Below are 226797 nucleotides of genomic sequence, written 5' to 3' on the forward strand. Positions count from 1 at the left end.
GGCCAGAGGTGACCAACACAACACCCGGTTTGCCCGTGGCGCGGGCATAGCCCTCGGCGGCATGCACCGCCCCTTGCTCATGACGCACAAGAATGTGGCGAATGTGATTTTGCTGAAAGATCTCGTCATAGATGGGCAGAACCGCGCCACCTGGATACCCGAACACCGTATCAACGCCTTGTTCAATCAAGGCTTCGACCACCATCTTTGCACCGGTCATCTGACGCGTCATCTGTCTTTGTCCTTCGTTGTACACTTTGGCCGCTACACGGGGCGGTGTTTTATGGGGTGTTGCGAATAAAAAAGCCCTCGGTGATATCCGAGGGCGCATGGGGGTTTTTATGGCTATCGTCACCGACCCACGCGCGCTGTCACTCCCACATTTACGACCACCAAATGTAGCATCCCAATCTCCTATAATCGGGGCGACATTAGGTATCCGCGGGGGGGAGGTCAACAGCGTTTGCAGGGTAGAAATTAAATAAACTGTCTTTTGGTGGCGAAAATACGCAATTTTATATCCCAGAATGGCCCTAATGGATGGTTTTCTGAATTTGACCATCCAACCTTGGGGATGATTGGCCGCTTTTGCTCTGTGATAAGACTGTGCGTTTTGGGGGGCAAGATCGGTAAAACTGCAGGTGCCCTTGCGTTTGAAAAGATTCGGAGCGAGGGCGCAGATCATGGCGAGTGCGCCGCGCTCAATTGTAACCTTAAGTTGATCGCTTGCGTAAAATCCATTCACCTATTATAAAATTAGGTCATAATTTGCGATATATTTTAGGGAAAATGGCTCTTTTGGTAAAAAAATTTTACAAAATCGGGGCTTCGGGCGCGGAAATTGGTTTGCGGCGCAATTTTGTTGCTGTAGCGTAGCAGAACCTTGAAATGAAAAACTGTCGCACCAATGCGGCAGTGTCCGAATGGGAGGAATACTATGGATCGTCGTTCTTTCTTGAGAACGTCTGCCCTTGGGGGGACAGCAGCCGCAGCTTCGACTTTGGCCGCACCACTTTATGCTCAGGGCAATCGTACGCTGACATTGGTAACTTCGGTTCCTGATGGTTTCGCGATCTTTGATGACGCGGCACAAATGGCTGCCGACTACATTACTGCAATGACCGACGGTCAATTGACAGTTAACAAAAACCCAGCCGGTAGCCTCGTTGGCGCCTTCGAAGTGTTTGACGCCGTGTCCTCTGGTCAGGCTGACATGTATCACTCGGCTGATTACTACTTCTTGAACCAGCACCCTGGTTTTGCTTTCTTCACGTCAGTTCCCTTCGGCATGACCGGTCAGGAATTCGCCAACTGGTATTATAACCGTGGTGGTCACGAGCAGCATAATGAGCTTGCAGGTCTCTTTAACCTGAAGTCTTTCACCTGTGGTAACACTGCAATGCAGCCAGGTGGTTGGTTCAACAAAGAAATCAACTCCGCAGATGACCTTCAGGGTTTGCGCTTCCGCATGCCCGGTCAGGGTGGTCAGGTTCTTGGCCGCTTGGGTGCATCCGTTCAGAACATTCCAGGCGGTGAAATCTATCAGGCGCTTGCCTCTGGTCAGATTGACGGCGCAGAGTGGATTGGTCCGTTCGCGGATGAGCGCATGGGCTTCCAGGAAGCAACCTCTATCTACTACACCTCAGGCTTCCATGAGCCAGGGTCTGCATTGACCTTGTCATTCAACTTGGATGTTTACGAAAGCTTTACGTCTGCACAAAAACAAGTAGTCGATGCAGCGTGTGCGGCAACAAACTCTAAGTCGCTTTCGATGACGCTGCAAGAGAATGGCGCTGCACTTGAAAGACTCCGCGCTGGCGGTATCCAAACAAGATCTTTCCCTGATGATGTTTGGAACGCATTTGGCGCTGCAGCTGCTGAAGTGCGCGAAGAGAACATGGGAGATCCTATCTACGCTCAGATCGCAGAAAGCTACTTTGCAGCGATGAAAGAGTCGGTTGGTTGGTTCGATATTGCGGATGGCGAATATATGCGCCAGCGTAACCGTGTAAACGCGGGCTAATCGCCTGAGCTTTGGCTCCTCTCCCGTGCAAACGGGGGAGGAGTTTTTACATCTCCCCAAAGCCGCCCCTCAAAGCGGGACCCACGTAGCACCGAGCGCCTGCAGTTATCTGCGTGTAGCGGTGCATGAGATCCTGTTAAGGCAACGCCCGTTTCTGCAAGGATAGTCATATGATTGATTTCATTGTCTGGGTCTTCACAAATTTTGCGATGGCCCCCTACAATCTGGCAATTGCGCTCATGAGCCCTGGGTCATGGTTAGATTGGAGCAATAACGAGTCCCTCGTGCGGTTCATCTACTATGGTGCATCGGTGGAGTTTTTCTTCGTCGTTTTCACCGCCTTTTTGGTCATTACCCTTATTGGTGCGATCTGGAAGCGCCAAATGCTATGGGTGATGGTGCGCGCATTTGAGGCTATTGCCAATGGCGTTGGCCGCACAGTTGCATGGGTAGGCTTGATAATGGTGCTGCAGCAGGTAATGATCGTATTCCTGCAACGAATTTTTCAGGTCCCCGGTCTTGAGCTTGGGCCGCTTGGTATAAGCTTCACGCAGGATTTGTCATGGTTTGCGGAAGAGCTGAAGCTGTACAATGCTATGATTGTGTGCCTTTGCGTGTCTTACACCTTTGTGCAGGGCGGGCATGTGCGCGTTGACCTTTTTTACTCAGGCATGAGACACCGCGCAAAGCGCATTATCGACATGGGTGGAGCGCTGTTCTTTATGCTGCCCACAACCGTTCTGACCTATCTATATGCATGGTTTTTTATGTGGCGTCACCTTGTGGTGCCAAATCCTGCCGCCTCAAGCGAGTTGGATCGCATGATCATGCAAGCGCGTGTGTTGCGGTGGAACGTGGAAACCATCGGCTTTAGCCCTAACGGTTTCAACGCCTATTTCATCTTTAAGGTCTTATTGGTCGCCTTCTGCGTCATGGTTTTCATCCATGCAATGGCGGTGTTCTGGCGCGCCTTTCTCGAATATGTCGAGGGCGAAGAAAGTACTGATAAGTATCGTGACCTTGATCCGCAAGATGCAGAGACCCAAGCCTTGCATGCAGCGGGCCATTAAGATCCACGCTAGACGTGCTTGAAGGAAAGAAAACAAAATGATTTTTGGATTGGATGGAATTGAAATCGGTCTGATTATCGTGTTCCTGACGTTGTTTGGCGGGATCATGACAGGCTTCCCCGTTGCCTTTGCTATTGGCGGCGCGGGGATAATATCCTTTGCGGTTATTGCTGCGCTCGACTCTGCGGGATTGTTGATCCACCAAGCGATTGATACGGCCTCTGATCAGTATCGCGCCCTAGTTGACAGTGGAATTTCTCGCGAAGCTATCTCGGTCTTCCGATACCCCGAATTGCCGCGGCTTGAGGAACATCTCTTCCCTGGCGGGTGGGAAATGGCTATGGATCGCAACATTTCCTTCATCGTGAACCGCATGAACGAACGTGTGATCGCGGGCCAGTCTATCGAAACGCTTTTGGCTGTTTTGATGTTTGTTTTGATGGGGATCACGCTTGAGCGGTCTAAGATCGCCGATGACCTGCTGACAACTATGGCGCGCGTCTTTGGCCCGCTGCCCGGTGGCTTGGCGGTGTCCATCGTGATTGTGGGTGCGTTCCTTGCGGCCTCCACGGGGATCGTTGGGGCGACTGTGGTGACCATGGGCCTCTTGGCGCTGCCAACAATGTTGCGCAACAACTACTCGCCCGAACTGGCAACGGGTGTGATTGCGGCCTCTGGCACTTTGGGCCAGATTATCCCGCCCTCTATCGTGATTGTTCTTCTGGGCACATTGGTGGGTGACCTCTATGCTACGGGCCAAGAAACCCGTGCCCAAGTGGCGGGCTGTACCGATGCGCTGACCTATCTGGGCGAGCCTGCCGTTCTGTCCGTTGGCACATTGTTCCAAGCCGCGATTTTGCCAGGTATCTTCTTGGCGTTCCTATATGCCGCCTATGCCTTCGGCTTTGCCTTGTTTAATCCAAGCAAGGCGCCTGCGGTTCAGATGGGGTCGACCAATGCCAGCCCGATCACCCGCAATGAGGCGCTGACATGGTTCTTGGCTGCGCCTGCCGCCCTTATCTTTGCGGTGGTTCTTGGGGCAAGTAGCGGTGTGATTGGCAGCCAGTCGATCTTTGTTTCCAACATGGAAAACAACAGCCGTTCCGCTAGCCTGCGCACGAATGTGAGCGAAAGCTGCCAAGCGGCGATGATTGAGCTGCATGGTCAAGAGGCATGGGATCAAGCCGTGGTTGAGACGGCCGATATTGCAGCATCAGGTGCAACAGGTGAAACCCGCGAATTGTCCGAGGAGGAAATGGTTGCGGCTCGCGAGGCGGCGATTGCCAATGCAGCACCGATCGGATCTGGCGTGGCTACAATCTTTATCCTCTTGGCATTGATCCTGACCACGGCACGCGGTGTTGCGCCAAATGAACACGCGCGCCCGTTGCTTATCGGTAGTATCGGCGTGGCCTTGGCGTTTGCGGTGGATGTGCTGTTCATCACGCCCGCGACCAGTTCAGGTGCGGCTTGGATCTATCTCGCGCTTCCGTTTGCCCTCACCATTTATGGCTGTCGGATTGCTATGATGCGGATGTCGCAAAACGAACTGTTGCGGGTGGTGTTCCCGCCGCTGGTTCTGATCGTTGCGGTTTTGGGATCTATCCTTGGCGGTATTTCCAACCCAACACCTGCGGCGGCTTTGGGTGCGGCAGGGGCGATCATGCTCGCCGCGCATCGTAAACTGAGCGAAGAAGACAAGAAATCAAAGATCGTAATCTGGGCATCTTTCGCGCTGGTCATCCTGATCTTGGTGGGTGTCAATTTTGATCTGCGCATCAGCCGTTCTGAGGTGCCGCTGCAAGATTGGATTGCCTATTTCATAGCGCAATTTGCCTATCACTTTGCCTTCGGCGGGCTGCTTTACAGCTGCTATGTTCTCTATCGCCGCAGCGTTCTGACGCCTGTGGTGCGGGAAACGGCGAAAGTGACATCGATGGTGTTCACCATTCTTATCGGATCGCAGTTGTTGAACCTTGTTCTGATCTCCTTTGGGGGAGAGCATTACATCCAACAATTCCTGCGCGCCTTCGATAACGAGACGGTCGTGTTCCTCTTGGTGATGCTGATCTTGTTTGTCTTGGGCTTTGTTCTCGATTTTCTCGAGATCATCTACATCGTGATCCCAATCGTGGGGCCTGTGATTTATGGCGGTACATTGGATCCGAAATGGGTGACCATTATGATCGCGGTGAACCTGCAGACCTCGTTCCTGACACCGCCCTTTGGATTTGCGTTGTTCTATCTGCGCGGGGTCGCCCCTGCCAGCGTGACCACACGCAACATCTATCGTGGCGTGGTCCCCTTCGTGTTGATCCAAGTTCTGGGGCTGGGCCTGTTGTGGCTGTTCCCTGACATCGTGACCATCGTGCCTGACCTTCTGCCCAACAATTAAGGGCAGATGACAGGGTGCATGAAAAAGCGCGGCCCCCCAATTTGGGGGGCCGTTTGCGTTTGGCGCTTATACTGATGTGAAACGGGTGGGCCTCAGGGGGTGTCTTGCGAAGATTTCGCTGTCTGCGGGGCCATCAAGTCGGGCAAGGAAATCTGCGCCACCTGTTGCGCAATCGGATCAACCGACAAAGGGTGGGTCTGGTTGGAATATTCATCAGGATTGCCGATATCCTGCCACGCGCCATAAACATATATTTCAAGGGCTGAGAACCGCGCCTTATAGGCCATTTTATCCGACCCCGGCACCCAATAGCCGAGATAGACATAGGGCAGCCCCGCCTCGCGTGCGAGATCGATATGATCCAAGATCACATGCGTGCCAAGTGATCTGTGATCCAAATCGGGATCAAAGAAGGAATAGACAAGGCTGAACCCGTCATCGAGAATATCGGTCAGGCAGACCGCTGCTAATCCGGCATCCTTGCCCGCATCGCGATATTCCACCACGCGCGAGCGCACGGGTGTTTCCTCAATCATCGCGGCAAATTCGAACACGTCCATATCGGCCATGCCGCCATCGGCGTGGCGCGCATCTAGATAGCGGCGAAAGAGGGTGAATTGCTCTTCCGTGGCCCAAGGGGCGCGGGCATTGCGGGTCATCCCCAGATTGCGCTTTTTGGTGCGTTTTTGGCTTTTGCTTGGCACGAAATCCGCCACCCTGATCCGCGCAGAGAGACAGGCGGTGCAATCAGCGCAAGCGGGGCGATAGAGCACATTTTGCGAGCGGCGAAAGCCTTGCTTTGATAGGCTATCGTTCAGTTCAGTCGCATGATCGCCCTGTAATGCGGTAAAAAGCTTTCGTTCCCGCCGATTTGGAAGGTAAGGGCAGGTTTGAGGTGCAGTCACATAGAATTGCGGTGCAATCGGTAAAGTGTGGCGCATGGATCCTCAGCGGCGAAAATTTGAATATAGCCTGCCTCAATGTAGGGGCGTGGGCAAGTAAATTGCAACCATACCGCGAAAACTGCGCGTTTATTGCGGGCGATTTATGGCGACTGTGCCTAAGAAAAGATCGTGCAGACCCTGTTTGCGCGCGCCCAAAATCATCATGAGGGCAGAAATCGTTTGCGGCAGAACAAAGCCAGAGGCGAGCATGAACAAAAACGTATGCATCATCGCCTCGAAACTATTGAGCCGCGCGCCCGTTGCATGGCGCAATTCAATCGCCATGATCCGCATCCCCCATGTGGCGGATTGGCTGGCAAGGGTGAACCACCGATAGACAAAAGAAAGCGCCACAAAGAATACGGGCCAGAAAAACCACGCAAGCCCTACTGTGAAAATCCCTGTAATCAACAAGATCACAGTGATCACCAGAACATCAATCACCCAAGCGCCAAAGCGTTTGAGCGCGACATAAGAATAAAATTCGCTTTGCACGTAAGGATCGGGCAGGTGAGACATGATGGGTGCAACCTAATGGCTTCGAGGGAGGCTGAGAAGAACCATACCCCACCCAAAAGCGCAGGGTGGGGAAAGCGTTGCATTTATGGATCACTCGGCCTGTGGGGCCGGGGCGCCTGTTTTTGCATCACGCTCTTTCATAAAGGCGTCAAATTCGGTTTTGTCCTTGGCTTCGCGCAGACGTCCAAGAAACCCTTCAAAAGCACGCTGCTCATCCTCAAGGCGCTTAAGCGTATCGGCCTTATAGGCGTCAAAGGCGCTATTGCCTGTGCTGCCACCCATGTGAGCATGGCGCGATTTTTTGCAGGTTTTGAACATGTCTTTTCTCCAGATCATATAAAACAGAAGGGCCAGACCTAAGGGCCAAAATAGGATGAACCCCAGAATCATCGCGGCAATCCATGCAGGTTTGCCACGTTGATCCAAAAACGCCTCGGCCCGCGAGAACCAACCTTGAACAGGGGCATGGGGCATAAGTGTTTGGCTTTGCATATGCGTTTCTCCTTTGCTGCGCAGCCGCGCCATGATGTTAATGTTAATTACATTAACACATGTGGGCACAAAAAACCCCGCCACAAGAGAGCGGGGAAATATTTTTGTAAATTAGGTGCTTTTTCTGCCCATTGCGGCCAAACGTGGCAGCATGGCAGAGAAATCTTTGCCGCGCCCATCTTCGTTTTCGACAAATTGCGCATAGATCGCCTCGGCCAATGCGCCAAGCGGGGTGGCGGCATCCGCGGCCGTTGCGGCATCCTGCGACAGGCGCAGATCTTTCAGCATCAATTCCGCCGCAAATCCAGGCTTGTAGCCGTTATCACCGGGGCTTTGCGGCCCAACACCAGGGGCAGGGCAATAGGCATTGATCGACCAACTGGCACCCGATGAGGTCGAGACAACATCAAACATCGCCTGCCGCTCAAGGCCCAGCTTATCGGCCAGCGCAAAAGCCTCGCACGTCCCAATCATAGTGATCCCTAGGATCATATTGTTGCAGATCTTTGCCGCCTGACCATTTCCCGCTGCACCGCAATGCACGGCCTTTTGCCCCATGATCTCGAACAGGGGCGCGGCGCGGGTGAAGTCCGCCCCATCCCCCCCGACCATAAAGGTCAGGGTGCCTGCTGCCGCCCCACCAACGCCCCCTGAGACGGGCGCATCGAGGAACCCGATCCCTTTCGCGGCGGCGGCCTCGGCGATTGCGCGGGCCGCGTCAACCTCAATGGTTGAGCAATCAATCATCAGCGCGCCCTGTGGCAGAACAGCCAAAACATCATCCGCCACGGCGCGCGCAATCATGCCATTGGGCAGCATGGTGATCACCACTTCTGCCCCATGGGCGGCCTCCGCCGCCGATGTGGCGCACGAGATCCCGTCAGGTGCGGCAACCGTGTCGAACCCCGTGACCGTGTGACCTGCGTTTTGCAAATTAAGCGCCATGGGTGCGCCCATATTGCCCAATCCGATGAATGCGATCTGCATGGTGTGGCCCCTTATTCTTGCTTAATCCAGTTTCAGCGCCCTTGGCCCCAAGGGCAAGAGCAGCGATGCCACCATCGCGGGCGGCACATCGAGCGGGCTGCTATGCATCCAGTTCGGGTTGCGGTCTTTGTCGATGATCTGCGCGCGCACGCCCTCGAGGAAATCGGCCTTTTCCACCGCGCGCGAGGTAAAGCGGTATTCCTGCTCTAGCGCATTTTCGATTGTGTCGCGTAGGCGCGCACGATGCACCAGTTCCACCGTGCAGGCCATCGACAGGGGTGATTTCTTGCCCATCTCGGCTAAGGTGGATTTTGCAAAATCGCTGTCGGAGAATTCCAACGCGTTAAGAATATCGCGCAGGGTTTCGCCACCAAAATGGTGGTCAATCTCAGCTTGCAGCGCGCCAAGCGGCGCGGCAGGGGCAGAATGGCCTGCAGCGGCCTGATCCACCAAACCATAATCCGCGTTTTCGCAAAGCTGGATAATCAATGCAGGCCAATCCGCCTCTGGAATATAATAATCTGCAAAGCCTGCGTAAATTGCATCGGCCCCTGTCATCCGCGCGCCCGTGACGCCCAGATATTCGCCCAAGCGACCTTGGGCGCGGCTCAGGATCAGGGTGCCGCCGACATCTGGCACAAGGCCGATTCCGACCTCGGGCATGGCAAGAATGCTGCTGTCGCCCACGATGCGATGCGAGGCGTGGCAGCCCAACCCCACACCGCCGCCCATCGTATAGCCTTGCATGAAGCTGATCACAGGGCGGGGGAAATGGAACAACTTGGCGTTCATGCGATATTCATCGGCCCAGTAGCGCGCGCCAATTTCCATATCGCCCGCGCGACCCGCCTCGTAAATTTCGGCAATATCCCCGCCTGCACAAAAGGCCCGCTCGCCCGTTGCATCTAGGATCACAATCTCGACTGTCTCATCCACGGCCCATGCGTCCATCGTTGCGGCAATTTCCGCGCACATGGATTGCGATAGCGCATTCAGGGCCTGTGGCCGCGTCAGCGTGATGCGGCCTGCGCGCCCGTCTTTGCGGATATTGAGAAACTCTGTCTCGCTCATGGCCCCCTCCCTAGTGTCACAGCGAACCCCCGCGCAAGGTCTGCGCGGGGGCTTGTGTTAAGTTTGGTGATTTTCGTGGCAGGATCAATCCATTGCCTTGAAGTTAAACGCAGCCCCTTCCTTGATCCCGCTTGGCCAACGCGAGGTCACGGTTTTGGTGCGGGTGTAGAAACGGAAGGAATCTGGCCCGTGCTGGTTCAAATCGCCAAAGCCTGACCGCTTCCAACCGCCAAAGGTGTGATAGGCCAAGGGAACAGGGATTGGCACGTTGATGCCAACCATCCCGATATTCACGCGGGACGCAAAATCGCGCGCTGCATCGCCGTCACGGGTAAAGATCGCGGTGCCATTGCCATATTCGTGATCCATCGCAAGACCCAAAGCCTCTTCGTAGGAAGCAGCGCGCACGGTCGACAGAACGGGGCCGAAAATCTCGGTCTTATAGATATCCATGTCGGGGGTGACGCGGTCAAACAGATGCGCGCCCACAAAGAACCCGTTTTCATAGCCTTGCAGATTGAAATCGCGGCCATCGACAACCAATTCCGCGCCCTGATCTACGCCCGTTTGCACAAGGCGCAGGATGTTTTCCTTCGCGGCTTTGGTCACAACTGGCCCGAAATCGACATCATTGCCTGCGGTATAAGGGCCAACCTTCAAGGCCTCGATCCGCGGGACAAGTTTTTCGATCAACCGATCTGCGGTTTCGTCACCTACTGGCACGGCCACGGAAATCGCCATGCAGCGTTCGCCTGCCGCCCCATAGCCCGCGCCGACCAAGGCGTCAGCGGCCTGATCCATATCGGCATCGGGCATGATGATCATATGGTTTTTCGCCCCGCCAAAGCATTGGCAGCGTTTGCCTGTTTCGGCCGCGCGGCTATAGATATATTGCGCGATTGGGGTCGACCCAACAAAGCCAACGGCCTGAATGATCTCGCTGTCCAAGATGGCATCCACAGCACCCTTATCGCCATTGATCACTTGGAACACGCCATCAGGCAAACCCGCCTCTTTCAAAAGCGCCCCCAACATCATCGGGCAGGACGGATCGCGTTCCGAAGGTTTGAGGATCATCGCGTTGCCCGATGCCAAGGCAGGGCCCAATTTCCACAAGGGGATCATGGCGGGAAAGTTAAACGGCGTGATCCCTGCAACAACGCCCAAAGGTTGGCGCATGGAATACATGTCAATGCCAGGGCCTGCGGCATCTGTGAATTCACCCTTCAGCAGATGCGGTGCGCCGATGCAAAATTCAATCACCTCTAGCCCGCGCTGAACATCGCCTTTCGCATCTGGGAAGGTCTTGCCATGTTCGCGGCTAATGGTTTCAGCCAGTTTGTCCATATCGTGGTTAAGAAGGCGCACCAATTCCATCATCACGCGCGCGCGGCGTTGTGGGTTTGTGGCACCCCACGCAATTTGCGCCTCTGCGGCGGAGGCGATCGCGCGATCCATTTCTTCCTGCGAGGCCAATGCCACCTGCGCCTGCACTTCCCCTGTTGCGGGGTTAAAGACATCCGCTGTGCGGCCTGATGTGCCCGCGACATGCGCACCGTTAATCCAGTGACCGATCTGTTCCATGATCCCACCCTTTTGTTGAAAATCTACACTTGGTGGCTCTTCTATACTTGCAATCCTGTCGGGAAAAGAGGCAGAAATCCAAATTAGTCTTGCATTTTTGCAAAATGGATGGGGCGATGAATTGGGATGATATCCGTGTCTTTCTGGCCGTTGCGCGGGCCGAAAGCCTGACAGGGGCAGGGAAAACCCTGCGGCTTGATGCAGCCACAATCGGGCGGCGTATTGCACGGCTTGAGGCGCGGCTGGGGGCCGAGCTGTTTGTGAAATCCCCGCAAGGTTATGTCCTAAGCAGTGTAGGGGAGGAGCTTTTGCCCGCAGCCGAGGCTGCCGAGGCGGCCCTTTCCGTTCCGCTTGCAGGCGGGCAGGGGCAGGCGGGGTTGTCTGGCACGGTGCGGATCGGCGCGCCTGATGGCTGCGCCAATTATTTGCTGCCACAGGTCTGCGCGGCCATTCGCGCCGATAACCCTGATCTCGACATCCAAATTCTGGCCCTGCCGCGGGTTGTGAACCTGTCCAAGCGCGAAGCGGATTTGGCGATTACTGTCAGCCCACCCGATGCGGGACGGCTTTTGGTGCAAAAGATCACCGATTACCATTTGCATTTGGCAATGCGCGCCGATCTGACGCCGCCAGATGATCTGGCCAAGGCGCGGGATCATGCGGTGGTGGGCTATATTCCCGATATGATTTTCGACAAAGAATTGGACTATCTTGGACTATTGGGGCGCGGACGGGTGCAGATGGCGTCAAATTCTGTCGCGGTGCAGTTGCAAATGCTGCGGCAAGGCGGGATTGGATTTGTGCATGATTTCGCGCTGCCATTCGCACCCGAATTGCGGATTGTGCTGAAGAATGACATCAGCCTGAAACGGGCCTTTTATCTAGTGCGCCACGAGCAAGATCGGCGCTCTGACAGGTTGGGGCGTTTTGTTGAGGCTTTGTCAGCGGGGCTGCGCGCCGAGGTGGCGCGGCTTGAAGCGGAGGCGGCGGAGCGCTGCTTTTAGCTTGCGTTTCGCGGCGCAATAATGTTGCGTGACCCCGTAATTGCGGCAGCATATGCCAAGTTTGGGAGATTTGCAGATGCGCACAGGCCTATATCCGGGCACATTCGATCCAATCACATTGGGCCATGTCGATATTATCCGCCGTGCGGCCACATTGGTTGATCGATTGGTGATTGGTGTTGCGATCAACCGCGATAAAGGCCCGCTTTTCACCCTTGAGGAACGGGTGGCTATGGTCGAGGCTGAAAGCGCGAAACTGTCACGCGCCACGGGCATTGAGATTGTCGCGTATCCCTTCGACAATCTTTTGATTGATTGCGCGCGCGAGGTTGGGGCGGGGCTTATCATCCGTGGCCTGCGTGCGGTCGCCGATTTCGAATATGAATTCCAGATGGTCGGCATGAACCGCAAACTGGATGATGAGATCAACACTGTCTTTTTGATGGCCGAGGCCGAGCATCAGGCGATTGCCTCAAAACTGGTCAAAGAAATCGCGCGGCTTGGGGGCGATGTCAGCCATTTCGTGCCGCCCGCTGTGCATCAAGCGCTAGACGCGAAATTCTCATCCTGATAGGTCAAGGCCAAAGTCAGATATCCGCAAAAGGAATAAAGGCATGGCCGAGATCAAAGACCCCGAAAACACCATCCTGATGGAGCTGAAAGAAGGCACTGTCACCATCGAATTGCTGCCCGACATTGCGCCTGCGCATTGCGCGCGCATGAAGGAATTGGCGCGTGAAGGCGCCTATGATGGTGTGATCTTTCACCGCGTGATTGACGGGTTCATGGCGCAAACGGGCGATGTTGAACATGGCAATGCCGACAAGGGTGCGAATATCCGCATGGCGGGCACGGGCGGTTCGGAAAAGCCTGATTTGCCTGCTGAATTCTCTGGCATTCCGCATGATCGCGGCACATTGGGGGCAGCGCGCTCTTCCAACCCCAATTCGGCAAACAGCCAGTTCTTTATCAATTTTAACGACAACCATTTCCTCAATCGCCAATACACCGTTTATGGCCGCGTGATTGCAGGGATGGAGCATATTGACGCGATCACCCGCGGCGAGCCGCCTGCAAACCCTGATAAAATGATCAGCGTGAAGGTGGCTGCAGATGCGTAAGCTTGGCGCAGTGATCGCCTTGTTTTTGGCAAGCCCTGCCTTTGGGGCGGGGCTAGAGATTGATATCGCGGGCGAGACGAATGGCACCATCGTCATCGACTTGTTCGAGGATGTCGCGCCAGAACATACGGCGCGGATGCTGCAACTGGCCGAAGATGGCGCTTATGATGGCGTGGTGTTTCACCGCGTGATTGATGGGTTCATGGCACAAACGGGCGATGTGGAATATGGCCGCATCGGGCAAGATATGCGCTTTGCAGGGCGGGGCGGATCCCAATATCCAGACCTGCCTGCCGAGTTTTCTGATCTCAGCTTTGAGCGGGGCGTGGTCGGCATGGCCCGAGCCGCGAACCCAGACAGCGCCAATTCGCAATTCTTCATCATGTTTGCCCCCGTGCGGCAATTGAATGGGGATTACACCGTTGTGGGCGAGGTCACATCGGGCATGGAGATTGTTGATAAGATCAAGCGTGGGCTTGGGCCAAATGGCGCTGTGATTGGCGAACCTGATCAGATGGCGGCTGTTCGGGCCATTCTTGATTGACCAAAGACAAGCCCGCCGTGTTCAGGCGAGCTTGCGTGAAAGATAGCCCCCATGGCCCGCCCCTCGCTTTTGCAGCTTTCGGATATTTCACTGACCTTTGGCGGTGATCCCATTTTTGATGGGTTGGATTTGGTTGTGCATCAGGGGGATCGCGTGGCGCTCGTTGGGCGCAACGGGTCGGGCAAATCGACCTTGATGAAGGTCATGGCGGGGTTGATTGAACCTGACACAGGCAGCATCACAAGCCCGCAAGGCACCTCGGTCGGCTATATGGAACAAGAGCCCGATTTTACGGGTTTTGCCACATTGGGTGATTTTGCCACGGCCACGCTTGGCCCAAGCGAAGCGTGGCGGGTCGAGGCCTTGGCCGATGGTCTTAAGCTGCGCCTTGACGCTGATCCTGCCAAGGCGTCTGGCGGGGAGCGCCGCCGCGCAGCCCTTGCACGGCTTTTGGCCGAAGAGCCTGATACCATGCTCTTGGACGAACCCACCAACCATCTTGATATCGAGGCCATCGGATGGCTCGAGGCGCGGCTTGCAGAAACCCGCACAGCCTTTGTCGTGATCTCGCATGACCGTGCGTTTTTGAACGCCTTGACCCGCGCCACCTTATGGGTGGATCGCGGGCAGGTGCGCCGCAATGAGCAAGGCTTTGCCAGCTTTGAGGCGTGGCGCGATAAGGTTTGGGACGAGGAAGACACAGCGCGCCACAAATTGGATCGCAAAATCAAATCCGAGGCCCGTTGGGCCGTTGAGGGGATCAGTGCACGGCGCAAACGCAATCAGGGCCGTGTGCGCGCTTTGGCTGATTTGCGCGCAGAACGCGCTGCAATGATCCGCCGTCAATCCACCGCCGCCATGGTGTTGGAGGAGGGGCCGCAATCTGGCCGCAAGGTGATCGAAGCCAAGGGAATTTCAAAATCCTTTGGAGACACGCAAATTCTGAAACCCTTTGATCTGCGCATTTTGCGCGGGGATCGGGTGGGGTTTGTCGGCCCAAATGGCGCAGGCAAAACCACGCTTTTGAATATGCTGACTGGCCAACTTGCCCCTGACACGGGGCATGTCACCTTGGGCAAAGGCCTTGAGATGGCGGTATTTGACCAAAACCGCGCAGGATTGAACCCTCAGGCCAGTCTGTGGGATAGCCTGACCTTGGATCGTGAGATTGCCGTGAATGGATCCTCTGATCAGGTCATGGTGCGCGGCAGCCCCCGCCATGTGATGGGCTATCTCAAAGATTTCCTGTTTGACGAGGCGCAAGCGCGCGCGCCTGTGCGCTCCCTCTCGGGGGGCGAGCGGGCGCGGTTGATGCTTGCCAAAATCATGGCACGCGAAAGCAATCTTTTGATCTTGGATGAGCCGACCAATGATCTGGATGTCGAGACATTGGATTTGCTGCAAGATCTGCTTGGTGACTATGCGGGCTCGGTTCTTTTGGTCAGCCATGACCGCGATTTTTTGGATCGGGTTGCCACCAGCACGGTTGTCCTTGAGGGGCAGGGCCGTGCGCAGGCCTATGCAGGGGGATGGAGCGATGCCTTGGCCCAAGGGGCGCGGATTGGGGCCGCGCAAGAGGATCGCGAAGCATCGCCTGCCGCAAAATCAGGCTCTGATCGGGTGGCGTCATATGCAGGTGCAAAACCCACTGCGGGTCTTAGTTTCACGGAAACTCATCGTCTAAAGGAATTGCCATTGGTGATTGCGCGGCTTGAGGCGGAAATGGGCAAGCTGTCTGAATTGCTGTCTGACCCTGATCTCTACACGCGCGAGCCTGTCAAATTCGCCAAAGCGACCGAGGCATTGGCCGAACGACAGGCGAAACTTGCGGCTGCCGAAGAAGAATGGCTGCTGCTTGAGGAAAAGGCGCAAGGGGTGTGAGCGCCCAAACGGCGCTAATATTCGACAGGGTTAAACGTCCAATTCCTCAACAAAGCGCGCATTATCTTGGATATATTGGAACCGCAATTCGGGCTTTTTGCCCATCAAACGTTCCACCAGATCCCCGGTTTCGCCGGGCGTGTCCTCATCCACTGTGACACGGATCAACTTGCGCGATGCGGGATCCATCGTGGTTTCCTTCAGGTCTTTGGCGTCCATCTCGCCCAGACCCTTAAATCGGCTTACATCTATCTTACCGCGCCCGCCTAAGCCACGCGTCATCCAACTCTCTTTCTCGGCCTCATCAAGGGCATAGACCCGATGCGCGCCTTGGGTCAGGCGGAACAAGGGCGGGCAGGCGAGATAGAGATGGCCCTGATCAATCATCGGACGCATCTGGGTGAAGAAAAATGTCATCAAGAGCGAGGCGATATGCGCCCCATCGACATCGGCATCGGTCATGATGATGATTTTGTCATAACGCAAATCTTCAACATTGAATTTCGTGCCCATCGACACGCCAAGCGCCTGACACAGATCGTTGATCTCTTGGTTTTGGCCCATTTTGGAGGAGGCCGCACCAAGCACGTTCAAAATTTTACCACGCAAAGGCAGCAGGGCTTGGGTCTTGCGGTCACGGGCCATTTTGGCAGACCCGCCCGCACTGTCGCCTTCCACGATGAACAATTCTGTGCCTACGCGGTTTGTAGCCGAACAATCGACCAATTTGCCCGGCAGGCGCAGGCGCTTGGTGGCAGATTTGCGCTGCGTTTCTTTTTCTTGTCTGCGGCGCAGGCGTTCTTCGGCGCGTAGGATTAGAAAATCGAGGATCGCCCCCGCTGATTTGGTATCTGCGGCCAACCAATTGTCAAAGCGGTCGCGCACCGCGCCTTCGACCATGCGCGCCGCGTCGGTGGTGGCAAGGCGGTCTTTCGTCTGCCCGACAAATTCGGGCTCAGCGATAAAGCATGACACCAGCGCACACCCGCCCGCAGTCAAATCTTCGCGTGTGATGTTCGCGGCCTTGCGATTGCCCGCCAATTCGCCATAGGCGCGAATGCCCTTCAGGATTGCCGCCCAAAATCCAGCCTCATGGGTGCCGCCCTCTGGCGTGGGAACGGTGTTACAATAAGATTGGATGAACCCATCGCGTGCCGGTGTCCAATTGATCGCCCATTCGACCGAACCCGCCGCACCGAAGCGTTCTTGAAACTCTACCTTGCCCGCAAAGGGAGCTTGCGCATAGGTCGCGGCATTTCCCAAAACCTCGCCCAGATAATCGGCCAAGCCGCCCGGGAAATGGAACGTGGCCTCTTGTGGGGTTTCGCCGTCATCAATTGCGGATTTCCAACGAATTTCCACGCCTGAAAACAAATAGGCCTTAGAGCGCACCATTTTGAAAAGGCGGGCAGGCTTAAAGCGATGGCTGCCAAAGATTTGTTCATCGGCATGAAAGCTGACTTGCGTGCCGCGCCGATTGGGGGCCGCGCCAAGGTTCTGCAATCCCCCTTGGGGCAGGCCGCGCGAGAATTCTTGCGCGTACAGCGTGCGATTTCGGGCCACCTCGACCCGCAAATGATCGGAAAGCGCATTCACGACCGATGCCCCAACCCCGTGCAAACCGCCCGAGGTTTGATAGGCCTTGCCCGAAAACTTACCGCCCGCGTGGAGGGTGCATAAAATTACCTCAAGCGCGGATTTGTCGGGGAATTTGGGATGCGGATCAATCGGCATCCCGCGGCCATTGTCGCGGATTGTGACGGTGTAATCTGCGGCCAGTTCAATCTCAATCCGATTGGCATGGCCAGCGACAGCCTCGTCCATCGAGTTGTCAAGGATTTCTGCCACCAAATGGTGCAAGGCGCGTTCATCGGTGCCGCCAATATACATGCCCGGGCGCTTGCGGACGGGTTCCAACCCTTCCAACACCTCAATAGATGAGGCGTCATAGGCCTGTTCCGAGGCCGCTTGGCCCAAAAGATCATCCGCCATGCTCTGCTCAATCACATTTTTGCTTTACGATTTTGCCTATATTGGCAGCTTTATCTCGCGGCGAAAAGCCAAAAACGGCCTTGCAAACCACTACATCTTGGACGCTTGAGCGTGTTTGCATGTCAATCAAATCTAAATTTGCGCCAGATCAAATAAAGGCGCGCGTCAATTTGTTACTTGGATTTTCAACAGCGAAGGGACTATTTGACACGCAACGCTGGCCGTTACCCCCTAAACTACTGCCTGCGCGCGGAAATGTAAGGAGACGAGTGTGGAATATAACAACGCCCTTAATCATGCCTTGGATAGCCTTCACAACGAGGGTCGCTATCGCACGTTCATTGATATTGAACGCCGCAAGGGACAATTTCCGCACGCAACTTGGACGCGGCCCGATGGCAGCCAGCAGGATATCACAGTCTGGTGTGGCAATGATTATTTGGGCATGGGGCAACACCCTGTCGTTTTGAACGCTATGCACGAGGCGCTTGACGCCACAGGCGCAGGGTCTGGCGGCACGCGCAACATTTCAGGTACCACTGTCTATCACAAGCACCTTGAGGCGGAATTGGCCGATTTGCACGACAAAGAGGCGGCGCTTGTGTTCACCTCTGCCTATATTGCCAATGATGCAACCCTCTCGACCCTGCAGCGGCTGTTTCCGGGTCTGATCATCTATTCGGATGAGTTGAACCACGCCTCTATGATTGAGGGCATTCGCCGCAATGGCGGGGCAAAGCGCGTGTTCAAACACAATGATCTTGCTGATTTGCGTGCCAAACTGGCGGCAGATGATCCTGCTGCGCCAAAATTGATTGCCTTTGAATCGGTCTATTCAATGGATGGCGATTTTGGCCCGATTTCGGGGATCGTAGAATTGGCCGAGGAATTCGGCGCCTTGACCTATTTGGACGAGGTTCACGCGGTGGGGATGTATGGCCCACGCGGGGGCGGGGTGGCCCAAAAACTGGGCTTGTCGGATCGTATCGACATTATCAATGGCACGCTTGGCAAAGCCTATGGTGTGATGGGCGGATATATCGCGGCATCGGCCAAAATGTGTGATGCTGTGCGCTCCTATGCGCCGGGTTTCATTTTTACAACATCACTGCCACCTGTGGTTGCAGCGGGCGCTGCCGCTTCGGTTGCGCATCTCAAGACGGATCAGGCCCTGCGCGATCTGCATCAAGAGCGCGCAGCGGTTCTGAAACTGCGCCTAAAGGGGATGGGCCTGCCCATCATTGATCACGGTAGCCACATTGTGCCAGTGATCGTACGTGACCCTGTTCATACCAAGAAAATCTCGGATATGCTTTTGCAGGATCACGGGATTTATGTGCAGCCCATCAATTTCCCAACTGTTCCCCGCGGGACAGAACGGTTACGCTTTACCCCAAGCCCTGTGCATGACCCCAAAATGATGGATGCTTTGGTGCATGCCATGGATCGCCTCTGGAGCCATTGTGCGCTGAATCGTGCCGAGTTGGCGGGTTAATACACAATAAGTTTATCACCTAGCCTAGCTTATGCTATTGTGTGATTGGGGGATGACGGGGCCGATACGAATCGGCCTTCTAATATATGGGCAACGGAAAAGTAGTTTTGGCCAGAAACTGCATCCAAGGGCAGGTTGAGCGGGGCGCCAAATGGGGCATGATGAGACGGGGATGATGGGGGCATCAACAGAAGAATTGCACAGCGAATTGCTGATGGATGTGCCTTTGGGCGATCTGATGCGCGGTGAACGCGCAACCATGGGTAAATCGCTACAGGATGTTGAGGCGGATTTGCGGATCCGTGCCTCATGTATCGCCGCTATCGAAAACGCAGATTTAACGGTCTTTACCTCGCGCGGGTTTATCGCGGGTTATGTGCGGTCATATGCGCGGTATCTCGGTCTTGACCCTGAATGGGTGTTTTCGCGGTTTTGCGAGGAAACAGGGTTTTCAGGGGTCAGCGGGTTCTCTCCCGAGGTGGATCGCACCGCGCGCATACCGCAGAAAATTGAAATGCCCAAAGGCCAGATGGGCGGCCTGCAAGAAGACCGCCGCTTTTCAAAGCGCCATGTTTTATACGACACGGATGACGGGTTTCTCCCTCGACTTGAGGCGGGCGCGCTTGGCTCGCTTTTTGTCTTGTCGGTGGTTTTGCTTGGCGTGGGCTATGGCGCGTGGGTCTTGCTCAATGATTTTCAGCGCGTTCAATTCGCACCTGTCGCTGATACGCCCGTTGCATTAACAGCGCTTGACCCGCTGCCCTTGCCGCAAAACACAACCAGCGATTTGACCGATGCAAGCCCCGCTCTGCCCGCCCAAGAAGAGACGCGCGACAGTGCCGCGATAGAGCGTCTTTATCGCCCCACCTTGCTTGAGGCCCCGGTCTTGGTGCCGCGCGACCGCGCCATCAGCACCTTGAACCCCTCAACCACAGGGGCTTTTGCCCGCGATAACAGCCCCGTCTTGCGCCCCGATGATATCTCGCGCGCGATTGCCGCCGCAGGAGGGGGGGAGGCCTCACCGACCGCCTCAACCAGCAATCCGCCCGTGACCCAAGAGCCGCGCGATGAGGTCGTCCTGTTTGCTGTGCGCCCCTCATGGATCAGGATCACCACGACCGATGGCACCGTTCTTTTTGAGGGCACGTTGAATGCGGGCGATAGTTATACCGTCCCCGTCATGGATGAGGAGCCCGTGCTGCGCGCAGGCAATTCAAGTGCGCTTTATTTTGCGCTGAACTCTGTCACCTTTGGCCCTGCGGGTGAAGGCAGCAGTGTGATTAAGGATGTGCCGATTTCTGCCGATCAGATTCAAACCCGCTATCCCATTGCAAGCGCGGCCTCTGATCCACAATTGCCCGAAGTGGCGCAATTGGTTCTCGAGCGCCTGGCGCAAGGCGAATAAATCGGGGGCCTGTTCGCGCTCTGCGTGTCCAAGCATTGTGCAATCGGTGGCAAGGGCTTATCTTGCGCGGTGAAATGTCTTTGCGATGCGACAAGATAAAGGTCACACTCCCCATGTCTCATAATCCGATACGCCCTTGGCGCAATATCGACCGCCGCAAAAGCCGTCAGATTCATGTAGGCTCTGTGCCAGTTGGGGGGGATGCACCGATTTCCGTGCAAACCATGACCAACACCCCCACCACTGATATAAGGGCGACCATCGCACAGGTTCAGGCCTGTGCCGAGGCAGGCGCCGATATCGTGCGCGTCTCCGTGCCAGATGAGGCCAGCTCAAAGGCGCTGAAAGAGATTGTGCGCGAAAGCCGCGTGCCAATCGTTGCAGATATCCATTTCCACTATAAGCGCGGCATTGAGGCGGCAGAGGCAGGCGCGGCCTGTTTGCGGATCAATCCTGGCAATATTGGCGATGCAACCCGTGTGCGCGAGGTGATCAAGGCCGCCCGTGATCATAATTGCTCGATCCGTATCGGGGTGAATGCAGGCTCCTTGGAAAAGCATTTGCTTGAGAAATATGGCGAACCTTGCCCTGAGGCAATGATTGAATCAGGTCTCGATCACATTCGGATCTTGCAAGATAATGATTTTCACGAGTTCAAAATCTCGGTAAAAGCGTCCGATGTGTTTTTGGCGGCTGCGGCTTATCAAGGTCTGGCTGAGGCCACCGATGCCCCCATCCATTTGGGCATCACTGAAGCAGGCGGTTTGACCTCTGGCACGATCAAATCTGCACTTGGTTTGGGCAGCCTGCTGTGGATGGGGATTGGCGACACGATCCGTGTCAGCCTTTCTGCCGATCCTGTGCAAGAGGTGAAAGTTGGCTATGAGATCCTCAAATCCTTGGGCCTGCGCCATCGCGGAGTGAATATCATTTCCTGCCCATCTTGCGCGCGTCAGGGCTTTGATGTGATCAAAACAGTCGAGGCTTTGGAAAAGCGTCTTGAGCATATCAAAACCCCGATGAGCCTTTCGATTATCGGCTGTGTGGTCAACGGGCCGGGCGAGGCGCTGATGACCGATGTGGGCTTTACAGGCGGCGGTGCTGGGTCAGGTATGGTCTATCTTGCAGGCAAACAAAGCCACAAGCTGAACAATGACCAAATGATCGACCATATCGTAGAGCAGGTCGAAAAAAAGGCCGCCCAACTTGAGGCGGCCCAGAAAACCGAAGCGGCGGAATAACCCCTTAGGGGATCAGACGCGCCACATAGGGGGGCAGGGCGAACGCGCCGCGATGCACCTCGGGGGTATAATAATCTGTGCTGATCCCTGCCGCTTTGAACCGCGCCTCAAGGGTGGTAAGATCAACATGCCGCGCGTTACTGTCACTGCCCCAGCCAAAGGCCATAGGCCCGCCTGCATAGGTCGGAATGCTCGCCAGATAGCAGCTGTAATCAGAAAATAGCGTCTTGAAGGCCCGCATTGTGCCTGTCAGCTCATCCCCTTGCAGGAACGGAACCCCGTTTTGCGTGACCAAAATCCCACCTTCGGCCAAACGCGCCTTGGCGTGGCCGTAGAAATGATCGGTAAAGAGAACCTCACCGGGGCCAACGGGATCAGTGCTGTCGATGATGATGACATCATAGACATCCGCGTTTTGTTTCATGAACACGGCACCATCATTGATCACAAGATCAAGGCGGAGGTCATCAAAGGCCCCATCTGAAATAGCGGCCAGATATTTCTTGGAAAAATCCACCACGCCCGCGTCAATCTCGACCATGGTCACCTGTTCGATACTGTCATGTTTCAGTACCTCGCGCGCCATGCCACCATCGCCGCCGCCCACAATCAGCACGCGCTTGGCGGCCCCATGGGCCAAGATCGGCACATGGGTCAGCATTTCATGATAGATGAAATTATCCGCTTCAGTCACCTGCACCACGCCATCAAGCGTTAAGATGCGCCCGAAAGTGGGGTTTTCAAACACGCGTAGGCGTTGGTGATCGGTTTCGCTGTCATAATGCATTTGCGCCACGCGCAAGGCTTGCCCGTGATCTTGGTGCAGACGCTCAACGCTCCAATCGCGCGTGGTTTCAGGATCGCTCATCGGCGGCCTCCTTTCGGGCAGTTTGGGGCAGAGGGAGGGGCGGGGTTTCACCGCCCCTGCACGCGCAGCTATGCCGCAGCAATCGCCTCGGTCACCAGGCCTTCGCCGCGCAGCAATTCTGTGACGCGCACATCTTGCGTGCCAAAGGCCGCTTTAAGCACATCCACCGCGCGCCATGGTTCGGCATCGCCGCACATAAAGACGTCAAATGCGCCATAGCCAATCTCGGGCCATGTATGCACGGAGATGTGGCTTTCCGCCAAAACCGCCACACCCGACACGCCTTGGGGGCTGAATTTGTGGGTATGAATGTGCAGAAGCGTTGCCCCACATTCGCGCACGCAGTCGCGAAATGCAGTTTGAATCCGCGCCTCATCATCAAGGCCATGGCCATTGACGACTTCAAGGATCAGATGCGTGCCCGCGAAAACGCGGCCATCGCGGCGAATGAAGTGATCATCGCGTGTTTCATCGAACACGCTTCGGTCAGCCGAAAGGCTGTGAGTGTCTTCCGCATGGGCGCCTGTCTCCAGACCAGTCCCCAGTTGGAAGAGGTCGGCGCTAGACATAGCACGCCCCCTTCTTACCAGCAGATTGATGTGGTGGGCCCTTAGCGCCCCCCCGCTGGTGGCAGCGAGGTTGGGATCGGCACCCGGTTCGTACGAGGGCCACCTAGTGCGTCATGTTTCCCATTTCAAGGAAAATCTTGGCATATGTTCTGATTCTTTTTATTCGGCCACGAAATCGGCCTGTTTCGCCCCGGTCAGTCGCAAAAGCTGTTCGGGGGAGATGCCGAAAATATGGCGCGGTGTGCCTGCCGCCGCGTATACCAAATCAAAGGCTAAAAGCCGCGGGTCAAACCATATGCGCAAGGGGCTCAGATGCCCGACAGGGGCCACGCCCCCGATTGCAAAGCCCGTGACACGGCGAATCGTGTCGGCATCCGCCCGCGCCAAGGCGCAACGAGTCAGGGCTTTGGCCCGCGAGGGATCGACCTGATTACCGCCTGCGGTGATGAACAAAACCAACTCACCGCTCGCGACCTCGCGGAATATGATTGATTTCGCAATTTGATCGATTTGGCATTGCGCCGCACGCGCCGCATCTTCGGCGGTGCGGGTGCCTTCGGCCATCTCAAAGATCACAGGCTCTAGCCCCGCCCTCTCTAGGGCATGGGCCACGCGGGCAAGGCTTTTGCTCATGCGCATTCCCTTCTATCATCTGTCACAACCTTTGAGCGCAAACGCATGATAATGACAAGATGACCCAAAACGCCGCCCCCTTCGCCACTCGGATCACCCGCGCCCCCCTTGCCTATGACGGCGCCTTGGCGACAGGTCTATTCGCGGATCTGCCCCAATTGAACGACCTTGCGCCTGAACTGCGCGAGGTCATCCATGGCGTTGCCGGATGTGCGCCTTATCTGGCGGGCCTGATCCGCCGCGAAGTCGATTGGTTAATCCCCACCCTCAGCGCCGCGCCTGAGGCGGGTATGGCTGCAATTCTGGCAGAGGCGGCCGCCTTGGGGGCCAGTGATCTGGATGCGGGGCTGCGCCGCCTCAAACGCCGCGCCGCGATCCTTGTGGCTTTGGCCGATTGTGGCGGTGTTTGGGATTTGTTGACCACCACGGCCCTCTGGTCGCAATTCGCCGATGCCTGTGTGCAGGCGGCGCTACGGGTTCATGTTGGGGCCGAGGCGCGGCGCGGACGCATTCCGACCCAAACCGAGGAGGATGCGCTGCGCGATGGCGCGGGAATGGTGGCGCTTGCGATGGGGAAAATGGGGGCGGGGGAGTTGAATTATTCCTCTGACATTGACCTGATCTGCCTCTTTGATGAGACAAGATTCGATGCAGGTGATGAGATGGAGGCGCGCACAGGGTTCGTTCGCGCAACCCGCCGCATTGCCGCAAGTTTGGGGGAAATCACATCCGAAGGTTATGTGTTCCGCACTGATCTTCGGCTGCGCCCTGATGCCTCTGTGACGCCCGTCTGTATCTCAATGGCTGCGGCTGAACGCTATTACGAGGCGGAGGGACGAAATTGGGAGCGCGCCGCATATATCAAGGCGCGCGCTGCCGCAGGTGATCTTGCGGCAGGGGAGCGGTTCTTGAAAACCCTCACCCCTTTCGTGTGGCGCAAGCATTTGGATTTCGCCGCTATCCGTGACACCCAAGACATGCGCCAGCGCATTCGCGACCATAACGGCCTGCATGGGTTCACCCTTGAGGGGCATAATATGAAACTGGGGGCGGGCGGCATTCGTGAGATCGAATTTTTTGCCCAGACCCGCCAATTGGTGGCGGGTGGCAGAGATCCCGATTTGCGGATGCGGCGCACGGTTGATACTTTGGCCGCCTTGGCCAAGAAATCATGGGTTGATCCAGAAGTCACAGAAAGCCTGACCGCGCATTACATCGCGCATCGCGAGGTCGAGCATCGTTTGCAGATGATCCATGACGCGCAGACGCACAGCTTGCCCAAATCGCCCGAAGGGTTTGCGCGGCTTGCGGCCTTTATGGGCGGGGGCGATGTCGCCGCATTTCGTGCCGCGCTTCTGGCGCGATTGCACGCAGTTGATGACGCCTGCGAGCCGTTTTACACACTGCAAAAGCAAGCTGAGATTGAACATGAAGATGTCACTCTTACTCCCTCACAAATTGAGATTTTATCACGTTGGCCGGGCTATTCCTGTTTGCGCGCATCACGCGGGCGCGAGATTTTCGAACAGATCAAACCCGCCCTATTGACCAAGCTGATGAAATCCGCAAATCCAGATGAAAGCCTTTCAAATTTTGATAGCTTTCTCAGAGGCTTGCCTGCGGGTGTTCAACTATTTTCTTTATTCCAATCAAACCCGTCATTGATTGATCTTTTGGCCGATATCTGCGCAACGGCGCCCGCGCTTTCCATATACTTATCGCGCAATGCTAAAGTTCTAGATGCGGTTCTCAGCGGTGGGTTCTTTGCGCCATGGCCCGCACGGGGCGAATTGATGCAATCTCTCAGCAGCGCGCTTGAAGGGCTTGATTATGAAGGACAGTTGGACGCTGCGCGCCGTTGGCTGAAAGAATGGCATTTCCGTGTTGGGGTGCATCACCTGCGCGGCCTGATTGAGGCCGAAGAAGCGGCCAAGCAATATACCGGTTTGGCCGATGTGGTGATTGCCTGTTTCTGGCCTTTGGTCTGTGCAGAATTGGTCAAAAAACATGGGGTCGCGCCGGGTCGTGGCGGGGTTGTTTTGGCCATGGGGAGCCTTGGGGCTGCGCGGCTCACGGCGGGGTCGGATTTGGATTTGATCGTCATTTATGACGCGGGTGGTGTTGAGATGACGGATGGCCCGCGCCCATTGGACGCGCGGGGGTGGTTCTCGAAGGCGACAAAAATGCTGATCACCGCACTCTCCGCACCGACATCAGAGGGGCGGCTTTACGAGGTTGATATGCGTCTGCGACCCTCAGGCCGCAAGGGGCCCGTTGCGACATCGTTGGAGGCCTTCACGCATTATCAAATGAATGAGGCATGGGGGTGGGAGCATATGGCCCTCACCCGCGCACGGGTTGTTGCAGGCGATGCAAGCCTTGGCGCAGATGTCGAAGCCACGCGGATGCAGGTGATCCAAACCCCGCGCAAGCCAAGCACAATCATCGCGGATTTGGCCGATATGCGCCAACGCCTTGCGGCGGCAGGGCGCAAGGGCAGCACCTTTGACGTCAAGGCGGGCATGGGCGGTATGCAGGATATTGACCTGATCGGGCAGGCGGGCGCGCTGATCGCGGGTAGTGCGGCCCGCGCCACTGCGCGCCATCTGAGCGCAGCGGCCAAATGCGGTTGGCTGACCCAAGCCGAAGCGGAGGCCTTATCCGCCGCGCATGCGCTATTTTCTCGTGCGGCGCAGGCTGCGCGCCTCTTGACGGATGCGCCGCTTGATCCAAGTGATATCGGGCAGGGTGGGCTAGAGTTTCTGGTGCGCGCCACAGGCCACTCGGATCGCGCCAGTTTGGAAATTGCGCTTGACGCTGGCCGCGTGGAATCTGTCGCAATTATCGAGGCCGCTTTGACGCGCAAGCCCTAGATCGGCCAAGGGCATATGGGATGCAGGAGTTTCGGTGTTATGAAGGGCGATATCTTTGATCCAAAGGCGCTGATCCGCGAGGCCTATCGCATCGAGGGGATCACGCGGGGCGAATGCCGCACGATTTTCATGGATTGGGCATTGTCCATCACCGCGGATGACCCCAAAACCTATATTCGCCATCTGCTTGAGCAATATGCAGCCGAAGATAAAGCGCACCCGATGAGCGAAACCCTGCGCGAGGCGCTTGAACAAGCCCCGCGCGCTGTGCGCCGTGGGGGACGCGCCGCACGGGTGGGGCAATAAGGTATTATTTGACGATCATGTCAGGTTTGCTCGCATGGATGCCCCGCTCGCGATAGGGGGTGGTGTCATATTGCGCCCGATAGCATTTTGAAAAATGCGAGGGGGATGCAAAGCCGCAGGCCAATGCCACATTGATCACGCTCATATCGGTTTGCATCAGCAGATTGCGCGCTTTGGCAAGGCGCAATTCCATATAATATCGCTTGGGGCTGCGGCTCAGGTAACGGCGGAACAATCGCTCTAATTGGCGCGTGGACATTCCGACTTCTTTGGCCAAACTTGCCGGGCTGATCGGGTCTTCGATATTATGCTCCATCATCCGAATAACTTGGCTGAGTTTTGGATGACGCACGCCGATGCGGGTTGGAATTGACAGGCGCTGCGTGTCTTGGTCGGTGCGGATCGAGGTATAGATCAACTGATCAGCCACCAAATTCGCCAATTCTTCGCCGTGATCATTGGCGATGATTTTCAGCATCAAATCAATCGAGGCGGTGCCGCCTGCGGTGGTGATGCGGTTGCCATCAATCACAAAGACCGATTTTGTCAGGGTGACGTCTTCGAATTCTTCGGAAAAGCTGTCTTGGTTTTCCCAATGGATCGTGGCGCGTTTGCCGTCCAACAGCCCCGCCTTGGCCAAAGTATAGCCTGCGGTGCACAGCCCGCCCACAACCGAACCGCGCCGCGCCTCGCGCCGCAACCAGTTGAGAATGCGCTTGGTTGTGGCGGATTGCACATCAATCCCGCCGCACAGCATAATTGTGTCTTCGCGGGTCAGCTCTTCGAGATCGATATCTAGCTTATAGCCGATCCCCGCAGAGCAATACGCAACCTCGCCCCCATCCCCCGCCAAGGCCCATTCATAGAGTGTGCGTCCCGACATCCGATTGGCAATGCGCAAGGCTTCGACCGCCGAGGCAAAGCAGAGCATCGTAAAGCGATCCAACAGCACGAAAACATAGCGTTTCGCGGCGTCTGCATGGCGGGGGGTCGGTCTGCTCATCTCCAGAGTCCTTTGAACAAAGCCACAATCATTAAATATCGCACCGAGGCGCATATCACGATGCAACCTTATGTGGTCGTTTCTCTAGCGAAACCACCAAATTGCGCGCGCCGCAAGCCCTCCTTTTGATCCATAGCTTGCGAAATTGCCATTGGACGCGGGGGGTTTCCGCGTCTATAAGCAGGCCGAAATCGTAATTTTTATGGAAGACCGAAGGAGGCTCCCATGGGTGCTGAAGCCGCACAAACATGGACGAAATCTAGCTGGCGCAGCAAGCCGCGCGTGCAGATGCCTGATTATCCTGATCAGGCAGCATTGGCGGCGGTTGAGGCGCAGCTTGGTAAATATCCTCCTCTGGTGTTTGCGGGTGAGGCGCGCCGCCTCAAAGCCGCGCTTGGCAAAGCGGCCCGTGGTGAGGCGTTTTTGCTGCAAGGGGGCGATTGCGCCGAAAGCTTTGCTGAATTTTCGGCAGATTCCATTCGCGACACCTTCAAAGTCATGCTGCAAATGGCGATGGTCTTGACCTATGGCGCCAAGGTTCCTGTGGTCAAAGTGGGCCGTATGGCAGGGCAATTCGCCAAGCCGCGCTCGGCGCCCACCGAGGTGATCAACGGGGTCGAGTTGCCCTCTTATCGCGGTGATATCATCAACGAGTTGGCCTTTACGCCTGAGGCGCGCATTCCTGACCCTGCCAAGATGTTGCAGGCCTATACGCAGGCTGCCGCCTCGCTAAACCTGTTGCGGGCTTTCTCAACGGGTGGTTTCGCAGATATCGAACGGGTGCATAGCTGGACCTTGGGCTTTACCGATCACGATGACGCGGAGAGATACCGCGACATGGCCAATCATATCCAAGATAGCCTTGATTTCATGCGCGCGGCTGGCATCAGCCCACAGACCACACATGAATTGCACAGTGTCGATTTCTACACGAGCCATGAGGCGCTGTTGTTGGAATATGAGGAAGCCCTGTGTCGGATTGACTCGACCACGGGCAAACCGATTGCAGGCTCGGGTCATATGATTTGGATTGGCGACCGCACCCGTCAGCCAGAGGGCGCGCATGTTGAATTCTGTGCAGGGGTGCAAAACCCGATTGGTCTGAAATGCGGCCCAACAACCACCGAGGATGATCTGAAAATCCTTATGGATATTTTGAACCCAGAAAATGAGGTAGGCCGCCTGACATTGATTGCGCGCTTTGGTGCGGGCAAGGTTGGCGATCATCTGCCACGCCTTGTGCGCACGGTGCAATCGCACGGGGCAAATGTGGTCTGGAGCTGTGACCCGATGCACGGCAACACGATCAAATCGGCCAGTGGGTTTAAGACGCGGCCCTTCGACTCGGTTTTGCGGGAGGTGCAGGAATTCTTTGCCATCCACCGCGCCGAAGGCACCATTCCGGGCGGGGTGCATTTCGAGATGACAGGCAAAGATGTCACCGAATGCACAGGTGGCGTGCGCGCTGTGAGCGATGAGGATCTCTCAAGCCGCTATCACACGGCCTGTGACCCGCGCCTCAATGCCAGCCAGTCGCTTGAATTGGCCTTCTTGGTGGCGGAGGAATTGTCCTCAACCCGCCGTGATGCGGCGGCAGCGGCGGCGGGATAAAACCCCGCCGCGCTTATAAACTAGCCTGCGCGCCCCCCCTGACAGGACGCGCAGATAGGGCACTTTGGTGGGTTTCATGCCCATATGAGGCGGCGGCGTTATAGCCGCCGTTTCTGCATGAAGCGGGTGCAGATCCGTGCGCTCAATCTCAAACCGATAGGGCGCATGGTTAAGCGGCCCTTTGGTCACAAAAGCCCCAATGGCGCGATCAATCATGCCCGAGGCGCTTTGCAAGGGCAAAAGGATCATGCGCGCCAAAACGGGTGGCTCAATCCCGCTATAGCTGCTTTGCAGTCTTATATCCAATTCCGCAGGCCCCGCGAAAACAGGCTCGACCGCAGCGGCAAAGCGCGGGCGTTCATTATAGGCAAAAAAAAACCGCAGCGGCATTCCGCGCAGTTCCATCCCCATAACATCGCATAAATGCGTGCCGCCCAGTTTCAGGCGCAAAATCTCGCCGCCGAGATTTCCCACCAAAAACACGAATGGCAGGGCCGCGCTTAAGATATGCGGCTGCACATCGCGTGCTTTGGGTGGTTGGTGGACGGTGTCACGCAAACTGTGCCAATGCTGTCGCAATCGCGTGAACGCCATATGGTGATCAAGGGTTTCGTCCTTGTCACGCGCGGCATCGCCAAAATAATAATTCCCCATCGTTTTCCCCTATCCTCAACGGGTTCGATACGCCTGCTGCATACCCCTATGCGGCGGATCGAAGGTTTATGTGCTGAGGTGTGTTACCTCGGGCATAGTAACGGCAAATTTTCGGAAAATTCAGCCCATATGACAGAAATTGGTTAATGGGGCATCGGCGCTGCTTTGGCTTGACCTCTGCGGTCTGATCCTCAAGATGCGCGCGCACAGTAAAGATCGCCATAGAAAGACGCGCCTGATGTCTCAGACCGATGCAAAATCTCTAAACGCTGCCACACGCCGTGGCTTGCTGATCATTCTTTCTTCGCCTTCGGGTGCAGGGAAATCCACGTTGGCACGGCGTTTGATGGCATGGGACGGGTCGTTGCGGTTTTCAGTATCCGCCACCACGCGCGCGCCGCGTATAGGCGAGGTGGATGGGGAACATTACCATTTCCTCGACCGCGCAGGGTTTGAGCGGATGGTGGATGAGGGCGCGATGCTGGAACATGCCGAGGTGTTCGGCAATCTCTACGGCAGCCCGATGCCACCTGTGCGTGCAGCCATTGATGCGGGGCGCGATGTCTTATTTGATATAGACTGGCAGGGGGCGCAGCAAATCCGCAACTCGGCGCTGGGCGCGCATGCGCTGTCGATCTTTATCCTGCCCCCGAGCATTGCAGCCTTGCACGAACGTCTGGTGACGCGCGCACAAGATGATGCCGAAACCATTTCCAAACGCATGGCAAAATCTTGGGACGAGATCAGCCATTGGGATGGCTATGATTACGTTCTCGTCAATGATGATCTGGACGCGTGCTTTGACAATCTGACCACAATCATCTCGGCTGAACGGATGCGCCGCATTCAACAGCCAAGCCTTGCAGGGTTTTTGCGGGGTTTACAAAGTGAATATGAGGGGATGCGCGCGCCATGATTTACGCATTTGGGGGGCATCAGCCCGATATTGCCGCCGATGCATGGGTTGCCGATGATGCCAATGTCATCGGCAAGATTGCCCTTGCTGCCGAAAGCAGCATTTGGTTTGGGTCCACGGTGCGCGGCGACAATGAACTGATTTCCATTGGCGCGCGCAGCAATCTGCAGGAAAATGTGATCTGCCATACAGACCCAGGTCTGCCCCTGACTGTGGGCGAGGATTGCACCATTGGGCATCGCGCGCTTTTGCATGGCTGCACGATTGGCGATGGCACATTGATTGGCATGGGCGCGATGGTGATGAACGGTGCGGTTGTCGGAAAGGGCTGCTTGATCGGGGCAGGGGCCTTGATCCCCGAGGGCAAAGTTATTCCTGACGGCAGTTTGGTGATGGGGATGCCAGGTCGTGTTATTCGCGCGCTAGACGAGGCGGCGCGCGCGGGGCTTATTCAATCGGCGGCGGGGTATGTGGCCAAAGCCGCGCGGTTTCGCGCAGGATTGCAGGCGTTATAACCGCGACCCCTGCAGGCTGATCTGCACACGGGTGTCCGAGAGGCTAAGGGAAATCTCAGCCCCGATGTAAGCGGCCTCCTTTAACAGCATCAGGAATTGCACCTCGCGCGGGCTTGGGGTGCTGTGACTGGCCCCGCCGAGCCATGCCAGACCTAATAAGTCGCGCAAGATCCGTGGCCCGTCAGCGCCGACTGTAAGCGTGCCGCGCTCTGGCTGTGCGATTGTGATATGCCCCCCCCCATAGGGAGGGCCGCTTCGGCACAGGCGATCATCAAAAAGGCGCTTTTTACATGATGGCGCGGTAAATCCCCCGTCAAAAGCCAGTCAACTGTCAGGCGGCCCGCGCCATACATCTGGCTCAGAATATTGCGCGCTTCGCGTTCAGAGATATGCTGATCAGGCCGCGCCGCGCCATAGGCGGTCCGGAAAAACCGCAACCGCGCTTCGGTATCGCGCAGCGCATCGGCAATCAGGGCCATTTCAGGACTATTGGCCATGCCGCTCATTTGCAGAAGTTCAACCCCGTTTGACACAGCCCCCAAAGGGTTGCCTAAATCATGACAGAGCCGTGATGCAACCAGGGCTGACAAATCCTGTGAATTTGGGCTAAAGACGATTTGATCCATCAATGAGGCCTCCGATGACCGAAGAGTTGAATGCGCTGCTTGAGCCTGGGATGTTGGTGCGCAACCCTGCGCAACCTGATTGGGGGTTGGGACAGGTGCAATCCAATATTGGCGGCAAGGTGACCGTCAATTTCGAGCATCAAGGCAAACAAGTGATCGACTCCCGCCATGTGACATTGCTGCCCGAATGGGGCGCTTAAGGGTTCGGTCTACTGGAATGATGGTTAACAATACCCTAATTCTGCATCACGAAGATCATATCTTGGAAAGGCGCATCGCGCTGCACAGATAAACGCATTTGCCCCAAAGGCCGCAAAATTGCGGCGCGAAAGGCACAGCCAAGACAGGAAGGCCCACCTTATGGTGTTGCAAGAGCCGCATTTTGAGCTGCGATTGGCCTCAAGCCCAGAGGATATTCGCGCGGCACAGCGCCTGCGCTATGAGGTATTCGTGGCGGAATTGGGCGCTGATGGGGCCTTGGTGGATCACGAGGCGCGGCTTGAGGCAGATCGCTTTGACCCATTTTTTGATCATCTCATGCTTCTCGATCATCGCCGCGCTGTGGGCGAGCAAGTTGTGGGCGTTTACCGCGTGATGCAGGAACACGGGGCCAAAGCCGCAGGGCAATTCTACTCTGAAGATGAATATGATCTCGCGCCGCTCAAATCTTTGGGTCGGCGTTTGCTGGAATTGGGGCGGTCTTGCGTGCATGCCGATTATCGCGGGGGCACGGCGCTGATGCATTTATGGAATGGGCTGGCCGATTATATCGTGACCCATGAGATTGAAATTTTATTTGGTGTGGCGTCACTGCGTGGCACCAATGTGGCTGAATTGGCCGCGCCTCTGTCGCTGCTGCATCACCGCCATCTTGCGCCTGAGGGGCTGCGCCCAAAGGCGCGGGCGGCGGGTTATCAGGATATGAACCTCATTGCCGAAGACGCGCTTGAGCGCACGGCTGCTACGCGTGCGCTGCCCGCGTTGATCAAGGCCTATCTGCGCCTTGGCGGTGCGGTTGGGCAGGGGGCCTTTGTCGATCACGCCTTTAATTGCACCGATATTTGTTTGATCCTTGATACGGCCCTGATGTCGGAAAAACACCGCGCGCTCTACGCGCGGGGTCGGGGGATATAGGCCCATGCGCTGGGATGGCGCCCCTCAGGTCACGCCCGCATCTGTTGGGGTTTTGGGTATTCTGCGCGCCTGTCTGCGCGGGGCAGCGATCCTTATGGTCATCGGGTTTGGGTTTTTGACCCTGCTTTTGTGCCGCGTGCTAGAGCGCGTCATAGCGGGGCCTTTGCGCCGACCCGTAACTGCGCGGATCACGCAAATCGTCTGCGCCTTTGTCTGTGTGATTTTGGGCCTCAAGGTGACGCGCAAAGGAAATGCCGCACAAGCTGCGGGCGCGATTGTCGCCAATCATGTGTCTTGGCTTGATATTTTTCCGCTCAATACGGGCGGGTCTGTGGTATTCGTGGCAAAATCTGAAGTGCGCGATTGGGCGGGTATTGGGATTTTGGCGCGTGCAGCAGGCACCGTTTTCATCGAGCGGCGGCGCATGGCGGCAAAAGATCAAAATCGCCTGTTGCTTATGCGCCTTGCAGAAGGCGCCGAGCGTTTGGTATTTTTCCCAGAAGGCACATCCACCGATGGGTTGCGCGTTTTACCCTTCCGCTCAAGCCTGTTTGAGGCGTTTTTTGCCGCTGATCTGCCACCCGATATGACGGTGCAGCCCGTTACCATCGCCTATCATGCCCCCGCAGGCGAAAATCCCGCCTTTTACGGGTGGTGGGGGGATCAATCCTTTGGTGCGGGCCTGATGCGGGTGCTATCTGTCCGTGAAAATGGCCATGTCACGGTCATCTATCACGCGCCCTTGCGCGTCTCAGAGTTTGCATCGCGCAAGGCACTGGCGCAGGCCGCCGAAACGGCCGTGCGTGCGGGGCTTGCTCAGGCCCTTAGCCCAGAGGGGACAGAAGCGTCTTAAGGGCTGCCACAGGGTCGTCTTTGCGCCAAATTTCCTCACCGATGGCGAAGAAATCTGTGATCGGCGCAAGGCGTTCGATATCTGTAAGCGTCAGCGCGCCTTCGGCCACGACTGGCAGTTCGATCATCTGGCTCCACCATGCGAAAAGATCATCTTCGGCGCGGCTACCATCGCCAAGGCTTGTGTCGCCAACAGGGCCGAAACTGATGTAATCCGCCCCCATTTCCCCTGCATTCATCCCATCATGGCGGGAATTGGCACAGAAGCAGCCGATGATTGCATCGCCGCCAAGATCCGCACGGGTTTTGCGGGTGCTGCGCGACCCATCCAAGAGATGCACGCCATCAAGCCCCAAGCGTTCGACCAGTTTGATATGTTCTGACATCACCAAGGGGATGTCGCGGGCATGGGCAATTTCGCGCAAGTGATCTGCTGCGCGCGCGAGGTCATCTTCATCACGGCTTGCCATAGCAAGGCGCAGGCAGGCGATAGGATAGGCATCCAAAACGGCCGCAAGCTGTGCGCCAAAGCCCGTCAGTTCGAAATTTGGCGGGGTCACAAGGTAAATCTGTGGAATATCCATGTCGGACATAAGGGTGCCTCTTGTCAGTCTTTGTTTGTTCCTAATGGTTTGCTTCGTGTTCAGCAATGGGGCGCTTGGCAAGAATGGCTCCGCACGATATGGCAGGATCATGAGTGACGATAGCCAAATTCCCGCAACCGCCCATCCAATGCCCTGTTTCGTGCTTGTGCGCCCGCAGATGGGTGAGAATATCGGCGCGGCGGCACGGGCGATGTGGAATTTCGGCCTGAACCATATGCGCCTTGTGGCCCCGCGCGATGGGTGGCCGAATGAACGCGCGGTGGCCTTGGCCAGTGGCGCCGCAGGCGTGGTGCTCGATCCTGCTTTGGTGGTGGAGACAACGCCCGAGGCGATTGGCGATTGCACCCATGTGTTTGTGACCACTGCCCGCGAACGGGGCCTGACCAAACCGATCCTCAGCCCCGAGGCGGCGATGGCGCAGGCGCGGGCTATCCATTCCGCGGGGGGCAAGGTTGCGGTGATCTTTGGCCCCGAGCGCGCAGGTTTGGAAAATGACGATATCGCGCGGGCTGATGCGATTATAACTGTGCCCGTGAACCCTGATTTTCCATCGCTCAATCTGGCGCAATCTGTGCTGCTATGCGCTTATGAGTGGCGCCGCCAAACCACCGAGGTGGTGGAAATGCGCATGGAATTTGCCCGCAGCGATTTTGCCACCGCGATTGAGGTGGAAAAACTGGCGGATCACTACGAAGAAAAGCTTGATCAAATGGGCTACTTCTTTCCCGAAACAAAGGCCGCAGGCATGAAGCTGGTCTTGCGCAATCTGTGGGGGCGTCTGCCACTGACACGGGCCGATGTTCAGCTGTTCCATGGCATTTTGCGACAGATGCAGCGTTGGTGCGATCGGCCCTAGCGCCAAACTGCCGCGCATTCTTGCGAAGCCTTTGCCAAGGCGCTAGGTCTTTTGCCAAATGAAGATCGAGAAGGGGCCGCGCCATGAGCCGCAATATTTTCGAAGAGGTTGACCAATCCGGCAAAGGGCCCTCTGGGCCGGGCAAAACAAGTCCGAACCCTTTGGGGATTTCCCGCGGCACGGACGCGGCGCGTAGATGGATGCGAGCCTATTTGGCGGTTCTCTTTGTAATGGTTGCGGCAATGATTGCCATTGGGGGCATGACGCGCCTGACTGATTCAGGTTTGTCTATCGTTGAATGGGCGCCGATTTCGGGGGCCATTCCGCCGCTCAGTGATGACCAGTGGCAAGAGCAATTCACCGCCTATCAGCAGACAACCGAATACCAACAGCAAAATCGCGGCATGTCGATGGCCGAGTTTAAGTATATTTTCTGGTGGGAATGGGGCCATCGTCAATGGGGGCGCGCAATCGGTCTTGTTTGGGCCCTTGGGTTTGCCGCGCTAGCGCTCTCCGGCAATCTGATCAAAGGGTGGGTTCCAAAAATCGTGGCGCTTGGGGCGCTTGGTGGTCTGCAAGGGGCCATCGGATGGTGGATGGTCTATTCAGGTCTTGCGCCTGGCATGTTTGATGTTGCCTCTTATCGGTTGGCGACACATTTGGGTGTCGCGTTCGTCATCCTTGCCCTCATCACATGGTTTATTTTGCAGCTCAGCCGACCTGCGCCCGCGTTATTGGCAGCGCGGCGTGCGGGCGATAAGCGCCTTTTTGGTATGACCACGGGGCTTTTGCATCTCACCTTTTTGCAAGTCTTGGTTGGGGCTTTGGTCGCGGGAATCGATGCAGGGCGCAATTATATTGATTGGCCTTTGATGGCGGGCGGGTTCACCCCGCCTGATATGTGGGCGATTGACCCTTGGTATCGTAATCTGTTCGAAAATGATGGAACCGTCCAATTCATCCATCGGATGCTGGGCTATCTGGTCTTTGCCTATGGGATTGCGGTTTGGCTCAAAGGGCGCAAATCGGGCAATGCGCTGGTGCGCCAATCCTATGCGTGGATGGCGGTGATGCTGTTTGGGCAGGTGGTGATCGGGATCGTAACGGTGATGCATTCTGCGCCAATTGCCCTTGGGTTGACCCATCAGCTTGGTGCGGTGGCCTTGGTCGTCTTGATTTTGCGCGCGCGCTTCCTTGCGATTTATCCGCCTGAGCAATCCTTGCGTGGGGCACCGGCATGAGCGCGATGGGGGATCTTTTGGCGCATGCAGCGCAAACCGCCGTGCTTGAGCAGGTCGCGGGGCGGTTGCATTGGGATCAAGAAACCATGATGCCCAAAGGGGCAGCGGCACAGCGCGCCGAAGAAATCGCAGCGATGGAGGGGGTTCTGCACGCCCGCCGCACTGACCCTGCACTTGGCGAACTGTTGGAAACCGCACAGGCTGAAACGGATTTTGAAGCATCCTCTTTGCGTCTGATCTCGCGGTCATATCAGCGTGCTACAAAAATCCCCGCGCGTTTGGCGGCGGAATTGGCGCGGACGGCCTCGCTCGCCCATGGGGTCTGGGCCAAGGCCCGCGCCGAAGATGATGTCGCAGTTTTTTTACCTGTTCTTGAGCAACTTATCACCCTGCGCCGCGAGGAGGCCGCCTGTCTGTCAGGCGAGATGCGTGGTGCGGCCCTTTATGATGCGCTGTTGAACGATTACGAACCTGAGATGCGCGCTAGCGAAATCGCGGCCCTGTTTGATGCGATGCGCCCGCGCCTTGTGGCCTTGCGCGCGGCAATCCTTGAAAAACCGATGCCCGCGGCGATATCGGGTGATTTTTACGAGGCGGCGCAGCTTGCCCTGACGCGCGAGATTGCTTTGGCCTTTGGGTATGATCTCGACAAAGGGCGGATTGATCTTGCCGTTCACCCGTTTTCTTCTGGCTCAGGCAATGACAGTCGCATCACCACGCGGGTAGCGCGGGATGATCCGTTTAATGCGCTTTATTCGACCATTCACGAAGTGGGCCATGCCTGCTACGAGCAAAATATCGACCCGCTCTATCACTTGACCGCATTGGGGCAGGGGGCCTCGATGGGGGTACATGAAAGCCAAAGCCGCATTTACGAAAATCAGCTTGGTCGGTCCCTGCCTTTTGTGACATGGCTTTATGGGCAGATGCAGACGGCCTTTGGTGGGCTGTCAACAGATAGCCCTGCTGCGCTTTATGCGGCGATAAATCGGGTTGCCGAAGGCTATATCCGCACCGAGGCCGATGAGGTGCAGTATAACCTGCATATCATGTTGCGGTTTGATCTTGAGCAGGCATTGATCAGCGGTGATCTGGCCGTAGGTGATCTTGAGGCGGCATGGAATGATCGCTTTATGGCTGATTTTGGGTTCGCCGTGGATCGCCCCAGCCACGGGGTGTTGCAAGACGTGCATTGGTCGGCGGGCCTGTTTGGATATTTCCCCACATACGCGCTTGGCAATGTCTATGCCGGCTGCTTGATGCAGGCTTTGCGCGCGGATGTGCCGAATTTGGATGCGGCATTGGCACAGGGCAATCCACGCCCTGCAACCGATTGGCTGCGCGAGAGATTGCAACGCCACGGCAGCCTGAAACCGCCGCGCCAGACGATTGAGGATGCAATCGGTGGGCCTGTCTCCCCTGAGCCGCTGTTGCGCTATCTCGAGGAAAAATTTGGCGCCCTTTACGGGCTTTAGCCCCGAGGGTGCGGCCCCCCTTTTTCTTCTGTGCGGCTGTCGCTAAACATAAAGGCAGCAACAGGGAAAGTGCATAACCATGGCTAAAATTTTAGATCTTCCGCGCAATGAGCATGGCATTGCTATCGTGATCGAGGCGCTTGCGGGGCAATTTGGGGCGCGGCTTGCGACCAGTGCCGCCTTGCGCGAACAGCATGGCCACACCACCACATGGCTGCGCACCCAAGCGCCTGATGCTGTGGTTTTTGTGCAATCGGCCGAGGAAGTCCAAGATGTCGTGCGTCTGTGCGCGCGTCATCATGTGCCTGTGATCCCCTTTGGGGCAGGCTCATCCCTTGAGGGGCATGTGAATGCGTCCGCAGGGGGAATTTGTATTGATTTCAGTCAGATGAACCGCATTCTTCGGGTCAGTGCCGAGGATATGGATGTCGTGATTGAGCCAGGTGTCACGCGTAAGGCGTTGAACACGCATTTGCGCGACACGGGGCTGTTCTTTCCCGTGGATCCAGGAGCAGATGCAACGCTTGGAGGTATGGCGGCCACGGGGGCAAGCGGCACGAATGCCGTGCGCTACGGCACGATGAAGGAAAATATCCTTGGGCTGAAGGCGGTTTTGCCATCGGGGGAGATTGTAAAAACCGCCGCGCGGGCGCGGAAATCTTCGGCAGGGTATGATTTGACCCATCTGATGATCGGCTCTGAAGGCACGCTTGGCCTGATCACCGAGTTAACCTTGCGTCTGCGGGGTATCCCTGCGGCCATTTCTGCGGCGACCTGTTCTTTCCCTTCGGTCGAGGCTGCCTGCGAATGTGTCATTGCGACTGTGCAATATGGATTGCCCGTGGCGCGCATTGAGTTGCTCGACAAGTTGATGGTTGAGGCCGTTAATCGCTATTCCAAACTGTCCCTGCCAGAAACGCCACTTTTGTTATTGGAATTTCATGGCAGCGAGACAGGCGTGGCGGAGGATGCGGCAAGTTTTGGCGAGATTGCCACTGATTTTGGTGGCACGGGCTTTGCCGCAACCACCCTTGAGGAGGAGCGCAATCAACTGTGGCAAGCGCGTCATGATGCCTATTGGGCGGGTTTGGCCCTGCGCCCTGGGGCAAAGGGGATTTCCACCGATATTTGCGTGCCCGTCAGCCGTCTGGCCGAGGCTGTGACAAAGGCACAGACGCGTGCGTCAGAATTGGGCATGATCGCCCCCGTTGTGGGCCATGTGGGCGATGGAAATTTCCATGTGCTGATGTTGATCGACACGGACAGTCCTGCCGAGGTTGAGATGGCCGAGGGGTTTGTTGCATGGCTGAATGATATGGCGATTGCGATGGAGGGCACCTGTACAGGTGAGCATGGCATCGGCCAAGGCAAAGCCGCCTATCTGATCCGCGAATTGGGGCCAGAAGCGATGGAGGTCATGGCCACAATCAAGCGCGGGATTGATCCGCAAAATATTTTTAACCCAGGAAAAATGGGATTGCCCAATTATGGCTGAACACCGACCTGATACTCACAATGTGCCCTCGGCCCATGAGGAACCGCATTTGTCGCAACGCTCAGGATGGTTGCGCGCGGCGGTGATGGGGGCGAATGATGGGATTTTGTCGACAGCGTCATTGATCGTGGGGGTTGCTGCGGGCGGTGCGGATCAAGGCACGATCCTATTGTCGGGGATTGCAGGCATGGTCGCGGGGGCGATGTCGATGGCAGCGGGGGAATATGTTTCCGTCTCAAGCCAAGCCGATGTTGAGCGCGCCGATGTCGAGCGCGAAAAGCGCGAGTTGAAATTGAACCCTGCGGGCGAATTGGCCGAATTGGCGGCGATCTATCGTCAACGGGGCTTGTCGGAGCAGTTGGCCGATGAGGTGGCGCGCGAATTGACCCGCAAAGATGCGCTTGGCGCACATTTGCGCGATGAGATTGGGCTGACTGATCTTTCGCCGCCCAAGCCTGTAGAGGCAGGGGTGGTCTCTGCCGCGACATTTGCAGGCGGTGCTTTGGTGCCGTTGCTGATGGGGGTCGTGGCCCCGCATGATCAGGTGGAGATTTGGGTGGGGGCGGCCACATTGGCGGCCCTTGGCACGCTTGGTGCGCTTGGTGCGCAGGCTGGCGGCGCCCCCAAAGGGCGCGCCGCATTCCGTGTCATGTTCTGGGGCGTGTTGGCGATGGTGGCCACATCCCTAATTGGCCGCGCGGTGGGCTTGGCGATCTAGGCCTCACCTGCCGCTGCCAGAAGCCGCGCATTGCCGCCCGCCGCCGTGGTGTCAATGCAGATATGCCGCTCAAGGATCAGGCGCGGTTTAGGGTCGCGTTCACAAATCAGCGGGATCAAGGCGCCCTCGCGCGCAGCCAAAGCCGCGCGATAGGGGCGGGCCTCTTCGGGATCTCCCCATAAGATCACGGCATCAAACCCCGTGAGACTGCGCAGCATGTCAGCAGGAAGTAGCCCTTCAACCCCATGCGCGCCAATACTGGGCGCAATCGCAAGGGCGGTGCAGTCTGCCTCTTTGGCCATTTGCACCTGCATCATGGCGGCTTCCGCCGTTGGCCCAAGACACAGAACCCGCCCGCGCGCATAGCGTGACAACAGGTTCGATTCACCTGTAGGCCCGGGCATTTCTTCTTGGGAAAGGGGCCTGTCAGAGGGGCGCGCAAATGCTGCAAGGGCGCGGGTCACTTCGGCCTCGTCACAGGGGGGCGCATCGCCCATTGGGCCTTCTGCTGCGAGGTCGGTGGTCGTAAAGCGCGGCAAATAGTGTGGCCCGCCCGCCTTTGGCCCTGTGCCAGACAGACCCTCGCCCCCAAAGGGTTGACTGCCCACAATGGCACCGATTTGGTTGCGGTTGATGTAGAGATTGCCAACCTTGATCTGGCTCGCCACCTCGGCGATGCGGTCATCAATGCGGCTGTGCATCCCAAAGGTCAGGCCATAGCCCTTTGCATTCATATCGGCCACAACCCGCGCCAGATCGCGGGCCTTATAAGTGGCCACATGCAAGACAGGGCCAAAGACTTCGCGTTCAAGGTCGTTGATCCCACCGGGCAATGAGATCAAGGCAGGCCCCACATAATGGCCCGTGCTGGGCGGGGTGATCTGTTTGATCAAACGCCCCTCTCTCTGGGCCTGTTGGACATAGGCATTGATCTCTGCCGCCGCGCTTGCCGTGATCACTGGGGCCACATCGCAGGATATGTTCCATGGGTGGGAGAGGGAGAGTTCCTCCATCGCGCCCTGCAACATCTTTAACAGGCCCCCTGCGATATCTTCTTGTACATAGAGCAACCGCAGGGCCGAGCAACGCTGACCTGCTGATTGAAAGGCCGAGGCGACAATGTCGCGCACGGCCTGTTCGGGCAGGGCTGTGCTGTCCACGATCATGGCATTCAGGCCGCCTGTCTCTGCAATCAAAGGGGCCGCGGGGTGCAGATTGGCCGCCATGGCGCGATTGATCCCTTGGGCGGTTGCCGTTGACCCCGTAAAGCACACGCCCGCAACACGCGCATCGCTGACAAGGGCCGCCCCGACCTTGGCCCCTTGTCCTGGCAGAAATTGCAGGGCGCCACGCGGCACGCCTGCGGCATGGAGCAATTCCACGGCCCGCGCACCGATGAGGGTGGTTGTCTCCGCGGGCTTTGCCAAAACGCCATTTCCCGCCGCAAGCGCGGCAGCGATTTGCCCTGTGAAAATGGCCAAGGGGAAATTCCACGGGCTGATACAGGTAAACACCCCGCGCGCGGGCTGCTGCAAAAGCGGCGCATGGGCCGCGTAGTAACGTAAGAAATCTACCGCCTCGCGCAGTTCGGCCACAGCATCGGCTGGGCTTTTGCCCGCCTCGCGGGCCAGAAGCGCAAATAATTCGGCATGATGCGCTTCGTAAAGGTCGGCGGCCAGTTCAAGGCAGACGCGGCGTTCTGCAGCAGGTGCGTCCCAAGCCTGCGCAGATGTCAGTGCAGTCTCGATATCACCCGCGGCGGCCTCGGTAACACGGCCCACGATGTCGGCGGGATCGGCAGGGCAGGTTTGGGTGATGTCATCGGCCCCTGTCGCAGGTTTGGCCAAAATGGGGCTTGCCTGCCACTGATGCGTCCGAAATGGCGCGCGCGCCGCGTCTAGCTCGGCCAAGGTGACAGGATCGCTAAGGTCAAACCCGCGTGAATTTGCGCGCTCGGGCGCAAAAAGCGCGCTTGGGTGGCGCACAGCAAGATTTGATCCTGCGCGCTCGAGCCGTTCAAAGGGGCAGGCTGCGACCACCTCAGGTGGCGTGTTTTCATCCATGATTTGGTTCACGAAGGAAGAATTTGCGCCATTCTCCAATAAGCGGCGCACGAGATAGGCCAAAAGATCCCGCTGCGCCCCCACAGGCGCATAGATGCGGCAGCGCGTGGCGTTACCCTTCAGCACTAGATCATGCAGCGCCTCGCCCATCCCATGCAGGCGTTGGAATTCAAAACGGGTAGGGTCTGTTGCCATTTCGATGATGGCCGCCACAGAATGGGCGTTATGGGTGGCAAATTGCGGATAAATGCGATCAGTTAGACCAAGCAGCTTTTTGGCCAAACACAGATAGGCCACATCGGTGGCGGATTTTCGTGTATAAACGGGAAAGCCAGATAGCCCTTCAACCTGCGCCAATTTTACCTCGGTGTCCCAATAGGCGCCTTTGACCAGACGCAGCATGATCTTGCGGTCAAGTTTGGCGGCAAGGGCGTAAAGCCAGTCAATCACCGCGCCTGCGCGCAGGCCATAGCCCTGCACCACAACACCAAACCCGTCCCACCCTGCAAGGCGTGGATCAGCCAAGACCGCCTCAATTACATCAAGCGACAGATCAAGACGATTTGCTTCTTCGGCATCAATGTTAAGACCCATCCCGCCCTGACGCGCATCAAGGGCCAATTCCAAAACGCGCGGCACAAGTTCGGACATCACACGATCTTTTTGTGTCACCTCATATCGCGGATGCAGCGCCGAGAGTTTGATCGAAATTCCAGGGTTGCTGCGGATATCCCCAGCGTTACACCGCGGGGTGATCTTGGCAATGGCGGTTTTGTAAGAGGCAAAAAAGGCATCCGCATCGGCCATGGTCATCGCCGCCTCGCCCAACATATCATAGGAATAGCTGTATCCCTTTGCCTCTTGCTTTGCGGCGCGGGCCATCGCGTCTGGCATGGTTTGCCCCAACACGAATTGCCGCCCCATCTCGCGTATGGCGCGCGCCACGGCGGTGCGGATCACAGGTTCGCCCAAACGGCGCAAGGCCCCGCGCAACACGCGATCCATGCCTTCGCCGTCTTGTAAAACGCGCCCCGTCAGCATCAGCGCCCAAGTGGACGCGTTTACAAGCGAGGAGGAGGATTTTCCCAAATGCTCGCCCCAGGCTGAAGGGGCAATTTTATCTTCGATCAAAGCATCAATCGTGGTTGCATCTGGCACGCGTAACAGCGCCTCTGCCAAACACATCAGCGCAATGCCTTCGCGGGTTGAGAGGCCGTATTCGGCCAAAAACACCTCCATCAACCCTGCATCTGCGTCATTGCGGATGGAAGTGACCAAGCGGGTTGCGCGCGCCTTGACGGCTGTGCGCGTGGCCTGATCGGGGCCATGTGATTTTATCAGGCGGTCGAGAATAGCGGCCTCATCGGCCAAGTGATCGTCACGGATCGCATCGCGCAGCACAGAAAGGTCGGTCATGTGGACACCACGGGTAAAATGAAGATGAATTACAATACGAAGATATCGGCGGGAAATCCGCCTTGACTTTGTAGTTTAGCGGGAAAATAAATTGATTAAACAGGAAAAGGGTGGGTCTGATGGTATCAAAATCGCCAGAACGCGGGCAAATTGATGGGTTTGATCGGAAGATTCTGAAGGAAGTCTCAGAAGATGGCCGAATTTCCGTAACGGAATTGGCGGATCGCGTGGGGCTGTCGAAAAGTCCGACCCAAGTGCGTCTGCGCCGTCTTGAGCAGGAAGGCTATATTCGTGGCTACCGCGCGGAACTTGATCCCGTAAAGCTTGACCGCGAACATGTGGCTTTTGTTGAGGTGAAATTGTCCGATACGCGCGAGGCGGCATTGGCCGCCTTTAACAAAGCCACGATTGCCGTGCCCGAAATCGAAGAATGCCACATGATTGCGGGGGCGTTTGATTATTTGGTCAAGGTGCGCTGCCGCGATATGGGCGCCTATCGCCGCGTGTTGGGCGAGGTCATATCCGCCCTGCCGTATGTGGCCTCAACCTCGACACATGTATCTATGCAGGCCGTCAAAGATCGCGCGTTCTAAAGCTCGATCAAGGCCTGTGCGCAGCCTGTGAGCGCGGCAAAATCATCTTCAACGACACTGACCCCGAATTGCGCCATAAAGGGGCCAAAGCGGCCTTTATTCGAAAAGGCCTCGGCAAATCCGAATTGCATCAAATAGGGGGCAAGGGCGCGCGAGACGCCGCCAATCAGATAGACCCCACCAAAGGGCAGGTTCACCAAGGCCAGATCCCCTGCGACATTGCCCAGAACCTGTGCAACGAGCGCGGCGGTGGCGCGGGCCTTGGCATCATCTTGCTCAAGTGCATCCATGATCTGTTGAGCGGGCTGATCAATCCCGTGCAAAAAGGCGTGAACATGGCTGATCCCACGCCCCGAGAGAACTTCCTCGACTGCGGCGAAGCCATGCTTTTTGGCTAAGAAGCGGGCAAGATCGCGGGTTTGGTCATCGGGGGTGGGCAGGGTGATATGGCCCGATTCCGAAGGGGGCACCACGCGGCCCCGCGGCCCGTCAAATACGGCGGCGGCGTTAAACCCCGTGCCAAGCCCGATGACCAATTTCGCCGCATGGGCAGAGGCGGGATCATGGGGCAGGATCACACGCAATTCCGTATCGGAAATATGGCCAATCGCATAGCCTTGCGCCTGTAGATCATTGAGCACAGCCACGCGTGGCGCGCCCGAGACATCAGCCAACATCGCGCGGTCAATATGCCAATCCAAATTGGTCATTTTGGCCACGCCATCGCGCACGGGGCCTGCGGCGGCCACGCAAATGCCCAAGAGCGCGCCAGAACAGAGGCCCGCCTGTTCCATGAATTGCGCCAATATTTCGCGCAAATCAGCGGCGTCTTTATTGGCAAAGCGGCGGATGCTGTCGCGGTCAATGACGCCCGCGCGCGCCAAAGCCACGCGGGTATTGGTGCCGCCGATATCTGCGACTAAATCCAAATCGGGGGAAGATGTCATCCTGTCCTGCCTTATTTAGCCCGCGCGCCAGCCCTGTGCGAGCGCGTGATAGGACGCTTTTGGTCGTCTTTGCAAGCTGTCGAAATCAACATGGACAAGGCCAAAGCGTTTTTCATACCCAAAGGCCCATTCGTAATTATCCATCAGCGACCATGCGATATAGCCTTTCAAGGGTGCGCCATCCTCAATCGCGCGCAAACAAGCGCGCATATGGGCATCAAGATAGGTTATGCGCGCCACATCTGGCTGTTCGGGCGTATCGTCATTCGCCATGCCGTTTTCGGTCACATAAAGCGGCAGGTCGCCCGAGTAGGTTTTCGCCGTATGGGTAAGGAAATGATGCAATCCCTCGGGGTAAACTTCCCAGCCCATTTGGGTTTTGGGCAATGGCCCCTCAACGCTTTGGTAATTCGGCCAAATTCCGCATCCTGCGCTCAGGCGTTTGCAGGTGTAGTAATTCAAACCCAACCAATCGAGCGGGGCGGTGATATGGGCAAAATCGTCTTGGTAATTCTGGGGAAGGTGTTTCTCTAACCCCTCAAGCACCAGATCGGGATAGCGGCCATGAAACAGGCCTGACAGGAAGAATTGGTTATAGATCGCATCGTAACACGCGGCAGCGGCCTTTGATGCGGGGCTTTCATCGGCGGGCAGGGCGGTCTCAAAATTGCACACGGCACCCAGATTGCGCATGCCACTCGCGCGCATCACCTCAATCGCGCGGCCATGCGAGGAGAGCACATGGTGCATGGCGCGGGCTGCGGCGCGAATATCGCGCAGACCGGGCGCATGATGCCCCTCGAAATGCGATAACCATGAGACGCACCACGGCTCGTTAATTGGGGCGACCGACCACAGCCTGTCGCCAAGGCGTGCCATCACAATCTCGGTGTAATCGGCAAACCAGTTTGGCATATCGCCATTCACCCAACCGCCTTGATCCGCAAGGGCCGAGGGCAATTCCCAATGATACAGCGTGGCTGCAGGGCGCAGCCCGCGCGCCAACATCCCGTCAATCAAACGATCATAGAAATCCAAGCCCGCCTTATTCACCGCGCCGCGCCCTTCGGGCATGATCCGCGCCCATGACAGCGAAAAGCGATATATATCGGCGCCAAGATCTCGGATCAGGTCAAGGTCGTCTTCCCATCGGTTTAGGTGATCGCAGGCAAGCGCGCCATTTTCAGCGCGGGTGACGTTATTGCCCGTTGCGGCGAATGTATCCCAATGGGTCTGGCCCGCGCCACCCTGAGCGTGGCCTTCGATTTGATAGGCCGATGTGGCGACACCAAGCAGAAAATCTTGCGGAAAATCCGACCGCGCGGGAAGGGTGGGGGTGGTCATGGCGAGAGAACTCATTGCAATACGGCAGCGGGGTTAAAGCAGGGCAGGCAGAGACAGGCGTTATGGTGCAGGGCCAGTCGAGCGCCCGACCATCAATTCAGCCTCCCATAATTCATGCACAAAGGGCGCGTCAGGCTGTTTGATCCGTTCGATCAAAATTTCTGCACAGCGACGCCCCGCCAAACGAATTGAACTGCGGGTTGAGGTAAATGCGGGGCCTTCGGCATCATTGTTGAGATAGGAAAGCACATCATCATGGGTGATGATCGAGACATCGCGGCCCAGTTGTAGCCCACGCTCCCATGCCCCTTGGCGCACCCCAATGGCAGAAATCACCGATGACACCAAAAAGGCGGTGGGGCGGTTTTCACGGTCAAGCAATTGTGCCGCGGCGCGGTGGCCATATCCTTCGGTCATGACATCGGCATACATCAGGCTTGCGTCAGGGGTGATGCCACGCGCGCGCAGCGCCTCTTCATAGCCGCGGCGGCGGCGGGCGGCGAAATCCATCGCCTCTTGGCCATTGATCAGGGCAATGCGGCTATGCCCCAAATCCAACAAGAATTCGGTCGCACGGCGAAAGGCCCGCAAATTGGCAATATCTAACCAGTTATAGCCGCGCGCATCCCCCGTGCGGCCATGCACCAAAAACGGCAGCCCCAATTCCTGTAGCAGCGCAATGCGCGGGTCTTCTTGGCGGGGGCCTTGCACCATCACCCCATCAACCGAGCCATTCGCGGCCATCTGGCGATAGGCGCGTTCGGCGGCCCCCTCATGCACGATAGACAAAAGCAGGTCATATCCTTCGCGGGCATAAACCTCGCCCGCACCTGCAAGAAAATCTGCAAAAATCGGGTTTACCATTTCAGTTTCACCCGTATGCGTGATCACATGGCCGATGGTCATCGCGCGCCCTGTGGCCAAGCGGCGGGCGCGGGAATTGGGTTGATAATTCGCCGCGCGCGCCGCTGCCTCGACACGGGCGCGAGTTTTAGGGTTCACCTCAGGATAGCCATTCAAGGCGCGGCTGACTGTGGTCTGAGACAGCCCAAGCGATGATGCCAATTCTTTTAAATTCATCGCCTCCCTCCTTCCTTTGTCGTGCATGGCGCTGGGTCGTTTCATCGTCTGGCGCGAAATGATTGCCTTCAAAGCGCTTTCAAATTTCTCCTCAGCTAGGCGAATTTTATGCGGCTTGTCAAAAGTAAATTTTTAAAATTGCGGCGCGCTGCATCTGCAGAAAGCCAACGTAAAATTAAATATATTGTAATTCTCTTGCCCTTTCAGCGTCTTGGGTATTTAAAGACATTTCTTTTCCAAAGCGCTTTGAAAAACTCTTGACGGAATCGCGGAAAAGGTTTTGAAATGCAGGCTCTAGGCATCCTCAATCAGGGGGTGCGGTTCTGGGAGGTTACTTATGAAACGTTCGTTTTACGCAAGCGCCGCAGCCCTTGCGCTGTCCTCGGGGATGGCGATGGCTGACGCGCATGGTGGTTTGGTGTTCTCCGTGGGTGAGGGGGATTTCAACTGGGCCAGCTACGAGGCATTCGCAGCGGCGCATGATTTGACAGGTCAGACCGTCACGATTTCTGGCCCTTGGCTCTCGCCTGAGGCGGATCGCTTTGATGCGCTTTTGGCCTATTTCGAGGCGGCAACAGGCGCGGATGCGACCTATACAGGGTCGGATAGCTTTGAGCAGCAAATCGTGATTGACGCTGAGGCAGGCTCTGCCCCCAATATCGCGGTTTTCCCTCAGCCTGGCCTTGCGGCCAATATGGCGGCCAATGGTCTTTTGACCCCGCTTGGCGCGGATAATGCCGCATGGGTGTCTGAGAATTTTGCAGCAGGCCCATCATGGGTTGATCTAGGCACTTATGCAGATCAATCGGGCGCGGATCAGTTCTATGGCTTCTTCTTCAACGTCAACGTCAAGTCCTTGGTGTGGTATGTGCCTGAGAATTTCGAGGATGCAGGCTACGAAGAGCCAACAACCATGGAAGAGTTGATCGCACTTTCTGACCAGATCGTTGCCGATGGTGGCACGCCTTGGTGTATTGGTCTGGGTTCAGGGGCCGCTACAGGCTGGCCTGCGACCGACTGGGTTGAAGACCTGATGCTGCGCACACAGACCCCTGATGTCTATGACGCATGGGTTGCCAATGAGATCCCATTCAATGACCCGCGCGTTGTTGAGGCGATCGAAACCTTTGGCCAATTTGCACGCAATGACGCCTATGTGATGGGCGGCGCTGGCGCAGTTGCAACCACCGATTTCCGTGATAGCCCTGCGGGCTTGTTCCAGTCCCCTCCCGGCTGCTACATGCATCGTCAGGCCAGCTTCATTCCTGCCTTCTTCCCTGATGGCACGGTTGTGGGCGAGGATGCTGACTTCTTCTACTTCCCTGCATTCGCGGAAAAAGACCTTGGCAGCCCAGTTTTGGGTGGCGGCACTTTGATGGCAATCACAGATCCATCTGACGCGACCATGGCCTTTATCGAGTTTCTCAAAACACCTGTCGCCCATGAGATCATGATGGCGCAGGGTGGCTTCTTGACGCCCCATTCGGGCGTGAACTTGGCCACATATGAAACCGATACGCTGCGCGGTCAGGGGGAAATCTTGCTCAACGCAACGACCTTCCGTTTTGATGGCTCCGACCTGATGCCCGGTGCGATTGGCGCAGGCAGCTTCTGGACGGGTATGGTGGATTATGCAGGCGGCGCAGATGCGGCGGCTGTGGCAGACACCATCCAGCAAAGCTGGGACGCGATTAAATAAGATCGCGCTAGGTTTTGGATCAGCCTGCCTGTAGCTGGCTGATCCTATCTGTGTTTGCGCGGAATTTTCGTGCGCATCGGGGGGGCACCCATGTCACCAATCATGCAAGCGGCATTGACCATCCTGATCGGGGTGGGGGGCTGCGTGGGTTATTTTTACCTCTCGAACCAAATTCTTGATCGCGTGCTGTTTCCTGCGCGCGGGGCAAATGCAGGGCGCAATATCAATCGCGCCAATGCGATACGCCCATGGCTTTTTCTATTTCCCGCTCTTTTCGCGCTCGCGCTCTATTTGACCTATCCCGTCTTTGAGACCTTGCGTCTGTCCTTGACTGACCGCAGCCTTGGTGGCGCCTTTGTTGGGCTTGAGAATTACGCGCGCATGACGGATGACCCCAAGTTTTGGGAGGCGTTGCGCAACAATTTCCTGTGGCTTTTGATTGTGCCTGCGGCCTCGACTGCCTTCGGCTTGTTGGCGGCGCAGCTGACAGATCGGATCAGTTGGGGAAATATCGCGAAATCCCTGATCTTTATGCCGATGGCGATTTCATTTGTTGGCGCGGCGGTGATTTTCAAATTGGTCTACGATGCCCGCCCCGAGGATGTGGCACAGATCGGGATTCTTAACGCCGTTTATTTGCAGCTTGGCGGCGATAGCCCAATCACTTGGCTGACTGTGCCCTTTTGGAACAATATTTTCCTGATTATCGTTTTGATTTGGATTCAGACAGGCTTTGCCATGGTGATCCTGTCTGCGGCTTTGCGCGGTATTCCTGAGGAAACCATTGAGGCCGCCATTGTGGACGGGGCAAACCCATTTCAAATTTTCTTCAAAATCAAAGTGCCGCAAATCGTGGGCACGATTGTCGTGGTTTGGACGACCATTACGATTGTGGTTCTCAAGGTGTTCGACATCGTTTTTGCGATGACCAATGGGCAATGGGAAACCCAAGTTTTGGCGAATTACATGTATGACAAACTGTTCCGCGCCAATGATTGGGGGGTGGGTTCGGCCGCTGCCATGGTGATCATGATTTTGGTGCTGCCGATCCTTGTGTGGAACGTCTATAACGCCAGACGGGAGATGCGCTGATGGATCATATTGCGGGGCGCAAATCGGGCCTGTCATGGGCGGTGCATTTTTCGGCCTTAGCTCTTGTGATCGTATGGGTGCTGCCGACACTGGGGCTATTAGTGTCTTCCTTCCGCACAACGGATCAAATCCGCAGTTCGGGATGGTGGGCTGCGCTGTTTCCTGCGGTGCAAAACGAAACCTATCGCACCGCAGACCCTGACGAGGCGCGGGTGGATTTGGGCGATGGTCTCTATCTCGTTTCTGGCAATATTTTTGTCGAGGGCGGGGTCGCCGCAAACTTTGATGAGATCGTCCGAGAGATCACCGTATGGGGTGCATCCTCGCGCGCGATTGACGCATATCAACCCGATGAGGTCGCGGATCTGGGCGAGGGGGAAACCCTGACTGTCACGGCGCGCGGCGATTATGAATGGCGCGGCACTGCGGATCAGATTGAGGGGCGCGGTGCGCGGATTTTCGTGACTGTTTCTGCGCCCCCTGATTTCACCCTTGGCAATTATCAAAATGTTCTGTTCGACCCTTCGAACCGCGAGGGGATGTCAAAGGCGTTTTTCAACACGCTGACAGTGACAATCCCTGCAACGATTATTCCCATTTTGATCGCGGCTTTTGCGGCATATGCCTTGGCCTGGATGGAGTTTCCAGGGCGGGCGCTGCTGATTGCGGCTGTTGTGGGGTTGTTGGTTGTGCCACTGCAATTGGCGCTGATCCCACTGCTGAAGCTGCATAATGATATCGGTATCGGCAAAGGCTATTTGGGCGTTTGGTTGGCGCATACGGGTTTTGGTCTGCCCTTGGCGATTTACCTTTTGCGCAATTACATGGTGGGCCTGCCGCGCGAGGTGATTGAAAACGCGCGCGTGGATGGCGCGACCGAGTTTCAGATTTTCACGCGCATTATCCTGCCGCTCAGTTTTCCCGCCTTGGCGTCCTTTGCGATTTTCCAATTTCTTTGGACATGGAATGACCTTTTGGTCGCGATGGTGTTCTTGATCGACAGTTCGGGCGAAACCACTGTGATGACGCGGCAATTGGTCGAAATGATGGGCACACGCGGCGGCGATTGGGAAATATTGGCAACCTCTGCCTTTGTATCCATCGCGGTGCCTTTGGTGGTTTTCTTTTCCTTACAACGTTACTTGGTGCGTGGCCTTTTGGCTGGCTCTGTAAAATGAGAGACATAAATGACAATCATGCCTGAAATTAACCCCAACGATATCCTTGGCATTGATAAGGATTGGTGGCGTGGTGCGGTGATCTATCAGATCTACCCGCGCAGCTATCAAGACAGCAATGATGATGGGATTGGCGATCTGGCGGGGATCATTCACCGCCTTGATCATATCGCAAGCCTTGGGGTGGACGCGATTTGGATCTCGCCATTCTTTAAATCCCCCATGCTTGATTTCGGCTATGATGTCTCGGATTACCGCGATGTCGATCCGATGTTCGGGACATTGGGTGATTTCGATGCGTTGATTGAAAAGGCGCATAATCTGGGCCTGAAGGTTCTGATTGATTTGGTGCTGTCGCACAGCTCGGATCAGCATCCTTGGTTTATCGAAAGCCGCGAAACCCGCGACAATCCAAAAGCGGATTGGTATGTGTGGGCCGATGCCAAGCCAGATGGCAGCCCACCCAATAACTGGTTGTCTATTTTCGGCGGCAGCGCGTGGGAATGGTCGCCCGAGCGGATGCAATATTACCTGCACAATTTCCTTGTCGAGCAGCCAGATTTGAACCTGCATAACCCAGATGTGCAGGATGCGCTTTTGGATGTGTGCCGCTTTTGGTTGGATCGGGGGGTTGATGGGTTCCGCCTTGATACGATCAATTTCTATTTCCATGACAAGCTGCTGCGCGATAATCCCGCGCTTGCGCCCGAGCGGCGGAATTTCACCATCGCGCCTGAGGTGAACCCCTATAATTGGCAAGATCACCTTTATGACAAAAACCAACCCGAGAATTTGGATTTCTTGCGCCGTATGCGCGCGGTGATGGACGAATATCCTGCTGCCACCGCCGTAGGCGAGGTGGGTGATGCGCAATATGGCCTTGAGATACAGTCACAATACACCTCAGGCGGTGATAAGGTGCATATGTGCTATAGCTTTGACTTCCTCTCAGGGGAGACGCCAAGCGCGGAAACCGTGGGCGCGGTCATTGAAAAGCAAGAGGCCAGCATTGGCGATGGTTGGGCCTGTTGGGCCTTTTCCAACCATGATGTGGTGCGCCATCCAACCCGTTGGAATTTGGATGAGGCAGGGCAGCGCGTCTTTGCGGCGCTTTTGTTGTCGCTGCGCGGTTCGGTTTGCCTGTATCAGGGCGAGGAATTGGGGCTGACCGAGGCCTATGTCGCCTTTGAAGAATTACAGGATCCCTATGGCATCCGCTTTTGGCCAAAATTTAAGGGCCGTGATGGCTGTCGCACGCCGATCCCATGGGTCAGCGACAATCACAATGGCGGGTTTAGCCAAAGCAAGCCATGGCTGCCTGTCGCGGTGGAGCATTTGCAGCGCTCGGTCGAGGCGCAGACCCGCCTTGAAGACAGCACTTTGGCCTTCTATCGCAACATGATCGCTTTGCGGAAATCTTTGCCTGAATTGGTCAAAGGGGAGTTTGAATTTGTCACCCATACGCAAGATGTGGTCGCGTTCTGGCGCAGATATCAGGGGCGCGCGGTTTTTTGTGCCTTCAACCTCAGTGGCGAGACGCGCGAGCTGCCACTGCCTGAGGGCGCATATGACGATATTTCCGCACCATTCCATGCAACGGTTGCGGGAGGCATGTTAACCTTGCCCGGCTATCAAGCATGGTTTGGCGCGCAGAACCGCTAAGGCGCGGCAAGGGTGTTCAAAAGGGGGGCTGAAGATGACCGATTTGAAACTGAGTGCCGTGGAAAAGGCCTATGGGAAGGTCGAGGTGCTGTCTGACATTGATCTTGAGATCAAGACGGGCGAATTGGTTGTTTTCGTTGGCCCCTCTGGCTGCGGGAAATCCACGCTGTTGCGGATGATCGCGGGGCTAGAGCGGATCACGGGCGGCACGTTGGAAATTGACGGGATTCGCGTCAATGATATGCCGCCCTCGCAACGTGGGATTGCGATGGTGTTCCAATCCTACGCGCTTTATCCGCATATGAGCGTCTATGATAATATGGCCTTTTCCCTGCGGATTGCAGGGCAGGGGAAAGAGGCCATTGACAAGGCCGTGCGCGCCGCTGCCGAGAAATTGCAGCTTGGCAGCTTGCTTGATCGCCTGCCCAAGCAATTGTCAGGCGGTCAGCGGCAGCGCGTGGCAATTGGCCGTGCCATTGTGCGCGACCCCAAAGTGTTCCTCTTTGACGAGCCTCTGTCGAACCTAGATGCGGCTTTGCGTGTGGCGACCCGTCTTGAGATCGCGCAGCTTAAAGAGGCGATGCCAGAAACCACCATGATCTATGTGACCCATGATCAGGTTGAAGCCATGACTTTGGCAAGCCGTATCGTGGTCTTGGCAGGTGGCGGTATTGCGCAGGTCGGTGCGCCGCTTGATCTCTACGAGCGGCCCAATTCCACATTCGTGGCGCGGTTTATCGGCAGCCCCGCGATGAACCTGCTCTCGGGTGAGGTGGTTGGCACAGGCAAAACCACCAAGATCCACACGGATCAAGGCGGCGGGATCATCACAGCCGCCATCCCGACCCAGAGGGGCGATGAAGGGATGAAGGTTGAGATTGGCATCCGTCCAGAAGATTTTGTCGCCGCCGAAGGGGATGATTTCGCTTTTGAGGGGCGTGTCGGCATCACCGAGGCGCTTGGCGAAGTGACGCTTCTCTATTTCGACAGCAAAGGCAGCACGGGCGATGATCCTGTGATTGCAAAACTTTCGGGGATTCACCCCTCAAAGCGCGGGGAAGTTCTGCGACTGGGTGCAGCACCTCAGAAAATTCACCTTTTCCACAAGGGAATTTCGCTGCTTTATCGCGGTGAAAAGGTGTTTTTGCCGAATGTAGCCCCGCATTGAGTGCGATTTTCCTCTGGCATAGTTAGCGCTAACATATTATAGCAAGCCTCAGAAGATGGAGGTTTTTGTCTATGTCCTTGGATACCCGTATCGAAGCTGTCACCGCGCGGATCATTGCGCGCTCGCAAGGGCCGCGTAAGACCTATCTGGATCGGATGCGTGCAGCGGCCGCCGATGGCCCGCGCCGTGCGCATTTGACCTGTGGCAATCAGGCCCATGCCTATGCGGCGATGGAGGGGGACAAGGATCCTTTGGTGGCGGCACGCGCGCCTAATCTTGGGATTGTGACCGCCTATAACGATATGCTTTCCGCGCATAAGCCCTTTGAGGCTTTCCCCGAACGGATTAAGGCCGCAGCGCGGGCCAACGGGGCCACGGCGCAGGTTGCGGGCGGTGTGCCTGCCATGTGCGATGGGGTCACCCAAGGGCAGGTGGGGATGGAGCTAAGCTTGTTCTCCCGCGATGTAATCGCCTTGGCCGCGGGTGTCGCGTTAAGCCATAACACCTTTGACGCGGCAATTTATTTGGGCGTTTGCGATAAAATCGTCCCCGGTTTGGTGATTTCAGCGGCAACATTTGGCTATTTGCCATCCATCTTTTTGCCTGCAGGGCCGATGACCAGTGGTCTACCCAATGATGAAAAGGCGAAGGTGCGCCAGAAATTCGCCGCAGGCGAGGTCGGGCGCGAGGAATTGATGAAGGCCGAGATGGCCTCTTATCATGGGCCAGGCACCTGCACTTTTTATGGCACGGCCAATTCCAACCAAATGCTGATGGAATTTATGGGTCTGCATTTGCCAGGCGCCAGTTTCGTGAACCCGCATACGCCCTTGCGCGATGCGCTGACCGATGCAGGGGTTGGGCAGGTGGCTAAGATCACCGCGCTTGGGGATCAGTATCGCCCTGTTTGCGATATTCTGGATGAAAAGGCCTTTGTGAACGGTCTTGTTGGGTTGATGGCCGCAGGCGGGTCGACCAATTTGGTCATCCATTTGGTTGCCATGGCCCGCGCGGCGGGTGTAATCCTAGAGCCGCAGGATTTCGCGGATATCTCTGCTGCAACGCCGCTGATGGCGCGGGTCTATCCCAATGGGTTGGCCGATGTGAACCATTTCCACGCTGCGGGCGGTTTGGGCTTTATGATTGGCGAATTGCTCGATGCGGGCTTATTGCACCCCGACACCCAGACAGTGATGGGGCAGGGTTTGGCCCATTACACGCAAGAGCCAAAACTAAGCGATGGCGTGGTGGTGTATCAGGCAGGGCCCAAGACCACGCTGAACGAAAAAATTCTGCGCCCTGCGAAGGATGCCTTCCAAAGCACAGGCGGGCTTGTGGCGCTTAAGGGCAATTTGGGCGAAGGTGTGATGAAGGTGTCCGCTGTCGCCCCTGAGCGTCAGGTGATCGAAGCCCCCGCCGCAATTTTCCATGATCAAGCCTCAGTCAAAGCGGCGTTTCAGTCAGGCGATTTGAACCGCGATGTTGTGGTCGTGGTGCGGTTTCAAGGGCCAAAGGCCAACGGGATGCCAGAATTGCACAACCTGACACCGATTTTGGCGGTGTTGCAGGATCGCGGCCATAAGGTGGCCTTGGTGACGGATGGCCGTATGTCGGGCGCATCGGGCAAAGTGCCTGCCGCAATCCATGTAAGCCCCGAGGCGTTGGATGGTGGTTTCCTTGCGCGGTTGCAGGAGGGCGATATGATCCGCGTGGATGGTATCAAAGGCGTGCTTGAGGCTCTGGTGCCTGATCTGGCAGATCGCGCCGCTGTCACACCTGATCTCGGCGCCAATGGCCACGGGATTGGCCGTGAATTGTTTGAAATCTTCCGCGCCCATGCTGGCCCCGCCTCAAGCGGTGCTGGTGTTGTCGTGTAGAAAAGGGAAGGGGGTTCCATGACACCGCAAGATCAATCAAAATTCGCGCGGGGCCTTGCGGCCCACGCCCCCATCATTCCCGTTTTGGTGATCGAGGATCTCGCCCATGCGGTGCCTTTGGCCCGTGCCTTGGTCGCGGGTGGTCTGCCTGTGCTTGAGGTCACATTACGCAGCGCCTGTGCCTTGGATGCCATCGCCGCCATGTCTGAGGTTGAGGGTGGGATTGTGGGCGCAGGCACGATCTTGACCCCTGCCGATATGAAGGCTGCAAAGGCCGCAGGGGCGCGTTTTGCGGTTAGCCCCGGCGCGACAGATCGTGTCTTGGCCGCGGCAGAAGATGAGGCGCTGCCGCTTCTTCCAGGCACTGTCACCGCGTCCGAGGTGATGGCGCTTTATGAGCGCGGCTATGATATGCTGAAATTCTTCCCCGCCGAGGCGGTTGGCGGGGCGCCTGCGTTGAAATCCATCGGCGGGCCAATCCCGCAAGTGGCCTTTTGCCCCACGGGTGGGATCAGCCTTGCCAATGCGCCAAGCTATCTGAGCCTGTCCAACGTGCTGTGCGCAGGCGGATCATGGGTCGCGCCAAAGGCGGCCATGGCCGCAGGGGATTGGGAGGCAATCACCTGCCTTGCGCGCGAAGCGGCGGCATTGCCCCGTTAACCCTTGAATTGCGCCGCATCAAAGGGCGGCAGGCTGGCCTGTTGGTTTGGATTTAATTCTGCCCGAACCTGCGCATAGCTTTGCGTGATATAGCGGCGCAGTTCATGCGGGCTTGTGTTGCGCCACTCAACCATCACCCAGCCCCCGCTTTTGAGATAGGGGGCAGAGACGGCCTTGCCTTGTTGGATCATTTTTTGCGCCTCTTGGGCCGATCTTGCGCGGATAGACACGCCCGTGCTGCCTTTGGTGTAAGCAGCAAACATCTTCTCGGCCACTGTCCAGACATACATGTCGGGGCCAAATGGCTCAGCCAGGCGCGCACCAGGCAGGAATTTGCAATGGCGCTCGACAAACTCTTCAAACATGGCCCTAAAAATGTGCAATTTCTTATCAAATGCAAGGAATTTATGCGGCACTTGCCTGCGGGTTGGGTTGCGTTGACGGGAACGGGCGCGCGAAGGGTTATTTTCAATTCCAAAACAACCTGATAGGGCAATGGCGCTAATACTGCTGTGGCCGCAGTGCCGCCTCAGGCTCAGGGAGAGGGGCAATCTAAGCGATGGGTGAGATCAAGCTTCGCAATTCTATGACGCGCAAAATCGAGGTTTTCGCCCCGATTGATCCAACGAATCTGCGCCTCTATGTTTGCGGGCCAACTGTCTATGACCGCGCCCATCTCGGCAATGCCCGCCCTGCGATTGTGTTTGATGTGCTGTTTCGGTTGCTGTGCCATGTCTACGGCAAGGATCATGTCACCTATGTGCGCAATTTCACCGATGTGGATGACAAGATCAACGCGAAGGCCCGTGAAACAGGGCGTGCGATTGGCGAGATCACCGAGGCAACCATCGGTTGGTATCACGCGGATATGGATGCCATCGGCGTCTTGCGCCCCACCCATGAGCCGCGCGCAACCGAATATATCCCGCAGATGATCGCGATGATCGAAAACCTGATCGCCAAGGGTCACGCCTATGCGGCTGAAGGGCATGTGCTGTTTTCTGTTGGCTCTTATCCTGACTATGGCCGCCTGTCAGGGCGCACAGTCGAGGATATGATCGCAGGCGCGCGGGTCGAAGTGGCGCCCTATAAACGCGATGCGATGGATTTCGTGCTGTGGAAACCATCCGATGCGGACACGCCCGGATGGGGAAGCCCATGGGGGTATGGCCGTCCGGGGTGGCATATTGAATGTTCGGCCATGAGCCATGAATTGCTGGGGCCGCATTTCGATATCCATGGCGGCGGCAATGATCTGATGTTCCCGCATCATGAGAACGAGATCGCGCAAAGCTGCTGCGCCCATCAAGGCGCGGGCTTTGCCAATATTTGGATGCATAATGAAATGCTGCAGGTCGAGGGAAAGAAAATGTCCAAATCTTTGGGCAATTTCTTCACCGTGCGCGATTTGCTGGATCAGGGCGTGCCGGGCGAGGTGATCCGCTTCGTGATGCTGTCTACGCATTATTCGAAGCCCATGGATTGGACAGCGAAGAAGGCGGTGGAGGCGGAGAAGACGCTGCGCAAATGGTATGCACAGGCCGCTGATGCGCCGCAGGCCCCTGTGCCTGACGCGATGCTTGCGGCGCTGTTTGATGATTTGAACACACCCCTCGCGATTACGGCCTTGCATCAGATTTCGCAGTCTGGGGATGCTGCATCCTTGGGCGCGGGCCTCTCGATTTTGGGTCTAGCCTCTGTCGGGGTGCCTGATTGGGCAGCCTCCCCCGATGTTGATCTTTCGGCATTGGAGGCGCAGTTGTTTGCCGTGCGTCAGACTGCAATGGAGACTAAAGATTTCGCGCCTGTTGACGCGCTGAAATCTGCCCTGACCGATGCGGGGGTCGAGGTGCGGATGAGTAAGGAAGGGGTCGAGTTGATCCCGACCGCGAATTTTGACCCGTTGAAATTGGAAGGTCTGTTGTGAGTGGCCTTTGGAACAGAACTGCGCCCGCCCTTTGGGGGGCGGTGCGGGCGCTGCCTGCGCTTTGCGCAGGCATAACATGGGGGGCAACATGACCCGCGATCGCCTCTATCTCTACGACACCACCTTGCGGGACGGGCAGCAAACCCAAGGGGTGCAATTCTCCACCCAAGACAAGTTGCGCATCGCGGCGATGCTAGATGATCTGGGTGTGGATTATATCGAAGGTGGCTGGCCCGGCGCGAACCCCACGGACAGTGCCTTTTTCGAAGCGGTGCCTGAGACCCGTGCAATCATGGCGGCCTTTGGTATGACCAAACGCGCAGGCCGCTCTGCCGCGAATGATGATGTTCTGGCGGGCGTGATGAATGCGGGCACGGCTGCGGTTTGTCTGGTGGGCAAAACCCATGATTTCCATGTGACCGAGGCGCTTGGGATCAGCCTTGAAGAAAACCTCGAAAATATCCGCGCTTCCATCTTCCATCTCGTGGCCGCAGGGCGCGAGGCGCTTTTTGATGCAGAACATTTCTTTGATGGCTATAAGGCCAATCCAGATTATGCATTGGCCGCCATTCACGCGGCGCACGATGCAGGGGCGCGGTGGATCGTTCTGTGCGATACGAATGGCGGCACTTTGCCTGATGAGATTGGCCAGATCACGCGGGCGGTAATCGCCTCTGGCGTGGCGGGGGATCGTTTGGGCATTCATACCCATAATGACACCGAAACCGCCGTTGCGGGCAGTTTGGCCGCGATAGATGCGGGCGCGCGCCATGTTCAAGGCACGCTCAATGGTTTGGGCGAGCGCTGCGGCAATGCCAATCTGACAACGCTGATTGCGACCCTGCTTCTGAAAGAACCCTATTGCAGCCAATATGAAATTCGTGTCGGCGAAGCAGGGTTGAAAAACCTGACCCGTGCCTCGCGCTTATTGGATGAAATTCTCAATCGCGTGCCACAGCGCCAAGCCCCCTATGTGGGAAGCTCCGCCTTTGCGCATAAGGCGGGTTTGCATGCTTCGGCAATCCTGAAAAACCCCGCCACTTATGAACATATCCAGCCCGAGTTGGTCGGAAATGCGCGGGTGATCCCGATGTCAAACCAAGCGGGGCAATCCAATCTGCGCCGCCGCCTGAGCGAGGCGGGGATCATGGTGGATGATGGTGACCCCGCGCTTGGCCAAATCCTAGAGGAGATCAAAGCGCGCGAGGCGGCAGGGTATTCCTATGACACCGCCCAAGCGAGTTTCGAATTGCTTGCGCGGCGCGCCCTTGGCCAGATGCCCCGCTTTTTTGAGGTCAAACGCTATCGCGTGACTGTTGAACGGCGCAAAAACAAATATGACAAGATGGTCAGCCTTTCCGAGGCGGTCGTGGTTGTGAAAATTGGCGATCAGAAAATGTTGTCTGTCTCTGAAAGCATGGATGAGACAGGATCAGATCGCGGGCCCGTAAATGCGCTCTCCAAAGCCTTGGCCAAGGATTTGGGGCCGTATCAAAGCTATATCGACACGATCCGTCTGGTTGATTTCAAAGTGCGGATCACCCAAGGGGGCACCGAGGCGGTTACGCGTGTCATCATTGACAGCGAAGATGATACAGGGCGGCGTTGGTCGACTGTGGGCGTTTCTGCGAATATCGTGGATGCGAGTTTCGAGGCGCTTTTGGATGCGGCGCATTGGAAACTGATCCAAGACGGGGCGCCTGCATCATGAGCCAAGATTTGGCGCGGCTTGCAAGCGTGATCGAGCGTGGCGATCCTGAGCGGTTCTTGGCCGTGATGGCCGCGCCGCCCGATCTGCGCGCCCGTCTTTTTGCAATTTATGCGGTAAATTTGGAAATTGCGCGCGCGCCCTATGCCTCGCCTGAGCCATTGGTGGCACAGATGCGCTTGCAATTTTGGGCAGATCTGTCCGATGCATTACAGGCGGGGCGGGCCTTGCCTGCGCATGAATGGGCGGCCCCTTTGGCGGCCAGTTTGCCCGCGCGTGATGCGGGGCTTTTGTCCGATCTTGTGGCGGCACGGATGCGCGACACCACCAAGGATGGCTTCGCAAATGAGGCCGCGTTCAGCGCCTATATCGAGGCCACGGGGGCAGGGCTTTTGTGGATGGCTGCGCGCAGTTTGGGGGTGCAGGACATGTTCGAGCCTGCCATTCGTGCGATAGGTTGGGCCATGGGGTTGGCCAATTATCTGCGCGCGATCCCCGCGCTTGAGGAAAAGGGGCATGCCCCTTTGCATGATGGTCGCCCGTCCACTGTGGCCCATTTGGCGCGAATGGGGCTTGGTAAATTGCGCGCCGCGCGCATAGAGCGGGGGATGATCCCCGCCCATGTGACGCCCGCGCTATACGCGGCATGGCTGGCAGAGCCTATTTTGAAAAAGGCGGCTGCTCATCCTGCCCTTGTCGCGCGAGGCGGGCTAGAGCCATCAGAGGCAGGAAAGCGTCTGCGCCTTGCCTATGTTTCCCTGACAGGGCGCTGGTAGGGTCAGGCGGCGGCCTCATCAGCGGGGCGCAGCACAAGCCAGATTAGGGCAGCGCCTGCGAGGGCCAAAAACGGGATAATTGCGATATTGACCGCATTCCACCCTGCAAGGGTGGTTTCCCCCAAAGACATCAAAACCCCTGATGACAGTGATGCAAGGGTGACGCAGCCAAAGACCAGAAAATCATTCAAGCCCTGCACGCGTCCCCGCTCATGCGCAGGATGGGCTTGGGTCAGCATGGCGGTTGCGCCGATAAACCCAAAATTCCAACCAATGCCCAAAAGAACAAGCGCGATAAAGAAATTCTTCAATTCAACGCCCATCAAGGCCACCACGCCCGCAAGTGCGAGTAAGAATAGGCCAAGCGCCACAACCCGCACCGCGCCAAATCGCGCGATAACATGGCCCGTGAAAAACGAGGGGGCATACATCGCGATCACATGGGCCGAGACGATATCTGCGGCGGTTCCGGTCGGAAACCCGCATCCGACAACGGCCAAAGGGGTCGATGTCATCATCAAATTCATCAAAGCGTAGGAAACCATGCCGCAGATAATCGCAACGGCGATTTTCGGGTCGCGTAGCAATTCGCGGCGGCTGCGGGCCTGCGGCGCATCCGCGCTTGGGGCTTTGGGGGGTGGCACATCGAGGAAGAAGAACAAGGTGACACCGATGAGATTGATCAAAACCACAGAAAGGTAAGTGCCCAGAAAGGGCACAACAGTAGCGTCGGACGTGAATTTGACCAATTGCGGCCCGATCAATGCCGACAGAAGACCGCCCGCCATGACGTAGGAAATGGCGCGCGGGCGAAAATCGTCCGAGGCGCTATCTGCTGCGGCAAAGCGGTAAAACCCATGCGCCGACATATAAATGCCCGTCAGATATGAGCCGATTAAGAAGACCGCGAAATTGTCGAGATAGAGGCCTAAACTGGCAATGCCCGCCCCTAAGGCCCCGCCAAGCGCGCCAACAAAGAACCCAACCCGCCGTCCATATTTCTGCATGAGCGCCGACAACCATGGTGCAGTGGTCATCGAGCCAAAGACGATCAAAGAAATCGGGATTGTGGCCAATGCGGGGCTTGGTGCGATCATCAGGCCCGCAAGCCCGCCCACCACAAAGATCATCGGCATTTGCGCGCCAAGGAAGGCCTGCGCAAGGATCAAAACGAAAACATTGCGTTTGGCGGCGCGATCATCAATTTGAGCAGTGGTCATTGGATATATTCATTCTTTGGCACATATGGCCACTGGGCTATGCCTTTATGCGCATCAGGTCTAGGGTGGAATGCAAGATTTTGCTGCGACAGGTTGAACAATGGATCAGGCTTATCATCTCAAAGACGAAAATTTGCTGTCTGATGGGTTGGCCGCCCTGTGCCAGATTGAAGCTGCTTTTGCCAGTGTTGATCCTGCCAGCGTCACCTTGCGATCAAGAGAGGCGGGGTTTGTGGCCCTCGCCAAGGCGATTATCTCGCAGCAGGTTTCAGTGGCCAGTGCTAATGCGATCACCGCGCGCCTTGCAGAGGCGGGAATGTTACAGCCAGATGCGGTTTTGGCAGCATCCGAGGCCGATTTGCGCGCGCTTGGCCTCAGCCGTCAAAAGGCAGGGTATATGCGCGCTTTGGCCGAGGCGCGGATTGATTACGCGCGGCTGCACAGCCAAAGCACCGATGAGGTGGTGGCCGCTTTGACCGCTGTCAAAGGGATTGGCCGTTGGACGGCAGAAATTTACGCGATGTTTGCCCTTGGCCATTCTGATGCCTTCGCCGCGGGTGATTTGGCCCTGCAAGAGGCGGCGCGCGTGTTGTTTGATCTGCCGCAGCGGCCAGATGAGCGCCGCTTGCGCGCCATGGCGGCGCCTTGGTCGCCGCATCGGGCCATTGCTGCGCGGGCGCTCTGGGGCTACTACCATATGGTCAAAGAACGTGAGGGGGTCGCATGACGCGCGCATTGGATTATAAAAGCAGCGAGCCGCAGTCAGGCTATATCGCCCGCGCGGTGATTTTCGTCCATGGCTATGGCGCGGATGGGGCTGATCTTTTGGGATTGGCCGATCCGATGGCCCCACATCTGCCTGACACAATTTTCATCGCCCCTAATGCGCCCGAGGCCTGTTCGGTTAATCCGATGGGGTATCAATGGTTCCCGATCCCGTGGATTGATGGCTCATCCGAGGAGGATGCCCGCGCAGGGCTTGCGCGGGCCTTTGATGATTTCAATGCGTTTTTGGAACAGGTGATGGAAGAGAATAACCTGACACCGCGCGATGTAGCCTTGGTTGGGTTTTCGCAAGGCACGATGTTGAGCTTACATGTCGCGCCGCGCCTGGAAGATAGCCTGCGCGCAGTGGTTGGGTTTTCGGGCCGCTTGTTGCAGCCAGAACGCCTGAAAGAGGAGGCGGAGTGTCGCCCGCCCGTATTGCTGATCCATGGCGATCAAGATGATGTTGTCCCCCCACAAGCCTTGCCCGAGGCCGCAGAGGCGCTGCAAGAAGCAGGCTGGCGTGAGGTTTATGCCCATATCATGCGGGGCACAGGGCATGGGATTGCGCCCGATGGGTTGCAGGTTTGTCTGGCCTTTTTGCGCGATAAATTCGGGCTCGAAGATTAGACGCACGGGGTGGGTGCCTCCAATGTCACAAAAGTGACGTTCAGTTTCGTTACTCTTGGGATTGTGACCACATAGATGAAGGGGCTTGCCAGATTGCAATGCCCATATATAGTGGGATCAATGCTGGAGCGGGGCTCCCGCTCCGGTGCTTGAGGCGCAGGCAAACAGAGCGGAGACGGAGTCACTCATGGATGGCGATTTCAGGACGGAATTTACGCGCGAACCCGCATCGCTAAAGCAACACCCTGCTTTGGTGCTGAACGCGGATTACCGCCCCCTGTCTTATTATCCTTTATCCCTTTGGCCGTGGCAGGAAGCGGTCAAGGCGGTATGGTTGGATCGGGTGGATATTGTGGCTGAGTATGACACCTTCGTTCATTCGCCAACGACAAAGATCAAAATCCCCTCTGTTGTTGTTCTCAAAGATTATGTGAAACCTCAAAAGCGCGTGGCCTTCACGCGCTTTAATCTTTTTTTACGGGATCAATTTTCTTGCCAATATTGCGGCTCGCGCGGGGATTTGACCTTTGATCACGTTGTGCCGCGCGCGCGAGGGGGCGTTACATCATGGGAAAATGTAGTGGCGGCCTGTGGACGGTGTAACCTGCGCAAAGGGGCAAAAAACCTGCGTCAGGCGGGTATGAGCCTGCGCCAAGCCCCGCGTCAACCGGGGGCGGAGGAGCTGCGCAATTTGGGCCGAAAATTTCCACCCAATTATCTGCATGAAAGTTGGTTGGATTTCCTGTACTGGGATGCAGAACTCGAAGCGTGAAAGGCTGAGATGGGGGAAGACCTTTTTTACCTCGCGTCTAAACTGATGCGGTTCGCGCTCTATGTTGAGTTATGGCCACATATCTTGGGGGGGCTTGGGGTGATGGCGCTGCTTGTGCGGTGGCGGCGTGCCGCTTTGGTTCTGGCTCTTATCGCTTGGTTTTGTGGGGTTTGTGATGGCCGCGCCTGTGGATCGTTGGATTGCAGGGCCGCTTGAGACGCGTTTTATGGCCAATCCTGATCTGACAGGGGCGTGCGGTGTTTTGCTGATGACGGGGGCCGAGAATACGGATCGCACCGCCCGCACGGGCCTCGTCAATACGGGCGAGGCGGCGGATCGTATTTTGGCGAGCATTGCCTTGGCCCATGCTCTGCCGAATGTGCCTGTGATTGTGGCAGGTGGGCAGGGGCGGCTTGACCTTCAAGGCCATTCTTTGAGTGAGGCTGAAGTCAGCGCAAGGGCCATTCGTGAGGCCGGGATTGCAGCTGAGCGCCTCACCCTCGAATCGCAAAGTCGCAATTCAGCCGAGTCAGCGATGAATGTCGCCGCGATTACCCGTGAGATCACCCCCGATTTGGCCAATCAGAATTGGATCATCGTGACATCGGCGATGCATATGCCGCGCGCAATCTCTAGCTTTTGTGCGGCGGGGTGGCGCAGTTTGATTCCTTATCCCGTGGATCATAGTCCGACGGCGGATCAGTGGTTTTCTGGGGAATATTGCGATAAGGTCGCGGTTATGCGGCGCGCATTGCATGAGCGGGTCGGGGCTTTGGTCTATCGCTTTACAGGGCGCGCGGTGAGCGAAGATCAAACTTTCGCACTTGGCTGCGTGTTGACCCGTTGACGCGCCCCCGCGCGCGGTATAGGACGCGTTGCACAGAGCCCGAGTGGCGGAATTGGTAGACGCAGTGGATTCAAAATCCACCGCCTAACGGCTTGCCGGTTCGAGTCCGGCCTCGGGTACCAAGCTCTTTTTTTCTCTTATCCCCAACGCGCAATGATCTGATCTGTCAGATCGGTCATATCGCGCGCGATGATGTCGGGTTGCGGTATTTCCGCAATCGGCAAGGGCGCATTGCCTGTGCGGTGCAAAAACGCGCCGCGATAGCCGCAGGCCTGTGCGCCGATCGTATCCCAGATATGGCAGGCAATCATACACAACTGAGCAGGGGCAAGGTTCAGCGATGTGGCGAGATGTTCATAAACCACGGGGGCGGGTTTGAAGGCTGCAATCTCAGCCACGCTGAAATTTCCGTCAAAAAAGCAGTCTAGCCCCGCGCGAAACAGGGCCGATTCTGCGCCAAGGGGGGAGTTGGTCAGTGTGACCAACCGAAAACCCGCCGCACGCAAGCGCGTTAATCCTGCCTCCACATCCCCATGGGGCGGTATATGTGTCAGGGCATGGCCAAGCGCCGCTGTATCATCCTTGTGAACCACGATGCCTTTTACTGTGGCCAGCATTGTAAAGACCGCTATGCCCAGTTCACCAAACGGGCGGTAGTGACCCGCGAATGTCAGGGTTTGGGAATAAAGAATCAATTCAGAAAACCAGACCCGCATCATGGCCGCATCGCCAAAGGCGCGGGCAAACACAGGTTCAAGCGTTGTCAGGTCAAGCAATGTTTCATTGACGTCAAAGACGAGGGTCGGGCGGTCAGTGGTGTGCATGGGGCCTCACAAAGCGGGAATGGGCGCAATCAGCCTAGCGCGTGATCTGCGCCATGGCAAAACCAAGTCAGCCTTCGATGTTTTGCGCGTGCGGGGCCCCGTCAAACTTGGCCCAAGTGAGAAACATTCTGTTTCTCTTCAGCCACGTTGGGGGGATGTGGGCCTGAATCTCGTGGCAGCACTTGGGATTTGGGGGCTGCTCTCAATGTCACCTTGGGGAAGCCACATTGAGAGCAGCGGGGTATTAGGGGTGCCTTTATGTTTAGGGCTTTACGGCTATTGACACCAATTGTCGAAAGTATGGGGTTGGTTATCCTTTGCTGCATCTTCACGCTTTCGCACCCGTTGCAGGCGGGCGTCTTGGTTTTGCAGTCAGACCGTCCTAGGTGGGGCGAAGAGGTGAAAAAAATGTGTTAATATTTTGCATTAATAATATATACAGATATCGGCCATACGGAATTGGGGGCATGGATTTCAAATGGTCATGAAAGCGCCGCAAGAGCGCCCTAGACTCGCAGCAATTGAGGCAGAGAACAGGCATGTGGCCGTCAAAATTTGGCGCCTCGGCTGAGTCTAAGCCGTGCCGTCGAGTTAGTAATGAATTTTGGAGTAAAAAATGACAGCACAGCCCCAATCCTATTTTCATGCACAAGACGCGCATACTGCCGTAACGCCCTGCTTCACGCCGGGCACGATGATTGCCACGTTGCGTGGCGAACGCGCGGTGGAGACATTGCAGCAGGGGGATAAAATCGTCACCCGTGACAATAGTGTGCAAGAAATTGCTTGGATTGGTGGCCGTATTTTGGGGCGTGCAGATATGCAGCGCGCCGCAAGCTTACGCCCCGTCCTTTTGCGTGCGGGCTGTTTGGGACATGGACTACCCGTGCGTGATATGTTGGTTTCGCCCAGTCACCGCATTTTGTTGATGCCTGAACATCCCGCCGCATTGGCGGGCGAAAGCCTGATTGCCGCGCGCGATCTGATTGACCACCGCGAGGTGATGGCGGTCGATACGGTGCGGGTGAATTACATCCATATCATGTTCGAGCATCATCAAATCGTGATGTCTGACAGCATTTGGACAGAAAGCTTTCACGCAGAAACTAAAACATTGCGGGGCATGGATGCGGCGCAGCGGCGTGAGATCTTGTCTCTCTTCCCAGAGTTAGAGACAGAAGAAGGCCAAAGCGCGCAGGCAACCGCCGCCCGCCCGATTGTTGATTATGCGTCCGATATTAGGACGGATCGGATGATGCGCAATATTATCTAAGCCCGCGATTTGCGCCACGCCGCCCAATCTTCGGGCGTATCAAGATCTGTTGTCGCGCGGGTTTCGGGCAGGGGGATGTGTACAACGCGCGCCCCATGTTGCTCTAGCACCGCGCGCGCGCCCTGATCCCCTGTCACTTGGGCAAGTTCGGGCAGAAGATCGCGGGGAAAGACAATTGGATGTCCTGCGCGGCCTTTATTGTCAGCCGCGCGCAAAATGGCATCTGGATGCATTTGTGCGAAGGTTAGCATCAGATACAGGTCATGTGCGGTCACATCAGGCAGATCTGCCAACAGGATCATCACCGCGCAGTCAAGCCCCGCAATCCCTGCTTTCAAACTGTCACTCATGTCGCGCCCTGCGGGCAGGTGGATGATCTCGATATCCGTGAAATCTTGAATTTCTGCGGCGCGGTCTGTTTGACCCTCAGCCAGAATCACACGCACCGCAGATGCACCCGCCTTGCGTGCCCGCGCCACCATGAGGCGCAGCAAGGCTTGGCCATCGACATCTTCCAACAACTTATCGCGACCCCGCATGCGGCTTGACCTGCCTGCCGCGAGAACCACGATTGCGGGCGCTTTATGCGGGATCGGATCAGCCAAGTTTGCGAATTTTGATCTGGGTGAGACGGTTGTTCTCGCGGGCCACCACCTCAAAGCGGAAGCCATGAAAGGAAAATGCCTGACCGATGACAGGAATTGTTTGCGCCTCGTGGATCACCAACCCTGCCACAGTGTTGGCCTCTTCATCGGGAAGGCTCCAATCTGTGGCGCGGTTGAAATCACGAATGGTCATTGCCCCATCAATCAAGAAATGCCCATCGGGGCCAGGTTTCAATTGCGGCGCTTCATCCACATCAAATTCATCGGTGATTTCACCCACAATCTCCTCAAGGATATCTTCAAGCGTGATCAAGCCGCGCAAAGCGCCGTATTCGTCCACCACCAACGCGAAATGCGTTTTGCGGCGCAGGAATTGGCGCATCTGTTCATCCAATGTGGTGGTGTCAGGCACGAAATAGGGTTTCATGGCCACATCGGTGATACGGAAATTTTCGATCCCCTTCGCGTTTTCGCCGCGCGTCAGCCCATCCATGGCGCGCAGCAAATCCTTTGCATGGATCACGCCAATGATATTTTCCGTCTCGCCGCGATAGACGGGCAGGCGGGTATGGGGGGATTGCAAGGCTTGGCTCAAGATTTCCTCAGGTGTGGCATCAGCATTGATCATTTCGATCTTTGAGCGATGCAACATGATTTCCTCAACCATCCGCTCGTGCAAATCTAGCGCGCCAAGCAAGCGGTCGCGATGTTCTTTTTCCACCGCCCCTTCGGAATGGCCCAGCGTGATCGCCCCTGCGATTTCCTCGCGCGCGGACAGGATTTTACTGTCAGGGTCGGTTTGCACGCCAAAGAGGCGCAAGACCCCGCGCACCAAAATTCGCACCGCGCCCACAATCGGCGAAAACAGGAAAATCACCACCGCAATCACGGGGGAGACGCGGGCGGCGGTCTTTTCGGCATTGGTGATGGCATAGGTTTTGGGCAGCACTTCGGCAAAGATCAAGACCAACAGGGTCATGACAAGCGTGGCAAGCGCCACGCCCGATTCCCCAAACAGGCGCGTGAACAGGGCGGTCGCTAAAGAAGCAGCCAAGATATTGACCACATTATTGCCCAATAGAACCGATCCGATCAGCCGCTCGCTGTCTTCGGTCATGCGCAAGGCGCGCTCAGCCCCCTTTGAGCCCCGATCCGCCTGTGCGCGCAATTTCCCGCGTGAGGCTGCGGTCAATGCTGTTTCAGAACCTGAGAAAAACGCAGACAGCACCAAAAGCCCCATAATCGAGGCGGCGCTTATCCAAAGGGCAGAATCAAACGAAATCGTTTCAGTCATGGGGCCTATCAATTTTCAGTCGAGGCAGATGTCTGATCCGCCAAAGGGTGATGTTCGAGCACAAGGGCTTTTAACCGCTCATCTAAGATATGGGTATAGATTTCGGTCGTTGCGATATCCGCGTGACCCAAAAGGGCCTGAATGCTGCGTAAATCTGCGCCACCGGCCAATAGATGGGTGGCAAAGGCATGGCGCATACGATGCGGGGTGACCGATTGCGGTGGCACACCTGCATCACGGGCAATTTCCTTGATCAGCATGTAAAACCGCACCCGCGTCATGTGGCCTTCTTTGCTGCGGCTTGGGAACAGGTAGCGCGAGGGTTTTGCCCCCCCCTCGCGTGTTGCGAGGTCTTCCAATGCATCGCGGCGGGCAAGCCAGGATTGCAACGCCAAACGCGCGGATTGCGTCAGTGGCAGCATCCGTTCCTTGCCGCCTTTTCCCTTGATCAAGATCAGCTGGGGGTCACCCCGCACGGCGGCCACGGGCAGGGTGACAAGCTCGCTTACGCGCATCCCTGTCGCGTATAAAATTTGCATCATGCAATGGTTGCGCAACCGATCATCGGCACTGCGCCCATGAATTTCAGCCTGTGCCAAAAGCTGATCCACGGCCTTATGGCTGAGGGTTTTGGGCAAAGATTGCTCACGCGCGGGCCCCTTGATTTTGAGGCTTGGGTTATCGTTGCGCAGGCCTTCCTCAAACAGAAATCGACACATTTGTTTCAGCGCAGACAGGCGCCGCGCGCGCGTGGCGCGTGACAGCCCCCGAACCTCCAGATCGGCAAGATAGGTTTCGATCCCATCTCGCGTGACGCTGAGGAAATCTGCTCCGTGATCAGTGAAAAATGCCCGCGCATCGTCCAAATCACGGGCATAAGCCAAGAGCGTGTTTTGCGCTGCGTTCAACTCGGCTGCTTGCGCCTCAAGGAATTGGGTGATCAATCTTTGATATGTCATGATCGCGCGCTCTTATCCGTTTCTATCGGGCAGGAGATATAGCTGAAGTGCCACGCGCCGCGCGCTGTCTTCTAGACCCAAATAGCGCAAGACCCGCAATGCATCTGAGAGATCGTCTAAATCTGCACCATTCCCTGATAGGGTCAGGGCTGCGAGCAAAAGCGCCTCTCCCGCGCGATTGCCTGTAATCAGGGGCGCATAGCGGTCAGGCAGCGCAATTTCGTCAAATCCCGCCGCAAGGGCCATAACCCGTGGGCTTGCCGTTGCGGGCAAACTGGGCATCTGCCCGCGCGCCAAGGCAAAGGCCACCGCCTCATCTGCGGATTGTGGCACCGCACGCAGGGCAAGGCTTTCGTAATTGCGGGAGAGGAGCTCGATTTTGCGGGCGAGGATCGCCGCCTCTCCCACCAAAGGTTGGCGGCCAAGCGGGTCGGCGTAAAGCTGTGCGAAAGCGGGCAAAAGACCCGTAGCGCCAAGGGCATCCACCACGCGCGCAAGGCTGCGGGCAATGGCCGCCACATCACCCGCAAGGAGGCTTGCATCAAATTCCTGAACGGCTGCAACGCGCTCCCATATCCCGCCCGAGGCGGAGGGGCGGCGCGAGGTGGCAATGGCCAACCATTGGCTTGGCTCAATCGCGCCTGCGCGCAACAGGCGTTCTGCGGCATCAAGCTGTGCGCGCCACCCCGCCTGCGGGGCGAGGTCGGCATGGGCAAAGGCCAAAGGCAGCCCAAGCGAGGATGGGCGTTCTGCAATGGCCGCGCGCATCACATAGCGCAGCGGTGTTATATCGGGGTCTAGGGGCAAGGGCGGCTCCCCCTCAAATAACTCGGGATCAAGGAAGCGCGCGACCAAATCCGCCTCATCTTCGGTGATGAACCCCAAGGCAACGCCTGTGCCCATTGAGAGCGCCGCCGCTGACCAATCGCCTGAACGGGCCAAGCAAAAAATCCGTGCGGGATATGTTGGTGCGATGTCAGGGCTTGCGCGCATCGCGGCACAGGCACGATCTGCCTGCCCTAAAAGAAGCGAGACATCGAACCAGCGCCGAAATACCTCGCCGTCTTCTACGCCTGCGCGTTCGATCAATGCGCGGGCAGGCTCAAGCGCGCCGCGCGCCAAGAGCATATCAATCCGCGCCAAAAACAGATCATCTGCCGCCGCATCATTGCCCCCAAGAGGGGGATCAAGCTCGGACAGGGCCAAACGTTCGGTTAAGTCCAAAATGGCGGGCGGCCCTGTCATCGGCAAGCGGCGAAACAGGCCTGCAAGCTCGGCACTGTCAGATTGGCCCCAAAGCCCACTGGGAAAGCCTGTAACCCGCGCAGGCAAAAGTCCCACGGCGTTGCGCGTGATCGGCCCTATCGGCATCACGCGGATATCTTCGGTGACAATTTCTGCGGCAACATCGGGGCTGCGCGGCGCAATCGTGTCGGAAAGCCAACTGGGCGCAATATCCTGCGGCGACATTTGCGGCGTTTGTGCCGCCAGTGGCAGCGCAGGCAAAAGCCAAATCAGACCTGCCACAAGCCCCCAAAATGTTCCGCCCCTCAGCCTGCCCATGATCTGTTACTCAAGCGGGATCGAGATTGTGTCGCGCAATTCTACTGTCTCGGGTTGCATCAGGCCCGAATAGCCATATCCCAGCAGGCCAACAGCAGTGAGCAGGATTAAAATCACCAACCCCATGAACAGCTTAACCATATTTCTCGTGCCTCTGCCTTCTGCGCTTATTCTCGCGCGGTTGCTTGCTTGCGTGTCTGTCCCCCAACGCGTATTGCGTGGAATAATAGACGATCTTGCGCCAATATAGGGGAGTTCGCGCAGAATTTCTTGGGGGAATTTTGCGAAATCTTCGCAAATGCATAAAGGATGCATAGGGTGAACGGGCAAACACGGGCTGAAACCGCCTATAATTTGCACAAAACCGTGGTTTTGGTCGGGATGCCAGGCTCGGGCAAAACCGCTGTCGGGCGGGCCTTGTCCGCACGGCTTGGGGTCGAGTTGCGCGATTCTGATGCCGAAATTGTCGAAAGCGCACAGATGAGCATCGCCGAAATTTTCGAACGCTTCGGCGAGCCGTTTTTCCGTGACCGCGAAAGCAAAGTCATCGCACGGCTACTGGCGGGTGCGCCTGCAGTTCTGTCTACTGGCGGGGGGGCGTGGCTGTCGCCTGAAAACCGCGATTTGATTTCGGCGCAAGCGGCGGTGTTGTGGTTGGATGCCGATATTGAGCTTTTGTGGTCGCGGGTGCGCCACAAAACCACGCGGCCGCTGCTCCATGGGCCTGATCCGCGCGGCAAGCTTGAGGCTTTGATGGTGGCGCGCCGCCCTGCCTATGAACAGGCTGAATTGCGCCTTGAAATCGCGCATGACTGGTCGATTGAGGATACGACCGATCATGTGCTGCGTTTGCTTCACGCTCATAATGTCTTGTCGGAGGTCGCAACATGACATCCACAGTGCGGGTAAATCTGGACAGTCGCAGCTATGATGTGGTGATTGGCTCTGGTCTGATTGCGCAGGCGGCAACCCATCTTGCGCCTTTGTTGCGGCGTCCAAAAGTTTGGATCGTAACCGAGGATCGGGTGGCGCCCTTGCATTTGGCCCATCTTGAGGCGGCCTTGAGCGCAGGCGGGATTGCCGCACGCGCGCTGACTTTGCCTGCGGGCGAGGGCACAAAATCATGGCAATATCTGACGCAGACCGTTGAATGGCTGCTCGATGAAAAGGTTGAACGGGGCGATATCGTGATCGCGCTTGGCGGCGGTGTGATCGGGGATCTCGTTGGTTTTGCCGCTGCGATCCTGCGCCGTGGCGTGCGCTTCGTGCAGATGCCAAGCTCGCTTCTGGCGCAGGTCGACAGTTCGGTTGGCGGCAAAACGGGCATCAACACGCGACATGGCAAAAACCTCGTTGGTGCCTTTCATCAACCTAGCCTTGTTTTGGCAGATATTGATCTTTTGTCCACTTTGGCCCCTCGTGACTTTTTGGCGGGTTATGGCGAGGTGGTGAAATACGGCTTGCTTGGCGATGCCGCGTTTTTCGACTGGCTTGAGGAAAACGCCCGCGCCATGGCCGCAGGTGATTTGGCCTTGCGCGAAGAGGCGGTGCGTTGGTCAGTTCAGATGAAGGCCGATATCGTGGCCCGCGATGAGACAGAGCAGGGGGATCGCGCACTTCTTAATTTGGGCCATACCTTCTGCCATGCGCTTGAGGCAGCCACGGGATATTCTGATCGCCTGTTGCATGGTGAGGGGGTGGCGATTGGGTGCGCTTTGGCGGCGGAATTATCGGAGCGCTTGGGGTTGTGCCCGCAGGAAGAACCATCCCGCATCCGCGCGCATCTGGCCGAGATGGGCATGAAGCGCGATTTGGCGGATATTGAGGGCGATTTGCCCGATGCAGACGCGCTGCTTGCGCTGATGGCGCAAGATAAAAAGGTGCTTGAAGGGCAGCTGCGCTTTATCTTGATGCGTGGCATTGGTACATGCTTTGTGACCTCAGATGTGCCGCCTGATGCCGTTAAAACACTTTTAAATGAGGCGCTTTGCGCGCGCAATTAATCCTTGCCGCGATAAGGCTCGACATATTGCAGGGCCATATCCCATGGAAAGAAAATCCATGTATCTTGGCTGACACCTGTGATGAATGTGTCGACCATAGGCTCGCCCTTGGGTTTGGCATAGGTCGTAGCAAAATGCGCCTTGGGGTAAAGTTTGCGCACCAGTTCAAGGGTTTTTCCTGTATCGACCAAATCATCCACGATCAGGACGCCCTCACCATCCCCCATCATGTCGACATCTGGGCTTTTGAGAACCTCTGCCTCGCGGCGCTGATCGGCCTTGCCGCCGCCAGAATGGTAGGATTTGACGCTAATCGTATCCACTGTGCGAATATCCAATTCGCGCGCCACAATCATTGCAGGGGCCATGCCGCCGCGTGTGATGGCAACCACCGCCCGCCATGAACCATCAGGCCCAGGCCCGCGTTTGTCCAAGCGCCACGCAAGCGCGCGCGCATCGCGGTGCAATTGATCCCACGAGACATGAAAGCCTTTCTCATGTGGCAAACGATCCATGGCACTGTTTCTCCTTTGATCAACCAAGGGCAAGCTTGGCACCCATAAGTGCCAGAAGCCCGCCAAATATACGCTCAATCACGGGTTTGAAACCCAAATAGGCGCGCCGTGGCCCCGATAGCGAGAAAATACGCGCCACAATCAGGTTCCAGCCTGCGTCATTTACAAAGATCATGCCCAACACCACCGCATAGACCCAGTGATCTGGATTGGTGGGCAGGAAGGTGAGGAAGATCGTGCCGAAAAACACGGCGGGCTTGGGATTGGCAAGCTGTGTCGCAAATCCAAGCCAGATCAATTTCGCCGCCGATTTTGGGGTCTCATCCGCGGGGATTGGCGTGGCCTCAAAGGGCAGGGCGGCGCTGCGCCATACCCTGAGAGCCAAGTAAAAGAGATATCCCGCCCCAACCAGTTTTAACCCCAAAAGCACGGCAGGGGCGTGTTCGAACAGAATCGCAAGGCCAAAAATGGCGGCTATGGCCCACAAGCAGGCCCCAACGCCAAAACCAATGGCGAGGAAAATTGCGCGATCAAACCCATCGCGCGCCGCGCTGCGGGCCGCCAAAAGTGTTGTAGGGCCGGGGCTCATGGCGGCGGCCAGATGCACCAAATAAATCGCGAGAAATGCCGCGACTGTCATTGCGCCCCTAGTCCTTGCGTCCCGTCACCACATCAATATCAGGTGCATCCACCGCTTTCATGCCCACTACGTGATATCCTGCATCAACGTGCAAATTCTCGCCCGTCACACCAGAGGCGAGATCAGACAACAGATAAAGCGCGGATTTGCCCACATCCTCGATGGAGACATTGCGGCGCAGCGGCGAATTCAGCTCGTTCCACTTTAAAATATAGCGGAAATCGCCAATGCCCGAGGCGGCCAAGGTTTTGATCGGCCCCGCGGAAATAGCATTCACGCGGATATTCTGTTTGCCCAGATCTTCGGCCAGATACATCACGGACGCTTCAAGCGCGGCTTTCGCGACCCCCATGACGTTGTAATGCGGCATCACCTGTTCCGCGCCATAATAGGTCAGCGTCAGCGCCGAGCCGCCATTGGTCATTAGCTTTTCGGCGCGCTGCATCACAGCGGTGAAAGAATAGACCGAAATATTCATCGTCATTTCGAAATTCGCGGCACTTGTGTCCACATAGCGGCCACGCAATTCGTTTTTGTCGGAAAATCCAATGGCGTGAACGATGAAATCGAGACTGCCCCATTCGTCTTTGAGAGACTCAAAAACCGCGTCTAGGCTGTCATTATCCGTCACATCGCACGGTAGAACCACATCGGAACCCAGTTCCGCCGCCAACGGTTGCACCCGCTTGAGCAGTTGTTCGCCTTGATATGAAAACGCCAATTCGGCGCCATGCTCTGCAAGGGCTTTTGCAATCCCCCACGCGATGGATTTGTCATTTGCAAGGCCCATAATCAGCCCGCGCTTGCCAGTCATAATCCCCATGCTGCCCTCAATCCTTGTCGCTATTGTTGGGTTAGGAAGGGTTTAGACCTTTGGGGTCACAGCTTCAAGATGTCCCGTCAGCCTTGAAGGGGGGGCGTATGCGCTCTAGGTTTAGACGCGACAGAAATGCCGCAATAATAAAAGAGGCATAGCATGACCGATCGCATAGGAATTTTTGCAGGGGATGATCCATTTGCCATTGCGCGCGCATGGATGAAGGAGGCTGAAAAAAGCGAACTCAACGACCCTGATGCGATTGCCTTGGCCACGGTTGACGCGCATGGCCTGCCCAATGTGCGCATGGTTTTGCTGCGTCAAATTGAAGATGACGCTTTCGTTTTTTTCACCAATTACGACAGTAAAAAGGGCCAAGAGATCAGCGCGAGCGGCAAGGCGGCCTTTGTGCTGCATTGGAAATCCTTGCGCCGTCAGATTCGGGTGCGGGGTATAGTGACCCGTGAGGATGGGGCGCAGGCGGATGATTATTTCGCCTCACGCTCTCTGAAAAGTAGGCTTGGGGCATGGGCCTCGCGTCAATCACAGCCCTTGGACAGTCGCGCATCATTGATGTCGGATGTTGCTAAAATCACCGTTGAGAAAGGCCCAAACCCACCGCGCCCCCCGTTTTGGGGCGGATTTCGCATCAGACCTGTCGAAATTGAATTTTGGGCCGATGGTGCATTTCGTTTGCATGATCGGTTTCGGTGGACGCGTGATCTCGGGGCAGATGCATCGAATTGGACAGTGCAGCGGTTAAACCCCTAAATTGCACGAGGGCGGGACGTTTCTTGCTGAGAAACGCATCAACTGCGCCATCAGAAAATGCTTAATTTGATTATTTTTAGGGGGTGATTTTGCATAAATCGCCAATAATTATTTTTTTCGGCATAAATTTTAATTTCTTCTTGCATATATATTCGCTTCGGGCCAAACCCTTAGGCAGGGACGGATGGGCTTAGGCCCGAAGACATAGGATGCACCACAATGACGGAAGTCGATCGCTACATGGGGGTGGCGGTTCGTGGCAAAGTGAAATGGTTTGATGCCGCCAAAGGGTATGGATTTATCCTTGCCGATGACGGTGGCCCAGACATTTTATTGCACGCGAATGTATTGAGAAATTTTGCCAAAGCGCGATTGCTGAAAATGCATATGTCGAGGTGGTCGTGAATTACACAGACCGCGGTGCGCAAGCGCAGGAGGTGTTGTCATTAACACCGCCAAGCGAGCAAGAGGTGGATTTTCACCTGCGTATTGATATACCGCAGACAGATGCACCTTTCGTTGCGGCGCGGGTGAAATGGTTTGACAAGGCAAAGGGGTTTGGCTTTGCGAATGAATTTGGCATTGCCGATGACATATTTACCCATGTCGAGATTTTGCGCCGCTTTGGCTTTGCCGATTTGCAGCCGGGCGAGGCGCTTGCCGTTCGCATTGTCGATGGCCCGCGTGGTAAAATGGCCGCAGAGGTGCGCGCTTGGGATTATGTGCAGCACGAGAATTAGGATTAGCACGGCGGCGGCCCTTGGGTTGGCTTTCAGTGCGATATCTGCGCAGGCGGCCTGTCGCCCCGAACGGGTCGAGATCAAAGGTGATTTCGGGACGGCACGCTTTACAGTGGAAATCGCAGACGAGCCGCAAGAGCGCGCAGTCGGTTTGATGAATCGCCCCGCACTGCCGCGTATGGCGGGGATGTTGTTCATCTACGAGCGTCCGCAGCCCGCCAGCTTTTGGATGGAAAGCACCCTGATCCCTCTCGATATGCTATTCATCGATTCGCGCGGGCAGGTGGTTCACATCCATGAAAACGCGATTCCCCTTGATCGCACGCCCATCCGTGGCGGTGATGAGATTTTCGCAGTGCTGGAAATCAATGGTGGCATGTCAGAAATGCTGAATTTGCAGGTCGGTGCAGTGATCCGCCACCCGCAAATGCCACAACAGGGTGCTTTGTGGCCCTGTGAAGTTCAATAGAAGTGCATGAGTGCTCTTTTCATCCGTGAAAAGAGGCGCTAAGAGGCACGCAGTCGGGGCGTGGCGCAGCCTGGTAGCGCGGCGGTTTTGGGTACCGTAGGTCGTAGGTTCGAATCCTATCGCCCCGACCACTTCCACAAAAGCAGATCGTCATTTGAGCCTGAGATGGGGCGCGATCCGCGTTTGGCGTGAATTTACCTCTAAAAGACATACTATATTTTGTAGGCAGATCTTGGGGTCAAGGTTTTTATTTACAGACCACGCCACGATGCGCGCGGCCTGATCCATGGCTTTCGTTTCATGGTCTAACCTGTCCTGCTGTAACAATTCTTTTACAAATTGAGCCCGTTGTAAGGGATTTGATGAATCACAGCGCCTCTTGTGGTTTTGCAGTTTGGGCAGATTTCAAGACTGAAAATTTTGAAAATTCACAAAAAAACCGATTGACCAAATATGTGTCCCTACGTCAGGTTGTGGGGGCTGAGAGCGTCACTACAATATCTAGTGGTCTCGGTGCGGGGCAGTTCCTCAACCTTTGCCATAGCGAACCTCTTTTAGCGGTGCGGGCAAATTTGTTTGGGTGTGTAGGGCTGGTTCCGCAAAAAAAGACGGTCAGAGCGCGTAAGACGCTGGCAGGCCGCGTAGTTGGAACAGGGCTAGTAACAAAAGAGGCAGCCATGAAAATTGAACGTAGGTTCACCCGCGACGGCGCAGATGTATACACAGATCTCGAATTCACTCTCACATCTTCTGAAATTCGCAATCCAGACGGAACCATCGTCTTTAAACTAGACGAAGTAGAGGTTCCCAAATCGTGGAGCCAAGTTGCCTCGGATGTGATCGCACAGAAATATTTCCGCAAAGCAGGCGTTCCTGCACGGCTGAAGCCCGTGAAAGAAAAGGGTGTGCCTGATTTCCTTTGGCGCCATGTGGCGGATGACGAGGCCTTGGCCGAGCTGCCCGAAGATCAGCGCATTGTGGGCGAAACATCGGCCAAGCAAGTGTTCCGCCGGTTGGCAGGGGCATGGGCCTATTGGGGATGGAAGGGCGGCTATTTCTCGGCCGAGGCCGATGCGCGCGCCTATTTCGAAGAAATGCAATTGATGCTGGCGCGCCAGATGGCAGCGCCAAACAGCCCGCAGTGGTTCAACACAGGCCTTCACTGGGCTTACGGCATTGATGGCCCAAGCCAAGGCCACCACTATGTTGATTATAAAACGGGTAAGCTGACCAAATCAGCCTCGGCCTATGAGCATCCCCAACCGCACGCTTGTTTCATCCAATCCGTTGCGGACGATCTGGTGAATGAAGGCGGGATCATGGATCTCTGGGTGCGTGAAGCGCGCCTGTTCAAATATGGCTCTGGCACAGGCACGAACTTTTCGATGCTGCGGGGCGAAGGTGAAAAACTGTCGGGCGGCGGCAAATCCAGCGGTCTGATGGGCTTTTTGAAAATCGGTGACCGTGCGGCGGGCGCCATCAAGTCTGGCGGCACCACACGCCGCGCGGCAAAGATGGTGATCGTAGATGCAGACCACCCTGATATCGAAGCCTTCATCGATTGGAAGGTGATCGAAGAACAGAAGGTTGCTTCGCTTGTTGCTGGCTCGAAGATGCATGAGAAAATGCTCAACGGCCTTTTTGTGGCGGTCAAGACATGGGACGGGGATCTCGCGGATGCGACCGACCCTGTGAAAAACGGCGCGCTGAAGGATGCAATCCGCGCTGCGAAAAAGGTGTCGATCCCCGAAACCTATGTAAAGCGCGTCTTGGATTATGCGCGTCAGGGTTACACGTCGATTGAATTTCCGACCTATGACACAGATTGGGACAGCGAGGCTTATGCCAGCGTCTCGGGTCAGAATTCCAACAACTCGATCCGCGTGACGGATGATTTCCTTCAGGCGATCAAGGATGATGCGGAATGGCATCTGAAATCACGCGTGAACGGCAAGCCCACCAAAACCCTGCAGGCCCGTGATCTGTGGGAAAAGGTTGGTCATGCTGCATGGGCCTGCGCCGATCCTGGCATCCAGTTCCATGACACCGTTAACGCATGGCACACATGCCCTGCAGACGGGCCGATCCGTGGGTCGAACCCCTGTTCGGAATATATGTTCTTGGACGATACGGCCTGTAACCTTGCCTCGATGAACCTGCTGACCTTCTTCAAGAATGGCAAGTTTGATGCAGATGGGTATATGCATGCGACCCGGCTTTGGACATTGACCTTGGAAATCTCGGTGATGATGGCGCAGTTCCCCTCAAAGGAAATCGCGCAGCTTTCTTATGATTTCCGCACCTTGGGTCTGGGTTATGCCAATATTGGCGGCCTGTTGATGAATATGGGCTTGGGCTATGACAGTGATGAGGGGCGCGCATTATGTGGTACATTGACGGCACTTATGACGGGCGTGTCCTATGCAACATCTGCGGAAATCGCGTCTGAACTGGGGCCATTCTCAGGGTATAAGCGCAACGCGGATAATATGCTGCGCGTCATTCGTAACCATCGCCGTGCGGCCTATGGCGAGGCGGATGGTTATGAAGATGTCAACGTCACCCCTGTGCCATTGGATCACGCCAACTGCCCCGATACGCGTCTGGTCGATCTGGCCAAACAAGCATGGGATGAGGCGTTGGATTTGGGCCAAAAGCATGGCTATCGCAACGCTCAGGCCACTGTGATTGCGCCAACGGGCACAATCGGTCTGGTCATGGATTGCGACACAACAGGCATCGAGCCCGATTTCGCCTTGGTTAAGTTCAAAAAACTGGCAGGTGGTGGTTACTTCAAAATCATCAACCGCTCTGTGCCTGCCGCCTTGGAAAAACTGGGTTATACTTCCTCCGAGATTGAAGAAATCATTGCCTATGCGGTCGGCCATGGCACGCTTGGCAATGCGCCTGGTATCAACCATACCGCCTTGGTGGGGCATGGGTTTGGTCAGGCTGAATTGGACAAGATCGAAGCGGCTTTGCCACAGGCCTTTGATATCCGCTTTGTGTTCAACCAGTGGACCTTGGGTGAGGAATTCTGCACCAAAACCTTGGGCATTCCGCAGGCCAAGCTGAATGATCCGAGCTTCAATCTTCTGCAACATTTGGGCTTTTCGAAGAAGGACATCGAAGCTGCCAATGATCATGTCTGCGGCACGATGACCTTGGAGGGCGCACCTTTCCTCAAAGAAGAGCATTACAACGTGTTCGATTGCGCCAACCCATGCGGCAAGAAGGGCAAGCGTTACCTCTCGGTCAACAGCCATATCTATATGATGGCTGCAGCGCAGAGCTTTATCTCTGGCGCGATTTCCAAGACGATCAACATGCCAAATTCGGCGACAATCGAAGATTGCCAAGAGGCCTATGAATTGAGCTGGTCTTTGGGGATTAAGGCAAATGCGCTGTATCGTGATGGCTCGAAATTGAGCCAGCCTTTGGCAGCGGCTTTGGTCGAAGATGATGACGAGGCGGCAGAAATCCTTGAAAGCGGCAGCCCGCAAGAAAAAGCGGCTGTTTTGGCGGAGAAGGTGATCGAAAAGATTGTGATCAAGGAAGTGGCCCGCGCCAAGCGCGAGAAACTGCCTGAGCGCCGCAAAGGCTACACCCAAAAGGCAATTGTGGGTGGTCACAAGGTCTACCTGCGCACAGGCGAATATGCCGATGGCGCGCTTGGTGAGATTTTCATCGATATGCACAAAGAGGGCGCAGGCTTCCGTGCTATGATGAACAACTTCGCCATCGCAGTCTCGGTTGGCCTGCAATATGGTGTGCCGCTTGAGGAATTCGTGGATGCCTTCACCTTCACCAAGTTCGAGCCTTCGGGCATGGTGCAGGGCAATGACTCGATCAAGAATGCAACTTCGATCCTTGATTACATCTTCCGTGAATTGGCGGTGTCCTATCTCGACCGCACCGATCTGGCCCATGTAAAGCCAGAAGGCGCAAGCTTTGATGATATGGGCCGCGGTGTCGAAGAGGGTGTCTCGAACGTCAAGGAACTGTCCGACAGCGCGGCGTCAAAATCCTTGGAAGTGCTTAAACAGATCAGCTCAACAGGCTATTTGCGCAAGCGTGTCCCACAGGATTTGGTCGTGTTGCAGGGGGGTGTCTCTAGCCTTCCCACTACGGCGGTCGGCCAATCTGGTGCGGTCGTGGCCGAGGCGGTGCAAGCTGCTGCGTTCACCACAGCCGCCGTTGAGATTGACGCGCGCACAAAGGCCAAGATGCAAGGCTATGAGGGCGAGGCCTGCGGGGAATGTGGCAACTACACCCTCGTGCGCAACGGCACATGCATGAAGTGCAACACCTGCGGCGGCACATCGGGCTGCAGTTAAGAACAGATTTTCCATCCCGCCGCGCTGATGGTCGTTTGCCCACGATCACGCGCAGCGGGAGGGGAACACGGGGCGGGTGCGCTCGCCCCTGACGCGGATCAAGCCGCAGGCAGAATCAACGGGCGGTAAATAGAGTGAGCTTGATCAGCGAAACTGGGGGTGCCATCGGCGCCCCCATTTTTTGTGGCGTTTGGTTTGTAACTGAATTGTAAAATGGTGTCGCAATGCAAATAAATGTCGCTTTTGCGATATTCATTCTTGGGTTGTGAAATATTTTTAATCACATTATTTCAGTGTCTTAAGTCGATTTTAGAAATAAGAGCTTGAGAATTTTATGTCGATATAGAACGATAGCGACATATTTCGTCTGGGTCGCTTGGCGCGGCCCAAAATAAAACGACCGACAGGAGAGATCATATGAAATTCGTAAAACCGCTCGCCGCTGGCATTGTTGGCGCTGCCGCGCTTGGGTTTGGTGGGGCTGCATCTGCGCAAGATTGTGGTTCATTGACCATTGCTGAAATGGATTGGGCCTCAGCCGAATTAATGGCAAATGTTGACAAGATTATCCTGGAAGAAGGGTATGGGTGTGAGGTCGAGCTAATCCCAGGAGCGACCATGACAACTTTTGCCTCTATGAACGAGAAAGCTGAGCCAGATGTTGCGCCGGAGCTTTGGATCAATGCGGTTCGAGATCCTTTGGCCGCAGCTGTCGCTGAAGGTAGTTTGCATTCGGTTGTTGAGGGTCCAATCACCCAACTAGGTGAAGGCTGGTGGGTGGATCCACAGTTCGTAGCTGATTATCCCGAACTCGACACTGTAGAAAAAGTGCTACAGCACCCTGAGCTGTTTCCATGGGCGGAGGATGAAAGTCTTGGCGCCTTTATGGGTTGCCCCGCGGGTTGGGGATGTCAGTTGTCGAATGCGAATTTATTCCGGGCATTCGGAATGGAAGACCTCGGCTGGCACCTTGTTGACCCAGGATCTGCTGCGGGTCTCGACGGATCTATCGCGCGCGCGGTTGATCGGGGAGAATACTGGTTCGGTTATTATTGGGCGCCGACAGCCGTAATCGGAAAGTATAACTTAACTTTGCTAGAATGGGAAACGCCCTGGGGTGGTTCAGAAAACTGGGATGGTTGTATTGTTAAGCCAGAGCAGGAATGTGCTGATCCTCAACCTTCCCGCTATACAGAGTCGGAGGTTCACACAGTGATAACGGATCGTTTGCAGCAAGAGGGTGGCATTGCTGTGGAATATCTCGCAAATCGGGTTTTTCCAGGTTCTGTGATGAACGCTATGCTGGTTTACATGACTGATAATCAGGCTACTGGCGAAGACGCGGCGTACGAATTTCTGCTGACCCATGAGGATATATGGTCACAATGGGTGAGTGAAGACGCGGCGAGCATGATCCGCGATGCACTCTGACGATAATTATAACATACGTTAACTAAAGCGGAGAGGCGGCTGCCTCTCCGCTTTTTCAAATACATATAACTTAGGGTACAACGCATGTGGGATTTTTTCCTTGAGTTTCCTTCTATTGGCAGGCGCGACTTAAGTGCTTTAAGGCAAGGCATAGATGAGGGCTTTAGGTCTTTTTCTCGAAGCTACGGCGAAGCTTTAGAAATTTTTTTTAGCCCTCTCCTGCATTTTCTTGTGTGGTTCGAAAAGCTTCTTTTGGCAACGCCCTGGCCGTTAATATTAATCGTCTTATGCGGTTTAGCTTGGGTGGGTTCCCGCTCAATGAAAATTACAGTTGGAACATTTCTTGCTTTCATATTAATTGGCTACTTCGATATGTGGGAAGAAACCATGGCCACGCTTGCGATTATTTCGGTGGCCACTGTTGTATGCATAGTAATTGGCATTCCACTAGGAATTTTAATGTCGAAATCCGATCGGATTCAAAGTGTGATAACACCTATTTTGGATATAATGCAGACAATCCCGTCGTTTGTTTATCTGATCCCGGTTGTGATGTTGCTTGGCATTGGCAAGGTTCCCGGTCTGATTGCGGTTTGCATTTATGCAATTCCCCCCATTGTGCGCCTAACAAATCTAGGCATCAGATTGGTGGATCGCGAGGTTCTAGAAGCGGCCGAGGCCTTTGGCGCAAGCCCGCGGCAGAAGCTATTTGATGTGCAAATTCCCTTGGCTCTGCCCAATATTTTCGCAGGCGTGAACCAGACGATAATGATGGCTTTGGCCATGGTTGTAATTGCGTCAATGATCGGGGTGCGGGGTCTTGGCGTGCCCGTATTGCGCGCGATTTCCAACCAATATTTGGCCCTTGGTTTGATGAATGGTTTGGCGATTGTCGCGCTGGCCATCATCTTCGACCGCGTCAGCCAATCCTATGGCAAACGCCTACAGGCGCATCGTGAGGGAGGCGAGAAATGAGCGATGCCAAAATTCAGATCAAAAACCTTTATAAGATTTTTGGAAAATCGCCCCAAAAGGCTTTGAAATCCGTCCAATCTGGCATGGGCAAGGATGCTTTGCGCGAAGAAACGGGGCATGTTCTAGGCGTGGATAACGTCTCGCTCGATATTGCGCCGCAAAATATTCAGGTGGTGATGGGTCTTTCTGGGTCGGGTAAATCCACCCTAATCCGCCATATCAACCGCCTGATTGAGCCGACCGTAGGTGAAATTTTTGTGGATGGCGAAAATGTTCTGACCATGGACAAGGATGCTTTGCGGGATCTGCGGCGTTTCAAGATGTCGATGGTGTTTCAACATTTTGGTCTTTTCCCGCATCGCCGTGTGATTGAAAACGTCACCTATGGTTTGATCGTGCAAGGCGTGGATGAGAACGAGGCCCAAAAGCGGGCCAAGCAATGGATTTCCCGCGTGGGGCTTGAGGGGTATGAAAACAATTATCCTGGGCAATTATCGGGCGGCATGCGGCAGCGCGTGGGTCTGGCGCGCGGTTTGGCAACGGATGCGGATATCTTGCTGATGGACGAGGCGTTTTCTGCGCTCGACCCATTGATCCGCTATGATATGCAATCCATTTTGATTGATTTGCAAAAGGAACTGCACAAAACGATTGTCTTCATCACCCATGATTTGGACGAGGCGCTGCGCCTTGGCGACAATATCGCGATTTTGCGCGATGGTCATTTGGTGCAGCAAGGCAGCGCGCAAGATATCGTGTTGCGTCCTGCCGATGATTACATTGAGGATTTCATCAAGGACATCAACCGCGCCCGCGTGATCAAATTGGGTTCCATCATGCAACCTCTGGGGCGCGGGAAATTGCCTGACTCTGCACCGCGCTTGGATGCTGACACCATTTTGCAAGATGCGCTGATGGTGGTCGCGCAATCAAAGGGCAACACCGTAATTGTTGAAGAACGGGGTCAGCCCAAGGGAAAAATCACCACCCGCGCTGTCATTGAGGCGCTGCATGGCTAAGGGAAACAGGGGCTATCGGTGGCGCGTGCTGTGCCATTGCCCCTTTTTTTGTTCGCGATATCCGGTGGGGGTTGTGCCTGTTTCTTGGCCAAAAGCGCGCGTGAAATAGCCGTGACGAATAGCCTAAATCGCGCGCGATTTTTGCGGCGCTGTCATCGGTATCGACCAAACGGCGGCGGGCCTCGGCCATCAGCACCTCATTGATCAGGGCAAGGGCCGTGCGCCCTGTGATTTCGCGGAAGATGCGCGTGAGATGGGCGGGCGTCACATCAAGGCGTGCGGCATAGTCGGACACGCCCAATTGTGCGTTGAACCCTTGCGCCAAGAGCGCCGCAAAACGCGAGAGGAGCTGCGCCGATTTGCTGGGCTTTTTGATTTGGGTGCGCAATCTGTGGGTGGCATCGCGGTCACGTTGGTTGGAAATGAGTGTTTCACGCTCAAGCATCGCTGAGAGCGGCAGACCAAATCCCCGTTTCATGCGTCTCGCTGAAGCGGTGTCTTCATCTTCTAGCCGCGCCATCCGCTCAACGAGGCCCGTCAACTCTACCTGCGCTTCGGCGGAACTGGGGGTGAGGCAAAGGGATGTTTGCGGCAATTCCAAATCGGCAAGATTTGGGAAATAGGCCACATGGCCTTGTAATTGCGTGGGCAATTCAAGGGATAACAGCATTGAGGCTGGAATGAATAAAATCTTGGGGCCTGTGGCCATGATCGGGTGCAATTCCGCTGTGATGCGGGTTGTGCCGCGCGTCAGCCAAAACAAGCGCGATTTGGGGCAGTGATGCGCCAATTCATGCCGCCAAGCGCCATGAAGTCGAATTTGACCAATCGTTCGTGCGGCATAGGCGGGCGCGTTGGCAGGGCCCACCTCTTGCTGATCCGACATTATCCCCTATCCGATTCGTGCCTATGTCCCCAAATTTATAGAAACCTAAAATTTAGACAGGAATATATAGATCTGTCCATCCTGTGGACTGCGCGCGCAGCCACGTCCCTTGCCTTTTTGCATATTGGCGCGAGGCGATAATGGCGGCCTCTATGGCTGTCTCAAGCGAAATGTCACCACGAAGGTGGGCGATCAATTCAGGTGCGCCTATGGCTTTGGCCGCGCCTTGCAGCTGATCCCAATGGGGCAAGGCGGCCCGCGCCTCATCCAATGCGCCCTCTTTTATCATCGTATGGAAACGGCGGGCGATGCGGTCATTGAGCCAATCTCGATCCGCCATGAGTTTTAACGCCGCCACCTGATCCAGAGGCAGAAGGGGGGCAGGCGTTTCGGCCTGCCATTGCGAGAGGGGTTTTCCTGTGGCGCGCCACACCTCCCAAGCGCGCTGAACGCGAGCGCGGTTTTGTCGGTCAATCTTTGCATAAATCACGGGGTCGGATTGCTCTAAATCTGCCAAAAGGGCGGCATGGCTTTGTCCATCTGCCGCGATGCGCACGGCCTTTGGCACGGGCGGGATTTCGGCCAAACCTTCGGTTAGCGCACGAAAATAAAGCCCTGTGCCCCCCACGATAATAGGACGCGGCCCTGTGCGCAGCAGCCGCGCCAAATCGCGCAGCCATGCCCCCACGGAATAATCGCCCAAAAACGGGACATGCCCATAAAGATGATGCGGGCATCTGTCCTCGTCCGCGGCACTGGGGCGGGCGGTCAAGACGCGCCATCCGTCATAGACTTGCAGCGCGTCTGCATTGATGATTTGCCCACCCCACCTGTCAGCCAAGGCGAGGGCAAGCGCAGATTTCCCGCTGGCCGTGGCCCCCGCAATCAGGATCGGACGATCAGGCGCAATGTCTTTTGCGAATTCCAAATTAAATGCGTCCAATGCCGTGCCTTTTTCCTGATCTTTTGCGGCGCGCCTAGCAATATCTGGTTTCGCTTGGGCGTGCTTTGGCATATTTGGTCGCTAGGGCAGGCGCGACCGTTGAAGTGATCCGCATTTTAGACGATGATGCGCCAAGCTCAATCACCCATTGGTGGCTTTGGCCCGATCTGCGGCCTGCCACCCGTTTGAACGAGGATATCATGGCCGCAAGCGATGCCACCCCCACAACAACCTATAAACGCGTCATGCTGAAAATTTCGGGCGAGGCCTTGATGGGCGATAAGGGCTTTGGCCTCAATCCGCCTACAGTCGAACGGATCGCGCGCGAGGTAAAATCGGTACATGATCTGGGGGTGGAAATTTGCATGGTCATTGGTGGCGGCAATATCTTTCGCGGCTTGCAAGGCAGCGCGCAGGGGATGGAGCGCACCACAGCCGATTATATGGGGATGCTGGCCACGGTGATGAACGCGCTTGCGATGCAAAGCGCGCTTGAGGGGCTTGGGGTCTTTACCCGCGTGATCTCGGCCATTCCGATGGATCAGGTCTGCGAGCCTTATATCCGCCGCCGTGCGGTGCGCCATTTGGAGAAAAAGCGAGTCTGTATTTTTGCAGCAGGCACAGGAAACCCGTATTTCACAACAGATACAGCCGCCACATTGCGCGCCAATGAGATGCATTGTGATGCAATCTTTAAGGGCACCAAGGTGGACGGGGTCTATGATAAAGATCCCAAAAAACACGCCGATGCGAAACGCTTTGACGAGATCAGCTATGATGAGGTTCTCGCACAGCATCTAGGCGTCATGGATGCCTCGGCCATCGCGCTTGCGCGCGAAAACGACACCCCGATCATTGTCTTTAGCCTTGATGAGCCAGGTGGCTTTCGAGGGATTTTGTCGGGGCGGGGAACCTATACAAAAGTGCGCTAAAGCCATAGAAACAGGCAGCCCCGCAGGTTATATGGGGCCAAAGCGACCTGACAAGCGAGGAGTGAGGCAATGTCAGCAGATGAATTCGAACTTGATCTAGATGATCTGACCCGCCGGATGGAGGGCGCAATTTCCGTCCTAAAAACGGAATTCGCCTCTCTGCGCACAGGCCGCGCCTCCGCCACAATGCTCGAACCTGTGATGGTCGAGGCATATGGCCAGATGACCCCCATCAATCAGGTGGGCACCGTAAACGTGCCAGAGCCGCGCATGGTCACCATCAATGTGTGGGACAAGGCAATGGTCGGTAAGGTGGAAAAAGCCATTCGTGAATCTGGCTTGGGTATTAACCCGCAACTCAACGGCACGATCATCATGCTGCCGATCCCCGAATTGAATGAAGAACGCCGCCGCGAATTGACCAAAGTTGCTGCGCAATATGCCGAACACGCCCGTGTGGCAGTGCGCAATTTGCGCCGTGACGGGATGGATCAAATCAAAAAAGCCAAATCAACGGGCCTGAGTGAGGATGACCAGAAATTCTGGGAGGCCGAAGTGCAACAGTTGACCGATAGTTTTATCGCCAAAGTTGACGCGGCGCTTGAGGGTAAGCAAGCAGAGATTATGCAGGTCTAGGCAAAGCAAAAAAGGGGATACGCGGATGAGCCGAAGCAATCCTGCCCATGTCGCCATTATCATGGATGGCAATGGTCGTTGGGCAAAGATGCGCGGCCGCCCGCGTCTTGTTGGCCATCATGCGGGCGCTGCGCGGGTCAAGGAAATCGCGCGGGCCTGCCCTGATTTAGGTGTAAAATACCTGACGATTTTCGCCTTTTCGACCGAAAACTGGAAACGCACCCAAACAGAAGTTGCGGGCCTCATGCGCCTGTTCCGGCGGTATCTGACCAGTGAAGCCAAGGCCTTGATCAAGGCAGGGGTGCGGGTGCGCTTCATCGGGGATCGCGTGCGCCTTGAGCCGTCCTTGGTCGAGATGATGGACAATCTCGAATTGATGACCGCTGAAAATGACAAGCTGCATTTGACGGTTGCCTTGAATTATGGCGGCCGCGATGAGGTGAGCCGCGCCGCCAAGCGTTTGGCCCATGATGTGGCCGCGGGGAAAATCAAACCCGCTGATATTGATGACGAAACCTTCCCCAAATATCTCGACACCTATGTGTTGCCTGATCCTGATCTGGTGATCCGCACATCGGGCGAGGCGCGCATTTCGAATTTCCTTTTGTGGCAATCGGCCTATTCTGAATATGAATTCGTCAATACGCTTTGGCCTGATTTCACTGCCCAAGAATTTGCAGAAATTCTCGCCCGCTATGGTCTGCGCGAGCGCCGTTTTGGTGGGGTCACTGCGTGAGCGATCAACCTCAAAGCCTGTTTTCTGATTTCTGGCCGCGTATGATCACAGGGCTTTTGATGGCTGTGACGGGTCTTTATGCGGTTTGGTTGGGTGGCCCCGTTTATGTTGGCATGATTTTCCTGATTGCAGGGATTTTGATCTGGGAATTGGCCGTGATGTTGGGCGCCTCGTTGATGCGCTCGGCGGGGCTTGGGGCAGGGATGATTGCCTGTCTTTATGCCGCCCATATTCTGCAACCTGCCTATGCGCTGCCTGTTTTGTTTTTGCCTGCCTTTCTTGGCCTTGTTTTGCTGCAAGAGCGGCGCGAGAAATATATGCCCTTCGCGCTATTGATCAGCTTTGCCGCTTACGGCCTTTTGGCACATCGCGAGACCTTTGGCTTTGTCTGGATGACATGGCTCGTTTTGGTTGTGGTTGTGACCGATATTGCGGGCTATCTCGTTGGCCGCGTTGTGGGCGGGCCAAAGTTTTGGCCGCGTGTTAGCCCAAAGAAAACATGGTCTGGAACGATTGCAGGCTGGATTGGTGCGGGCTGTGTTGGGGTTGCCTATATGACCCAAACAGAAGCAGGCGCAGGGATTATTGCAATTTCAGTTGCCTTGGCCTTGGCCAGCCAGATGGGCGATTTGGCGGAAAGCGCCATCAAGCGTCATGTGGGGGTTAAAGACAGCTCACGATTATTGCCCGGACACGGCGGGGTTTTTGACCGTTTTGATGGTATGATTGGCGCTGCGGCTTTGCTACTCTTGGTTGAAAGCTTAACAAGCTTCCCACCGCAATAAGGGAAAATTGCTCAGATGCGCCGTGTCAGTATTTTTGGGGCCACTGGCTCTATCGGGCAGAACACCCTCGATTTAATCGCGCGCGACCCTGATGCCTATCGGGTTGTGGCACTTTCGGGTGGGGGCAATATTGAGCAATTGGCGCGGGATGCCATCGCACATCGTGCCGAAATTGCGGTGACCGCCTATGAAGATCGGCTTCCTGATCTGAAATCTGCACTTGCAGGAACGGGGGTTGAGGCCGCCGCAGGCGAGGCCGCGTTGATAGAGGCCGCATCGCGCCCTGCCGATTGGGTCATGTCGGCCATTGTAGGCGCGGCGGGCATCGCGCCTGGATTTGCGGCGCTGGAACAAGGCGCAACGCTGGCCTTGGCAAATAAGGAAAGCTTGGTTGCGGCGGGGCAACTGCTTTTGGCAACGGCCGCATCCCATGGCGCGCGGATCTTGCCTGTAGACAGCGAGCATTCCGCCGTATTTCAAGCCCTTGTCGGTGAAGATATTGCCGAGGTTGAGCGCGTGATCATCACCGCGTCTGGCGGCGGTTTGCGGGATTGGCCGATTGAGAAATTGGCCCATGCAACCCCCGAAGATGCGGGAGCGCATCCAAATTGGGATATGGGGCAAAGGATTACAATCGACAGCGCATCAATGTTTAACAAGGCGCTGGAACTTATTGAAACGCGAGAATATTTTGGGATTTCGCCCGCGCAGATAGAGACCATCATTCATCCGCAATCCTTAATCCATGCTTTGGTGGGGTTTCGCGATGGTGCGTTGATGGCCCATCTTGGCCCGCCAGATATGCGCCATGCGATTGGCTATGCCTTATATTGGCCACAGCGTCAGGATCTTCCTGTCGCGCGGCTTGATCTGGCGCAGATTGCGCAGCTGCAATTCGAGGCGCCAGATTTGGCGCGTTTTCCTGCCTTGCGCCTTGCCCGCGATGTGATGGAGATGCGTGGCGGGGCTGGGGCCGCGTTCAACGCCGCCAAGGAAGTGGCGCTTGACGCGTTTTTGGCGCGCGAGGTTGGATTTATGGACATGGCCGCGGTGGTTGAAGAGACGCTTGCCGCGCTTTCCAAGGAATTAACCCTCTCAAATCCGCTTGAAACCCTTGCAGATGTTCTCGCGATGAACCATCTCGCAAGGGTGCGGGCGCGGTCAGTGATTGCTGTGCGGATCAAAAAGACGTAAAATACAAGGCAAGTGATGGATTTCCTCCCCCAATTCGGCAGTTTTGCCTTTACCATGTTGGCCTTTATTGCGGCGATTTCAATCATCGTAGCGATCCATGAATATGGTCACTACATTGTCGGGCGTTGGTCTGGTATCCGTGCGGATGTGTTTTCTATCGGGTTTGGGCCTGTGCTGCTCTCGCGCAAAGATCGGCGGGGCACGCAATGGCAAATCGCGGCTTTGCCGTTTGGTGGTTATGTCAAATTTGCAGGCGATGCGAATGCTGCCTCTGTTGGGGCGGATGCGGCGGTTACGCCTGCGCGCAATACTATGCATGGCGCGCCCCTTTGGGCCCGCGCGGCCACGGTTGTGGCAGGGCCGTTGTTCAATTTTATCCTTTCCATTGCGATTTTCGCAGGCGTGGTCTTGGTCTCGGGCCAAGCAACGGAGGAGCCCCGTGTTGGGGCGCCGCGCGACCTGCCGCCCGTCTATCAATCGCTTGAGGCGGGAGATCTGATCCTTGCGCTTGAGGGGCAGGAGATCGAAAGTTTTGCGGCGCTTTTGCAAATCGCCTCTGACCTGCCGCCTAGTCCACGTGTGAGCTATGAAGTGCTGCGCGATGATCGCGCTATTTTGGTCGAGGCCTCAGCGCCGCTGCCGCCTGTCGTTGATGGCGTTCAGCCGCAATCGGCGGCCATGGAGGCGGGCTTGAGCGAGGGCGATGTGATTTTGGCCGTGAATGGCGCGGACATCTGGAACTTTTCCCAACTCCGCGCGGCGGTTGATCAGGCCGAGGGTGCGCCGATTGATTTGACGCTTTGGCGGGCAAATGGCACCCAAGAGGGGCAGGAAATCGCTGTGACCCTGTCGCCACGGCGCACCGATTTGCCTGTCGCATCGGGTGGATTTGAAACGCGTTACCTGATCGGCGTCACGGGGGGTATGCTCTTTGTGCCGCAAACCGAGGCCGTGGGGCCATTGGCCGCGCTCTCCTATGGGGTGTCGCAAACGGGGTTCATCATCACCTCATCGCTATCGGGGCTTTGGCATATGATCACGGGGGTGATTTCGACCTGTAATCTGCAAGGCCCAGTGGGAATTGCGGAAACCTCGGGTGCTGCGGCCGCGCAAGGGATTGCAAGCTTTATCTGGTTGATTGCGGTTCTCTCTACCGCGGTTGGTTTGATGAACCTTTTCCCGATCCCAATTCTGGATGGTGGGCATCTGATGCTTTACGCCTTTGAGGCCGTTGCAGGATGCAAACCGCCTGAAATGTTCATGCGGGTTTTTATGACGGTTGGGTTGACCCTGATCATGGGGTTGATGGTGTTCGCGGTACTCAATGATATTCTGCTCTGCCCCTAAGGCGGGCCGCTGAATTCCCCTGAATTCGCCCCAATTCTGCCCAAGTGTTTTGGTATCCCCTGATATGTGTTTCAAATATTCGGGGATCAAAGGCCGATGAAATTTTTACAGCGCCAATTGCCGCGTCTCAGCTATCTGTCGGCGACTCTTGGGGATCGTATCCTTGGCCCCAGTATCGTTGTTTTGGCTTTGGGTTTTGCGGTGATGCTTGCACCGATTGTGCATAGCTAACACCAAGAGGCTGAAAAGGGCGTAAGTTTCGCCCGTTTTTGCGCGCATTTTTTTGACATTGCCCCCTGCAATCGCTAGGGATGCTTTAGGATTTGCTAAAGCAAAAAAGGTGGGCGCAGAATGTCGCGTAAATCAAACAATCGCAAATATCGCAGCGGGCTGATGACAGCCTCGGTTTTGGCGATGGGGATGGCCCTTTCAGGGCTTGCGGTTGCGCAGGATGTTGCGCTGGACGCGATTGTCATTGACGGAAATATCCGCATCGAGGAGGCAACGATCCTCTCATATGCAGGCATCGCGCCCGGCGGCACAATCACAGCAGGCCAAGCCAATGATGCCTTGCGCCGCCTGCAGGATACAGGTCTGTTTGAAACAGTTGATCTGCGCCTAGAGGGCAACACGGTGTTTATCGAGTTGCAAGAGTACCCTACGATCAACGAGATCAGCATCGAGGGAAATGATCTTCTTGATGATGATGCGCTTTCAGCTTTGCTGACATCACAACCGCGCCGCGTCTACAGCCCCGCCATCGCCGAGGCCGATGCACAGGCCATCATGGATGCCTATCGCCAGACAGGCCGCCTGAGTGCAACGGTGACCCCGCAGATCATCCGCCGCAGCGACAACCGCGTTGATCTGGCCTTTGAGATTACCGAAGGCCGCGTGGTGGAAACCGAAAGCATCACCTTTGTCGGCAACCGCGCCTTTTCAGACCGCCGTTTGCGCCGCGTTCTGCAATCCACCCAAGCGGGGTTTTTCCGCGCGATTATCAGCCGCGATACATTCGTGGCGGATCGACTGGCCTTTGATCAACAGCTTTTGACCGATTTCTACCGTGATCGTGGCTATGTTGATTTTGAAGTGCAATCTGTCACATCAGAACTTGCCCGTGCGCGGGACGGGTTCTTTGTGACCTTTAACATTGTTGAAGGACAAAGCTTTTCCTTCGGTGCATTAACCGCAAGCAGTGATTTGCCCGAAGTGAATGTCGAAGAATTCCAAGCCGCAATTGGCCTAGACGAGGGTATAACCTATTCTCCGCGTCTGGTGGATCGCACGATTTCGCGGCTTGAAAATCTGGCGACTGAGCAGGGGTTGCGCTTCATCCGTGTTGAGCCGCGGATCACCCGAAATGACGAAGATCTCACCTTGGATGTGGAATTTGCCATTGTCCGCGGCCCGCGTGTTTTTGTAGAGCGGATTGATATTGAGGGCAACGCAACCACGCTTGACCGCGTTGTGCGGCGTCAATTCGATATGGTCGAAGGGGATCCGTTTGATCCGCGCGAAATTCGCCTAGCGGCGGAACGGATCCGTGCGCTGAATTTCTTTTCAAATGTTGACGTGAATGCGCGCGAAGGCACTGGCAGCGATCAGGTGATCGTGGATGTGAATGTCGAAGAAACGCCAACAGGCACGCTTGGCTTCTCGGTCAATTATTCGACCGATGTTGGCACAGGGCTTGCGGTTCAGTTTAACGAACGCAATTGGCGCGGGCGGGGTCAGACAGTGGGTCTGTCCTTTGACACCACCTCTGGGTCGCGCTCCCTTCGGGCTAATTTCGTAGAACCCGCCTATTTGCGCCGTGATTTGGAATTGGCTCTGTCGGTTTTCAGCAGTTCGACCGACCAACAAAATGCGACCTATAACACCAACGAAGTGGGTTTCAGCGGTGCGTTGGAATTCCCTGTCAGTGAATACGGACGTTTGCGCCCCTCTTTGCGGATTGCGCAGTCAGAATTGACCAATGTTCCGACCACATCATCGGATATTCTGCGGCGCGAGGCGGGCAGCTATGACAGCAGCTCCATCGGTCTGGGCTATATTTACGACACACGCGGCGTGGGGCTTGACCCAACCTCGGGCGTATTGGTGCGCGCCAATGCCGAATTGGGGGGATTGGGTGATGATCAATTCCTGCGCACCACCGCGCTTGTGCAGGGGGAGACCACGGCCTTCCGTGAAGAGGTCTCGTTGCGTGCCGCATTCGAGCTTGGCTCGGTGAACATGCTTGATGGCAATAGCCGCGTTACGGATCGTTTCTTCCTCGGGTCGCGCCAAATGCGTGGTTTTGATGCAGGCGGGATCGGGCCACGGGATCGCAATTCTGCGAACCAAGACGCGCTTGGCGGCAATCAATTCGCCGTTGCGCGCTTTGAGGCAGGCTTCCCTATCGGGGTGCCCGCCGAATATGGCATTTCAGGCGGCGTCTTTTATGACGTTGGCACGCTATGGGGATTGGATGACGTCTTGGGCACGGGTGGCAACCTAGTTGACGATGACAGCTATCTGCGCAGCACGATTGGCTTCTCGATCTTCTGGGATACGCAAATCGGCCCGCTGCGGTTTAACTTCTCGCGGCCTGTCTCTAATGAATCCTATGACCGCACCCGCAACTTCGACTTTACGGTTGAGGCGCGGTTCTGATGCCTTTGCGCACTTGGCTGCGCGTGGGGGGATGTGCCCTTGTGCTTGCCATCTATGGGGCAGGGGTGAAGGCGCAGGAAGTTACCGTTCAACCCCCGCAAGCACCCGCACAGGTGTTGCTGATTGATCAAGACCGCCTGTTTTCTGGGTCGGTCTTTGGTCAAGCGGTCGGGGGGGTGATTGATCGCGTGGGTCGTGATCTTTCGGCACAGAACCGTGAGATTGAAGATGTTCTGACCCAAGAAGAACAACGGTTAACCGAATTGCGCAGCAGCCTCAGCATCGAGGATTTCCGTCTGCGTGCTGCTGAATTTGATGCCCGTGTCGTTGAAATCCGCAGTGAGCAAGACGCGAAAAACCGCGCGCTTGGCGCCTATGCGGAAGCGGCGCGACAGCGGTTCCTTGAGATTATAGGGCCAATTCTTATTGATCTGGTGCAGCGCAGCGGGGCTGAGGTGCTGATGGATCGCCGCGCTGTGATCTTTGCCCGAGATGATATTGATATCACCGATGAGGCGATTGCCGCGATTGATGCGGCCTTGGCAGATCGCATTGATGAGATCCTTGCCGAGTTACCTGAACCTCAGCTTTGAAGCGTGGTTTTGAGGCGCCCGCGCAGCCCAAGGGGACCCCTTCGCTTCGCGGGCGCTGTTTTTTCAGCGTTCTGGCAACAGGCCCCGCGGGCTGAAGCGTAAGACCAAGAGCAGGATAAGACCCATGGTCAAAAGGCGCATATGTGCGGCGGCATCCATAAGGTGATCTTTAAGCCATCCTTCGGCCATGCCCGCCGTGATCCCCTGCAACAGCAACAGACCCAAAGGTTCCACCTGAATCCAGAACCACCAGATCAAGAAGCCGCCCAAGACCGCGCCGATATTGTTGCCTGATCCGCCCACAATCACCATCACCCAGATCAAGAAGGTAAAGCGCAGCGGTTGATAGGTGCTTGGCACAAGTTGGCTGTCCAACGTGGTCATCATTGCGCCCGCAAGGCCACAAACGGCCGAGCCAAGGATGAAAATCTGCAAATGCCGCGCCGTGACATTTTTTCCCATCGCGGCGGCAGAAACTTCGTTGTCGCGAATGGCGCGGATCATCCGCCCCCAAGGCGAGTTGAGCGCGCGCTGTGTCAGCCAGATCAGGGCAATCAGAACGATTGAGAATAACACCGCATAGGACAGCTTGACCGTAATGGAGGAGGCGGTGACAGGGTCAGCGCCTAATCCTTGCATCGCGCCAACAAAGGCTTGGTTGGCTTGTAGGTCAACCTCGTAGGGCACAGGGCGGGGCAGGCCGATGACGTTTTTCACGCCGCGCGCCAACCAATCTTCGTTTTTCAGGATGTAGATAATGATCTCAGCCACACCCAAAGTGGCAATCGCCAGATAATCCGACCGCAGACCAAGCGCAGTTTTCCCAATGATCCATGCGGCCCCTGCGGCAAGCAGCCCACCCACAGGCCATGCCAAAATGATGGGTAAACCAAGGCCCCCGATATTGCCTGTCAAGGCAGGGTCAATGGCCTCCACCGTGGCCACGGCAGGGTCAAACACCGCGCGGAAGATGAAAAAGCCCGCGATTAACAAGCCCGCCATCGCAAGGCCGCGCAAGTTGTGACCTTTCATCTTGCCCCATAGCGCAATCGCGGCGGCAATGGTCGCGCCGCCCATTAACAGGGCAAGCAAGATTTGCCATCCGCCTGTGGCCCCCCATGCCCCCTCAACAGGATCAGAGGCCACCAAAACAGCCGCCAAACCGCCAAGCGCGGTAAAGCCCATTACACCCACGTTAAAGAGGCCCGCATAGCCCCATTGGATATTCACACCAAGCGCCATGATGGCCGAGATCAGGCCCATGTTCAGAATAGACAGCGCGGTGTTCCATGATTGAACAAAGCCTGTGCCGATATAAAGCACAGCCACCAACGCAAAGAGAACTGCCGCCTTGCGATCCAGTGTCAGGTTCATACCGATTTTCCTTTCATGATCCCTGTGGGTTTAAACAGAAGCACGATCAGAAGGATCGTAAAGCTGACGGCAAATTTATAATCGGTCGATAGAAGCTGCAGCATTCCTTCGGGGCTCCAGCCTTCGGGGCCGATATATCCAACCACCTTACGGAAGGCATAGGTGACCGCGATTTCGGAATAGGCGATCAGGAAGCCCCCCAAAATTGCCCCCAGAGGGTTGCCAAGCCCGCCCACAATCGCGGCGGCAAATATGGGCAAGAGCAGTTGGAAATAGGTGAAGGGCTTAAAGCTTTTGTCGAGACCATAAAGCACGCCCGCCGTGGTCGCCAAAGCCGCCACAATTAACCACGTGATCATCACAACGCGCTCAGGGTTGATGCCTGAGAGCAGTGCCAAATCTTCGTTATCGGAAAACGCGCGCATGGATTTGCCCGTGCGGGTTTTGTTCAAGAACCAAAACAGGGCCACCACTGCCACAATCGCCACGATCACTGTGATTGCTTGGGTCGAGCGGATGGCGAGTCCTTCATCAAGGCCTGTCATATCTTTGAAATCACGAGCAGAGATAAGGAACCTTGCCCCATCGGCGAAGTTTTGATCATCAACCCCGATGATAAAGCGCACGATCCCGTTCATCACGAACATCACGCCGATTGAGGCAATCACAAAGATCACAGGTTTGGCTTTGGTTTCGCGATAAAAGCGATAGACCATCTTATCCGTGCCGACCACCAAGGCGGCTGTGGCAGCGATGCCAAGGGGCAGGGCGATAAGGGCGGTTGGCAAGGGCCCCGCCGTGACGCCTAAAGATTGCAGGCCCCATGTGGCCAGAATGGTGATCATCGTGCCAAAGGCCATCGTGTCACCATGCGCGAAATTGGAAAAGCGCAAGATGCCGTAAATCAACGTCACCCCAAGCGCACCAAGCGCCAATTGCGCGCCATAGGCGGTGGCAGGCACAATCACGAAATTCAACAAAGCGACAATTGCGTTTAGAAAATCCATTCCTCAACCCCCCAAGAAGGAGCGGCGCACATCCGCATCTGCCAAAAGCTCTTTGCCCGTGCCTGTATGGGCGTTGCGCCCTTGCACCAAAACAAAGCCCTTATCCGCGATTTCCAACGCCTGACGCGCGTTTTGTTCGACCATCAAAATGGGGATGCCCGTGCGGGACACTTCGATGATGCGGTCAAATAACTCGTCCATAACAATGGGCGAGACACCTGCGGTTGGCTCATCCAACATCAACACTTTCGGCTTGGTCATCAGCGCGCGCCCCACGGCCACTTGTTGACGCTGACCTCCCGATAATTCGCCCGCCGCTTGGCGGCGTTTGTCTTTTAGGATTGGAAAGAGGCTATAGACCTGATCCATCGTGTCGCGGAAATCATCGCGGCGGATATAGGCACCCATTTCCAAATTTTCCTCTACCGTCATAGAGGTGAAGATGTTATTGGTTTGCGGCACAAACCCCATCCCGCGCACAACGCGATCTTGCGGAGAAAGTGCGGTGATATCATCCCCATCCAACACAACACGCCCCTCGCGCAGCGACAGCATGCCAAAGACCGCCTTCATGGCGGTCGATTTGCCCGCGCCATTAGGGCCCACAATGACGGCGATCTCGCCGCGCTCGACTGCGATGGTGCAGCTGTGCAGGATATCGGCCCCTTTGCCATATCCGCCCGTCATCGCCTCGCCGATCAAAAAGGGTGATGTCTCGCTCATGCCCCGATCTTGTCCTTATTTTTTAGACCTGTCCCAAGATAGGCCTCAATCACATCGTCATTTGCTTTGATCTCGTCCAATGTGCCTTCGGCCAAAACGCGCCCTTCGGCCATCACGATCACAGGGTCACAAAGCCGCCCGATGAAATCCATGTCATGTTCAATAACGCAGAATGTATATCCGCGCTCTTTGTTCAGGCGGATGATCGCATCGCCGATCGTGTTCAACAACGTGCGGTTAACGCCTGCACCCACCTCGTCTAGAAACACGATTTTTGCATCCACCATCATCGTGCGGCCCAGTTCCAACAGCTTTTTTTGGCCACCAGAAATCGCGCCTGCCGGATGATCTGCGAGATGGGAAATGGTTAGAAACTCCAACACTTCATCAGCCTTGGCTTTCAGCGCGCGCTCTTCTTCAGCAATGCGTTTGCGGCCAAACCATGTGTTCCACAGCGTTTCCCCCGATTGGCCGCTTGGCACCATCATCAGGTTTTCGCGGCAGCTCATGGATGAGAATTCATGCGCGATCTGAAATGTGCGCAGCAATCCGTTGCCAAATAGCTCGTGGGGCGGAAGGCCCGTAATATCCTCGCCATCCATAACAACGCGGCCAGATGTCGGGGGCAAAACGCCCGCAATCACGTTAAACAGCGTGGTCTTTCCCGCGCCATTGGGGCCAACCAGACCCGTGATAGAGCCTGTTTCAATTGTCAGGCTTGCGCCATCCACGGCGTGAAAGCCGCCAAAATGTTTGTGCAGATTTTCGACAGTAATCATCGCTTGTCCCGCATCCTTTAAACGAAGCAGCCCGGAAATCACTCCGGGCTGCCCGTTGGTCTTGATTAGATCAACTTAGCGGAAACGTGCTGTTGTGATCTCGCCGCCAGAGATTTCGATCTCGCGATAGTTGCCCGCGGATTCACCTGGCTCGATCAATTCAACGGCAGAGGCACCAACATAGTCGATGTCTTCGCCCGCTGCGATCAATTCCAAGGCTTTGCCCAATTCACCAGGCAGGATTGGTGTGCCTGGGGCGTTTGCGATATCCATGATCTCGCCTGCGTAATCGGCAGGGTTGCTTGAGCCTGCAGCCTGCATGGCCAACATGATCAAGGCTGCTGCGTCATAGGATTCTTTCGCGAAAGGCTGGGTGCCATCGAACCCTGCTTCGGCGGCGAGGGTTTCGAAAATCGCTGCACCTTCGCTATCGGTGCCAGGGTGCTGGCCGAAGGAGCCATCAATCTCGCTGCCAAAGTTTTCAACGAGAGCAGAAGACACCATGCCGTCAGGGAAGACGAAGGTTTCAAATGCGCCAGAATCCAGTGCTGCGCGGATGATGCCCGAGCCGCCCTGATCCACATAGCCTGCAACGACCAATGCGTCACCGCCCGCAGCCGCCAAGGCGCCTACTTCTGCAGAGTAATCCGCACGGCCATCTTCATGCGCTGCAACGAGGGTTACAGTGCCGCCCGCCGCTTCGAATGCTGCGGCAAAGCTATCAGCCAAGCCTTGGCCGTAATCGTTGTTGGTATAGGTCACCGCAACGGATTTGATGCCGCGATCCATGATCACCTCGGTCATCACTACACCCTGACGCGCGTCAGATGGCGCGGTGCGGAAGAAGAGGCCATTGTCTTCAACGGTGGTCAGCGCAGGCGAAGTGGCGGATGGGGACACCATGACCATGCCGTTTGGCACGGCTACGTTTTGCAGCATTGCGTTGGTGACGCCCGAGCAATCCGCGCCGACAATCCCGCTGACGCCATCAGATGTGATGAGGCGTTCTGCAACAGCAGTTGCAGCGGCCGCGTCAATACAAGTGCTGTCGCCGCGCACGGAGACAACAGTCGCTCCGTTCAGGAAATTGCCGCTTGCGTTCACTTCGTTCATCGCCAATTCCGAGCCACCAGCCATGTCAGGCGCAAGCGATTCAAGCGGGCCTGTAAAGCCCACAACAGTGCCGATCTTTACCTCTTGTGCGGTTGCCATGGACGCAAGCGCCAAGGAGGCGGCCGAAGCCAGCAAAAGTTTTTTCATGAAGAACTCCCAAGTTGTTGTTATTACCCCAGATGGATAAGAATTAATGCCAGCTTACGGGGTTGGAAAGAGAAAACGACCGATAACGGCGGGGAATTGAACCGCATTTGTGTGGATTTGCGGATCATTCGCCTGTGGATAGAGGAAATTAAGCCAATTCTCCTTACATTTTTCTGCAAAATGCCCCGCTAGACGATTTTTTTCCCGCAGGCGGAAATTGGAAGATTCGCGGATAGCAGACGCGGGAGACGTGAAAATGACGGCAGATGCCCCTAAGACTGCAATGCCAAGGCCAAGCTCACCGATGGTGTTTGTGGATGCAGATGCCTGTCCCGTGCGCGAAGAGGCCATTCGCGTGGCGCTGCGCTACAAGATTGGAGTGCGCTTTGTGGCCAATCAATATTTGCGTCTGCCCGATCACCCGCTTTTGGCAATGCATCTGGTGGGAGACGGGTTTGATGCCGCTGATGATGCGATCATAGCCGGGCTTGAAGCGGATGATATTGTGGTGACTGGCGATATTCTTTTGGCGGAACGCGCGTTGAAATTAGGCGCGCAGGTGATTTCGCCCAAGGGGGATGCTTATACAATGGACACAATCGGCGCGCAGGTGGCAACACGCGCGCTTATGGCTGATTTGCGGGCGGGCCTGCCGCAGGAGGGCGCCCCTTCTGGCCCGCGCCCCTTTGCTAAGGCGGATCGTTCGCGGTTTCTTGAGCGGTTCGATCTGATGCTGCGCCGTGCAAAATAGCGGTCGAGATTTGCTTGGGCTTTCCTTCGTCCCTGCCTTGAGATAGGGGACGGGTCTTAGGAGTTTTACACTGTCGAGATCATGAGCTTTACCCTCGCCATTATTGGTCGGCCCAATGTGGGCAAATCCACCTTGTTCAATCGTTTGGTGGGCAAGCGCCTTGCCTTGGTTGATGATCAACCCGGCGTCACCCGTGATCTGCGCGAAGGCGCGGCGCGGCTTGGATCCATGCGTTTCACTGTGGTTGACACGGCGGGTCTTGAGGAAGCCACAGATGACAGTCTGCAAGGCCGTATGCGCCGCCTGACAGAACGGGCGGTTGATATGGCGGATGCGTGTCTGTTTTTGATTGACGCGCGCACAGGCCTGACGCCTACCGATCATGCCTTTGCCGATCTGCTGCGCAAGCGCGGCGTCACTGTCCTTTTGGGCGCAAATAAATCCGAAGGACGGGCAGGGCAGGCAGGGTGGCTTGAGGCCTATGAACTGGGCTTGGGCGAGCCTTTAGCCCTATCTGCTGAGCATGGCGAAGGTATGGGCGAATTGGCCGTGGCCCTTGCCCCGCTGATCGAGGCGAAGGAAGCCGAAGATTACAGTCCAGAAACCGATATCGAGCTTGATGAGGATGAAACCGAGGAAGGGGGCCTGCGCGAATTAACGCTTGAGCGGCCTTTGCAAATCGCCGTTATCGGCCGCCCCAACGCAGGCAAATCCACCCTCATCAACCAAATCTTGGGGGAGGAGCGTTTGCTCACGGGCCCCGAGGCGGGGATTACCCGTGATGCGATCTCCCTTCCATTGACATGGGATGGGGTGCCGATGCGGATTTTCGACACAGCAGGGATGCGCAAACGCGCCCGCGTGCAGGAAAAACTGGAAAAGCTCTCCGTGGCCGATGGTCTGCGTGCTGTCAAATTTGCCGAAGTGGTCGTGGTTTTGCTGGATGCGGCCATTCCATTTGAGGCGCAAGATTTGCGCATCGCTGATCTGGCCGAGCGTGAGGGGCGCGCGGTGGTGATTGCGGTAAACAAATGGGATGTTGAGGATGAGAAGCAGGAAAAACTCAAATTCCTGCGGGATCGTCTTGAAAAATTATTGCCGCAAATTAAAGGCGTGTCGATGGTCACGGTTTCGGCCAAGACAGGCAAAGGGCTAGATCGACTGCATGCGGCAATCATTAACGCCGCCACGATTTGGAACCGCCGAGTGCCAACAGCCACGCTGAACCGATGGTTGGGGGAAATGATCGAGGCGCATCCACCGCCCGCACCATCAGGGCGGCGTATTCGCCTGCGCTATATGACCCAAGCCAAAGCGCGCCCGCCCTCGTTTGTTGTGATGTGTTCGATGCCAGAAAAGCTGCCTGAAAGCTATTCGCGCTATTTGGTAAACGGGTTGCGCGATAGTTTTGACATGCCAGGTGTGCCGATCCGTCTGTTCATGCGCAGCCAAGCGGATAAAAACCCCTACAAGGATCGCAAAAAATCTATTCCTTCGCGCCTAAGCAAACATGTGCGCAAGGGGGATACGAAGAAGAAATAAAAAATGGCGCGTCAGGCAAAAGCTAACGCGCCATTTTTCACAATATCAAACGAAATCAGGCGTTTGCCTCGCGAATTTTATCTGCTGCCTCTTTGTCATAGCTGACATTTTGCGCGTCAAACATCGCGTCCAGCTCGCCTGAGAGGGTCATCTCAGTTATGATATCGCAGCCGCCCACGAATTCGCCCTTCACATAAAGTTGCGGGATCGTAGGCCAATCTGAGAAATCCTTGATCCCTTGGCGGATATTTTCATCTTCCAACACATTCACATCGGCAAATTCCACGCCCATGTAATTCAGAACACCTGCCACGCGGCTGGAAAACCCGCATTGTGGCATGGATTTTGTGCCTTTCATGAACAAGATCACGTCATTTTTCGTGATCATCTCTTTGATCTGATCTTCTACGCTCATCTGGGTCTTCCTTTTAATCGGGGGCGCGGGTGGTGAGGGCGAGCGCGTGCAATTCGCCTGCGCTGCCATCCATTTTGCCTTTGAGGGCGGCATAAACAGCACGTTGTTGGGCCACGCGGTTCATGCCCTTAAAGCTGGCATCAATCACTTGAGCAGCGAAATGCTGGCCATCATCACCCTCAACCGTGATCTGCGCTTCGGGAAAGGATGCGCGGATTAGATCCTCGATGTCTTGTGCCGTGATTGCCATATCTGCCCTCATGAATTCCGGTCTGTTACGTCTAATCTAGGCCCCGAAATGGCCCCAAACAAGGGGCCTGTTGGGGGCGCACTATGGGTCAGTCAAACAGGCGGCACAGCGTGCCATCTGATAGGGCCCGAAGGGCATCAAGGCTTTCGCTAGAGCCGCCGATGGTGATCTGGTCGCCGCCAAATTTACCAACCGTGGTGATCTGAAGGCCCACTTGGCCTGCGGCAACCATCAAGGCTTCGGCCTTATCGGTCGAGCAGGCAATCAAATAGCGCCCCTGATCTTCGCCAAACAAGCTGGCCGCATCGCTTACGTCCAATGTTACACCCTTGTCGGAGGCTGCGGCCATCTCAAACACAGCCAAGGCAAGCCCGCCATCCGAGAGGTCATTGCATGCCGAAATCATTTCGCGATTGTCGAGAATGAATTGGCCCGCTTTCCGCTCTGCCTCAAGATCCACAGAGGGGGCATCGCCCTCAACGCGATGGAACACTTCGGCTAATAGCGCAGATTGGCCCAAATGACCCTGGGTTTCCCCGATCAAAAGCGCCCAGTGACCTTCGCGTGCCGTTCCGTTGATCAGGTCGCGGTCAATATCCGCAATCAAACCAAGCGCCCCAATCGTGGGAGTGGGCAGGATCGCGCTGCCATCGGTTTCATTGTAAAGGCTGACATTGCCCGAAACGATTGGGGTGCCGAGGGCTGAACAGGCCGCGCCAATGCCCTTAATGGCACCCACGAATTGGCCCATAATTTCGGGCTTTTCAGGGTTTCCAAAATTCAGGTTGTCGGTGGTTGCAAGCGGTGTTGCCCCTACAGAGACAAGGTTGCGATAGGCCTCAGCCACAGCCTGCTTGCCGCCCTCAAAGGGGTTCGCTTTGACATAGCGCGGTGTCACATCCGAAGTGAATGCCAACGCCTTATTCGTGCCTGCCACGCGCACAACGCCCGCCCCATAGCCCGGCGTGCGGATCGTGTCTGCGCCAACTTGGGTGTCATATTGTTGATAGACCCAGCCGCGTCCGCAGTAATTGGGCGAAGACAAAAGCGCCTTTAACCCATCAATCGGGTCGATTTTTGGAATGAAATCCACCGCCTCGGCGGCAGGGGTTTCGACCCAAGGGCGGTCATATTCTGGTGCCGTAGAGGACAGTTTCGACAGCGGCAAATCTGCCTTAACTGCATTGCCATGCATGATCACGAAGCGGTCTTCAGCAATCGTTTCCCCGACAATGGCAAAATCGAGATCCCATTTTTCAAAAATGGCGCGTGCTTCTGCCTCTTTTTCGGGGCTTAGCACCATCAACATGCGCTCTTGGCTTTCGGAGAGCATCATTTCATATGCGGTCATATTGGGCTCGCGCTGCGGTACATGATCAAGTTGCAGCTTGATCCCCAAGCCGCCCTTATCCCCCATCTCAACCGCAGAACAGGTCAGGCCTGCGGCGCCCATATCTTGGATCGAGATCACCGCGCCTGAGGCCATCAATTCAAGGCAGGCCTCAAGCAAGCGCTTTTCTGTGAAAGGGTCGCCAACCTGAACAGTTGGGCGCTTTTTTTCAATCGTGTCGTCAAATTCGGCGCTGGCCATCGTAGCCCCGCCAACCCCGTCACGACCTGTCTTGGCGCCCAAATAAACAACAGGCATCCCCACGCCAGAAGCGGCCGAATAGAAAATCTTATCCGTCTCAGCCAGACCTGCGGCAAAGGCATTGACCAAGCAATTTCCATTATATGCCGCGTCAAAGCGCAACTCACCCCCCACAGTGGGCACGCCGAAACTGTTGCCATAGCCGCCAACACCGCGCACAACGCCATGGATCAAAGAGCGTGTTTTGGGATGATCTACTGCACCAAAGGAGAGTGCATTCATTGCCGCAATTGGACGCGCGCCCATAGTGAAAACATCGCGCAAAATCCCACCTACGCCCGTGGCCGCGCCCTGATAGGGCTCGATATAGGAGGGGTGGTTGTGGCTTTCCATTTTGAACACGACCGCCTGACCATCGCCAATATCGACAATGCCTGCGTTCTCGCCTGGCCCGCAAATGACCTGCGGCCCTTCGGTTGGTAGGGTGCGCAACCATTTTTTCGAAGATTTATACGAGCAATGCTCGTTCCACATGGCCGAAAAAATGCCAAGTTCCGTGAAATTCGGGATACGTCCGATAATCTCGAGGATGCGCTCATATTCATCAGGCTTAAGGCCATGTGCAGCGATCAACTCGGGGGTGATTTCGGGTTCGTTCATGGGGTATCGTTCCTGTGGCGAGGCGCAATGGCGCGCAGACACCCCATCTTTACGGTATAGGCGCGCGAGGGGAAAGGGGGGCGGGGCACAGGTTTTGCAAAAGCCGCATCTTGCGCTTTGGCCAAAAAAAAGGCCGAGACAAGTCTCGGCCGAAGTCCAACAGGGAGGTAGTCATGACACTTTGTGCAAATGTCATCACTGATGCCCAATTAATGTTCACTTTGCGAAGTATCAAGAAAAATCCCGCCACAAGAATGCAAACCCGCTATGCATGTGGCGCATATCACACAGGGTCATGGCGGAAATGTCACGCAGGAGTTCGGGCCGTTTAGACGTTTCCATCCCGCTCTTTGCGGCGATGTGCGATGATTTCTTCGGTCACAAATTCGCGGAAGGCCTCAATGCGTTTAGACTGCCGCAGTTCTTCGGGATAGGCAAGGAAAACGGGCACATCATTGCTTTCGACAGTGTCGAGAACGCGCACCAAATTGGGAAAGTCTTGGGTCAGGTAATCGGGCAAGACCCCAATGCCAAGGTGATGGATGACGCCCTGCAGCACCCCGAAATAGTTATTTACAGTCAAGAAGCTGCCAATTTCATAAGACATCAGCTGACGCACTAAAAGCGCTCCTGAGGAGACCTGTGCCGCCGTTGCATTTTGACTGATCAGGCGATGGTCGCGTAAATCCTCAAGTGTTTGGGGAACGCCGTTTTGTTCGAGATATTGGGGCGATGCGTAAAGACGCATGCGAATATTCATTAAACGCTTGCGAATGAGATCCGCTTGGCTGGGTTCCTTCATGCGGATGGCCACATCGGCCTCGCGCATTGGCAAATCCAGCACCCGCTCCTCAAGCATCAAATCAATCTTGAGATTGGGATATTTTTCATAAAGCGAGGGCAGGCGCGGTGCCAACCATAGCGAGCCAAAGCCGATGGTGGTGGTCACGCGCAATTCACCGAATACCTCTTCTTCGCTGTCGCGAATGCGGGCGGCGGCGGCATCAAGACGCTTTGCCATATGGCGCGTGGCATCGAATAGCAATTCGCCTTGCTCGGTCAGGATCAAACCGCGTGCGTGACGATGAAACAGGGTTGCGTTTAATTCGTCTTCCAAGGATCGAATTTGGCGCGACACCGCCGATTGGCTGAGATGCAGCACGTCCCCCGCATGGGTCAAACTGCCTGCATCCGCCACAGCGTGAAAGATGCGTAAACGATCCCAATCCATTGCATTTATCCTGCGCGCATATCCAAGTATTTGGACTATAAGGGTTTTCTTGTGTTCCTAAAAGAGAGATCGTCACATTTTTGTAAATTTTACGGGCCAGTGCCATTTTTTTGGCACTGCGAGACGCATCCTATGTCCTGCGCTAACAGTCTTTGTCGAGCAGGCCAAGACCGCGCAGATAAATCCCGATCCCTGCCTCAAGAAGGTCTTCGGCGGGGAAGGGGGCATTGCCGCCCTCGCGACCGCGCGCAAAGAGTTCTACCACCCCGTGGCTCATGGCCCAGATATGTGCGGTAAACATAGATGCATGCGGGCGTCTGTCGGCGGGCAATTGTGCGCTAAGTGCCTCGGCGGCCCGTTCCAAAATCGCGCGGGATCTTTCTGATGCACGGGCCAAATCAGGATGGGCATTGGCCGAAAGGCCGCTTTCAAACATGGCCATGTAGTGACCAGGATAAGATTGCGCAAAACGCAAATAAGCGCGGCCCGTGGCCTCGAATGCGGCCAGAGGGGCTGATTTGCTGTTGAACGCGGCCTCCATCGCCTCGCGAAAGATCGCGTGACCTTGCAAGGCTGCCTCGGTGATCAATTCTTCACGGCCTTGAAAATGGCGATACACGGCGGCAGGGGTCACGCCCGCATCCTTGGCCGCCTCGGCCAAGGTGAAACCTGCAGGGCCTTTTTCGGTGATCAACCGCAAAGCGGCCTCAACCAAGGCTTGACGCAAATTGCCGTGATGATAGCCCTGTTTACGCATTGTCCCCTTGATCTGTCCAAGCCTCAGGCCCGCCACTTATGGCAGGATCGGGGGCGGACGCAAGGTTGGGGTCTTTTTCTGGATACTCATACTGGCTGAGAATCTGTCGGATCACCGCCAAACGCGCGCGGCGTTTATCATCGGCACGGATCACATGCCAAGGCGCTGTCGCGGTATGGGTGCGGGTTAGGGTTTCGCGGATCGCGGCGCTGTATTCGTGCCATTTCGCCAGACCATCGACATCGATACGCGACAGTTTCCAATGTTTGAGCGGGTCATTTTCACGCGCCAAAAAGCGGCGCAGTTGTTCGGCACGGCCCAGATTGAGCCAGATTTTCGTCAGGCTGATCCCATCCTCGAGCAGCATATCCTCGAACCCTGGGGCTTGGGCAAAAAAGGCCTCGCGTTGCGCGGGAGTGCAAAACCCGAACACATGTTCCACAACGCCCCGATTATACTATGAGCGATCAAAGAGCCGAATTTGCCCGCGGCTTGGCAGATGCTGAATATAGCGTTGGAAATACCATTGCCCCGCTTCGGTTTCGCTGGGTTTCGACAAGGCCACAATTTGCGCCACCCGCGGGTTTAGGTTTTCCATGACGCGCGCAATCGCGCCTCCCTTGCCTGCGGCATCGCGCCCCTCGAAAATCACGGCAATTCGTTGCCCTGTTTCGCGCACCCATGCGTGGAATTTTGCCAGTTCGATTTGCAACGCGGTCATTTCAGCCATGTAGAGACTATTTTGCATCCGCGCAGCATAGGGATAAGTCGGATCAAGAATGTCGCAAGTCTCGGCCGTCTTTAGGGCCGCGCGGATCGTCTCAGGCGCATCGTCTTCAAAATAGCGCGTAATGGCGCCATCAAATGGTTTTCTATCAATCATGGCCAATTTCCCAGTGCAGTCTGGGATGAATATAGGGACGCATCTTGCGCCCGTCTATCACCGCCGCAGATCGGTGCTGTCTTGACCAATGCGCGCCATATCAAAGGGTGTCGTCAGATAGATTTCCGAAATCCAATTGCCGAATAGAAGATGGGCATGGCTGCGCCAGCGGTTGAGCGGCTTTTGGCTTGGATCATCGTGAGGGAAGTAATTGACGGGCAGGGCGATACTAGCCCCGTCCACCTGAACATTGCCCAGATCACGTTGATATTCTTCGGCCAAGGTGGTCCTATCATATTCAAGATGATTGAAGATATAGAGCGCGCGATGTGCGCTATCTTCGACCAAGGCAGGGCCAACCTCGGGACTGTCGAGCAAAACGGGCAGGCCCGCGGCCTCGATCTCGGGGCGGCGCATTTCCGTCCAACGGCTGACGGGCATCACCAAATCATCGGAGAACCCGCGCAAATAGGGACTGTCTGATTGCAGGTTGCGATGCCGATAGCACCCGAATTGCTTTGCGGGCAGCATATGTTTTTTGACGCCGTGGAAATAATTGATCATCGCCATCCCGCCCCAGCAAATGCCAAAGGTGGAATGGACATTGGTTTGCGTCCATTCGAAGATTTCGCACAGCTCGGACCAATAGGTCACATCTTCGAAATCCAGATGCTCAATCGGCGCGCCTGTGATGATTAGGCCATCAAATTTTTGGTCGCGCACATCGCGAAATGGCTGATAAAATTCGGCCATATGTTCCGCGGCAGTGTTCTTGGTTTCATGTTCGCTCATACGGATCAGCGAAAATTCCGTCTGCAACGGCGATGCGCCAATCAGGCGGGCAAATTGCGTCTCGGTCTGAATTTTCTTGGGCATCAGGTTCAAAAGCCCAATTTTCAATGGCCGAATATCTTGGCTTTCTGCCGCGCTGCGCCCCATGACCATCACCCCCTCATCCCGAAGGATGGAGAATGCAGGTAGGCTGGTTGGCAGGGTTATCGGCATTTGTTGATCCGTATCTTCAGCGCGAAAAGGGGATTTAGGTGATCTCGCCGCGCGCCTCAAGGGCAGAGGCGATCAAATCAATCACATCTTGGGCATCGGACACACGCGCCACATCTTCGGCGCTGACCCTCAGGCCCCAGTTTTTCGCCATATCGCGATAGAGCGGAGCGCGATGATGCAAGGCCGCCGCATAGGTGTTTCGGATAAAGTCATCTGGATTGACCGCATCGGGCGACAGCCCCGTTTCTGCCAGATAGTCAGCCCATCGCGCGTTCAGAAATTGCGGTTGGTAATACATGGGCTTTGGCGCACGGGTGAAACGGCGGATCAATTCCTCAGTATGATCTTCGCTACCTTCAATCCAAATCATTAGGCAATTTTGCGCAAGCGTGCGCAGCACCTCGTCTTGCGGGTCATTGGGGTCAACCACCTCACAAATAGAGCCGCCCGTGTCGCAGACGAAATTGGCATATCCATAAAGGTCGCGCGCGCGGATGATAAAGCTGGGCGTGTCCAAAAGGGCGTTGATCTCAGCGCGCCGATGCAGCGCCTGACGGCGCATATATTCGTCAAACCCGACCCCACCCTTGGCAGGATCACCAGGTTTTCCGAGGAAGGTAGAGAGCGGCGCGAGATTGTTAAACGTGATGTTTGAGCCGATATAAATAGAATCCGACTTCAGCAAATCTGCCAGAAACGGCACTTGCATTGCCTGACGTTTGAGATTGTCGACAATATGTTCGCCCATATAGGCGGTGCCAATGCGGTAATCGATGGAATAGTGGAACCAATCCCCTGCATCGCGTAGCAAATTGGCAAGCCGTGTCTTGCCAAGGCCTGACATCCCAAAAAAAAGAACCTGTTTTTGCGCCGCTGCACGCCAATCGCTTGCGGATTTATAAAGCATATCCATAGGGCCTGCCGCCTTTGCCAAAGCCTTGTTTTGGCAGGTCTATCCCGAAAACCTGCCAGATTCCAATGGCGATTTTGCGCGCGGCCTTAAAAGCGATGGCTGAGACGGATCGTGACAAGCCTTGCCCTGTTTCCGTTGAACCGCGCAAAGGGAGTGGTTCCAAGCCCCGTTGTTGTGTCGTCAAATCGCACATCAGAGAGGGCAAACCCGATGGCCGCATTGCCGCGCGTATATTCGGCCCCAAGCGTAAAGGCGCGTAGGCCATCAACAGGGGCAAGGTTGCTTGATAGGCCGCCCGTTTGCGGTTCTTGCGAATTCAGTGCCGATATACCCCATTCCTCGCTTAGGCGATGCTTTACGCCCAAATCATAGCGTATGACATCATCGCGATAGGTGACCAATGCCCCTGAGGGATAGAGGTTTGGCCTGATCTCAAATCCCCCCCAACGGCTTTGTTGAATGCGGCCAAAAAGGGCGGTGTTGGTCGCAATGCCCTGTTGAAAATCAAGGCTGAGGGTTGCGGGCATCTCAACGCCAAACCGCGTGTCGCTGAGGGCAGGGGTCGCGCCTGCCGCGCCCAATACCCGCCCCTCTTGGCCTGAAAACGTCAAATCAATCGGGCTGGTATCGCTAAGGGCTAGACGGGTGCCGAATTCAGGGCGGCTATAGGCAAGCCCGAGAACATAGCCAAAGCCTGTATCGCTTTCGCCATCAAAGCGGTAGTAAAAGACATTCGGCAAGCCTGCATTCAGCGAAACGTAAATATCACCATCCGATTTCAACAGGCGCAGACCACCATAAGCAAAGGCGTTTTGGCCGACGTGATAGGATAAAAGCGCCGTGATCGCACGGCTTTCCAATGTGGCAGTGGTGCCGTTCAGCGGATAGCCCGCCGCATTATAGGCGGTGTTGGCAGCATAGGGGGTGGTGATTTGCAAGGCCACGCCCATGCGATCACCCAAATCTTGCTTTTATCCCAAACCCAGCGTGGTGCGGTTTTGCAGGACATTTTGTGCGCCCACGTTTGGCGTGGCGATAAGTGCGCCTGACACAGTAATATCGCGGCGCTGTGCGCTGATGTCGGCAAAACCGCCATCCTCGAACAGGATGAGAGGTGAGAATGTGGTTTGATCTAGGCCCCCCTGCATGGGCGACTTGCCCAATGCACAGGCTGCATAAAGTGAATAAACGGGTGCAAGCAACCAACGCTTACGGGTCATGATGGGCGTCCCTCCTACAATGATCCCCCTTGGTGATCATTAAGCGTAAGCACACCCTTCTTGTATATATAAAAAATGCTTAAAAAGTTACATTTAGCTGGTGGCGGAATTGCGGCGTTCTAGCCGCGCGGCGCCTGTAATATTGAGGTAATTCGCCCCGAAAATAAGGGCTGCCCCCAAAAGCACCATGGCGTCAAGGGGTTCGGCATAGAGCATGACCCCAATCAGTGCGATCACAGGCAGGCGCACAAAATCCAGTGGCATCACCACCGAGGCGGGCGCGACACTGAGGGCGGATGTCAGGCAAAAATGCGCCACGAGCCCCGCAAAGCCGATCAAAACAATCCACGCTACATTGCCCCCTGTCGGCAAGGCCATATCCCCATCGGCAAGGCTGCACACCAGTCCAAAGACCAGTTGCATGATCGTGAGATAAAACATGATGCAGGTGATGGTTTGGCTCTGCGTCAGGCGCTTGGTGAAAATCGCGGTGCTGGCAAAACAAAGCGCCGCCGCTGCGGCAATGATCATTCCTGCAGAGGGGGGCGCCACCCAAGGGCGCACGACAAGCAAGATACCAATGAACCCCACAACCGCGACAAATAGCTTGAGCCGCGTCAAACGCTCGCCCAAAAACAGGGCAGCCAAAAGCATGACCCAAAGCGGCGAGGTGAATTCAAGCGCGAAGACCTGCGCAAGTGGGATCACAGTGATCGCGTAAAACCAAAGGTTTTGCCCTGCAAAATGAAAGATATTGCGCCCCATATGCATCGGCAGCTTGTCGCGTTTGACCTCGCCCCATTTGCCAAAGACCGTGGCAAGGATCGCAACCACCACAACCCCCACAGCCGAGCGATAGGTCATGATCTCGAATGTGTCCAATTCAAAGGAGACAGCGCGCCCTGCGATGGCCATCAGAGTAAAGGCGACAATTGCCCCCGTCATCCAGAGCGCCGCCAATGCGGGGCGCTGTTGGTTTGCTTGGCTCATCAGTGCACGCTTTCCTAGGTTAGGCGCCCCAAAATCGCGCCAAGGCAGGAAGGTAACCAAAATCACAGGCTTGGCAAGATGGCGGCGTTACAGCCCCTGGGTCTTGGCCTCTTGCCATAGGGCTTCCATCTCTTCGAGGTTGGACTGATCTGCGCTGCGACCAACAGCCCGAAGTGCTTTTTCTATATAATTGAAACGGCGGGTGAATTTTTCATTCGCTTTGCGCAAGGCCGTTTCAGGGTCGACCTTGAGATGGCGCGCCAGATTGGCCATCACAAACAGCAAATCCCCCATTTCTTCGGCAATTTTCTCTTGGGGGAGGGTCGCGCGCGCCTCGGCCAATTCGGCGGATTCTTCGGCGATTTTATCGATGACTTGATCAATCTGCGGCCAATCAAACCCCACGCGTGCTGCCCGCTTTTGCAGCTTTTCCGCCCGCATCAAGGCGGGCAAGCCGAGTGCGACATCGGCCAAAACCCCCGTTTTCGCACGGGCGGCGCGCTCGCGGGCTTTGATCTTTTCCCAATCTTCGACCTGTTGGTCTGCCGATTTGTCGCGATTTTCTGCACCAAACACATGCGGGTGGCGCGCGACCATCTTTTCGGAAATGTCGCGCAGAACATCGTCAAAGGTGAAATACCCTGCCTCTTCCGCCATTTGCGCGTGATAGACCGATTGCAGAACCAAATCCCCCAATTCGCCGCGCAGTTCGCCCCATGAACGGCGCGAGATTGCATCGGCCACCTCATAGGCCTCCTCAATCGTGTAGGGGGCGATGCTGTCGAAATCTTGCTCGATATCCCAAGGGCAGCCCGCCTCTGGGTCGCGCAAGGCGCGCATGATCTCGAGAAGGCGGGCCATAGAGCCGCCGCCATTTTCAATCAGATCACGATCATACATGGCGCATCCCTTTATTTGGTTTCGGGCGCAAGAGCGCGAAAGCGGCGTTTGTGGTAAATCAGCGGGTCGGTCTGATCGGATAGGGTCACGGCGCGCACTACGCCGAAAATCACATGATGCGTCCCGATGGTGTCTGATTTCAAAATGGTGCAATCAAAGGCGGCCAAAGCATCTGAGAAAACGGGCGCGCCCGTTGCAAGCGGGGCATAGGCAACCCTGTCAAAGCGCGCAGCCCCTGTGAGGCCATGCCGGCCTGCAAAAATTTCTGCTGTTTGATCAGATCCTTGTCCGAGGATATTGATGCAAAATACTCCATTTTCCAGAATGATAGGCAACGATGTCGAGTTGGCATGAACGCAAATCAACATGGTTGGGCCATCGGCTTGGGTGTCTGGGTCTGCAGAAACAGAACTCATGGCCGAGACGGTCAAGCCCCCCAAACCTGCAACGCCATCGGTGCTGACCACGCAGACGGAATTCGCGCAAAGGCTCATCGCGTCAATAAAATCTTGGCGCAATTTATCGGTCTGCTCGGTCATCTGCCCATCCTTTTTGATCTTTGGGCTAGATCTAGTCGAATTTCACCCTTGAGGCCAGTCGCCGCGGCGGGTTTGGCTTGAGTTTTTCCCAAAGCTAGAACAGAACGGATCAGGGACAGTAAGGGAGAGGCGCAAAATGGCGCTGGAAGATGCCAAAAGCCAAATAGATCTGGCCATTACGGCGGGATCGTTCAAAGGGCTTGCATTTGAGAATGCGTTTTCTGGGGTGCCTTCTTTTTTGCGCCGCAAACTGTCTAAAGACCTATCGGGGGTGGACTTGGCTATTACAGGCATTCCCTTTGATCAGGCGGTGACGCATCGCGCAGGCACCCGATTTGGCCCGCGCGCCATCCGCGCTGCCTCAAGTTTGCAACCTTTTGATCCGCCCTTTGGGTGGGATGGTTTCTCGCCGCTTGAGCAATTTGCGATTGCCGATTACGGCGATATGGCACTGGATTATGCGCAACCCGCGCAGACGCCCGCCGCAATTGAGGCGCATATTGCGGGCATTTTGGCCCAAGGGGCGAATGTCATCAGCTTGGGCGGGGATCATTCGATCACCCTGCCGATTTTGCGCGCCCATGTGGCCAAATTCGGGCCCGTGGCCTTGCTTCAATTTGATGCCCATACCGACACATGGCCTGATGATGCGCCTGCGCGGGTGGATCATGGAACCTTCTGCTACAAGGCGGTGAAGGAAGGTTTGATTGATGTTCAGCGGTCAATCCATGTGGGTATTCGCACAGTGGTGGACGACAATCTGGGCATCGAAATCATCAGTGCCCAAGATGTGGCGCGGCGCGGTGTGGCGGATGTGGTTTCAGCCATCCGCACGCGGCTTGGTGATGCGCCTGTCTATCTTTCCTTTGACATTGATGCGCTTGATCCGGCCTATGCCCCGGGAACAGGCACGCCTGTTTGGGGGGGCTTGAGCAGCCGTGAGGTGGCCTTGATCCTGCGCGGATTGGCGGGGATTAACCTAATCGGCGGCGATGTGGTTGAGGTTTCCCCCCCCTATGACACGGGCGAGATCACGGCGGTGGCTGCCGCCCATGTTGCGTTAGAGCTGATTTGCCTTTGGGGTTGGCCAAAGCGGGGGCATGGATGACAGAACATCCCCGCAAATTAAAGCGTTATCAGGTGGCGCGTGATATCACCTATGCGACCTCGGCGCAGACCCGAATGGGGCGTGCGGTGATCCGTTTGTTGGAAAACACGACAGGGCGCCTGTCCTTGATCCGCCGTGCCGAAGGCTATGAGGATCAAGTGGCGGCAGGTCATGATTTTTGGCAGGTGATGTGCGATCGCTACGGCCTGAAGATCAAGTATCACGGGGCAGGGCTCGAGGGCATCCCCGAGGCGGGGCCACTGATTTTGATTGCGAACCATCCGTTTGGCATTTTGGATGGGTTGATTATGGGGCATATCCTATCCCAGCGCCGGGGCGGGGATTTTCGCATTCTCGCGCATCAGATTTTCCGCAAGGCCCCCGATCTTGAGCGGATCATTCTGCCCGTCTCCTTCGATGAAACCAAAGAGGCGGTTGCGCAAAACATCACCACACGCAAGGCCGCGTTTTCCTATTTGGATCACGGGGGCGCGATTGGCATTTTTCCTGGCGGCACAGTTTCGACTGCGGCCAAGCCTTTTGGCGTTCCGATGGATCCAGATTGGCGGATCTTTACCGCGCGCATGGTCGCGCGTTCAGGCGCAACCGTGATCCCGATTTTCTTTGAAGGGCAGAATTCGCGTCTTTTCCAGATCATGAGCCATATCCATGTCACCTTGCGTATGGGGTTGCTGATCCGTGAATTTCGCAAACGGATGAAAGTGCCGCTTGAGGTGACAGTGGGCAGGCCAATTTCGCGGCAAGATATGGCAGCTCATCTGGACAATCCGCCCGCATTGATGGATTTTCTACGCAGCGAAACCTATCGCTTGAGCCAAACGCCGATTGACCCTCGCTTGCGCGGGTTTGAATTTGATCAAAAGCGTCTCGCCAAGCGGCATGAAAGGCAGGAAGATGGCGGTCGGCATATTTGACTCAGGCCTTGGCGGGCTGACAGTGTTGGATGCGGTCACGCGGCGATTGCCCGATTTGCCGTTGGTATATTTTGGCGACAACGCGCACACGCCCTATGGGGTGCGGGATGCAGAAGATATTTACCACCTGACCACGCGCGGGGTGCAATGCCTGTTTGATCAAGGCTGTGATCTGGTCATTTTAGCCTGTAACACCGCCTCTGCGGCCGCGTTGCGGCGGATGCAGGAGGGGTGGGTTCCGAAAGACAAGCGCGTCCTTGGTGTGTTTGTCCCCCTGATTGAGGCGCTGACCGAGCGGCAATGGGGGGATAACTCGCCCCCCCGCGAAGTTGCGGTAAAACATGTGGCGCTTTTTGCCACGCCTGCAACTGTCTCAAGCCGCGCGTTTCAACGTGAATTGGCCTTTCGCGCCATTGGTGTTGATGTCGAAGCACAGCCCTGTGGCGGCTTGGTGGATGCGATTGAGATGGGCGATATGATCTTGGCTGAGGCGATGGTGCGCAGCCATGTTGAGGCGCTGTTGCGCCGTATGCCGCGCCCCGAGGCGGCCATTTTGGGTTGCACCCATTACCCGCTGGTTGAAGAGCATTTCCACACTGCCCTTGGCCCTGATGTGGCGGTATACAGCCAGCCCAATCTGGTTGCCGAAAGTTTGGCCGATTATCTGACCCGCCGCCCTGAAATGGCAGGTGCGGGGGCCGTGACGAAGTTTTTGACAACGGGCGACCCGCAAAAAGTATCGAACAAGGCCACACAGTTTTTGCGCCGCAAGATTGCCTTTGAACAGGCAGAGCTTCCTGATGCATGAAAGAGATGGAATGACAAAGAATATCGCGATCCTAGGGGCCTCTGGATATACGGGCGCGGAATTGGTACGGCTGATCCATGTGCATGGGGGCATGCGCATCGTGGCCCTGTCAGGCGAGCGCAAGGCGGGCATGGCGATGGGGGATGTGTTTCCCTTTTTGCGTCATTTAGATTTGCCCGTTCTTCAGAAAATTGAAGAAATTGATTTCACGAATATTGATCTGGCCTTTTGCGCGCTGCCCCATGCGACCTCGCAGGCGGTGATCAAAGACCTGCCGCGCAATTTGAAAATTGTGGATCTCTCCGCGGATTTTCGTCTGCGCGACCCTGTGGCCTATGAAAAATGGTATGGCCAGCCCCATGCCGCCCCAGAATTGCAGACCGAAGCGGTCTATGGTCTGACTGAATTTTACCGTGATGAGATATCAGCGGCGCGCCTTGTCGCAGGCACGGGCTGCAACGCGGCCACGGGGCAATATGCCTTGCGGCCTTTGATTTCGGCGGGGCTGATTGATCTTGATGAGATCATCATTAACATGGTGGTTGGCGTGTCGGGGGCAGGGCGCAGCCTAAAAGAGAACCTGCTTCATGCTGAACTCTCGGAAGGCACAAACCCCTATGGGGTAGGCGGCACGCATCGCCATTTGGGGGAATTTGATCAAGAATTCTCAGCCCTCGCAGGGCGCAAGGTTGAGGTGCAATTTACCCCCCATCTCGCCCCGTTTAACCGCGGGATCTTGGCCACGGTCTATGTCAAAGGCGAGGCTGAGGCGATTTACGACGCATTGGCCGCAACCTATGCATCTGAGCCTTTCGTGCACGTGCTACCCTTTGGCGCAGCCTCGTCAACGCATGATGTGCGCGGCTCGAACCATGCCTATATAGGGGTGGCAAAGGATCGGCGCGCGGGCCGCGCGATTGTTTTTGCCGCGCTTGATAACCTGTGCAAAGGGTCATCGGGTCAAGCGTTGCAAAACGCCAATCTGATGCTTGGGTTTGACGAAAAGCAAGGGTTAGAAAACCTCGCGCTTTTCCCATGACCTCGCGTGACGGCGTGATGGAATGATAGGTGTAAGACGATGCAAACATTGAAAAAAAGACGCCGTATTCAGATTGTTATGCTGGCCGTGTTTTGCCTGGTCGGCATGACCGCGCTGGTTGGGTATGGGTTTCGTGATGGCATCAATTTCTTCATGCCGCCCGCCGAGGTGGCCGAAAACCCGCCCGCAGCGAATAAAACCTTCCGCATCGGCGGCCTTGTGGAGGAGGGGACATTGCGCCGCGGCCAAGGGGCGACCATCACCTTCAACGTCACCGATGGCGCGGCCTCCATCCCTGTGTCTTACACGGGTGTTCTGCCAGATTTGTTTGGCGAGGGCGAAGGCATGGTTGGCACAGGCCGCCTGATTGATGGCGTGTTTGAAGCAACCGAAATCCTCGCCCGCCATGATGAGACCTATATGCCCGAAGAAGTGATTGACGCTCTTAAAGAGCAGGGTGTTTACGTGGCGCCTGAGAGTTGAGGGACAATTTAAACGTCACGTGCCTTTGCGTCATATTCGGCCAAAGCTGCTTCCCATGTCGGAATATTATCGGCCTCATATCCATGCACCTTGCCCGTAGCAATTTGGGCGAACACCCTCATGGATTTAAGATGCGCAGGTGATCTGCGATAGGCCATCATATCGGCTTTGCTGTCCCACACGGTCAAGGTATGATGCACACCTTGGCGGATTTTCGTGCCGACAAAGCGCGCGCCTTTGGCCGTTTGCGAGGCGCGAAAGGCGGGGATTGCCAAGGCCCAAAACCTGATCCAACTGATCATGCCTTTGGTTTTCAGACCTGTGACAGAGACATACATCGCGGCTCACTCCCACTCAATCGTTCCGGGAGGTTTTGAGGTGATGTCATAGGTCACGCGGTTGATGCCCTTGACCTCGTTGATGATGCGGGTGGCGGTTTCGCCCAAGAAATCATGGCTAAACGGGTAATAATCCGCCGTCATCCCATCAACTGATGTCACCGCACGCAGGGCGCAGGCATAATCATAGGTGCGGCCATCGCCCATCACACCCACGGTGCGCACGGGCAGGATCGCCACAAAGGCCTGCCAAATCTCGTCATAAAGCCCATGCTTGCGGATTTGGTCGATATAAACCGCATCGGCCTTGCGCAGGATTTCTAGCTTTTCGCGGGTGATCTCGCCGGGGCAACGGATCGCAAGACCAGGCCCGGGGAAGGGGTGGCGGCCGATGAAATGTGCGGGCAGACCCAGTTCACGACCCAAGGCGCGCACCTCGTCCTTGAACAATTCGCGCAAGGGTTCGACCAGTTTCAGCCCCATCTTTTCGGGCAGGCCACCCACATTGTGATGGCTTTTGATAGTAACGCTTGGCCCGCCAGAAAAGCTTACGCTTTCAATGACATCAGGGTAAAGCGTGCCCTGCGCCAAAAAGGAGGCGCCTTCGATGCTATCGGCATATTTCTGGAACACATCAATAAATAATTTGCCGATGGTTTTGCGCTTCACCTCGGGGTCACTGACCCCTTCGAGCGCACCAAGGAACAAATCCTGTTCTTGCGCGTGGATCACAGACAGGTTCATGTGGTCGCGGAACATCGTGACCACCTCCTCAGCCTCGCCCATGCGCAGCAGGCCATGATCCACAAAGACGCAAGTGAGCTGATCGCCAATGGCCTCATGGATGAGGGCCGCAGCGACCGAACTATCAACCCCGCCTGACAGGCCGCAAATCACCTTAGCATCGCCGACCTGTTCGCGAATGGCGGCGACCGCTTGGTCACGATAGCCCGCCATTGTCCAATCGCCGCGGAAACCTGCGATGGAGAGAAAATTCTTATAGAGCTGCGCGCCATTGGGGGTGTGATGCACCTCGGGGTGGAATTGCACCGCGTAAAAACGGCGGTTCACATCGGCGGTGATCGCAAAAGGCGCGCCTGGGGATGTGCCAAGCACTTCGAACCCATCAGCAATTTTGCTAACATGGTCGCCGTGGCTCATCCAAACTTGTTCGCGGCCATCTTCCGCGCTGAACCATCCATCCACAAAATCTGATTGGGCGGTGGTTTTGGTCACATAGGCGCGTCCAAATTCGGCGGTGGCGTGTTCGCCTGCCTCAACCTTGCCACCTAGATCCTGCATCATCACCTGCTGGCCATAGCAGATGCCCATGATCGGCACGCCCAGATCATACACGGCGCGCGGCGGGCGCGGGGATCCTTCGCGCATCACCGAATCTGGCCCACCCGAGAAAATCACCGCCTTGGGATCGAATTCCTCCAAAAACGCGGCATCGACATTTTGATAGGGGTGAATTTCGCAATACACATTTTGCTCGCGCAGGCGGCGGGCAATCAGTTGCGTCACTTGGCTGCCGAAATCAATGATCAGAAGCCGCTCATGGGATTGGGCAATTGGTTCTATCGTCATATGCTTCGCATAGGCGAGGCTTTGCGCGCGCGCAAGAGCGCGAATGTCGCTTTCCCCTCGCAAATGGCGCAAATCGCCATCGCCCCCATTGTTTCGCAAGATAAAAGCGGCAACACACCTGCCCCGCAATTTGTGCGGGATTGAAATTTATGTCACTTCGAGAGGGCAAAATCATGAGCGAAGCAGCAGCAGATCGACGTCGGGGCAGAGGGGGTGGCGGAGCCGCCCGCCGTGCGGAGCGCAGCGCACCCAAACTTGAAGCGGCGAAATATATCGAACGCAAAATCCCCAATCTCGAAATCCTCTCGGACGAGGCGCTAGAGATCATCGAGGCGAATGCGGAAACTGTTCTCGAAGAGATCGGTGTCAATTTCGTGGAAAATCCCGAGGCGCTGAAGCGATGGAAAGATGTGGGGGCCGATGTCAACGGCGAGCGTGTGCGTTTTCCCAAGGGACTGCTGCGCAGCCTGATTAAAACCGCGCCGTCCTCGTTTATCCAACACGCCCGTAACCCAGAGCGCAGTGTTGAGATCGGCGGCAAATCTTTGGTGCTTGCCCCTGTTTATGGCCCTCCCTTTGTTTGGGACATTGTCGGCGGCCGCCGTTATGCGACTATGGCTGATTTTCAGAAATTCGTGAAACTGGGCTATATGTCGAAATGGCTGCACCATTCGGGTGGCACAGTGTGCGAACCTACCGATATTCCCGTCAACAAGCGCCATTTTGATATGCTTTATGCGCATATGAGCCTGAGCGATAAGCCCTTTATGGGGTCGGTCACCGAACCATCGCGGGCGCAAGACTCGGTTGATATGTGCAAAATTCTGTTCGGCGAAGACTTCGCGACCAATAACACGGTCATGACATCGCTGATCAATATCAATTCCCCGCTGACTTTCGATGCAACCATGATGGGCGCATTGGAGGTTTATGCTGCGAATAATCAGGCTTGCATCGTCTCGCCCTTTATCGTGGGGGGCGCGATGGCGCCTGTTTCGGTTATGGGCACGCTGACCCAAGTGTTGGCCGAGGTGATGGTGGCTGTCGCCTATAGCCAAATGATCCGCAAAGGCGCGCCTGTGATATTCGGGGCCTTTGTGACATCGATTGATATGAATTCAGGCGCACCAACATTTGGCACGCCAGAAGCTGCGCAAATCACCTATGGTGCAGGGCAATTGGCGCGCCGCTTAAACCTGCCTTACCGCTCGGCAGGGTCGTTTAACGGCTCGAAATTGCCCGATGCGCAGGCAGCCTATGAGACATCAAATTCGCTGAATATGGGTTTGCTGTCTGGCGTGAATTTCATGCTGCATGCTTGCGGTTGGCTTGAGGGCGGCTTGGCCGCAAGCCCTGAGAAATTCGTGCTTGATGCGGATCAGCTTGGCGTGTTGCACCATTTGGCGGCGGGTGTGCCGATTGACGAGAATGCCCAAGCGATGGATGCGTTGCGCGAGGTTGGCCCGGGCGGGCATTTCTTGGGCTGTGCGCACACACAGGCGAATTTCAAAACCGCCTTTTGGAAAACCAATGTGCTTGATTACAAGCCATATGAAACATGGGTTGATGAGGGCAGCCGTGACAGCGTGGCCTTGGCGGCTGCGCGGGTGGACAAAATGCTGTCTGAATATGTCCAGCCCGCGCTAGACCCCGCGGTTGACGAGGCCCTCAAGGCCTATATCGCGCAACGCAAATCTGAGATGCCAGACGCCTTTATCTGAGCGTCTAGGTCACTGGATCTTTCGCCGCCCCATGCCACAAGCTTGGGGCGGTTTTCTTTTCCGACAGTCGCATCTGTGCTTTTGCGCTCAGCCAGTTGGATCAGCGCGGCAAGGGTCGTGATATGTTGGGTGGGCGAGTAATGGGCAGCCCCTCTCAAGCGCGCAGTATTGAGGGCTTCTTCGCGTGCCAAAAGATCTTGGCTTGATTGGCGCAAGGGTTTTTGACCTGCGGCGGCAAAGCGCGCCGCACGCAAAAGAGAAGGCGGGCGGCGCATATCTTGAAGGGTGGTCATCAAACCCATCACGGCTTGGTGCCTGCTATGATCGACTGAGGCAATGTGATCTGTGGGGTTACAATCGTGTAGCAAAGGGATTAAATTACCCCCGCAACGTCACGGAGCCAGACCCATGCGCGACCTTAAATTGCCCGAGCAACGCCACCCAGAAAAGGCGCATCGCCCCGATCAGGCACAGCCGAAAAAACCCTCTTGGATTCGGGTGAAGGCCCCTGTTGGGGAAGGCTATAAGGCCACGCATAAAATCATGCGCGAGCATAAATTGACCACCGTTTGCGAGGAGGCGGGATGCCCCAATGTCGGCGAATGTTGGAGCCAAGGTCACGCCACGATGATGATTATGGGCGAGGTTTGCACCCGTGCCTGCACGTTTTGCAATATCGCAACCGGTAAGCCGCCCGAGGCCTTGGATGTCTTCGAACCGGGCCGCGTGGCCGATGCGGTTAAGAAACTTGGCCTGAACCACGTTGTCATCACTTCGGTGGATCGCGATGACATTGAGGATGGTGGGGCAGAACATTTTGCCCAGACCATTCGCGCTATTCGCCGTCAATCCCCTGACACGACCATCGAGATCCTGACCCCCGATTTTTTGAAATGCGACCCAAGTGTTTTGGAAATCGTGGTGCGTGCAAAGCCCGATGTGTTCAATCATAACCTCGAAACTGTGCCGGGTCTTTACCCTGAGGTGCGCCCTGGCGCGCGCTATTTCCATAGCCTGCGCCTGCTGCAGCGGGTCAAGGAGATGGATCCGACCATGTTCACCAAATCTGGTATCATGGTTGGCCTTGGGGAAGACCGCCAAGCCGTGTTGCAGGTGATGGATGACATGCGGGCCGCCGATATCGACTTTTTGACCATTGGCCAATATCTGCAGCCAACCCCGAAACATCACGCGGTGGATCGTTTTGTGACGCCAGAGGAATTCAAGGCCTATGAAAAGGCGGCCTTTGGCAAAGGGTTCTTGATGGTTTCGGCCACGCCTTTGACGCGGTCTAGCTATCATGCAGGTGATGATTTTGCCCGCCTCAAAGCGGCGCGTTTGGCAAAATTAGGTGCTTAAGGCAATTCTTTGAGATATTGCGCAATTGCGGCCCGATCATCGGGCTGCAGCATGGCCATGTTTCGGATCACATCGACCATATGGCCGGCCGCATCAACCATATTGGCCCCATCTTACACCCCCAAGACCGATTTAGCCCCTGTCATATGGGGGCAGATCGCCTTGGCTGCAATTGGCTTAGGTGAACCGCACGGCACCGATAAAGGGCAAATTGCGATTTCGTTGCGCATAATCAATGCCATAGCCCACAACAAAATGATCAGGAATCTCGAACCCCGTCCATGTGGCGCTGATGTCCACCTCGCGGCGCACGGGTTTATCCAAAAGTGCGATGGTTTCCAACCGCTTCGGATCGCGCGATTTTAACAGCGACAGAACATGGCTCAGGGTAAACCCCGTATCCACGATATCCTCGACAACCAACACATCGCGCCCCCCGATTTCGCCGCGTAAATCCTTGAGAATTCGCACCTCCCGTGAGGAGGTCATTTCATTCCCGTAGGAAGACGCCTCTAAGAAATCGACTTCAACAGGCAAGTTCAATTCGCGCAACAGATCCGCAATAAACATAAAAGATCCGCGCAAAAGCCCCACAACCACCAGTTTATCGGTATCCTCAAATCGCGCTTCAATCTCGCGTGCCAGTTCCTCGATCCGCGCGGCAATGGCCTTGGCCGAGATTAAAACGTCAATTTCATAGGGGCGATCTGTCATTTTCTTGCGCTCATTACCTTGAATTCCGCCGCCATATCTAAGACATCACAAGGTGCAAAGAAAGATGAAAGGCTGTCTATGCCCTCCCATTCCGAGACGCGCACGCTGCCCTATCGCGCCCATGAGATCTATGATCTTGTGGCGGATGTGGCGCGCTATCCTGAATTCATTCCTTGGGCCGTGGCCGCACGCGTGCGCAGTGTGACAGATCAGGGCGACCATCGCGAAATGTTGGCGGATTTAATCGTGGGTTTTAAGATGTTCCGCGAAAAATTTGGCAGCCGCGTGCGCCTGTTCGATGCAGAAATGCGGATTGAAACCGCCTATATTGATGGGCCTTTTTACCACATGATTTCCAATTGGCGCATGCGTGATTTGCCCGAGGGCGGGTGTGAGGTCAGCTTTGATGTGGATTTCGAATTCAAAAACCGCCTGCTGCAAGGGGCGGCAGGCATGTTTTTCCATGAGGCGATGACGCGGATTGTGCGCGCCTTTGAGGCCCGCGCAGAGGCGTTATATGGGAAAAAATAAAAAGCGGGCCTGACAGCCCGCTTTCATGTCATCAGGTAAATCCCTGATTTAGCTGCTCATATCATAGGCGCGTTCACCATGGACGCTGAGATCAAGGCCATTTACCTCGGTCTCTGCATCCACGCGCAGCGGCGTGATCATGCCAACCAGTTTTACAAGGGCCACGGTCAAGACGATGGTATATGCGCCCACTACCGCCAAGGCACCCAGCTGCGCCACCCATGCACCCTGTCCAAAAACGGCGATCATGATGGTGCCGAAAATCCCGCCCACACCATGCACAGCGAAGACATCCAATGTGTCGTCAATCTTGACCTTATTGCGGATCAAATTCACCGCCTCTTGGCAAAGAATGCCTGCAATTGTCCCGATGATCAGCGCCGCCACAGGCCCGACAAAGCCAGAGGCCGGGGTGATAGAGGCCAAACCTGCAATCGTGCCCGTGACGACACCCACAAGCGAGGTCTTGCCGTATTTCACGCGCTCCCAGAGCCCCCAGCTGAGCGAGGCTGCTGCGGCAGAAATATGGGTGACCGTCAGCGCCATTGCCGCGCCGCCATCCGCCGCTAGCTGACTGCCGCCGTTAAAGCCGAACCAACCCACCCACAGCATCGCGGCCCCGATCATCACAAAGCCCGGATTATGGGGGGGCGTGGTTTGATTTTTCCGCGCGCCCAAGAAAATTGCGATCACCAAAGCCGCAAGGCCTGCGGTTTCATGCACCACAATCCCGCCCGCGAAATCGCGCACGCCTGTCTCGCCAAAGATGCCACCATCCGACATCATGCCGCCGCCCCAGATCCAATGCACGACAGGCGCATAAACGATCAGCATCCAAAGCGCAGAAAACAAAAGCACAAAGCCAAATCCAACCCGTTCCACATAGGCGCCCACAATCAAGGCGGGCGTGATAATGGCAAAGGTCATTTGGAACGCAAAAAACAGGATTTCCGGCAGGCTGCCAGACAGGCTATCTGCGGTGACCCCGTTGAGAAATGCCTTGTCCAATCCGCCCCAAAATCCTGATGTGCCAGATCCAAAGGCGATGGAGTAGCCAAAAGCGAGCCATAAAATCGACATCAAACAGGCGATTGCGTAGCAATGCATAAACACGCTGAGCACGTTACGCGCACGCACCAACCCCCCATAGAAAAGCGCCAAGCCTGGCAAGGTCATGAATAGAACCAACGCTGTGGCGACTATGATCCACGCTGTATCGGCAGCATTCATTGCATCGTCCCTTCTTTTTTCATTTGCCCGCCTCAAAGCGGGATTCATCTGACGAAAAAAGAGGCAAGCTGTGAAATGGTCGATGAAATCTTGGTCAATCTTCAAATTGGCGCGAAATTAATGCGCAAATTACACGCTGTGATTAAATTTTAATCGTTTTGCGAAATGGTGTGGTGCAGCAGGCGCAAGGCGTAATCGCGCGCGGCGATGCGCACATTCGCGCGTCCAAGCGCACCAAAATCCACTTGCTCAAGCGCCACACCCGCAGGGCTTGCAAGGCCAAAGCAAACGCGGCCCTCAGGTTTATGCGCGCTGCCCCCTGGCCCTGCGATGCCTGTAATCGACACGGCCATCTCGACCCCCGCACGGGTTTTGGCCCCAAGGGCCATTTCACGCGCCACCTCGTTTGAAACCGCGCCAAACGCCGCAAGCGTCTCAGGCGATACATTGAGAAGGTCAATTTTGGCCTGATTGGAATAGGTGACAAAGCCGCGCTCAAATACGGCGCTTGATCCCGCAATATCGGTAAGCGCGGCACTGACCATCCCGCCCGTGCAGCTTTCGGCAGTGGCGATGCGCAGCCCCTTGTCGCGGGCCGTCTGGATGATATCCGCGCTTAAATCAGCCATAGATGCGCAATGGCGGCCAGAATTGCGACCACAAGCGCGGCAAGCCAGCCTGCAATCACATCATCCATCATCACCCAAACCCCGCCGCGCTTGGCATCTGCCCAAGCCACGGGGGCGGGTTTCCATATGTCGAAAAGACGAAACGCGATAAAGGCTGTCAGAATGCCTGGCCACAGCGCCAAGATAGAGACATCTGCGAAGATCGCCCCATAAGAGACGGGCCAAAGCGCGATCCATTGCCCTGCAACCTCGTCAATCACGAATTCCGAAGGGTCATCTTCGGCGCCATTGCGGATTTCTGTTTCAATCGCCCATGATCCAAGGGCAAAGACGGCGATTGTCGCCGTGGCAAGCAGCCAAAACCCGCCCAATTCATGCAAGGCCCATGCAAGCGGCAGCGCGGCCAAGCTGCCCCATGTGCCAGGGGCAGGGCGCATGCGACCCACGCCAAAAACAGTTGCAATCCAATATGTCATGGTTTCACCAATGTGACTGTGGCCATCGCCGCGATCCCTTCCTTGCGGCCTGTAAAGCCCAGTTTCTCGGTTGTTGTGGCTTTGACCGATACGCGATCTTGGTCGATACTCAGCAATTCTGCCAAACGCGCACGCATCGCGGCTGAGACGGGCCCGATCTTTGGGGCCTCGCACATGAAGGTCAGATCAACATTACTGATCCCATAGCCACGCGATGCTGCCAGTTTGACCGCATGAATGAGGAAAATGTCGCTTGGCGCGCCTTTCCATTGCGGGTCGGATGGCGGGAAATGGGTGCCAATATCCCCTTCGGCCAAGGCCCCGTAAATCGCATCTGTTACAGTGTGCAACCCAACATCCGCGTCCGAATGCCCTTTGAGCGCGCGATCATGTGGAATTTTCACCCCGCAGAGGATCACGTGATCCCCCGCGCAAAAGGCATGAACATCAAAGCCATTACCAATCCGAATATTCATTGCGCCGTTTGCCCCTATGACATGGCCCGCGCGGATAAAATCCCCCGCTGTGGTCAGTTTAAAATTTTGTTCATCCCCCGCAACCACCTTAATTTTCACGCCATGCGCAAGGGCAATGGCGACATCATCCGCGGCGTCTTCGCCTGCGGCTGCATAGGCCTGTGAAATGGTGGAATAATGAAAGGCTTGTGGCGTTTGTGCGCGAAACAACCCATCTCGAGATTGAATTTGTGAAACGTGGCCTTCGCCCGCGCGCCACAGGGCATCGGTCATGGGCAGGGCAGGTGCGGCAGCAAAACAGCTGGGTTCGCGCAGCGCGGCAATCACATCTTGCACGATGCGGGCCGCCACAAAGGGGCGCGCAGCATCATGGATCAAGACATGGGCGGTTTTATCATTCACAGCGGCCAAACCCGCCTGCACTGAGGCGCTGCGCGTGGCCCCGCCAAGGGCGAATGTAAGTCGCGCGGCATCCGCGCCAAGCGCCTCACGGGCGAGCGCCTCATCATCGGAGTGAATAACCACGATGGTTTGCGCGAAATCCGCAGCATCCCAGAGCGCCCGAACGGCGCGGCGCAAAACAGGGACGCCCCCCAAACTGCGATATTGTTTGGGCAAACCGCCGCCTGCGCGCGTGCCCCGACCCGCGGCCACAACCAGCGCCACGAGCGGTGCGGCCGTGAAAGAGTGTGCGGTGTGGGATGGGCCAGATTTATCCATGGATCAGGTGATAGGGGCTAAGCCTATGACGCACAATACGGATCAGCGTCCTGCACATTTTTTGGTCGTGGTGATTAAATATTGTGCATTTGTGTAAATTGCCCCAGTATAAAGTCGCGTTTCTTTTGATCTCCCGCCCCAAAGCAGATTACGCCAAACCCATCTGCACAAAGAATAGGCAGCATAGCGCACATGCCCATCCAACTTGGCGATATCACTCTTGACCCGCCCGTCTTTCTGGCCCCGATGGCGGGGATCACCGATTTGCCTTATCGCAAATTGGTTGCGTCTTTCGGGGCGGGGTTGGTCGTCTCAGAGATGGTAGCAAGCCAAGATATGGTCAATGCCAAGCCCGCCGCCCGCGCGAAGGCCGAGCTTGGGTTCGGCATTGCGGCCTCGGCCGTTCAATTGGCTGGCCGCGATCCCCATTGGATGGGGGAGGCCGCCCGCATGGCAGAGGCTGAAGGGGCAAGGATCATTGATATCAATATGGGCTGCCCTGCGAAAAAGGTCACATCTGGCTCAGGTGCGGGGGCCTGTGGGGCGGCTTTGCTGCGCGATCTGTCTCATGCCCGCGCCGTGCTTGAGGCGGTGACACGTGCTGTTTTGGTTCCTGTCACCCTTAAGATGCGCCTTGGTTGGGATGATGCCTGCGAAAACGCACCACAGGTCGCCCGTATGGCCCAAGATTTGGGGATTGCCATGCTAACCGTGCATGGCCGCACACGCGCACAGTTCTATAAGGGCCATGCCAATTGGCAGGCCATTCGCGCGTTTCGTGAGGTGGTTGATATTCCGCTGATTGCCAATGGCGATATCGTGGATGCGCAAAGCGCCACGCGGGCGATGGCGCAATCGGGGGCAAATGGCGTCATGGTGGGGCGCGCTGCGCAAGGGCGGCCTTGGGTGCTGCGCGATATCGCGGCGGGTCTATCGGGTCAGACGCGCGCTGATACCCCCAAAGGTGCGGCTCTTTTTCAGATAATCGCGCGCCATTACGAGGATATGCTGTCCTTTTACGGCAAAACACTGGGGGCAAAGGTCGCCCGCAAGCATCTGGGTTGGTATCTGGATGCGGCTGGTGTTGGGGATGCACCACGCCGTGCCGTGTTGACCTCAGATGACCCCGAACAGGTGTTGCGCCTGCTGCGCGCGGCGCTAACCGATGGGCACGCACAAACGGGCTGCGCCGCATGAGCCCTGTCACATCTGACATGATCTGGTCATCCTTGCCAATCCCCGGGCTGATTATTGACGGGGGCGATTTGATCCTATCGGTCAATCCTGCGGCTGAGACATTTCTGAACGCATCCGAACGCAGTTTGACAGGCAACCCTGTCTGGGATCGCGTCTTTGTGGATGCCCCGATGGAGGAGGCTTTGGCCCGCGTGCGTCAAGGTCAATCCGCGCTTTTTGTGGGCGGTGTGGATGTTGGCACAGGATCCAAAAAACCAGTATCTTGTGACGTGCAGCTTGCCCCTGTGAGCGAGGGGGGCGATCAGGTGATGATGCTGCTTGAAAGCCGCGAATTGGCGGGGCGGCTTGATCGGGGGTTGGTCAGTAAATCCGCCGCGCGATCAGCCATTGGTATGGCCGAGATGCTGGCCCATGAGATCAAAAACCCGCTTGCGGGTATCACGGGTGCGGCGCAGTTGATTTCGATGAATGCCAGCGGCGAAGACCGTGAGCTGACCGATCTCATCGTAGAGGAAACGCGGCGTATCGTAAAACTGCTTGAGCAGGTTGAAGAATTCGGAAATCTGCGTCCGCCTGAATGTAAGGCGGTTAATATCCACGATATCCTTGATCGCGCGCGCAAATCTGCGGCGGTGGGGTTTGCTGCGCATATGCGCATTTTGGATCAATATGACCCGTCTTTGCCGCCGACTTGGGTGGACTCAGATCAGATTTTGCAGGTGTTCTTGAACCTTTTGAAAAACGCCGCCGAAGCGGGCCGTGAAGGGGGCACAATCACCATTCGCAGTTTTTACGAGGCGGGCTTGCGACTGCGCAAACGCGATGGCAGCGCCGCATCTATGCCCCTGCAGGTCGAGATCATTGACGATGGCCCAGGCATTGCGCCCGAGCGTCAAAGCGAAATTTTTGAACCCTTTGTATCGGGGCGCGAAAATGGCACGGGGCTTGGCCTTGCCTTGGTTTCTAAAATCATTTCCGACCACGATGGCTGGATCGCGCTGGACAGCGTGCCGGGCCGAACTGTGTTTCGGATATCTTTGCCAATCGCGCCGCGCGGCGTGTGAGTAGGAGTTGAGACGATGGATGGCACCGTTCTGGTTGCAGATGATGACCGCACAATCCGCACTGTATTGACGCAGGCGTTGACGCGGGCAGGGTGCAAGGTTCACGCAACCTCTAGCTTGATGACGCTGATGCGATGGGTCGAAGAAGGCAAGGGCGATCTGGTGATCTCTGATGTGGTCATGCCCGATGGCAATGGCCTTGAGACATTGCCGAAGATCACGGAAACGCGCCCCGGCCTGCCGGTCATAATCATATCGGCCCAAAATACGATCATGACGGCGATCCAAGCCGCCGAAAAAGATGCCTATGATTATTTGCCGAAACCCTTTGACTTGCCAGATTTGATGAAACGCGCGGCCCGCGCGCTGGATCAAAAGCGGCGGGCGGCTGTTGCGCCGCCTGCGCGGGATACTGGCGCCGATGGTGAGGCGCGCGCCACTGTCGCGCAACATGATTTACCGCTTGTGGGGCGCACGGCTGCGATGCAGGCGCTCTATCGATTGGTTGCGCGGGTGATGAACACCGATCTGCCCGTTCTGATTTCTGGCGAAAGCGGCACGGGCAAAAGCCTGATTGCGCGGGCGATCCATGATTTCTCAGACCTTCGCACGCTGCCTTTTGTTGTGGCAAGCGCCGATGATCTTGAGGGGGTCGATGGCCCCTCCACGCTGCTTGCGCGGGCCAAGGGCGGCTCGATCCTCTTTGATGAGGTGTCTGATCTCAGCGATGAGGCGCAGGCCCGTATCGTGCGTCTGCTTGACACGATGCGCGAGAATGATGCCCGTGTAATGGCCACAAGCCAGCGCGATCTGTCCGAAAAAATGGATGCAGGCGATTTCCGCCAAGATTTATTCTACCGCCTTGGGGGCGTGTCGATTTCTGTGCCTTCTTTGCGCGAAAGGGTTGATGATATTGCGCTTTTGGCCGAGCATTTCTTGATCCGCGCTGAACGCGATGGCATGCCCTTGCGCCGCTTGTCCGATGATGCGGTTGAATTGATGCGCGCCTATTCATGGCCGGGAAATGTGCGGCAATTGGAAAACACCATTCGCCGTTTGGTGGTCACAGGGCAGGGCGAAGAAATCGCGCGTGCCGAATTGCAAATTGTGCTTGGCAATCAGCCCGCGATGGAGCCATTTACGGGCGGCGGCGATGGGGATCGTTTATCCGCCTCTGTGGCCAAGCATTTGCGGCGTTATTTTGATCTCCATGGCGGTGTTTTGCCGCCCCCTGGCTTGCACGCACGAATCCTGCGTGAAGTTGAAACGCCCCTTTTGGAAATCGCGCTTGAGGCCACGGGTGGCAATCAGGCGAAATGCGCCGATTTGCTCGGGATCAATCGAAATACCCTCAGAAAGAAAGTCTCTGATCTCGATATCCGCGTGACACGGCGGCGCAAATTGATGTAAACCCGCCACAGGGCGTGACATATGGGCGACATATGGCGCGCGTCAGGCGAAATTCGTGGCCGCTTTTGCGGGCCGCGTAAAAGACAGGCGGGGCAGGTGGCAAAGCCATCAAATGATAAGGCGATATCGGCTTGGCGCCGATTGATCCTGTTACAAAGCACCAAACGCTTGCGCAATGCAGGCACATTGGGGCTTGTAACGCTCGGGCCTGTGTTGGCGCTTTTGACCTTTTTGGTGCTTGGCCCGCTTGGCGATTTAGCCTCTTCGCCTGCCTTGCGCCTGATCTTGTTGGCGGATTTGGTCTACATTCTTGTAATTGCCGCGCTCGTGGCGCGCCAAGTGGTGCGGATGATCGCAGCACGGCGCAGCCGCTCGCAAGGATCGCGATTGCATATGCGCCTGACAGGTGTGTTTGCGATTGTTGCACTTTTGCCGACCATTCTGGTCGCGGTCTTTGCAACCATTACCTTGAACATGGGACTTGAAGGATGGTTTTCGACCCGCGTTTCAGGCGCGCTTGGCAATTCGGTGGATGCGGCCATTGCTTATCAACAAGAACATCGCACGGATTTAGACAAGGATGTGCGCGCCTTTGCGGCCTTTTTGGACAATGCCGCCCGCAATGACGGGGCTGCCACCGATGGCGACCTTCGCCGCCTTTTGGGGCAAGGGCAGGGCCTTATCCAACGTGGTCTGCGTGAGGCCTATGTGATCAGTGCAACAGGCGAAATTCGCGCGCGCGGGGAGCGCTCGTATTTATTTGATTATGATCAACCCAGTGACCCTGATCTTATCCGTGCGGCTGAGGGTGAGGTGGTGTTGATCGAAGATCGCGCCCAAAACGAGTTTCGCGCCCTGCTGAAGCTCTCGCAATATCTTGACCGCTATCTCTATGTCAGCCGCGAGGTGGATGGGCAGATTATGTCACTGCTTGATGAAACCCAACAAACTGTGCAGCTTTACAGACAATTGGAAAATGAGCGCGGGCGCGTTTTATTCGAATTTGGCCTGCTCTATATTGGCTTTGCGCTGATTGTGATCATGGCGGCCATTTGGTTGGGGCTGTGGTTTGCCGAACGTCTGTCGCGTCCTGTGGGGCGTTTGGCCGCCGCCGCCGAACGGATCGGTGAAGGTGATCTTGAGGCGCGCGTGCCTGAGGAAAAAAGCGGCGATGAAATCGCAACGCTTGGCCGCGTGTTTAACCAGATGACCTTGCAACTGAAGGCGCAGCGCGATCGCTTGGTTGAACAAAATGATAGAACCGAGGGGCAAAGACGCCTCTTTGATAGTGTGCTTGGCTCAGTTACGGCCGGCGTGATTGGTGTCACAGCAGAGGGCGATGTTGAGTTTATCAACCGCTCTGCGCAGCGGCTTTTGAGTCTGTCTGAAGATGAATTGCACCATCACGGTGCCTTGGCGGTGCTTGTGCCTGAATTTGCTGATCTGCCCTCGCGCTTGCGGGAACGGGGCAGCGATACGTTGCAAGAGGAATTGCGCCTCACCCGTAATGGGGCGCAAGAGACGCTTTTGGTGCGCATCGCGGTGCGGGGGCGCAGTGATGGCGCGATTGAGGGATATGTGGTTGCGTTTGATGATGTCAGCGATTTGGTCGCGGCACAGCGCATGGCCGCATGGGGCGATGTCGCTCGGCGCATTGCACATGAGATCAAAAATCCACTCACCCCTATTCGTTTGTCAGCGGAACGTGCGGCGCGTAAATTTACTAATATTTTGCCCGAAGAAGACGGTCAAAGCCTGAAAGAGTTGACCGATGTTATCGTGCGCCAGACCAATGATCTGGCCCATATTGTGGATGAGTTCTCGCGCTTTGCGCGTATGCCTGAACCAAGCCGCCGCCGTGAGGATATCGCCAAACTGTTGGAGGGGGTTGTGACCCTTCAACGCGCAGGTCAGCCTGAGGTTGAGATCACCCTCACAAAGCCCGAAGGCGAGATTTTGGCCGAGATTGACGCAACCATGATTGGGCAAGCGTTTACCAATTTGATCAAAAACGCGGGCGAGGCCATCGAAACATATCGCGAGAAACATCCACAAACGCCCCATCACGGCGAGGTTCGTGTGGCTTTGGCGATTGAAACTGGTGCTGCGCAGCCCGTGCTAAAAATCACAATCAGCGACAATGGAATTGGCCTGCCCGAAGACCGCGCGCGCCTCTTCGAGCCCTACGTCACCACCCGTGAAAAGGGGACGGGGCTTGGCCTGCCGATTGTGAAAAAAATAATCGAAGAACATGGCGCAAGCCTAGAATTGAGAGATGCGCCGCCATTTGGGGATGGCGCGCATCAAGGAGCGCAGGCGGTGATCCACCTGCCGTTAATGATTGGCTAAATGAGGGGTATTCATGGCTGATATACTTGTTGTCGATGATGAGCGTGATATTCGCGAATTGGTTTGCGACATTCTGCAGGATGAGGGGTTTTCCACGCGCATGGCGGGAAATTCCGATGAATGCATGGCGCAATTGCAGCAAGAGCTGCCCGCGCTGATCATCCTCGATATTTGGCTTAAAGACAGCCATATGGATGGGATTGATATCCTCAAAACGGTCAAGCGCGATATGCCGGAAGTGCCCGTGGTCATCATTTCTGGTCATGGGAATATCGAAATCGCGGTGGCTGCGATTAAACAGGGGGCTTATGATTTTATTGAAAAGCCCTTTAATATTGATCAGCTATTGGTGGTCATTCGCCGCGCTATGGAAACGTCCAAACTGCGCCGCGAGAATTCGGCACTGAAACGTGGCGAGATGCGGTTTGGAGAAATGCTTGGGCAATCTGCCACCTTTCGCAATCTCAAATCACAATTGGATAAGGTCACGAAATCCAATGGTCGCGTGATGCTAACAGGCCCTGCGGGCAGTGGCAAAGAGATGGCCGCGCGCTATATTCATGCGCATTCCAACCGTTCGGACGGGCCTTTTGTCACTGTGGCCTGTGCCGCGATTGCACCTGATCAGATGGAGGTGGTGCTATTTGGCCGCGAAAGCCCCGAACGCGGGGTTGAGCAGGGGTTACTTGAGCAGGCAAATGGCGGTGTTTTGCTGCTTGATGAGGTGGCGGATATGCCCCTTGGCACGCAGTCGAAAATCTTGCGGGTTTTGGTCGATCAGGCCTTTACCCGCGTTGGCGGTGCTTCAAAGGTGCATGTGGATTTGCGGGTGATTTCCTCGACCACAAAACATCTGCCAAACGAAATTTCCGAAGGTCGCTTCCGCGAGGAGCTGTATCATCGCCTCAATGTTGTGCCGATTGAGGTGCCAAGCCTTGAAGCGCGCAGCGAAGATATTCCCGTCTTGGCTGACTATTTCATCGAGATGTTCCACCGCGAGCAAGGTCTGGCTTTGCGCAAAATTGCCGATGATGCGATGGCAACTTTGCAAACCATGCGCTGGCCAGGCAATGTGCGCCAATTGCGCAACTTGATTGAGCGCGTCTTGATCTTGGGCGAGGGGACAGGCCCGATCAGCTTGGATGATCTTCCTATGAGCGATGAAGGAAAATCAGACACCAGTGAGGCCAGCCTCTCACCGGGTTTGACCATGCTGCCCTTGCGCGAGGCGCGTGAATTGTTCGAACGGCAATATCTGATGGCCCAGATCAACCGCTTTGGCGGCAATATTAGCCGGACTGCGGGCTTTGTCGGGATGGAGCGCAGCGCGCTGCACCGCAAGCTGAAATCGCTCGGCGTGGTGACATCTGGCAAGACGCAAGCAGGCGAAGAGGTGGAGTAAGCCACGATCATGCGGGTGGGTATTGGCAATTGACCCCGTGCTGGGTTTCTGCCAATCCTGATCCCCTTGAAGGCGCACTGAACGTTATCGCGTAAGGATACGGGAAAGATGAAAGTCATCATTTGTGGCGCGGGCCAGGTGGGTTGGCAAATTGCGCGACATCTTTCAGGCGAAAGCAACGATGTAACGGTGGTGGATAACAACCCCGAATTGGTGCGCCGTGCGTCCGATACGTTGGATGTGCAGGGCCTCACGGGGTTTGCCAGCCACCCCGATGTGCTTGAGCGCGCAGGGGCGCGCGATGCCGATATGGTTATCGCAGCTACTTATTCTGATGAGGTGAACATGGTCACCTGTCAGGTGGCGCACTCGGTCTTCGGGGTTCCGCGCAAAATCGCGCGATTGCGCGCGCAATCCTACCTCAAGGCGGATTATTCCGATCTCTATCGCAGGGATCACCTGCCCATTGATGTTGTAATTTCCCCCGAACGCGAGGTGGCCGAGGCCGCATTGCGCCGCTTGTCACAACCCGCAAGTTTTGAGTCCGAGGTATTCCTCAGCGGCAAGGTGCAGCTGCTTGGCATTCAGCTTGAGGATGACAGCCCCGTCTTGGAAACCCCGTTGCGTCAGTTGACGGAATTGTTCTCGACCTTGCGCGCGATGGTCGTGGGGGTGCGCCGTGACGGTACGCTTTTTGCCCCCGAACCTCGCGATCAGCTTTTTGCAGGGGATCAGATTTACGTCTTTACCCATACGGATGATGCGGCGCGCACCCTTGAGATTTTTGGCAAAACGCAATCGCGTCAAGAACGTGTGGTAATCATTGGCGGGGGCAATGTGGGTCTTGCTGTTGCGCGCAAATTGGAAAGTGCTGCACATCGTCCCCGCGTGCGTCTGATCGAGGCCAATCGCGCCCGCGCTGAACGGGCGGCAGATGCGTTGGAACGCTCGATCGTGCTTTATGGCGATGGCATGGATATCGAGATCCTGCGCGAGGCGGGGATTGATAAATCCGATGCCGTTCTTTGCGTCACGGATGACGATAAAACCAACCTTCTCGCCTCTGTGCGCGCCAAGGCCGAAGGGGCAGGTATGGCGATTGCGCTTGTGAATGATCCTACTATGGTGCCGATGATGGGCCCATTGGACATTGATGCCTATGTCAACCCGCGTGCAACCACAGTGTCGAGCATCCTGCGCCATATCCGCCATGGCCGTGTGCAAGGGGTTTATTCAATTGGCGATGCCGAGGCCGAGATCATCGAGGCCGAAGTAATGTCGACCTCGCCGCTTGCGGGTAAGCAAATCCGCGATATCGAATTCCCCGAGGGCGTTTTGGTTGGGGCGCTGCTGAAAGCGGGGGATGTGATCCGCCCAGCAGGCTCGACCCGTTTGGATGAGGGCGATATCATCGTGATGTTCGCCTTGTCGAAAGATGTGCCTGCGGTCGAGGCCCTGTTGCAAGTCTCGGTCGATTTCTTTTAAGCGCCGCCGCTGCGGCCCGCCCGTCTAGTCAGCCCGTGAAGTCAACCCATGAAGTCAGTATGAGCATTGGTCAAAGCATCGCTAAACTGCCGCTGTTCGTGATCCTCATCGGGATTTCAGCAGGGGCGATGTTATTGCCCTCAATCGTGGCTTTGGGGCAAGACGACATGCCAACAAGCCGCGTCTTCTTTTACAGCGCGATTTTATTCTTCATTCTGGCAATGCTTCTTGGGTTTGTAACCACCAGTTCCGCGCAGGTGCAAACGGGGTGGACACAGCTGATCACCTTGCTTTTGGCCTATCTGCTTTTGCCGCTGATCTTGGCCTTTCCTATGGATGCCTCCATGGAGGATGCCCGCTTTTTCACCTGTTATATCGATATGGTTTCGAGCCTGACCACGACAGGCGCAAGCTTCTTTGATGCAGAACGCCTCAGCGATCCGTTGGTGATGTGGCGCGCGACTGTGGGGTGGTTTGGCGGTTTCTTAATCTGGCTCTCTGCGATTGCGATTTTGGCACCGCTTAATTTGGGCGGCTATGAGGTGACATCCGAGGCGCAGGTGCAGGGGCTTCAGACCCGATCAGCAGGGCAGATGCGCGCCGCTTCGCCAGAGCAGCGCCTTGTCAAACATGCACGCCGCTTGGCTCCGACCTATATCGCCTTGACGATTATCTTATGGGTTTTGCTGATGATCACGGGGTCGGAAAGCTTGCCCGCGCTGATCCATGCAATGTCAACCTTGTCCACATCGGGGATCAGTTTGAATGGTCAAATCGGCTCTGTTGGAGCCGAGGCGATGGTTTTGATTTTCTTTGTATTTGCCCTGTCACGCCGCAGCTTTACCCATGCGTTGAACCGCGAATACCCACGCCGCATGTTAAAAGATCGCGAAGTGCGTCTGGCCTTGGCCGCAATTGTGATCGTGCCTGCGCTGTTGTTCCTGCGCCATTGGTTTGGCGCCATTGAGACGGAAACAGCGCGGTTTTCAGATGCGGTGGCATCCCTATGGGGGGGCATTTTCACCGTGGCCTCTTTCCTGACCACCACGGGCTTTGTCAGCCAAGGCTGGGATGCTGCAAGCCAATGGTCGGGCATCGATGCGCCGGGCATGGTGTTGATCGGTCTGGCCCTGATGGGGGGTGGGGTTGCGACCACGGCGGGCGGGGTGAAATTGCTGCGGGTTTACGCGCTCTATAAGCACGGGTTGCGCGAGGTCGAGAAACTGATCCACCCGCATTCCGTTGCGGGCGCAGGCCGCTTGGGGCGGCGCATCCGCCGTGAGGGGGCCTATATCGCATGGGTGTTTTTCATGCTTTTGACCCTCTCCATGGCGCTGTTCATGTGTCTTTTGGCGGCCACGGGCCTTGATTTTGAGACAGCCATGATTTTGACCATCCTTGCGCTCACCACCACAGGGCCTTTGGCCGCTGTTGGGGGTGAAACGGCGATCAGCTTTACGGCTCTGAATGACCTTGCCAAGATGTTATTGGCCTTTGCGATGATTGTGGGGCGGATGGAGACATTGGTTCTGGTCGCATTGATATCGCCACGGTTCTGGCGCGGTTAATATATATTTTTTCACCTTTTATTTTGGAAGTTTTAAATCGGGGTTTAATTTTCCCAAAATTAACTTCATACTTGACGCAATCTGACAGTGTTTGGAGCCAACCAAACAGCACAACGATAAGGCGAAACTAAAATGGCCGACACGAAAACAAACTTGCAGGATTCTTTCCTGAACCATGTGCGCAAGGCAAAAGTGCCTGTTACAATTTTCTTGATTAACGGGGTGAAGCTGCAAGGCGTCATCACTTGGTTTGATAATTTCTGCGTGCTTCTGCGCCGCGATGGCCAGTCGCAGCTTGTCTATAAGCATGCGATCTCCACGATTATGCCCGCGCAACCAATCAGTCTCTATGAAGGCGAAGAGTGACGCCAAAAAAGGGCCGTGATGAAGGTCTGACCAAGGGCGCGGATCTGCGCGCCTTTGTTCTCCACCCTGACATCCTGAGCGATAAAAACCGTCCCGAACCCACCGCAGCCCTTGAGGAGGCGGTGTCGCTTGCCATGGCGCTGCCTGATCTTGAGGTTGCCCTGTCTCAGGTGGTGCGGCTGCCGGCGGCTAAGCCGGGGCGTTTGTTTGGCACGGGCAAATTGGCAGAATTGAAAGATCAAATCAAAGAACATGATGTGGGTCTTGTCTTGATCAATGGCGCAGTGACGCCCGTGCAGCAGCGCAATTTGGAAAAGGATTGGGGGGTTAAGCTGCTGGATCGGACGGGCCTGATCCTTGAGATTTTTGCAGCCCGCGCCGCCACCCGCGAGGGGGTGTTACAGGTCGACTTGGCGGCCCTGTCCTATCAGCGCACCCGCCTTGTGCGTGCATGGACGCATCTTGAACGTCAGCGGGGTGGCTTGGGGTTCGTGGGCGGCCCTGGCGAAACCCAAATTGAGGCAGACCGCCGTGCCATTGACGCGCAAATGGTGCGCCTGAAGCGGCAATTGGAAAAGGTGGTCAAAACTCGATCTTTGCATCGCGCTGCGCGCGCCAAAGTGCCTTATCCCGTTGTGGCCTTGGTGGGATATACCAATGCGGGGAAATCCACGCTGTTCAATCGCGCAACCGGTGCGGATGTTTTGGCGCAAGATATGCTTTTTGCCACGCTTGATCCAACCATGCGCGCCATTCATTTGACTGATGGGTCAGAGGTGATCTTGTCTGATACGGTTGGCTTTATCTCGGATTTGCCGACCCAATTGGTGGCGGCCTTTCGCGCCACCTTGGAGGAGGTTTTGGACGCTGATCTTATTTTGCATATGCGCGACATTTCGCACCCGCAAACCGAGGAACAGGCCGCCGAAGTGCATTTGATTCTTGAGCAATTGGGGGCGTCCAAGGATGTGCCGCAGATCGAAGTATGGAATAAGATCGACCGACTTGGCCCTGAGGCGCAGGACAGTTTGCGCGTGTTAGCCGCGCGGCGCACTGATGTTGTCGCAATGTCTGCATTGACAGGCGAGGGGGTAGATCACCTGCACCGCATGATTGCAGCGCAACTGGCCCCGCCAAAGATCACCGAAACCTTGCATCTGCCCCATTCCGCTGGCCGCGCGCGTGCATGGCTGTTTGAGGAGGGCGTGGTGCGCGAAGAGCAGGTTGATGATCAGGGCCAGTATTTCACAGTCGAATGGACTGCCACCCAAAGTGCGCGGTTTTCAAAACTTTAGCGCGGGATCAAGGTTGTGATCCCAAGGTTTCCTGCCCGCGCAAGGGTTGGATCAAGGCTCATGGGAAGGTATTCACCGCGCCGCCACAGTTCAGATAAGTCGTCATAATGACGGCTTAACGGATGGCCTGATTGGCCCGTGGAAATGACAAAGACACTGCTGTCGAGATCGGCAAAGTCATACACCCCGCGATAGCCTGCAGCGTGACGATTTTCATAGGGCGCATCCCCCTCCCATGAAATGGCCCCGCGCATCAGGCTATGCGGGCCGCCCGATGTGGATTGGCGGATATTCACAATCCACGAAAAAAGATCGGTTTGGCCCAAGACGGGGTGACGATGCACCGCCTCATGTGCCGCGCCCCACCGCCAACTGTCCAAATTCGCACCATATGTCTCGCGCAATTCAAGCAAGGCACCGTCAAGCGCGGCCTCTGCGATTTCAGGGCAGGTCTCAACGCGCGATGTTGTTCGCAGATCACACCAGACCGCTGCGCCATCGATGTTACGGAACACGCGCTCGATAAAAATTGGTTCAACCGCATAAAATTGATCAGCCAAGGGGCCGATATCGTCACGGATCAGCCGCTGTTGCAGCGCGCGCATCCACGCGATGTAGATCAATGGCTCGGGCATATGCTTGTTCATATTGCCGTCCCAATCCGCCAAACGCTCCAAGGCGCGGGCGCGCATCCGCTCGGGCGTGCCTTCGGGGGCGGTTGTGCTTGTGAACCACAACTCCGCCCCAACCAAAGGCAGAATATTCACAGCCGCAGCAGAGACGGGATCAAGCTGCGCTTCGCTGAAACTATCGCGCGTATGCACTGCGCGCATTTGCATCAGTCGCTGCCAGCGCAATACGCGCTGCGTATCGCCCCAATTATAGCTCAAATGATCTGGAAAGGCGCGGTCTATCGTTTTGTTATTGGTGTTGCCAACAATGCCGCCCTCTGGGTTCACAAAGCTCGGATTAGCCTCAGCGGGCATCATGCCGCGCCATCGGTTCTGGTCAAGCCATCCTTGCGCAGGGATGCGCCCTTGACCAATCATCTCGGGATTGCGGCGGGGTTGGCGGCCAATGACCTGCAGCGCAATATTGCCCGCACTATCGGCCAAGGTCAGGTTTTGCGAAGGCGCGATGTGACCGCGCGTGGCGCGAATGGCTGCATCCACGGATTGCGCACGCATCAAGGCAAGCCCCGCTTGCAAACTTGTATTGCGGGGGTTGAGCGCCGTCCATGCCAAAGCCATGACATGGTTTTCAGGCGTGACCGTTCCCAAATCCCAATGGGTCGCAGGGATGACAGGGCCATTTCGGCTGTTGCGCAGAGTGATGGTTACAGGCGCACTATCTGCGACCTGAATGATTTCTTGGCGCGTCTCGAAGGGGATAAACTCCGCCCCCGCGCGGTAAAGCGTGGGATCGTTTGGATCAAGTTCTTCAACGAAGAGATCCATATCATCGATATAGGCCGAAGTCATGCCCCATGCCAAACGATCAGACCGCCCAACGGCCACGATGGGCATACCAGGAATGGTCGCCCCAATCACCCCGCCTGAGGCCAGTTCAAGCCGCGCCAGATACCAAATCGATGGGGCGCTTAAACCCAAATGGGGATCATTGGCCAGAAGGGTCGCGCCGCTTGTCGCGCGAAACGGGGCTGCGGCCCATGCGTTTGACGCCCCCGCAAGGCCGCGGGGCGCCACAGGATAGAGCGGATCCTCGATGCGCGGCGTGGTTGTGAGTTCGGCAAAATCACTGGGATCTGCGTTGAATAGGCTTGCATATTGCGGCAGCGCCGCAATGCCCGCACCCGGAGCATCGGGCAGCAAATCACGAATGCGTTCAGGGCGATCTAGGGCCAAAATCGCGCGGGCCCGTAAGACATCGCTTTGCGCTTGGTCACTCAAGGTGAGGGCCATCAACATTGAGATGGCGATACTGTCTTGCGGCCGCCATGGGGCGATATCGGGCTCGAACAAGAACAATTCGGGCGCACCACGCCCTAAGGCCTCGCGCGCGATTTGATCCAACCACCCATTAACCCCTGCGGCATAGGCCTCGAAATCGTTGCGGGCGGCTGCCGAGTAATTGGCATAAGATGCTTCTGCATAGGCCTCAAGATCAAGGCGGCGCATGAGGTCATCGCTGCGCAGGCTGCGGTCTCCGAATATTTCAGAAAGGCGGCCTTGTGCTGTGCGGCGCAAAACCAACATCTGCCACAGCCTGTCTTGCGCATGCGCAACACCAAGGCCGTAGAAGACATCTTGGTCGGTCATCCCAAAAATATGCGGGATTGCCCCCTGGGCGCGCACAATCTCGGCGCCGTTTTCCAAGCCCGCCATGCGCCATGTGGCGTTATATTGGGGCAGGGATCGCGCGGCAAACCAATAGGCAATCGTGGTTGCAACCACGACCACAAAGATCACCACTGAGGTGATCCGCACAAACCAACGCAGCAGCGACCCCATTGCCCTGTCAGTTACGGGATGATGCGCGAGTAGCGCGTGCCTTCAAGCGTGGCGCCCGCAATCAGCCCCGCCTGACCAAACACGACCGCAATCACGGGATTCGTCAGGGTGTTGCTGTCAATGCCCAAAGATGCACCGCTTGCGTTAAAGGCATAGCGCACATCGGCACCAACCGCCCAACCCGGCGAGCCACGGAACGAGCTGAGCGCCTCTTCGGTCATGAAAAACAGCGCATGTGCATATTGCTGCGCGCCGATCTGAAATCCGAAAGATCCGCTGATTGCGTTGTAATAATCAACCGTTGCGCCATTGATACGCAATGCGCCGCGTCCATAAGATGCGCCAAAGCCAAAGCCAGCCTCGGTGACCAATGGCATGATCAGAACGCCAGCCGCGTTATAGGCCAGTTCTTCTGTTCCTGGAATTTCTTGGAACATGAATTCCTGCGCGCTGTCCACACGTGCATCCAGACGCTGCGAGGCTTGCGAATTCACCCCATTGCCGCAGGCCGCCAAGAGCGGCACCGCTGTCCCACCAAGCACAAAATTGCGGCGGGTCAGAATTTGGGGCGAATGAGATTGTTTTGTTTCACTGCTCATATGTGACCTCATTCCCTGTAATGTCTCTGCCCATCTTTTACGGGGTTGCGCGCGGTTTGTCATGAGCAAAGCGGCGCAATTTGATCAAATGACGCAGGTTTGAGGTGTTTTTGCCTAGCCCTGTAGGATCGCCGCGACCCGTGGGGCGAAATAGGTCAGCACACCATCACATCCTGCGCGGCGGAAACACATCAGGCTTTCAAGCATGACTTTTTCGCCATCAATCCACCCGTTCGCCGCGGCGGCCTCGATCATCGCGTATTCGCCTGAGACCTGATAGGCATAGGTCGGCGCGCCAAAGCGGTCTTTGACCGCGCGCGCAATGTCGAGATAGGGTTGGCCTGGTTTCACCATAACCATATCCGCCCCTTCCATCAAATCGCGCTCAACGCAGGCCAAGGCCTCGTTGCGATTGGCGGGATCAATTTGATAAGTTTTTTTATCGCCTTTCAGCGCACCAGACGCACCTACCGCATCACGAAATGGCCCGTAATAGCTTGAGGCAAATTTGGCCGCATAGGACATAATCGTCACATTGCGGTGGTTTGCCCCTTCAAGCGCGCTGCGAATGGCGCGGATGCGGCCATCCATCATATCCGATGGCCCCAAGATATCTGCGCCTGCCTCGGCCTGCGCCAATGCCATTTTCACCAATGCCTCAACGGTTTCGTCATTGATGATTTCACCATCGCGCACATAGCCATCATGCCCGTTGATATTATAAGGATCGAGGGCAATATCGGTCATGACCGCAATATTGGGGGCGGTCTTTTTAATGGCGGCAATCGCGCGATTGGTCAGGTTTTTAGGGTTCCACGCCTCGGCGCAGTCCTCGGTTTTAAGCGCGGGATCTGTATAGGGGAACAGGCAGATCGCGGGAATGCCAAGCGCCTCAGCCCCCTGCGCAGCTTTGACCACCAAATCAAGCGACAAACGATTGACCCCAGGCATGGAAGCGACAGGTTCGCAAACCCCTTCGCCATCGCGCAAAAACACGGGCCAAATGAGATCATTGACGCTTAATTCCACCTCGCGGGTCAGATTGCGCAAAGCGGCGCTTGCGCGGGTGCGGCGATGACGGGCGAGGGGAAACGGGGCTTGGGTCACGCTGATCTCCTTGATCCTATCTGTCTCAAATTTCTGACAGGTCACAGGAGATTTCTCAAGGCTAGAAAAGGCCATAATTGCCGCGTAGAAGGGGGCGGGGTGCGAAAACAGGGCCAAGAAAATCAGTGTAGTTTCTCGATCATATAATCACGGTTTTGGATTTCTCCGCTTTTGAGGCGGTGTGGTATTGGGTCTTATTTGCGCTTTTGTGGTCACATTGGACACAAACCACGCTTGGTGTGCCCTTTGCCATGATCCGCCGTGCCGAATCGGGGGATGAAACTGCGTGAAGCGATGCGCTGCAATTGGCCGAGATCACCGCGCGTGATTTGCGCGGCCTCGATGCACAGCCTGGGCCAATATTGGTGACGCTTTTAGGGCCGATCTTGGGCTTTCTGGCTGCGCTTGGCTTTTATTATGACAGTCCTTTGGTGCAGTCGGTGTTCTTTCTTGTAATGCCCGCCGTAGGTGTCGGCTATTTGCGCAATCGTTTGGCGCAGGCTTGGCCGCAGATCCCGCCACAGGATCAGATCCGCGCATTGATGCGCCATCGCCGCCGTTTGCAATTCCTTGGCAGCGTGTTGATTTTTTTCACGGCGATTTAGGGCGTGTTTTTCCTTCAACGTGTGCCGCAATCACCGCTTTGATCTTGACACGCGGGGCTGCCCCTTTACCTGACGCTTCCATGTCACACGCAAAACCCCAACCCGCCCATATTCGCGCCTCTGGCGTGCCCGAAGGATATGACGCGCAGATGATCCTGCGCGAATTAGAGCGCGCGGGGTCTGATGAGGCAATGGTGCTGCATATTGCGCGTGACGACAAACGTGCTGAAAGCATTGCCGTCGCGCTGCAATTCTTTGCTCCTGATCTTACCCTTCTGCGCTTTCCCGGCTGGGATTGTTTGCCCTATGATCGCATCTCCCCCAACGCCGAGATTTCAGCGCGGCGCATGGCTACCTTGGCGCGGTTGGTGCAGGGCGGGATTGGGCCTGCGGTTGTTTTAACCACGCTTAATGCGGCCACGCAATTTTTGCCCCCGCGCGATTTGCTGCGTGAGGCGGCCTTTCACGCCACTGTGGGTCAGCGCATAGACGAAGACGCCTTGCGCGCCTTTTTGGTGCGCATGGGGTTCACGCAAACTCCCACTGTGACCGAGGCGGGGGATTATGCCCTGCGCGGCGGGATTATTGACATTTGGCCTGCGGGAACGCCGCAACCCTATCGGCTTGACCTTTTTGGTGATGTTCTTGATGGGCTGCGCAGTTTTGACCCTGTAACGCAGCGCAGTCTTGAAACCCTGACCCATTTATCGCTTTCGCCCGTCTCCGAGGTTGTGATGGACGAGGCCGCAATCACGCGGTTTCGACAGAATTACCGCATCGAATTTGGGGCTGCGGGAAATGATGATCCGCTCTATGAGGCAGTCAGTGCGGGGCGTAAATACCAGGGCGTGGAACATTGGCTGCCCTATTTTCACCCCAAGCTTGAGACCTTGTTTGATTATCTGCCCGATGCCGTGGTCACGATGGATGACCAGACTGTGCCGCAGTACGCCGCACGATGGGAGACGATCAGCGATCAATATGACACGCGCAAAACGGCATTGACGCAAAAGGGGCGGTTGGACAGCGTCTATAAACCTGTGCCGCCTGACTTGCTCTATCTTGACGAGACGCGGTTTGCCGCCGCCTTGGCGCCGCATCGGGTTTTGCATTTCTCACCGCTGCCTGCCGCCATGGGCCCGAATGTGATTGATGCAGGCGGGCGTGTCGGGCGCAATTTCGCGCCTGAACGGCAGCAAGAGAATATCAATATATTTGAGGCGCTTTGCGATCATATCCGCGATATACGCCAATCGTGCGCGGTAATTTTGGCCTCTTGGTCAGAAGGGGCGCGGCAACGCCTGATGCAGATTTTGACCGATCAAGGCTTGTCTAGTTTGGTCAAGCTTGATCATTTCACGACTGATCTGCCCAAAGGCAGCATCTCTTGCGTGATCTGGCCGCTTGAGGAGGGGTTTACCGCCCCCAATCTAGCAGTGATCTCAGAGCAAGATGTGTTGGGCGACCGGCTGATCCGTCCCCGCCGCAAAACAAAACGTGCCGAGAATTACCTGACCGAGGCGCAAAGCCTTTCAGCGGGTGATATGGTGGTGCATGTTGATCACGGCATCGGGCGGTTCAAGGGGCTGGAAACCATCACCGCCGCAGGCGCCCCGCATGAATGTTTGGCGCTTGAATATGCAGGCGGGGATCGTCTGTTCTTGCCCGTTGAGAATATCGAACTTCTCAGTCGCTATGGCCATGATGAGGGTCTGCTTGATAAACTTGGCGGTGGCGCATGGCAGGCGAAAAAGGCGCGGATGAAGGAACGCATCCGCCTGATTGCGGATAAGCTGATCCGGATCGCCGCAGAACGCGAATTGCGCCAAGCGCCGATTTTGGGCACGCCCGATGACATGTGGGAGAATTTCTGCGCCCGCTTCCCCTATGAGGAAACCGAGGATCAGCTGTCTGCCATCGCGGATGTGGTGGAAGATTTGGCCCGTGGCCGCCCCATGGATCGCTTGATCGTTGGCGATGTTGGGTTTGGCAAAACCGAAGTCGCCATGCGCGCGGCCTTTATTGCGGCGGCCTCTAGCCTGCAGGTGGCGGTGATCGCCCCCACGACATTGCTTGCGCGTCAACACGCCCGCACCTTTGCCGAGCGGTTTCGTGGCTTCCCGCTTAAAGTTGCGCAATTGTCTCGCTTTGTGTCCGCGAAAGAAGCCGCAGAAACCCGCGCAGGGTTGGCGGATGGGACAGTGGATATTGTCATCGGTACCCACGCGCTCTTGGCCAAAGGGGTGCGCTTTGCCAATCTTGGGCTTTTGGTGATAGATGAAGAGCAACGCTTTGGCGTGAACCACAAAGAGCGGCTCAAAGAGTTCCGCTCTGAGGTTCATGTGCTGACCCTATCGGCCACGCCTATTCCGCGCACATTGCAGATGTCGCTTTCTGGTGTGCGTGACCTTAGCCTGATTGGAACGCCGCCGGTTGATCGGTTGGCTATTCGGTCTTATGTCAGCGAATTTGACGCGGCCACCATCCGCGAGGCGCTGTTGCGCGAACATTATCGCGGTGGTCAGTCCTTTTATGTTGTGCCGCGTATTGAAGACTTGCCCGAGATTGAAACCTTTCTACGGGATCATGTGCCAGAGGTCAGTTTCGTGGTGGCGCATGGCCAGATGGCCGCAGGTGATCTCGATGATCGCATGAACGCGTTTTACGATGGCAAATACGATGTTCTGCTTGCCACAACGATCATTGAATCGGGAATTGATATTCCGACCGCCAATACGATGGTCATTCACCGCGCGGATATGTTTGGTCTGGCGCAGTTGTATCAGATCAGGGGCCGTGTCGGGCGCGCGAAAACCCGCGCCTACGCCTATCTGACGACCAAGCCGCGCGAAAAATTGACCCCCGCCGCTGAAAAACGCCTCAGGGTGTTGGGCAGCCTCGACAGTCTTGGTGCAGGCTTCACCATTGCATCCCAAGACCTTGATATTCGCGGGGCAGGCAATATCGTGGGTGAGGAGCAATCGGGCCATGTCCGCGAGGTGGGGTTCGAGCTGTATCAATCCATGTTGGAGGAGGCGATTGCCGCGATCCGTTCTGGTGCGGCCGAAAGCACCGTCAGTGACGGGCAATGGTCGCCGCAGATCAATTTGGGCGTGCCCGTCATGATCCCCGAGGCCTATATCCCCGATTTAGATGTGCGGCTTGGCCTCTATCGCCGCCTGTCGCAATTGGAAAGCAAGGTCGATCTCGAAGGGTTTGCCGCCGAGATGATTGACCGCTTCGGCCCGCTGCCGCGCGAAGTTAACACGCTGCTTTTAGTCATGCGTATCAAGGCGATGTGTAAACGCGCCCATATCGCTAAGATGGATGCGGGGCCCAAAGGGGCGACTTTGCAATTCCACAATGACAAATTCCCGAACCCTGCGGGCCTTGTGGCCTTTGTCGAAAATCAGCGCGGGTTGGCCAAGATCAAAGAGAATAAAATCGTCATTCGCCGTGACTGGGCCAAGGATGCCGATAAGATCAAAGGGGCCTTCGTAATTGCCCGCGATCTGGCCGAACAGGCGCAGGGCTAGCCCGCCTGTTCGGATTTCGGCATCATTTGCATCAGCCCCACGGCGATTGCGGCAAAGAACAGCGCGAATGAGATCAGGGGCAGGGGCGTGCCGTCAAAAAACTGGCCCACAATCGCCCCCAGAACCGCGCCGCCGATGGTTGCGATGGCGCCCATCATCGAACTGGCCGTGCCCGCGATATGACCCAAAGGCTCTAGCGCGAGGGCGTTCAGATTGCCCAAGGTAAAGGCCGCAGCGGCAAAGATGGTCAGCGTCCATGCAATATAAAGCGCAAAGCCTTGCCCAGCCTCAAAGATCAGGCCAAAGGCCAATAGCGCGATGCTGCTGTTGAACAGCACCACAAATAACGTACCTCGCACCATAGCGCGCATACCAAATCGCATAACCATTTTGCCGTTGATCGGCCCTGATGGGGCAGCCATCAATGCAATCGCACAAAACCAGAATGGAAATTCAGCGCCGCGTCCAAAGCTGAGGTCAAACACCTGCTGAATGGAGGAAATCACCCCAAAAAGCGCCCCGAATATGCAGGTTTGCACAAGAATAGAAAGCTGCATTTGGCGCATGCCAAGGGCGGTCGAAATGGCGGATTTGAGGGCGGCAAGATTTGGCTTTTGCCGCCGCTCGGGCGGTAGCGTTTCGGGCTGCCGCAGACCCAGCCATGATACCGATAAAAGGATAAAGACCAAAAACGCCACGAAGATCGCCCGCCAACCAAAGCCCGCGATAATCGCCGCACCGATCAACGGGGCGATGGCGGGGAAAATGGTGAAAACCAACATAGCATAGGACACAATCTGCGCCATCGCGCGGCCCTGATAAAGGTCGCGCACCATTGCCAAGGTCACAACACGCGGGCCTGCCGCACCGATGCCCTGCAAAACGCGCGCCGCCAAAACAAGCTCGAGAGAGGGGGCATAATGGGCCAAGATCGCCCCAAGCGCGTAGAACCCTGCGCCGAGATAAATCACGGGCTTGCGTCCCAAAGCGTCTGAAATTGGGCCAGCGATGAAAATTCCGATCCCCATGCCAAAGATAAATGATGTCAGGATCAATTGCGCGCGGTTGATGTCATCTGGCGAAAGCTCGGCCGCGATTTGGGGCAGGGCGGGCAGCATTGCATCCATCGAAAAGGCGATGGTTGCAAAGAGCACCCCCATCATCGCTGTAAATTCAAGCTTTGACGGGGATTTTGAGGCAGGGGTCATTCGGGGGCCGTTTCTTGGACTTGTTGGTTCAGCTCATCAATCACATTGCGCCAGAAATCGCTAGGCTGTGCTCCGGTAACAACGTGTTGATTGGCGATAATAAAACAGGGCACCCCCGTCACCCCACGGGTGCGGGCATGTTGGTCGCGTGCGGTGATGTCGGCCTGATCCGCATCACCCGCTAAGAGGCGCGCGATCATTGCGCGGTCAAGACCGATCTCGCTTGCAATACCCTCTAATACATCTTCGGCACCGATATCGCGGTGGCTAATGAAATACGCCTTGAAAATTGCCACCGCAGCCGCGGTTTGGCGCCCCTCCAGCCCCGCCCAATGGATGAGGCGGTGCGCGTTTAATGTATTGGGAGTGCGGGGAATAGCGGCAAAATCTATCGACAAACCCGCTTTTTCGGCATGTTCCAGAACGGGGGCATAGGCGGTGGCGGCATTGGCCCGCCCGCCGAATTTTGTCTCAAGATAGGTGGCACGATCCATCCCTTGGGGCGGCATATCGGGGTTCAATTGGAACGGATGCCATTCGACCACAAAGGGGTGGTCTGCGCGCTGTTCCATTGCGCGGGCAAGGTTTGTCCAGCCAATATAGCACCACGGGCAAATCGGATCGGATAGGATGTCGAGTTTGATGCTCATAGGGCTATCCAACCGCCATCAACGGATACGGTTGTTCCTGTGATCTGATCGGCTGCGGCGCTGCACAGAAACGCAACTGTGCCGCCCAGTTGTTCAACTGTGGCGAATTCTTTGGAAGGTTGGCGGGCCAACATCACATCACGAACAACTTGGTCACGGCTCATATTATGCGTTTTCATTTGATCGGGGATTTGGGCCTCGACCAATGGCGTCAAGACATAGCCCGGGCAAATGGCGTTTGCTGTGATGGGGTCTTCGGCGGTTTCAAGGGCGGTCACCTTGGTCAGGCCAACGACCCCGTGCTTTGCCGCCACATAGGCTGATTTATAGGGCGAGGCGGTTAATCCATGCGCCGAGGCGATATTGACCACGCGCCCCCAACCCGCCTTGCGCATCATCGGCAGCGCCACAGCAGTGGTATGAAACGCGGAGGAGAGATTGATCGCGATGATCGCGTCCCATTTTTCGGGTGCGAAGCCCTCAATCGGGGCGACATGTTGAATGCCCGCATTGTTAACAAGAATATCACATCGCCCTGCCGCCTCAATCAGGGCGCGGCATTGATCGGGCTTCGACATATCTGCCGCGATATAGCGCGCGCTGATGCCATGACGTTTGCCTAAATCAGCCGCCAGAACATGGTCTTCGGGGCGGTCCGTAAAGGAATTGAGAACAACATCCGCGCCCGCCTGCGCCAGTATCTCAGCCACGCCCAGCCCAATCCCCGAGTTTGAACCCGTGATAACAGCGGTTTTTCCTGAAAGATCAGTCTGTAATGCCATGGTAAGAATCTCCTGCGGCTCGAATATGGGGGAGGGGGCCTAGACCCGCTGCCGCAGAGAAAACCCCAAAAAAAACGCCGGCACAAGGCCGGCGCAAGTTATTGAGGCAGGTTTCATACAGGCAAGAAACCTATCGAGCAGTGCGTTATGTATAACCATGTTTGCGGTAGAGTTCCAAGAGAAAAGTTTGCGCTTCTTGCGCCAAGCCCCTAGCATTGTTCCTATAATTAAAAAGAAAACGGGGATTGTTTTCAAAATGGCACGAGTTTGTTTCAGACGTTTTGGGGTATGGGTGGGGGCCGCGATTATCGCTGTGTCAACCGCACATGCCGAACCGAAACATGGCATTGCTATGTATGGCGAGCCAGCCCTCCCACCAGATTTTGTGCATTTACCCTATGCAAATCCAGATGCGCCAACAGGCGGGCGGATCGTGACAGGCGAGGTTGGGGGCTTTGACAGCCTCAACCCGCATATTCGTTTGGGCAGCACGCCATGGCAATTGCGGTTCTTGGCTTATGAATCGCTTTTGATCCGCTCTTGGGACGAACCGTTCACGCTTTATGGCCTGTTGGCCGAATCGGTTGAGGTTGATCCTGCGGGATTTTGGGTTGAGTTCACGCTTAACCCTGCGGCGCGATTCTCGGATAACAGCCCTGTCACAATGGAAGATGTGGTTTGGTCATACGAGACTTTGGGCACCGAAGGGCATCCGCGCTATCTGAATGCGTGGCAGAATGTCGAAACAATCGAGGCGCTTGATGAGCGCCGCTTGCGGATCACGTTCAAGGAAGCTGATCGTGAAATGGCGCTGATCATGGGCCTGCGCCCCATTTTGAAAAAGGCGCAATGGGACGGGCAAGATTTTCAAGCCTCAGGTTTGGATGTGATTCCCATCGCTTCGGCACCTTATTTGGTTGATGATTTCGAGGCGGGGCGTTTTGTGTCCTTACGCCGTAATCCTGATTATTGGGGGGCGTACTTGCCCGTGCGCCGTGGCACAAATGTGATTGATGAAATCCGCTTGGAATTCTTTGCCGATGGCAACGCCATGTTTGAGGCTTTCAAAGCGGGTATTGTGACGACAATGCGCGAAACAAACGCGGCAAATTGGGCTGAAAATTATCGATTCCCCCGCGTGCAATCGGGCGAGGTTATTCTTTCCGAAGTGCCGCATCAACGCCCCTCTGGAATGAATGGGTTGGTCATGAACACGCGCCGCGCGGCCTTTTCCGATTGGCGCGTCCGCGAGGCGATGATCCAAGCCTTTAATTTCGAATATATCAATCTCACCTTGAATGGCGGGGTCGAGCCGCGGATTACCTCTTATTTCTCAAACTCGCCCTTGGGCATGCGCGATGGGGCGGCTACGGGCCGTGTGGCCGAGTTCCTTGCGCCGTTTGAGGCGGATTTGCTGCAAGGGGCGCTTGAGGGCTATGCTCTGCCACAAACCGATGGCACCGAGGCCAATCGCGCAGGCATTCGCAGCGCAATGGCCCTGCTTGAGGAGGCAGGATATCGCGTTGAAAATGGGGTGATGCAGACGCCTGAAGGGGCGCCTTTTACCTTTGATATTCTACTCTCCCAAGGGTCGACCGAGATGCAATCCATCGTGAACATTTATGTCGAGACTTTGGCACGGCTTGGGATTGTTCCCACAGTTACCACTGTTGACAGCGCACAATATCGCGAACGGATTGATAATTTTGACTTTGATATAACCGATATCACCCGTGGTCTGTCGCTTAGCCCTGGCAATGAGCAGCGGCTTTATTGGGGTTGTGATTTGGCGGAAACCACAGGATCACGCAATTTGATGGGGGCCTGCCATCCTGCGATTGAGGCGATGATTGACCAAATGTTGACCTCGGCAAGTCAAGAGGATTACCGCGCGGCTGTCCTCGCCTTGGATCGCGTGCTGATGAGCGAGCGTTATGTAATCCCGTTTTGGTATTCGCCAATCAGCCGCTTGGCGCATAATGCAGAGCTGAAATTCCCCGACTACATCCCGATTTATGGCGATTGGATCGGATGGCAGCCCGATGTCTGGTGGGTAGAGGAGCAATAAAAAAGGGCGGTCGGAGGGCCGCCCTTTTTTAATGTTTTAGGCTGATGCGGTCGCGGGTCTATTTTGCGGTCTTGGACGCGGCCATAGCCTCGACCGCTTTTTTTGCATCCTTGCCATTAGGGTAGACAAGCCCGGCGGAAATGATCAGCTTTGCTGCGTCCTCGACAGTCATATCCAGTTCAATCGTATCCTTGCGAGGCACAAAGAGCAAAAAGCCTGATGTCGGATTTGGTGTGGTGGGCAAAAACACGGAAATCAGATCATCGCCAAGCTTTTCGGCCACTTCACCCTTGGCCTTGGTCGAAACAAAGGCGATGGCCCAGATACCTTTGCGCGGATATTCGACCATGCAGGCACGGTCAAAATTCTGCTCACCTTGTGCCAAAACAGTTTCAACAATTTGTTTCAACCCTGAATAAACAGAGCGCACAAGCGGGATCGACAAAACCAAACTTTCGGCCCAACGGATCAGCGAGCGGCCAATGAGGCCCTTGGCAATCCAGCCAACAATCACCGCAAAAACGAGAAAGGTCGCCACGCCAAGGCCGCGAATATCAACCTGAAGGCCCGTGTAATGTTGGATCAAAAGCAGCGGGTTATAGCGGCCTGGAATAAAGGGCAAAACCCAACTGTCGATCCATCCGATCAGCGTCCAGACCAACCAAATGGTCACCGCAATCGGGGCAATGACCACCACGCCTGTAAAGAAATTATTGCGTAGGGCGGCCAAGATACCGCGGCGTGGGGGTTTGGGATTTTCGGGCAATTGCATGATGCGGGGGCGCGTTGGGGAACCGTTAAACCTGTCTCGATCAGATGTAAGGGGGTTTCGTTAACCTTACAAGAGGCAAGGGACGGTGGGGCCGTCAGGGTTCCATTGCCATGGCCAGCGCAATCTGCGCGCCAAGGCGCGCATTGTTACGGATCAGGGCAATATTGGCTGCAAGGCTTGCCCCTTGGGTGGCCTCTAGAATTTCAGCGAGAAGAAAGGGGGTCAGTGCCTTTGCGGTGATGTTCTGTGCATCGGCCTTGCGCACCGCATTTTCGATCACAGGCGCAAGGGTTTCGGCGGCGATTTCATCCGCCACAGGAATTGGGTTTGTGATCAATTGCCCGCCATTCAGCCCCAATGTCCCGCGCATCAGATGGGCGCGGGCGATCTCTTGGGGGCTGTTCATTTGCAGGGGCGCGCGAATGCCACTGTCGCGTGACCAAAAGGCGGGGATCATCTCTTGGCCATAGGCAATGACAGGCACGCCCAATGTTTCGAGCGTTTCAAATGTTTTGGGCAAATCCAAAATGGCCTTTGCCCCCGCACAGACCACCGTCACAGCCGTTTCGGCCAGTTCTGGCAAATCGGCAGAGATGTCAAAACTGTGCTCCGCCCCGCGATGCACGCCCCCAATGCCCCCCGTAGCAAACACGCGAATGCCCGCAAGATGGGCGCAGATCATTGTTGCGGCCACTGTGGTGCCACCTGTCTGGCCAAGAACAAGCGCCGCCGCCAAATCAGCCCGCGAAAGTTTCGCGGTCCCCGTGACCTGCGCAAGGTTGCGCAACTCTGCCTCGGAAAGCCCAATTTTAATTTCCCCCTGAACCACTGCGATTGTGGCAGGCACCGCACCCTGATCTCGAATTTCGGCCTGAACGGCCTGTGCGGTTTCAAAATTGGCAGGGTAAGGCATGCCATGGGTGATGATGGTGCTTTCAAGGGCAACTACAGCGCCGCCTGTCTTTAGGGCATGTGCAACATCCGGGGCGATGGTGAGGGGAAGCATGCTTAATCCTTTCCTGCCACATAAGCGGCGGCTTCGATGAGTGCAAAAATTTGCGCCTCTTGACGCGATGCACCACCTGTTTCGGCGGCGATATGGGCGGCCATGAACCGATCCCCTGCACCTGTCGCGCGGGTGGCGGTGACCTGTGGTGGCGTGCCCGTCACTGTTTCAGCGCCCGCCTTGGCGTCTACAGTCAGGCCCGCACCATCGGTCACTATCACGCGCGCAGCCCCCGCCGCGATCAGCGCATCTGCGGCCTCTGTGGCCGAGAGGTCAGGCGCTTGCCCTGCAATCAAACAGGCCTCACGGCGATTGACATAAAGGCTTGCCATTGGGTGATGCAAAAGCGGGCAAAGACGCGTGGCCTTGTCGGGTGATGCGGGCGCGATGCGTAAATCCGCCGCCTGAAAGGCAGGGGCATCCGCGATATAAGCCAAAAGCGCCTCGGTCAAATTGCCATCAAGCGCCACTACGCCTTGATATGGGGCCGCTGCATCCCCCAAGGGGCCATGCTCTAGGGGGGCTAGAATCTGCGCGCCTGCGGCCTCAAGGCCATGTGCATCGGCGATGGCAGCCATCACTTGGCCTTGCGCCTCAATCGCCATGTAGTGGTCGGTCGGCCATTCAGAGCTGCGAAAAATATGGTCGCAATTCATGGCGCGCTTTTCGCAAAAGGCCAGCAAATCCGCGCCTTCGGCATCACGCCCGATCATGGTCAGCAAAACGGGCTGCATCCCATAGGCGGCAAGCCCGATGGCAATATTCAACGCCACCCCCCCAGGGATGCGCTTAATACGCCCCGCAACATCATCGCCAAGGGCCATAGCCGTATCTGTGCGACCAATCATGTCCCACAGAACCGCTCCGATGCAGATAATGCTGTTCTTTGTCATGGCTGCGTCTCTATCCCGCCTATGGGCCTACGTCTATGCCTCAGCAGTGCTGTTGTAGATGGCCCTTGCGGGCAGGGGAAAAATGCCCTAAAGCGCGCGTGTCCGACAGGGCAATTCACAGGCGTGGGCGGGTCGCATAGGGGAGACATCCCTATCGATCCACCGGTTGGGGCACGGCCCCTGATCCCTCGCTCAGGCGCAAACCGGAAAGGAAACTATTATGGCGCTTCCTGATTTTTCTTTGCGTCAGCTTTTGGAAGCTGGCGTTCACTTTGGTCACCAGACCCATCGTTGGAACCCTCGCATGGCCCCGTATATCTACGGCGACCGCAATGGGATTCACATTCTTGACCTGACCCAGACTGTTGACCTGCTTGAGCAGGCTTTGGTTGCTGTGCGCGAAACTGTTGCCAAAGGCGGCAGCATCTTGTTCGTAGGCACCAAGCGTCAGGCACAGCGCCCCATTGCCGAAGCGGCAGAGCGTTGCGCACAGTATTACATGAACCACCGTTGGTTGGGCGGCACGCTGACCAACTGGCAGACTGTTTCCAACTCGATCAAGCGTTTGAACGAGATTGATGAAGCGATGCAAAATGGTATTGAGGGCCTGACCAAGAAAGAGCGTCTTGGCATGGAGCGCGATCAGGCGAAGCTGCAAGCCTCGCTTGGCGGTATCCGCGAAATGGGCGGCCTGCCTGATCTGATCTTTGTGATTGACGTCAACAAAGAAGACCTCGCCATTGCCGAAGCCAACAAGCTGGGCATTCCTGTTGTGGCGGTTGTTGATAGCAACTGTTCGCCCGCAGGCGTGGATTACGTCATTCCTGGAAATGATGACGCGGCGCGTGCCATCAGCCTTTACTGTGATCTGATCTCGCGCGCAGCCCTTGATGGGATGAGCGCGCAGATGGATGCAGCTGGCGTTGATCTTGGCGCAATAGAAGAGACTGTCGAAGAAACCTTGGCCGAAGCAGCACCTGCTGAAGAAGCTGCAGAAGACGCTTCTGCCTAAGGGGTTCTAAGTTTGGCGGGAAAGCGCGCCTTTCCCGCTCAACTGACATATCTGTGACATATCGGTGGGGCATATCCCCGCCTGACTTACAAATCAGGAGATTCTCACCATGGCAATTACTGCTGCAATGGTAAAAGACCTGCGCGAAGCAACTGGCGCAGGCATGATGGACGCAAAAAAAGCGCTGACCGAAACCGATGGCGATTTTGACGCCGCGATTGACTGGTTGCGCACCAAAGGTTTGGCGAAAGCGGCCAAGAAATCTGGTCGCACCGCGGCCGAAGGTTTGGTTGCTGTTGCAGTCTCAAACGGCAGCGCGGTTGCGGTTGAAGTGAACTCGGAAACCGATTTCGTTGCGAAAAACGCTGAATTCCAATCCATGGTTGCAGGCATCGCGCAAGCGGCGCTTGACGTGGATGATGTAGACGCCTTGAAAGCGGCGGATATGGGCGGCAAGCCTGTTGAAACCGTGATCACCGATGCGATTGCGAAAATCGGTGAAAACATGGCGCTGCGCCGCATGGCAAAATTGTCGGGCCAGACGGTTGTGTCTTATGTGCACAACGCCACGGGTGATGGCATGGGCAAGATCGGCGTTCTCGTCGCGTTCAATGGCACCGATGAAGGTTTTGCCCGTCAGGTGGCGATGCATGTTGCAGCGGTGAACCCTGCATCCTTGTCTGCGGATGATCTGGATCCTGCGATTGTGGAAAAAGAGCGTCAGGTGCAAATCGAAATCGCGCGTGAATCTGGTAAGCCAGAGGCCGTCATCGAGAAGATGATCGAAGGCCGTATGCAGAAATTCCTCTCCGAGGTGACCTTGGTGAACCAAGCCTTCGTCATCAACCCAGACCTGACTGTCGCGGCTGCAGCGAAAGAAGCGGGTGTTGAGCTGACAGGGTTTGTGCGCCTTGAGGTTGGTGAAGGCATTGTGGTTGAGAAAGAAGATTTCGCCGCAGAAGTTGCTAAGGCCGTTCAAGGCTAACTCCGCACCAAATTACGAAACAATGAAGGGCAGGGGGCAACCCCTGCCTTTTTTTTGTAAAATGAAAACGGCGTCACTCAGGCACACGAATGACGCCGCCAACAGCCCGCTTTTTATTTGGGGACGCGGGACTGACAGGTTGCTTTAGGTACAACCTGTATGTGCCTGTGGGGGACATAGCGTTATTATATTCAATTTAAGAACATTCGACACTGAAGAATTCCTCAGGGCTGACCATGGTCACGCAACTGTGAGATAGGTTAATAATTAGTTAATAAAATTATTCTGAAATCAACTTTAAATAAAAATTTGATTTAAAACAAGTGCCTTAGCGGCAGCCTGTGCTGTTGTGTCAACCTGTAGCACATCTCGTGCGCCGCGTAGACGTTTTTCAACCGTTGTTATATTTATCTCCATGGCAAAGGCTATTTCGCGCATGGTGCGTCCCTTTATCACCAATTCCAATGCTTCGCGCCGCCGTTGGGTTAGGATTCGCAAATGTGGCGAGACTGGCAGGGCAGTGGCGCATAGGTGAAACAGATGACAATAGGCAAAGATAATTTCACCGTGTTCATCCCATATCTCGATAAGCGCCTTTTGGGTCATATGTTCTGCGCCGATCAATCCGAATTCCGCATTCGCCGCATGGTGGCGTCGTGGCAGCGAGACTGTATATCCCGCTGTGATCGCGTGAGCCGTAAAAAGCTCATATAATTCGCGCTCGGCACGAGATAACGCGGTTCCGTCAGGTGGCGCTGAAGACAGATGCGTTTAAGGTTCTGCACCAGTGTTGGACATGGCCCATTTGACGATGGGACAGGCGCGATAGAGATTTTCGCCAACATAGCCCGCAATCAACGTTTTTGGGCAGTTGTGCAGGATACGGTTGTCATGCGCGTGACCCGTTTTGCCAAATTCAGCAGCAATCGGGCTGGTGGCATATATGAAATAGCGAAAGCTGTAAGACGTCAGCATCTCTTGATTAAGCGTGACCAAGCTCTTGGCATCAGCGCAGGCTAAGTAACGCGCAGTTCGTGCATCAACCATAACAACCCCCAAGTTTAGCGAATTAAATGTATCTGCGCGGGGGGGATGGCTGTCGAGCGAACATTATTTCTTTTTTAAATTAGGTAGTTGCAATGCTTTATTGAAGTGATCTCGCGTGTTTCCACATCACAAAAATTAACATAATCATGATTATCGGATAAACGGATGGGCGCAAAATCGCGCGCCCCCATGATCACCCAAGCGCGTATCCAGCGCCGCGCACAGTGCGAATTGGGTCACCCTCGCCCCCGCCTCGCAGCGCCTTGCGCAGACGGCCAACATGAACATCGACTGTGCGACTGTCGACATAGATATCGCGGCCCCAGACGCGGTCGAGTAATTGTTCACGGCTCCAAACGCGACCTGGGCGTTCCATGAACGCGGTCAGCAAACGAAACTCAGTCGGCCCAAGATTAATCTGTGCGTCACCGCGGAATGCGCGATGTGCGCTGGTGTCGAGTTTGATATCCTCATATTCCAATGTCTCTCCCACCGAAGATGGCCGTGTGCGGCGCAACTGGCTGCGGGTGCGGGCCAAAAGCTCGGCCAAGGAATAAGGTTTAGTGACATAGTCATCAGCGCCCGTCTCAAGGCCGCGAATTTTGTCGACCTCTTCGGATCGCGCAGAAAGCATGATCACAGGTATCCGCGCCGTTTGCGTGCCTGACTTTAACTGACGACACACTTCGATGCCTGACACATTGGGCAGCATCCAATCCAAGATAATCAAATCGGGCGGTGTTTCGCGCGCGATAAGCAGTGCCTCATCACCGCTATCGGCGGTCAGCACATCGAACCCTTCGGCCGCGATATTATAGGCCAAAACCTCGCGCTGTGCGGGTTCGTCTTCGACAACCAAAATTACGGGAGAATGTGCCATGTTACGCTACTTTTTTGTTTGATTACAACTTGTTAGAGGCTTCAGAGATCACATCTTGCTTGGGGCGGATATCCTCAGGCATTGCGCCCGTTACAAGATAGACCACCTGCTCGGCAATCGAGGTGACGTGATCCCCCATGCGCTCAATATTTTTTGCCATAAAATGCAGATGCATACAGGCCGTAATTGATCTTGGATCTTCCATCATAAACGTCAGATATTCGCGGAAAAGTGCAGAATAAATCTGATCAATTTCAAGATCGCGCTCGCGCACATCTTCGGCCAAGCCCAGATCCCGTTGGATATAGGCATCAAGCACATCTTTAAGCATCAGTTCCACCTCGCGCGCCATTCGGCGCAGTGAGGCAGTTGCGCCCTCAATCGGGGGCTGCGCCATCACCGCATGGCTCCGCTTGGCGATGTTTTTCGAATAATCCCCAATCCGTTCCAAATTGGTCGAGACACGGAAAACAGAAAGCACAGTGCGCAAATCGGACGCTGTAGGCGAGCGCAAGGCCAAAATGCGCGCGGCTTCTTCGTTCACTTGGGTTTCCAAGGCATCAATGGCCGCGTCCCCTGCCCGCACCAGATCGGCCAGTTCAGGGTCGCGCGTGTCCAAAGCCAAGACCGATTTATGGATCGAGTCCTCGACCAACCCGCCCATCTTCATGATCCCCGCCTGAATGCTCTCTAGGTCGCGGTCAAATGAGGAAACGATATGTTCATTCGTGTTCATGGCAGCCCTTCCAAGCTGAGAATTAGCCGATACGGCCCGTGATATAGCTTTCGGTGCGCGGGTCTTCGGGATTGGTGAAAATCTTTGAGGTGTCGTCAAATTCAACCAAGTTTCCTAGGTGGAAAAACGCGGTCTTTTGGCTGACGCGCGCTGCCTGCTGCATCGAGTGGGTTACAATCACCACCGAATAATTGCTGCGCAGCTCATCAATCAATTCTTCCACCTGCGCGGTCGCGATAGGGTCAAGCGCTGAACAAGGCTCGTCCATCAGCAAAATCTCAGGGTTGGTGGCCACAGCCCGCCCGATACAAAGGCGCTGCTGCTGCCCGCCTGATAGACCCGTTCCTGGGGCATCAAGGCGGTCTTTCACCTCATTCCACAGGGCCGCACGGCGCAAACTTTTTTCGACAATCTCGTCTAGATCAGCCTTGCTGCGGGCCAAGCCGTGGATGCGCGGGCCATAGGCCACGTTTTCGTAAATGGATTTTGGGAATGGGTTTGGTTTTTGGAATACCATGCCCACCTTGGCGCGCAATTGCACAGGGTCAACTCGGCGGTCGTAAATATCCTCGCCATCAATGCGAATATCGCCCTCAATACGCGCAATCGAGATGGTGTCATTCATGCGGTTCAAACAGCGCAGAAAGGTCGATTTCCCGCAACCTGACGGGCCAATAAAGGCGGTCACAGTTTTATCGAGAATATCGACATTCACATCCTTAATCGCATGGGTGCCGCCATAATAGACCTGCACATTGCGCGCGGCGATCTTTATGGCATCCTCGCCTGCAATAAGGGTGTCGAGTTGCATATTATTCACTTTCGTCTCCATGACTTACCACCTCCGCTCGAATTTACGGCGCAGGATAATGGCGAGGAAGTTTAACAAGAACAGAAGGGCCAGCATCACGATAATCGCGGATTGTGCCAAACCTTCGCGCACAGGCGCATCTTCATTTTGTGCCAAAAGGTAAACAACCGTTGGCATCGATTGTGTCTGCTCCAACAGACCCCCGCTGAAGGGAGAGGATAGCAGATCCGCGCCCGTTGATACAGACAGACCAATCAACAGCAAAGGTGCAGTTTCCCCAAGGGCCTGCGCGATACCGATAATTGTGCCCGTTAGAATGCCGGGTGCTGCGAGGGGCAGAATATGGTGGAACATGGCCTGCACCTTCGAGGCCCCTACCCCAAGCGCTGCTTCGCGGATTGACGGCGGCACCGCCTTGAGAGCCGCGCGGGTGGCGATCACAATGGTGGGCAGGGTCATCAAAGACAGAACAAAACCACCAAGCAAAGCCGTGCCGCGAATGGAGGTCGTAATGCCAAGATCCGTTAGCGCGAACAAAATCGCAGCCCCAAGGATACCGAACACGATGGACGGCACCGCCGCAAGGTTGGCAATGTTGATCTCGATGAAATCGGTGAACTTGTTTTTGGGCGCAAATTCCTCAAGATAAATCGAGGCTGCGACCCCAAAAATTAGCGAGAACACCAAGACCACCAGCATCATATAGAGCGAGCCCATCAAGGCAGGGCCAATCCCCGTGATTTCACCGCTTTGCGAATAAAGATTGGTGAAGAACTTCCAATGTAAATGGCGATTGATGATGTCGGCCTCAACCATAGCATCCGCCATGGCCAGATGACCCAATTCAAAACCAGGTGGCATATCGGACTGACCGCGGCCTTGCAATTCACCCGTCAGATAGCGGGTGAGTGAGATTGCAACTGGCACGCCAGTGAATTCAGTTTCGCCGACCAGATTAGGATTAGCCATGAGGTAATCACGCGTATCACGGCGATTGGCGGCATAGATCATCGAGGCCAAGGCCGCGTCATCAAATTCCGCGGGTTGGCGCATCAGACCTGCGGCATCGAGTAAGGCAGATTGCAGGCCAGTTTGCGCCAATGCGGCGGCAGCAGCGGGCATGGCGTCATCCGTGATCCCATCGGCAATGGCCTGAACCTGTGACGCGGCAGATGCAAAGCCCGACCCAGAAAGGGCCGTAACGGCAGCCTCAAGCGCGGTATTTGCGGCCGCGATATCATCGCCCTCAAGGGCAGATTGTGCCCCGCGCAAGGCGCTGCCCGCTTGGCCGAAGATGCGGGCGACATCGCCGCCTGCGACAGCACCGTTTCGCAGATCCGACAAAGGCACCCCTGCCCCATCCATAAGCCCTGCTTGGGCAAGAATTTCCTCCGCGCGGTCAGCATAGCGCGCGGTCACAGTGGCCATCACATCAATCCCTGCGGCCTCAATTGTGGCTTTGAGGGAGTTTGCGTAAATCCCGCGCTCAAACCCCGAGCGCAGGCTGACATCAGCGATTTCCTCTGGCGTAACTTCGCCCCCGTTTTCATTCAGAATTGCAGGGTCATAATAGAGTTCAATCTCGGCTTGATATTGCCAGAGCGCAGGGATGCCGCGCGAGACGATTGACCACAGAAGCACACACAGGAAAAACAAAACCAATGTGATGGCCGAGATGCCAAAAATGCGCAGCGCAAGACCCTTTTGGTGACGCTTTTGCACCTGTTCTGAGCGCGCATATAGCGATTGTATCTTGTGCTTTGACAGATCAGAGGGGTTGGACAGATCAGTCATCAGTCATACTGCTCCCGATATTTGGCAACAATCCGCTGTGCGAGCAGGTTCAACCCCAGCGTGACGAAGAAGAGCGTGAAGGCCAGCGCGAAAACCGCCAGAACATCGATCGAGTCGAACCCTGACCCCTCGCCCGTGAGGACGGCCACGATGCGGGTTGTCACAGTCACAACCGCCCCGAATGGGTTTGGCTCCAACCCTGTGACCGAGGACAATGCGCCAGCAGCCAGAACCACAATCATGGTTTCCCCGATCGCGCGGGATGCGGCCAAAACGATGGCGCCCACAATACCTGGCAGGGCGGCAGGCAAGATCACCTTTGTCACTGTTTCCGCAGGTGTTGCCCCCAGACCAAGCGAGCCATCGCGCATCGCCTGTGGCACGGCGTTGATCACGTCATCTGACAAAGACGAGACGAACGGCACCAACATCATCCCCATCACCACGCCTGCGGTTAGAATCGAGACCGTGTTGGGCATAATTGTTGATCCCACGACCGCCTGCAAAAAGGGGCCGACTGTCACAAGGGCGAAGATACCATAGACGATTGTCGGGATCCCCGCGAGGATCTCTAGCGCGGGTTTGATCGTGGCGCGCAATGCGCTTGGGGCGAATTCCGACAGGTAGATTGCCGCAGAGAGGCCCAAGGGAACCGCGACCAAAAGTGCCACAAGCGCGATGTAAAGCGTGCCCCAGATCAAAGGCAAAAACCCAAGCGCCGAGACATAGCTGCCATCTGGCCCCTCAGGCGCGCCCGCAACATCGCCTGCAGGGGCCCACTCCATCCCAAAGAGGAAATTGAAAATCCCATATTCCTTGAAAAAGGCCAAGGTGGGGAATGTGATGGCCGATAGAATGCCAACAGTCGTCAAAATGGCGATGGTGGAGGCAAAGATCAAAAAGGCAAGGATCCAACGCTCGACCGAGATGCGCGCGCGGAAATCGCGATTGATCAATTTCAGACCATAGAGAAACCCGCCGATGGCCAAAAATATTGCGCCGAGCCGCCCTGTCAGTTCGACCGTGGCGTTAAGGCTGCGCAGGCGCAAAGCGGTTTCAAACATTTTTTGCGAGATATTCGCGCCAATAATTTGCCCGTCATCACGCAAGCGCTGCGCCAACGAAGTGAAATCTACACGCCAGCCCTCAATATCGGCTTCGGTTGTGTTGCCATTGGCAATATAGCCATCAATCGCAACTGCCAACCCTTTGACATTCGCCACGAAGAGATCGCGCTGCGCGGCAAGGCGGACATCTATCTCGTCCTGCGGCAAGCCATCGGTGACGTCAGCGGATAACTGCAATTCAGGTGCATTGGGATCAATGATTGAGGCAGTATAGCTGTTCGAAGCAATCCCTGATCCAATCGACCAGAGGATAATGAAAATCAGTGCTGGCACAGAGGCTGCAAGGGCCACATGCATGCCATGTTGTTTCGGAAGCGAATGCAGGCTCGAATCAACCCCGTTTGCGACAGAAATTGCGCGGGCGCGCCCGATAAAAAAGCCCACAATCGCAAGCGCTGCGATTAGGGCCAAAACAAGCGAAATGCTGATGGTCAGGGGCATTTGGTCGTCCGCTCTGCTCTTGTAAGTTTTGCCCTTTGGGCGGGGTGGATCTGGGCGGTGGAACCGCCCAGACCGAATTTAGAGAACTGTCAGATCTTAGAGGCCTGCAACCATTGCTTGGGTCGCTGCCAATTCTGGATCAGGAACAAGGCCGTATTCAGCCAATGGGCCACCAGGGCCTGCTATTTCGTCAGAGATGAAAAACTCAACATATTCCTTCAAACCTAAGATCACGCCGATATGCTCTTGCTTGACATAGAACTGCAGAGGGCGCGATACGGGGTATTCGCCAGATGCGATTGCATCAACGGTTGGGGTCACGCCAGACATAGTCGCAACCTGAAGACGGTCGGTGTTGTTTTCATAGAAAGACAGACCGAATACGCCAAGACCTGTTGGGGTGCTGTCGAGATTTGCAAGCGTCTGTGTGTAGTCGCCTTCGATATCTACAGAACGGCCATCGGTGCGCAGGGTCATGCAGGCTTCTTCAACCGCATCTTCGTCCATGCCCATAGCAGCCATTGCTTCTGCTGCGCCAGTTTCCTCACAGCCTGCGAGGATCACGTTTTCTTCGAAAACTTCGCGTGTGCCGTGGTTCGTGCCAGGAACGAACATGTTGATTTCCTGAGAAGGAAGATCGCCATTTACGTCAGCCCATTTGGTGTTTGGGTTGGCAACCATTGCGCCATCAACAGGCAACTCAGCGGCAAGCGCCAAGTAGATATCTGCAGGTGTGAAAGCGAAGGATGGGCCATTGATGTCAGAGGCGAATACGATGCCGTCATAGCCAATGCGAACTTCGATTGGGGTTACACCGTTGCCTGCGCATACTTCCCGTTCGGAGTCTTTCATCAAGCTAGAGGAGTTCGCGATATCGATTGTGCCTTCGCCAACGCCTTCGCACAGCATACGGCGACCAGTGGACGAACCGCCACCCTCAACAACGGGGGTTGCGAAATCGGTTTCAGCGCCAAACGCTTCGGCTACGATATTTGCATAAGGCAGAACCGTGGATGAGCCCGCGATGCTGACATAGTCACGGCTTTGCGCGGCTGCGCCCGTTGCGGACAATGCCGCCAAGGCAAGGGCGGAAACGGTCAATTTTGTGAAAGACATTCTTCTGTCACTCCAAGTGGTTTTCGGGTTGGCAGAACGGGCACCAGTGCCGCGCTCTTGTGGGCCTGCCTATGCGTGGTTCGCCAAGCTTTTGTGACAGAAACGTAACAGTTATATGACAATGCCCTCGGATCGCCCGAATTTTGTGAAAATTCTGCGAAATTCCGAAATTTTGAGCATTACTTTAGGAAAACGGCGACTTCCAATTGTTATTCGCTCGGAAGAATCACGGAAAAGCAGCTGCCTTTCCCCTGTTCCGAAGTGATTTTCAAACGCCCGCGATGGCGCTGGACGATGTGTTTTACAATCGCAAGGCCCAAACCCGTTCCCCCCATGGCGCGACTGCGGTGATTGTCCACGCGATAGAATCGCTCTGTCAGGCGCGGGATGTGCAAAGGATCAATTCCTTCCCCTTGATCGATGACATCGACACATAAAAGCCTGCCCTTCAGGCTGCCCTGCCCTGTCTCGTGGCGCATCTTGATTGTTATGGTCTTGTTCTGTCCGCCATATTTCAGGGCGTTTTCAATAAGGTTGCGGAAAACCTGTGTCAGTTGATCGCTGTCGCCGCGCAATTCGGTGCTGACATCATCGGGGCACTGTATAATCAACTGACAGCCGCTTTCTTCGACCAAGGGTCGCAAGGCCGCCTGCACGCGCGAGACTACATGCATCACGTCTATCACCTGATCGGGGCGTTGACGCTGTTGCGATTCAACCCGTGACAGCGACAAAAGATCCCCGATCAGGCGGTTCATCCGCTGTGCTTCATCTTGCATGATCTGCAAGAAACGCGATTGTGCTGCGGGGTCTTTGGCGGCAGGCCCGCGCAGTGTTTCGATAAACCCAAGAATTGCCGTAAGCGGGCTGCGCAATTCATGGCTGACATTGGCCACAAAATCACGGCGCATTTCTTCGACCTCGGTCAGATGGGTGACATCTTCGAAATGCAAGACAATGCCAAGCTTTGCCTCGGGCAAGGCTGTGATGCGCACGATAAACCGCTCGGCACCTGCGGTGCTGGTTTGGATAAATTCCGCCTCGGATGAGATCTCAGATTGCAAAACCTGTTCAATGGCCTGTGCCAAAGTGGGCTGGCGAAACAGTGTCACATAAGAGCGGCCTTGCGCCCATGTTCCAAACATGGCCTCGGCTTCTTCGTTTTGTTCGAGTAAAATACCATTCGGCCCCAAGCGCACCATTGGGTCAGGCACGCAATCGAACATGGCTGTCACAATTGCCTCAAAGGAATGGGTGTTGCTCATTTTGTAGGCCTTTTCGGGGGGTAAAGGGTCGAATCAATACGCCCCTTAGCTTCGCCAAGTTTCGGAAAATGTCGACCGCCCCTTTTTTTTGTGCTTTTTCATTCTAATTTATTGCATCTGTAACGATTTTGCTGCGGATAATGGATTAGGCGTCAGGTCTTAGATGTCCGAATTGAGAGTGCGAGACGATGTCATCGGCTTCGAATAATGACACCGCGTTGGGTCAGATGCGCAACTTGGTTTTGGTGGATGTTCCCCCAAATCTCGCCTCCCGTTTGCCGCGCATGGTGGTTGATGCCGCGGAAATGGTTATTGCGGCGAATATTGATAAAATGCCCGAAATTTTGGCCACTGAGCGCCCTGATATGGTGATCTCACCCTTGATTGGCCCGAAATTTGATGCGATTGAATTGGCGGTTCAACTGCGCAAGGCCGTATTTCGGGGACGGCTGGTGGTCATTTGCGATAAGCTGCCTGACCCCTCTTTGATCCGACAAGAACTGGAAAATCAGGCCTTGGGGTTCACGGTTAGCCTGTTGGTTTTGGGCGATAAGGACAGGTAGATCAGGGTTTAGACCGCTGCTAATGCCGCTGTGAAATCGGATTTCAGTTGCGTCACATCTTCAATCCCGACTGACAGGCGGAAAAAGCCTTCGCTGATGCCAAGGGCCGCGCGCCCCTCTGGCGTTAAGGCGCGGTGACTGCTCGAGGCGGGATGGCTAAGAGAGCAGGCCACATCCCCCAATGTGGGCGCAAAGGCGATATTGGGGGCCGCTTGCACAAAACGATTGGCCGCATCGCGACCGCCCTCAATCTCAAAGGACAGCATATTGCCCCCCTGCCCCTCAAATAGCGCCATGGCGCGGTTGTGATCAGGGTGATCGGGACGCGTTGGATAAAGCACACGCTTTACCTTTGGATGATGGGCTAAAAATTCGGCCAAGGCGGCTGCATTTTCCTCTGCCCGCGCATAGCGCAGATCAAAGGTGAAGAGACCCCGTTCCGCGAGCCAACATTCATAGGGTGCAGGAGTCATGCCCGTTGTGACCGCAAAATCATAGATCGCTTTGCGATGGTCTGGGTTTTTCGCAGCAACATAGCCCAAGGTCACATCGGCATGGCCCGCCAAAAGTTTCGTCACGGAATGGATGATGATATCTGCCCCGACCTGATAGCTGCGCATCATTGCGGGCGTTGTAAAGGTGTTGTCCAAGACCATAATCACACCATTTTGGGCGCAAATCTCGGCAATGCCTGCCATATCGGCCACACGCAAGGTGGGGTTTGAGAGGGCTTCGACCAGAACCAATTTCGTGTTGGGGCGAAGGGCGCGTTTTAGGCTTGGCGCATCGGTCGGATCAAACTGACCCGTTTCAATTCCAAAACGCGGCATGTCTTGCGACATCAAGCGCAAGGAGCGGCCATAAAGCTGGTCAGCGCCAATCATGTGATCGCCGGCCTTCAAAAGCCCAAGAAGTGCGGCGGTGATTGCGGCCATGCCAGAGCCCGTGATCAGGCCGCCCTCTGCGCCTTCTAGCGCATCAATACGCGCGGCCAATGCGGCGGCGTTAGGATGACCTTCGCGCGCATAGGTATAGCCCGCCAATTGTCCGCTATATTGCGCGTCCAGCTGGTCAGGGCTGCCTGCGGCATAGACCACGGATTGGTGCAAAGGCGTGGCCACTGGCCGCGCCGCGCCAATATCCATGGCTTGGCGGCGGATAATCTGACTGGTGGTTTTAGGATCGTTACTCATGCGCGGGTCGTCCCATTTCCTTTGACGATGTATTTGAATGAGGTCAGCTGCTCTGCGCCTACGGGCCCGCGGGCGTGCATTTTGCCTGTGGCGATACCAATTTCAGCGCCCATTCCAAATTCCCCACCATCGGCGAATTGGGTTGAGGCGTTGACCATCACAATCGCGCTGTCGACATTCGCGGCAAAAATCTGTGCGGCCTCAGGGTTTTCCGTCAGGATCGCATCCGTATGGCCCGAGCCAAACAGGGCAATATGATCCATCGCAGCAGATAGGTTTTCTACTGGCTTGGCGGCGATGATCATATCCAAAAATTCCTTGCCAAAATCGTCTGGTGCGGCGCGGTTTGTGCCTGCGATATTGGCCAAAGCCCCATCGGCGCGCACCTCAACCCCTGCGGCAAGAAGTGCGGCAATAATGGCTTCCGCATGGCTATTGATCGCGTCTTGATGGATCAGCAAACATTCAGCCGCGCCACAAATACCTGTGCGGCGGGTTTTTGCATTTAACACCACGCGCAGCGCCTTATCCAAATCGGCATCTTTGTCGATATAGATATGACAGATGCCTTCAAGATGGGCAAAGACAGGCACGCGGGCCTCAGCCTGCACCAAACCGACCAAGGCCTTGCCACCGCGCGGCACGATGACATCAATCTGTCCTTGTGCATTCAACATGGCGCTGACAGCCGCGCGATCCCGTGTTGGCACGATTTGCACGGCCTCTGCGGGCAGGCCAGCCTCAGTAATGCCACGCACAATCGCGGCATGGATGGCGCGCGAAGAATGAAAGCTTTCCGATCCCCCCCGCAAGATCACGGCATTGCCAGATTTCAGGCATAGCGCCGCTGCATCCGCAGTCACATTGGGGCGGCTTTCATAGATGACGCCAATCACGCCAAGCGGGGTGCGCACGCGGGCGATATGCAACCCTGTGGGCCTGTCCCATTCTGCAATCGTGGCGCCAATCGGATCGGGCTGTTCTGCAATCGCCCGCAGGCCACCCACGATATCGCGCAGTCGATCCTCGGTCAGGGTGAGGCGATCCATCATCGCCGCTGTCAGCCCTTTTCCACGTCCGCAATCCAGATCTTGCGCATTCGCGGCCAGAATATCCGCGCGGAATTTCCACACATAGTCTGCCGCGCCAATCAGGGCTGCATGTTTGCGTTCAGCCGATGCTATGGCCAAGGCGCGCGCCGCAGTTTTCGCGCCCGAGCATAGGCCGTTCATCAATCCTGTGATATCTTCTGTCACTAGCACAACCCTCCCTTATAAGGCCATGTCATCGCGATGCACCAAGGCCGCGCGCCCTGGATAGCCAAGTAATTCTTCAATCTGATCAGAATGATGGCCTGCAATAATCTTGGTTTCATCGGCACTATAGCGCGACAAGCCAATTCCGATATGCGCGCCGTCTTGGCCAAGCAGTTCTACAGGATCGCCGCGCAAGAAACTGCCTGAAACCTTATGCACCCCAGCAGGCAGCAGAGACTTCCCCAGATTGAGCGCGCGCAACGCGCCTGCGTCCAAGATCAGGCTGCCTTTGGGCTTCATTCCCAAAATCCAACGCTTGCGCGCATCTTGGGGGTCGAGTGTTGGAATAAACCATGTCACCCGCGCGCCGCCCTCAATCGCCGAAAGGGGCGCACTCAACGCCCCTTGGGCAATCGCCATGGCGCATCCTGCACTCATGGCATTGCGTGCGGCCATCAGTTTGGTTTTCATTCCACCCTTTGACAGACCCGTTCCCGCATCGCCTGCCATCGCGTCGATCTCAGGGGTGATGTCATGGATCACGGGGAAATGTATGGCGCTTGGGTCTTGTGAAGGGTTGGCGGAATAAAGCCCATCCACATCTGACAACAAAATACATTGATCCGCGCCCGCCATGGCGGCCACATTCGCCGCCAGACGATCATTGTCGCCATAGCGGATTTCATCAGTGGCAATAGTGTCATTTTCGTTGACGATGGGAACAGCACCCTGTGCGAGAAGCGTTGCAAAAGTCGCGCGCGTGTTCAAATAGCGCCGCCGATCCTCGCTATCATCCAAGGTCAGCAGGATTTGTGCGGCCGTGATCCCATGCGGGGCGAGATATTCTTCATAGGCGCGGGCCAAACGGATTTGCCCTACGGCGGCGGCGGCCTGCGCCTCGTCAAGGGCGAGCGCCTTGGCCCCAAATCCAAGCACGCCGCGACCAAGCGCTATTGAACCAGACGACACCACGATCACATCCGTGCCGCGAGTGCGCAGCCGCGCGATATCCGCGGTCAAATCTTGCAACCATGCCTCGCGCAATTGGCCCGATACACCATCGACCAAAAGGGCCGAGCCGATTTTAACCACCAATCGCCGCGCCTGTGCCAGTTGCGGCACCGCATGCTGGGGCTGTGTTATGGCCGCCACGCTTCGTCTTCCTTTGCGTCCAATTTCTTTTGGCGCAGATTGCTGTCATCAATCCCCGCGCGCAAGAGCCGTAACACCTCGGTCACGCCTGTTTTTGCGACCCCTGACATCAACATGACTTTACCGCCAATCGCCTTTTGCAAGGCCTCGCGCTTTTCGGCGATTTCTTCATCGCTGAGTGCGTCAATTTTGTTGAGAACTATGACACGGGGCTTGTCATACAGCGCGTCTGAATAGGCCTCTAGCTCGGTCAGAATGGTTTCACAATCACCCACGACATCCTCGGATGTGCCATCAATGAGATGCAACAAGATCGCGCAGCGTTCGATATGACCCAAGAAGAGATCGCCAAGCCCCCTGCCCTCAGATGCGCCTTCGATCAAACCAGGGATGTCAGCAACCACAAATTCGACCCCATCGACCCCAACAACCCCCAAATTGGGGTGCAGGGTGGTAAAGGGATAATCCGCGATTTTCGGGCGGGCATTGGACGTTGCTGCGAGAAATGTCGATTTCCCCGCATTTGGCAAACCCAAAAGCCCCGCATCCGCAATCAGTTTAAGGCGCAGCCAAATGGTGCGCTCGACCGCCTCTTGGCCAGGATTTGCACGGCGGGGGGCCTGATTGGTGGCAGATTTGAAATGTAAATTCCCAAAGCCACCATTTCCCCCCTTGGCCAACAGCACGCGCTGGCCAACCTCGGTCAGATCGGCGATGACGGTTTCCATATCCTCGTCTAGGATTTCTGTGCCCGCAGGCACGCGCAAAATGATCTCGTCACCATCTTTGCCCGTGCGCTGCCGCCCCATGCCAGGCTGCCCGTTTTTGGCAAAGAAATGCTGCTGATAGCGAAAATCAATGAGGGTGTTTAGCCCATCAACCGCAACCGCCCAGACATCACCGCCGCGCCCGCCATCGCCACCATCAGGGCCGCCATATTCAATGAATTTTTCGCGGCGAAAGCTGACGCAGCCAGAACCGCCCGCGCCCGAGCGGATATAAACTTTGGCAAGATCAAGGAATTTCATAAGTTCACCTTTCGCGGGCAGCTTGTGGCGCTCCCTTGCCAAATTAGGAATGTCTGACCTGCCTTAGCGCCTTAGATCAGTTTTTTCAAATATGTCCATGTGGGCAATGCCGCGCTGCGCGCGACTGAATAGCTTTCTGCATCGCCCAGATATTCAAAGCCTGCATTCACCAAAACCCGCGCCGAGCTTGGGTTGTCTTGAAAGACGCTTGCGAAAATTGTGTCATTGGCTAGCGGATTGGCAGCAATGAGGGCGCGCACCACTTCGGAGGCGACACCCGTGTTCCACATTGTGGGGGCCACCCAATAGCGGATTTCCGACTGTCCGCGATCCATTTGGTGCAATTCGATCACGCCAATCAATTCCGCCCCACCTGAAGGGCTAGCATCAATGGCCCAAATCACATCTTGGGATTGATCCGCCAAGGCGCGCTCAATCATGGCTTCAACCGCCCCTGGTGGCAGCGGATGTGGGATATTGGGTGTCATCTCGGCCACGCGTTTGTCGGATGCGTAAAGCGACATCAACCCTGTATCCGCCATACTTAAGGGGCGCAGCTGAAAGCGATCTGTCGTGATGACAGATTGCGCGGTGATTTTGTCTTGCTTCATGATCGCACCTATTGCCCAATTTTAGGGCTTAACCAACGAAAAAAGGGCCGGCTGAAACGCCGGCCCCTTTTCGAAATCATCGCGAAAAGCGTGGCGTTACTCAGCAGCTTCTGCTGTCGGCAACACGGAGATAAATGTGCGGCCCTTAAAGCCCTTGCGGAAGCTGACATTGCCCTCAGCAGTTGCGAAGATCGTGTGATCTTTGCCAATGCCAACACCTTCACCCGGCCACCATTTTGTGCCGCGTTGACGGCAGATGATGTTACCTGGAATTACGGCTTCGCCACCGAATTTCTTAATGCCAAGGCGGCGACCAGCACTGTCGCGGCCGTTGCGGGACGAGCCACCTGCTTTTTTATGTGCCATGTGTCTCTCTCCTTATGCCTTGTCCGCTTTCGCGGCTTTGGGTTTCGCAGCTGCCTTTTTAGGTGCTGCGGCTTTCTTCTCGGCGGCGTCCTTCTTGGGGGCTGCTTTCTTGGCAGGGGCCTTTTTAGGGGCGCCTGCCTTTGCATCCTCTGCCTTTGCGGCCGCAGGCTTTTTCGCGGCTGCCTTTGCAGGCTTCTCTGCCGCGTCTGCCGCCTTCGGCGCCGCTGCCTTCTTGGCAGGGGCTTTTGCAGGGGTTGCTGCAACCAAGGCCGCCATTTCAGCCGCAGAAACAGAACCCGCGCCAACAGCCGCCTTAACGCCAGATTTGTCCGCGCCCGAGGCAAGGATCTCTGTCACGCGCAACAGGGTCAGTTGCTGACGATGGCCCTTGGTACGCTTAGAGCTGTGCTTACGGCGGCGCTTGACGAAGTGGATCAGCTTTTCGCCTTTGATCTGGTCGATCACAGTGGCCTGAACAGCAGCACCAGACACAAGCGGCGCACCAAGCATTGGCTTGTCGCCACCGACCATCAGAATTTCGTTGAATTGAACGGTTTCACCCGCTGCAGCCGCCAGTTTTTCAACGCGCAGAACGTCACCCGCCTGCACCTTATACTGTTTGCCGCCTGTCTTAAGGACCGCGAACATGGGCCTTTCCTTTCCAGTTTCGCGCCGTGCGGCCCCCGCCTTGGGGTGTTGATGCAAGGGTTTGACCCACTTGCGCCTCTGGCTGCGCACCCTGATTTCAGGGCATTCATCACAAAAATCAGAAACCGCCCGAGTCACCTCGCGCGGTCTGTGCGATGCGTATGCCCCAAGGGCGTTTGACTGTCAAGGTGAAGTCAGAGGCAAATCATGGCAAATAGGGCTACGCATTCAAGGCAGCAAAAAATCTTGCAAGCAGCTGCCCACACCCCCTTGCGCGCCCTGCCGCCTGCCGCTATTCCCCCACCACCCTGACCCAAAGCGCGGAGAGGTGCCGGAGTGGTCGAACGGGGCGGTCTCGAAAACCGTTGTGGGGGTAACTCCACCCAGGGTTCGAATCCCTGTCTCTCCGCCACATCCTATTTCACAAAGCTCAAGAAAATAAGATAAATACCAACAAATATTGGTGTTTTTTGATTTTTTCATTTGTCTCAGGATGTCCATATAGTCCATAATGTGGCCTACAAACCATGATGTTTGGCTACAAAAGGTCTACAAATTGGCACTCACGTATAAAGATTTAGAAGCACTGCAGAAATCACCAGACAACCGCTGGGAGCCTGCTGGGACGCCAAATCTATACGCAGTGGCGCGTGGAAATGGTTCTGTAACGTGGATCGCTCGTGTCGGGATTGCTGGAAAAAGACAGAACATTACCATCGGTCAGTGGCCAAAAGTGAAGGCTAATGAGGCCCGCGATATAACGCCTGCTATTAAATCAATGCTCAAAAGTGGCTACAACTCTGATGCGGTGAAAAACGCGCTTAGCCTTACCCTTGATCCAATTCAGTTCTCATCACTGGTGCGCGCTGAGAAGGTCCCAGCCAGCGGAAAGACCCCTACCTTCGAGGAGGTGGCCACACATTGGTATGAAAAGCACCTCCGCGATGGCCTATCTGACGGTCCATACAAGAAACAAGTCATTCAGCAGCTACGGGATCACGTGTTTCCAAAGCTTGGTCGGCGCCCAATAAACGAGATTAAGCAGAAGGAAATCCGTGAGGCGTTGAGTGACATTTGGGTCAACCATGAGCCGAGCGGTAAAAAAATCCGTAGCAACATCGAGCGCATATTCGAGTTAGCCGTTGCTGATGAGTTGGTGGAATACAACCCGACACCTTCGCCAAGGTTAATGCCTAAGTCTCGGCATGTTGTTCAGCACATGGCCCACCTGCCCTACGAACGCGCTCCTGAGTTCTGGCAGTGGTTAATGTCGCGCCCCAGAATGAGCGTGCAGACGCGCACAGGGATTGCCATGGCTTTGCTACTGGCAAAACGCAGTCAGGAGATACGCTTCATTGAGTGGAGCCATATCGACTTCGATAATGCCGTATGGACCACACCTGCAACCCGAATGAAAATGCGCAAGAAACACCGTCAGCCGCTAACGGAACCAATTTTGAGCATGCTTCATGACTTGAAGCGACTGACTGGCAACCAGAGATACGCGCTTGGTGTGGCTGATAAGCCCATCAGCGAAAACGCTATGCTCCTCGCCGTTAAGCGGTTTGACGATATTACGATACACGGGTTTCGCGCGACCTGCGGCACGTGGTGCGAGGAAAACGGTGTAGATCAACAGGTCAACAAGTTTATCAAAGCGCACCAACCAAAATACCTAGATGCCGCTTATCAGCGTTCAGACTTGCTAGAACAGCGGCGTGAGGCACTGCAGAGGTGGGCGGATTATGTCACGGGATAAAATCATCAGCTTTCTCATAGCGCACCGTAATAAGCGCAGCGCCGAACTGAAACAGCTATTTAACAATGACGACAAAACTGAACTTTTAGCTCACATCCGCGAGGTTGTGTTTGGGGCGGAACAATTATCAAATTCCTTGGAGTTTCCCCGCTTAATAATTCGGAGGTTAATCGAAAGCCCTGAAGAATTTGAGAACAGTGACTTACTGCTGCACATTGACCAATCCATGCTCCATCAAGAGATGGCCAGTCATCTTGCAGCTGGAGGAGTGTTACCAACATTTATGACAAAAATTTTGGGCATGAATATTCTTGACCCAACTCGCATTCGAAAAAAGCGCGGTAGAAAACCAAACACCTTAAGAGATGATCAAATTAGACAGATCAATGAAGCTTTAATGCCGCTAACCAAAACTCAGGGCGAGCGCGTAGGTATCCTAAGTCGCGCACTGATCATGTCACCACAGGCGATCGAAACCATCATCTCTCAAGGTTAACCAAAACAAATCGCAGGATTTGTTCAGATTTTTTCACTCGGTTAAGCAGCATAAGAATTGCTCCAAATGGTTAACTTGGAGGCTTATGGCATGACCAATTCACGCATTCTTCGGATCGGCCAAGTTTTGGAGCGCACAGGCATGACGCGGACCACTTGGTATCGTTTATGCCGCACTGATCCCACCTTCCCACGGCGCATCCAGCTAGGACCGCGCTGCGTTGGCTTCTTAGAACATGAAGTGGACGCTTGGATCAGCAGCGTTACCGAGCAACGTCAATAAAAAACCCCTGCCAGACGGAGGCCTGACAGGGAGATCATTGATGCATGATCATATTACCTGAGTGCCTTCCTCGGCGCAACTTGCTGAGGCCAAAAATGAGTATTTCATTTGATGAATACGCACCAAATATAATAGCCACACTGGGCCTGAAACAAACATCACGAAACGAATGGCATGGCCCATGTCCAAATTGTGGCGGTGATGACCGCTTCTGGATTGCTGACCATAATGGCAGTCTGAAGCATCACTGTCGCAAAGATTGCGCCCTGTCCGATCGAACGCGTCAGCTGGAGCAAGCTGGACTACTGCCAAAGTTTGAGCCGCAAATGCCAGACTTACCGCGCCAAACCAAACTGGATGTGCCGTATCACATCCAAAAGCGCATTGATCTTTCAGGCACAGGCGCTGTCTGTGACGGCAACACGGTTGTTGTCGAAATTCGTGAAGTGGAAACGGGTGAATTTCGCGGCAAGCAATTCATCAACTCTGATGGCTCGAAGCGCTTCAGCCCAGGCATGAAGAAACAAGGCGCAGGCACGTTTATTGGCGAAAAAACAGACCGATTGTATGTCTGCGAAGGGTGGGCGGATGCGGTCGTAGTGCACATAGTCACGGGCCAGCAGACGTTTTTTGCTCTAGATGCTAATACCCTCCCAGCAACAGCTAATCAGCTCAAAGCAAAGGGCTTCAACGTCGTTGTCGCAGCGGACAATGACGAGGCGGGCCGAAAGGCCGTTAAAGCAGCGGGCTTACCTTATGTTATCCCCCCTGTTGTCAAAGATTGGTGGGACTTGTGGAACAGCCAAGGTGATGCAGCAGTTAGAGCGGCCGTTGCCACAACCACCAGTCCCAACGCTCTGCAGCTGTTCAGCCATGTGTTGGATATCAATCTGGAGCCACCAAGCTTCATTATTGACGGCATATTGCCAAAATATGCCTCAGCAGCTTTGGTTGCTCCCTCATATACGGGCAAGAGCTTCATGGCCGTTGATATGGCGTGCAGCATCGCAACAGGCCATGACTTCCATGGACATGCGGTCGAACAAGGCGGGGTAATGTATATCCTTGGTGAGGGGCGGCAGGGTATACGTCGTCGGGCTGAGGCTTGGGCAAAAGACCGCGGTGTGCAACTCGATCGTAAAAACAGCCCCCTGCACTTTTCGAATTCGAGTATCGATATGCGTGACCGCACGCGGCTAGAGGTCCTCCGAGACGATGTCAGCAAGGTCAAAGATGTTAAGCTCATCGTCATCGACACGCTTGCGCGCAACTTCGGCGGTGGTAACGAAAATGCCCCGCAGGATATGGGAGAGTTTGTCAGCGCCTGCGATGAGTTGATGCATGCATTTGAGGCAACCGTTTTGATTGTCCATCATCACGGCAAAGACGGTGCAGCAGGCGCGCGTGGCCACTCATCCTTTTTTGCAGCACTGGACACATCGATGGTGATGCGGAAATTTGGCGAGCATGACGTGCAGCTCATCTGCGACAAACAAAAAGACGCCACGCCATTTGAGCCAATGCAGTTTTGCTTTGTGACGATTGATGAGACGTCTGTCCTGCACCGCGTCGATTATCGACAACGCAAGAATACTGAAAAGCTCAGCGCTGCGCAGCAGTTGGCGATGGACACGTTCAAGGAGGCGACAAAATCAAAACCAGAGCCTTGTCGCATACACTTGGACGAATGGCGTCCAATTTTTCTCCAGCGACATACAGGCGACAATGATAAGTCAAAAAATGATGCCTTCAGCCGAGCGCGGCGCGACCTTGTTGCAAAGGGATTATTAACTGCGAAAGACGATTACTACTCACTCGGCGACAAGGCGACATCAGGCGACAATCTGTAAAGATGACGCCCGACATAACCCTGCAGATGGCGACACGACAGACACCCCCTTTTAGGGGTGTCGTCTTGTCGTCTGCTGGATGTGAGACGGGGTTATTTAAGTTGTAAGCTCGCAAACTGATCATTAGCGTGAACTTATGAGACGATGCTTTCGAACAATTACAACTTTGACCTTTAGCGCTGTGCTTTTGTTTGGGAGCCAGCAATCTGCTGCGGCGCAACAGTTCCAACGCTTGGAAAATATACAAGAACGGGTCGCGCCCTCATACATTCCCACCCGCTGTGCAGCTCTTCACCAGGCAGTGATGGAGTGGGGTGGAGAAACTAGGCTTGGCAGTGAGCTTTGGCGACAGACCGACGAACTTCGAAGCAATTTTATAGTAATAGCAGGGTTGATCGCTCAGCAGACGCAAGGGGGAACAATCGAGGACGTAATCAACGGCATAGTAAGAGACGTTAGAAATGTTGCCGATATTTATCTCGATAGGTTTGAAACGAATTATGCAATTAGTGGTCAGGCAATTGACGGGGACGAGATTGTAACTAGCGATCTAGACTACTGCCGAATGGCTGCGGAAGTCCTAATGCAGTAGGCTATTAAAATTGCATTCACCCACCGGTCAATACCTCGGAGCAGTAGCCGGTCGCAACGGTTGTGCCGATATAATCAGAGCCATTCGAAAGCGAGACAGCCATAAATCTTCGAGTTGATAGATTTGCGCTGAAAATGAGCGTATTTCCGTTGTTTGCACAGTTTACCATGCTAGCTTCACCAGTCGCTGGATCGTGAAGGGTGCGGCAATCTCTTGGCTCCCAACTCCAAATTATTTCTGTTTGGGTAACAGATGGACCATCCAATTCGACAACGTAGTGGTCGCGAACTTCCTCTTCATCGATGATTTCTGTCACCCATTGGTTGTCTGAATAAGCCATAAAGCCACCAGTCTCCGAAACACAAACAAAGCGCTCTCCCGCCAAGGATGGGCCTGCAAGTGTCAAAATAGATGCTATGCCAAATATAAAAATTTTGGAGTTCAAACTAGTCATTCCAATGCTCCCAACCCAGCACAACCCGCAGCCACACCCTCGAGTTATACTCGTCCTGTTCGAGCAGCAGGTCAGTCATCTCAGCGAAGTCGTCATCTGAGCAGGCGTTCACATTGGTGCAGACACTGTATTCTTCAGCCATACTTGCAAGGATCATCGTGCCATCGTCATGCAGCTTCGCGATAGTGAAGAGGCAGGCCGCGATGACAGCTATAAGGGCGAAGAGGAGTTTCATAGCGGGCGGACACACTGCATGTATGCAGAGGAACCCAAATTAGATTGAAAATCTCTCCACATTTCATAATTGTCGAGCGCAATTGCATTGATCGTCATTATTAAAGTCCGCCGGTTCAGCAGGTAAACTGCGATAAGGTGATTGGCGTCTCCTGGCCAATCCTCATTTTCGTAGATCCATAATAAATGATCATCACTTTCTGATAACAACTTAAGCCAACGAGGAGCGGCCCCTCCGCTCATGTAGCCGGACCAATCATCTGTTGTGAATTCGAATACAAATGGGTCAGAAATTCCACGATCCATTAGATCTGAGCATTCAAGCCTTAAAGTTTCTCCAGAAGCCGACGCGGCATTCAAAAAAAACAGAACGCATGCAGCAGCAATAAGTTTCGCCTCACTGAACACAAGGCCACTCCTCGGCAAGTGCGGCAAAGAGCATGCCCACGGGAAGGCTCCACAGGCTTGGATTATCCTCTGCATAATTCCACATTGCTTGTTTTACAGCAGATAGTGAAGCATCTCCCCCTGCCAAATCGGCTTTCAAGTGGTTGGGAGTGTCGTCACGGCCAAGCTGGCAATTCAAGTCCATCAAGCTCGATATGCCTACAACCACACCCATGCACATTGAAGCTTGGTTGAAGTCCTCATCGTCAACAAGGTCGTTTGATCTTAAAGTGGGACACACTTCAAAGAATTGTTGAACAGTCTGAGGCGCAACTAAATCCCCTTTCACAGGAGAAGCGAGCGCTGTGGCGATCAGGGCGGTTGTCAGGAGGTTTTTCATGCTAGTTACCCTCGTTTGTAACCCACACTCAGGTTGTGATCGGTCTCGCAGGTATCGCCTGAACAGCACTCAAAAATATTAGACTTGCATACCGCACATTGCTCATGACCATGAACTACAATCGTATTCAGTGGTGACTGACATCTAGGGCATCTCTGCTTGTAGCGATTGGCCGGTTGAAGCAGGTTGTCCATCATTTTTAGCAACTCCTTATCTTGTAAGATAGTGCCTCTAAGTGATTATCTAAGTTCTGTATTAGCTATGAGAGACTTTAATGTTTGAATGGAAAGAATACGAGGGTTTGCTACTAGAGCACTTTGGTGCATCCTGCTTAGATAAAAGCTATATCGAACATCTTCGAAATTCGTTTATAAAAATTGAGGATTACTGGAGATCACACAATTCTAATTTCTCAATTGAAAGAGTGATCATCGGAGAGGCTCCATTATTTAAAAATTCATCTTATATTTATAATGCAAATTGTTCCAACACATCTTTTTTATGGCCTAGTGACTTTCCTAATATCAAATCAGGGGACAAGTCTTACCTACTTGAATTGCTAGTTAGAAATAAGATATCAGTTGTAGATGCATATCCTTACGCATTTAATGATTTTAACACCCCTGAGATAACTTATAAAAAATTAAGATCAAATAAGCATAAAATATTTTTGATGAAGTCATTTCAGGCTTATGGCCTGAGGAGAATTAAAGCCATTTTGGAAAATAATCCAAACGTTATTATTAGTTTTAGATATAAAAGAAACGATAAAGATTTAGGTGAGTTAGTTGACCAAGTGATAAGAGAAGACAGTTCATTTCCTAAAAGGTTCGTTGACTTAAGTTCAAAAAACATCTCGATTGATAAGGGGAAATTTGAAAAATTCTTGAAAGGAATTCTTATTAATTGATAGTAATTTGTTAAAAAGAAAGCCCACAAAGGTCGGTCAGAAGTTGACTGTACGCACCTAATAAACGCAACGGACTTTAATGACGAGATATCTGACTGTGCAGTAAATATTCTGTTGGTATCAAACGAAAGATTATACGGAGCTCTTTGCCATGGCATCGGGATATAGACGTAAAAGTAGCACTTCAAAAAGTGGCGTGACCAGAACCGTTACACAGAAAAAAGGTGGCGGTGTAAAAACAACAACGTCACAAAAACTCGGTTCTAGCACTAGAGTAGCCCGCACTAAAACTCAAAGTGGAGCTACGATTGTAAAAACTACACGAAAAACTGCTGATGGATACGTAGTTCGCTCGCAGAAAACTGTTGTTAAACCTCCGAAGACCACAGCCCCCAAGCCAAAGGCACCTCCAAAGCCTAAGCCAGCCCCAAAAATTAAAGTTCCAAAAGCCACGAAGGTTGGGAAAATGAAACTCCCGAGACAGCGGCATATAAAACACAAAGGTTCAGTAATTGAGGTGTATCTAATTTTTGCACTGATTTTGGCTGGTATTGTCGGTGCAATATTTGCGTGACAACAAACTTATATCCTCAATAGAAGATAACTTCTTATCAAATTCGCGCGGCTCTATTGCGTTACGGTCTCCTCAATTTCTTGCATAATATCAGAAATATCAGGCGCGGCCGAAAGTAAAACGCGCTGTGACCCTTCAAGCGAAACCTCGCCGTTTTCAAACACAGGCCGTGAAGAAGAGAAGCCGATGGCCACCGAACGCTCTCTTGCCCATTGGCCTAAATCTTGCCCCCAGGTGGTGTCTATACAGTATTCTAGGACGACGCGAGCCCGTGCCTGAGAAAGTTCCAAGTTGCGCAAATATGCGTCTTGTTCATTGCGAGCTCCGCGCCACCCTGGAGATGCATGACCCTCAATACGGATTTCTTCTATTTCAAAACCTTGATCTCTGAGAGTGCTAAGCCACGGCAAACAAAGCTCGTCGAGGAAGGTCCGCATTTCTGGAGTGAGGTCAGCCCTTCCGCGTGGGAACAGGGTCGCATCGGAAAAAGAGATCGTTCCTCTGCTATCAATACGTCCGCCTCGGCTTTCGACTACATCACCTAATGCCTCATCAAGCGAACTTGCCAGAGTTAGTGTTCGTTGTGCGGCCTCCTCCAAAGCCGCTCCGACCTGTGCTGCAAGCGATGCTTCAGTATCATCATCAAGGGCCTGCACAATCGCGTAGGCTTGTTCTAATGTTTGTGGTGACCATCCCGTGGCCTCCAAAAGGGTTTCCAAGCGTTGCCAATCTGATGGGGAAAGATTGTCGTTTATCGTTGTGCCAACCTCTATGGCGTCTGATACGTCCTCCTCAGAGACCCGTGGATCAAGCTCTTGGATCGAACGCGCTATTGTAACCCCTCGGGTTAGAGTAAACGGATCAACTCCACCGAATTCACCTACGTTAGAGGCTAAATCTTCTGGGCTTTCGACCGCCTCGAACGCTTCTGCTAGATTACGCATGGCCTCATCAGAAACTTCAGTTAACGCATTAAGAAGTTCTTGTCTGCCTGGCCGTGTTGCTTGATCGATGACATTACCAAGCTCCGCGTTGGTCATGTCCTCAAGAGCAGATGCAATCGCAGTTGCAGAATATAGCTCGCCAGAAGCAATTAATTCTTGGATTTTTTCTCGCTCTGCCGCAGTGAATTCAGTCCAAGTGGCGACTGAACTCGCCAATTGCTCGTTTCTAACCTGTGCCTCTTCTAATCGTCTTTCCGCTTCAACTAATCGAGCCTGAACCACCTGAAGGGTGTCTTCTGTTTGCGTAAGTCTGAACGTTGCATAATTCAGTTGTTCATCTAGGGCATTTACCTGCTCTTGTTTCTCAAAAACTTCCGCCTGTTTGAGCAGCAAAATGAGAAGCAAAATGAAAGATAACAGAATAAAAACCTCACCGATGGTGAAGCCAAGAACAGAACCACGCCGATAAGCGGAGGCTGCGTTCTCTTTAAGATCAACCAACTCTGTTGCCCTTTATTCGCAGCCACAACCTCACTAACCAGTTTGCGCGTTCTTTTTCGATCTGCCGGGATAGAGCTTGGATTTTTTGGAGCGACTTATGAATGTCATTAGATTGGTCGCTCAGGCCTTTTATGGTGGCGCCTAAATCCTGAGCTACTGAGCTTGTAGACTTTGCGGTGGTAGAATTGAAGTTGTCGATAGATTTTACCGCCTCTTCAACCGCATTAGTTAACCCCTTTGTGCTTGTAGTAAGAGCGGCAACCAACTGAGAAATCTGCTCATTAGTGTTAGCGATCTCAGACTTCAGCTCAGTAACTGCTGCTTTGCTTTCCGATACACTGTTATTCGCGAAAGAGCGCATCTCTGAACCAGCAGTTTGAGTAATGCCAGTCAGCGCGTCGGTAAGCTGCTTAGTAATAAGCTCGTTCACCGATGCGAGCTTTCCTTCAATAGCCGAAAGTGACTTTTCAGTTTCACTGGTTATCGAACTTCTTTGAGTGTTGCGTGCATCTTCAGCAACTTTGGCAATCGACGTCGCCGTCTCTGATAGAACCTGAGTTACTTCTACCGAAAAGGATTTCATTTCAGCTATTGATTGAGCAAGAACACCCCTCAGCTCAGATGTGGCTTTACTGAGTGATAGGCGCGCTTCACGATCCCTAGCAGCAAGGTCATGCCGCCCCTGCATGAGGATCACCCTTAGGAAAACTCCAATAATGGTTGAAGACAAAGCCACGCCAAAGCCTGAGATGAGTTGCCGGTATGCAATAACATCGTTGTCCAGCTGACTAATCTGAAACAGTGCGATACTTAGGCTTGTCAGGGTAAACAGAAAGCCGAGGTAGTAGCAGTTATCACCGATTGTCTCAGGCTCAATTTTAGTTTGATTGCTAAAGTATGATACCGCGGCATAGGCGATAAGTGCTGCGCCGGTGACTACCACTGCGAGAAGATTTGTGACACTGCCAAGCTCTGCAAAGATTTTGATGACAATCAACGCGGCAACACCAAAACTAAAAGCCATCCCAAGCGTTACAAGCTCGCGGAGGTTGGTGCCTTCGCTTATTCGTTTTGTGTTTCTTTCTTTAGCCATCAGTTGCCCTTAAATTTCTTGATCAGTGGCAATACGGACTGATTTAGCGTTAAAGTAGTTACGCCAAAAATCTAGAATTGCGAGCTTCGAAGTGACTGTGTCCTGTCGTAGAATACGATACAGGCTTATGGATAAGTTCTCAGGGGTCAAATTCAGCGTGGCGCCCTCAGATGACGCTATGAATTCACTCCAAGTTTGACCGTCATAAACCGAAAAAATTGGGCTAGACTGAGCCATATCACTGATCATCACAATATCGATACGGCCGTCACGATCGCTGCGGTTATCTAATAAAGCAAACGCTCTATCCAGCGCCTCCAGAAGCAATCTCTTGGGAGCTAAAGTGATCTCAACGCGTCTGTTTAGTCGACGACCCTCCTCATTCGCATTAGACGCAATTGGCGCAGCATCACCACGTCCTCCAATAGTTACGTTTGCAGCGTCTATTCCTTCACTTACAATAATGTCTGCAACGCTAGTTGCGCGACGCTCTGATAAATCTTGGTTCTGTAAAGGGTCACCTACATTATCAGTGTGTCCAACAATATTAACTGAAAATTGATCATTTTCGGAAAGACTGCGCCCCAAGTTTTCAATAATTCGGGCGCCTTCTAAATTGAGCCGGTCTGAACCCGTATCAAAGGTCACTGTATCGGACAAAACAATTCTGACTTCGGTATCGGTGGTCGTTACCGCCACGCCCGCCTCGGTAAATTGCGCAGCCCAGTCAGCAAGATAATCAGCATATGATCCAACAGAAATATTTTCGTCCGACCATTCCGTCAGCGTATTTAGAAAAGCCCGCCTCTGATCCTCTAATATGGCTCTATTTTCAGTTAGATTATTAAAGTCCGAGCCACTTGGGTCGCGAGCTAAACACCCGACCTCCTGAATTTGATTGGAAAGTGCGTTTTGGACGCTCGTTAGTAAGACTTGGTGTCGTTCTGGAGTAACGGCAGAATGATCCAAAATGATATTCTTAATTCGAAGCGACTGGGTTTCAGTGAGTGGTGTCGTGTCGTCAACAAAAATCAAAGTAGTGTCCAGCGGCTGACTTGTGCTGCAGCCAGAGGCTAAATCAATTTCTGGCTTCTTACTAAGCATGAGCATAAACGCTACTAAGCCTACCAATCCGCCTATAACGGTTAAGCCAGCTAAAAGCTTAATGCCGGCGCCCGGAGAATTCCCTCTGCGCTTGGTTCTCTTACGCGTTCGATTTCTAGCCATAAATTACCTGATTAACCTTGGACGCCTAAACCTTCGACCGTCTTGTCCCAGCTTGGAAGCTCAGCTTCCTTCCAGTCTGAGCGCAAGGCCTCTACTGACGGGAAATAGCTGACATAGGCTTCGTAAATCCGAGAAATATCATTGATGGCTCGATCTGAGATTGTTTTGATCTCATTGCGCCGCTCATCAGCCATTCTTTCCAGTTTTGACGTGTCCATTTTTTCGATGGTTTGTTTTTCGATACCCAGCTTGATCTGAAAACACTTCGGAATTTTACCGTCAGCACGCGCTTCGACGTTGGTATCGCGGTATATTTGAACGAGCATTGCCGTCTTGCCGGTCACCTCTTCGTAAAAGGCGTTCAGCTTATTGGTCAGAGTAGCCTGTCCCGATAAGGCATCAGCTGCCTCGGATAGGAAGGTGTCACTTGCATCGCAGCTAGCTTTAAACTCCTCGATGAACGTATCTCGCTTCTCTTCGAGATCAGCGATGGTCTCATATAACTCATCAGCATAAGCCTGCAGTGCATTCTCTACCCGCCGCGCAACGGCGCCATAGCCAGGATAAGGGTCGAATGAGCCATAGGTTTTGGTAACCGTGTATAGCGATATCATCACCCCCATTATGGCGAGGATCACCGACTTTATGCTCTGAAGCATGAACTCTTGATTTTCGATCCGTGAGAACCACTCGGCACTAGCGAGGTCTGCGTCACCCGTCACTTCAAGCGCGTCTCGATACAAACCAATCCCAATGTTCAGTAATACCGTAGAACCGAGGAAAATAAGAATAACGCTAAACCCAAGCAATTTCAGGAAGAAGCTTCTATGGTTTTTGAACCTCGAAAACCATCCAACAAACCCACTGATTGCAACGTTTGCCAATGCAAAAATTAGGGCAAAGAACGCTCCACCCAACAATCCCTGAGGTGAGGTTTCTGCAAAGAAAAAGGCGTTAATCGCTACTTCAATGACTAGCATTACAACCACAACGATCGCCAGGGTGTAGATCGATTTGCGGGTTTCTTCTAAATAAGGGCGGTTGATCTTGTGCTCTTCCCGAAAGGACTTCAGGTATTTTAGGGCGTCCACAACACCCATAAGTGAGTAAGCCATTTCAGCCCGATTATTGGTGGCAGAACTTAAGAAATCACCTCGCGCTGAAAGCGCGCCTGTCTTTATTTCTTGACTGATACTCTCTGCTCGATTGATGCGAGCTTTATAGGCGCTGAGCATATTCTCATAGAACTCAGTTCCCTGGTTTCTTAGGAACCGCATCCGCTCGACTATTTCTAGCTCGACGGCGTCTGAAGCCTCTTGTTCAGCATTTGGTTTGTTTTCAGCTCCACGTTCTTTTGCTTTCGACCTGATCTTAAGAGAACGCTCAATGCTGTTGGTGTCTATTTCAGGGAATGTGCTTGCAGAAGGTGTAAAACCCTCATCAGACATCATTGATTTTATTGAAGATAAAATTCCCATTAAACAGTCTCTAAGTTCTCATATAACTGTCAGGATTAGTGCAAATCGTTTAACATTAGTCAAACACAATACGGCGATTAATAGGCGATTATCCTTAATTTGTCAGTATACTAGCAACGAGGAGGCAAATGCTTGCGACTTCATTATATGATTTTCATCTTCTTGTTGGTGCCGTTTGGGACTGCGACTGTTCTTAATGCGCATTCGGGCGGTTTAAATGCCCAAGGATGTCACGCCGGGTCACAGCCGTATCATTGCCACAGACCCCAAGCTCAGCCTGAACAATCCACGCCTTCCAGAAATTCGACCAATGGCAATCGGGAGGTAATTTCTGGTCGTATCACACGGGTCAGAGACGGAGACACATTTGTTGTAGGTAATTTGCCAATTCGTTTGGCTGCAGTTGACTGCCCAGAGAATGATACAAGAGCAGGCCAAGCCGCCTCAGAGTTCATGTCTGGGTATGTTGGGGTCACGGCAACTTGCGAACTCACCGGAGCAACTACCTATGATCGTAGCGTCGGCTATTGCTCGATAGAGGGACGAGACGTTGGCCTAATGCTTTTCTCGAACACGGAATGCCGTGTTTGGGAACGATATGACGTTTGGGATCGCTATTAGAACGGGTCCTTCTGAGCCAACCCGATGCGGGTACGTTCAGACCACAAAGGCCTCCTAGCGACAGGGTTATATAAGGGGGGTTATATTACTGGCTGGCGATCAGTGCCGTTGTCAGGAGGTGTTTCATAGTGGGCGCGTGCATTGGTAACGGGTCTCTAAAACCCTAAGATTGGTAACATAAGCTTCCAACATCTGCATAGTTTCCAAATCTAATACATACGTAAATACAAACTTCCCAATGTCACTGCTCCATGTCCAAGCTACAATTTCATCGGTCCATTTAATAATAGCATGTGAAAACTCCATAGGGACGTCTTCATACGTAACGAGCATGGTGTCTGGATACAGTGTCCAGCCTTCTTTTATATGCCGGGCGCCGAGATCACTGCATTCAATGTAAACACTCTCCCCCCTCACAGGCGAGGCAAGTGCGGTGGCGATCAGTGCGGCTGTCAGGAGGTGTTTCATAGGGGATACCTCAATTATCAGGGGCAATGAGCTTCTACGGCAGTGCGTCTGCCGTTGGAATGATAACAGGTGAATTTGAAATCATATTCCGTAATTGCATTGGTAGACCGACTTATATGCAGTCAAATCTCCTGTCTCAGCCCAACGAAAACTTTGTTCCGATGCGTGACTTAAAACGAGAGTTAAACTCTGACGGTCTAAATGAAGCATGCTAGCAGATATTCCAAATTGGCGCAGATCTACTCCATAAGCCCAAATTACATACTCGTCGTTGTAAACCAGCGTAAGATAGGGAGTGTCAAAATTTTCCCCGATAAGTGTGGCAGACAAAGTTTCCGTATTTACTCGAAGGAGGATGGTATCCCCTTCATCGCCATCAGGTCGGATCAGTTCGCAATTTAACACTACCTCTCGCGCGCTCACAGGAGAGGCAAACGCGGTAGCAATCAGTGCGGCTGTCAAGAGGTGTTTCATAGCTAATCCCTTTTCCTAGCAGCGAACCCACCAGCGATCCACCATACGCCAAACAGGATGAAGCCCAACACGGCTGGTGGAATAAAAATTATCTGCAAACCATACTTCAGTGATCCTTTTGCGCTATCATAATTACGGCGCTCACGTGTTCGATACACGCCATTCCAACTTTCGTTTATCATACCCCGTAAAGCGTTTATGTCGTCTTGGTTTCCGACTTCCTCAGCATTACCAAGCCCCCGTCGTCTCCCAGCTCCGCTTCGAAACGGTTCATCCGTTCAAAATCGCTGATAGGGTCATGGATCAAAAAGAACGGGACCACCCAAAGCATCGAGATTATCACCCAAATGCGGAATAAGCCCTTTGCCCAGTTCATTTATTTCCTCCACGAACTCGACTTTGAGCAAATCATAACGTCCATTATGTGCCAAGATGTTTTGACAGAAAGGTCTACAAAATGGTCTACAAATCGATCAATCATAATTATTAATTATTTAATTACAATTAGTTAAAGATTAAATCGTAGAGGACTGTCTCTCCGCCATATCCCTGCACACCCAATCCCTGCCCCTCGCATTTGCGTCTGGCTTTTGTCGGGCTTTGCCGTTATGGGCCTGCGAAACTCTCCCCCTTGCGGATAAGGAATTCCGATGGAACTGCGTAATATCGCGATTATCGCCCATGTCGACCATGGCAAAACAACCCTTGTTGATGAGCTGCTCAAGCAATCGGGCGCCTTCCGCGAGAACCAAGCCGTGGCTGAGCGCGCGATGGACAGCAATGACCTAGAGCGCGAGCGCGGGATCACTATTCTGGCGAAAGCCACCAGCGTGGAATGGAATGGCGCGCGCATTAATATTGTGGACACTCCAGGCCACGCCGATTTCGGCGGCGAGGTGGAGCGCATTTTGAGCATGGTGGATGGCGTGGTGTTGTTGGTGGATGCCGCCGAAGGGCCCATGCCGCAGACGAAATTCGTAACGTCCAAGGCACTGGCGCTAGGCCTGCGCCCCATTGTTGTGCTGAACAAGGTGGATAAACCAGATGCCGAGCCTGATCGCGCCTTGAACGAATGTTTTGATCTTTTTGCTTCGCTTGGGGCAAGTGATGAGCAGCTTGATTTCCCGCATCTCTATGCATCGGGGCGCTCTGGTTGGGCGGATACATCGCTGGAAGGGCCGCGCAAGGATTTGACGGCGCTGTTTGAACTGGTGATGCGCCATGTCCCTGCCCCGCGTCAGATTGCAGAACGCAGCGCGCCGTTTCGGATGCTGGCCACAACGCTTGGTTCTGACCCGTTTATTGGGCGCATCCTGACAGGGCGCGTTGAAAGCGGCACGCTAAAGCCAAATGAAACCGTTAAGGCGCTGTCGCGTGATGGCACCCAGATCGAAAGCTTTCGGGTAAGCAAAATCTTGGCCTTCCGCGGCTTAGGCCAGCAACCCATCGATGCAGCTGAAGCGGGGGATATTGTGACCCTTGCGGGTATGACCAAGGCCACTGTGGCAGATACAATCTGCGCGCCCCAAGTCACAGAGGCGATCCCTGCGCAACCGATTGATCCGCCTACGATTACCGTGACCTTCGGCATCAATGACAGCCCTCTTGCAGGCCGCGATGGCAAAAAGGTGCAAAGCCGTGTGATCCGTGAGCGTCTGATGAAAGAGGCGGAATCGAATGTGGCCATCAAGGTCACTGATACACCTGGCGGCGAGGCGTTTGAGGTCGCAGGGCGCGGCGAATTGCAGATGGGTGTCTTGATCGAGAACATGCGCCGCGAGGGGTTTGAACTGTCGATTTCCCGCCCGCAAGTGTTGTTCCGTGAGGAAGGCGGTCAACGCCTAGAACCCATCGAAGAAGTGACTGTCGATGTGGATGATGAATATGCAGGGGCGGTGATTGAGAAAATCACGGGCCCGCGCAAGGGCGATCTGGTCGAGATGAAGCAGAATGGCGGCAAGACCCGTATTGTGGCACATGTACCATCGCGTGGTTTGATCGGCTATCACGGGGAATTCTTGACCGATACGCGCGGCACAGGCGTGCTGAACCGCGTCTTTCGCGAATGGGCGCCCCATAAAGGGCCAATCCCTGGTCGGCGCGCAGGCGTTTTGATCTCGATGGAAGATGGCGAGGCCGTGGCCTATGCCCTGTGGAACCTTGAAGAGCGTGGCCGCATGTTCATTGGCCCGCAGGAAAAGGTCTATCAAGGCATGATCATTGGCGAACATAGCCGCGATAATGATCTAGAAGTGAACCCGCTTAAGGGCAAGAAATTGACCAACGTGCGCGCCTCTGGCTCTGATGAGGCAGTGCGCCTGACCCCGCATGTTCAATTCAGCCTCGAAGAGGCCATCGCCTATGTCGATGATGATGAACTGGTTGAAGTGACGCCAAATTCGATCCGTTTGCGCAAGCGCTTCCTTGATCCGCACGAGCGTAAGCGCCAATCGCGCGCGGCAAGCTGATAAAGAAAAAAGCCCGCCATTTTGGCGGGCTTTTCCTTATTCGTTTTTGCCAGTCGGTAAAAGTTGATCCATGCTGATAGAGGGCTGTGCGCACCCTGCCTCGCCCACGACCTTTGCAGGCACCCCCGCAACTGTGGTGCAATCAGGCACCTCGTGCAGAACAACAGAACCAGCAGCAATGCGCGAGCAGTGACCAACACGGATATTGCCCAAAACTTTGGCGCCTGCGCCGATCAACACGCCATCCCCAATTTTGGGATGCCGATCTTCTTCCTCTTTGCCTGTGCCGCCTAAGGTCACCGAATGCAGCATCGACACATTGTCGCCGACCACGGCCGTTTCACCGATCACGATAGAATGCGCGTGGTCGATCATGATCCCCTGCCCGATCCGCGCATTGGGGTGGATATCCACGCCGAATAGCTCAGAGGTGCGCATTTGGATGAAATATGCAAAATCGCGCCGTCCCTGCTGCCACAGCCAATGACCCAAACGATAGGCCTGCACCGCTTGAAACCCTTTGAAATAGAGCAGTGGTTGGATGAAACGATGGCAAGCAGGGTCGCGATCTGTCACGGCAACAATATCCGCACGGGCCGCTGCCCCAAGAGATGGGTCGCTGCGATAGGCCTGGTCTACAATCTCACGCAGGATTTGTTCACTCATCTCGCTTGAAGCTAGCTTCTGCGACATCCGATAGGCCAATGCCGCCTCTAGCGATTTATGATGCAGCACGCAGCCATGGATCACACCACCTAGCAGAGGCTCGGCCACAATAGCCTCCTCCGCCTCGCGCAAAATACGATCCCATACAGGATCCAGCTTAGATGGTTTTGGGTGTGTTTGGGCCATATTCTGCCTCCATCACGTCAATTCAGACGACCGATATAGCAGGTATAGCATATTTGAAAACCCAATGCGCTTTCAAAGTTTGGGGCGGGTTAGACCCAATCGGGCAGGCTTAATTGAATATAATGCGCCACCAATCGCACCGTTCCACCTGAAAACACACGCCTTCTGCAGTAAGGGTAAGGGCAGTTGGTGACCAATAAACAAGCGGCGCTTGCGGCCCGTTTACCCATGAATTGACACCCAAAGGTATGCCTGATCCAAATCGCAAGGGGTCGTCTGCGACCCCAATCGCCCATGTGCTCAGCGTGCCCGTGAGCGTGGATGCGACCAATCCCGTGACCCCCAAACCGATGCTGCGTTCTGGGAAAATAGGGTCTGTTGTGCTACTGGCACTGCGCGGTCTTTGAACGGCACTATCGCCGCCTCGTCATTCCTGATGTCATCTGCCGTGAAACAGCTTGCGCTGCTGCAGGCGCTGACGCCTGCCTTTTCGTTCTGCGCCGCGGTTAATTTCCAGAATTGGCTCGTGCATCCGCCTCAATCTCGCGCCAGCGCGCGACATTTCCGTTATGCTCGGCCAATGTTTCAGCAAAGGCGTGACCGCCTGTGCCATCCGCCACGAAAAAGATGTAATTCGTGTCGTCAGGATTCAACGCCGCTTCAATAGAAGCGCGCCCTGGATTTGCAATCGGCGTTGGTGGCAGGCCGTCAATTTGATACGTGTTCCAGGGGGTTACACGGTCAAGTTCACTGCGCCGCAAGCCGCGCCCCAACACGCCTTGCCCCTCCGTGACGCCGTAGATCACAGTCGGGTCAGTCTGCAAACGCATTCCCTGCCGCAGACGATTGGTAAAGACACTGGCAACAACCCCGCGCTCTTCAGCCTGCCCCGTTTCTTTTTCGATGATTGAGGCCAAGATCAACGCCTCTTTCGGAGTGCTGATTGGCAGGGTCTCTGCACGATTGGCCCACGCCTCCATCAAAATGGCCTCTTGGCGGGCTTGCATCTGAACCAACAGCTCCGCCCGCGTCATGCCGCGCGTGGCCTCGTAGGTGTCTGGGGCCAACAACCCTTCGGCAGGGATCTCCGCTACCTCACCGGTTAGAAATTCTGCTGATTTCAACCCTTCAACAATCTGCCACGATGTCAAACCTTCTGGGATCGACACGCGATAGGCAATGCTTGCGCCGCTTTCGGTGATTTCGCTGTAAATTGTTGGGATTTCAGCATCATAGGAAAATTCAGCCAATTCAATAACTTCGCCCGTGCCAGGCACCCGCTCGACCAGACGCTGCTCGCCCGTGCCATCAATGCGCAGAACATAGGTTGCAACATAACGATAAACGGGGGCGGCATTTTGGGTGATGACCCCCAAAATCTCCTCCATAGAGGCGCGCGCAGGGATTTCAAAAGACCCTGCACGAATAGCGCCTGCCATGTCACTATATTCTGCGCCCAAACGAAAAATTGCAGGATGCGTCACAGCCCCCGCTTCGGCCAAACGCGCGGCCACTTGCGACAGGCCCGCACCGCGCGGCACCTCGAAAAAGATCGGCCCCTCAAGCGGCCCTTCCTTGGTAAATTCCCGCTGACCCCACCCGATCGCGCCAGCCACGGCGATACATAGCACAATCAGCAGGCTGAACGCATTCGCAGCCACGCTTTTCCACATATGTCAGACTTTCCCCATAATCAGACAGGCATTTGTCCCACCAAAGCCAAAGGAATTGCTCTGCACCACATTGATCTCGCCCTTCACAGCCTGATTGGCGCAAAGATTGATGGCCGTTTCTGCCGCAGGCGTATCAAGGTTAATTGTTGGGGGGACGATTTGGTCACGAATGGCCAAGATCGAGAAGATCGCCTCAATCGCGCCCGCTGCACCCAACAAATGCCCTGTTGCGGATTTTGTTGAGGACATCAGCAGATTTTTCGCATGATCCCCCATCAACCGCTCAACCGCGCCCAATTCAATGGTATCGGCCATAGTCGAGGTGCCATGCGCATTGACGTAATCCACATCTGACGGCACTAGCCCTGCACGCTTTAGCGCGGCACGCATCGCGCGCTCGGCCCCTTCATGATCAGGCGGTGGGGCGGTGATGTGATGGGCATCGCCCGACAGGCCATAGCCTAAAATCTCCGCATAGATTTTTGCGCCGCGCGCTTTGGCGTGTTCATATTCCTCCAACACAACCACGCCCGCGCCTTCGCCCATGACGAACCCGTCACTGTCGCTATCCCATGGACGGCTGGCTTTTTGCGGCTCATCGCCCCGCTTGGTCGACAGCGCCTTGCACGCGTTAAAGCCCGCAATACCAATTTCACAAATCGGGCTTTCTGCACCGCCTGCAATCATCACATCCGCATCGCCCCATTGGATCAGACGCGCCGCGTCCCCAATGGCATGTGCGCCTGTGGAACAGGCCGTTACAACCGCATGGTTTGGCCCACGGAAGCCATATTTGATCGACACTTGCCCAGAGATCAGGTTGATAAGCGCACCTGGCACAAAGAAAGGCGATACGCGGCGCGGCCCTTTTTCCTTAAGCGTGATGGATGTTTCCGCAATCGAGGCCAAGCCACCAATGCCAGACCCAATCAAAACACCTGTGCGCTCAAGCGCATCGCGATCTTCGGGTTCCCATGCCGCGTCTTTGATGGCCTGCTCTGCCGCCGCAACGCCATAGAGGATGAATTCATCCACTTTGCGCTGTTCTTTCGGCTCCATGTAAAGATCAGGGTTAAAGGTTCCATCCGACCCATCGCCGCGCTTCACTTCGCAGGCATAGGTCGTTGCCAGATGGCTTGCGTCAAAGCGGGTGATGGTTCCCGCCCCTGATTGGCCCGCCAAAAGCCGCGACCATGTCTCCTCGACCCCTGTGGCCAGAGGTGTCACCAGTCCCAATCCTGTCACAACAACGCGCCGCATCTTCACTGCCCTTCTCTCGTTTCGCGAAAGCTTGCACGTTGATAGCCTAGGGGTGCCAAGATGGGCAATCCCTCTCGCAGAAATCAGGCAGATTCCCTTGCCATTTTGGCACAAAAAAACGGCACCGCCGCAACGATGCCGTTTTCAAAACCTTTCCCTCAGCCACTAGGCGGACTGTGGGGGAATGACTTATTGCGCGTCGGTGATGAACTTGACCGCATCGCCGAAAGTCTGGATCGTTTCCGCCGCATCATCGGGGATCTCGATGCCAAATTCTTCCTCGAACGCCATTACCAACTCGACTGTATCGAGCGAATCCGCTCCCAGATCGTCAATGAAGGACGCGTTCTCAGTCACTTTGTCTTCATCCACGCTCAGATGCTCGACAACAATTTTCTTCACGCGACCTGCGATATCGCTCATGTTCTTTCCTCATCCGTTTCGTGCGTGGGTTTATCCCCTGCACTGTTTCACTGGGCCAATTTTGGCCGCTCAATCCCGATCCTAACCGACTCAACCAGAGAAATGTCAGAACCAGAGCCGCCGAAAAGCAAAGCCTTCCGGTGAAAATTAGCGCTGCTATAGCATGTTTGCGAAATAAGGCAATGCCTCAATCCCACCATAACGGCACAACTGTTACAGCATCGCCATGCCGCCATTCACATGCAACGTGGCCCCTGTAACATATCCCGCTTCATTTGATGCCAGATACAGCACGGCTGCCGCGATCTCCTCGGGTGTTCCCATCCGACCTGCGGGGATTTTGACATTGATGGCCGCTTTTTGATCATCATTCAGCTTATCTGTCATCGGTGTTGCAATGAACCCTGGCGCGACACAGTTTACAGTCACGCCACGGCTGGCCACCTCATAGGCAAGGCTTTTTGACATACCCACCATGCCCGCTTTCGCGGCTGCATAATTCCCCTGCCCTGGATTGCCCGTTGCCCCCACGATAGAGCTGATATTGATGATCCGACCCCAGCGCGACTTCATCATACCGCGCAACGCGCCGCGGCACAGCCGCATGGTTGAGGTCAGATTAACCTCCAACACCTGCGCCCATTCTTCGTCTGACATCCGCATGAACAGGTTATCGCGTGTAATGCCAGCATTATTGACCAAAATATCCATCGCACCCATGGCCTCGATGGCTTGTTTTGGCAGGGCTTCAACCGCTTCAGCATCAGACAAATTGCACGGCAGAACATGGCTGCGTTCATCCAGTTCAGCGGCAAGGGCCTCAAGCGGCTCAACCCGCGTGCCAGATAGGGCAACCACCGCCCCCGCGCTGTGTAACGCGCGTGCTATATCCGCCCCAATCCCCCCAGATGCGCCCGTCACAAGCGCAGATTTTCCTGTCAAATCAAACATAAAGTCCGTCCTTATCCCTTAAGCGCGGCAATATCCGCGGCCGTTCCGATTGCTTTTGTCTCCATCTCGCGGGCAATGCGCTTGACCATCCCAGACAGCGCCTTGCCCGCGCCAACCTCCCACGCCTCGGTCACATCATTTTGCGCCATCCACATCACGGATTCGCACCACCGCACGCGGCCTGTGACCTGCGTGATCAGATTGTCGCGGATCAGCGCGGGATCATCGCTTGGCCCCGCCATCACGTTGCCGACCAATGGCACAACAGGCGCGTTTAACGTGACACTTGCCAACGCCCCCGCCATTGCATCGGCCGCAGGTTGCATCAGCGCGCAATGAAAGGGGGCAGAGACAGGCAGCATCACAGCGCGCTTGGCCCCGCGTGCTTTGGCAAGCTCAACGGCGCGCTCTACCGCCACCGCATGACCCGAAATCACAACTTGCGCGGGGTCATTGTCATTGGCCGCTTGGCAAACATCCCCTTCAGCCGCGTCAGAGGCCAAATCCGCCACCGTATCAAAATCTAGGCCCAAGATTGCGGCCATCGCGCCCTGCCCTTTTGGTGTAGCTTTTTGCATTGCATCGCCACGAATGCGCAACAACTTGGCCGTATCCGCCACCGACAGGCTCCCTGCCGCACAAAGCGCAGAATATTCGCCCAAAGAATGTCCCGCCACAACACTCGCGTAATCTTTCAGGGCAAACCCTTCGGCCTCAAGCGCGCGCACAGCCGCCATGGACGTTGCCATCAATGCAGGTTGCGCATTGACAGTCAGGGTCAATTCGTCCTGATCCCCCTCCCAAATCAAATGCGACAGGTTTTGACCCAGTGCTTCATCCACCTCTTCAAACACGGCGCGCGCCGCGGCATAGGTATCAGCCAAATCACGGCCCATTCCAATGGTCTGCGCCCCTTGGCCTGGAAAGATAAAAGCACGGCTCATATTGCCTCTCCCACTTGTTTGTCTTGGGGTTATGGCTACAAGATATAGGGGGCAAGGGCAATTCATAACCGCAATTTTGCCCTGATTTTACGGCAAGCCCGCTACAGCTTGCACCCTGCCGTGATCTGTGTATAAGGCAGGCAACTTTCGCCTAGTACAAATGCAACGGCGTGATCCCTCGTGACTGATGGAGCGAAAGTGGAACGCATCGGTCTTTGAAACGCGCCCGAACAGTATCGGAGTTCACATGCCACTATACGAGCATGTTATGATCTCGCGTCAGGACTTGTCCAACGCGCAAGCTGAAAGCTTGATCGAGCATTTCAGCACCGTCCTCAAGGACAATGGTGGTTCCGTGGTTGATGCCGAATATTGGGGTATCAAGACCATGGCCTACAAAATCAACAAGAACCGCAAAGGCCATTATGCCTTCTTGCGCAGCGATGCCCCCTCGGCCGCCGTGCATGAGATGGAGCGTTTGATGCGCTTGCATGATGACGTGATGCGCGTCTTGACCATCAAGGTTGACGCCCACGAAGAAGGCCCTTCGGTTCAAATGCAAAAACGCGAAGAACGCGGCGAACGCCGCGAGCGCCGTTAATTTAAGGGAAGGATAGAATCATGGCAGCAAAACCGTTTTTCCGCCGCCGCAAGTCCGACCCGTTTGACGGGGAAGACGCGCCAAAAATCGATTACAAAGATGTGCGCTTGCTTCAGCGTTACATCTCTGAGCGTGGCAAGATCGTGCCTGCACGTATAACTGCCGTATCCGCAAAAAACCAGCGCAAGCTGGCACAGGCCATCAAGCGCGCTCGTTTCCTCGCGCTGTTGCCCTATGCAGTGAAGTAAGGAGAAACCGATATGGATGTGATCCTTCTTGAACGCGTGGCCAAACTTGGCCAGATGGGCGATGTCGTTTCGGTAAAAGACGGCTATGCGCGCAACTATCTCTTGCCACAGCGCAAGGCGATGCGTGCAAATGACAACAACCTCAAGGCCTTCGAAGCGCAAAAAGCCCAGCTTGAAGCACGCAACATTGAGACAAAGAAAGAAGCCGAGGATTTGGCAGCCCGCTTGGGTGGTCAGCAATTCGTTGTGATCCGCTCGGCCTCTGATTCTGGTGCGCTTTACGGCTCTGTCACCACCCGTGACGCGGCTGATGCGGCCACCGATGCAGGGTTCAGCATTGATCGCAAGCAGGTTGCCCTGACCGCGCCGATCAAAGAGCTTGGCCTTCACGTTGTGTCTGTCGTTCTGCACCCTGAGGTAGATGTGACCATCACCCTCAACGTGGCACGTTCAACCGAAGAGGCAGAATTGCAAGCCTCTGGTAAGTCAATCCAAGAACTGGCCGCCGAAGAAGAAGCTGCTGCAGAATTCGAAATTGCAGAACTCTTTGACGATATCGGCGCAGCTCAGATTGATGATGACGAAGACGCCCCTGCCCCTGCGGCAGAGGCAGCAGACGAAGGTGAAGAAAACGCATAAGCGCTTCTCTGACTGCAAACCAAAAGAAAACCGCGCCCCAAACAGGGCGCGGTTTTTTCTGTTTACCACATTCGCTTGGATCAGTTCGTCCAAGTCTCCAATTCCAAATTGGCGGGGCAGCTTTGGCCATTATATGTGCCAAGCCAAACATCAACACGCCCGTTTAGCGCCGATGGCCCATAGACATTGATCAAAGGATCAAGGTTGCCATTGCTGTCATCATCAAACAGCCATGTTCCATCCGCAGTATTGACCAACATCACGGTGTCGCAGCTCGCATTGACCTGCAATTCCAACCGATACCCCTGCATCTGGCTGAGGTTGAAGGAAAATTGCGGTGCAGGCGTGAACCAGCCATGACCGGGCAAACCACATCCAGAAATCTCGCCGCTGCCATAGGCCGATGCTGAGAAATTGGTGGGTGAATATAGCTGCGGCCCGTTCAAATCATAGCTTGGCCCCGTCAGGCCAATGGTCGGACAATTGCCCGAATTGCTCGGCGCGGCGGTGCTCGCCGTCCATGTTTCAAATTCAATAGTAGCCGAACAATTTGATCCTAAGGTGCCAACCCAGACATCCACCTGCCCGTTCAGCGCATCACTGCCCGAAATACGCAGCATCGGATCAAGATTGCCGTTGCTGTCATCGTCAAAATACCAAATTCCATTAGCTGAATTCACAAGTAGCGTAGCATCGCAACTGCTGTTCACTTGGATCTCAAGATCATACCCCTGCATTCCTGACAGGTTTAGCGTATATTGCGGGCTTGCCGAGACTGATCCTGCACCAGATATGCCGCAACTGCTGAGCATCGCCCCGCCCGTTGCCATGGTCGAATAGCTTTGCGGTGAATAGAGCTGATCCCCGGCAAAGCTCAGATAAGTGCCGCTTTTGGCAAAGGTTGGACAGGCGGCTGCCGTGACCACAGACACAAACAACACGGCACAGGCTGATAGTAAAACGCGTAGCATTACTTCGTCCCTCATTTTTTTGGTTTATCCCCAAGTCGCGAATGGCACGCGCGACCCACATGTGCATTTCACCCCGTCTCTAGCTTACGTTGAAATCGCCAAAACACCACAAAAAAAAGCCCCCAATCTTCATTGGGGGCCTTTCGTAACGCTGTAATAAGTCTTCCGAAGATTACTCTTCGTCCAAGGCCTCAACAGCTTTTTCAAGCTTGGCTTTGGTGGTTTCAACATCCTTCACTTCAGCCTGCTCAAAGATATAATCAACGACCTTATCCTCGAACAATGGTGCGCGAAGCTGCTGCTGTGCTTGCTGATTTTTCTGAATGAATTCGAAGAAGGCGCGCTCTTGACCAGGGTATTGACGCGCTTGGTTCATGACCGCTTGGGTAAACTCCGCATCGGTCACTTGAACCTCGTTCTTCTGACCCAATTCCGCCAAGAGCAAGCCCAACTTCACACGGCGCTCGGCCAGTTTTGTGTGCTCTTTGGTTGGTTTGATCTCACCATGATCATGGCCCTGATGCTCAGGGTTTTCTTCATGCCAAAGCTGATGCGCGATCTGCGCGGCTTCTGCCTCAACAAGGCTTGGGGGCAGATCAAACTTAACTTTCTTGTCCAACTGATCGAGTAAAGCGCGCTTGGTGATCTGGCGCGCGGCCCCTGCATATTCAGCCTGCAAACGCTCCGACACCTGACCCTTCAGGGCCTCAAGGCTTTCTGCGCCGTATTTCTTGGCAAGCTCATCATCAATCGCCGCAGGAACGGGCTTTTTGACCTCTTTGATCGTGCAATCAAAGGTCGCTGCTTTCCCTGCCAGATGCTCAGCGCCGTATTCATCAGGGAAGGTTACAGAAACCTGCTTTTCTTCGCCTGCTTTTGCGCCGATCAACTGATCTTCGAACCCTGGGATGAAGCTATTCGAGCCCAAAACAAGTGGATAATCTTCGGCGCTGCCGCCTTCAAACGCCTCGCCATCGACCTTGCCTACGAAATCAAAGACGACCTGATCATCTTTGGCGGCTTTACCCTTTTTGGTTTCGAAATTCTGGGCTGTCTCAGCCAGTTTCGCCAGTGTCTCGTCAATCTCTTTGTCTGATGCAGGCACAACCATGCGCTCAAGCTTCAGCTTGTTGTAATCCACATCAGGGATTTCTGGCAGACGCTCATAGGACATCGAGACGATGACATCATCGCCTTCTTTCCAATTTTCGTTCACCATCTTGACCTCAGGCTGCATCGCAGGGCGGTCGCCAGATGTTTCAAGGTGGTTTTGCATCGCGCTATCAACAACGTCTTGCATCGCTTCGCCCATGACACGGGGGCCGAACTGCTTTTTCAAAAGCGCCATCGGCACTTTCCCCTTGCGAAAGCCTTTCATCTCAATCTCAGGCTGCGCTTCGGCCAGTTTCTCATTGACCTTGGCTTCGAGTTCCGCACCCGTGATGGTGATTTCATAGGCGCGCTTTAGGCCTTCGTTTAGGGTTTCCGTGACGTTCATCTGCTTTCCTCGCAATCGAAAACGGTGGTCACCCAAAGGCGACCCGCAAAAAGGGAATTTGCGCCTTACTATTGACAGGCAAGGGGGCGTTCAACCCCGAAATGCGGGCCAAGCGGCGCTTGGCCCTTGCATTCACATAAATTAGGGCAAAATAACCTGTGGTTCGGCCAAGCCTTTGACCTCAAGCCGTGCATGATAGAGCAATCCTTGCGGCGCATCTGGCGCGTCCATCCCCTCTTGTGCAGAGGTGATGTAGAGGTCTTGAAGATCGGGCCCACCAAAGGCGGGGCAACTGGAATGCCGCCCGTCAAGCGTGACCACGCGCTCAAGCTTGCCATCGGGGGCATATCGCGCAACACGGCCCCTGCCCCATTGCGCATTCCAAACATAGCCCTCGGCATCCACCACAGACCCGTCAGGGTTCAAATCCTCCCCTCGCAGATCAAGAAAGACCGAAATTGGCCCATCGGGCCATCCATCGGCATTAAGGCCGACTTGCATAATTTGCTGATCTGGGGTCGAGCAGAAATAAGCGGTCTTGCCATCAAGCGAAAAACAAATCGAATTGGGTATGGTCACGGCGGCGAATAATTTGCGCAACTCGCCCTTGTAGTAGCGATAAATCGCTCCTGCCCCCTCTTCGAACTTCTTGCCCATCGTCCCGATCCAGAACCCGCCCTGATGATCCGCGCGGCCATCATTTGAGCGTGTCACTGGGTTATCTGCCTCAAGATCACACAAAGGCGTGGCGGTGCCTGTGTCCAAATCAAACACAAACAGCGCGCGTTCAGAGGCGATGACTATACGGGTCTCATCAACCCATCCCGCCGCCGAAACCAAATCTGGGAACCCATATTCGCGCTGAGCGCCATTTTTCAGCGCAAACAGGGTTTTGTTCATGATATCGAACCACAGCAATTCGCCACGCAACGGATGCCACAAAGGCCCCTCACCTAGGAAATTTGGCTGTGTCGTTATCGCGCTTGCATGCACACCCATGATCCAACCTCACTTTGCCAATTCACTGGGCAACAGACCTTCAGGCATGTTTTGATAGCAAACAGGCCGCAAAAAGCGGCGGATCGCCAAAGAACCCACGGATGTCGCCCCAAAATTTGTAGACGCTGGATACGGCCCGCCATGCACCATGGCATCGCAGACTTCGACCCCAGTGGGGAAACCATTGGCCAAAACGCGGCCTGCTTTGCGCTCAAGGATCGGCAAGAACGCGCGGGCCTCTGCCAGATCGCCGTCATCCATATGCAACGTGCAGGTCAACTGCCCCTCAAGGCTGAGGGCAATTTCGCGCATCTGTTCAAGATCACGGGCGCACACAACCATCCCCATTGGGCCAAACACCTCGTGACCAAGCGCGTCATTAGCCAACCAATCTGCACCGCTCACCTCGTAGAGATAGGGGGCTGCATCGCGGTTGTCGCACATGGCTCCCAAAACCTCACGCACCGCGTTTTGGGCGCCGATGGTTTTGACCCCATTGCGATAGGCTTCGGCAATGCCTGTGGTTAGCATCACTTGCGGCGCGGTTGCAGAAAGCGCATCGCTTGCGGCGGCCACGAATGCATCGGCCTCAGCCCCATCAATCACCACGGCGATCCCTGGATTGGTGCAAAACTGCCCCACGCCCATGGTCAGCGACCCCGCCCACGCCGTGCCAATCGCCGCGCCACGCGCGGCCATCGCGGCAGGCATCAAGAACATCGGGTTCACGCTGCCCAATTCGCCAAAAAATGGAATTGGGGTTGGGCGCGCTGCGCAAAGATCAAACAAGGCGCGCCCGCCTTTGAGCGATCCCGTAAACCCAACCGCGCTGATCAATGGATGTTGCACAAGCGCGCCGCCCACCTCATAGGCCCCGCCATGAATCATGCTGAACACGCCCTCAGGCATTTCGCAGACGCGGATCGCGGCCAAGATAGCCTCAGCTATGATTTCAGCCGTTCCCGGGTGCGCCTCATGCGCCTTGACCACTACGGGGCAGCCTGCCGCCAAGGCGCTGGCCGTATCGCCCCCCGCCGTTGAAAAGGCGAGCGGGAAATTCGAAGCGCCAAACACGGCCACAGGGCCAACAGGCCTCTGCATCATGCGCAAATCAGGGCGAGGCAAGGGGGCGCGATCAGGCTGGGCTGCATCATGGCGCAAATCAAGATAGTCCTCTTTTAGGATATGCGCCGCAAACATCCGCAGCTGGCCCGTGGTGCGACCGCGCTCCCCCTCAAGGCGCGCGGCAGGCAGGCCCGTTTCGCGGGTCCCAATATCGGTGATCATCTCGCCGCGCGATTCAATCTCATCCGCGATTTTGTTGAGAAATGCAGCGCGCGCTGCGGGGGATGTGGCGCTATAATTCCAAAATGAAGTTTCAGCGGCCTGAACGGCCTGATCCACCAAAACGGCGCTGCCCTTTGAAACCGCGTGACCCTGACCATCCACAGGGGCCGAGGTAAACTGCCCCTCTCCTGCACGCCAATGGCCTGCAATCAAATGCTGTCCATGCGGGTGAAATTTTGGCTCAGATCCCATAACGCGCTCCCTTATCACTGGTTGTTGGCGCTATCGTTAAAGACCTGCAAGCCATGCTGCAAGGGAGGGACGTCAGGGTTTGCGGGAATTTGTCGCGCAAGCCTGATTTGAAATCAGATCAATCAACGCCAAAACTAGCCTTGTGGCGGCGTCAACTTCAGTCATTCGTGCCAATAATGACTGACAAGGGAGTAAGTGATTTGACGCAAAAAATCGGACTGGCCGCAGCCTTGGCCTTTGCAGTTTCGGGCGGGGCAGCTTTGGCAAGCGGTTATGGATATTCTAGTAGCTTCAAGCTAACCAATGAAGAATACAAGTGGAAGTATTGTTTGCTCTTGTTATCGTCACGCACGGTTTGGCAAATTGAAACGACAGAAACGCGCGTGCGAGGCGCGCAACAAAAAAGGTGGATAATAGGGTGGATGGCCCGCATGCATCAGTCGCTAAGAACATGATATTTATCATAAATTTACCATGATTTGGTGCGGGTGGAGGGACTTGAACCCCCACGCCTTGCGGCGCCAGAACCTAAATCTGGTGCGTCTACCAATTTCGCCACACCCGCAACGGCGCTGTCCTTAGCAGAGGCTTTTGCGGAGTGCGAGGGGGAAAATTACCCTTTTTGCAATTTCTCAAAGGCCACATCGCCCCGCACCAAAGGCTGCGCCACAATTTCGCCTTATTTCTGATGTTACCTCACCAGAGAGGCAAAAGCGGGCAAAGACCCGCGTCAAATGCGAGCATAACAAATGACAAATCCCATTAGCCCTGCGCTGCTTATGGGGTTGCGCGATTTGGTGCAAAGCCCAATTGACGCAAAGCCCGCGCTAGAGACGCAACTCATCATGGCAGATTTGCCCATTCTTACCCTTGAGGGGGCCTTGCCCGCAGAACATCTCTATGTGGGGGATCGTATCATCACCAGTATTGGCGCCCTGCCCCTTCAGGCACTGATGCCTGTGCATATCGCCCGACCCCTGCGCGTGGTGCATCTTGAGGCCTATGCGCTTGGCTCTGACCAGACACAGCCTTGTGATCTCTTTCCCAGTCAATTGTTGAAAACGCGCCAAGGTGACATGGCCTTTGCGCGGGATTTCATCGGGCAGCGGGGCGTTAGGTAGCGCAATCTGCCACAGGCGCGCTTGTTAGCCTTGCATTTTGCGCGCGATGTCCAGATTTTTGCCAATGGGCTGATCCTACAGGCGGCCCGTTCAGTCGATCAGGCCGCAGCCTAAAGCCACAGTTTTCAAAATGATTAAATTTTGTGCGCAGCGCACAAATATGTTGCAAGTCCCCAAATTTCCCTTGAGAGAGAGCAGCGCGAGCGGGCAATCAGATTGCCCCGCCCCGCACAACATGGTGTCAGAAAGGCGCACAGCACGCAGGAAGGCGAGGGCCACATGAAAAAAATCGAAGCGATCATCAAACCATTCAAGCTTGATGAAGTGAAAGAAGCGCTTCAGGAAATCGGCATTCAAGGTTTGTCGGTGACCGAAGTCAAAGGGTTTGGCCGTCAAAAAGGTCATACAGAGCTTTATCGCGGCGCGGAATATGTGGTTGATTTCTTGCCTAAGGTGAAAATCGAAGTTGTTCTTTCCGATGATATGGTCGATGGCGCGATTGAGGCGATCATTGACGCGGCAAAGACTGATAAGATTGGGGACGGTAAGATTTTCGTCTCCACCATCGAGCAAGCGATCCGCATCCGCACAGGCGAGTCTGGTGAAGACGCGCTCTAAGGCATGAGGCCAAAATAGCCAGGGTCGCTTTGGCCCTATCTCACTCCCCAAAGACCAAAATGTAAGGGAAGGTCACGATGAGCAAAGACAAGGTTCTTAAACTGATCAAAGACGAAGACGTCGCATATGTCGATATTCGTTTCACAGACCCGCGCGGCAAGATCCAGCACGTTACCGTGATGTCTGATCTGGTCGATGAAGATTTCCTCGATGAGGGTTTCATGTTTGACGGCTCCTCGATTTCTGGTTGGAAAGGCATCGAAGCCTCCGACATGAAATTGATGGCAGACACAGACAGCGCTTATATTGATCCGTTCTACGCAGAGAAAACCCTGTGCGTGCATTGTAACGTGGTTGAGCCTGACACGGGCGAGCCTTACGAGCGTGACCCACGCGGCACCGCCGTTAAGGCAGAAGCCTATCTGAAATCCACAGGTATTGGCGATGTGGCCTATTTCGGCCCAGAGGCCGAATTCTTCATCTTCGATGATGTGCGTTACTCGGTCGCCCCAAACAAAGTGGGCTACGAAATTGACGCGGTCGCAGCCGCATGGAACACCGATGCTGAGTTCGAGATGGGCAATATGGGCCATCGCGCGGGCCACAAGGGCGGCTATTTCCCTGTGAACCCAATTGACGAAGCCCAAGACCTGCGGTCTGAAATGCTGTCGACCATGAAATCCATCGGGATGAAAGTGGACAAGCATCACCACGAAGTGGCGACCTGTCAGCATGAATTGGGCCTGATTTTCGGGACATTGACCGAACAGGGCGACAACATCCTAAAATATAAATACATCATCCAGAACGTGGCCCATGCCTATGGCAAAACAGCCACCTTCATGCCCAAGCCTATGGCAGGCGATAACGGCACGGGGATGCATGTGAACATGTCGATCTGGAAAGATGGCAAGCCCTTGTTCGCAGGCGACAAATACGCGGATCTGTCAGATGAGGCGCTTTACTTCATCGGTGGCATCCTCAAGCACGCCAAAGCGTTGAACGCGTTCACCAACCCATCGACCAACAGCTATAAGCGTCTGATCCCCGGCTTCGAAGCCCCCGTTCTGCGCGCTTATTCTGCACGGAACCGTTCGGGCTGCGTGCGTATTCCATGGACAGAAAGCCCCAAAGCCAAGCGCGTTGAGGCCCGTTTCCCTGATCCATCCGCAAACCCCTACTTGGCCTTCGCGGCCTTGTTGATGGCGGGTCTGGACGGCATTCAGAACAAAATCCACCCAGGTGAGCCTTCTGACAAAGATCTGTATGATCTACCCCCAGAAGAATTGGCCGAAATCCCAACTGTTTGCGCATCCTTGCGCGAGGCATTGGAAGAGCTGGAAAAAGATCACGACTTCCTGCTCAAAGGCGATGTGTTCACGAAGGATCAAATCGATGCCTATGCCGCGCTTAAGTGGCAGGAGGTCTATGCCTTCGAACACACCCCACACCCTGTGGAATACAAGATGTATTTCTCCTGCTAAGCAGCAGAAATCGAACAAGAAAGGCGCAAGCATTGGTTGCGCCTTTTTTATTCAGAACCGCATGAACCGCCGCATAAGACCTGTAGTCTGGCGCAGACGGCGCTCAGTCGCACGGGCCTGTGCAGGATCACCCCCTGCACCTCGCCGCGCGACAGGGTCGGTTGCTTTATTCACCCCACGCCAAATTATCACCCTCATCACCATGCGGATCAGTGCCGAAATAAGGTTGCTCATCTCACCCTCAATTGCAGCCCATAAAATAAGACCTGCAGAACGTGGGCCATGTGAGATGATACCAGGATATTGGGGCAAAATCAGGGCGCGTCATCCTCGAACAAGGCGCCATCCTCATCTGTGTCATCCATATCGAAGGGAAGACCGCCCTCCTCCTCCTCTGGGGCTTCTGCGCCCTCCTCGGACAGGTTCAAGCCGCGCGGGCGATTGTCGAGCAGCCCTGCATCGCGCAATTCCTTCACGCCCGGCAAATCGCGGGCAGATTCCAAACCGAAATGATCCAAAAACGCAGGCGTTACCACGAATGTGACGGGCCGCCCCGGCGTCATCTTGCGGCGGCCAAATTTGATCCATTCCATTTCAATCAATTGATCAATCGTGCCCCGATTGACGGACACGCCGCGGATTTCTTCAATCTCGGCGCGTGTCACAGGTTGATGATAGGCCACGATTGCCAAGGTTTCGATTGCCGCGCGCGACAGTTTCCGTGTCTCGACCCTTTCGCGGCTCATCAGAAAGCCCAGATCAGCACTGGTGCGCATCGCCCATGCATCCCCCACTTTTACCACATTCACACCGCGCCCCTCATAGCGACGGCGCAGCAGTTGCAAGGCTTCAGCAGGATCACAACCATGCGGGAGACGTGCTTCCATCTCGCGGATTGAGACAGGCTCGGCACTGGCAAAAAGCAATGCCTCAATCATGCGTTCCTGTTCTGCCAAAGGGGGCGCTTGAAACAGGCTTTTCTCAGGCGTGCTCGAGTGTGCTTCAGCAGGTGTTTCGGGGGAAGTTTCAGGTGTATCCGCCACGCCGCTCATCTTTCATCATCCCTTCGTTTCACTTCAATTGGCGCGAATGTTTCCGCTTGGCGAATGACCAATTTTCCCGCCTTTACCAATTCCAAACTCGCCGCAAATGTGGCCGCGGTGGCAGAGCGGCGTTTTTTTGGATCCATGCCCCACCCATCGGGCAGATAGGTCAAGATATCCGTCCACTCGCCCGCATATCCGATCAGGCCGCGCATCCGCTCTAGGGCTTGCTCCATTGTAAAGACGCTATCGCGATCCATGACAAAGGGGCGAAAATCATCACGGGTTCTTATCCGCGCATAACCTTGCATCAAATTAAGAAGGTTTGCGGTATATTTGACCTTGCGTGCATGGGTAACGGCCTCGGGAATGCCACGCACGAAACGATCCCGTCCCAAACGATCCCGCGCCATCAACCTGGCCGCGCATTCGCGCATGGCGCTCAAACGCTCCAATTGGAAGGCCAAATGCGCCGCCAATTCTTCGCCTGATGGGCCCTCTTCTTTGGGATCAGGCGGCAATAAGAGCCGCGATTTGAGATAGGCCAACCACGCGGCCATAACCAAGTAATCCGCTGCCAATTCAATCCGTAATTTGCGCGCTTCTTCCACGAAGGCCAAATATTGTTCGGCCAATCGCAAAACCGATATTTTGCGCAAATCCACCTTTTGCGTGCGCGACAATGTCAGCAATAGGTCAAGCGGCCCTTCAAACCCATCGACATCGACAATCAACGCCTCTGCCGCGCGGCGTTCGGCCACGCTATCCCATTCACCAGGATCGGCGAGAAGATTGTCATTTGCCGCCTCAGGGGGCAGCGCAGGTGTATCGCTCATATTGGGCCTTTTTCGCTTAGGCTGCGAAGTTCGGCATCTATCGCATATAAGTCAAGCGATGTCGCGGATTTGCGGGCCAAAAGTGCCGCCTGCGCGCGTTTTGCCGCGATCCCATCCAACTGACCAGAATGGGCAACGACCTCCTCCATTTCAGGAAGCTTGCCATTGCAATGCAAAATCACATCACAGCCCGCCGCGCGGGCCTGTGTGCTGCGTTCTGCCAAACTGCCGCCAAGCGCCCCCATCGAAATATCATCGGTCATCATCAACCCTTGATACCCAATATCCTCGCGGATCATCCGCATCAGAACAGGGGACAGGGTTGCAGGCAGGTCGGGGTCAAGTGCCTCATATATGATATGCGCGCTCATCCCCATTGGCAGATCAATCAGGGGTCGAAAGGCCGCGAAATCAACCGCCTCCAATTCACTGCGCGGGGCACTGACACGGGGGCAGCTTAGATGGCTATCCACCTGACCAAGCCCATATCCGGGCAGATGTTTCAAAATCGGGGCAACGCCCGCATCCATCAACCCTTGGGCATAGGCACGGGCAAAGGTTGCAACTGTGTCAGGCTCAAACCCGTAAAGGCGATTTTTTAACACCGCATGAGTTTCAGGACGCGCGACATCGGCTAAAGGCGCGCAATTAACGTCAAGCCCCACGGCACGCATCTCAAGCCCGATATAGGCCGCGCGCAAATATAAGGCGCGCGCAGCCGAGTGCGGGTCACGGCCTGCGATCATATCAAGGGACGGTGTCCAGTGCCGCCAATGCGGTGGCCCCATGCGCTGCACACGCCCGCCCTCTTGGTCAATCAAAATGGGCACATCCCACCCAACACAATCGCGCAAGCTACCGGTTAAGGCCCGCAGTTGGTCGGGGGTATCGATGTTGCGCGCAAAAAGAATAAATCCCCAAGGGTTGGCCGCGCGAAAAAACTGCGCCTCATCCGCCGACAAACTTAGGCCCTGCAGGCCAAGGATTGTGGCAGAATAAGGGATAGACATAGCCCTGCTCCCTCACCGAATGGTCGCAGGGATACAGGCCTGACCCAATGCCAAGAGCGCCGTGCAAAAACGGCGTGCATCATCCACCCCGTCAAACCCAGCTACGCGCAGACGGAAGAATTCCTGACCGCCCGAACTGGCCGCCATAATCACGCGACCACGCCCTTCGAAAAAGCCATCATATTGCGCCGCAAGCCGATCCCATTCACGCCGCGCCGCATCGGGGCTGTCAAAGGCGCCAAGCTGCACAACCATGTCCCCCGCGGCAAGGGTTGAAGGATCAATTTCAATGGCGTCATCACGGCTAGCATCACCGGGCACCTGCGCAAGGCTCAGATCCATCGTAAAGGGTCGCGGCGTTGGAATAAGTGATACAGCCACGCCCGCGACAGAGGCAGGAATTCTGTCGACCTCAGGCGCAAGATCAGGCTGAGGCGCATTCGGGCTTTCCCCCAAAGCCTCTGCCAAAAGCGCGGTGATTAAATCTTCGGTCGCCTGCGGCACATCCGCGACAGGCGGCGCAGGCGGCCCGATCAATTCAAAACTGTCAGGCGCGATAATGTCCAATTCAGGCGCGGCTTGGGACATTTCAGCCTCAGGCGTCACCAAAAGGGTCACATCCTCAATCAAATCAACAGGCGTCGGCGCGAGGATGATTTGCGCGGCTGCAGGCCCCGCCTCACGCCCTGCGGCGATCTCATTCACGGCAAGGCCCATGTGATCTGCCTCAACCCCGCCCGGATCATCCGGCGGCACGCGAAACGGCTCGGATGGTGCGGCAATCACGGGCACACCAAGGGTTTGCCGTTTCAGCGCCTCGTATCCCCAATACGCCCCAAGCGCCACCATGGCGACCGACATCAGCCCCATGGCCCCAAGACCCAGCTTGCGCACAGACTGCGTGCGTTCGACCTCGGCAAGGCTCGCGGTGGACTGATCGGCGGAGGCCTGAAGTTCAGGCTCGGCTGTGGCGCTGAGAGGATCCCGCCCCGCTTGCGGCATCTGTGGCGCGCGCGCGGATGGGGGATCAAATCTTTGCGGCGGGTTGGCAAAAAGATGCGCCGGATCAACCGCCATCCCCCCGACAGGGCGTCTGGCCTGCGCAGAGTTCGCTATGCGCTGAAACGGTCTTTGCGCGGGAGGTTCTTTTTCATAAGCCGCCATGCCTGCCCTTTTCCGCCGTGATGCCCTTTGTTTTATGGGCTTATGTCACGGCACTACCCTGCTCTGCCTCTGGCCTGCGGAGGGTGAAGACGTTTCTCGCCTTACATTTTATCCGCAGGTGTTACCCCTAAGATACCAAGACCGTTGGAAATAACAACGGCTACTGCATCAATAAGGGCCAATTTTGCCGAAGTCGTTGCCAAATCATCTTCTTGCAAAAAGCGCAGATGGGGTGCGGCATTGCCCTTATTCCACAGAGCGTGGAATTCAGCGGCAAGATCATAGAGGAAAAACGCAATGCGATGCGGCTCGTGCGATTGTGCCGCGATCTCGACCACACGCGGCCATTCCGCGAGTTTCGCCACAAGCGCGAATTCAGCAGGATCGTTGATCGCGTCCAGATTTTTGTGATCTATCGCGATGCCCAATTCACCCGCCTTGCGCAGAACCGATTGAATGCGGGCATGGGCGTATTGGACATAGAACACGGGGTTATCTTTGGATTGCTCTAAAACCTTTTCGATATCAAAATCCAAAGGCGCATCGTTCTTGCGGGTCAGCATGATAAAGCGCGTGACATCGCGCCCGACCGCCTCGACCACATCTGACAGCATGACGAAAGTGCCTGCGCGTTTTGACATCTTAAACGGCTCGCCGCCTTTGAAGAGGCGCACCAATTGCGTCAGCTTAATATCCAGCGGCACCTTGTTTTCGGACAGCGCCGCCACGGCCGCCTTCATCCGTTTGACATAGCCGCCATGATCGGCGCCAAAGACGTCAATCAATTCATCATAGCCACGGGTGACCTTGTCATAATGATAGGCGATGTCAGGGGCAAAGTATGTCCATGCGCCATCCGATTTCATAATCGGGCGATCCACATCATCGCCATGCTCGGTGGATTTGAACAAGGTTTGTTCGCGCGGCTCCCAATCCTCTGGGGTTTTGCCCTTTGGTGGCTCTAACACACCGCGATAAATCAGGCCCTTACCCTTGAGGTCTTCAATCGCGGCTTCAATCCGCCCCGTGCCGTAGAGAGATTTTTCACTAAAGAAGTGACCCATTTTCACGCCAAGACTGTCGAGATCAGCCTCGATCAGCTGCATCATGGCCGCGATGGCGAAATCACGCACGGGGGCAAGCCATTCCCCCTCGGGGCGATCAAGATACGCATCCCCAACCTCGGATTTCAGGGCCTGACCCACCTCGATCAGGTAATCGCCTGGATAGGTGCCATCCTCAAAAGACACAGCCTGACCATGCGCCTCGAGATAGCGCAAATATACCGAACGCGCCAAAACATCGACCTGCGCCCCACCATCATTGATGTAATACTCGCGCGTAACGTCATATCCTGCGTAATCCAACAGGCTTGCCAAAGCATCGCCAAAGACCGCGCCGCGCGTATGGCCCACATGCAAAGGCCCTGTCGGGTTGGCCGACACATATTCGATATTCACCTTGCGCCCCTGCCCGATATTGACGCGGCCATAGGCACCGCGCGCCTGCGCAATGCCGCGCAGAATCTCGCGCCATGTCTGCGCAGAAAGGCGAAGGTTCAGAAAGCCTGGCCCCGCCACATCGGCAGTCTCAATCCGCGGGTCAGCCATCAGGATCGGGGCCAATGAATCGGCGATATCACGTGGCTTTAGCCCTGCAGGTTTTGCCAGAACCATGGCCGCATTCGTTGCCATATCGCCATGGGCGGCATCGCGCGGGGGTTCGACCGCGACATTGGCGAAATCAAGCCCTGCGGGCAACGTGCCTGCGGTCTCCATCTGACCCAAAGCGTCAATCACCAAGGCGCGAATATCGGCAAAAAGCATCATGTTTTATCATCCTGATTGTCTTGAGCCCTGCTCTATCAGGTTGCAGAGCAAGGTCAATGCCACAGGGCCCCTAGAAGACGGCCCCCAGACCCAAGTCACGATTGAAGATCCGCCGATGGGTTTGTAGTGCGAACCGATCCGTCATACCCGCGATATAATCGCAAACCAACCGCGCAAGCGTGGTGTCATCTTGCGCTGCGCGCACTTCGGCCTGCCATTGGCGGGGCAGTTGGTCAGGGTGGGCCATCATATGCGGGAATAAATCATTCACGACATCCGTGACGATTGCGCGTGTCTCGACCACGCGCGGGGCACGATACATGCGGGTGAACAAAAACGCGCGCACCTCTTTAAGATCAGCAAAAACCTGATCCGAAAACCGCACCATTGCGCGCCCTGCGTGGCGGATATCTCGCGGCGACGCAGGGTCAAGCGCGCCAAGGGCTGTATTGGCATAGGCAATCACATCCTCAACCAATACCCCGAAAAAGCGGCGCAGCGCCTCGTGCCTGCGGCGGGTTGGGTCGACATCGGGATAGGCCGTATCTACCTCGCCAAAACACGGCCCCACAAGGGGCAGCGCCATAATATCGGCCACCTCAAATAGCCCTGCCCTTAGCCCGTCATGCAGATCATGATGATTATAGGCGATATCATCCGCAATCGCAGCAATCTGCGCCTCAAGGCTGGCATAGGTGGTCAATTCTAGATCATGGCGCGCATTATATTCAGCCAAGGCCCAAGGATATGGGGCGGCTACAGGCCCGTTATGTTTAGCAATCCCCTCAAGGCTTTCCCATGTCAGGTTAAGCCCGTCAAAATCCGCATAATGGCGTTCGAGATTGGTGACGATGCGAATGGCCTGCGCATTATGATCGAACCCGCCATAGGGCGCCATCAAATCGCAAAGCGCATCCTCGCCCGTATGGCCAAAGGGCGTGTGGCCCAGATCATGGGCAAGCGCAATCGCCTCGGTCAAATCCTCGTTGGCCCCAAGGGCGCGGGCAATCGTGCGGGCCACTTGCGCGACCTCGATCGAATGGGTCAGACGGGTGCGAAAATAATCGCCCTCATGCTCGACAAAAACTTGGGTCTTGTGCTTGAGGCGGCGAAAACTAGATGCATGGATGATGCGGTCGCGGTCGCGCTGAAAGCAAGACCTGTGCCCACTTTCCACCTCGGGGTAGAGCCTGCCGCGACTGTCGCTCGGAGTGCAGGCATAGTTTGCGCGCATGATCCCTATCCTTGCCGTTTCAATTTGGCGGTCTTATATTGGAAAACACTCTGTTCTAACAGCCCGCAATCACAGCAATTTTTGCCCAAACGAGATGGCGATGGATTTGAACCTACCTCCCAAAGTAACCCCCCGCGCCTTTGCGCGTCTGGCTGAGATTAACGCAGATACACCTGCCCCGAAGGCGCTGCGCGTGGCCGTTGAGGGGGGCGGGTGTTCTGGCTTTCAATATGATATTCGGCTTGATGATCCCGCCGATGGTGATCTGATCTTGGAGGATGCAGGCCAAAAGGTTGTGGTTGATGAAACCTCGCTGCCGTTTTTGGCCAATGCCGTGATTGATTTTTGCGAAGAATTAATTGGCGCGCGCTTTGTGATCGATAATCCAAATGCCGCGTCATCCTGCGGCTGCGGGATTAGCTTTTCTCTTTAACCCATTGATTTAAAAGGCTTGCGCTTATGAAAATAGCCACATTCAACATCAATGGGATCAAAGCGCGCATAGATGCCCTGCCGCAATGGTTGGATGAGGCGGCCCCTGACGTGGCGCTATTGCAAGAGATCAAATCGGTTGACGAGGCCTTCCCCTGCGAGATTTTCGAGGAGCGGGGCTATAACGTGGAAACCCATGGTCAAAAAAGTTTCAACGGCGTGGCCATTTTATCAAAATATCCGCTCGAAGATGTGATCCGCGGCCTGCCCGGTGACGCAGAAGATGAGCAGGCACGTTGGATTGAGGCCACAGTGGTCGGTCAAAAGGCGCTGCGGATTTGCGGGCTTTATCTGCCCAATGGCAATCCCTGCCCTGGCCCGAAATATGAGTATAAATTGGCGTGGATGGCGCGGATGCAGGCGCGTGTTGCCGAACTTTTGGCGGAAGAAACCCCCGTTTTGTTTGCAGGGGATTACAATATCATCCCCCAAGACGAAGATGCCGCCCGCCCCGATGCATGGCGTGAGGATGCATTGGCGCGTCAAACCAGCCGCGAGGCGTTTCGCAAAATCGTGAACCTTGGCCTGACGGATGCGTTTCGCGCACGGGTGGAAGGTGGCGACAATTATTCGTTTTGGGATTACCAAGCGGGGGCGTGGAACCGCAATAATGGGATCCGCATTGATCACATTTTGCTGTGCCCCTACGCGGCTGATCTTTTGCAAGATGTTGGAATAGACCGTGAAATCCGCGCACGTGAAAAACCATCAGATCACGTGCCGGTTTGGGTTGAACTGGCTGCCTGATTTCCAGCGCCCCGCGATTTAGCCTATTCGCGGCATTTGCCCCCCCAATTTGGTCGAATTTAAGCACCTCTGCCGCCATTTGGCGGTCTAGGCTTGGTGCATAGTAAGGATCATATCAACGGGAGGTATGGATGTCTGAAACAGCGCGGGTCGTGATTATCGGGGGTGGTGTTGTGGGGGCATCTGTTCTCTACCACCTCGCGAAAGCGGGTTGGACAGATAGCCTTTTGATCGAACGGTCTGAACTGACCTCGGGCAGCACATGGCACGCAGCGGGCGGGTGCCACACCATCAACGGTGATCCAAATGTTGCCAAGCTTCAGAAATACACGATTGATCTTTATAAAGAAATTGAAGAGCTGTCAGGTCAGGCCACAGGCTTTCACATGACAGGTGGGGTGATGTTGGCCTCCACGCCTGAGCGGTTTGATTGGTTGAAATCCATCTCTGCCAAAGGGCGCTATCAGGGTATTGAAACCGAAGTAATCACCCCCGAAGAGGCGCATGAGCTGATGCCGCTTCTTGATCCGCGGCAGTTTACGGGTGCTTTGCGCACCGTTGTCGATGGCCATCTTGACCCTTCTGGTGTGACCTATGCCTATGCCAAATCTGCCAAAATTCTTGGGGCCAGCTATCAGACCCACCGTATGGTGACGGGCATCCTGCGCGCGCGCGATGGTGGTTGGATCGTGCAAACCGACAAAGGCGACGTTGCCTGCGAGCATGTGGTGAATGCAGGCGGACTTTGGGCGCGCGAAGTGGGGCGCATGGTGGGCCTTGAACTGCCCATTTTGGCGATGGAGCATATGTATCTCATCACCGAAGACATGCCCGAAGTGGCCGAGATCAACGCAAAAACAGGCCGCGAAGTGATCCATGCAGTCGATTTCGATGGCGAGCTGTATTTGCGCCAAGAACGTGGCGGGATGCTTATGGGCACCTATGAGAAGGCCTGTGTTCCATGGTCGACCCGCAACACGCCCTGGGAATTCGGGCATGAGTTACTGCAACCCGATATTGACCGCATCGCGCCAAGCCTTGAAGTAGGGTTTGAACATTTCCCCGCCTTTGCGAATGCGGGCATCAAACAGATCATCAATGGCCCCTTCACCTTTGCCCCCGATGGAAACCCGTTGATCGGGCCTATTCGCGGGCTTGAGGGGATGTGGTCAGCCTGCGGGGTTATGGCGGGCTTCAGCCAAGGCGGGGGTGTTGGTCTGGCGCTGGCCAATTGGATCACCCAAGGGGATCCTGGGTTTGACGTGTGGGCGATGGATGTCGCGCGCTATGGCGATTGGACGACCCTCAGCTACACCAACCCGAAAGTGCAAGAAAACTATTCGCGGCGGTTCTCCATCAAATTCCCGAATGAGGAATTGCAGGCCGCTCGCCCGCATAAGACAACGCCAATTTATGATCGCATGGTTGGGCTTGGGGCGCAGATGGGTGAATCTTGGGGGCTTGAAGTGCCGCTTTGGTTCGCGCCGGAAGGTGTGCGAGATCAATTTTCATGGCGGCGCTCAAGTGATTTTGACCATGTTGGGGCCGAGGCGCGCAACCTGCGCGAGGCTGCGGGCCTGTTGGAAATATCGGGCTATTCGAAATTTCGGATCGCGGGCGCGGATGCAGGCGCGTTTCTTGACCGGGTTTTGGCCTGTGCCCTGCCCAAACCCGGTCGGATGACGTTGGCACCGATGTTAAAGGAAAATGGCAAGCTGCAAGGTGATCTCACCTGCGCCTGCTTAAATCCTGAGACTTATATGCTGTTTGGCTCTGGCATGGCTGAAAATTTCTATGCCCGTTGGTTCGAGGCCCAAAAATTGAGCACCGAAGACGTCACCATTGAGGTGATCGGTTTGGGCCTTTGCGGGCTGCATATTGCAGGGCCAAAGGCGCGCAACATCCTTGCGCAAATTGCCCCTGATATGGCGAAGATGCGCTTCATGGATTTTGCGAAAATGGATGTGGCCATGGCCCCCGCCTATGTTGGGCGGGTCAGCTTTACGGGTGATTTGGGCTATGAGATTTGGATGCGCTCAGAATTCCAGCGCCAAATTTTTGAGGCCTTGTTGCGCGTCGGGGCGGATCACGGGCTGCGTCCTATCGGTCTGCGGGCGCTCAATTCTTTGCGTTTGGAAAAAAACTTTGGCGGATGGGCGCGCGAATATCGTCCCGTCTATGGCCCGCTTGAGGCCCGTCTTGATCGGTTTGTGGCTTATAATAAACCCGCTGATTTTATCGGTAAAGCCGCAGCCTTGGCCGAGCGGGAGACGGGCGGAGCTTTACGCCTAATGAGTTTCGCGATTGACGCACATGATGCCGATGTGATCGGGGATGAGCCAATTGATTTTCAGGGGAAAACCATCGGTTGGGTTACATCTGGCGGCTATGCCCATGCCAGCGCGACATCGGTTGCGATGGGATATGTGGCGAAGGAATATGCCGATCAGGCGGATGGCTTCACCATCGAGGTTTTGGGCAATGCCCTCAAGGCCACGCCCCTGCCCCAGCCCCTGTTTGACCCAGAGGCCAAGGTGATACGCGCGCCTCAATCGGCGCGCCATTCCTCAAGCGCGGGATTTTCGTGACTGCCCCTTTGGCCAAAAGGCCACCATCGGCGTGCTGATCTTTGCGGCGGTGTGTCGGGTATGTGGGCATAATACATTTCGCGCGCGCCAAAATAGAAACTCACCACCGCCCCCAAAAGCCACCAAAGCGGCTCCGGGATGGCCGCCAAACCCGTCATGCGCGCGGAAAAAGCCACAGGGTCGATCATGGCAAAGGCGAATGGGCCAATGACCGACAGCGCCATCAAAGGACGCGGCAGGCGGTTTAGCCCATTAATCGCGCGGTCAAACCCCATATCGTGGAGCAGGCGTTGTAGCAAAATGATTGCCTGCGCCCCCGCATTCACCTGCATATCGTAAACGACAGACTGCAACGCCCCAGGCAGAAAATATATGCGCGGGGCGCGATAGTAATCTTCTCCGAAGATTTCGATGGCAATAGCGCGCGTGAGGCGCAGGATATCATCACGGTCGATGTCACCATCGCCATCCAAATCGCGCCCTGCATTTCGCAGGGCGGCCAAGGTGATGCCAAGATTTGTGGGGTTGCCCGGATCATCGGGATCATCGGAAAAGCCGCCCTCATGGCTTAGGATCTGGTGTGAAATCGCCCGAACCGAAAGCATGGGCCCGCCCTCCCTGCTCTGCGGTTAATGACGGGGAGGGTCTATCAGCCTATGGTTAAAACAGGCTTAACGGCTCAACGATAGGCATGCAGACGACCATCTGCGCTGACCACATAAAGCGTATCATTGACAACGATGGGTTGGCTTGCCGCCCCACCCCGCAGGGTAAGGTTGCCATTAAGCGTCACACCTGTTTCGGGGTCAAAACGCAGAATTTCCCCATCGCCCGTGGCCAAGATCAAATGACCACCCGCCAAAATCGGCCCGTAATAGGTGAATACGGCCTTGCGGCGGCGCTCGCGGCGGGCCTCGTACAGGGGCAATTCGGTTTCCCAAATCACCTCACCAGTCGCTTGATCTAGACGGATCAACGCATTGCGGTCAGATACGAAAAACACGGAATTTCCTGCAACGATCAGACCAGAATAAGCCCCTTCTGTCGCTGTCCAAAGACGCTCGCCCGATCCCGCATCGATCGCGACAACGCGGCCAGACAGATTGCCCGCATAAAGCCTGCCCCCCACCAGAACGGGGTCAGAGGTGATATCGTTGATATAATTATAAGCCACACCGATCCGCTCACCCGCGATGGCACCCGACCAGACCCGCACGCCCGATTGGCGCAGCACGCCTGTCAACTCGCCCGAGCCAAAGGGAAACACGACCAAGCGCGAGGTCAGCGCAGGGGATGGGCTTCCTGACAAGACCGCGGCGGCCCCAGTTGCGGGGATTTCCCACCGCACACGCCCCGTGGCCGCATCCACGGCATAGGCCTGATCATCACGGCCCGTCACATAAACAACGCCGCCCGCCACAGTTGGTGCGCCAAGCGTTGCCCCAAGACGTTGACGCCATGAAATAGCACCGCTTGCGGCATCAATGGCCAGCAATTCACCATATCCAGTGGTTGCAAAAATCTGATCACCTGCGGCGCCAACCCCGCCGCCAGAGACACCGCCATCGCGTTCGCTTGCAGGGGTCAAATCAGTGCGCCAAATCACGGCTCCCTCGGGCGAGGTCGCCTGAAGCCCTGCATCACTATCAAGCGTAACAATTGCGCCATTTGTGAAAATCGGGTCCGCGGTCAGTCGGGTACGTCTGCCATTGCCTTGGCCAATATCCGTTGACCACAGCAGGCTTGCTGATTGCGAAAACTCAAGCGCAGGGATCGCATTCGCGGCATTCGCACCGCGCAACGGCCAGTCCGTCAAACTTTGCGCTGTTGGTTGCGCGAAATGCACGAGGGCCGCATCCGCCGCCTCAGCGGTGTCGTCCACCCCTTCCTCGCTTGGCAGGGTTTGCGCCAAAGGCACGCGTGTTCCGAACCGTTCACCTTGCAAGATCGGCTCGCGCTCACAGCCCGTCAAAAGGGCCAAAGCGATGAGGCTGACACCGCAGAGCCGCGCCACAGGTTTTGCGTAAGAAACGGTATTGTGCATGAAACCTGTCCCTTTATTCAGATGACGCGCTTTGGCCCGTGATCGTAGCGCCACTTTGCAGCGCGAAGATCAGGGCGCTGATCCGCTGACGCTGTGACAGGGTCACAACGGATTGCTCAGACAAGGCCTCAAGTGCTGCAATCGCCCCCTCTTTATCGCCCGCCTTTAAGAGTTCTAGCGCCTGCATTTCACGCGCGATGCCTGCGAAAGGCGCACCATCCTCGACCAAACGCGCCAATGTTGCATCGACCAATCCCCGGTCGTCCAAGGGGGCAAGGATATGGGCACGCAACAGGGCCAGATCACGATAACGCGGCAAGAGATCGGGTGCATCTGCAATCGCGCGCAACGCCGCTGCAGCGGCCACCGGGTCGCTTTCGCTGAGGTCTGAGGCGCGAATGAAAGCCAATAGCACCTCTTGATTGCTGCGGCTTGGGGTGATCTCAGCGAGGGCCGCAGCGCGGGCCTCGGCATCGGGCAGGTCTAGGGCAGCAATCACCGCGTCCCCAAAATCACGCGCCGCCGCAAGATCGCGATTTGTGCTGATCTCGCGATAGGTCGCGGCCCCCACTAATGCGACAACAGCCAAAACGCCAATCCAGCCCCACCTTTTGAGCGCGCGAAACAGCTGATCGCGGCGCAATTCTTCGGTGACTTCATCAATGAAACTGTCGCTTTGGCTCATGCTGTGCCGTTCTTTCTTTGATATCAAAACCCACGTGCCTCACTTAACGCGAAGCACAGAGCTTTGCCAAGTGCAACCGCACCCAAACGGCGTATTCGCAACAGATGGTCAAATTCTGTCACAAAATAAAAACTAAACCATTCCGTTCATTCTTGCGGACGGAGGTATAAAAGACTAATCTAAACGCAACAGTTCACTCGTATGAGACAGAAAGCGTTACCCAACCAAACGCAGAACACAGAAGATCAGCGGGCGTGATCAGATTATATATCCGCCCCGAAAAGAGGTTATTTAATGCGCATTTTTCCAGTCATCACGGCCGTTTTGGTCTGCGCGGCGCTTTATGTGCTGATTTTTCAGCGCGATGCCTTGATGGGGCGCGACAGTGAAAGCCCTGCGGCGGCTGAGGCCGCGCAAACGGACAGCGGCACATTTGGGGATGCGATGCGCGTGGTGATTTTGCCAAGCCGAGCTGAGGTGATTTCCGATGCCGTGCGTCTGCGCGGACGATCCGAGGCCGCGCGCTTTGTTGAGATTCGCGCAGAAACCTCGGGTCGGATTATTTCAGACCCGATCAAGGCAGGCCAATCCGTGACGGCAGGTGATATTCTGTGCCAAATCGATGAAGGCACCCGCGCTGCAGCCCTAGCCGAGGCTGAGGCCGCGCGCAGCACCGCTGAGGCGCAACTTGCAGCCGCGCAAATTGACGCTAATGCCGCAACCCGCCTGAATGAGAGCGGTTTTGCCTCTGAGACACGCGCGGCCAGCGCCTCAGCCAGCCTCAGCAGCGCCGAGGCCGCCTTGCGCTCGGCTGAGGCGGCCATTGATCGCGCCGCCGAAGAATTGGCCCGCGTAGAAATTCGCGCCCCCTTCAATGGGCTGTTGGAAAGCGACACTGCGGAACTGGGCACATTGATGCAGCCGGGCGCATTATGCGCCACGGTCATTGATCTTGATCCAATCAAATTCGTTGGGTTCCTGCCCGAGGCTGAATTGGCGCGCATCAGCATCGGCCAAACGGCAACCACGCGGCTGGTGGATGGGCGTGAGGTGGACGGAATTGTGCGATTTGTTGCGCGTTCCGCTGATCCGCAAACCCGCACCTTCCGCGTTGAGATTGAGGCAGAAAACCCCGATCTCAGCATTGGGGATGGCCAAAGTGCCGATATCGCCATTGCCACCGAAGGGACAGCCGCCCATTTGGTGCCAAGTTCTGCGCTGACTTTGGATGATCAGGGTGATTTGGGGCTGCGTGTCGTGGCCGAAGATAATCTGGTTGCCTTTTACCCCGTCATCATCCTGCGCGACACGCCTGATGGGGCCTTACTCACAGGGTTGCCTGAGCAGGTCGACATTATCATCGTGGGACAGGAATTTGTCTCAAACGGGGGGCAGGTCGTGCCTGTCTCGATCCATGACATCCCCACAGGCCAAAACGCCACGATTGATGCAGCGCAATCCGCGCTTGGAGGGGCACAATGACCGGGATCATCGATTGGGCCGCCGCCCGTGCGCGGATGGTCGTGGCCTTTATCGTTTTGTCGCTGACGGTTGGTGCGGCCGCCTATGTCGGACTGCCCAAAGAGGGTGAACCTGATATTGATATACCGGGTTTGTTTGTTTCTGTCCCCTTCCCCGGCATTTCCGCCGAAGATAGCGAGCGCCAATTGGTGCGTCCGATTGAGGCCGAGTTTCAAGATCTCGATGGATTGAAATCCATCAACTCCACCGCCGCCGAAGGTTATGCAGGGATCTTTATCGAGTTTGAATTTGGATGGGATAAATCCGCAACCATTGCCGATGTGCGCGATGCCATGAACCGGGCCGAGACGCAATTCCCGCAAGGGGCGGAGAACTATTCCATCAATGAAATCAATTTTTCGGAGTTTCCAATCATCATCGTGGCGCTGTCTGGCAACGCGCCCGAGCGCACATTGATCCGCCTTGCGCAGGATTTGCAAACACGGCTTGAGGGGTTGTCGCCTATTTTGGAGGCGGGGATTGCAGGCGCGCGCGATGAGATGTTGGAGGTCTTGATCGACCCGCTCTCGCTTGAGGCTTATAATGTCACGGCGCAGGAATTGATTTCGGCGGTTGTAAACAACAACCAATTGATCGCGGCAGGCGTGGTCGACACCCCAACGGGTGCCTTGTCTGTGCGCATTCCATCCTCGTTTGAAAGCCCGCAGGACGTTTATGATTTGCCCGTCAAGGTAAATGGTGACCGCGTTGTGACCTTAGGGGATTTGACGCAAATTCGCCTCACCTATGAGGATCGCACAGGCGCTGCGCGCTTTAACGGGAACCCCACGATTGCGCTTCAGGTCGTCAAGCGCCAAGGGTTTAACATTATCGATACCGCCGAATTGGTGCGCCAAGAAGTGGCCGCCTTCGAGGCGGAATGGCCCGAAGAATTACGCGCCGCTGTTCATATCACCACCTCCTTGGATCAATCCAAGACCGTGGCCTCGATGGTGGCACAGCTTGAAGGATCGGTGTTGACTGCAATCGCGCTTGTGATGATCGTTGTTCTGGCCACGCTTGGCACAAGATCGGCGCTTCTTGTGGGCTTTGCCATCCCCACCTCATTCTTATTGTGTTTTATCTTTTTGGGCATCATGGGCATCGCGGTTTCAAATATCGTGATGTTCGGCCTGATCTTGGCCGTTGGGATGCTCGTTGATGGCGCGATTGTTGTGGTCGAATATGCCGACAAACGCCTTGCTGAGGGCGCACGCCCCATGCAGGCTTATACAGATGCCGCAAAGCGGATGTTCTGGCCCGTTATATCTTCGACCGCGACCACGCTTTGCGCCTTTCTGCCGATGTTATTCTGGCCTGGGGTTCCGGGTGAATTTATGGGGATGCTCCCAGTCACTTTAATCTTTGTTCTGTCCGCCTCTCTGATTGTGGCGCTGGTCTATCTGCCCGTGATGGGGGGCGTTGCCGCCCGTCTGTCGCGCAGCGCGGATCGCTTTGGTGGGCTGTTGATACGCCTTGTGCCAAGTCGCGCCATTCGCATTGCTCTTGCGGTTGTGGTGGGGTTTGCCCTGTTTCAATCCGCCTTGATGGTTATGCGCGGCGGGGGTGCGGGGCCAGACACCCCCGCCCTTCTTGCAATCCTGCCGGGCGTTTTGGCTTTTTCGGTTTCAGGTTTGGTCATGTCGGTTGTCATGGGCACATTGATCCGCCCGCGCGTGGTAGAACGGGTTGAGGGCGGATATAAGCGCACAAGATTGGGCCTGCTGATAAAGCGTTTGGTGGGCAACCCGTTTGCCCCCGTTTTGACCATTGCCGCGGTTTTGGGCTTTGTTGTCGTGACCTTCAGCTATTACGGGGCCAACAATAACGGCGTGGATTTCTTCGTGGAGACCGAGCCTGAAAACGCAATTGTCTATGTGCGCGCGCGCGGCAATCTGTCGGTCGAAGAAAAAGACGCTTTGGTCGCACAGGTCGAGGCGCGGGTGCTTGGCTTTGAGGGCGTGCGCGATGTCTTTGCCTTTTCAGGTGATGGCGGATTGAACAATAACACAGGCGGCGCAAGCGCCCCTGAGGACACAATCGGTCAGGTTCAAATCGACCTCGCCCCTTGGGGAACGCGGGCCGATGGCAATATCATTCTTGATGCGATCCAAGCGGAGTTGGACACCATTCCCGGCATCCATACCGAGATATTCGAGCAGGCCAATGGCCCTGCCAACGGCAAGCCGATTGATCTCGAACTAACAGGCGATGATTGGGCGCAACTTCAGCAAGCAACGGCGGACGTTCATGCCTATTTCGAGAACCTCGAGGGGCTGACCCTCATCGAAGATACGCTGCCCCTTCCGGGGATTGATTGGCAGATCAATGTCGATGTCGAGGCCGCAGGCCGCTATGGTGCGAATGTGGCCACAGTGGGCGCTATGGTGCAATTGGTCACGCGCGGGATTTTGCTTGATCGGATGCGCGTGCCTACATCTGATGATGAGATAGAAATCCGCGTGCGTTTTCCAGAAGATGCCCGCGTCCTGTCGACCTTAGACACTTTGCGCGTGCGCACCGCAGATGGATTGGTTCCGCTGTCAAATTTCGTCACATGGGAACCCGTGCGCCGTTTGGCCGAGATCAAACGCCTTGATCAATCGCGCATATTCCAAGTGAAGGCCGATGTTATCTCGGGGCTTATGCGGGTGACGATCGGGGATCGTGACT

Annotated in this window: 219 protein-coding genes, 4 tRNA genes and 2 pseudogenes (2 of these 225 running past the window's edge); 109 read left to right on the forward strand and 116 right to left on the reverse strand. The window is 55.4% G+C overall.

Features of this window, described 5'->3' with window-relative positions:
* Window positions 1–232 carry the beginning of an acetolactate synthase 3 large subunit gene (locus AAC632_RS08515; protein WP_340260833.1) on the reverse strand. The gene continues 1523 nt to the left of window position 1, outside the view, so only the first 232 of its 1755 coding nucleotides appear in the window; its start codon is at window positions 230–232; the stop codon falls past the left edge of the window.
* 705 nt (window positions 233–937) lie between these two features.
* Between AAC632_RS08515 and AAC632_RS08520 the strand changes: the two genes are divergently transcribed.
* From AAC632_RS08520 to AAC632_RS08530, 3 genes are all read left to right on the forward strand, one after another.
* Window positions 938–2023 carry a TRAP transporter substrate-binding protein gene (locus AAC632_RS08520; RefSeq protein ID WP_340251560.1) on the forward strand — a complete coding sequence of 362 codons (1086 nt, stop codon included), beginning with the start codon at window positions 938–940 and terminating at the stop codon, window positions 2021–2023.
* Between the two features lie 170 nt (window positions 2024–2193).
* Window positions 2194–3093 carry a TRAP transporter small permease subunit gene (locus tag AAC632_RS08525; protein WP_340251558.1) on the forward strand — a complete coding sequence of 300 codons (900 nt, stop codon included), beginning with the start codon at window positions 2194–2196 and terminating at the stop codon, window positions 3091–3093.
* A gap of 37 nt (window positions 3094–3130) precedes the next feature.
* Window positions 3131–5488 (forward strand): TRAP transporter large permease, encoded by a 2358-nt coding sequence (locus tag AAC632_RS08530; RefSeq protein ID WP_340296895.1) that lies wholly within the window; start codon window positions 3131–3133, stop codon window positions 5486–5488.
* A gap of 92 nt (window positions 5489–5580) precedes the next feature.
* On the opposite strand, the gene AAC632_RS08535 is transcribed toward AAC632_RS08530, so the two are convergent.
* The 6 genes from AAC632_RS08535 to AAC632_RS08560 form a co-directional block, all read right to left on the reverse strand.
* Window positions 5581–6429, reverse strand: a complete 849-nt coding sequence (locus tag AAC632_RS08535; protein ID WP_340296893.1) for an arginyltransferase — start codon at window positions 6427–6429, stop codon at window positions 5581–5583.
* 90 nt (window positions 6430–6519) lie between these two features.
* Window positions 6520–6951 carry an RDD family protein gene (locus AAC632_RS08540; RefSeq protein ID WP_340296892.1) on the reverse strand — a complete coding sequence of 144 codons (432 nt, stop codon included), beginning with the start codon at window positions 6949–6951 and terminating at the stop codon, window positions 6520–6522.
* A gap of 90 nt (window positions 6952–7041) precedes the next feature.
* On the reverse strand, window positions 7042–7443 hold the full coding sequence (locus AAC632_RS08545) for a DUF2852 domain-containing protein (RefSeq protein WP_340296891.1): 402 nt from the start codon (window positions 7441–7443) through the stop codon (window positions 7042–7044).
* A gap of 111 nt (window positions 7444–7554) precedes the next feature.
* Entirely contained in the window at window positions 7555–8430 is an 876-nt protein-coding gene (gene mmsB, locus AAC632_RS08550; RefSeq protein WP_340296890.1) for a 3-hydroxyisobutyrate dehydrogenase, read from the reverse strand.
* Window positions 8431–8451: 21 nt separating this feature from the next.
* Window positions 8452–9501: an enoyl-CoA hydratase/isomerase family protein gene (locus tag AAC632_RS08555; protein WP_340296888.1), complete on the reverse strand. Its 1050-nt coding sequence runs from the start codon at window positions 9499–9501 to the stop codon at window positions 8452–8454.
* 84 nt (window positions 9502–9585) lie between these two features.
* Window positions 9586–11085: a CoA-acylating methylmalonate-semialdehyde dehydrogenase gene (locus AAC632_RS08560; protein WP_340296887.1), complete on the reverse strand. Its 1500-nt coding sequence runs from the start codon at window positions 11083–11085 to the stop codon at window positions 9586–9588.
* A gap of 116 nt (window positions 11086–11201) precedes the next feature.
* On the opposite strand from AAC632_RS08560, the gene AAC632_RS08565 reads away from it, so the two are divergent.
* The 5 genes from AAC632_RS08565 (at window position 11202) to AAC632_RS08585 (ending at window position 15635) form a co-directional block, all read left to right on the forward strand.
* Complete coding sequence (locus AAC632_RS08565) at window positions 11202–12089, forward strand: LysR family transcriptional regulator (protein ID WP_340296885.1); 888 nt, start codon at window positions 11202–11204, stop codon at window positions 12087–12089.
* 76 nt (window positions 12090–12165) lie between these two features.
* The gene (gene coaD, locus AAC632_RS08570; protein WP_340296884.1) at window positions 12166–12660 is read left to right on the forward strand and encodes a pantetheine-phosphate adenylyltransferase; all 495 of its coding nucleotides are present in this window, start codon (window positions 12166–12168) and stop codon (window positions 12658–12660) included.
* A gap of 43 nt (window positions 12661–12703) precedes the next feature.
* On the forward strand, window positions 12704–13210 hold the full coding sequence (locus AAC632_RS08575) for a peptidylprolyl isomerase (protein WP_340296882.1): 507 nt from the start codon (window positions 12704–12706) through the stop codon (window positions 13208–13210).
* Window positions 13203–13754 (forward strand): peptidylprolyl isomerase, encoded by a 552-nt coding sequence (locus AAC632_RS08580; RefSeq protein ID WP_340296881.1) that lies wholly within the window; start codon window positions 13203–13205, stop codon window positions 13752–13754. Before AAC632_RS08575 ends, AAC632_RS08580 begins: the two co-directional genes overlap by 8 nt.
* Window positions 13755–13805: 51 nt before the next feature.
* Window positions 13806–15635 carry an ABC-F family ATP-binding cassette domain-containing protein gene (locus tag AAC632_RS08585; RefSeq protein WP_340296879.1) on the forward strand — a complete coding sequence of 610 codons (1830 nt, stop codon included), beginning with the start codon at window positions 13806–13808 and terminating at the stop codon, window positions 15633–15635.
* Window positions 15636–15665: 30 nt separating this feature from the next.
* Here AAC632_RS08585 and parE read toward each other — a convergent pair whose 3' ends face one another.
* Window positions 15666–17627, reverse strand: coding sequence for a DNA topoisomerase IV subunit B (parE, locus tag AAC632_RS08590; protein ID WP_340296877.1), 1962 nt, complete (start codon window positions 17625–17627; stop codon window positions 15666–15668).
* Window positions 17628–17898: 271 nt separating this feature from the next.
* On the opposite strand from parE, the gene hemA reads away from it, so the two are divergent.
* The 3 genes from hemA to ispG all read left to right on the forward strand — a co-directional run bounded on the left by hemA (window position 17899) and on the right by ispG (window position 21768).
* Window positions 17899–19122 (forward strand): 5-aminolevulinate synthase, encoded by a 1224-nt coding sequence (hemA, locus tag AAC632_RS08595; RefSeq protein WP_340296875.1) that lies wholly within the window; start codon window positions 17899–17901, stop codon window positions 19120–19122.
* Window positions 19123–19273: 151 nt separating this feature from the next.
* Entirely contained in the window at window positions 19274–20527 is a 1254-nt protein-coding gene (locus tag AAC632_RS08600) for a helix-turn-helix domain-containing protein (protein WP_340296873.1), read from the forward strand.
* A 113-nt stretch (window positions 20528–20640) separates the two neighbouring features.
* Window positions 20641–21768 (forward strand): flavodoxin-dependent (E)-4-hydroxy-3-methylbut-2-enyl-diphosphate synthase, encoded by a 1128-nt coding sequence (ispG, locus tag AAC632_RS08605; protein ID WP_340299906.1) that lies wholly within the window; start codon window positions 20641–20643, stop codon window positions 21766–21768.
* Window positions 21769–21772: 4 nt separating this feature from the next.
* On the opposite strand, the gene speE is transcribed toward ispG, so the two are convergent.
* The 3 genes from speE to AAC632_RS08620 all read right to left on the reverse strand — a co-directional run bounded on the left by speE (window position 21773) and on the right by AAC632_RS08620 (window position 23838).
* Window positions 21773–22636 carry a polyamine aminopropyltransferase gene (speE, locus tag AAC632_RS08610; RefSeq protein WP_340296869.1) on the reverse strand — a complete coding sequence of 288 codons (864 nt, stop codon included), beginning with the start codon at window positions 22634–22636 and terminating at the stop codon, window positions 21773–21775.
* Window positions 22637–22704: 68 nt separating this feature from the next.
* The gene (gene speD, locus AAC632_RS08615) at window positions 22705–23205 is read right to left on the reverse strand and encodes an adenosylmethionine decarboxylase (RefSeq protein WP_340260808.1); all 501 of its coding nucleotides are present in this window, start codon (window positions 23203–23205) and stop codon (window positions 22705–22707) included.
* A 159-nt stretch (window positions 23206–23364) separates the two neighbouring features.
* On the reverse strand, window positions 23365–23838 hold the full coding sequence (locus AAC632_RS08620) for a YbaK/EbsC family protein (RefSeq protein ID WP_340296867.1): 474 nt from the start codon (window positions 23836–23838) through the stop codon (window positions 23365–23367).
* Between the two features lie 59 nt (window positions 23839–23897).
* Between AAC632_RS08620 and AAC632_RS08625 the strand changes: the two genes are divergently transcribed.
* Window positions 23898–26711 carry a bifunctional [glutamine synthetase] adenylyltransferase/[glutamine synthetase]-adenylyl-L-tyrosine phosphorylase gene (locus AAC632_RS08625; RefSeq protein WP_340296866.1) on the forward strand — a complete coding sequence of 938 codons (2814 nt, stop codon included), beginning with the start codon at window positions 23898–23900 and terminating at the stop codon, window positions 26709–26711.
* A gap of 39 nt (window positions 26712–26750) precedes the next feature.
* A complete protein-coding gene (locus tag AAC632_RS08630; protein WP_340296864.1) occupies window positions 26751–27017 on the forward strand; it encodes a hypothetical protein in 267 nt (88 codons plus the stop codon).
* A gap of 4 nt (window positions 27018–27021) precedes the next feature.
* Here AAC632_RS08630 and AAC632_RS08635 read toward each other — a convergent pair whose 3' ends face one another.
* A complete protein-coding gene (locus AAC632_RS08635) occupies window positions 27022–28020 on the reverse strand; it encodes a GlxA family transcriptional regulator (protein WP_340296862.1) in 999 nt (332 codons plus the stop codon).
* A 225-nt stretch (window positions 28021–28245) separates the two neighbouring features.
* On the opposite strand from AAC632_RS08635, the gene AAC632_RS08640 reads away from it, so the two are divergent.
* Window positions 28246–29631 carry a class II 3-deoxy-7-phosphoheptulonate synthase gene (locus AAC632_RS08640; protein ID WP_340296860.1) on the forward strand — a complete coding sequence of 462 codons (1386 nt, stop codon included), beginning with the start codon at window positions 28246–28248 and terminating at the stop codon, window positions 29629–29631.
* On the opposite strand, the gene AAC632_RS08645 is transcribed toward AAC632_RS08640, so the two are convergent.
* Complete coding sequence (locus AAC632_RS08645) at window positions 29593–30285, reverse strand: PAS domain-containing protein (RefSeq protein ID WP_340296858.1); 693 nt, start codon at window positions 30283–30285, stop codon at window positions 29593–29595. The genes AAC632_RS08640 and AAC632_RS08645 overlap by 39 nt on opposite strands.
* A gap of 238 nt (window positions 30286–30523) precedes the next feature.
* On the opposite strand from AAC632_RS08645, the gene gmk reads away from it, so the two are divergent.
* Both gmk and AAC632_RS08655 read left to right on the forward strand, forming a co-directional pair.
* Window positions 30524–31201 (forward strand): guanylate kinase, encoded by a 678-nt coding sequence (gene gmk / locus AAC632_RS08650; RefSeq protein ID WP_340296857.1) that lies wholly within the window; start codon window positions 30524–30526, stop codon window positions 31199–31201.
* Window positions 31198–31716, forward strand: a complete 519-nt coding sequence (locus AAC632_RS08655) for a gamma carbonic anhydrase family protein (protein ID WP_340296855.1) — start codon at window positions 31198–31200, stop codon at window positions 31714–31716. The genes gmk and AAC632_RS08655 overlap by 4 nt, the downstream gene beginning before the upstream one ends.
* Here the strand turns inward: AAC632_RS08655 and AAC632_RS08660 are convergent.
* Together AAC632_RS08660 and AAC632_RS08665 are read right to left on the reverse strand one after the other, a co-directional pair.
* Entirely contained in the window at window positions 31711–31884 is a 174-nt protein-coding gene (locus AAC632_RS08660) for a hypothetical protein (RefSeq protein WP_340296853.1), read from the reverse strand. The genes AAC632_RS08655 and AAC632_RS08660 overlap by 6 nt on opposite strands.
* Window positions 31869–32342, reverse strand: a complete 474-nt coding sequence (locus AAC632_RS08665; protein WP_340296852.1) for a histidine phosphotransferase family protein — start codon at window positions 32340–32342, stop codon at window positions 31869–31871. Before AAC632_RS08665 ends, AAC632_RS08660 begins: the two co-directional genes overlap by 16 nt.
* Before the next feature lie 14 nt (window positions 32343–32356).
* On the opposite strand from AAC632_RS08665, the gene AAC632_RS08670 reads away from it, so the two are divergent.
* The 3 genes from AAC632_RS08670 (at window position 32357) to AAC632_RS08680 (ending at window position 34329) form a co-directional block, all read left to right on the forward strand.
* Complete coding sequence (locus tag AAC632_RS08670) at window positions 32357–32542, forward strand: DUF3553 domain-containing protein (protein WP_317654491.1); 186 nt, start codon at window positions 32357–32359, stop codon at window positions 32540–32542.
* Window positions 32543–32702: 160 nt separating this feature from the next.
* Window positions 32703–33476: a GNAT family N-acetyltransferase gene (locus tag AAC632_RS08675; RefSeq protein ID WP_340296851.1), complete on the forward strand. Its 774-nt coding sequence runs from the start codon at window positions 32703–32705 to the stop codon at window positions 33474–33476.
* Between the two features lie 4 nt (window positions 33477–33480).
* Window positions 33481–34329 carry a lysophospholipid acyltransferase family protein gene (locus AAC632_RS08680; protein ID WP_340296849.1) on the forward strand — a complete coding sequence of 283 codons (849 nt, stop codon included), beginning with the start codon at window positions 33481–33483 and terminating at the stop codon, window positions 34327–34329.
* Here AAC632_RS08680 and AAC632_RS08685 read toward each other — a convergent pair.
* On the reverse strand, window positions 34301–34921 hold the full coding sequence (locus tag AAC632_RS08685; RefSeq protein WP_340296847.1) for a thiamine phosphate synthase: 621 nt from the start codon (window positions 34919–34921) through the stop codon (window positions 34301–34303). The two genes, AAC632_RS08680 and AAC632_RS08685, sit on opposite strands and share 29 nt — an antisense overlap.
* A gap of 100 nt (window positions 34922–35021) precedes the next feature.
* On the opposite strand from AAC632_RS08685, the gene AAC632_RS08690 reads away from it, so the two are divergent.
* The 5 genes from AAC632_RS08690 (at window position 35022) to AAC632_RS08710 (ending at window position 40718) form a co-directional block, all read left to right on the forward strand.
* A complete protein-coding gene (locus tag AAC632_RS08690) occupies window positions 35022–35789 on the forward strand; it encodes an RNA methyltransferase (RefSeq protein WP_340296845.1) in 768 nt (255 codons plus the stop codon).
* Window positions 35790–35872: 83 nt separating this feature from the next.
* Entirely contained in the window at window positions 35873–37030 is a 1158-nt protein-coding gene (ctaA, locus tag AAC632_RS08695; RefSeq protein WP_340296843.1) for a heme A synthase, read from the forward strand.
* Window positions 37027–38505: a carboxypeptidase M32 gene (locus tag AAC632_RS08700; protein ID WP_340296841.1), complete on the forward strand. Its 1479-nt coding sequence runs from the start codon at window positions 37027–37029 to the stop codon at window positions 38503–38505. Before ctaA ends, AAC632_RS08700 begins: the two co-directional genes overlap by 4 nt.
* A gap of 79 nt (window positions 38506–38584) precedes the next feature.
* A complete protein-coding gene (locus AAC632_RS08705) occupies window positions 38585–40000 on the forward strand; it encodes an FAD-binding oxidoreductase (protein WP_340296839.1) in 1416 nt (471 codons plus the stop codon).
* On the forward strand, window positions 39993–40718 hold the full coding sequence (locus AAC632_RS08710) for a VIT1/CCC1 transporter family protein (RefSeq protein WP_317654503.1): 726 nt from the start codon (window positions 39993–39995) through the stop codon (window positions 40716–40718). Before AAC632_RS08705 ends, AAC632_RS08710 begins: the two co-directional genes overlap by 8 nt.
* On the opposite strand, the gene putA is transcribed toward AAC632_RS08710, so the two are convergent.
* A complete protein-coding gene (gene putA / locus AAC632_RS08715) occupies window positions 40715–44197 on the reverse strand; it encodes a bifunctional proline dehydrogenase/L-glutamate gamma-semialdehyde dehydrogenase PutA (protein WP_340296835.1) in 3483 nt (1160 codons plus the stop codon). The two genes, AAC632_RS08710 and putA, sit on opposite strands and share 4 nt — an antisense overlap.
* Before the next feature lie 119 nt (window positions 44198–44316).
* On the opposite strand from putA, the gene AAC632_RS08720 reads away from it, so the two are divergent.
* A complete protein-coding gene (locus tag AAC632_RS08720) occupies window positions 44317–44790 on the forward strand; it encodes an Lrp/AsnC family transcriptional regulator (RefSeq protein ID WP_340296834.1) in 474 nt (157 codons plus the stop codon).
* Here the strand turns inward: AAC632_RS08720 and AAC632_RS08725 are convergent.
* Genes AAC632_RS08725 through AAC632_RS08735 form a run of 3 tightly spaced genes read right to left on the reverse strand, consistent with a single transcriptional unit; the run spans window position 44787 to window position 48161 of the window.
* Window positions 44787–45737, reverse strand: a complete 951-nt coding sequence (locus tag AAC632_RS08725; protein WP_340296832.1) for a glucokinase — start codon at window positions 45735–45737, stop codon at window positions 44787–44789. The genes AAC632_RS08720 and AAC632_RS08725 overlap by 4 nt on opposite strands.
* A gap of 15 nt (window positions 45738–45752) precedes the next feature.
* Window positions 45753–47081: a GH1 family beta-glucosidase gene (locus tag AAC632_RS08730; RefSeq protein ID WP_340296831.1), complete on the reverse strand. Its 1329-nt coding sequence runs from the start codon at window positions 47079–47081 to the stop codon at window positions 45753–45755.
* A gap of 60 nt (window positions 47082–47141) precedes the next feature.
* Window positions 47142–48161, reverse strand: a complete 1020-nt coding sequence (locus AAC632_RS08735; RefSeq protein ID WP_340296829.1) for a substrate-binding domain-containing protein — start codon at window positions 48159–48161, stop codon at window positions 47142–47144.
* Between the two features lie 337 nt (window positions 48162–48498).
* On the opposite strand from AAC632_RS08735, the gene AAC632_RS08740 reads away from it, so the two are divergent.
* The 7 genes from AAC632_RS08740 to eda all read left to right on the forward strand — a co-directional run bounded on the left by AAC632_RS08740 (window position 48499) and on the right by eda (window position 57497).
* The gene (locus AAC632_RS08740; protein ID WP_340296828.1) at window positions 48499–49860 is read left to right on the forward strand and encodes an ABC transporter substrate-binding protein; all 1362 of its coding nucleotides are present in this window, start codon (window positions 48499–48501) and stop codon (window positions 49858–49860) included.
* 90 nt (window positions 49861–49950) lie between these two features.
* Window positions 49951–50952 carry a carbohydrate ABC transporter permease gene (locus AAC632_RS08745; protein ID WP_340296826.1) on the forward strand — a complete coding sequence of 334 codons (1002 nt, stop codon included), beginning with the start codon at window positions 49951–49953 and terminating at the stop codon, window positions 50950–50952.
* Complete coding sequence (locus AAC632_RS08750) at window positions 50952–52130, forward strand: carbohydrate ABC transporter permease (protein ID WP_340296824.1); 1179 nt, start codon at window positions 50952–50954, stop codon at window positions 52128–52130. Before AAC632_RS08745 ends, AAC632_RS08750 begins: the two co-directional genes overlap by 1 nt.
* A 9-nt stretch (window positions 52131–52139) precedes the next feature.
* Window positions 52140–53792: an alpha-amylase family glycosyl hydrolase gene (locus AAC632_RS08755; RefSeq protein ID WP_340296823.1), complete on the forward strand. Its 1653-nt coding sequence runs from the start codon at window positions 52140–52142 to the stop codon at window positions 53790–53792.
* A gap of 34 nt (window positions 53793–53826) precedes the next feature.
* Complete coding sequence (locus AAC632_RS08760) at window positions 53827–54960, forward strand: ABC transporter ATP-binding protein (RefSeq protein ID WP_340296821.1); 1134 nt, start codon at window positions 53827–53829, stop codon at window positions 54958–54960.
* A gap of 71 nt (window positions 54961–55031) precedes the next feature.
* Window positions 55032–56837, forward strand: a complete 1806-nt coding sequence (gene edd / locus AAC632_RS08765) for a phosphogluconate dehydratase (RefSeq protein ID WP_340296819.1) — start codon at window positions 55032–55034, stop codon at window positions 56835–56837.
* A gap of 18 nt (window positions 56838–56855) precedes the next feature.
* The gene (gene eda, locus AAC632_RS08770) at window positions 56856–57497 is read left to right on the forward strand and encodes a bifunctional 4-hydroxy-2-oxoglutarate aldolase/2-dehydro-3-deoxy-phosphogluconate aldolase (protein ID WP_340296817.1); all 642 of its coding nucleotides are present in this window, start codon (window positions 56856–56858) and stop codon (window positions 57495–57497) included.
* On the opposite strand, the gene AAC632_RS08775 is transcribed toward eda, so the two are convergent.
* Complete coding sequence (locus tag AAC632_RS08775) at window positions 57494–57862, reverse strand: MmcQ/YjbR family DNA-binding protein (protein WP_340296815.1); 369 nt, start codon at window positions 57860–57862, stop codon at window positions 57494–57496. The genes eda and AAC632_RS08775 overlap by 4 nt on opposite strands.
* Window positions 57863–58056: 194 nt before the next feature.
* On the opposite strand from AAC632_RS08775, the gene cysS reads away from it, so the two are divergent.
* The 3 genes from cysS to AAC632_RS08790 all read left to right on the forward strand — a co-directional run bounded on the left by cysS (window position 58057) and on the right by AAC632_RS08790 (window position 61908).
* On the forward strand, window positions 58057–59424 hold the full coding sequence (gene cysS / locus AAC632_RS08780; protein WP_340296814.1) for a cysteine--tRNA ligase: 1368 nt from the start codon (window positions 58057–58059) through the stop codon (window positions 59422–59424).
* Window positions 59425–59512: 88 nt separating this feature from the next.
* Window positions 59513–61135, forward strand: a complete 1623-nt coding sequence (gene cimA, locus AAC632_RS08785; protein ID WP_340296812.1) for a citramalate synthase — start codon at window positions 59513–59515, stop codon at window positions 61133–61135.
* Window positions 61132–61908, forward strand: coding sequence for a squalene/phytoene synthase family protein (locus AAC632_RS08790; RefSeq protein ID WP_340296810.1), 777 nt, complete (start codon window positions 61132–61134; stop codon window positions 61906–61908). Before cimA ends, AAC632_RS08790 begins: the two co-directional genes overlap by 4 nt.
* 2 nt (window positions 61909–61910) lie before the next feature.
* Here AAC632_RS08790 and AAC632_RS08795 read toward each other — a convergent pair whose 3' ends face one another.
* The gene (locus AAC632_RS08795; protein ID WP_340296808.1) at window positions 61911–63128 is read right to left on the reverse strand and encodes an MFS transporter; all 1218 of its coding nucleotides are present in this window, start codon (window positions 63126–63128) and stop codon (window positions 61911–61913) included.
* 100 nt (window positions 63129–63228) lie between these two features.
* Between AAC632_RS08795 and AAC632_RS08800 the strand changes: the two genes are divergently transcribed.
* From AAC632_RS08800 to AAC632_RS08825, 6 genes are all read left to right on the forward strand, one after another.
* On the forward strand, window positions 63229–63855 hold the full coding sequence (locus AAC632_RS08800) for a DNA-3-methyladenine glycosylase family protein (protein WP_340296806.1): 627 nt from the start codon (window positions 63229–63231) through the stop codon (window positions 63853–63855).
* Window positions 63852–64523 carry an alpha/beta hydrolase gene (locus tag AAC632_RS08805; RefSeq protein ID WP_340296804.1) on the forward strand — a complete coding sequence of 224 codons (672 nt, stop codon included), beginning with the start codon at window positions 63852–63854 and terminating at the stop codon, window positions 64521–64523. The genes AAC632_RS08800 and AAC632_RS08805 overlap by 4 nt, the downstream gene beginning before the upstream one ends.
* 187 nt (window positions 64524–64710) lie before the next feature.
* The gene (locus tag AAC632_RS08810) at window positions 64711–65295 is read left to right on the forward strand and encodes an HNH endonuclease (protein WP_340260767.1); all 585 of its coding nucleotides are present in this window, start codon (window positions 64711–64713) and stop codon (window positions 65293–65295) included.
* Between the two features lie 9 nt (window positions 65296–65304).
* Window positions 65305–65511 carry a hypothetical protein gene (locus AAC632_RS08815; protein WP_340296802.1) on the forward strand — a complete coding sequence of 69 codons (207 nt, stop codon included), beginning with the start codon at window positions 65305–65307 and terminating at the stop codon, window positions 65509–65511.
* On the forward strand, window positions 65471–66142 hold the full coding sequence (locus AAC632_RS08820; RefSeq protein WP_340296800.1) for a YdcF family protein: 672 nt from the start codon (window positions 65471–65473) through the stop codon (window positions 66140–66142). The genes AAC632_RS08815 and AAC632_RS08820 overlap by 41 nt, the downstream gene beginning before the upstream one ends.
* 37 nt (window positions 66143–66179) lie before the next feature.
* Window positions 66180–66264 (forward strand) — tRNA-Leu (locus AAC632_RS08825).
* A 15-nt stretch (window positions 66265–66279) separates the two neighbouring features.
* On the opposite strand, the gene AAC632_RS08830 is transcribed toward AAC632_RS08825, so the two are convergent.
* Entirely contained in the window at window positions 66280–66966 is a 687-nt protein-coding gene (locus tag AAC632_RS08830) for a haloacid dehalogenase type II (protein ID WP_340296799.1), read from the reverse strand.
* A gap of 616 nt (window positions 66967–67582) precedes the next feature.
* Between AAC632_RS08830 and AAC632_RS08835 the strand changes: the two genes are divergently transcribed.
* Window positions 67583–68239 carry a Hint domain-containing protein gene (locus AAC632_RS08835; RefSeq protein ID WP_340296797.1) on the forward strand — a complete coding sequence of 219 codons (657 nt, stop codon included), beginning with the start codon at window positions 67583–67585 and terminating at the stop codon, window positions 68237–68239.
* Here AAC632_RS08835 and AAC632_RS08840 read toward each other — a convergent pair.
* The 5 genes from AAC632_RS08840 to AAC632_RS08860 are packed head-to-tail and all read right to left on the reverse strand — an operon-like array spanning window position 68236 to window position 72801.
* A complete protein-coding gene (locus AAC632_RS08840) occupies window positions 68236–68808 on the reverse strand; it encodes a nucleotidyltransferase family protein (protein ID WP_340298739.1) in 573 nt (190 codons plus the stop codon). The genes AAC632_RS08835 and AAC632_RS08840 overlap by 4 nt on opposite strands.
* Before the next feature lie 28 nt (window positions 68809–68836).
* Window positions 68837–70138: an HlyC/CorC family transporter gene (locus AAC632_RS08845; RefSeq protein ID WP_317654541.1), complete on the reverse strand. Its 1302-nt coding sequence runs from the start codon at window positions 70136–70138 to the stop codon at window positions 68837–68839.
* 8 nt (window positions 70139–70146) lie between these two features.
* On the reverse strand, window positions 70147–71097 hold the full coding sequence (locus AAC632_RS08850) for a tyrosine recombinase (protein ID WP_340296796.1): 951 nt from the start codon (window positions 71095–71097) through the stop codon (window positions 70147–70149).
* A gap of 12 nt (window positions 71098–71109) precedes the next feature.
* Window positions 71110–72660 (reverse strand): hypothetical protein, encoded by a 1551-nt coding sequence (locus tag AAC632_RS08855; RefSeq protein ID WP_340296794.1) that lies wholly within the window; start codon window positions 72658–72660, stop codon window positions 71110–71112.
* 6 nt (window positions 72661–72666) lie between these two features.
* The gene (locus AAC632_RS08860; protein ID WP_317654546.1) at window positions 72667–72801 is read right to left on the reverse strand and encodes a hypothetical protein; all 135 of its coding nucleotides are present in this window, start codon (window positions 72799–72801) and stop codon (window positions 72667–72669) included.
* 168 nt (window positions 72802–72969) lie between these two features.
* On the opposite strand from AAC632_RS08860, the gene AAC632_RS08865 reads away from it, so the two are divergent.
* Window positions 72970–73551 (forward strand): shikimate kinase, encoded by a 582-nt coding sequence (locus tag AAC632_RS08865; protein WP_445322639.1) that lies wholly within the window; start codon window positions 72970–72972, stop codon window positions 73549–73551.
* Window positions 73548–74663 (forward strand): 3-dehydroquinate synthase, encoded by a 1116-nt coding sequence (gene aroB / locus AAC632_RS08870; protein ID WP_340296790.1) that lies wholly within the window; start codon window positions 73548–73550, stop codon window positions 74661–74663. The genes AAC632_RS08865 and aroB overlap by 4 nt, the downstream gene beginning before the upstream one ends.
* On the opposite strand, the gene gpt is transcribed toward aroB, so the two are convergent.
* Genes gpt through fabI form a run of 3 tightly spaced genes read right to left on the reverse strand, consistent with a single transcriptional unit; the run spans window position 74660 to window position 76641 of the window.
* A complete protein-coding gene (gene gpt, locus AAC632_RS08875) occupies window positions 74660–75178 on the reverse strand; it encodes a xanthine phosphoribosyltransferase (protein WP_317654549.1) in 519 nt (172 codons plus the stop codon). The genes aroB and gpt overlap by 4 nt on opposite strands.
* 19 nt (window positions 75179–75197) lie before the next feature.
* A complete protein-coding gene (locus AAC632_RS08880; RefSeq protein WP_340296788.1) occupies window positions 75198–75818 on the reverse strand; it encodes a LysE family translocator in 621 nt (206 codons plus the stop codon).
* A 7-nt stretch (window positions 75819–75825) separates the two neighbouring features.
* Window positions 75826–76641, reverse strand: a complete 816-nt coding sequence (fabI, locus tag AAC632_RS08885; protein ID WP_340296786.1) for an enoyl-ACP reductase FabI — start codon at window positions 76639–76641, stop codon at window positions 75826–75828.
* Window positions 76642–76794: 153 nt separating this feature from the next.
* Here fabI and pdxH point away from each other — a divergent pair, with 153 nt between their 5' ends.
* The 8 genes and pseudogenes from pdxH to AAC632_RS08925 all read left to right on the forward strand — a co-directional run bounded on the left by pdxH (window position 76795) and on the right by AAC632_RS08925 (window position 86377).
* On the forward strand, window positions 76795–77406 hold the full coding sequence (pdxH, locus tag AAC632_RS08890; RefSeq protein ID WP_340296784.1) for a pyridoxamine 5'-phosphate oxidase: 612 nt from the start codon (window positions 76795–76797) through the stop codon (window positions 77404–77406).
* Between the two features lie 240 nt (window positions 77407–77646).
* Window positions 77647–78146, forward strand: a pseudogene (locus tag AAC632_RS08895) (cold-shock protein).
* A 25-nt stretch (window positions 78147–78171) separates the two neighbouring features.
* Entirely contained in the window at window positions 78172–78615 is a 444-nt protein-coding gene (locus tag AAC632_RS08900) for a DUF192 domain-containing protein (protein ID WP_340296782.1), read from the forward strand.
* 54 nt (window positions 78616–78669) lie between these two features.
* Window positions 78670–78746, forward strand: a tRNA-Pro gene (locus AAC632_RS08905).
* A gap of 546 nt (window positions 78747–79292) precedes the next feature.
* Complete coding sequence (locus AAC632_RS08910) at window positions 79293–82952, forward strand: vitamin B12-dependent ribonucleotide reductase (protein ID WP_340296780.1); 3660 nt, start codon at window positions 79293–79295, stop codon at window positions 82950–82952.
* A 417-nt stretch (window positions 82953–83369) separates the two neighbouring features.
* Window positions 83370–84383 (forward strand): glycine betaine ABC transporter substrate-binding protein, encoded by a 1014-nt coding sequence (locus AAC632_RS08915; RefSeq protein ID WP_340296778.1) that lies wholly within the window; start codon window positions 83370–83372, stop codon window positions 84381–84383.
* A gap of 84 nt (window positions 84384–84467) precedes the next feature.
* Window positions 84468–85358 (forward strand): ABC transporter permease, encoded by an 891-nt coding sequence (locus AAC632_RS08920; RefSeq protein ID WP_340251395.1) that lies wholly within the window; start codon window positions 84468–84470, stop codon window positions 85356–85358.
* Entirely contained in the window at window positions 85355–86377 is a 1023-nt protein-coding gene (locus AAC632_RS08925) for a quaternary amine ABC transporter ATP-binding protein (RefSeq protein ID WP_340296776.1), read from the forward strand. The genes AAC632_RS08920 and AAC632_RS08925 overlap by 4 nt, the downstream gene beginning before the upstream one ends.
* On the opposite strand, the gene AAC632_RS08930 is transcribed toward AAC632_RS08925, so the two are convergent.
* Complete coding sequence (locus AAC632_RS08930) at window positions 86355–87263, reverse strand: AraC family transcriptional regulator (RefSeq protein WP_340296774.1); 909 nt, start codon at window positions 87261–87263, stop codon at window positions 86355–86357. The genes AAC632_RS08925 and AAC632_RS08930 overlap by 23 nt on opposite strands.
* A gap of 52 nt (window positions 87264–87315) precedes the next feature.
* The gene (gene miaA, locus AAC632_RS08935) at window positions 87316–88278 is read right to left on the reverse strand and encodes a tRNA (adenosine(37)-N6)-dimethylallyltransferase MiaA (RefSeq protein WP_340296773.1); all 963 of its coding nucleotides are present in this window, start codon (window positions 88276–88278) and stop codon (window positions 87316–87318) included.
* Between the two features lie 128 nt (window positions 88279–88406).
* Here miaA and pyrH point away from each other — a divergent pair, with 128 nt between their 5' ends.
* The 9 genes from pyrH to AAC632_RS08980 all read left to right on the forward strand — a co-directional run bounded on the left by pyrH (window position 88407) and on the right by AAC632_RS08980 (window position 97087).
* A complete protein-coding gene (gene pyrH / locus AAC632_RS08940; protein WP_340298738.1) occupies window positions 88407–89138 on the forward strand; it encodes a UMP kinase in 732 nt (243 codons plus the stop codon).
* A 69-nt stretch (window positions 89139–89207) separates the two neighbouring features.
* Complete coding sequence (gene frr, locus AAC632_RS08945) at window positions 89208–89774, forward strand: ribosome recycling factor (protein WP_340296771.1); 567 nt, start codon at window positions 89208–89210, stop codon at window positions 89772–89774.
* Window positions 89740–90510, forward strand: a complete 771-nt coding sequence (locus AAC632_RS08950; protein ID WP_340296770.1) for an isoprenyl transferase — start codon at window positions 89740–89742, stop codon at window positions 90508–90510. Before frr ends, AAC632_RS08950 begins: the two co-directional genes overlap by 35 nt.
* Window positions 90507–91295: a phosphatidate cytidylyltransferase gene (locus AAC632_RS08955; RefSeq protein WP_340296769.1), complete on the forward strand. Its 789-nt coding sequence runs from the start codon at window positions 90507–90509 to the stop codon at window positions 91293–91295. The genes AAC632_RS08950 and AAC632_RS08955 overlap by 4 nt, the downstream gene beginning before the upstream one ends.
* A 15-nt stretch (window positions 91296–91310) precedes the next feature.
* Window positions 91311–92489, forward strand: a complete 1179-nt coding sequence (gene dxr, locus AAC632_RS08960; RefSeq protein ID WP_340296767.1) for a 1-deoxy-D-xylulose-5-phosphate reductoisomerase — start codon at window positions 91311–91313, stop codon at window positions 92487–92489.
* 15 nt (window positions 92490–92504) lie between these two features.
* Complete coding sequence (rseP, locus tag AAC632_RS08965; RefSeq protein WP_340296765.1) at window positions 92505–93836, forward strand: RIP metalloprotease RseP; 1332 nt, start codon at window positions 92505–92507, stop codon at window positions 93834–93836.
* A gap of 96 nt (window positions 93837–93932) precedes the next feature.
* A complete protein-coding gene (locus AAC632_RS08970; RefSeq protein ID WP_340296763.1) occupies window positions 93933–94067 on the forward strand; it encodes a hypothetical protein in 135 nt (44 codons plus the stop codon).
* Between the two features lie 120 nt (window positions 94068–94187).
* A complete protein-coding gene (gene bamA, locus AAC632_RS08975) occupies window positions 94188–96494 on the forward strand; it encodes an outer membrane protein assembly factor BamA (RefSeq protein ID WP_340296762.1) in 2307 nt (768 codons plus the stop codon).
* Window positions 96494–97087 (forward strand): OmpH family outer membrane protein, encoded by a 594-nt coding sequence (locus AAC632_RS08980; protein WP_340296761.1) that lies wholly within the window; start codon window positions 96494–96496, stop codon window positions 97085–97087. The genes bamA and AAC632_RS08980 overlap by 1 nt, the downstream gene beginning before the upstream one ends.
* A 63-nt stretch (window positions 97088–97150) precedes the next feature.
* On the opposite strand, the gene AAC632_RS08985 is transcribed toward AAC632_RS08980, so the two are convergent.
* The 5 genes from AAC632_RS08985 to AAC632_RS09005 form a co-directional block, all read right to left on the reverse strand.
* Window positions 97151–98461: a branched-chain amino acid ABC transporter permease gene (locus tag AAC632_RS08985; protein WP_340296760.1), complete on the reverse strand. Its 1311-nt coding sequence runs from the start codon at window positions 98459–98461 to the stop codon at window positions 97151–97153.
* The gene (locus tag AAC632_RS08990) at window positions 98458–99468 is read right to left on the reverse strand and encodes a branched-chain amino acid ABC transporter permease (RefSeq protein WP_340296759.1); all 1011 of its coding nucleotides are present in this window, start codon (window positions 99466–99468) and stop codon (window positions 98458–98460) included. The genes AAC632_RS08985 and AAC632_RS08990 overlap by 4 nt, the downstream gene beginning before the upstream one ends.
* A gap of 3 nt (window positions 99469–99471) precedes the next feature.
* A complete protein-coding gene (locus AAC632_RS08995; protein WP_340251364.1) occupies window positions 99472–100191 on the reverse strand; it encodes an ABC transporter ATP-binding protein in 720 nt (239 codons plus the stop codon).
* On the reverse strand, window positions 100188–100970 hold the full coding sequence (locus AAC632_RS09000; RefSeq protein WP_340296758.1) for an ABC transporter ATP-binding protein: 783 nt from the start codon (window positions 100968–100970) through the stop codon (window positions 100188–100190). Before AAC632_RS09000 ends, AAC632_RS08995 begins: the two co-directional genes overlap by 4 nt.
* Before the next feature lie 75 nt (window positions 100971–101045).
* Entirely contained in the window at window positions 101046–102230 is a 1185-nt protein-coding gene (locus AAC632_RS09005) for an ABC transporter substrate-binding protein (RefSeq protein WP_340296757.1), read from the reverse strand.
* Window positions 102231–102486: 256 nt separating this feature from the next.
* Between AAC632_RS09005 and AAC632_RS09010 the strand changes: the two genes are divergently transcribed.
* Both AAC632_RS09010 and der read left to right on the forward strand, forming a co-directional pair.
* Window positions 102487–102981 carry a YaiI/YqxD family protein gene (locus tag AAC632_RS09010; RefSeq protein ID WP_340296755.1) on the forward strand — a complete coding sequence of 165 codons (495 nt, stop codon included), beginning with the start codon at window positions 102487–102489 and terminating at the stop codon, window positions 102979–102981.
* 81 nt (window positions 102982–103062) lie between these two features.
* Window positions 103063–104523, forward strand: coding sequence for a ribosome biogenesis GTPase Der (gene der, locus AAC632_RS09015; RefSeq protein WP_340296753.1), 1461 nt, complete (start codon window positions 103063–103065; stop codon window positions 104521–104523).
* 55 nt (window positions 104524–104578) lie between these two features.
* On the opposite strand, the gene grxD is transcribed toward der, so the two are convergent.
* The 13 genes and pseudogenes from grxD to AAC632_RS09080 all read right to left on the reverse strand — a co-directional run bounded on the left by grxD (window position 104579) and on the right by AAC632_RS09080 (window position 115877).
* A complete protein-coding gene (grxD, locus tag AAC632_RS09020) occupies window positions 104579–104938 on the reverse strand; it encodes a Grx4 family monothiol glutaredoxin (RefSeq protein WP_340296751.1) in 360 nt (119 codons plus the stop codon).
* Window positions 104939–104951: 13 nt separating this feature from the next.
* The gene (locus AAC632_RS09025) at window positions 104952–105188 is read right to left on the reverse strand and encodes a BolA/IbaG family iron-sulfur metabolism protein (protein WP_317654584.1); all 237 of its coding nucleotides are present in this window, start codon (window positions 105186–105188) and stop codon (window positions 104952–104954) included.
* Between the two features lie 88 nt (window positions 105189–105276).
* Window positions 105277–107439, reverse strand: coding sequence for a phosphoribosylformylglycinamidine synthase subunit PurL (gene purL, locus AAC632_RS09030; RefSeq protein WP_340299907.1), 2163 nt, complete (start codon window positions 107437–107439; stop codon window positions 105277–105279).
* Window positions 107440–107767: 328 nt separating this feature from the next.
* The gene (locus AAC632_RS09035; RefSeq protein WP_340296746.1) at window positions 107768–108670 is read right to left on the reverse strand and encodes a LysR family transcriptional regulator; all 903 of its coding nucleotides are present in this window, start codon (window positions 108668–108670) and stop codon (window positions 107768–107770) included.
* Between the two features lie 142 nt (window positions 108671–108812).
* Window positions 108813–109427 carry a TetR/AcrR family transcriptional regulator gene (locus tag AAC632_RS09040; RefSeq protein WP_340296744.1) on the reverse strand — a complete coding sequence of 205 codons (615 nt, stop codon included), beginning with the start codon at window positions 109425–109427 and terminating at the stop codon, window positions 108813–108815.
* A pseudogene (gene ppk2, locus AAC632_RS09045) lies at window positions 109420–110310 on the reverse strand (polyphosphate kinase 2). The gene AAC632_RS09040 and the pseudogene ppk2 overlap by 8 nt, the downstream one beginning before the upstream one ends.
* 57 nt (window positions 110311–110367) lie before the next feature.
* Window positions 110368–111315, reverse strand: a complete 948-nt coding sequence (locus tag AAC632_RS09050; protein ID WP_340296742.1) for a homoserine O-succinyltransferase — start codon at window positions 111313–111315, stop codon at window positions 110368–110370.
* A gap of 34 nt (window positions 111316–111349) precedes the next feature.
* Complete coding sequence (locus tag AAC632_RS09055) at window positions 111350–112222, reverse strand: ATPase (protein ID WP_317655781.1); 873 nt, start codon at window positions 112220–112222, stop codon at window positions 111350–111352.
* Between the two features lie 92 nt (window positions 112223–112314).
* Window positions 112315–113190 (reverse strand): hypothetical protein, encoded by an 876-nt coding sequence (locus tag AAC632_RS09060; protein WP_340296740.1) that lies wholly within the window; start codon window positions 113188–113190, stop codon window positions 112315–112317.
* A gap of 9 nt (window positions 113191–113199) precedes the next feature.
* Window positions 113200–113448: a hypothetical protein gene (locus tag AAC632_RS09065; protein WP_340296738.1), complete on the reverse strand. Its 249-nt coding sequence runs from the start codon at window positions 113446–113448 to the stop codon at window positions 113200–113202.
* Between the two features lie 93 nt (window positions 113449–113541).
* Window positions 113542–114438 (reverse strand): DMT family transporter, encoded by an 897-nt coding sequence (locus AAC632_RS09070; RefSeq protein WP_340242765.1) that lies wholly within the window; start codon window positions 114436–114438, stop codon window positions 113542–113544.
* A gap of 87 nt (window positions 114439–114525) precedes the next feature.
* Window positions 114526–115338 (reverse strand): nucleoside triphosphate pyrophosphohydrolase, encoded by an 813-nt coding sequence (mazG, locus tag AAC632_RS09075; protein WP_340296736.1) that lies wholly within the window; start codon window positions 115336–115338, stop codon window positions 114526–114528.
* An 11-nt stretch (window positions 115339–115349) separates the two neighbouring features.
* A complete protein-coding gene (locus tag AAC632_RS09080) occupies window positions 115350–115877 on the reverse strand; it encodes a flavin reductase family protein (RefSeq protein ID WP_340296734.1) in 528 nt (175 codons plus the stop codon).
* A 136-nt stretch (window positions 115878–116013) separates the two neighbouring features.
* On the opposite strand from AAC632_RS09080, the gene speB reads away from it, so the two are divergent.
* The 5 genes from speB to ccmE are packed head-to-tail and all read left to right on the forward strand — an operon-like array spanning window position 116014 to window position 120250.
* Window positions 116014–116985: an agmatinase gene (gene speB, locus AAC632_RS09085; protein WP_340296733.1), complete on the forward strand. Its 972-nt coding sequence runs from the start codon at window positions 116014–116016 to the stop codon at window positions 116983–116985.
* Complete coding sequence (locus tag AAC632_RS09090) at window positions 116982–117920, forward strand: lysophospholipid acyltransferase family protein (protein ID WP_340296731.1); 939 nt, start codon at window positions 116982–116984, stop codon at window positions 117918–117920. The genes speB and AAC632_RS09090 overlap by 4 nt, the downstream gene beginning before the upstream one ends.
* Complete coding sequence (locus AAC632_RS09095; protein WP_340296730.1) at window positions 117901–118728, forward strand: glutamate racemase; 828 nt, start codon at window positions 117901–117903, stop codon at window positions 118726–118728. Before AAC632_RS09090 ends, AAC632_RS09095 begins: the two co-directional genes overlap by 20 nt.
* A gap of 10 nt (window positions 118729–118738) precedes the next feature.
* Window positions 118739–119767 (forward strand): N-acetyl-gamma-glutamyl-phosphate reductase, encoded by a 1029-nt coding sequence (gene argC, locus AAC632_RS09100; protein WP_340296729.1) that lies wholly within the window; start codon window positions 118739–118741, stop codon window positions 119765–119767.
* Between the two features lie 39 nt (window positions 119768–119806).
* Window positions 119807–120250, forward strand: a complete 444-nt coding sequence (gene ccmE, locus AAC632_RS09105) for a cytochrome c maturation protein CcmE (RefSeq protein ID WP_340251321.1) — start codon at window positions 119807–119809, stop codon at window positions 120248–120250.
* Window positions 120251–120258: 8 nt separating this feature from the next.
* On the opposite strand, the gene AAC632_RS09110 is transcribed toward ccmE, so the two are convergent.
* On the reverse strand, window positions 120259–120588 hold the full coding sequence (locus tag AAC632_RS09110; RefSeq protein ID WP_340296728.1) for a hypothetical protein: 330 nt from the start codon (window positions 120586–120588) through the stop codon (window positions 120259–120261).
* 6 nt (window positions 120589–120594) lie between these two features.
* Window positions 120595–122178: a glutamine-hydrolyzing GMP synthase gene (gene guaA / locus AAC632_RS09115; protein ID WP_340296726.1), complete on the reverse strand. Its 1584-nt coding sequence runs from the start codon at window positions 122176–122178 to the stop codon at window positions 120595–120597.
* 173 nt (window positions 122179–122351) lie between these two features.
* Between guaA and AAC632_RS09120 the strand changes: the two genes are divergently transcribed.
* Window positions 122352–123899, forward strand: a complete 1548-nt coding sequence (locus AAC632_RS09120; RefSeq protein WP_340296724.1) for a trimethylamine methyltransferase family protein — start codon at window positions 122352–122354, stop codon at window positions 123897–123899.
* Here AAC632_RS09120 and AAC632_RS09125 read toward each other — a convergent pair.
* Window positions 123854–124192 carry a DUF6477 family protein gene (locus AAC632_RS09125; RefSeq protein ID WP_340296722.1) on the reverse strand — a complete coding sequence of 113 codons (339 nt, stop codon included), beginning with the start codon at window positions 124190–124192 and terminating at the stop codon, window positions 123854–123856. The genes AAC632_RS09120 and AAC632_RS09125 overlap by 46 nt on opposite strands.
* Window positions 124193–124307: 115 nt before the next feature.
* Between AAC632_RS09125 and lipA the strand changes: the two genes are divergently transcribed.
* A complete protein-coding gene (gene lipA, locus AAC632_RS09130; RefSeq protein ID WP_317654603.1) occupies window positions 124308–125258 on the forward strand; it encodes a lipoyl synthase in 951 nt (316 codons plus the stop codon).
* A gap of 177 nt (window positions 125259–125435) precedes the next feature.
* Here lipA and hpt read toward each other — a convergent pair whose 3' ends face one another.
* Window positions 125436–125972, reverse strand: a complete 537-nt coding sequence (gene hpt / locus AAC632_RS09135) for a hypoxanthine phosphoribosyltransferase (RefSeq protein WP_340296720.1) — start codon at window positions 125970–125972, stop codon at window positions 125436–125438.
* Window positions 125973–126050: 78 nt separating this feature from the next.
* On the opposite strand from hpt, the gene AAC632_RS09140 reads away from it, so the two are divergent.
* Window positions 126051–126503 (forward strand): type II toxin-antitoxin system RatA family toxin, encoded by a 453-nt coding sequence (locus AAC632_RS09140; RefSeq protein WP_340296718.1) that lies wholly within the window; start codon window positions 126051–126053, stop codon window positions 126501–126503.
* A 48-nt stretch (window positions 126504–126551) separates the two neighbouring features.
* On the opposite strand, the gene AAC632_RS09145 is transcribed toward AAC632_RS09140, so the two are convergent.
* From AAC632_RS09145 to AAC632_RS09160, 4 genes are all read right to left on the reverse strand, one after another.
* Window positions 126552–127733 (reverse strand): ammonium transporter, encoded by a 1182-nt coding sequence (locus tag AAC632_RS09145; protein ID WP_340296717.1) that lies wholly within the window; start codon window positions 127731–127733, stop codon window positions 126552–126554.
* A gap of 149 nt (window positions 127734–127882) precedes the next feature.
* On the reverse strand, window positions 127883–128362 hold the full coding sequence (locus AAC632_RS09150; RefSeq protein ID WP_340296715.1) for a CinA family protein: 480 nt from the start codon (window positions 128360–128362) through the stop codon (window positions 127883–127885).
* Window positions 128350–128838, reverse strand: coding sequence for a phosphatidylglycerophosphatase A family protein (locus tag AAC632_RS09155; protein WP_340296713.1), 489 nt, complete (start codon window positions 128836–128838; stop codon window positions 128350–128352). Before AAC632_RS09155 ends, AAC632_RS09150 begins: the two co-directional genes overlap by 13 nt.
* Entirely contained in the window at window positions 128835–130034 is a 1200-nt protein-coding gene (locus AAC632_RS09160) for a bifunctional 2-C-methyl-D-erythritol 4-phosphate cytidylyltransferase/2-C-methyl-D-erythritol 2,4-cyclodiphosphate synthase (RefSeq protein ID WP_340296711.1), read from the reverse strand. The genes AAC632_RS09155 and AAC632_RS09160 overlap by 4 nt, the downstream gene beginning before the upstream one ends.
* A 192-nt stretch (window positions 130035–130226) precedes the next feature.
* On the opposite strand from AAC632_RS09160, the gene dusB reads away from it, so the two are divergent.
* From dusB to hflX, 9 genes are all read left to right on the forward strand, one after another.
* Window positions 130227–131231, forward strand: coding sequence for a tRNA dihydrouridine synthase DusB (gene dusB, locus AAC632_RS09165; RefSeq protein WP_340296709.1), 1005 nt, complete (start codon window positions 130227–130229; stop codon window positions 131229–131231).
* Window positions 131228–132295, forward strand: coding sequence for a two-component system sensor histidine kinase NtrB (locus tag AAC632_RS09170; protein WP_340260695.1), 1068 nt, complete (start codon window positions 131228–131230; stop codon window positions 132293–132295). Before dusB ends, AAC632_RS09170 begins: the two co-directional genes overlap by 4 nt.
* Window positions 132296–132310: 15 nt before the next feature.
* A complete protein-coding gene (locus AAC632_RS09175; protein ID WP_340296707.1) occupies window positions 132311–133705 on the forward strand; it encodes a response regulator in 1395 nt (464 codons plus the stop codon).
* A 21-nt stretch (window positions 133706–133726) separates the two neighbouring features.
* Window positions 133727–136054, forward strand: a complete 2328-nt coding sequence (locus AAC632_RS09180; RefSeq protein ID WP_340296705.1) for a sensor histidine kinase NtrY-like — start codon at window positions 133727–133729, stop codon at window positions 136052–136054.
* Between the two features lie 13 nt (window positions 136055–136067).
* Entirely contained in the window at window positions 136068–137456 is a 1389-nt protein-coding gene (gene ntrX / locus AAC632_RS09185) for a nitrogen assimilation response regulator NtrX (protein ID WP_340296704.1), read from the forward strand.
* Window positions 137457–137564: 108 nt separating this feature from the next.
* Window positions 137565–138941, forward strand: a complete 1377-nt coding sequence (gene trkA / locus AAC632_RS09190) for a Trk system potassium transporter TrkA (protein WP_340296703.1) — start codon at window positions 137565–137567, stop codon at window positions 138939–138941.
* Window positions 138942–139000: 59 nt separating this feature from the next.
* On the forward strand, window positions 139001–140509 hold the full coding sequence (locus AAC632_RS09195; protein WP_340296701.1) for a TrkH family potassium uptake protein: 1509 nt from the start codon (window positions 139001–139003) through the stop codon (window positions 140507–140509).
* Between the two features lie 132 nt (window positions 140510–140641).
* Window positions 140642–140875 (forward strand): RNA chaperone Hfq, encoded by a 234-nt coding sequence (gene hfq, locus AAC632_RS09200; protein ID WP_317654620.1) that lies wholly within the window; start codon window positions 140642–140644, stop codon window positions 140873–140875.
* Window positions 140872–142170 (forward strand): GTPase HflX, encoded by a 1299-nt coding sequence (gene hflX / locus AAC632_RS09205; RefSeq protein WP_340296699.1) that lies wholly within the window; start codon window positions 140872–140874, stop codon window positions 142168–142170. Before hfq ends, hflX begins: the two co-directional genes overlap by 4 nt.
* Here the strand turns inward: hflX and AAC632_RS09210 are convergent.
* From AAC632_RS09210 to hemB, 3 genes are all read right to left on the reverse strand, one after another.
* Complete coding sequence (locus AAC632_RS09210) at window positions 142167–144641, reverse strand: penicillin acylase family protein (RefSeq protein ID WP_340296697.1); 2475 nt, start codon at window positions 144639–144641, stop codon at window positions 142167–142169. The genes hflX and AAC632_RS09210 overlap by 4 nt on opposite strands.
* An 11-nt stretch (window positions 144642–144652) precedes the next feature.
* On the reverse strand, window positions 144653–145240 hold the full coding sequence (locus AAC632_RS09215; protein ID WP_340296696.1) for a lipid-binding SYLF domain-containing protein: 588 nt from the start codon (window positions 145238–145240) through the stop codon (window positions 144653–144655).
* Window positions 145241–145354: 114 nt separating this feature from the next.
* Entirely contained in the window at window positions 145355–146353 is a 999-nt protein-coding gene (gene hemB, locus AAC632_RS09220) for a porphobilinogen synthase (RefSeq protein WP_340298737.1), read from the reverse strand.
* A gap of 299 nt (window positions 146354–146652) precedes the next feature.
* Here hemB and AAC632_RS09225 point away from each other — a divergent pair, with 299 nt between their 5' ends.
* On the forward strand, window positions 146653–146952 hold the full coding sequence (locus AAC632_RS09225; RefSeq protein WP_340296693.1) for a hypothetical protein: 300 nt from the start codon (window positions 146653–146655) through the stop codon (window positions 146950–146952).
* An 80-nt stretch (window positions 146953–147032) separates the two neighbouring features.
* Window positions 147033–150488 carry a transcription-repair coupling factor gene (gene mfd / locus AAC632_RS09230; protein ID WP_340296691.1) on the forward strand — a complete coding sequence of 1152 codons (3456 nt, stop codon included), beginning with the start codon at window positions 147033–147035 and terminating at the stop codon, window positions 150486–150488.
* On the opposite strand, the gene AAC632_RS09235 is transcribed toward mfd, so the two are convergent.
* The 3 genes from AAC632_RS09235 to AAC632_RS09245 are packed head-to-tail and all read right to left on the reverse strand — an operon-like array spanning window position 150485 to window position 153128.
* Window positions 150485–151696, reverse strand: a complete 1212-nt coding sequence (locus AAC632_RS09235) for a multidrug effflux MFS transporter (protein WP_340296689.1) — start codon at window positions 151694–151696, stop codon at window positions 150485–150487. The genes mfd and AAC632_RS09235 overlap by 4 nt on opposite strands.
* A complete protein-coding gene (locus AAC632_RS09240; protein WP_340296687.1) occupies window positions 151693–152346 on the reverse strand; it encodes a DsbA family oxidoreductase in 654 nt (217 codons plus the stop codon). Before AAC632_RS09240 ends, AAC632_RS09235 begins: the two co-directional genes overlap by 4 nt.
* Window positions 152343–153128 (reverse strand): 3-hydroxybutyrate dehydrogenase, encoded by a 786-nt coding sequence (locus AAC632_RS09245; protein WP_340296685.1) that lies wholly within the window; start codon window positions 153126–153128, stop codon window positions 152343–152345. Before AAC632_RS09245 ends, AAC632_RS09240 begins: the two co-directional genes overlap by 4 nt.
* A 256-nt stretch (window positions 153129–153384) precedes the next feature.
* Between AAC632_RS09245 and AAC632_RS09250 the strand changes: the two genes are divergently transcribed.
* On the forward strand, window positions 153385–155196 hold the full coding sequence (locus tag AAC632_RS09250; protein WP_340296683.1) for an extracellular solute-binding protein: 1812 nt from the start codon (window positions 153385–153387) through the stop codon (window positions 155194–155196).
* A gap of 58 nt (window positions 155197–155254) precedes the next feature.
* Here the strand turns inward: AAC632_RS09250 and AAC632_RS09255 are convergent, their stop codons facing one another.
* The 3 genes from AAC632_RS09255 to AAC632_RS09265 all read right to left on the reverse strand — a co-directional run bounded on the left by AAC632_RS09255 (window position 155255) and on the right by AAC632_RS09265 (window position 157867).
* Complete coding sequence (locus AAC632_RS09255) at window positions 155255–155968, reverse strand: DUF502 domain-containing protein (RefSeq protein ID WP_340242733.1); 714 nt, start codon at window positions 155966–155968, stop codon at window positions 155255–155257.
* A 94-nt stretch (window positions 155969–156062) separates the two neighbouring features.
* Window positions 156063–156974, reverse strand: a complete 912-nt coding sequence (locus tag AAC632_RS09260; RefSeq protein WP_340296681.1) for a pseudouridine-5'-phosphate glycosidase — start codon at window positions 156972–156974, stop codon at window positions 156063–156065.
* A 2-nt stretch (window positions 156975–156976) separates the two neighbouring features.
* A complete protein-coding gene (locus AAC632_RS09265; RefSeq protein WP_340296679.1) occupies window positions 156977–157867 on the reverse strand; it encodes a PfkB family carbohydrate kinase in 891 nt (296 codons plus the stop codon).
* A gap of 220 nt (window positions 157868–158087) precedes the next feature.
* Here AAC632_RS09265 and rpsB point away from each other — a divergent pair, with 220 nt between their 5' ends.
* Window positions 158088–158879 (forward strand): 30S ribosomal protein S2, encoded by a 792-nt coding sequence (gene rpsB / locus AAC632_RS09270; RefSeq protein ID WP_340296677.1) that lies wholly within the window; start codon window positions 158088–158090, stop codon window positions 158877–158879.
* Window positions 158880–158988: 109 nt separating this feature from the next.
* Complete coding sequence (gene tsf, locus AAC632_RS09275; RefSeq protein ID WP_340296675.1) at window positions 158989–159864, forward strand: translation elongation factor Ts; 876 nt, start codon at window positions 158989–158991, stop codon at window positions 159862–159864.
* A gap of 297 nt (window positions 159865–160161) precedes the next feature.
* On the opposite strand, the gene AAC632_RS09280 is transcribed toward tsf, so the two are convergent.
* Window positions 160162–160470, reverse strand: a complete 309-nt coding sequence (locus AAC632_RS09280) for a sigma factor-like helix-turn-helix DNA-binding protein (protein WP_340298736.1) — start codon at window positions 160468–160470, stop codon at window positions 160162–160164.
* On the opposite strand from AAC632_RS09280, the gene AAC632_RS09285 reads away from it, so the two are divergent.
* Complete coding sequence (locus AAC632_RS09285) at window positions 160405–160578, forward strand: hypothetical protein (protein ID WP_340298796.1); 174 nt, start codon at window positions 160405–160407, stop codon at window positions 160576–160578. The genes AAC632_RS09280 and AAC632_RS09285 overlap by 66 nt on opposite strands.
* A gap of 57 nt (window positions 160579–160635) precedes the next feature.
* Here AAC632_RS09285 and AAC632_RS09290 read toward each other — a convergent pair whose 3' ends face one another.
* The 8 genes from AAC632_RS09290 to AAC632_RS09325 form a co-directional block, all read right to left on the reverse strand.
* Complete coding sequence (locus AAC632_RS09290; RefSeq protein ID WP_340296673.1) at window positions 160636–160911, reverse strand: autoinducer binding domain-containing protein; 276 nt, start codon at window positions 160909–160911, stop codon at window positions 160636–160638.
* Between the two features lie 193 nt (window positions 160912–161104).
* Window positions 161105–161791: a phosphate regulon transcriptional regulator PhoB gene (gene phoB / locus AAC632_RS09295; protein ID WP_340296672.1), complete on the reverse strand. Its 687-nt coding sequence runs from the start codon at window positions 161789–161791 to the stop codon at window positions 161105–161107.
* Between the two features lie 22 nt (window positions 161792–161813).
* Window positions 161814–162527 carry a phosphate signaling complex protein PhoU gene (phoU, locus tag AAC632_RS09300; RefSeq protein ID WP_340296670.1) on the reverse strand — a complete coding sequence of 238 codons (714 nt, stop codon included), beginning with the start codon at window positions 162525–162527 and terminating at the stop codon, window positions 161814–161816.
* A gap of 22 nt (window positions 162528–162549) precedes the next feature.
* Window positions 162550–163338, reverse strand: coding sequence for a phosphate ABC transporter ATP-binding protein PstB (pstB, locus tag AAC632_RS09305; RefSeq protein WP_340298735.1), 789 nt, complete (start codon window positions 163336–163338; stop codon window positions 162550–162552).
* Window positions 163339–163362: 24 nt separating this feature from the next.
* Entirely contained in the window at window positions 163363–165132 is a 1770-nt protein-coding gene (gene pstA / locus AAC632_RS09310) for a phosphate ABC transporter permease PstA (protein WP_340296668.1), read from the reverse strand.
* On the reverse strand, window positions 165132–166700 hold the full coding sequence (pstC, locus tag AAC632_RS09315) for a phosphate ABC transporter permease subunit PstC (RefSeq protein WP_340296667.1): 1569 nt from the start codon (window positions 166698–166700) through the stop codon (window positions 165132–165134). The genes pstA and pstC overlap by 1 nt, the downstream gene beginning before the upstream one ends.
* A 96-nt stretch (window positions 166701–166796) precedes the next feature.
* A complete protein-coding gene (locus tag AAC632_RS09320) occupies window positions 166797–167816 on the reverse strand; it encodes a PstS family phosphate ABC transporter substrate-binding protein (protein ID WP_340296665.1) in 1020 nt (339 codons plus the stop codon).
* Between the two features lie 209 nt (window positions 167817–168025).
* Window positions 168026–169081, reverse strand: coding sequence for an ATP-binding protein (locus AAC632_RS09325; RefSeq protein ID WP_340296663.1), 1056 nt, complete (start codon window positions 169079–169081; stop codon window positions 168026–168028).
* A gap of 188 nt (window positions 169082–169269) precedes the next feature.
* Here AAC632_RS09325 and AAC632_RS09330 point away from each other — a divergent pair, with 188 nt between their 5' ends.
* Complete coding sequence (locus AAC632_RS09330) at window positions 169270–169644, forward strand: hypothetical protein (protein ID WP_340296662.1); 375 nt, start codon at window positions 169270–169272, stop codon at window positions 169642–169644.
* Between the two features lie 8 nt (window positions 169645–169652).
* On the opposite strand, the gene AAC632_RS09335 is transcribed toward AAC632_RS09330, so the two are convergent.
* From AAC632_RS09335 to rplU, 7 genes are all read right to left on the reverse strand, one after another.
* Entirely contained in the window at window positions 169653–170837 is a 1185-nt protein-coding gene (locus AAC632_RS09335; RefSeq protein WP_445322637.1) for a trans-sulfuration enzyme family protein, read from the reverse strand.
* Window positions 170834–172069: a glutamate-5-semialdehyde dehydrogenase gene (locus tag AAC632_RS09340; protein WP_340298733.1), complete on the reverse strand. Its 1236-nt coding sequence runs from the start codon at window positions 172067–172069 to the stop codon at window positions 170834–170836. Before AAC632_RS09340 ends, AAC632_RS09335 begins: the two co-directional genes overlap by 4 nt.
* Before the next feature lie 39 nt (window positions 172070–172108).
* Entirely contained in the window at window positions 172109–173215 is a 1107-nt protein-coding gene (proB, locus tag AAC632_RS09345) for a glutamate 5-kinase (protein WP_445322667.1), read from the reverse strand.
* A 17-nt stretch (window positions 173216–173232) separates the two neighbouring features.
* Window positions 173233–174273 carry a GTPase ObgE gene (obgE, locus tag AAC632_RS09350; protein ID WP_340296660.1) on the reverse strand — a complete coding sequence of 347 codons (1041 nt, stop codon included), beginning with the start codon at window positions 174271–174273 and terminating at the stop codon, window positions 173233–173235.
* A 71-nt stretch (window positions 174274–174344) separates the two neighbouring features.
* Window positions 174345–174884, reverse strand: coding sequence for a GNAT family N-acetyltransferase (locus AAC632_RS09355; protein ID WP_340296658.1), 540 nt, complete (start codon window positions 174882–174884; stop codon window positions 174345–174347).
* A gap of 96 nt (window positions 174885–174980) precedes the next feature.
* Window positions 174981–175250 (reverse strand): 50S ribosomal protein L27, encoded by a 270-nt coding sequence (gene rpmA / locus AAC632_RS09360; RefSeq protein ID WP_317654644.1) that lies wholly within the window; start codon window positions 175248–175250, stop codon window positions 174981–174983.
* A 12-nt stretch (window positions 175251–175262) separates the two neighbouring features.
* Window positions 175263–175898: a 50S ribosomal protein L21 gene (rplU, locus tag AAC632_RS09365; RefSeq protein ID WP_340296656.1), complete on the reverse strand. Its 636-nt coding sequence runs from the start codon at window positions 175896–175898 to the stop codon at window positions 175263–175265.
* Between the two features lie 322 nt (window positions 175899–176220).
* Between rplU and AAC632_RS09370 the strand changes: the two genes are divergently transcribed.
* The 5 genes from AAC632_RS09370 (at window position 176221) to AAC632_RS09390 (ending at window position 180285) form a co-directional block, all read left to right on the forward strand.
* Window positions 176221–176310: transfer RNA gene (locus AAC632_RS09370), tRNA-Ser, on the forward strand.
* A gap of 144 nt (window positions 176311–176454) precedes the next feature.
* Window positions 176455–177657: a tyrosine-type recombinase/integrase gene (locus AAC632_RS09375; protein ID WP_340296654.1), complete on the forward strand. Its 1203-nt coding sequence runs from the start codon at window positions 176455–176457 to the stop codon at window positions 177655–177657.
* A complete protein-coding gene (locus AAC632_RS09380) occupies window positions 177644–178153 on the forward strand; it encodes a hypothetical protein (RefSeq protein WP_340296653.1) in 510 nt (169 codons plus the stop codon). Before AAC632_RS09375 ends, AAC632_RS09380 begins: the two co-directional genes overlap by 14 nt.
* A gap of 90 nt (window positions 178154–178243) precedes the next feature.
* Window positions 178244–178435: a helix-turn-helix transcriptional regulator gene (locus tag AAC632_RS09385; protein ID WP_340296651.1), complete on the forward strand. Its 192-nt coding sequence runs from the start codon at window positions 178244–178246 to the stop codon at window positions 178433–178435.
* A gap of 95 nt (window positions 178436–178530) precedes the next feature.
* Window positions 178531–180285, forward strand: a complete 1755-nt coding sequence (locus tag AAC632_RS09390) for an AAA family ATPase (RefSeq protein ID WP_340299908.1) — start codon at window positions 178531–178533, stop codon at window positions 180283–180285.
* Between the two features lie 608 nt (window positions 180286–180893).
* On the opposite strand, the gene AAC632_RS09395 is transcribed toward AAC632_RS09390, so the two are convergent.
* Genes AAC632_RS09395 through AAC632_RS09410 form a run of 4 tightly spaced genes read right to left on the reverse strand, consistent with a single transcriptional unit; the run spans window position 180894 to window position 182352 of the window.
* Complete coding sequence (locus AAC632_RS09395; protein WP_340296647.1) at window positions 180894–181331, reverse strand: hypothetical protein; 438 nt, start codon at window positions 181329–181331, stop codon at window positions 180894–180896.
* On the reverse strand, window positions 181324–181566 hold the full coding sequence (locus AAC632_RS09400; RefSeq protein WP_340296645.1) for a hypothetical protein: 243 nt from the start codon (window positions 181564–181566) through the stop codon (window positions 181324–181326). Before AAC632_RS09400 ends, AAC632_RS09395 begins: the two co-directional genes overlap by 8 nt.
* A complete protein-coding gene (locus AAC632_RS09405) occupies window positions 181563–181973 on the reverse strand; it encodes a hypothetical protein (RefSeq protein ID WP_340296643.1) in 411 nt (136 codons plus the stop codon). The genes AAC632_RS09400 and AAC632_RS09405 overlap by 4 nt, the downstream gene beginning before the upstream one ends.
* Complete coding sequence (locus AAC632_RS09410) at window positions 181963–182352, reverse strand: hypothetical protein (RefSeq protein ID WP_340296641.1); 390 nt, start codon at window positions 182350–182352, stop codon at window positions 181963–181965. Before AAC632_RS09410 ends, AAC632_RS09405 begins: the two co-directional genes overlap by 11 nt.
* Window positions 182353–182626: 274 nt before the next feature.
* Between AAC632_RS09410 and AAC632_RS09415 the strand changes: the two genes are divergently transcribed.
* Together AAC632_RS09415 and AAC632_RS09420 are read left to right on the forward strand one after the other, a co-directional pair.
* On the forward strand, window positions 182627–183262 hold the full coding sequence (locus AAC632_RS09415; RefSeq protein ID WP_340296639.1) for a hypothetical protein: 636 nt from the start codon (window positions 182627–182629) through the stop codon (window positions 183260–183262).
* 151 nt (window positions 183263–183413) lie between these two features.
* Entirely contained in the window at window positions 183414–183836 is a 423-nt protein-coding gene (locus AAC632_RS09420; protein ID WP_340296637.1) for a hypothetical protein, read from the forward strand.
* Window positions 183837–183889: 53 nt separating this feature from the next.
* Here the strand turns inward: AAC632_RS09420 and AAC632_RS09425 are convergent, their stop codons facing one another.
* From AAC632_RS09425 to AAC632_RS09455, 7 genes are all read right to left on the reverse strand, one after another.
* Window positions 183890–185281 (reverse strand): OmpA family protein, encoded by a 1392-nt coding sequence (locus tag AAC632_RS09425; protein WP_340296635.1) that lies wholly within the window; start codon window positions 185279–185281, stop codon window positions 183890–183892.
* Window positions 185274–186374, reverse strand: a complete 1101-nt coding sequence (locus AAC632_RS09430; protein ID WP_340296633.1) for a hypothetical protein — start codon at window positions 186372–186374, stop codon at window positions 185274–185276. Before AAC632_RS09430 ends, AAC632_RS09425 begins: the two co-directional genes overlap by 8 nt.
* A gap of 9 nt (window positions 186375–186383) precedes the next feature.
* Complete coding sequence (locus tag AAC632_RS09435; protein ID WP_340296632.1) at window positions 186384–187601, reverse strand: OmpA family protein; 1218 nt, start codon at window positions 187599–187601, stop codon at window positions 186384–186386.
* A gap of 11 nt (window positions 187602–187612) precedes the next feature.
* Window positions 187613–189079: a hypothetical protein gene (locus tag AAC632_RS09440; protein ID WP_340296630.1), complete on the reverse strand. Its 1467-nt coding sequence runs from the start codon at window positions 189077–189079 to the stop codon at window positions 187613–187615.
* A 744-nt stretch (window positions 189080–189823) separates the two neighbouring features.
* On the reverse strand, window positions 189824–190168 hold the full coding sequence (locus tag AAC632_RS09445; RefSeq protein WP_340296628.1) for a hypothetical protein: 345 nt from the start codon (window positions 190166–190168) through the stop codon (window positions 189824–189826).
* 81 nt (window positions 190169–190249) lie between these two features.
* Complete coding sequence (locus tag AAC632_RS09450; protein ID WP_340296626.1) at window positions 190250–190642, reverse strand: hypothetical protein; 393 nt, start codon at window positions 190640–190642, stop codon at window positions 190250–190252.
* Between the two features lie 196 nt (window positions 190643–190838).
* Window positions 190839–191018: a hypothetical protein gene (locus AAC632_RS09455; RefSeq protein WP_340296624.1), complete on the reverse strand. Its 180-nt coding sequence runs from the start codon at window positions 191016–191018 to the stop codon at window positions 190839–190841.
* A 274-nt stretch (window positions 191019–191292) separates the two neighbouring features.
* Between AAC632_RS09455 and typA the strand changes: the two genes are divergently transcribed.
* Entirely contained in the window at window positions 191293–193110 is a 1818-nt protein-coding gene (typA, locus tag AAC632_RS09460; RefSeq protein WP_340296622.1) for a translational GTPase TypA, read from the forward strand.
* Window positions 193111–193146: 36 nt separating this feature from the next.
* On the opposite strand, the gene cysE is transcribed toward typA, so the two are convergent.
* Window positions 193147–193962: a serine O-acetyltransferase gene (gene cysE / locus AAC632_RS09465; RefSeq protein WP_340296620.1), complete on the reverse strand. Its 816-nt coding sequence runs from the start codon at window positions 193960–193962 to the stop codon at window positions 193147–193149.
* A gap of 248 nt (window positions 193963–194210) precedes the next feature.
* Here cysE and AAC632_RS09470 point away from each other — a divergent pair, with 248 nt between their 5' ends.
* Entirely contained in the window at window positions 194211–194369 is a 159-nt protein-coding gene (locus tag AAC632_RS09470; protein WP_340296618.1) for a hypothetical protein, read from the forward strand.
* Entirely contained in the window at window positions 194341–194472 is a 132-nt protein-coding gene (locus AAC632_RS09475; RefSeq protein ID WP_340299909.1) for a V4R domain-containing protein, read from the forward strand. The genes AAC632_RS09470 and AAC632_RS09475 overlap by 29 nt, the downstream gene beginning before the upstream one ends.
* Here the strand turns inward: AAC632_RS09475 and mltG are convergent.
* The 5 genes from mltG to fabD form a co-directional block, all read right to left on the reverse strand.
* Window positions 194469–195635 carry an endolytic transglycosylase MltG gene (gene mltG / locus AAC632_RS09480; protein WP_340296616.1) on the reverse strand — a complete coding sequence of 389 codons (1167 nt, stop codon included), beginning with the start codon at window positions 195633–195635 and terminating at the stop codon, window positions 194469–194471. The genes AAC632_RS09475 and mltG overlap by 4 nt on opposite strands.
* A gap of 3 nt (window positions 195636–195638) precedes the next feature.
* Window positions 195639–196895, reverse strand: a complete 1257-nt coding sequence (fabF, locus tag AAC632_RS09485) for a beta-ketoacyl-ACP synthase II (RefSeq protein ID WP_340296614.1) — start codon at window positions 196893–196895, stop codon at window positions 195639–195641.
* Window positions 196896–197084: 189 nt separating this feature from the next.
* Window positions 197085–197318: an acyl carrier protein gene (locus tag AAC632_RS09490; RefSeq protein ID WP_317654652.1), complete on the reverse strand. Its 234-nt coding sequence runs from the start codon at window positions 197316–197318 to the stop codon at window positions 197085–197087.
* Window positions 197319–197531: 213 nt separating this feature from the next.
* Window positions 197532–198269: a 3-oxoacyl-[acyl-carrier-protein] reductase gene (gene fabG / locus AAC632_RS09495; RefSeq protein ID WP_340296612.1), complete on the reverse strand. Its 738-nt coding sequence runs from the start codon at window positions 198267–198269 to the stop codon at window positions 197532–197534.
* Between the two features lie 11 nt (window positions 198270–198280).
* On the reverse strand, window positions 198281–199213 hold the full coding sequence (gene fabD, locus AAC632_RS09500; RefSeq protein ID WP_340296610.1) for an ACP S-malonyltransferase: 933 nt from the start codon (window positions 199211–199213) through the stop codon (window positions 198281–198283).
* A 247-nt stretch (window positions 199214–199460) separates the two neighbouring features.
* On the opposite strand from fabD, the gene rpsF reads away from it, so the two are divergent.
* From rpsF to rplI, 3 genes are read left to right on the forward strand one after another with little or no spacing between them, the layout of a single operon-like run.
* Entirely contained in the window at window positions 199461–199814 is a 354-nt protein-coding gene (rpsF, locus tag AAC632_RS09505; protein ID WP_340242711.1) for a 30S ribosomal protein S6, read from the forward strand.
* 20 nt (window positions 199815–199834) lie between these two features.
* Complete coding sequence (gene rpsR, locus AAC632_RS09510; protein ID WP_213675305.1) at window positions 199835–200062, forward strand: 30S ribosomal protein S18; 228 nt, start codon at window positions 199835–199837, stop codon at window positions 200060–200062.
* Window positions 200063–200074: 12 nt separating this feature from the next.
* Window positions 200075–200701: a 50S ribosomal protein L9 gene (gene rplI, locus AAC632_RS09515; RefSeq protein ID WP_340296608.1), complete on the forward strand. Its 627-nt coding sequence runs from the start codon at window positions 200075–200077 to the stop codon at window positions 200699–200701.
* An 80-nt stretch (window positions 200702–200781) separates the two neighbouring features.
* Here rplI and AAC632_RS09520 read toward each other — a convergent pair whose 3' ends face one another.
* From AAC632_RS09520 to AAC632_RS09535, 4 genes are all read right to left on the reverse strand, one after another.
* Entirely contained in the window at window positions 200782–201672 is an 891-nt protein-coding gene (locus AAC632_RS09520; protein WP_340296606.1) for a hypothetical protein, read from the reverse strand.
* Between the two features lie 172 nt (window positions 201673–201844).
* Window positions 201845–203170: a trigger factor gene (tig, locus tag AAC632_RS09525; protein WP_340296604.1), complete on the reverse strand. Its 1326-nt coding sequence runs from the start codon at window positions 203168–203170 to the stop codon at window positions 201845–201847.
* Window positions 203171–203311: 141 nt separating this feature from the next.
* The gene (locus AAC632_RS09530) at window positions 203312–204169 is read right to left on the reverse strand and encodes an SMP-30/gluconolactonase/LRE family protein (protein ID WP_340296602.1); all 858 of its coding nucleotides are present in this window, start codon (window positions 204167–204169) and stop codon (window positions 203312–203314) included.
* A 9-nt stretch (window positions 204170–204178) separates the two neighbouring features.
* Complete coding sequence (locus tag AAC632_RS09535) at window positions 204179–205708, reverse strand: aldehyde dehydrogenase (NADP(+)) (RefSeq protein WP_340296600.1); 1530 nt, start codon at window positions 205706–205708, stop codon at window positions 204179–204181.
* Between the two features lie 89 nt (window positions 205709–205797).
* Between AAC632_RS09535 and AAC632_RS09540 the strand changes: the two genes are divergently transcribed.
* Window positions 205798–206163, forward strand: a complete 366-nt coding sequence (locus tag AAC632_RS09540; RefSeq protein WP_340296598.1) for a hypothetical protein — start codon at window positions 205798–205800, stop codon at window positions 206161–206163.
* Between the two features lie 25 nt (window positions 206164–206188).
* Here the strand turns inward: AAC632_RS09540 and AAC632_RS09545 are convergent.
* Window positions 206189–206273, reverse strand: a tRNA-Leu gene (locus AAC632_RS09545).
* A gap of 184 nt (window positions 206274–206457) precedes the next feature.
* Between AAC632_RS09545 and AAC632_RS09550 the strand changes: the two genes are divergently transcribed.
* The 3 genes from AAC632_RS09550 (at window position 206458) to glnA (ending at window position 208931) form a co-directional block, all read left to right on the forward strand.
* A complete protein-coding gene (locus AAC632_RS09550) occupies window positions 206458–206829 on the forward strand; it encodes a hypothetical protein (protein ID WP_340296596.1) in 372 nt (123 codons plus the stop codon).
* A gap of 279 nt (window positions 206830–207108) precedes the next feature.
* Entirely contained in the window at window positions 207109–207447 is a 339-nt protein-coding gene (locus tag AAC632_RS09555) for a P-II family nitrogen regulator (protein WP_317654668.1), read from the forward strand.
* A gap of 77 nt (window positions 207448–207524) precedes the next feature.
* Window positions 207525–208931, forward strand: a complete 1407-nt coding sequence (glnA, locus tag AAC632_RS09560) for a type I glutamate--ammonia ligase (RefSeq protein ID WP_340296594.1) — start codon at window positions 207525–207527, stop codon at window positions 208929–208931.
* 51 nt (window positions 208932–208982) lie between these two features.
* Here glnA and AAC632_RS09565 read toward each other — a convergent pair whose 3' ends face one another.
* The 7 genes from AAC632_RS09565 to AAC632_RS09595 form a co-directional block, all read right to left on the reverse strand.
* Window positions 208983–209165, reverse strand: coding sequence for a hypothetical protein (locus AAC632_RS09565; RefSeq protein WP_340296592.1), 183 nt, complete (start codon window positions 209163–209165; stop codon window positions 208983–208985).
* A gap of 80 nt (window positions 209166–209245) precedes the next feature.
* The gene (gene scpB, locus AAC632_RS09570; protein ID WP_340296590.1) at window positions 209246–209983 is read right to left on the reverse strand and encodes an SMC-Scp complex subunit ScpB; all 738 of its coding nucleotides are present in this window, start codon (window positions 209981–209983) and stop codon (window positions 209246–209248) included.
* Entirely contained in the window at window positions 209980–210810 is an 831-nt protein-coding gene (locus tag AAC632_RS09575) for a segregation and condensation protein A (protein ID WP_340296587.1), read from the reverse strand. The genes scpB and AAC632_RS09575 overlap by 4 nt, the downstream gene beginning before the upstream one ends.
* Window positions 210807–211820, reverse strand: coding sequence for a glycoside hydrolase family 3 N-terminal domain-containing protein (locus tag AAC632_RS09580; protein ID WP_340296585.1), 1014 nt, complete (start codon window positions 211818–211820; stop codon window positions 210807–210809). The genes AAC632_RS09575 and AAC632_RS09580 overlap by 4 nt, the downstream gene beginning before the upstream one ends.
* A gap of 12 nt (window positions 211821–211832) precedes the next feature.
* Window positions 211833–212897 (reverse strand): SPOR domain-containing protein, encoded by a 1065-nt coding sequence (locus tag AAC632_RS09585; RefSeq protein WP_340296583.1) that lies wholly within the window; start codon window positions 212895–212897, stop codon window positions 211833–211835.
* Window positions 212898–213085: 188 nt separating this feature from the next.
* Entirely contained in the window at window positions 213086–214813 is a 1728-nt protein-coding gene (gene argS / locus AAC632_RS09590; protein ID WP_340296581.1) for an arginine--tRNA ligase, read from the reverse strand.
* Between the two features lie 70 nt (window positions 214814–214883).
* Window positions 214884–216047: a deoxyguanosinetriphosphate triphosphohydrolase gene (locus tag AAC632_RS09595; protein WP_340296579.1), complete on the reverse strand. Its 1164-nt coding sequence runs from the start codon at window positions 216045–216047 to the stop codon at window positions 214884–214886.
* A 94-nt stretch (window positions 216048–216141) separates the two neighbouring features.
* On the opposite strand from AAC632_RS09595, the gene AAC632_RS09600 reads away from it, so the two are divergent.
* The 3 genes from AAC632_RS09600 to AAC632_RS09610 all read left to right on the forward strand — a co-directional run bounded on the left by AAC632_RS09600 (window position 216142) and on the right by AAC632_RS09610 (window position 219874).
* Window positions 216142–216480 (forward strand): HesB/IscA family protein, encoded by a 339-nt coding sequence (locus tag AAC632_RS09600; protein ID WP_340298732.1) that lies wholly within the window; start codon window positions 216142–216144, stop codon window positions 216478–216480.
* 26 nt (window positions 216481–216506) lie between these two features.
* Complete coding sequence (xth, locus tag AAC632_RS09605; RefSeq protein ID WP_340296577.1) at window positions 216507–217286, forward strand: exodeoxyribonuclease III; 780 nt, start codon at window positions 216507–216509, stop codon at window positions 217284–217286.
* Between the two features lie 131 nt (window positions 217287–217417).
* Window positions 217418–219874, forward strand: a complete 2457-nt coding sequence (locus AAC632_RS09610; RefSeq protein WP_340296575.1) for a GcvT family protein — start codon at window positions 217418–217420, stop codon at window positions 219872–219874.
* Here the strand turns inward: AAC632_RS09610 and AAC632_RS09615 are convergent.
* From AAC632_RS09615 to AAC632_RS09625, 3 genes are all read right to left on the reverse strand, one after another.
* Window positions 219835–220479, reverse strand: a complete 645-nt coding sequence (locus tag AAC632_RS09615) for a 3TM-type holin (RefSeq protein ID WP_340299910.1) — start codon at window positions 220477–220479, stop codon at window positions 219835–219837. The two genes, AAC632_RS09610 and AAC632_RS09615, sit on opposite strands and share 40 nt — an antisense overlap.
* Before the next feature lie 74 nt (window positions 220480–220553).
* Window positions 220554–221918 (reverse strand): PQQ-binding-like beta-propeller repeat protein, encoded by a 1365-nt coding sequence (locus AAC632_RS09620; protein ID WP_340296571.1) that lies wholly within the window; start codon window positions 221916–221918, stop codon window positions 220554–220556.
* A gap of 13 nt (window positions 221919–221931) precedes the next feature.
* Window positions 221932–222603, reverse strand: a complete 672-nt coding sequence (locus AAC632_RS09625; RefSeq protein WP_340296569.1) for a hypothetical protein — start codon at window positions 222601–222603, stop codon at window positions 221932–221934.
* 294 nt (window positions 222604–222897) lie between these two features.
* On the opposite strand from AAC632_RS09625, the gene AAC632_RS09630 reads away from it, so the two are divergent.
* Together AAC632_RS09630 and AAC632_RS09635 are read left to right on the forward strand one after the other, a co-directional pair.
* Window positions 222898–224085, forward strand: coding sequence for an efflux RND transporter periplasmic adaptor subunit (locus tag AAC632_RS09630; protein WP_340296567.1), 1188 nt, complete (start codon window positions 222898–222900; stop codon window positions 224083–224085).
* Window positions 224082–226797, forward strand: partial view of an efflux RND transporter permease subunit gene (locus AAC632_RS09635; protein ID WP_340296564.1) — the 5' portion only. Its footprint extends 980 nt past the window's final position; only the first 2716 of its 3696 coding nucleotides appear in the window; its start codon is at window positions 224082–224084; its stop codon lies off the right edge, out of view. Before AAC632_RS09630 ends, AAC632_RS09635 begins: the two co-directional genes overlap by 4 nt.

The sequence above is a fragment of the Roseobacter sp. HKCC-CH-9351 genome (assembly GCF_037830295.1).
Lineage (GTDB): Bacteria > Pseudomonadota > Alphaproteobacteria > Rhodobacterales > Rhodobacteraceae > M30B80.

What these genes read in the sequence shown, in the direction of transcription:
- coaD (WP_340296884.1), top strand. Translation starts at nt 12,166, where the DNA reads ATGCGCACAGGCCTATATCCGGGCACATTCGATCCAATCACATTGGGC.
- AAC632_RS09195 (WP_340296701.1), top strand. Translation starts at nt 139,001, where the DNA reads ATGAGCATTGGTCAAAGCATCGCTAAACTGCCGCTGTTCGTGATCCTC.
- AAC632_RS08680 (WP_340296849.1), top strand. Translation starts at nt 33,481, where the DNA reads ATGCGCTGGGATGGCGCCCCTCAGGTCACGCCCGCATCTGTTGGGGTT.
- AAC632_RS09095 (WP_340296730.1), top strand. Translation starts at nt 117,901, where the DNA reads ATGGCGGTCGGCATATTTGACTCAGGCCTTGGCGGGCTGACAGTGTTG.
- AAC632_RS09625 (WP_340296569.1), bottom strand. Translation starts at nt 222,603, where the DNA reads ATGAGCCAAAGCGACAGTTTCATTGATGAAGTCACCGAAGAATTGCGC.
- cysS (WP_340296814.1), top strand. Translation starts at nt 58,057, where the DNA reads ATGGGTGAGATCAAGCTTCGCAATTCTATGACGCGCAAAATCGAGGTT.
- glnA (WP_340296594.1), top strand. Translation starts at nt 207,525, where the DNA reads ATGAGCAAAGACAAGGTTCTTAAACTGATCAAAGACGAAGACGTCGCA.
- AAC632_RS08720 (WP_340296834.1), top strand. Translation starts at nt 44,317, where the DNA reads ATGGTATCAAAATCGCCAGAACGCGGGCAAATTGATGGGTTTGATCGG.
- AAC632_RS08985 (WP_340296760.1), bottom strand. Translation starts at nt 98,461, where the DNA reads ATGAACCTGACACTGGATCGCAAGGCGGCAGTTCTCTTTGCGTTGGTG.
- AAC632_RS09040 (WP_340296744.1), bottom strand. Translation starts at nt 109,427, where the DNA reads ATGCGTAAACAGGGCTATCATCACGGCAATTTGCGTCAAGCCTTGGTT.
- AAC632_RS09010 (WP_340296755.1), top strand. Translation starts at nt 102,487, where the DNA reads ATGACGGCAGATGCCCCTAAGACTGCAATGCCAAGGCCAAGCTCACCG.
- AAC632_RS09395 (WP_340296647.1), bottom strand. Translation starts at nt 181,331, where the DNA reads ATGACTAGTTTGAACTCCAAAATTTTTATATTTGGCATAGCATCTATT.
- trkA (WP_340296703.1), top strand. Translation starts at nt 137,565, where the DNA reads ATGAAAGTCATCATTTGTGGCGCGGGCCAGGTGGGTTGGCAAATTGCG.
- AAC632_RS09005 (WP_340296757.1), bottom strand. Translation starts at nt 102,230, where the DNA reads ATGAAAAAACTTTTGCTGGCTTCGGCCGCCTCCTTGGCGCTTGCGTCC.
- AAC632_RS09055 (WP_317655781.1), bottom strand. Translation starts at nt 112,222, where the DNA reads ATGCTTTATAAATCCGCAAGCGATTGGCGTGCAGCGGCGCAAAAACAG.
- AAC632_RS09330 (WP_340296662.1), top strand. Translation starts at nt 169,270, where the DNA reads ATGTCATCGGCTTCGAATAATGACACCGCGTTGGGTCAGATGCGCAAC.
- AAC632_RS09470 (WP_340296618.1), top strand. Translation starts at nt 194,211, where the DNA reads ATGCCTGATCCAAATCGCAAGGGGTCGTCTGCGACCCCAATCGCCCAT.
- AAC632_RS09170 (WP_340260695.1), top strand. Translation starts at nt 131,228, where the DNA reads ATGAGCCCTGTCACATCTGACATGATCTGGTCATCCTTGCCAATCCCC.
- AAC632_RS09340 (WP_340298733.1), bottom strand. Translation starts at nt 172,069, where the DNA reads ATGAACGGCCTATGCTCGGGCGCGAAAACTGCGGCGCGCGCCTTGGCC.
- AAC632_RS09180 (WP_340296705.1), top strand. Translation starts at nt 133,727, where the DNA reads ATGGGCGACATATGGCGCGCGTCAGGCGAAATTCGTGGCCGCTTTTGC.
- AAC632_RS08540 (WP_340296892.1), bottom strand. Translation starts at nt 6,951, where the DNA reads ATGTCTCACCTGCCCGATCCTTACGTGCAAAGCGAATTTTATTCTTAT.
- AAC632_RS08995 (WP_340251364.1), bottom strand. Translation starts at nt 100,191, where the DNA reads ATGAGCGAGACATCACCCTTTTTGATCGGCGAGGCGATGACGGGCGGA.
- AAC632_RS08670 (WP_317654491.1), top strand. Translation starts at nt 32,357, where the DNA reads ATGACCGAAGAGTTGAATGCGCTGCTTGAGCCTGGGATGTTGGTGCGC.
- AAC632_RS08835 (WP_340296797.1), top strand. Translation starts at nt 67,583, where the DNA reads ATGACAGCACAGCCCCAATCCTATTTTCATGCACAAGACGCGCATACT.
- ispG (WP_340299906.1), top strand. Translation starts at nt 20,641, where the DNA reads ATGTCTCATAATCCGATACGCCCTTGGCGCAATATCGACCGCCGCAAA.
- AAC632_RS09255 (WP_340242733.1), bottom strand. Translation starts at nt 155,968, where the DNA reads ATGCAATTGCCCGAAAATCCCAAACCCCCACGCCGCGGTATCTTGGCC.
- AAC632_RS09535 (WP_340296600.1), bottom strand. Translation starts at nt 205,708, where the DNA reads ATGGGATCTGAGCCAAAATTTCACCCGCATGGACAGCATTTGATTGCA.
- AAC632_RS09490 (WP_317654652.1), bottom strand. Translation starts at nt 197,318, where the DNA reads ATGAGCGATATCGCAGGTCGCGTGAAGAAAATTGTTGTCGAGCATCTG.
- rplI (WP_340296608.1), top strand. Translation starts at nt 200,075, where the DNA reads ATGGATGTGATCCTTCTTGAACGCGTGGCCAAACTTGGCCAGATGGGC.
- aroB (WP_340296790.1), top strand. Translation starts at nt 73,548, where the DNA reads ATGACATCCACAGTGCGGGTAAATCTGGACAGTCGCAGCTATGATGTG.
- AAC632_RS08805 (WP_340296804.1), top strand. Translation starts at nt 63,852, where the DNA reads ATGACGCGCGCATTGGATTATAAAAGCAGCGAGCCGCAGTCAGGCTAT.
- AAC632_RS09155 (WP_340296713.1), bottom strand. Translation starts at nt 128,838, where the DNA reads ATGACATATTGGATTGCAACTGTTTTTGGCGTGGGTCGCATGCGCCCT.
- AAC632_RS09385 (WP_340296651.1), top strand. Translation starts at nt 178,244, where the DNA reads ATGACCAATTCACGCATTCTTCGGATCGGCCAAGTTTTGGAGCGCACA.
- fabG (WP_340296612.1), bottom strand. Translation starts at nt 198,269, where the DNA reads ATGTTTGATTTGACAGGAAAATCTGCGCTTGTGACGGGCGCATCTGGG.
- ccmE (WP_340251321.1), top strand. Translation starts at nt 119,807, where the DNA reads ATGCAAACATTGAAAAAAAGACGCCGTATTCAGATTGTTATGCTGGCC.
- grxD (WP_340296751.1), bottom strand. Translation starts at nt 104,938, where the DNA reads ATGAGCGTAGAAGATCAGATCAAAGAGATGATCACGAAAAATGACGTG.
- AAC632_RS09235 (WP_340296689.1), bottom strand. Translation starts at nt 151,696, where the DNA reads ATGACCCCTGCCTCAAAATCCCCGTCAAAGCTTGAATTTACAGCGATG.
- AAC632_RS08880 (WP_340296788.1), bottom strand. Translation starts at nt 75,818, where the DNA reads ATGACAGTCGCGGCATTTCTCGCGATTTATTTGGTGCATCTGGCCGCC.
- AAC632_RS08815 (WP_340296802.1), top strand. Translation starts at nt 65,305, where the DNA reads ATGGGGGAAGACCTTTTTTACCTCGCGTCTAAACTGATGCGGTTCGCG.
- pyrH (WP_340298738.1), top strand. Translation starts at nt 88,407, where the DNA reads ATGGCCGCAAGCGATGCCACCCCCACAACAACCTATAAACGCGTCATG.
- AAC632_RS09080 (WP_340296734.1), bottom strand. Translation starts at nt 115,877, where the DNA reads ATGACCGAGCAGACCGATAAATTGCGCCAAGATTTTATTGACGCGATG.
- phoB (WP_340296672.1), bottom strand. Translation starts at nt 161,791, where the DNA reads ATGGCACATTCTCCCGTAATTTTGGTTGTCGAAGACGAACCCGCACAG.
- AAC632_RS09550 (WP_340296596.1), top strand. Translation starts at nt 206,458, where the DNA reads ATGACAAATCCCATTAGCCCTGCGCTGCTTATGGGGTTGCGCGATTTG.
- rseP (WP_340296765.1), top strand. Translation starts at nt 92,505, where the DNA reads ATGGATTTCCTCCCCCAATTCGGCAGTTTTGCCTTTACCATGTTGGCC.
- AAC632_RS08530 (WP_340296895.1), top strand. Translation starts at nt 3,131, where the DNA reads ATGATTTTTGGATTGGATGGAATTGAAATCGGTCTGATTATCGTGTTC.
- AAC632_RS09415 (WP_340296639.1), top strand. Translation starts at nt 182,627, where the DNA reads ATGTTTGAATGGAAAGAATACGAGGGTTTGCTACTAGAGCACTTTGGT.
- AAC632_RS09355 (WP_340296658.1), bottom strand. Translation starts at nt 174,884, where the DNA reads ATGAAGCAAGACAAAATCACCGCGCAATCTGTCATCACGACAGATCGC.
- miaA (WP_340296773.1), bottom strand. Translation starts at nt 88,278, where the DNA reads ATGCCAAAGCACGCCCAAGCGAAACCAGATATTGCTAGGCGCGCCGCA.
- AAC632_RS08665 (WP_340296852.1), bottom strand. Translation starts at nt 32,342, where the DNA reads ATGGATCAAATCGTCTTTAGCCCAAATTCACAGGATTTGTCAGCCCTG.
- AAC632_RS09090 (WP_340296731.1), top strand. Translation starts at nt 116,982, where the DNA reads ATGACAGAACATCCCCGCAAATTAAAGCGTTATCAGGTGGCGCGTGAT.
- eda (WP_340296817.1), top strand. Translation starts at nt 56,856, where the DNA reads ATGACACCGCAAGATCAATCAAAATTCGCGCGGGGCCTTGCGGCCCAC.
- typA (WP_340296622.1), top strand. Translation starts at nt 191,293, where the DNA reads ATGGAACTGCGTAATATCGCGATTATCGCCCATGTCGACCATGGCAAA.
- AAC632_RS08745 (WP_340296826.1), top strand. Translation starts at nt 49,951, where the DNA reads ATGTCACCAATCATGCAAGCGGCATTGACCATCCTGATCGGGGTGGGG.
- AAC632_RS09580 (WP_340296585.1), bottom strand. Translation starts at nt 211,820, where the DNA reads ATGTCTATCCCTTATTCTGCCACAATCCTTGGCCTGCAGGGCCTAAGT.
- AAC632_RS09290 (WP_340296673.1), bottom strand. Translation starts at nt 160,911, where the DNA reads ATGGTTGATGCACGAACTGCGCGTTACTTAGCCTGCGCTGATGCCAAG.
- AAC632_RS09140 (WP_340296718.1), top strand. Translation starts at nt 126,051, where the DNA reads ATGCCCTCCCATTCCGAGACGCGCACGCTGCCCTATCGCGCCCATGAG.
- AAC632_RS08795 (WP_340296808.1), bottom strand. Translation starts at nt 63,128, where the DNA reads ATGACCACTGCTCAAATTGATGATCGCGCCGCCAAACGCAATGTTTTC.
- cimA (WP_340296812.1), top strand. Translation starts at nt 59,513, where the DNA reads ATGACCCGCGATCGCCTCTATCTCTACGACACCACCTTGCGGGACGGG.
- AAC632_RS08775 (WP_340296815.1), bottom strand. Translation starts at nt 57,862, where the DNA reads ATGTTTGAAGAGTTTGTCGAGCGCCATTGCAAATTCCTGCCTGGTGCG.
- rplU (WP_340296656.1), bottom strand. Translation starts at nt 175,898, where the DNA reads ATGTTCGCGGTCCTTAAGACAGGCGGCAAACAGTATAAGGTGCAGGCG.
- speD (WP_340260808.1), bottom strand. Translation starts at nt 23,205, where the DNA reads ATGTCTAGCGCCGACCTCTTCCAACTGGGGACTGGTCTGGAGACAGGC.
- AAC632_RS09065 (WP_340296738.1), bottom strand. Translation starts at nt 113,448, where the DNA reads ATGACCCGTAAGCGTTGGTTGCTTGCACCCGTTTATTCACTTTATGCA.
- AAC632_RS09585 (WP_340296583.1), bottom strand. Translation starts at nt 212,897, where the DNA reads ATGGCGGTTGATCCGGCGCATCTTTTTGCCAACCCGCCGCAAAGATTT.
- rpmA (WP_317654644.1), bottom strand. Translation starts at nt 175,250, where the DNA reads ATGGCACATAAAAAAGCAGGTGGCTCGTCCCGCAACGGCCGCGACAGT.
- AAC632_RS09050 (WP_340296742.1), bottom strand. Translation starts at nt 111,315, where the DNA reads ATGCCGATAACCCTGCCAACCAGCCTACCTGCATTCTCCATCCTTCGG.
- AAC632_RS09445 (WP_340296628.1), bottom strand. Translation starts at nt 190,168, where the DNA reads ATGAAACACCTCCTGACAGCCGCACTGATCGCCACCGCACTTGCCTCG.
- AAC632_RS09145 (WP_340296717.1), bottom strand. Translation starts at nt 127,733, where the DNA reads ATGAATGCTGCCGATACAGCGTGGATCATAGTCGCCACAGCGTTGGTT.
- rpsR (WP_213675305.1), top strand. Translation starts at nt 199,835, where the DNA reads ATGGCAGCAAAACCGTTTTTCCGCCGCCGCAAGTCCGACCCGTTTGAC.
- AAC632_RS08845 (WP_317654541.1), bottom strand. Translation starts at nt 70,138, where the DNA reads ATGACTGAAACGATTTCGTTTGATTCTGCCCTTTGGATAAGCGCCGCC.
- AAC632_RS09070 (WP_340242765.1), bottom strand. Translation starts at nt 114,438, where the DNA reads ATGAGCCAAGCAAACCAACAGCGCCCCGCATTGGCGGCGCTCTGGATG.
- AAC632_RS08565 (WP_340296885.1), top strand. Translation starts at nt 11,202, where the DNA reads ATGAATTGGGATGATATCCGTGTCTTTCTGGCCGTTGCGCGGGCCGAA.
- dxr (WP_340296767.1), top strand. Translation starts at nt 91,311, where the DNA reads ATGCGCCGTGTCAGTATTTTTGGGGCCACTGGCTCTATCGGGCAGAAC.
- purL (WP_340299907.1), bottom strand. Translation starts at nt 107,439, where the DNA reads ATGAACGAACCCGAAATCACCCCCGAGTTGATCGCTGCACATGGCCTT.
- AAC632_RS08710 (WP_317654503.1), top strand. Translation starts at nt 39,993, where the DNA reads ATGGCTGAACACCGACCTGATACTCACAATGTGCCCTCGGCCCATGAG.
- AAC632_RS09410 (WP_340296641.1), bottom strand. Translation starts at nt 182,352, where the DNA reads ATGAAAAACCTCCTGACAACCGCCCTGATCGCCACAGCGCTCGCTTCT.
- AAC632_RS08820 (WP_340296800.1), top strand. Translation starts at nt 65,471, where the DNA reads ATGGCCGCGCCTGTGGATCGTTGGATTGCAGGGCCGCTTGAGACGCGT.
- AAC632_RS08860 (WP_317654546.1), bottom strand. Translation starts at nt 72,801, where the DNA reads ATGGTTAAGCTGTTCATGGGGTTGGTGATTTTAATCCTGCTCACTGCT.
- AAC632_RS08600 (WP_340296873.1), top strand. Translation starts at nt 19,274, where the DNA reads ATGGGGCATGATGAGACGGGGATGATGGGGGCATCAACAGAAGAATTG.
- speB (WP_340296733.1), top strand. Translation starts at nt 116,014, where the DNA reads ATGGCGCTGGAAGATGCCAAAAGCCAAATAGATCTGGCCATTACGGCG.
- AAC632_RS08620 (WP_340296867.1), bottom strand. Translation starts at nt 23,838, where the DNA reads ATGAGCAAAAGCCTTGCCCGCGTGGCCCATGCCCTAGAGAGGGCGGGG.
- AAC632_RS08970 (WP_340296763.1), top strand. Translation starts at nt 93,933, where the DNA reads ATGAAATTTTTACAGCGCCAATTGCCGCGTCTCAGCTATCTGTCGGCG.
- fabF (WP_340296614.1), bottom strand. Translation starts at nt 196,895, where the DNA reads ATGCGGCGCGTTGTTGTGACAGGATTGGGACTGGTGACACCTCTGGCC.
- AAC632_RS09455 (WP_340296624.1), bottom strand. Translation starts at nt 191,018, where the DNA reads ATGAACTGGGCAAAGGGCTTATTCCGCATTTGGGTGATAATCTCGATG.
- AAC632_RS09150 (WP_340296715.1), bottom strand. Translation starts at nt 128,362, where the DNA reads ATGGCTGATTTAAGCGCGGATATCATCCAGACGGCCCGCGACAAGGGG.
- AAC632_RS08575 (WP_340296882.1), top strand. Translation starts at nt 12,704, where the DNA reads ATGGCCGAGATCAAAGACCCCGAAAACACCATCCTGATGGAGCTGAAA.
- obgE (WP_340296660.1), bottom strand. Translation starts at nt 174,273, where the DNA reads ATGAAATTCCTTGATCTTGCCAAAGTTTATATCCGCTCGGGCGCGGGC.
- AAC632_RS08730 (WP_340296831.1), bottom strand. Translation starts at nt 47,081, where the DNA reads ATGACCACCCCCACCCTTCCCGCGCGGTCGGATTTTCCGCAAGATTTT.
- phoU (WP_340296670.1), bottom strand. Translation starts at nt 162,527, where the DNA reads ATGAACACGAATGAACATATCGTTTCCTCATTTGACCGCGACCTAGAG.
- AAC632_RS09215 (WP_340296696.1), bottom strand. Translation starts at nt 145,240, where the DNA reads ATGAGCAGTGAAACAAAACAATCTCATTCGCCCCAAATTCTGACCCGC.
- AAC632_RS08725 (WP_340296832.1), bottom strand. Translation starts at nt 45,737, where the DNA reads ATGACATCTTCCCCCGATTTGGATTTAGTCGCAGATATCGGCGGCACC.
- guaA (WP_340296726.1), bottom strand. Translation starts at nt 122,178, where the DNA reads ATGACGATAGAACCAATTGCCCAATCCCATGAGCGGCTTCTGATCATT.
- AAC632_RS08865 (WP_445322639.1), top strand. Translation starts at nt 72,970, where the DNA reads ATGCATAGGGTGAACGGGCAAACACGGGCTGAAACCGCCTATAATTTG.
- AAC632_RS08635 (WP_340296862.1), bottom strand. Translation starts at nt 28,020, where the DNA reads ATGAGCAGACCGACCCCCCGCCATGCAGACGCCGCGAAACGCTATGTT.
- AAC632_RS09630 (WP_340296567.1), top strand. Translation starts at nt 222,898, where the DNA reads ATGCGCATTTTTCCAGTCATCACGGCCGTTTTGGTCTGCGCGGCGCTT.
- scpB (WP_340296590.1), bottom strand. Translation starts at nt 209,983, where the DNA reads ATGAGCGGCGTGGCGGATACACCTGAAACTTCCCCCGAAACACCTGCT.
- AAC632_RS09430 (WP_340296633.1), bottom strand. Translation starts at nt 186,374, where the DNA reads ATGGCTAAAGAAAGAAACACAAAACGAATAAGCGAAGGCACCAACCTC.
- argS (WP_340296581.1), bottom strand. Translation starts at nt 214,813, where the DNA reads ATGATGCTTTTTGCCGATATTCGCGCCTTGGTGATTGACGCTTTGGGT.
- AAC632_RS08790 (WP_340296810.1), top strand. Translation starts at nt 61,132, where the DNA reads ATGAGCCAAGATTTGGCGCGGCTTGCAAGCGTGATCGAGCGTGGCGAT.
- AAC632_RS09210 (WP_340296697.1), bottom strand. Translation starts at nt 144,641, where the DNA reads ATGGGGTCGCTGCTGCGTTGGTTTGTGCGGATCACCTCAGTGGTGATC.
- AAC632_RS08920 (WP_340251395.1), top strand. Translation starts at nt 84,468, where the DNA reads ATGTGGGATTTTTTCCTTGAGTTTCCTTCTATTGGCAGGCGCGACTTA.
- AAC632_RS08525 (WP_340251558.1), top strand. Translation starts at nt 2,194, where the DNA reads ATGATTGATTTCATTGTCTGGGTCTTCACAAATTTTGCGATGGCCCCC.
- AAC632_RS08850 (WP_340296796.1), bottom strand. Translation starts at nt 71,097, where the DNA reads ATGACATATCAAAGATTGATCACCCAATTCCTTGAGGCGCAAGCAGCC.
- AAC632_RS09595 (WP_340296579.1), bottom strand. Translation starts at nt 216,047, where the DNA reads ATGCGCGCAAACTATGCCTGCACTCCGAGCGACAGTCGCGGCAGGCTC.
- AAC632_RS09435 (WP_340296632.1), bottom strand. Translation starts at nt 187,601, where the DNA reads ATGGCTAGAAATCGAACGCGTAAGAGAACCAAGCGCAGAGGGAATTCT.
- AAC632_RS08910 (WP_340296780.1), top strand. Translation starts at nt 79,293, where the DNA reads ATGAAAATTGAACGTAGGTTCACCCGCGACGGCGCAGATGTATACACA.
- pstA (WP_340296668.1), bottom strand. Translation starts at nt 165,132, where the DNA reads ATGACTGATCTGTCCAACCCCTCTGATCTGTCAAAGCACAAGATACAA.
- AAC632_RS09120 (WP_340296724.1), top strand. Translation starts at nt 122,352, where the DNA reads ATGAGCGAAGCAGCAGCAGATCGACGTCGGGGCAGAGGGGGTGGCGGA.
- hpt (WP_340296720.1), bottom strand. Translation starts at nt 125,972, where the DNA reads ATGACAGATCGCCCCTATGAAATTGACGTTTTAATCTCGGCCAAGGCC.
- AAC632_RS09280 (WP_340298736.1), bottom strand. Translation starts at nt 160,470, where the DNA reads ATGACCCAAAAGGCGCTTATCGAGATATGGGATGAACACGGTGAAATT.
- AAC632_RS08800 (WP_340296806.1), top strand. Translation starts at nt 63,229, where the DNA reads ATGGATCAGGCTTATCATCTCAAAGACGAAAATTTGCTGTCTGATGGG.
- AAC632_RS09615 (WP_340299910.1), bottom strand. Translation starts at nt 220,479, where the DNA reads ATGCTTTCGGTTCGGGCGATTTCACACCAGATCCTAAGCCATGAGGGC.
- lipA (WP_317654603.1), top strand. Translation starts at nt 124,308, where the DNA reads ATGCGCGACCTTAAATTGCCCGAGCAACGCCACCCAGAAAAGGCGCAT.
- AAC632_RS09610 (WP_340296575.1), top strand. Translation starts at nt 217,418, where the DNA reads ATGTCTGAAACAGCGCGGGTCGTGATTATCGGGGGTGGTGTTGTGGGG.
- AAC632_RS08545 (WP_340296891.1), bottom strand. Translation starts at nt 7,443, where the DNA reads ATGCAAAGCCAAACACTTATGCCCCATGCCCCTGTTCAAGGTTGGTTC.
- AAC632_RS09125 (WP_340296722.1), bottom strand. Translation starts at nt 124,192, where the DNA reads ATGACCACCCTTCAAGATATGCGCCGCCCGCCTTCTCTTTTGCGTGCG.
- AAC632_RS09175 (WP_340296707.1), top strand. Translation starts at nt 132,311, where the DNA reads ATGGATGGCACCGTTCTGGTTGCAGATGATGACCGCACAATCCGCACT.
- AAC632_RS09530 (WP_340296602.1), bottom strand. Translation starts at nt 204,169, where the DNA reads ATGGGTGTGCATGCAAGCGCGATAACGACACAGCCAAATTTCCTAGGT.
- pdxH (WP_340296784.1), top strand. Translation starts at nt 76,795, where the DNA reads ATGACCGATCGCATAGGAATTTTTGCAGGGGATGATCCATTTGCCATT.
- AAC632_RS08705 (WP_340296839.1), top strand. Translation starts at nt 38,585, where the DNA reads ATGGCTAAAATTTTAGATCTTCCGCGCAATGAGCATGGCATTGCTATC.
- AAC632_RS09325 (WP_340296663.1), bottom strand. Translation starts at nt 169,081, where the DNA reads ATGAGCAACACCCATTCCTTTGAGGCAATTGTGACAGCCATGTTCGAT.
- AAC632_RS08640 (WP_340296860.1), top strand. Translation starts at nt 28,246, where the DNA reads ATGGGTGCTGAAGCCGCACAAACATGGACGAAATCTAGCTGGCGCAGC.
- AAC632_RS08690 (WP_340296845.1), top strand. Translation starts at nt 35,022, where the DNA reads ATGAGTGACGATAGCCAAATTCCCGCAACCGCCCATCCAATGCCCTGT.
- AAC632_RS09420 (WP_340296637.1), top strand. Translation starts at nt 183,414, where the DNA reads ATGGCATCGGGATATAGACGTAAAAGTAGCACTTCAAAAAGTGGCGTG.
- AAC632_RS08685 (WP_340296847.1), bottom strand. Translation starts at nt 34,921, where the DNA reads ATGTCCGACATGGATATTCCACAGATTTACCTTGTGACCCCGCCAAAT.
- mmsB (WP_340296890.1), bottom strand. Translation starts at nt 8,430, where the DNA reads ATGCAGATCGCATTCATCGGATTGGGCAATATGGGCGCACCCATGGCG.
- AAC632_RS08700 (WP_340296841.1), top strand. Translation starts at nt 37,027, where the DNA reads ATGAGCGCGATGGGGGATCTTTTGGCGCATGCAGCGCAAACCGCCGTG.
- xth (WP_340296577.1), top strand. Translation starts at nt 216,507, where the DNA reads ATGAAAATAGCCACATTCAACATCAATGGGATCAAAGCGCGCATAGAT.
- AAC632_RS09240 (WP_340296687.1), bottom strand. Translation starts at nt 152,346, where the DNA reads ATGAGCATCAAACTCGACATCCTATCCGATCCGATTTGCCCGTGGTGC.
- AAC632_RS08555 (WP_340296888.1), bottom strand. Translation starts at nt 9,501, where the DNA reads ATGAGCGAGACAGAGTTTCTCAATATCCGCAAAGACGGGCGCGCAGGC.
- AAC632_RS09440 (WP_340296630.1), bottom strand. Translation starts at nt 189,079, where the DNA reads ATGGGAATTTTATCTTCAATAAAATCAATGATGTCTGATGAGGGTTTT.
- AAC632_RS09320 (WP_340296665.1), bottom strand. Translation starts at nt 167,816, where the DNA reads ATGTCTTTCACAAAATTGACCGTTTCCGCCCTTGCCTTGGCGGCATTG.
- AAC632_RS08990 (WP_340296759.1), bottom strand. Translation starts at nt 99,468, where the DNA reads ATGGATTTTCTAAACGCAATTGTCGCTTTGTTGAATTTCGTGATTGTG.
- AAC632_RS09000 (WP_340296758.1), bottom strand. Translation starts at nt 100,970, where the DNA reads ATGATTACTGTCGAAAATCTGCACAAACATTTTGGCGGCTTTCACGCC.
- AAC632_RS09245 (WP_340296685.1), bottom strand. Translation starts at nt 153,128, where the DNA reads ATGGCATTACAGACTGATCTTTCAGGAAAAACCGCTGTTATCACGGGT.
- edd (WP_340296819.1), top strand. Translation starts at nt 55,032, where the DNA reads ATGTCCTTGGATACCCGTATCGAAGCTGTCACCGCGCGGATCATTGCG.
- AAC632_RS09110 (WP_340296728.1), bottom strand. Translation starts at nt 120,588, where the DNA reads ATGTATGTCTCTGTCACAGGTCTGAAAACCAAAGGCATGATCAGTTGG.
- AAC632_RS08585 (WP_340296879.1), top strand. Translation starts at nt 13,806, where the DNA reads ATGGCCCGCCCCTCGCTTTTGCAGCTTTCGGATATTTCACTGACCTTT.
- AAC632_RS09260 (WP_340296681.1), bottom strand. Translation starts at nt 156,974, where the DNA reads ATGCTTCCCCTCACCATCGCCCCGGATGTTGCACATGCCCTAAAGACA.
- AAC632_RS08675 (WP_340296851.1), top strand. Translation starts at nt 32,703, where the DNA reads ATGGTGTTGCAAGAGCCGCATTTTGAGCTGCGATTGGCCTCAAGCCCA.
- AAC632_RS09160 (WP_340296711.1), bottom strand. Translation starts at nt 130,034, where the DNA reads ATGGATAAATCTGGCCCATCCCACACCGCACACTCTTTCACGGCCGCA.
- speE (WP_340296869.1), bottom strand. Translation starts at nt 22,636, where the DNA reads ATGAGCGATCCTGAAACCACGCGCGATTGGAGCGTTGAGCGTCTGCAC.
- AAC632_RS09400 (WP_340296645.1), bottom strand. Translation starts at nt 181,566, where the DNA reads ATGAAACTCCTCTTCGCCCTTATAGCTGTCATCGCGGCCTGCCTCTTC.
- AAC632_RS08655 (WP_340296855.1), top strand. Translation starts at nt 31,198, where the DNA reads ATGATTTACGCATTTGGGGGGCATCAGCCCGATATTGCCGCCGATGCA.
- AAC632_RS09520 (WP_340296606.1), bottom strand. Translation starts at nt 201,672, where the DNA reads ATGCTACGCGTTTTACTATCAGCCTGTGCCGTGTTGTTTGTGTCTGTG.
- AAC632_RS08930 (WP_340296774.1), bottom strand. Translation starts at nt 87,263, where the DNA reads ATGTCGGATCAGCAAGAGGTGGGCCCTGCCAACGCGCCCGCCTATGCC.
- hfq (WP_317654620.1), top strand. Translation starts at nt 140,642, where the DNA reads ATGGCCGACACGAAAACAAACTTGCAGGATTCTTTCCTGAACCATGTG.
- AAC632_RS09335 (WP_445322637.1), bottom strand. Translation starts at nt 170,837, where the DNA reads ATGAGTAACGATCCTAAAACCACCAGTCAGATTATCCGCCGCCAAGCC.
- AAC632_RS08580 (WP_340296881.1), top strand. Translation starts at nt 13,203, where the DNA reads ATGCGTAAGCTTGGCGCAGTGATCGCCTTGTTTTTGGCAAGCCCTGCC.
- AAC632_RS08535 (WP_340296893.1), bottom strand. Translation starts at nt 6,429, where the DNA reads ATGCGCCACACTTTACCGATTGCACCGCAATTCTATGTGACTGCACCT.
- AAC632_RS09555 (WP_317654668.1), top strand. Translation starts at nt 207,109, where the DNA reads ATGAAAAAAATCGAAGCGATCATCAAACCATTCAAGCTTGATGAAGTG.
- AAC632_RS09035 (WP_340296746.1), bottom strand. Translation starts at nt 108,670, where the DNA reads ATGGATTGGGATCGTTTACGCATCTTTCACGCTGTGGCGGATGCAGGC.
- pstB (WP_340298735.1), bottom strand. Translation starts at nt 163,338, where the DNA reads ATGCAACTCGACACCCTTATTGCAGGCGAGGATGCCATAAAGATCGCC.
- AAC632_RS08855 (WP_340296794.1), bottom strand. Translation starts at nt 72,660, where the DNA reads ATGGGCAGGCTGAGGGGCGGAACATTTTGGGGGCTTGTGGCAGGTCTG.
- AAC632_RS08915 (WP_340296778.1), top strand. Translation starts at nt 83,370, where the DNA reads ATGAAATTCGTAAAACCGCTCGCCGCTGGCATTGTTGGCGCTGCCGCG.
- AAC632_RS08925 (WP_340296776.1), top strand. Translation starts at nt 85,355, where the DNA reads ATGAGCGATGCCAAAATTCAGATCAAAAACCTTTATAAGATTTTTGGA.
- AAC632_RS09565 (WP_340296592.1), bottom strand. Translation starts at nt 209,165, where the DNA reads ATGAGCAACCTTATTTCGGCACTGATCCGCATGGTGATGAGGGTGATA.
- AAC632_RS09285 (WP_340298796.1), top strand. Translation starts at nt 160,405, where the DNA reads ATGACAATAGGCAAAGATAATTTCACCGTGTTCATCCCATATCTCGAT.
- AAC632_RS08735 (WP_340296829.1), bottom strand. Translation starts at nt 48,161, where the DNA reads ATGAATTTAAAAGAATTGGCATCATCGCTTGGGCTGTCTCAGACCACA.
- mazG (WP_340296736.1), bottom strand. Translation starts at nt 115,338, where the DNA reads ATGTATGATCGTGATCTGATTGAAAATGGCGGCGGCTCTATGGCCCGC.
- rpsF (WP_340242711.1), top strand. Translation starts at nt 199,461, where the DNA reads ATGCCACTATACGAGCATGTTATGATCTCGCGTCAGGACTTGTCCAAC.
- AAC632_RS08810 (WP_340260767.1), top strand. Translation starts at nt 64,711, where the DNA reads ATGGATGGCGATTTCAGGACGGAATTTACGCGCGAACCCGCATCGCTA.
- AAC632_RS09380 (WP_340296653.1), top strand. Translation starts at nt 177,644, where the DNA reads ATGTCACGGGATAAAATCATCAGCTTTCTCATAGCGCACCGTAATAAG.
- AAC632_RS08645 (WP_340296858.1), bottom strand. Translation starts at nt 30,285, where the DNA reads ATGGGGAATTATTATTTTGGCGATGCCGCGCGTGACAAGGACGAAACC.
- frr (WP_340296771.1), top strand. Translation starts at nt 89,208, where the DNA reads ATGTCAGCAGATGAATTCGAACTTGATCTAGATGATCTGACCCGCCGG.
- AAC632_RS08755 (WP_340296823.1), top strand. Translation starts at nt 52,140, where the DNA reads ATGACAATCATGCCTGAAATTAACCCCAACGATATCCTTGGCATTGAT.
- tig (WP_340296604.1), bottom strand. Translation starts at nt 203,170, where the DNA reads ATGAACGTCACGGAAACCCTAAACGAAGGCCTAAAGCGCGCCTATGAA.
- putA (WP_340296835.1), bottom strand. Translation starts at nt 44,197, where the DNA reads ATGACCGACCTTTCTGTGCTGCGCGATGCGATCCGTGACGATCACTTG.
- AAC632_RS09025 (WP_317654584.1), bottom strand. Translation starts at nt 105,188, where the DNA reads ATGGCAATCACGGCACAAGACATCGAGGATCTAATCCGCGCATCCTTT.
- pstC (WP_340296667.1), bottom strand. Translation starts at nt 166,700, where the DNA reads ATGCCCCTGACCATCAGCATTTCGCTTGTTTTGGCCCTAATCGCAGCG.
- parE (WP_340296877.1), bottom strand. Translation starts at nt 17,627, where the DNA reads ATGGCGGATGATCTTTTGGGCCAAGCGGCCTCGGAACAGGCCTATGAC.
- AAC632_RS08740 (WP_340296828.1), top strand. Translation starts at nt 48,499, where the DNA reads ATGAAACGTTCGTTTTACGCAAGCGCCGCAGCCCTTGCGCTGTCCTCG.
- AAC632_RS09265 (WP_340296679.1), bottom strand. Translation starts at nt 157,867, where the DNA reads ATGACAAAGAACAGCATTATCTGCATCGGAGCGGTTCTGTGGGACATG.
- AAC632_RS09250 (WP_340296683.1), top strand. Translation starts at nt 153,385, where the DNA reads ATGGCACGAGTTTGTTTCAGACGTTTTGGGGTATGGGTGGGGGCCGCG.
- AAC632_RS08625 (WP_340296866.1), top strand. Translation starts at nt 23,898, where the DNA reads ATGACCCAAAACGCCGCCCCCTTCGCCACTCGGATCACCCGCGCCCCC.
- AAC632_RS08560 (WP_340296887.1), bottom strand. Translation starts at nt 11,085, where the DNA reads ATGGAACAGATCGGTCACTGGATTAACGGTGCGCATGTCGCGGGCACA.
- AAC632_RS08980 (WP_340296761.1), top strand. Translation starts at nt 96,494, where the DNA reads ATGCCTTTGCGCACTTGGCTGCGCGTGGGGGGATGTGCCCTTGTGCTT.
- fabD (WP_340296610.1), bottom strand. Translation starts at nt 199,213, where the DNA reads ATGAGCCGTGCTTTTATCTTTCCAGGCCAAGGGGCGCAGACCATTGGA.
- dusB (WP_340296709.1), top strand. Translation starts at nt 130,227, where the DNA reads ATGCCCATCCAACTTGGCGATATCACTCTTGACCCGCCCGTCTTTCTG.
- ctaA (WP_340296843.1), top strand. Translation starts at nt 35,873, where the DNA reads ATGAGCCGCAATATTTTCGAAGAGGTTGACCAATCCGGCAAAGGGCCC.
- AAC632_RS08830 (WP_340296799.1), bottom strand. Translation starts at nt 66,966, where the DNA reads ATGCACACCACTGACCGCCCGACCCTCGTCTTTGACGTCAATGAAACA.
- ntrX (WP_340296704.1), top strand. Translation starts at nt 136,068, where the DNA reads ATGGCTGATATACTTGTTGTCGATGATGAGCGTGATATTCGCGAATTG.
- tsf (WP_340296675.1), top strand. Translation starts at nt 158,989, where the DNA reads ATGGCAATTACTGCTGCAATGGTAAAAGACCTGCGCGAAGCAACTGGC.
- AAC632_RS08760 (WP_340296821.1), top strand. Translation starts at nt 53,827, where the DNA reads ATGACCGATTTGAAACTGAGTGCCGTGGAAAAGGCCTATGGGAAGGTC.
- fabI (WP_340296786.1), bottom strand. Translation starts at nt 76,641, where the DNA reads ATGGGGATTATGACTGGCAAGCGCGGGCTGATTATGGGCCTTGCAAAT.
- AAC632_RS08630 (WP_340296864.1), top strand. Translation starts at nt 26,751, where the DNA reads ATGAAGGGCGATATCTTTGATCCAAAGGCGCTGATCCGCGAGGCCTAT.
- AAC632_RS09575 (WP_340296587.1), bottom strand. Translation starts at nt 210,810, where the DNA reads ATGAGCGATACACCTGCGCTGCCCCCTGAGGCGGCAAATGACAATCTT.
- der (WP_340296753.1), top strand. Translation starts at nt 103,063, where the DNA reads ATGAGCTTTACCCTCGCCATTATTGGTCGGCCCAATGTGGGCAAATCC.
- AAC632_RS09620 (WP_340296571.1), bottom strand. Translation starts at nt 221,918, where the DNA reads ATGCACAATACCGTTTCTTACGCAAAACCTGTGGCGCGGCTCTGCGGT.
- gpt (WP_317654549.1), bottom strand. Translation starts at nt 75,178, where the DNA reads ATGGATCGTTTGCCACATGAGAAAGGCTTTCATGTCTCGTGGGATCAA.
- gmk (WP_340296857.1), top strand. Translation starts at nt 30,524, where the DNA reads ATGTCTCAGACCGATGCAAAATCTCTAAACGCTGCCACACGCCGTGGC.
- mfd (WP_340296691.1), top strand. Translation starts at nt 147,033, where the DNA reads ATGTCACACGCAAAACCCCAACCCGCCCATATTCGCGCCTCTGGCGTG.
- AAC632_RS08520 (WP_340251560.1), top strand. Translation starts at nt 938, where the DNA reads ATGGATCGTCGTTCTTTCTTGAGAACGTCTGCCCTTGGGGGGACAGCA.
- rpsB (WP_340296677.1), top strand. Translation starts at nt 158,088, where the DNA reads ATGGCGCTTCCTGATTTTTCTTTGCGTCAGCTTTTGGAAGCTGGCGTT.
- mltG (WP_340296616.1), bottom strand. Translation starts at nt 195,635, where the DNA reads ATGTGGAAAAGCGTGGCTGCGAATGCGTTCAGCCTGCTGATTGTGCTA.
- AAC632_RS09450 (WP_340296626.1), bottom strand. Translation starts at nt 190,642, where the DNA reads ATGAAACACCTCTTGACAGCCGCACTGATTGCTACCGCGTTTGCCTCT.
- AAC632_RS09600 (WP_340298732.1), top strand. Translation starts at nt 216,142, where the DNA reads ATGGCGATGGATTTGAACCTACCTCCCAAAGTAACCCCCCGCGCCTTT.
- AAC632_RS08750 (WP_340296824.1), top strand. Translation starts at nt 50,952, where the DNA reads ATGGATCATATTGCGGGGCGCAAATCGGGCCTGTCATGGGCGGTGCAT.
- argC (WP_340296729.1), top strand. Translation starts at nt 118,739, where the DNA reads ATGACAAAGAATATCGCGATCCTAGGGGCCTCTGGATATACGGGCGCG.
- bamA (WP_340296762.1), top strand. Translation starts at nt 94,188, where the DNA reads ATGTCGCGTAAATCAAACAATCGCAAATATCGCAGCGGGCTGATGACA.
- cysE (WP_340296620.1), bottom strand. Translation starts at nt 193,962, where the DNA reads ATGGCCCAAACACACCCAAAACCATCTAAGCTGGATCCTGTATGGGAT.
- AAC632_RS09390 (WP_340299908.1), top strand. Translation starts at nt 178,531, where the DNA reads ATGAGTATTTCATTTGATGAATACGCACCAAATATAATAGCCACACTG.